A 230,686-nucleotide genomic window follows, 5' to 3' on the forward strand; every position below is an offset into this window, starting at 1 on the left:
CGCCCTGACCTCGCATGCGGACGAGGAGACGTCCGGCGAGGCCGGCGCCGCCGCCTGAATGCTCTACGAGGTGCCGGACGCCGAGCGGCTCTCCCAGTCCCGCGTCCTCGTGACGCTCTTGAGCGAAGCGGGGGCGCGGTGCGGCGGGCATCTGGAGATTGAGCGGACATTCGGTCATCTGGCGCGATTCGTCCGGGCGGACGGGCAGGCGCGGCCGATCTTCGGCGCCTCCCTCGGCGTGAACTCCGACGCGGCGGCGGCGATCGCCGCGGACAAGGGCTGGACCGCCGAGGTGTTGCGGGCCGCCGGGCTGCCGGCCGCCGAGGGGATCACGGTCTTTGCCGAGACGTTCCGGGACAGGCTCGCTCTCAGGATCGGTGCAGCAGGTGCCGGCCTGCCGGGCCTGCCGGAGGCGGTGACGTTCGCCGCTGGCGCGCCGGTCGCGATCAAGCCGAACAACGGCTCCGAGGGGCGCGGCGTGTCGCTCGCGACGGGGCCGGCCCAGATCGAGAGGGATCTGGCCGCGCTTCTGTCCCGCGAGGATCGGGCGCGGGTGGAGCGGCTCCTGCCGGGCACCGATCACAGGCTCTTCGTGCTGGACGGGCGGGTGCGGGCGGCCTACCGGCGCGCGCCGCCCTTCATCGAGGGGGACGGGGTGCGCAGCGCCGATGCGCTCATCACGGAGGCCTTGGAGAAGATTGCCGTGGGCAAGCGAGGCGCCGTCCTCTCAGGGGACGATCCACGCATCGCCCGCTCGCTCGCCGCGGCGGGGATGTCCCGAAAGGACGTGGTGGAGGACGGGCGGCGTGTGCCGATCCTTTTCGGGGCGAACCTCTCCACCGGCGGCTCCCTCGTCGATCTGACGGGGCGGCTGGCGCCGGGAGCCGAGGAGATCGCGGTGCGTGCGGCGGACGCGCTGGGGCTCGCCGCGGCGGGGGTGGACGTGATGGCCGGGGACCTGTCTGAGACGGCCGCGGATGCGGCGATCCTCGAGGTGAATTCCGCGCCCGGCCTCGACAATTACGCGGGCTCGTCAGCCGAGGCGCGGGAGCGTTCGGTCGGCATCCTTGCGGACATGCTCGGGCGGCTCTGACCCGGACGCCTCCCCGCCCCATGGATTCCGCCGCGCGACCCGGCTAGAGATCGCGCCACCCCAACCATGCGACAGGAGCGGCGCGCCATGGCATTCGGCAAGGGACACCACCTGCATCTCATCGACGGCTCGGCGTTCATCTTCCGCGCCTACCACGCGCTGCCGCCGCTGACGCGGAAGTCGGACGGCCTGCCCATCGGGGCGGTCTCGGGCTTCTGCAACATGCTGTTCAGGTACATCGAGGACAGTGCCGGCCCGGATGCGCCGACCCATGCCGCCGTGATCTTCGACAAGGGCTCGCTCACCTTCCGCAACGAGATCTACGACCTCTACAAGGCCAACCGGGACGAGATGCCGGAGGACCTGCGTCCGCAGATCCCGCTGACCCGCGAGGCCACCCGGGCCTTCAACATCGCCTGCGAGGAGAAAGCCGGTTACGAGGCGGACGACATCATCGCAGCCCTTGCATGCCAGGCCCGCGAGGCGGGCGGGCGCGTGACCATCATCTCCTCCGACAAGGATCTGATGCAGCTCGTCGGCGGCGGGGTGGAGATGCTGGACGCGATGAAGAACAAGCGCATCGGTGTCGAGGAAGTGGAGGAGAAGTTCGGCGTCGGCCCGGACCGCGTGGTGGACGTGCAGGCGCTCGCGGGCGACTCGGTCGACAACGTGCCGGGCGCGCCCGGCATCGGGCTCAAGATCGCGGCCCAACTGATCAACGAATACGGCGACCTCGAGACGCTTCTGGAGCGCGCGGGGGAAATCAAGCAGCCCAAGCGGCGGCAGACCCTGATCGACCATGCCGAGCAGATCCGTCTCTCGAGGCGCCTCGTCCAGCTCGACTGCGACACTCCGCTCGACTTCACGCTGGACGATCTCGAGGTGAAGGAGCCGGACGCGGAGGTGCTGCTCGAGTTCCTCGGCCGGATGGAGTTCCGCACGATCTCCAAGCGCGTCGCGGAGAAGCTGGGCGTCGAGGCGCCGGCGATCGAGGATCAGGGTGCGGCGCAGGCCGATGCGCCGCCCGTGCCCGAGGCCGTGCCCTTCGATGCGGAGGCCTACGAGTGCATCCGCTCGATGACCCAGCTCGACGCGTGGCTCGACCGGATCGCGGCGCAGGGCTACGTCGCCTTCGACACCGAGACGACCTCGCTCTCCGAGATGCGGGCCGAGCTCGTCGGTATCTCGCTCGCCATCGCGCCCGGCCGCGCCTGCTACATCCCGCTCGCCCACCGCTCCGGAGAGGACGACATGTTCGGCGGAGGGCTGTCGGACGGGCAGATCGGCAAGGATCTCGTCCTCGAGGCGCTGAAGCCGATGCTGGAGGATCCGGCGATCCTGAAGATCGCGCAGAACGCCAAGTACGACGCGAAGATCCTCTCCCGCTGCGGCATCGAGGTCGCCCCGCTCGATGACACGATGCTGCTGTCCTACGCCCTCCATGCCGGCCTTCATACCCACGGAATGGACGCGCTGTCCGAGCGGTACCTCGGCCACAACCCCATTCCGATCAAGGAGCTCATCGGCTCCGGCAAGAGCCAGATCACCTTCGACCGCGTCCCGATCCCGGACGCGGTCCGCTACGCCGCCGAGGATGCGGACATCACCCTGCGCCTGTGGCAGCATCTCAAGCCCCAGCTCCATGCCGGACGGGTCACCACCGTCTACGAGACGCTTGAGCGGCCGCTGATCCCGGTGCTCGCGCGGATGGAACTGGAGGGCGTCAAGGTGGACCGGAACGTCCTCTCCCGCATGTCCGGCGCCTTCGCGCAGAAGATGGCCGAACTGGAGGCGGACATCCACGCCCTCGCAGGCGAGCCGTTCAACGTGGGTTCCCCCAAGCAGCTGGGCGAGATCCTGTTCGACAGGATGGGTCTCGAAGGCGGCAAGAAGGGCAAGACCGGCGCCTGGTCCACGCCCGCCGACGTGCTGGAGGACCTGGCGACGGTGCACGACCTGCCCGGCCGCGTTCTCGACTGGCGCCAGCTGTCCAAGTTGAAGTCCACGTACACCGACAGCCTTCAGGACCACATCAATCCCGAGACGGGCCGCGTCCACACCTCCTATTCCATCGCTGGCGCCAATACCGGCCGGCTCGCCTCCACCGAGCCGAACCTCCAGAACATCCCGATCCGCACCGAAGAGGGCCGCCGCATCCGGGAGGCCTTCGTGGCGGAGGAGGGCAAGGTCCTGCTATCGCTGGACTATTCCCAGATCGAGCTGCGCATCCTAGCCCATATCGCCGGGATCGACGCGCTGCGCGAGGCGTTCCGGGACGGGGTCGACATCCACGCGCTGACCGCCTCCGAGATGTTCGGAACGCCCGTCGAGGGGATGGACCCGATGATCCGGCGACAGGCGAAGGCGATCAATTTCGGCGTGATCTACGGCATCTCGGGCTTCGGTCTGGCGCGCAACCTGAGGATCCCGCGGGAGGACGCGCAAGCCTTCATCAACCGCTATTTCGAACGCTTTCCCGGCATCAAGGACTACATGGACGCGACCACGAAGTTCGCGAAGGCCAACGGCTACGTCGAGACCCTCTTCGGCCGCCGGATCAACACGCCCGACATCAACGCCAAGGGGCCGGGGGCCGGCTTCGCCAAGCGCGCCGCCATCAACGCGCCGATCCAGGGGACGGCAGCGGATATCATCCGCCGCGCGATGATCCGCATGGAGCCCGCAATCGAGGGGATGCCGGCGAAGATGCTCCTGCAGGTGCATGACGAACTGATCTTCGAGGTGGACGAGGCCGCGGCGGACGAGGTGTCCGAGCGCGTCCGCGAGATCATGGAAGGCGCCGCCGACCCGGCCGTGAAGCTCTCCGTCCCCCTTGTCGTGGAGGCCGGCAGGGGGCCGAACTGGGCCGCGGCACACTGAGCCGGGATCCGGCCGCGGAAGGGGCCGTTCCTTCGTCCTGACGCCCGACGAGGGCTATGTTTCCGCGCCGGTCCTCGCCGGGGAACCGTCCCCTCAGCCGTCCGGCAGTTCGCTGGCGGGGATGATGGGGAAGAACGTTCCGCCGGAGCGCAGACCGAACCAGAGCGTGCCCTCCACCTCCTCGCGGGTGCCGGCGTCGACAAGGCGGTAGAACGTCTTGCGGTCGACGAGGGCCTCCAGGTTGCGGCGGATGAGAACGTAGGGAGAGGGCTCGCCGGTCGCCGCGTCGCGCACCACGCGGATCGGATGATCGGGTCCGGCAGTCACGGCGTCGCCGACCTGCGTGGCGAACCGGATCATCTGCTCCGCCCCGTCTCCCTCGATCTCCGCGTCTTCCGCCACGAAAGGCGCGTCCTCCACGCGGATGCCGACCTTCTCCACCGGAGACTTGAGGAAGTAGGCATCCCCTTCGCGCCAGAGGATCGTGGAAAAGAGCTTCACCAGCGCCTTTCGCCCGATCGGCGTGCCCTCGTAGAACCAGGTCCCGTCCCGGCGGATCTCCATGTCGAGATCGCCGCAGAAGGGAGGGTCCCAGGCCTCGAGGGGCGGGCCCTTGCCCGATCCGGAGGCAGCGCGCGCGGCATCGGCGAGGCTTTCGGCGGAGGCGGCGGTGTTGCCGGTTCTCACATCACTGTGGCTGGACTTGGCTTTCGGCATTCCCTCACACTCTCCTTGCGTGCGATCCGTCGTGCCGAAAGCTAATCCACGAGGAGCGTTTGTCATGTCCGACCCCACCGAACTGGTCGCCGAGATCGAGCGGCTGGGCGGCCTGCTTGGCGAGGCGAAGACCTCCATCACCCGCCGGTTCATCGGTCAGGAAAAGGTGGTGGATCTCGTCCTCTCGGCTCTCGTCTGCGGCGGCCATGGCCTGCTGATCGGCCTTCCGGGCCTCGGCAAGACGCGCCTCGTCGAGGCGCTCTCCACCGTGATGGGGCTGTCCGGGAACCGCATCCAGTTCACGCCGGACCTGATGCCGGCGGACATCCTCGGCTCCGAGGTCCTCGACACGCTCGAGGGCGGGCGGCGGGAGTTCCGCTTCGTGGAGGGGCCGATCTTCTGCCAGCTCCTTATGGCGGACGAGATCAACCGCGCCAGTCCCCGGACGCAATCGGCCCTCCTCCAGGCGATGCAGGAGCGCGAGGTGACCATCGCCGGCGCGCACCGCGCCCTCGGCGTGCCCTTCCACGTCCTCGCGACGCAGAACCCGATCGAGCAGGAGGGCACCTATCCGCTGCCCGAGGCACAGCTCGACCGCTTCCTGGTGCAGATCGACGTGGATTATCCGGACCGCGCCACCGAGCGGGAGATCCTGATGGCGACCACGGGCACCGAGGACGCCGAGGCGCAGGCCGTGTTCACCGCGCAGGAGCTTCTGAACGCGCAGACGACGATCCGCCGGATGCCGGTGGGGGAGAAGATCGTGGACCTGATCCTGGACCTCGTCCGCGCCTGCCGCCCCGGGGAGCCCGGCGCGCCCGAACGCGTGAACCGGGATGTCGCCTGGGGGCCCGGTCCGCGCGCCGCGCAGGCGCTGATGCTGACGGTCCGCGCCCGAGCGCTGCTGGACGGGCGCCTCGCGCCCTCTCCTGAGGATGTCGCCGCGATGGCCGAGCCCGTCCTTCTTCACCGCATGGCGCTGACCTTCGCGGCGCGCGCCCGCGGCGAGAGCCTTGCCGGGCTCATCCAGGAGATCGTCTACCAGCACACGCGCAGCGAGGTCGCCGCGTGAGCGATGGACCCGTCACCTCCCAGGCCGGTCCACAGATGCGAACCCGCGCCGAGGGGCTGGCCTCCAGCCTTCCGCCGCTTCTCGCCGAGGCCGAGCAACTCGCCAACTCCGTCCTGACCGGCTCCCACGGGCGCCGCCGGGCCGGCGTCGGTGACGAGTTCTGGCAGTACCGCCCCCTGAGCGTCGGTGACGAGGCGCGGATGATCGACTGGCGCCGCTCCGCCCGGTCGGACACGCATTACATCCGGGAGCGGGAATGGCAGGGGGCGCAGAGCGTCCTGATCTGGGTCGACGCCTCCAGCGCGATGGGCTTCACCGGGGATGCGTCGCGGCCCGCGAAATCCGACAGGGCGCGGCTTCTCGCGCTGGCGCTGTCGGTCCTACTCGTGCGGGCCGGGGAGCGGGTCGGCCTAGCCAATCTCGGTCAGCCGCCGCGCGCCGGGCGGCTCTCCCTCGTCCGGATGGCCGAGGCCCTGACTGGCGATGCGCTGGATGGCGGCGAGTACGGCGTGCCCGACACGACCGGCCTGCCGCCCCATTCCCGCGCCGTCTTCATCAGCGATTTCCTGGGCGATCCCGCCGCCGTCGAAGAGAGCCTCGGCAAGGCCACCGACCGGTCGGTGCGGGGCGCGCTTCTGCAGGTGCTGGACCCGGTGGAGGAGACCTTTCCCTTCAACGGCCGCACGATCTTCGAGAGCATGGGCGGCGGGGTCCGGCATGAAACGCTCAAGGCCGGCGGCCTGAAGGAGCGGTATCTGGACCGGCTCGCCGAGCGGAAGGGGCGGCTCGATGAGCTCGGCCGTCTCTCGGGCTGGCTTTACACCTGCCACCACACGGGCGATTCGGCGCAGGCCGCGCTGCTGTGGCTCTATTCCGCCCTCGACCGGAGCCGCTGATCCATGTTCACGCTCGGCCCCCTCGGCTTCGCGGCCCCCGCGATCCTCACCGCGCTCGTGGTTCTTCCGGTGCTGTGGCTGATCCTGCGCGCCGTGCCGCCGGCGCCGATCCGGCAGCGGTTTCCGGGCGTGGCGCTGCTCCTCGGGCTGGGAGAGGACGAGACCCAGAGCGACCGGACGCCGTGGTGGCTGCTGCTGCTCCGCGTCCTCGCGGCGGCGCTCATCATCCTCGCCTTCGCCGGCCCGGTCCTGAACCCGCAGGACAAGCGGGCGGGCAGCGGCCCCCTCCTGATCCTCGCGGATGCGACCTGGGCGGATGCGCGGGACTGGCCGCGCCGCCTCGACCGGATGGAGGCGCTCGCGGAGGAAGCCGGGCAGGCGGGGCGCTCCGTCGCCGTGGCGCTCTCCACCGATCTGCCGCCGGATGGCCCCGAATTTCTCGCGTCGGAGGCCTGGGCAAGTCGTCTGCCGGGGCTCTCCCCCTCTCCCTGGGCGCCCGAGCCCTCTGCCCTGGCGGAGTGGGCGGAGGCGCCCGAAGAGGCGTGGGAGACGTATTGGCTGTCTGACGGACTGGCCCGCGAGGGCCGTGAGGACGCGCTTCAGGCGCTGGAGAGGAAAGGCGCCGTGACCGTCTTCGAAAGCCCGCGCCCCATCCATGCGCTCACCCCAGCCCGCTTCGAGGATGGCCTCGTGAAGGTGGATGTCCTGCGTGCGGCGGACGGCATCGAGGCGACCGTCCCCGTCGTGGCCCGCGGGCTCGATCCGTCCGGGACGGAGCGGGCCCTGGCGCGGGTGGAGGCCACCTTCGCCCCCGGGGACACCCGAACGGAAGCCGCGCTCTCCCTCCCCGCCGAACTGCGTAATCGCATCACCCGGTTCGAGATCGAGGGCGCCCGCTCCGCCGGGGCCGTCGCGCTCGCCGATGACAGCCTCGAGCGTCGGGAGGTCGCCCTGATCGACGGCAGCGGCGCCCGCGAGGGGCTCGAGCTTCTCTCGCCGCTGCACTACCTGCAACAGGCGCTGGAGCCGACGGCGGACCTGCTGGAGGGCCAGTTGACGGACGTCATTCCCGCCAATCCGGACGCGATCGTCCTTGCCGATGTCGCCCGTCTCTCCCCGGCCGAGCGGGAGGCGCTGACCGGGTGGGTCGAGGGCGGCGGATTGCTGGTGCGCTTCGCCGGCCCACGCCTCGCCGCGTCCGATGTCAGCCGGGACGAGGAGGATCCGCTCCTTCCGGTCCGGCTGAGGCAAGGGGGGCGGTCGGTCGGCGGCGCGATGAGCTGGGGCGAGCCGCGTACCCTGAGGCCGTTTCCGGACGGCACGCCCTTCGCCGGTCTGCTCGTTCCGGACGATGTCCGCGTTTCGGCGCAGGTCATGGCGCAGCCGGACCCCGATCTGCCGGAGCGCAGCATCGCCGCCCTCGACGACGGCACTCCCCTCGTGACCCGCAAGCCCCTGGGCGACGGGCAGGTCGTGCTCTTCCACGTCACGGCCAATGCCGAATGGTCCACCCTTCCGCTCTCCGGGCTCTTCGTCCAGATGCTGGAGCGTCTCGCCGTCTCCACCCGCCCCTCGATGCCGGACGCGGAGGACATGGAGGGTACGGTCTGGACCCCCGAGGAGGTGCTGGACGCGTTCGGCACGCTTCAGGACGCCGGCACCATGCCGGGCATCGCTGGCGAGGATCTCGTCTCCGCCCGGCCGGGGCCGGACACACCGCCGGGCCTCTATGCCGGAGAGGACCGCCAGCTTGCGCTCAACGTGATGGCCGAAGGGGATACGCTGGCCGCGACCGACTGGCCCGCGCGCATCCCCGTCGAAGGCATGTCGACCGAGGCCGAAACGCCGCTGAAGGGCCTCGCCCTCGTCCTCGCCCTCCTCCTCCTGGCCGTCGACGTCGTCGCCTCCCTTCTCCTCACCGGCCGCTTCGGTCCCCGCGGTGCCGGGCGTGCGGCGGCGCTTGTCGCGGGTCTCGTGCTGGCCTCGTCCCTCGCGGACCCGGCGATGGCGCAGGAGCCGGCGCCCACCCCGACATCCGAGGTCGTTCTCGCCCATGTCATCACCGGGGACGCCCAGGTGGACGACACGGCGCAGGCGGGACTGAGGGGCCTTTCGGATGTGCTCTTCGCGCGGACCTCGATCGAGCCCGCCGCGCCCGAGGCGGTGGACCTAGAGGAGGACGAGCTTGCCTTCTACCCGTTCCTCTATTGGCCCGTCAGCACGGCGCAGGAGATGCCCTCCGCCGATGCCTACGCCAAGCTGAACACTTACCTGCGGTCGGGCGGGATGATCCTCTTCGATACGCGGGACGCCGATCTCGGCTCCGGCGAGACGCCCGAGGGACGCAAGCTCCGGCAACTCGCCGCGCCGCTCGACATCCCGCCCATCGAGCCCATTCCGGAGGATCATGTCCTCACCCGGACATTCTACCTGCTCCAGGACTTTCCCGGCCGCCATCTCGGCCGCGATGTCTGGGTCGAGGCGTCGCCCGCCGATGCAGAGCGTGTGGACGGGATGCCCTTCCGCAATCTCAACGACGGGGTGACGCCGGTCGTGATCGGCGGCAACGACTGGGCCGCGGCCTGGGCGACCGATCCCCGGGGCAACGCGATCTTTCCGGTGGGCCGGGGCTATTCCGGCGAGCGCCAGCGCGAGATCGCCTATCGCTTCGGCGTGAACCTCATCATGCATGTGCTGACGGGCAACTATAAGTCCGACCAGGTCCATGTGCCCGCACTTCTCGACAGGCTGGGACAATGACCGCAGGCCAGATTCTCTTCGATCCGCTCCTGCCGTGGTGGGCTCTCTGGGCCGCGGCCGGGATGGCGCTCGCCTTCACGATCCTCGCGCTCTGGCGGGGCCTCAAGGGCTGGTGGCTGCGCGGCCTCGCGGGGGCGGTTCTCTGCCTCGCCGTCGCCAACCCGTCCTTCCAGACGGAGGATCGCGCGCCGCTCAGCGACATTGTCCTGATGGTGCTGGACGAGAGCGCGAGCCAGCGGATCTCCGATCGCCCGGGCCAGACCGAGGAGGCCGCCGAGCGCATCCGCGCCGAGGTGGAGGCGCTGCCGAATACCGAATTGCGCGAAGTAACTGTCCGCGACGCCGAGGACGACGCCGGGACGCTGGCGATGACGGCCCTGTCGGAACTTCTGGCGGAGGAGCCGCGCGCCCGCGTCGCCGGCGCGATCCTCGTCACCGACGGCCAGGTGCACGACCTCGGAGCCGCGCCCGACCTGCCGGCTCCCCTGCACGTGCTGCTGACCGGTGAGGAGGACGACTGGGACCGCCGCCTCGAGATCACCAACGCGCCCGCCTTCGCCATCCTCGGCGAGGAGGTCATGCTGTCCCTGCGTGTCGAGGATCGGGGCGCCGTCCCCGAGGAGATGGCGGGCCGTGCCGAGCTTACCATCTCCGTCGACGGCTCCGAGCCCGTGCCCTTCGAGGTGCCCACGGGGGAGGAGCTGGAGCTGCCGGTCACGCTGCCCCACGGCGGCACGAACGTGATCCAGTTCTCCGTCGCCGGCGACGAGACGGAACTGACGAGGCGCAACAATGCGGCCGTCGTGCAGATCAACGGGGTGCGCGACCGCCTCCGCGTCCTTCTCGTCTCCGGCGAGCCGCATCCGGGCGAGCGGACATGGCGCAACCTTCTGAAGTCGGATTCGTCGGTGGACCTCGTTCACTTCACCATCCTGCGCCCCCCCGAAAAGCAGGACGGCGTGCCGGTCACGGAGCTGTCCCTCATCGCCTTCCCGACGCGGGAGCTGTTCCTGGAGAAGATCGACGAGTTCGACCTGATCATCTTCGACCGCTACAAGCGCCGCGGCATCCTGCCGGCAATCTATCTCGACAACGTGCGCTCCTACGTGGAGCGGGGCGGCGCGGTCCTCGTTGCCGCCGGGCCCGATTATGCGTCCGCCGACAGCCTCTATCGCTCGCCCCTGGGGGACATCCTGCCCGGCGCGCCGACCGCGCGCGTGGTGGAGGAAGGGTTCCGGCCGCGGATCACCGAAACCGGCGCCCGCCATCCCGTCACCGAGGGACTGGACGACGTGGCCCTGCCGACGCCGCGCGCCGCAACTGAGACGGAGGGCGACGCCCCGCCCTGGGGCAGCTGGTTCCGCCTGATCGAGACCGAGGCGGCGTCGGGCGCGCAGGTCGTCCTGTCCGGGACCGACGAGGAGCGCCCGCTCCTGATGCTCGACCGGGTGGGGGAGGGCCGCGTCGCGCTCCTCGCCTCGGATCACGCCTGGCTCTGGTCCCGCGGCTACGAGGGGGGCGGGCCGCAGCTCGAACTTCTCCGCCGGCTCGCGCACTGGATGATGAAGGAGCCGGAGCTGGAGGAGGAGGCGCTGACCGCCACCGCCGATGGCCACGAGGTCACCGTCACCCGCCGAAGCCTCGGCGAGCCGCCGGAGAGCGTCATCGTGACGGGGCCGGACGGCGAGACCTTCACCCTCGAGCTTGCCGAAACCGCTCCGGGCCGCTTTTCGGGCACGTTCACCGGAGACGAGGACGGCCTCTACCGGCTCGATGACGGGGAGCTGACGGCCATCGTCGCCCTCGGCCCCCCGGCGCCGCGTGAATTCGAGGAGACCATCGCCTCCGGCGATCTGCTCGCTCCCCTGGTGGATGGAACGCAGGGCGGCATCCGCGCGATATCGGACGGCGTTCCCGATCTCCGCCAGGTCTCCGCGGGCCGCACGGCGGAGGGCCGCGGCTGGCTCGGTATCACGCCGCGCGGGGCGTTCCGCACCGCCGATGTGGCCGTCACCCCGCTCGGCTGGCCGGTGGTATACCTGCTTCTCGCCGGGCTGCTTCTGCTCGGGGCGTGGCTCCGCGAGGGCCGGCGCTGAGCCGCGGCTTTGCCTTTGCGGGGAACGAGACCATGCGCTACGCGTGCCCCCGAATGACAGGACACCGGCTCTGAGGGGACATCCCATGACGGATCTGAACGGCAAGATCGCACTCATCACGGGGGCGAGCCGCGGGATCGGCGCCGAGGCCGCCCGCGCCTTCGTCGCAGCCGGCGCCAAGGTGGCCCTCCTGGCGCGGGACCGGGAGGCGGTGGCCGACCTCGCCGGCGAGTTGGGGGCCGACGCGGCGCTTGCGGTTCCCTGTGACGTCAGCCGCTTCTGGGAGGTGCGCGCCGCCGTGGATGCCTGCGTCGGAACGTTCGGACGGCTCGACGTGCTTGTAAACAATGCCGGCGTCATCGGCCCGATCGCACGGCTGTCGGAGGCCGATCCCGACGAATGGGGACAGGCGATCGACGTGAACCTCCGCGGCGTCTTCCACGGCATGCGCGCCGCGCTGCCGGTGATGCTGTCGCAGGGCGCCGGCACGATTCTCACCATCTCTTCGGGCGCCGCCCACGGGCCGAACGAGGGCTGGAGCGCCTATTGCGCCTCCAAGGCCGGCGCCGCGATGCTGACCCGCTCCCTTCATCTCGAGAACGGCGAGGGCGGCATCCGCGCCATGGGTCTTTCTCCGGGAACGGTCGCCACGGACATGCAGCAGCAGATCAAGGACAGCGGTGTGAACCGGGTCAGCCAGCTCGACTGGTCGGAGCACATCTCGCCCGAATGGGTGGCCCGGACGCTCGTGTGGATGGCGGGGCCGGAGGCGGACGCGCATGTCGGGGAGGAACTCAGCCTCCGCGACGAGGAGATCCGCCGCAAGGTCGGGCTCGTCTGATGGCGCCCGAGCGGGAGGCCGGCGCTCCGGTCGAGGTAGAGGCCTCCGAGGACGGCGTCTGGCGCATCACGCTCGCCCGCCCCGAGAAGCGCAACGCGCTGACCCGGGATATGCTGCGGGCTGTCGAGGCCGCCGCGGCGGAGGCCGAGCGGGCCGCTGCAAGGGTCGTGATCCTGACCGGGGAGGGGCCGGTCTTCTCGGCCGGCGCGGATCTTCAGGAGATGAAGGAAGGCCTCGGCCACTCGGATGTCTGGGAGCGTGTGTCTGCGCGCATCGCCGGGCTGCCCTGCCTCACCATCGCGGCGCTGAACGGAACCGCTGCCGGCGGCCCGCTGGGCATGGTGCTCGCCTGCGATCTGCGTATCGCAGCCGAGGGGGCGGAGTTCTTCTACCCGGTTCTCAGGATGGGCGCCCTGCCGCAGCCCTCGGACCCGCTGCGCCTCGCCGCGATCGTCGGGCAGGGGCGCGCGAGGCGGATGCTGCTCGGGGCGGACAGGATCGGCGCCGAGGAGGCGCTCGGCTGGGGTCTTTGCGACCGCGTCGTGGCGCGGGAGGATCTGGAGCGGACGGTTCTCGACATGGCCGCGCCAGCATTGGCCGCGCCGCAAGGTCTCGTCGGCGGGATCAAGCGGCTTCTGGCGGGCAAGCCCGCCGACCGGCGCTGAGTCCCTCAGCGGCGGCGGGCCCGCCGCTTCATCTGCTGCGGGGCGTAGAAGTCGGGCGGGCGCCGGGCGACCCAGGCCGCGAAGCGCCCGATCTCGGGATGCGCGCGCAGGGCCTCTGGCGTGGCATAGCTCCGCGCGAGGTCTGTTTCGGAAAGGTGAGCGTGGATCGTCGAATGGCAGATCTGATGCAGAAGGACGGTCTCGCCGCCCTTGCCGCCCCTGAGGCGGGGGACGAGATGATGCCGGCTCTGGCGCACTCCGGGCGGGATCGGGCGCAGGCAGAGAGGGCAGATCGGGTCGCTTTCATCGCTCATGCCCGCAAGAGATCGGCCGCCCCCGGCGGTTCGGCAAGGGGGCGCGGATGAGCGTTCTCGTGATCGGAGCGGGGCCGGCGGGCCTCATGGCGGCCGAAGCCCTGACGGAGGCGGGCCATGCGCCGCTCGTCGTCGACCGGATGCCGTCGCCCGCCCGCAAGTTCCTCATGGCGGGCCGCTCCGGCCTGAACCTGACGAAGATCGAGGGGGAGAGCGCCTTTCGCGCCGCCTACGGCGCCGCCGCGCCACGCCTCGCGCCGCTTCTGGACGCGTTCGGGCCGGCGGACGTCACGGCATGGGCGGACGGCCTTGGACAACCGCTCTTCACCGGGTCGACCGGCCGCGTCTTTCCCGAGGCGATGAAAGGCTCGCCGCTTCTGCGCGCCTGGCTTGGACGTCTGCGGGAGCGGGGCGCCGAGATCCGGACCCGCTGGCGCTGGACCGGCTGGGAGGACGGGGCGTTCCTGTTCGACACGCCGGACGGGCCGGAGCGCCTGACGCCAGAGGCGGCGATCCTCGCCTGCGGCGGGGCGAGCTGGCGGCGGCTCGGATCGGATGGCGCCTGGACGAACCTCGCGACGGGCGCGGGGCTGCCGCTGGCTCCGTTCCGGCCCGCCAACGTGGCGCTGTCTGTTGACTGGTCCCCCCACATGGCGCCGCATCTCGGAGCGCCGCTGAAGGGGGTCGCCCTCGCCGCCGGGGATCTCGCGAGCCGCGGCGAATGCGTGATCTCGGAGAGAGGGCTTGAAGGCGGCGGCGTCTACGAGGTGTCGGCGGCAGTGCGGGACGGCGCTATCCTCCGGCTCGACCTGATGCCCGACCGCAGCCTTGAGGAGGCTGCCGCTGCCATCCGGCGGCTGAAGGCGGGGACGAGCGTCGCCAATGTCCTGCGAAAGGCACTCCGCCTCTCCCCGCCGCAGGCGGCGCTGCTCCAGGAGTTCGGCCGTCCGCTACCGAAAGCGCCGGACGCGCTGGCGCGGCTCGCCAAGGCCCTTCCCGTCCGCCATGCCGGCCCCCGCCCGATGGACGAGGCAATCTCGACGGCCGGAGGCCTGTGCTGGGAGGCCCTGACACCGGAGCTGATGATCGAGGCGCGTCCCGGCACCTTCGCCGCCGGGGAGATGCTGGACTGGGAAGCGCCGACCGGCGGCTACCTGATCACCGCCTGCCTCGCCACCGGACGCCGGGCCGGGCAGGGCGCTGCCGCCTGGCTCAGCGCGCGCGGCGCAGCATCGCAAGGCGGATGAAGACGCGCTCGGCCTGTGCCATCTGCGGCGCGGTCTGACCGGCGGAGCGCAGGGCCAGGTCGGTATCGACCAGCAGCCGCACCGCCGTTTCGAGCCGCACCAGCCGCCAGTCCGTGGCCTGCCGGATCATCCTGTCCCGCCGTGGCCCGAACACCGGCGGACGGGCGCGGGCGAGGGCGCTGGCCGGCCCCTGCGGGTTGGCCTTCGCTGCGAGGAGCGCGCGGGCATGGCGGAGCCCGGCGATGACGAGGGAGGTCGCGTTCTGACCCTGCCCCGAGAGGCGTGCGACGAGGGGGCCGATCCGGTCCACCGCGCCGTCGAAGGTGCAGCCGATCAGCTCGTCCACCCCTGCCTCTACCGTCGCGGGTGCGATGGCGGCGATGTCATCGGACGACAGCGGCGTGGCATCTCCCAGCTTGTAGAGACCGAGGCGCTCCAGCGTCTGCCGGAAATCGCCGGGATCGAGGGCGCCGCCGAGGGCTTCAAGGTCCGCCATCGCCTCGGGGGAGATGTTCGAGATGCCGGCGCGGGAGAGTTCCGCGTCGATCTCCTCCCGGCTCATCGGCGCGTCGTAGATGCCGGCGGCGACCGCCACGCGATGTCCCTCGAAGAGCTTGCGCAGCTTGCTCGTGGGCTTCAGGGCACCGGCGGTGACGACGAGGGAGGCGTCGCCGTCCCGCCACTCCTCGAGCGCCGCGGTGACGGCAGGGGCCGCGCCCTCGCCCGCGGCATCCACGAGGACGGCGCGGGGGCCCGGGAAGAAGCTCGCGGCCTTGAGGGCGTCGACAAGCTGCGCCGGATCGCGCCGGACCTCGTCCCCCGACATCCGGGTGAGGCGCATCTCCTCCTCCCCCTTGGGACCGACGATCGCGGCGACGAGGTCCTGCCGCTTGAGCGAGACGCGCATCGCGTCCGGCCCGAAGAGCAGCACTCCCGGCCGCCCCGGATCGGGTTTGGCGATGAGAGAGGCAAGGGAGAGACCGCGCCCGGTCTTCACGTCAGCCAGCCGCCGGACGTGGCCAGAAGGCGGGTGACGAGATCGTCCGCAAGGATCACCGCCAGCCGCTCGTAGGCGTCCCGTTCGGAGGCGCGCGTGGCGACGGTCGTGCCGATGGCGGAGTAAGCGGTGAAGTTCTCCACCCGCCCGCTGTCCAGCACGGCGGCGGTGGCGCCGTCCAGAAGGCGGTAATCGAGCCGCCCGACGATCTGGTAGCGCTGCGTGTCGTTGTCGGGGGTGATCGCGAAGCCCTGGGTTTCGAGCTTCAGATCGTAGGCGAGCCGGTACGCGGCTGCATCCGCCCGGCCGAGCCGCTCCTCGAGCCGGCCGACGAAGAAGAACTCGGTGGGGGTTTCGGGCGACGCGACCGCAATCCGATCACGCAAAGCCTCCCCGCCGCCGCCCGGCGCGTAGGCCGGGCGGAAGCCGCAGGCGCCGAGCGCGCCGAGCGCAAGAAGCGTGCCGCGCCTAGACCACGACATTGACGATCCGCCCGGGCACCACGATGAGCTTCTTCGGCTGCCCGCCATCCAGAGCGCGCGTGACGGCCTCGTGGGCCAGCGCCTGCGCCTCGATGGCGTCCTTGGTCGCATCCTTCGCGACCTCCATCTCGCCGCGCTTCTTGCCGTTGATCTGGATCGGCAGCGTCACCGTGTCCTCGGTCAGGAGGGCCGGGTCGGCCTCGGGCCAGGACGCGCCGGTCAGCAGGCCCTCGCCGCCGAGCACGCTCCAGAGCTCCTCGGCAAGGTGGGGCACGAAGGGGGAGGCGAGCTGCGCCATGACCTGCATCGCCGTCCGCCGGACCTGCACCGAGGCGTCCGATTTCGACAGCGCGTTGGCGAAGCCGTAGAGCCGGGCGATGGCGGTGTTGAAGGCGAAGCCCTCGATCCCCTCGGTCACGTCGCGGATCGCGCGGTTCATCTCCCGAAGGAGGGCGACATCGGCGACCGGATCGCTGCCCGCGCCCGCACCCGCTGCGTCGGCGGCATCGGCGCCGGGGCTGGAGAAGGTCTCGGCCATGGTCCGGGACATCGCCTGCCCTTCCTCGGCGATGGAGGAGGCCATGCGGTGGAGGCGCGACAGGTGCTTGTAGGCGGCTTCGGCGCCGGAGGCGGTCCATTCCACGTCGCGTTCCGGCGGGCTGTCCGACAGGACGAACCAGCGCGCGGTATCGGCCCCGAAGGCGGACACGATGTTCACCGGATCGACGACGTTCTTCTTCGACTTGGACATCTTCGCCGAGGGCAGGATCTCGACCGGCGTCCCATCCGCCAGCGCCCCGCCCGTCACCTCCTCGGGGAGGTGATAGACCGGGCGGCCCTTCGCATCCTTCGTGAGGTAGATCTCGTGGGTCACCATGCCCTGGGTGAAGAGCGCGTCGAACGGCTCCTGCGCCTTGGCGGGCAGATGTCCGGTCTTGTGCATCCCGCGGGCGAAGAAGCGGGAATAGAGCAGGTGCAGGATCGCGTGCTCGATGCCGCCGATATACTGGTCGACGTTCATCCAGTACTCGGCATCTTCCGCCACGGTCGGCGTCTCGGCGCGCGGGGCGGTAAAGCGGGCGTAGTACCAGGAGCTGTCCACGAAAGTGTCCATCGTGTCCGTCTCGCGCCGCGCGGGCTTGCCGCAGGCGGGGCAGGGGGTGTTCCGCCATGTCGGATGACGGTCGAGCGGATTGCCGGGGATCGAGAAGTCGATCGGCCGGCCGCCCTCGTCGTAGGGCAGCTCGATCGGCAGGTTTTCCTTCTTCTCCGGCACCGTGCCGCACGCATCGCAGTGCACGACCGGGATCGGGCAGCCCCAGTAGCGCTGCCGCGACAGGCCCCAGTCCCTGAGGCGGAACTTGGTGACGCCCTCACCCCAACCCCTGGCTTCCGCCTCGGCGATCGCGGCATCGACGGCCGCCTCGCCGGTCTGCACCTCGCCGCCGGCGAAGCCGCGGATGTAGCGGACGGGTTCGCTCTTGAGAGGGACGAACGCTTCCGACAGCGCCGCCTCCCCTTGCGCATCTTCGGGAACGAAGACGGGCGGGATCGGCAGGTCGTACTTCCGGGCGAACTCGAAATCGCGCTGGTCATGCGCCGGACAGCCGAAGATGGCGCCGGTGCCGTAATCCATCAGGATGAAATTGGCGATCCAGACCGGGAGCGTGTGCCCCTCCTTCAGCGGATGACGGGCGAGAAGGCCGGTGTCGAGGCCGCGCTTCTCCGCCGTCTCGAGGGCCTCCTCCGTGGTGCCGCCCTTGCGGATCTCGGCGCAGAACGCGGCGATCTCGGGGTCGGCCTCGCACAGCGCCTTCGCCAGGGGATGCTCCGGCGAGATGCCGACGAAGGAGGCGCCCATCAGCGTGTCCGGCCGGGTGGTGTAGATCTCGACGCCCTCGTAGCCGCCCGCGCCCTCCACGAGGTCGAACGTCATCTGCAGGCCGCGGCTCTTGCCGATCCAGTTGGCCTGCATGGTGCGGACCTTCTCGGGCCAGTCCTTCAGCCCGTCGAGGGCGCCCAAGAGCTCCTCCGAATAGTCCGAGATGCGGAAGAACCACTGCGTCAGCTCCCGCCGCTCGACCTCGGCGCCGGACCGCCAGCCCTTGCCGTCGATCACCTGTTCGTTGGCGAGGACGGTCATGTCCACCGGGTCCCAGTTCACCGTCGCGGCCTTGCGGTAAACGAGGCCGGCCTCGAGGAAATCGAGGAACATGGCCTGCTGCTGGCCGTAATATTCAGGATCGCAGGTCGCGAATTCCCGATCCCAGTCGATCGACAGGCCAAGCGGCTTCATCTGGGCGCGCATCGTGTCGATGTTGCCGTAGGTCCAGTCCTTGGGGTGACCGTTCGACTGCATCGCGGCGTTCTCCGCCGGCATCCCGAAGGCGTCCCAGCCCATCGGATGCAGGACCGAGAAGCCTTGCGCCGCCTTGTAGCGCGCGATCACGTCCCCCATCGTGTAGTTGCGCACGTGCCCCATGTGGATGCGCCCCGACGGGTAGGGGAACATCTCGAGGACGTAGTATTTCGGCCGCGCCGGATCGCGGCGGGCGCGGAACAGCCCTGCCTCGTCCCAGGCCTCTTGCCATTTCGGTTCGATCTCGGACGGGGTCAGGCGGGACATGGTGGCTCTTTCGGGAAGGCGTCGTGGGGGTGTGGCTCGCCCGCGTTGATACGCATCGGGGCGAGCCGGGTCCAGCCTGCCTCAGGAGCCGGGCGGCCCCCTTGCCCGCCAGCTTGACCCCGGTCCTCCCGCGCGCGATGGTCCCGCCCGGTCCGTCCCATTTTCGCAAATCAAGCCGGAGGCCCCCATGGCCGAGGACAAGCAGCTTCTTCATCTCGTGTTCGGCGGCGCCCTGACCGATCCGTCCACCACCCAGTTCGAGAACGTGGACGACATCCATATCGTCGGCCTCTTCCCGAACTTCGCCGAGGCCAGGGACGCCTGGCGCGCCGAGGCGCAGCGCACCGTGGATGACGCGCATACCCGCTACTTCATCGCCCATATCCACCGCCTCCTCGACGAGAACGCGGAAGATTCGGCGACGGAGGAAACCAAGGCCTGAGATGGCCGGGTTCTTCTTCGGGCGCGGCAGGTCGCCCGAGTTCGCCGAGACAGAGCCGCCCCGCCCGCGGGGCGTGATCGTGTGGGTCCACGCGCCCGGCGCGCTGGATTTCGATGCGCTCGCCCCGCTCGCGGAGAGGCTCGACGAGGTGTTCGACGGCTGCACCATGCTCATCACCTCGACCGAGGGCCACGCCGGCCCGGTGCCCCTCGAAGGACTGGTCCGCCCCGTTCCGCAAGAGGGGCGGGAGGACGAGTTCATCGCCCATTGGTCGCCCGACATGGCGCTCTGGATGGAAACACCGGACGATCCCGCGCTACTTGCCGCCGCCGCCCGCGCGGCCGTGCCTCTGGTGCTCGTCGGGGCCGCCGTGCCGCCGCCGGCCACGGGGCGGGCACGCCGGGTTCAGCGGGCGACGTTCGACCGGTTCGGGCATATCCTCGCATCGAGCCCTGCCGCCGCCGACGCGATCCTCGGCCTTGCGCCGGTCCGTCCGCGGGTGGAGGTCACCGGGCCGCTCATCCGCCTCCCCGATCCGCCGCCCTGCTCCGAAGGCGAGCGGTCGGACTTCGCGGCGCTCCTTGCCACACGGCCCGTTTGGCTCGCCCTCGAGCCTGCCCCGTCCGAGCTTCCGGGCATCCTCGCAGCTCACCGCTTCGTCCTGACACATGCGCACCGGCTCCTTCTGATCGTCCTTTTGCCGGAGGAAGGGGACGCCGATGCCGCGGCGGAGCTGATCGCGTCCGAAGGCTGGAGCCATGCCCGCCGGTCCCTGGAGGAGGAGCCGGGGGAGCGCACGGAGGTCTACCTCATCGACACGCCGGGCGAGATCGGCCTCTGGGTCCGGATCGCGCCGGTCACGTTTCTCGGAGGGACCCTGGCGGGCGGGCCGCGCGCTCAGGCCCTCGCCGCCGCCTCCCTCGGCTCTGCCCTGATCGCCGGGCAGGAGGGCCGGGGGGAGGATCCCGTCCTGCGCCGGCTCACCGAAGGCGGAGCGCTCCACCGGATCTCCGGGCCCGCCGACCTCGGCCTCGCGGTGGACGACCTTCTCTCGCCCGAGCGGTCTGCCGTCCTGGCGCACAACGCCTGGGTCGTCGCAACGGACGGGGCGGAGGTGATCGACCGGCTCGCCGCCCTCGCCGAGGCCGCCCTGCGCAAGAGGCGCGGCTGATGCGCCCCCCCGGCTTCTGGGACGCCCCGCCCGATGCCCCGGGCTGGCAGGCCCGCGCGCTCTCCCCGCTCGGCAGGCTCTACGCCTCCGCCACGGCGCGCCGCGTGCGAAGGCCGGGTCACCGCGCCGGCATACCGATCATATCGGTCGGCAATCTCGAAGCCGGCGGCACCGGAAAGACCCCGACCGTCATCGCGCTGCTCCAGCGTATCGCCGGCGCCCATGTGGTCACCCGCGGCTACGGCGGCTCCCTCGAGGGGCCGGTGCGGGTGGACGAAACAAGGCACCGCGCGGAGGAGACCGGGGACGAGCCCCTGCTTCTCTCCGCCTTCGCGCCGGTCTGGGTCTCCCGCGACCGCGCTGCCGGCGTCCGGGCGGCCGAGGCGGCAGGCGCGACAGCCGTCATCCTCGATGACGCGCACCAGAATCCGGACGTGCGCAAGGACCTGTCCATTGTCGTGACGGAGGCTGCCCGCGCCTTCGGAAACGGACGCTGCATCCCGGCCGGGCCGCTCCGGGAGCCCGTGGAGGCGGGGCTCGCACGCGCCGATCTTCTGCTGACCATAGGGGCACCCGCAGCGCAGGCGACGTTCGGCGAGGGATGGGGGGCACTCCTGGACGAGCGCCTGCCGCCCCGGATCATGGGTCGGATCATGCCGCTACGGACAGGGATGCCCTGGCAGGGGCTGAGGGTCTACGCCTTCGCCGGGATCGGCCGGCCGGCAAAATTCTTCGACACGTTGCGGGGGCTGGGGGTCACCCTCAGGGGCGCCGTACAGCTCGACGACCACCAGCCCCTCGGGGAGGCTCTCCTCGCCCGGCTGGAGCGGGAGGCGCTCGCGGAAAACGCCCAGCTCGTCACGACGGAGAAGGACATGGTCCGCCTTCCGCCCTCGTGGCGGGGCAAGGTCCTGCCGCTGCCGGTGCGCCTCGAATGGGAGGACAGCGCGGCGCTGGGGCCCGCGCTGTCCCGTATCGGTCTGGGCTGACGCCTCAGCTCTCGAGCTTCTCGTCCAGAAGCTCGGCGAAGTCGTCGTAGGACATGTTGGAGTAGGTCTGGCCGTCGATCACGAAGGACGGCGTGCCCTGGATGTTGTTCTCCTCGGCCCCTTCCTCGTACCAGGCGAAGAGCGCTTCGGCCGTCTCGCCATCCTGAAGGCAGGCATCGAGCTTGTCGTTGCCGATGCCGGCTTCGCGCCCGATGGCCTTGAGATTCTCGACGATCTGGGTCGGCTCGCCCTGCAGCCAGTCCCGCTGGTTCTGGTAAAGCATGTCGGCGATGCCGAAGAAGCGCATCTGGCCGCCGCAGCGCGCCATCATCGCGGCCCAGAGGCCCGGACGATCGAAGTAGACGTCCCGGTAGACGAGGCGCACCTTGCCCGTGTCGACGTAGTTTTCCTTGAGCTGCTTCAGAGGGCCGAGGTGGAAGCTGGCGCAGTGGGGGCAGGTGAAGGAGGCGAACTCGTAGATCGTGACCGGTGCATCGGCCTCGCCCATCGCCATTTCGGCGATCTCGGGAGCCGCGCTTGCGGTGGCGTCCTCCGTCTCAGCGTCCTGGGCCCACGCGGGCAGGGCGGCGAAGGCGGCGGCGGCGAAGGGCGCGCCGAGAAGGGCGCGGCGGGTTGTCTTGGTCATTGGGGTCTCCGTTGGTGTTTCGTCTGTCCGAGAACATTGGCGCCGAGCATCGCGAGAGCGGCCTTCAGGCCCTCGTCCTTCGTTCCCGACGCGGCCGCCTCGGCCGCTTGCAGCGTCGCCGGATCGGGGCGGGGAGCCTGTTTCGGCCTTTGCGGCGCGAAATCGGGCCGTCCCTCCGCGAAGCCGGTCGGCGCGGTCTGGGTGATGCGGATGCGCTTGATCGCGGCATATCCGTAGCAGGCATTGATCTTTTCGCGAAGCCGGGGCTCCTGCATCTGCAAGAGCGGCGCCTGAGCGCCGGTGGTCAGGAGCGTCAGCGTCGCGCCGAGCTGACCGCGGCCGTAATCCACCGAGACGGGGCGCGCGATGGCGGCGATCTCCGCCCCCGCGATCTCCGGCCAGTGGGTCAGAAGCCGCGTATTGGCGAAGCCACGGCTCTCGCCGGCCCGCCTCACATCCGAGGCGACAAGCGAGGACGCTTGCCGGAACTTGCCCCTGCGGCGGGGTTGCGTCGTCTTGGGATCCTTGGGGGCCACGAGCGGCAACCCTCCCTTGTCCTGCCTTCCGCACCATCTTACCCCGCTCGGGAGCGGCTGCCAGAGCCGAAGCCGGAAAGGCCATAAATCTTGCGTGACGGGGCTGACATGAAGGCCGGGATGGAAACGGTACCGGGGCGCCTCCTCAGGTGGTACGACGGCCATGCGCGCGAGCTGCCCTGGCGCATCGGGCCGGCCCGCCGGATCGCCGGCGAGCTGCCCGATCCCTACCGCGTCTGGTTGTCGGAGATCATGCTCCAGCAGACCACGGTGGCGGCGGTCAAAAGCTATTTCGCCCGCTTCACGGCGCTCTGGCCCGATGTCACCGCCCTCGCCGCGGCGGAAGATGCGGAGGTGATGGGCGAATGGGCCGGCCTCGGCTACTACGCCCGCGCCCGCAATCTGCTCGCCTGCGCCCGCATCGTGGCCCGTGATCTGGGCGGCGCCTTCCCGGAGACCGAGGAGGGCCTGCGCCGGCTTCCCGGAATCGGACCCTACACCGCTGCGGCCATCGCCTCGATCGCGTTCGACCGGGCCGCAGTGGTGGTGGACGGCAACGTGGAACGCGTCGTCTCCCGTCTCTTCGCCGTGGAGACGCCCCTGCCGGCGGCCAAGCCCGAACTGACGGAGCTGGCCGGACAGCTGACCCCGGCCCGTCGCCCCGGCTGCCACGCACAGGCGATGATGGATCTCGGCGCCACGATCTGCACGCCGAAAAGTCCCGCCTGCATGGTGTGCCCGGTGGCGGAGCCGTGTCGCGGGCGCGCCGCGGGCATCGCCTCCACCCTCCCGCGCAAGGCCCCGAAAAAGGCCAAGCCCATCCGCATCGGCACCGCCTATGTCGCCCGGCGCGCGGATGGAGCGCTGCTGCTGGAAACCCGTCCACCCCGGTCGCTCCTGGGCGGTATGCTGGGGTGGCCCTGCACGGACTGGTCGGAGGAGCCGCCCCTCGAGGCGCCGCCCGCGGCGTCCAACTGGCAGGCGGCCGGAGAGGTGCGCCACACCTTCACCCATTTCCACCTGCGCCTCGCCGTTCGCATCGCCAGACTGCCGCAGGATGCCGCGCCGGACCGCGGGCACTTCATCCCGGAGGCCGAGTTCCGTCCCGCCTCGCTTCCCACGCTCATGCGAAAGGTCTGGGACAGGGCCGCGCCCGCCATCTCGGAGCTTTGAAATCGTCCGGGTCCCGCGCTAGAAGGGACCGGGTCAGGAGGAAGTCGTCCATGTCCGACAATTCCGTCTCCGCCAGCGAACTTGCCAGTCGTCGAAATGCGGCGCCGTTCTGGCTGTCGATGATCGCCGTGCCGCTCGCGATCCTGTCGCTGACCCAGGGCGGCCTCTTCGTGCTGACCCTGCCGCTGTTCGCGTGGGGCATGTTCGGCGTGCTGGACGTGTTGACCGGCCTCTACGAGGAGAATGCCGATACCGAGACGCCGGATGCGGACCTCAAATGGTATCGCCTCGTCACGCTCGTCTGGTTCCCGGTGCAGTTCGCCCTCGTCTTCGGCTCCGTCTGGTACGCCACCCGGGCCCCGCACCTGAACGTGCTGGAGGAGATCGTCATCTTCTTCGGCCTCGGCGTGATCTCGGGGACCATCGGCATCGTCTATGCTCACGAACTGATGCATCAGACCAACCGGCTCGAACGCTGGCTGGGCGATCTGTTGATGGGCCTCGCCCTCTATGGCCATTTCCGCTCGGAGCACCTTCTCGTCCACCACCGGTATGTCGGCACCCCCCGCGATCCCGTGACGGCGCGGTACAACGAGGGCTTTCACCAGTTCTTTCCCCGCGTCCTCCGCCAGAGCATCGTGTCGTCCTTCAAGGCCGAAGCCGCGCTCCTCGCCCGCCGGAACCTGCCCTGGTGGCACCGCCGAAATCCCTTCTGGCGCTACGGCGCGATCCAAGCCGCCTATCTCGCGCTCGCCCTGATCATCGGCGGCTGGGGCGGCCTCGCCCTTTTCCTCTACCAGGCGTTCGTCGCGATCTGGCAACTGGAGGTGGTGAACTACGTCGAGCATTACGGCCTGACCCGGAAGCACCTGGGTGGCGGCAAGTACGAACACGTCAAGCCGCGGCACTCGTGGAACGCGGCGCACAAGGCGTCCAACTGGCTGCTGATCAATCTTCAGCGCCATTCGGATCATCACTTCAGGCCGGATCGCCGCTTCCCGCTCCTGCAGACCTATTCGGAGGACGAGGCGCCGCAGCTTCCCCACGGCTATCCCGTCATGGCGGCAATCGCGATGTTCCCGCATCTCTGGCGCCGGCGCATGAACCCGAAGGTCCGAGAATGGCGCCGGAAATACTACCCCGAGATCGAGGACTGGGCGCCCTACAAGCACGGCACCAACCCGATGCCGCGCTAGGCGCGCCGCCATTCCTTCATCCGGTTGATACGTCGCCGGAGGCAGGCGGCAGGGGTCGCGCTCAGGCCCGCTTGGACAGCATGTCGACGCCGAGCGTGGTCAGGACCTTGCGCTCGATGTCGGAGGCCTGCATCGCCGCGTCGGCATACATGTCCGCCGGGCTCGCCTGATCGATGAACGTATCGGGCAGCACCATCGACCGGAACTTCAGCCCGGTATCGAACACGCCCTCCTCGGCCAGAAGCTGCGCCACGTGGCTGCCGAAGCCGCCGATCGCGCCCTCTTCCAGGGTGATGAGGGCCTCGTGCTCTGCCGCGAGGGACAGGATCAGCTCCCGGTCGAGCGGCTTGGCGAAACGCGCATCGGCAATCGTGGGGTTGATGCCGCGAGCCGAGAGCGCCTCGGCCGCCTTCCTCGCTTCCGAAAGCCGCGCCCCGAAGGACAGGATCGCGACGCGGCTACCCTCCTGGACGATGCGTCCCTTGCCGATCTCGAGCGGAACGCCACGCTCGGGCATCTCGACGCCGGTGCCCTCGCCCCGCGGAAAGCGGAACGCGATGGGCCCCTCATCATGCGCGGCCGCCGTCGCCACCATGTGCCGAAGCTCCGCCTCGTCGGCCGCGGCCATGACGGTGAACCCGGGCAGGTTGGCGAGGAATGCCACGTCGAAGGCGCCGGCATGGGTCGGTCCGTCCGCTCCGACGAGCCCCGCCCGGTCGATGGCGAAGCGCACGGGCAGGCGCTGGATGGCGACGTCGTGCACCACCTGGTCGTAGCCACGCTGCAGGAATGTCGAATAGATCGCGCAGAACGGCCTGAGCCCGCCCGCCGCCTGGCCGGCAGCGAAGGTCACCGCGTGCTGCTCGGCGATGCCGACATCGAAGCTGCGCCCCGGAAACCGCTCCGCGAAGAGGTTCAGCCCCGTCCCGTCCGGCATCGCGGCGGTGACGGCCGTGATCGTCCGGTCCTCGTCCGCCTCCTGCATCAGCGACTTGGCGAAAACGCTGGTATAGGAGGGCGCGTTGCTCTTGGCCTTGGCCTGCTCGCCGGTGACGACATCGAACTTCGACACGCCGTGCCCGCGATCCGCTGCCGCTTCGGACGGGGCGTAGCCCTTGCCCTTGCGGGTGATGGCGTGGATCAGGATCGGCCCGTCGGCCCGGGCCTTGACGGTCCGGAAGACGGAGAGAAGCTGGTCCATGTCGTGCCCGTCGATGGGCCCGAGATAGGAAAAGCCGAGCTCCTCGAACAGCGTCCCGCCGACGGCCATGTGTTTCAGGAGGCCTTTGGCCCGCTTGGCCCCCTCGCGGAAAGGCGGCGGCAGCATGGAGACCGCCCCCTTCGCCGCCGCCTTGAGTTCCTGGAACGGCGCACCGGCATAGAGGCGGGACAGGTAGGAGGACATCGCGCCCACGGGCGGGGCGATGCTCATCTCGTTGTCGTTCAGGATCACGATCAGCCGCTTGCCGAGATGGCCGGCGTTGTTCATCGCCTCGAACGCCATGCCGGCGCTCATCGCGCCGTCCCCGATCACCGCGATGCAGTCGCCGATCTCGGGGTCCGCCGTGCCGCCGAGGTCCCGCGCGACCGCATAGCCGAGCGCCGCGCTGATGGAGGTGGAGGAATGTGCCGCGCCGAACGGGTCGAACACGCTCTCGCTGCGCTTCGTGAAGCCCGAGAGGCCGTCCTTCTGGCGCAGCGTGCGGATCCGGTCGCGGCGGCCCGTCAGGATCTTGTGCGGATAGGTCTGGTGGCTGACATCCCAGACGAGGCGATCCCGCGGCGTATCGAACACCGCGTGAAGCGCGACCGTCATCTCCACCACGCCGAGGCCGGCGCCGAGGTGGCCGCCCGTCTCGCTCACCGCGCTGATCGTCTCGGCCCGCAGCTCGTCCGCGATGAGGGACAGCTCCCCGTCGGACAGACGGCGCAGGTCCGCCGGTCCGCGCAGGCGGTCGAGATGGGGCGTGCTGGGTCGATCGGCCATGTCGCCTCTCCTCCTATCGGTTCCGCGCGATAACGAAGCGGGCCAGCGCGCGCAACGGGTCCGCATCCGGACCGTAGGGAGCCAGCGCATCCTGCGCATCCTGCACCAACGCGTTCGCCCGTGTCTTCGCTCCCTCGATGCCGAGAAGTTCGACGAAGGTCGCCTTGCCCGCCTCGGCATCCTTGCGCAGCCGCTTGCCGGCGGCCTGCGCGTCCCCGGTTGCATCAAGGAGGTCGTCGGCGATCTGGAACGCGCGTCCCAGCGCGGTGCCGTAGGCGCTGAGGGGGGCCGGGTCCGCCCCCGCCATCCGCGCGCCGGCCTCCGCCGCCCAGACGATGAGCGCGCCGGTCTTGGCCGATTGCAGCTCTTCCACCTGGCGCAGGTCGAGCGGCGAGTCCGCGGTCTCGGCCGCGATGTCGAGGGCCTGCCCGAGGACCATGCCCCGTCCGCCGGAGGCCCGGGCGAGAGACAGCGCCAGATCGCTGCGCGCCTCGCCGGTGGGCGCCCCGCGCGGGTCGGAGACGAGCTCGAAGGCCAGCGATTGAAGCGCATCCCCCGCCAGGATAGCCGTCGCCTCGTTCCATGCGACATGAACCGTCGGTCGGCCCCGCCGGAGGTCGTCATCGTCCATCGCCGGAAGATCGTCGTGAACGAGGGAATAGGCGTGAAGCGCCTCGACCCCGGCCGCCGGCCAGATCGCCTGCCGCTCGGGCATTCCGTGCAGCCGCCCCCCTTCGAGGACCAGCGCCCCCCGCAGTGCCTTGCCCCCGCCGAGCGCGTGGCGCATCGCGTGGGTCACGGGGATATCCGGCCAATCCGACAGGTGCCCGTCGATATGCAGCGCGACCGACGCGGCGGCGCGGCTGAGAAGGTCCGTCGCGCTCATTCGGTCTCGAACGGAGCCGTTCCGACGGCATTGCCGCCGGCATCCTGCGTGATCGCGGCGACCTTTTCCTCGGCGGCCTTGAGTTGATGCTCGCAGCGCTTCTTCAGCGATGCGCCGCGCTCATAGAGCGCGATGCTCTCCTCGAGCGGGACATTGCCGGTTTCAAGACGGGAAACCACTTGCTCCAACTCGCGCATCGCGGCCTCGAAGCTCATTTCCGATACGGGCGTTTCGGTCATCGGGCGCCTCGCTCCATCAGGACGGTCACATGCGCAGCGACGCTCGCCGCCAGCGCCTCGAGGTCATAGCCGCCCTCGAGGCTCGACACAACGCGCCCCCCGGCCGTCTCGTCCGCGAGGTCGCAAAGGGCCCCGGTGACCCAGGCGAAATCCTCCTCCGTGAAGTCGAGGCCCGCGAGGGGGTCGCTCCCATGGGCGTCGAAGCCCGCCGAGATCAGGATCAGCTCCGGCGCGAATGTCCGGAGGGCCGGCAGCGCACGCTCTTCCATCACCTTCCGAAACAAGGCCCCGTCAGCGCCGGAGGGGAGCGGAAGGTTGAGGATCTGCCCGTGCGCGCCCGTCTCGTCCGGGGAGCCGGTGCCGGGATAGAGCGGCATCTGGTGGGTCGACACGAAAAGGCAGCGCTCTTCGTCCCACATGAGGTCCTGCGTTCCGTTTCCATGGTGAACGTCGAAATCGACGATGGCGACGCGGGAAAGGCCGTGAACGTCGAGCGCCCGTTTCGCCGCCGCTGCGATCGAGCCGAAGAGACAGAACCCCATGGGTTTTTCCCGCTCGGCGTGGTGACCGGGAGGGCGCATGGCGCAAAAGGCGGTTCGGGCCTCGCCCGTCAGAACCGCATCGACCGCGGCGCACGCCGCTCCGGCAGAGCGCAAGGCCGCCTGAAGCGATCCGGGCGACATCCAGGTATCCGCATCGAGGGAGACGAATCCGTCCTGCGGCGCCGAAGCCTCGATGAAGGCGATATGCGCCTCTGGGTGAACGCGGAGCAAATCGTCGCGGCTTGCCTCCGGCGCCTCCCTGCGGTCGAGCCCCGCGAACGCAGGACCCGATAGCGCCGCCATCACGGCGTCGATACGGGCGACCTGTTCGGGATGGCCATCCGGGGTGACATGGGACTGCGAGGCGGGGTGCGTGTAAAGAAGCGTCGTCATGATGCCGACCCTACCCGCCCGTGCGCATTGCGCCACCCCCTGACCGCGTCATCTGCGGCTCGGCGTCCGGATTGGCACGGAGGCGTCCGGAGCGGAGATCACGTGTCGCGCGATGGGGCAAACCCATGTCAGCCGGTGGCTACTGTTTGTTGATATGTCCGGGGTGCTTGTCCTTGTTCTCGATGTCTTCGGGGCCGCGAATGGGCTTGTCGCCGCGCTCGTCGGTGGCGGTATTCTCGTCGGGCGTCTGGGGACGATCGAGGTTCTTGGGGGATTTTTTGTCTGTCATGGTCTGTGAATGCCGTAGCCTCGAAGGTGTTCCTCCGCGCGGGCCGGTGGCGGCGGAAAGACGCTGTGGCCCCTCGGCCGCAGGGGCGGGACATTGCCGTTCCGTTTGCTTCTATCCTTCAGTCTACCGCGTGATTTTCGCCTGCCGCCCGTCCGTCGTACTGCGGAAATCCTGCCAAAGGGTTTCGGCTCCCCGCGCATTTTTCGGGCGGGTGCAGATCGCGGTGGCGCCAACCAGATCTTAATCCGAATCGCACAGAAGCAGGGGGCGGATGGAGATGCGCTCCGCCGCCGAAGGCGCGGCATCCTGTCCGAACGTTCCCGGCCTGATCGGGTTCAGGGCTTAATGTCCGAGTGTCGGCAGGATGCGCGGCTTCGCAGCGAAAGAGATCTGGAGGGCCCTGTCGTGCAGATCCGGTAGGGTCAGGCTCGGGTCGAGTTGCATTTGAGGCCACCTGTGGCGGGATCGGCGGCCCATTCGTCGCTTCGCACCCGGAAACTGCTTCGGGCGCGCGCATCCGGCGAGGCGAATGCAGACGTTCCCGGGCGCAATTGGCCGATGAGCCCGGGCCGGATGCAAGCTGCGAGCGTCGGCTGAGCGTCGGTTTGCGCTCCGCGCGAAGCATGGGGATGGTGCCGCGAACCGCAGGGAGGCGAAGCGCTCCCGGGCAGATGTGGGCGTGGCGTCGTGGCAGGTGTCTGGACTGCGGCGGGCAACGCATGTCCTCCCTCTTTCATTGGCATGTCTTTCCGGACCGATACTGCCTCTGCCTCCGGCGTGACGTTTTCGATCGATGGCGCCAGCGACGCGGGTGTTTCACGGGCACCCCGGGCCTGATGCTTCGGAAGCGGTGAGGCGGGCGGGGTTGGAGCTGCGCCTTCTGCCCCGTCGTCGTCTCCTGCCGCGCCGCTGCGAGCTGGCGCGGTGCCGGCCGGAAGGGTGGCGGACGTCGACGCGGTCCCGGTCTTTGCACCCGCTGCGGGGGCGGACAGGGCTCTGCGATGGTTGCCGCGACCGAAATCCTCCGACGGTCCGGAGGTCGGCGCCAGAGCCTCTTTCGACGAGGACTCGGGGGTTAGAATCCCGCGGAGCATGGCGAGAGGGTGGGTGCGCAGGCTGAGGCGAAGGGAGACATAATCCTCGACCACCTCCTCGCCCGGGGTCATGCAGGGCAGGCGAGCCGCGTCCTCCAGGATGTTCTCGCCGTCCATGTCGCCGGCGAAGAGCGGCAGGGGGGATGGGCCGGCCAGGGCCTTCGCGGCCCAGAGGGCCTCCCGGCGGGACAGGCCCACTGCGGCGAACGCGTCCGCCTCGGCAAGCTTCTCGAGCATTGGGGGGGCAATGCCGGCACGACGCCAGACCTCCTCGACGCCGAGGTATCCGTTGCCCCGCGCGGCGGAAATCCACTTGGCCTCTTCTTCCTTCAGGCCGCGGATCTGGCGGAAGCCGAGCCTGAGGGAGAGATCGCCCCGGGCATCGCGCTCCATCACGCTGTCCCAGTAGGAGGCGTTGATGCAGACGGGCAGGATGGTGACGCCGTGCTCCCGCGCGTCCCTGACAATCTGCGCGGGCGCATAGAAGCCCATCGGCTGGGAGTTCAGCAGCGCGCAGGCGAACATCCCCGGATGGTGCTTCTTGAGCCAGGCGGAGGCGTAGACGAGCAATGCGAAGGACGCGGCGTGACTTTCGGGGAAGCCGTAGGAGCCGAAGCCCTCGATCTGGGAGAAACAGCGCTCGGCAAAGTCCGGATCATACCCGTTGGCCCGCATCCCCCGCAGGAAACAGCCGCGGAACTCGCTGATATTGCCGAGCTTCTTGAAGGTGGCGAGGGCGCGGCGCAGCCGGTCGGCCTCGTCGGGAGTAAAGCCCGCGCCGATGATCGCGATCTGCATCGCCTGCTCCTGGAAAAGCGGTACGCCGAGGGTCTTGCCCAGCACCTTGCCCAGCTCGTCCGAGGGGAAGGTCACCTCCTCCTCCTTGTTGCGGCGGCGCAGGTAGGGGTGGACCATGTCGCCCTGGATCGGCCCGGGGCGGATGATCGCGACCTCGATCACCAGGTCGTAGAAACAGCGCGGGCGCATGCGTGGCAGGAAGTTCATCTGCGCGCGGCTTTCCACCTGGAAGACGCCGAGGGAATCGGCCCGGCAGAGCATGTCGTAGGTCGCCGGGTCCTCCTTCGGCATGGTGGCCAGGGTATGGTCCACCCCCTTGTGCTGGCGCAGCAGATCGAAGGCGCGGCGGATCACGCTGAGCATGCCGAGGGCGAGGACGTCCACCTTGAGGATGCCGAGCGTGTCGATATCGTCCTTGTCCCAGGGGATGATCGTGCGGTCCTCCATCGAGGCGTTCTCCACCGGGCAGAGTTCGTCCAGTCGCCCCTCCGTGATGACGAAACCGCCCACATGTTGGGACAGGTGGCGCGGGAATCCCTGAATTTCGCGGACAAGCGCCATGGTCTGGGCGAGGCGCCGCTCCCTGGGGTCGAGCCCAAGTTCGCGCAGGCGCGCCTCTTCCATCCCGGCGCCCGACCCGAACCCCCAGATCTGGCTGGAGAGGGCGGCCACCATGTCCTGCGAGAGACCCATGGCGCGGCCGACCTCCCGCACCGCCCGCTTGCCGCGGTAATGGATCACGGTGGCGCAGAGGCCGGCGCGTTCCCGTCCGTACCGGCGGTAGATGTACTGGATGACCTCCTCGCGGCGGTCGTGTTCGAAGTCGACGTCGATATCGGGCGGCTCGTCCCGCGCCTCCGATACGAACCGTTCGAACACCATGGTGCCGACCTCGGGGGAGACGGACGTGACGCCGAGGCAGTAGCAGACCACCGAGTTCGCCGCCGAGCCGCGGCCCTGACACAGGATGCCGCGGGAGCGGGCGAAGGTGACGATGTCGGCAACGGTGAGAAAATAGGGCTCGTAGCCGAGCCTGGCGATCAGGGTCAGCTCGTGCGTCATCAGGCGGAGCACGCGCTCCGGCGCGCCCTCGGGATACCGCCAGGCCAGACCCTCATGGGCGAGGCGGGCGAGGCGGTCCCTGGCGCTTTCGCCGTCCGCGATCTCGGTCGGGTATTGATAGCTCAGTTCGGAGAGGCAGAAGGTGCAGCGCCGGGCAACCTCGCCGGCGCTGGCGAGGGCGGCGGCATGGGGACCGTCGAAGAGTCGTCGCATCTCCGCCTCGGAGCGCACCCGGCGCTCTGCATTGGGCAGGCCGGCGCGGCCGAGCCGGTCGATGACGCAGCCGAGGCGGATGGCACAGAGGATGTCCGCCAGAGGCCGTCGGCGGCCGTGATGCATGAGAGGTTCGGCGGAGGCGACGGTGTCGACCCCGAGGGCAGCGGCACGCGCGGCGAGGGTATCGAAGCGGTCGCGGTCCTGCCCGTCATAGCGCGGCGCAAGAACGACGTGACAGGCGGTGCCGAAGCGGGCGACGAGGCGGCCGGCATGGCTGTCCCAGAGCGCACGGGTGGGGCTGGCCGGGTTGTGCGCGCTGCGGGGCAGGCCGCCCGGAGGGGCGAACCCGGCGAAGATCAACAGCTCCATCCCCTCCCCCCATTCGAGCAGGTCGTCGAGGCTCAGCAGGCAGTCGCCCTTGGTGGCGCGGCGGCGGCCGAGGGAGATCAGGCGGGAGAGGCGGGCCCAGGCGGGACGGTCCCGCGGCAGCGCGGTGACGCTGAAGCCATCCTCGAAGACAAGCCGGGCGGCGGGGATGAGGCGCGGGACATTGCGGATCGCCAGCGAGGGTGCGCTGGGGGCGCCCGGCGGTGCAGGAGGGCCGATCGGTCCGTCCCGTGCCTCCATCTCCTCCCGCTCCCGCACGAGACGGCGGATCTCCCTCGCGGCGGCATAGGCGCGGACGACACCGGAGACGGAGTTGATATCCGCGACGGCAATGGCCGGCAGGCCCTTCATCGCGGCGCGGTCCACCATCTCCTCCGGGTGGGAGGCGCCGGTCAGGAAGGTGAAGTTCGACAGCGCCGAAAGCTCGGCGAACGGGGCGCTGCCCGGGTGGGTGAGCTGACGGTCCGGCATGGCAGTCTCGAGGCTGAGGGCGAGTCGGACCGTCAGGATATTCATGCTTTGTTCTTTTTGGGAGTCCGGGAATGGGGTGTCCTTGAGTGAGGAGACGCAATGTATTGATCGTGAAGGAAAGAACGGTGCGCCGGCCCGGAGGAGGCGGGGCCCGGCGGAGGGGGTAGCCATCCGGGGGGCGTCTTGCCGGGAACGGAGCGACGCGCGGGGCAGAGAGGAACCGGGCTGCACCGAGGCGCCTCGCCCGAAGAAGACGGCGCAAGCCGGGGTGCCGGCACCGTCCTTCCCCGAGCGCCGCTCGCCGGTGTGCGCTGGCCCTTCTCTATTCCGTAGCGCAGTCGCCCTCGTCGCGGTGGCAGGCCACGACCCGCTCCAGCTGCCCCTTGCTCGGCTGGCCGTAGGCGTCTCCACCGCAGGCATTGATGTCGACGCGCCAGTCGTCGCCGATCTGCTCCAGCGCCATCATCATCGGCTCGGGGCCGGGCGGGGTGGGGCACCAGGGGCCGAGGCAGGAAAGGCGGACGGTGACGGGCGTGCTCACGGGAACGGTAAAGCCGTCCTTCGTGATCGCATGCCCCTCGAAGGGGATGCCGGGAAAATCCCGGGTCTCGGGGGCGCCCACGTCGTAGCTTTCCATCTGCGGAAAGCTCACGGCGGAGAGGTCCAGCTGCCCATAGGCGATGCGGAAGGCCTCTTCGGCATCCCGCGCCTGGGTGTAGATCCGGACCGGATCGGGGCGCAGGCAGGACAGGGCAGCAGCCTGACCGGCTGAGAGGGTCGCAGCGGCGACGAGGAGGGCGGCGATGGGGCGCATCAGAGGTACTCCGAAAAGCTGTCGATCACCTGGCGATAGACAGCGCGTTTGAAGGGGACGATCCGGTCCGGAAGCTCGGCGGGCGGGATCCAGTCCCACCGGGAGAATTCCGGGTGATCGGTGTCGATGCGGATATCGGCATCCGAGCCGAGGAACCGCGCGAGGATCCATTTCTGTTCCTGCCCGCGCCAGCGCCCGCCCCAGACCTTTCCCACGAGAATGTCGGGCAGGTCGTAGCGCAGCCAGTCCGGGGTCTCGGCGACCACGTCGGCGAGGTGGGGCTTCACGCCGGCCTCCTCTTCCAGCTCCCGCAAGGCGGCGCCGCGCGGGGTCTCTCCGGGATCTATCCCGCCCTGCGGCATCTGCCAGGCGCCGGGCGTGTCGATCCGCTCCCCGGCGAAGGCTAGGCCGTCCGCATTGAGAAGCAGAATGCCGGCGCAAGGCCGGTACGGAAGGTCGGTCGAGGAAAGTGTCATCATGGATCCGTTAGACTAGTCGCGGGATCGCTATTCAATAGCGGGCCATCGGCGTCGCCGGAACACGCACCGCGGCCCACGGGGATCGAACCGGGCCGTGCTTCCGCTCGGCGCGCAAGGCAGGGACAGGTCCGGCGCGGAAGGAACCGGATCGGAAAGCGCGCTCGGTCTGCCCGTTTTCGCGACGCTGATCGCCCTTTTCCTCATCAATCGCCACGTGCCCGCAAGATTGTAGAGGCGGTGGTGGAATTCGCCTAGAAGTGGCGTCTGCGCGCGCTACCGTGAACAGTCACATCCATGGGACAGCACCCTCACCTCACGCCCTCCGATGTTGATCGAGTGACGCGAACGTGGCGCCGAATGGCAGCGCTGGGGCCGGTCGCCGCCAGGACCTTCTACCAAACCCTCTTCGATTTGCGCCCGCAGTACCGGCAGTTGTTCGAAGAGGATATGGAGGGGCAATACGTCAAGTTCGTGTCCACCATGGGCTTCCTGGTCGACCACCTTCACGATCCGGCCGTGTTCGAGCACGAGGCGCGCAAACTTGGCAGCCGTCACAAGGAATATGGCGTCGTCCCCATCGATTATGCCTCCGGAGGCCTCGCCTTGATGCGCGCCTTCGATCAGCATCTCGTTCCGCCCCTGACAAAGCGCGAACGGGTGGCCTGGGTGCATCTTTACGACGAGGTGGCGCTCTTGATGATCGACGACGGTGTCCCGAGCGGGGCCGAACGAGTCAGTGAAAACCAGCAGCCCGAGTGACGAACGTGCTTCGCCGCCCGTCCCCGCGCCTTGCCGTCTTCAGATGAAAAAAGCAGGTGTCCGCAAAGCGCGTTGGGAAGCGATGCGCTCGAAGCGGACGGTCAAGAAGTGGTGCCGTCCTTCTCCTACCGCTCTTCAATCGCTTGAGAGATGAGATCTTGGCTGGCAGCAGATCCGATGGCGCGACCTGTTTCCGTCAGTGTTGCTTTTGCATTTGACGCAAAATCCATGCGCCGAAGGTCATACTCCGGTCTCCCGTCCATCCCCGTGATTGCGTCTTCTATACCAGCAATGTAGGCGGCGGAGATGAGAACATCCTGAGTGACAAGGCCGTTCTCCTCGAGCGCCGCCGCTATTTCCGCCATGATTTCCCGCGCATTTCGCTTCGTGAGCGCATCAAGGCGAATTATCAACTCATCCATTGTCATCACTTTCAAAGATCTGTTGTTTCAGCTCGGTTGTATTGCACCGCTGTGCCCCGTTGCGACAAAGAGAACCAACACGCTTTGCAAACACCCTCAAAAAAAGGGCCGGCCCATCTTGGACCGGCCCTTCGTTCTACCGAGGCGGGAGGCTTTACTGCGCCTCTGCGCCGGCCTCCTCGTCGCTCTCGGCTGACGCATCGTCGTCGGACATCGCCTCGGCGGCGACGCGGCGCGCCTCCGGACCGAGGGCAGAGAGCCCCTTGAGGATGTCGATCGCGTAGGCGAGCTGATAGTCCTCTTCCCGAAGTTCCGCGGATTTCTCGGCGGCGGCCTGATCTTCCTCGATCTGGCGGATCTCGTCCTCGGTCAGGCTGTCATTGTCGAGCGCGCCACGCAGGGAGCTTTCGGAGCGGTTGTTGATGACCGCGCTTGCGCCCTCGTCCGACTCGTCCTCATCGGCAGGCACGGCGGCCGGCTGCTGCACGACGATGTCCGGGGAAATCCCCAGCGCCTGAATGGAGCGGCCGGACGGCGTGTAGTACCGCGCGGTGGTCAGCCGCATCGCGCCGTCCTGCGACAGCGGCATCACGGTCTGAACGGAGCCCTTGCCGAAACTCTTGGTCCCCACGACGATCGCCCTGCGATGATCCTGCAGCGCGCCTGCGACGATCTCGGAGGCGGAGGCCGAGCCGCCGTTGATCAGCACGACGATGGGCTTGCCGTTCGCAAGATCGCCCTCCTCGGCATTGTAGCGATCGCCTTCGCTTGCCATGCGTCCGCGCGTCGAGACGATCTCGCCCTTGTCGAGGAAGGCGTCCGAGACAGCGATCGCCTGCGTCAGGAGGCCACCGGGGTTGTTCCGCAGGTCGAGCACGATGCCGTTGACGGAATCCGGCCCGCCATGCGTCTCGATCGCTTCGGCCAGCGTGCTCTCGAGGTTGGGATAGGTCTGATCGTTGAATGTCGTCACGCGCAGCACGACCGTATCGCCCTCGACGCGGGTGCGCACGGCCGTCAGCGTGATCGTGTCGCGCACGATGGTCACGTCGAACGGCTCGTCGCGGCCCTCGCGCACCACGGTGATGATGATCTCGGAGCCGACGGGCCCGCGCATCAGGTCCACGGCCTCGTCCAGGGTTAGGCCGAGGACGCTCTCTCCGTCGACATGGGTGATGAAGTCGCCCGCCTCGATGCCCGCTTCGTCGGCCGGGGTGTCGTCGATGGGGGAGACGACCTTCACGAAGCCGTCCTCCTGCGTCACCTCGATGCCGAGGCCGCCGAATTCGCCGCGGGTCTGCACCCGCATGTCCTGCGCATCCTCGGGGGAGAGGTAGCTGGAATGGGGATCGAGCGAGGTCAGCATGCCGTTGATGGCCGCCTCGATCAGTTCCTCCTCGTCAACGTCTTCCACGTATTGTGCGCGGATCCGTTCGAAGATGTCGCCGAACAGGTCGAGCTGCTCGTAGATATTGACGTTCCGTTCGGCTTCCTGTGCCAGGAGTGGCCCGGCCACCTGCGTGGTAAGGAGCGCGCCCGCAAGGGTGCCGCCCACGGCGGCCATCGCGAATTTCCTCATCCTGTTCTCATCCTTTTTCGGTGGCGGCGAACCAGGTGGCGGGATCCGCCGGGGCGTCGCCCTCTCTGACTTCCAAGTAAAGCGTTTCGCTGCGCGTGGCACCAGCGCTAGTGCCGGGGCCGGTCAGGATCGCCTCGTCGTCCGGGCCGCTGCCCCCGCCCATCACGCCGATCGGCGCTCCGGCGGGCAGGACCTGGCCCGGCGCACCATAGACCACGTCCAGCCCGGCGATCACCATCAGATTTTCGCGTGCAGGCTCAAGCACAATCACATTCCCGTACCCGGAAAGAGGCCCGGCATAGCGCACCGTCGCGCCAAGGGGCGTCGTCACGAGGGCCGCGGGACGCGTGGCGATGGACCATCCGGGCCGCGCGACGCCGTCCGCTCCGATCTCGTCGAACCTGCGGATGATCTGTCCGTTGACGGGGAGGGGCAGGGCGCCGGGCCGCGGGCCCGTCTCGCTCTCGGGACGTTCCGGCAGAGGTTCGATCAGGGCGGCGAACTCGGCCAGCGAGCCGGCATCGGCGGCGAGGCGCGCCATCTGGTCGGCATTGCTAGCGGTGCGCAGCGGAAGGTCCGTGCGCTCTGCCACCGCCTGGGACAGGGCGAGCCGCGCGGCCTGCGCTTCGGACATGCCGCGGGCCAGGTCTTCGGAGGCGCCGTCCTGCAGGGCGCGCAGCAACCTCAGTTCGGCAAGGTCCGCCCTCAGTGCATCGGCCTCCGCGCGAAGGCCGGGGGTGACATCGGCGAGCATCATGCCCGAGCGCGCCGCGCCCAGGGGGCCGTCCGGATGCATCATCAGGACGGGTGGGGGAGAGCTGCCGATGGAGGACAGCGCGCCGAGCAGGCGGGACAGCTCTTCCTCGCGGCCCGCGAGGCGTTCCTCGATGGTGCGCTCCCGCGCCGCCGCATCCCGGATCCCGTCGCGAAGCGCGGCGAGACCTTCCTCGTAGGCGCGCACGGTGCCGGTGAGGGCAGCCACCCTCTCCCGCCGCCCGGTGGCCGCTTCCAGCCCAGCCGACGCCTCCTCGAGAAGGGCGGAGGCCGCACGCGCGGCGGCGGCAGGCCCCTCCTGCGCCGTGGCGGGGACGGCCAGCAGGAGGGCGAGGGCGATATGGGGGAGGGCGGGCACGGGGTCAGGCGAGGAGGGAGACGCCGGTCATTTCCGGCGGGGTCTCGACGCCCATCAGCTCCAGCAGTGTCGGAGCGAGATCGGCGAGACGCCCGTCCTTCAGATCGGCCCCCTCCGGCGCGCCCACGACGATGACCGGGACGGGGTTCAGCGTATGGGCGGTATGGGGGCTGCCGTCCTCGGCCAGCATCGTATCGCAATTGCCATGGTCGGCGGTGACGATCATCGCGCCGCCGGCCTTCTCCAGCGCCTCGACGGCGAGGCCGAGACCCCGGTCCACCTCCTCGCAGGCGACGATCGCGGCGTCGATATCGCCGGTATGGCCCACCATGTCGGGGTTGGCGTAGTTCACCACGATCAGGTCGTAGCCCGACCCAATGGCCTCGACGAGCTTTTCGGTGACCTCGGGGGCGGACATTTTCGGCTGCAGGTCGTAGGTCGCCACGTTCGGCGACTTCGGCATGTAGCGGTCCTCGCCCGCCTCCGGCTCTTCCTTGCCGCCGTTGAGGAAGAAGGTGACGTGAGGATACTTTTCCGTTTCGGCGAGGCGGAACTGGCGAAGCCCCTTTGCGGCGACCCATGCGCCGAGGGTGTTCACGATCTTCCGCTTCGGAAAGACGCTCTCGAACCATGCCGTGTGCCGGTCCGAATACTCGACCATGCCGAGCCTGGCGGCGAAGTCCGGACGACCCTGCACGCTGAACTCGGCGAAATCCGGATCGCCGATTGCCGCGAGGATCTCCCGCGCCCGATCAGCCCGGAAGTTGAGGCAGAAGATGCCGTCCCCGTCCGCCGCGCCGGCATAGTCCCCGATGACCACGGGCAGGATGAACTCGTCCGTCTTGCCCGCCTCCCAGGACGCCTGCACCGCGGCCTCGGCTGTCGGCGCGCCCACGCCGTCCGCCGAGACGATGGCATCATAGGCCTTCTGGACGCGATCCCAGCGGGTATCCCGGTCCATCGCGTAGTACCGGCCCGTCACCGTGGCGATGCGCGCCCCCTCCGGCATGCGGTTCTCGAGCTCGGCGATGAAGGCGTCGGCGGATTTGGGAGCCACGTCCCGCCCGTCCGTGATCGCATGGACCGCGATCGGCACGCCGGCCTCCGCGATCGTCCGCGCGGCCGCGATCATGTGGTCGATATGCCCGTGAACGCCACCGTCAGAGGCGACGCCCATCAGATGCGCGGTGCCGCCCGTCTCCTTCAATTTGCCTACGAAGCCCAGAAGCGCCTCGTTCTCGAAGAAGCTGCCATCCTCGATGGCAAGATCGATCTGCCCCAGATCCATGGCGACGACGCGGCCTGCGCCGATATTGGTGTGGCCGACCTCCGAATTGCCCATCTGTCCGGTCGGTAGACCCACATCGGGGCCGTAGGTCGTCAGGGTGGCATTGGGGCAACTCGCCATCAGCCGGTCGAAATTGGGTGTCTCGGCGAGGGCGGGGGCGTTGCCCTCACGCCGGCCGCCGATGCCCCAGCCGTCGAGAATGCACAGGACGACGGGTTTGGGATGGCTCATGGGTTCGGCCCTTTCGCGCGCTGGTCTGCCGGTGCCCCTGTTCTAGGCCCCGCGCGCCCGAGAGAAAAGGCGCGGTCCCTGTTCCCGCCCGGGGCGGAGCGCGGCGCGTCTCAGAAATCGAGGTCGGCGTAATGCGCGGGCGGGCGGAAGGACGAGACCTGGTCGGCAAGGATGCCGCGGAACGCGGGGCGCGACTTGATCTTCGCGTACCAGTCCTTGACGTTCTCCGAGCGGTTCCAGTCCACGTCCGAGATGTAGTCGAGCGAGGAGAAGTGCGCGGCCGCGGTGAAGTCCGCCAGCGACATCTGATCCCCGCCGAGCCAGCGGCGCTGGTCGAGCAGCCAGTGCATGTAGTCGAGGTGGTACTTGATCGCCTTCGAGCCGGCCTTGATCCGGGAGCTGTCGGGATAGCCCTGCCCGGTGATCTTCTTGTTCACCCGTTCGTAGACGAGGTTCGCCGTGACCTCGTTGTGGAACTTGTCGTCGAACCAGGCGCAGAGGCGGCGGACCTCGTAGCGGTCCTCGGGGGTGCGGGGCATCAGGACCGGCGTCGGCTCTATCTCCTCGAGATATTCGCAGATCGCCTGGCTCTCGGGCATGAAGCGCCCGTTTATCCGCAGGATCGGCACCTTGGCGGCCGGGTTGCGGCGCAGGAAATCGGGATCCTGCTCCCAGTAGCGCTCCTCCACCAGTTCGACCTCGATCCGCTTCTCGGCAAGGACGAGACGGACCTTGCGGCAGAAGGGAGAGAGGGGGACGTGGTAAAGGCGGTTCATGGAGCGGACCTGAAACGAGTGCGGTTCAATGGTGATGCCGTCTGAGGCGACAGAGTGCAATCCCGAGGCGCGTCAACACTCGCGGGCGCCAGGGTCTTCGTTTTCGCTCGCCGCGGCGGCGCCCCGCCGCCGGCTCAGTCCTCGAAACAGGCCGCACGGCCGTCGCGCGCGATGGTGGCCGCGCCGTCCTCGATCGCAGCCCCCCTTCGGCGCATCCAGTCCGGCGGCGCCGAGGGGTTGCGCGCCTTGGGCGCCGGCAAGGCCGCGGCAAGAAGCCCCGCTTGCCGGGCGGTGAGCTTCGCTGCCGTCGTCCCGAAATAGAAGTTCGCCGCCGCCTCGATGCCGAATATGCCTTCGCCGAACTCGGCCACGTTGAGATAGAGCTCCAGGATCCGGCGCTTGGGCCAGACGATTTCCGCGACCGGCGTGATCCCCGCCTCGAGCGCCTTGCGCGCCCAGGAGCGGTGCTGCCAAAGGAAGACGTTCTTCACCGTCTGCTGGGACAGCGTGGAGGCGCCGCGGATGGCGCCTTCATTCAGCGCGCGACGAATCGCGCTCATGTCGAAGCCCCAGTGGAGACAGAAGTTGGCATCCTCCGCCGCGACGGCGGAGCGCAGCATTACCGGTGCGATCTCGTCCACCGGCACCCATTCGCGCGTGATCCCGTCAAGTCTGCGGCCCTCCGACACCATTGTCCATGTCGTCGGCGGGGCGACGAAGCGGAAGATCAGAATCGCGAGAAAGAGAAGGATCACGAAGACGCCGAAAAGCCGGAGGGCCTGCCGGATCGCCCAGCGGCGCGCGCGCTTGACCGGCGAGGCCGCGGGCCTGTCTCGGCCGCGACCGGTTCCGCTGCGCGGCGGCGACTTTCGCCCCGCACCTCCTGATCGTGTTGAACGTGCCATTCGGCCTGACTATCGCGGGCGAACCGGTGCGGGAAGCCGGATCGCGCGGAGTGGGCGCGGAAGTGTCACCCGCGGGAAACGGCCACGGACTGGTATTTCAGCGCGATAGGCGCGAAGGACGTCAGGAAGGCGATATCCGTCGCGTCCCTGCCGACGCCGATGACGGCCAGCTCCGCGGGATCGGACATGCCCGTCGGGTCCACCATGTGCCATGCGCCGCCCAGGTAGACCTCGGCGACGGCGTGGAAGTCAGGCGGCGTCACCGCTGCGGAATAGACCGCAACCATCCGCGCCGGGATCGTCGCCGCGCGCGCCAGCGACACGAGGACATGCGCGTAGTCGCGGCAGATCCCGCGGCGGGAGAGAAAGGTGTCCACCGCGTCGGTGTCGGCGTTGCTCGCGCCCGGAACGTAGGAGAAGGACGCTTCGACCCAGTCGCGCATCGCGGCGATCTTCGCGCCGCCCGAAAGCGCGCCGAAGCGATCCTCCACGAAGGCCTCGAACCGTCCAGAAGGGCAGAAACGGGAGGGCAGCAGGTAGTGTACCGCCTCCCCGGGGAGCGCATGGAGCGGCGTCTCGGCAAGGCCTTCCAGCGGCGGCACATCCCGCGTGACCTCGATCCGGGCACGATAGGTGCAGCGGAAGGCATCCTCGCAGTGAAGCCAGAGACGCTCGCCGATCCCGTCCTCGGCCGGCACGCGCCGCATCTCGTCCGTCCCCGGCGCGGACAACTCGTTCGACACCATACGCTGGCCTTCCGTTTCGGCGGCCTCGATCTGAAGGAGGAGCGCGGTCGGCTCCACGGCATCGTAGTCGAGGCGAACCTCTACGTTCAGCGTCGTCATGGACGGCTCCGTTTTGCCAAGGGAGGTCAGTTCCCGCCCCCGAGGATCGTTCCGAGCACGTCCCTCAGAATGCGCTCGCCGATATTGTCGGGCTGCCGCTGTTGCTGCTGGGGCTGGTATTGCTGCTGGTTTCCGGCGGTCTGCGTCTGCCCCTGATAGACGGGGGCCTGCTGCTGCGGCTGCTGCTGCTGCGGAGCGGGCGCGGCGACCTGCTGCTGCGGCACGTCCATCGGCAGCGGCCTGACCTCCATGCCCTCATGGACGCGCATCATCGCCTCGTGCCAGATCTCGGCCGGAAGGCCGCCGCCGGTGACGCCGGAGAGGGGCGTGTTGTCGTCGTAGCCCATCCAGACGCCGGCCACGTAGTCGGCGGTGAAGCCGACGAACCAGGCATCCCGCGCGGCGGAGGTGGTGCCGGTCTTGCCGGCGGCGGGGCGGTCGCCGAGCTTCGCGCGCCCGCCGGTGCCGCCGTCGATCACGCGGCTCATCATCCAGACGAGCTCCCGGGCGGCGTGCTCGGAGATCACCCGCTCGCCGTACCCGCCGTCCTGCCCCATCAGGGCCTCGCCCTCTCCCTGGATCCGGAGTTCGAGGAGGCCGTAGGGCGACACGGAGCGGCCGCCGTTGAGGATGCCGGCATACGCGCCGGTCATCTCGAGGAGGGACGTCTCGGAGGCGCCGAGCGCGAGGGCCGGACCGTTGGCGAGGTCGCTGACGATGCCGAACTGTTCGGCCACGGTGCGCACGGCGTCGCGCCCGACCGCTTCGGACACCTTCACGGCCGGCACGTTCAGGCTGTCCTTGAGAGCGTCCGCAAGGGTCACGCGGCCCTTGAAGTCCCGCGTGTAGTTCTTCGGGCAATACTGACCGGAGCCGGGGACGTTGATGCACCAGGGCTCGTCCACCACCGTCGCAAGCGGGGAGTGCCCCATGTCGAGCGCGGCGGCGTAGATGAAGGGCTTGAAGGAGGAGCCGGACTGGCGCTTGGCCATCGTTGCACGGTTGAACGCGCCGGAGACCTTGCTGCGACGTCCGCCGACCATGGCGCGGACCGCGCCGTCGGCGCTCATCACCACGATCGCGGCCTCGGCCTCCGACCCCTCGCGGACCTTCTCCTCGAAAATGTCCGCCAGCGCTCCTTCGGCGGCGCGCTGGATCCGCTGGTCGAGCGTGGTGCCGATGACGACGTCCTCGGTGGTGTTGCGGGTCAGGAAGTCCGGCCCGGAGGACATCACCCAGTCGGCAAAGTAGCCGCCGGCGCGCGCCTCGGCGGCGGCGGACAGCTCCGCGGGGTGCGCCCAGGCCTCATCACGTTCGGCCGCGGTGATGTAGTCCTGCTCGTACATCAGGCGGATCACGGTCTCGGCCCGCGACTGCGCCCGCTCGAGGCTGGAGGTCGGCGCATAGCGCGAGGGGGCGACGAGGAGCCCCGCCAGCATGGCCGACTGGGCGGGATCGAGCTGGCTTACATGGGCGCCGAAATAGCGCTCGGCCGCGGCGGCGAACCCGCGCGCGCCGCCGCCGAGATAGGCGCGGTTGAGGTAGATCGTGAGGATCTCCTCCTTGGTGTACCGCGCCTCCATCGCCATGGCGTAGATCGCTTCCTTGATCTTCCGTCCGACGGTCGTGCGGCGGCAATCCTCCTCGTACTCCGCTTCGGACATGCCCGAATCGGGGTCGTAGGGATCGCCGAGGCAGAGGAGTTTCGCCGTCTGCTGGGTCAGCGTGGAGCCGCCGTGCCCGGACAGCGGCCCGCGGCCCTCCCGCATGTTGATGCGCATGGCGGAGGCGACGCCGCGGGGGCTGACACCGAAATGCCTGAAGAAGCGCCGGTCTTCGGTGGCGACGACGGCGTTGACCACGTTGGGGTTCACGTCGTTCGTCGAGGTGATGGTGTCGAACTGCTCCCCGCGCCAGGCGAAGACGTCCCCGTTGCGATCGAGGAGCGTGACGGAGCCGCGTGCGCGGCCATCGACCAGCGCCTCGACGGGCGGAAGCGTCGTGTAATAGTAGCCGACGGCGCCGGCGATCAGCAGGCAGACGATCAGCGCGGTGCGGAAGACGAGGCCGAAGATCACCCGCATCAGAAGGCGGATGAACGCGGCGATCCAGCCGAGGGGGCCGCCCCGCCGGCGGCGCGCAGGCGCAGAGCGGCTCCGCCGCGCAGCGCGGGCGGGCTTGGACTTCGCGGGCTTGGGCTGGCGCTTCGGCGCGGCTTTTCCCGCGCGTCGCTCGCCACTCAGGGTGGGCCGCTTGCCTGAACTCATGGCGCTCGCCCCTTTCGGTTTCTTGTTCTGCTCGATTGGAGACGTGCTTACCGAACCCTGCGCCAGTTGGGGAGATGGGAAGTGGTCACGTTTTGATTTTCATTCTCTGCCCGAAAAATGGTCACCACCGTGTGGGCGCCTAAAGTTTAGGCATGTGCGCGTTTCGCAGCAGGCGGGGCAGGCGCCGTTTCTTGAATGCGTGCCCCCTTTGCGTGCCTTTTCAGCGCCGTGAACTGCCGGAGACATGCCCGGTTCAGCCGAAGGGGACACTAGTGAAACTCATCATTGCTGCAATCAAGCCGTTCAAGCTGGAGGAGGTGCGCGAGGCGCTCACCGCCATCGGCGTGCGCGGCATGATGGTAACCGAGATCAAGGGCTTCGGCTCGCAGTCGGGCCATACCGAGATCTACCGCGGCGCCGAATACGCCGTGAACTTCGTGCCGAAGGTGAAGCTGGAAATCGTCGTCAGCGCCGCCATGGCCGATCAGGTCATGGAGACGATCGCGGCCACCGCCAAGACCGACAAGATCGGCGACGGCAAGATCTTCGTCCTCGACGTGGGCCAGGCCGTCCGGGTTCGCACGGGCGAAACCAACGATAACGCGCTTTAAGCGCCGGCCGGAACAGACAGGGGATACCGATCCAATGAAACTCAAGTCCACCCTTCCGCTCGTCGCGGTCCTGGCGCTCGCGCCGGGTCTCGGCATGGCGCAGGAGGCCGCTGAAGCCGCCGAGGCCACGACGGACCTCGCCGCCGCGTCCACCGACAGCGTCTTCATCTTCAACTCGCTGCTGTTCCTGATCGGCGGTTTCCTGGTGTTCTGGATGGCCGCGGGCTTCTGCATGCTCGAGGCCGGTCTCGTGCGGTCCAAGAACGTCACGATGCAGCTCACCAAGAACATCGCGCTCTTCTCGCTCGCCGCGATCTTCTATTACCTCATCGGTTACAACATCATGTATCCGCTGGGGAACTGGACCATCGGCACCGATGAGACCGGCGGCTATCTCGGCGCCTTCGGCGTCGCGGTGCTCGAAGCGGTCGGCGTCGGCCGGGATGCCGCTGACGATTACGGCTACGCCTCCACCGGCTCGGACTTCTTCTTCCAGCTGATGTTCTGCGCCACCACAGCCTCCATCGTCTCGGGCACGCTCGCCGAGCGCATCAAGCTGTGGCCGTTCCTCGTCTTCACCATCATCCTGACCGCCCTGATCTATCCGATCCAGGCGTCCTGGAAATGGGGCGGGGGCTTCCTCGACAGCCAGTTCGGCTTCCTCGACTTCGCCGGCTCCACGGTCGTTCACTCGGTCGGTGGCTGGGCAGCCCTCGCCGGTGCCATCGTCCTCGGCCCGCGGATCGGCAAGTATGTCGACAGCCGCACGGTCCCGATGCCCGGCTCCAACCTTGCCCTGGCCACGCTCGGCACCTTCATCCTGTGGCTCGGCTGGTTCGGCTTCAACGGCGGCTCGCAGCTCGCCATGGGAACCGTCGGCGACGTGGCCGACGTCTCGCGGATCTTCGCCAACACCAACACGGCCGCGGCGGGCGGCGCCATCGCGGCGCTCATCCTGACGCAGATGCTCTACGGCAAGGTTGACCTGACCATGGTGCTGAACGGCGCCCTCGCCGGCCTCGTCTCGATCACCGCCGAGCCGCTGACCCCGAGCCTCGGTGCGGCGACCCTCATCGGTGCCGTCGGCGGCGTGATCGTGGTCTTCGCGATCCCGTTCCTCGACAAGCTGAAGATCGATGACGTCGTCGGTGCGATCCCGGTGCACCTCTTCGCCGGGATCTGGGGCACGCTCGCCGTGGTCCTGACCAACCCCGATGCGACCATCATGGGTCAGCTCATCTCGATCGTCATCGTCGGCGTGTTCGTCTTCGTGGTGTCGCTGGTGGTCTGGTTCATCCTGAAGGGGGTAATGGGCCTGCGCGTCAGCGAGGAAGCCGAGATCGCCGGCCTCGACACCGCCGAGCTCGGCATGGAAGCCTACCCGGAATTCCATCGCGGCTGACCGCCCCGGCCTGATGGCCGACAAGATTGCCCCGGGCACATGATCGTGCCCGGGGTTTTTCGTTCGGGGAAGGGCCGGTCCGGTCGGTTCAGCCGTTGACGAGTTTCGGTGCGCCGGTGGCCATGTCGGTGCCGAGATAGGCGCGCTTGTCCCCTTTCCAGACACCGAAGCCGCCGCCGAGATGCGCGACGGGATCGAGGCCGGCGGCCAGTGCCGCGCGGGCGATCTTCTCGGACCGCGCGCCTCCGGCGCAGTGGAAGACGATGCGCTTGCCGTCCTGCGTCGGCAGGGCGCCGGCATCGAAATGGGACATCGGGAAAAGAAGCGCGCCCGGAATGCGCTCGAGGGCGTATTCCTGCGGCGTCCGAACGTCTATGAGGACGATCTCGCCGGTCTCGAGGGCCGCGGCCACCTCCTCCGGCGTCCAGGTTTCAAGGGTGCCCCCGTCCGTCTTTTCCGTCTTCATCTCGGTCTCTCCGGCGCTGGTTGAACTCGCCGTTCGAGATAGGGCGGCGCGCCTGAGCGTCAGGGGTCAGAGAACGTCTGCGATGGCCCGTGCCGCGGCCGGAATGCTCGCGGGGGTCAGCCCGGCGACGTTGATCCGCCCGCCGCCCACGACATAGACCGCGTGCTCCTCCCGCATCTGCCTGACGGCGTCGTCCCCGAGGCCGAGGAGGGAGAACATGCCGCGCTGTTCGGCCAGCACCTGCCAGCCGGGATCGCCCGTCGCCTCCGTCAGCGCCTCGGCGAAGCTGCGGCGAAGCGTGTTGATACGCGTCCGCATGGACGACAGCTCTTCGGTCCAGCTTGCGCGAAGGCCCGGATCACCGAGGATCGTCGCCACGATGCGGGCGCCGTGGTCGGGGGGGAAGGCGTAGGAATGGCGGTTGAGGCTCGCCAGGGTGCCGGAAATCGCGTCCGCGGCCTGCTGGCCCGCCCCGAGGGCCACGACACAGCCGACGCGGTCGCGGTAGAGGCCGAAGCTCTTCGAGCCGGAGAAGGCGAGCAGGAACTCCGGCAGCCGGTGCGAAAGTTGCCGAAGCCCGGCAAGATCCGCCTCGATCCCGTCTGCGAAGCCCAGATAGGCCAGATCGACGAGGGGCACCGCACCTCTGCGCTCCAGGAGGTCTCCGAGCGCGCTCCAGTCCGCTGCGGTCAGGTCCGCGCCGGTGGGATTGTGGCAGCAGCCGTGGAGCAGGACGAGATCGTCCCGTGCCGCCTCGCCCAGGTCCTCCAGCATCGCCGGGACGTCGGCCCGGCCGGTCGCCGGGTCGTAGTAGCGGTAGCGCCGCCAGCGGATCCCCATCGCGTCGAGGATCGCTTCGTGGTTGGTCCATGTCGGATCGCTGAGCCAGACGGTGAGATCGCTTTGCGCCTTGCGCGCCAGCTCGAAGGCCTGCCGGATCGCGCCCGTTCCGCCGGGGGTGGCGAGCGTGGCGAGGCGCTCCTGCGGCACGTCGCCGAGGACCAGCTCGGCCACCGCGTTGCGAAAGCCGGGATCGCCCGAAAGCGCGGTGTAGCCCTTGGTGGTCTGCCGCTCGAGGATACGCGCCTCGGAGTCATGCACCGCCTTCAGGACGGGCGTCGTGCCGTCCTCGGCCTTGTAGACGCCGACGCCGAGGTCGATCTTGTCGTCCCTCGGATCGGCCGCGAACTCCGCCATCACCCTCAGGATCTTGTCCGGCTCCGCTGCCGGGAGATGCGCGAACATCAGTTCGGGATCCGCGAAAGATCGCGCGGACGCGTCAGGATGCGCTCGTGCTCGGTACGCCTGACCGGCTCGAAGCCGCATCGCTGGTAGAGCCCCAGCGCGCGGGGATGGTCGAGCGTGTTGGTATTCACCGTCATCCGTGTCACTCCGTCGAAATCCCACCCGATATGGATTGCCGTCTCCAGCATGAAACGCCCGAGGCCCCGCCCGATCGCCTGCGGCGCGAGGCCGAAATAGGACAGATCGCAGGTTTCGGGCTCGCGGTGGTCGAGAAAGAAGAAGCCGTTCGGCCAGCCGTCCCTGAGGAGGGTCCAGAGCTCGGTGTCCGGATCCTGGATCCAGCTTGCGAGATCTTCCTCTCCGGCCTCGAACATGTCCTCCCACGAATAGTCGGTCCCGACCGCGCGGTAGAGGTCGAGGAAGTACCAGACCGGCGGCGTGCGCGCGCAGAGGAGCTGCACGGGGCCGGAGAGCGGGTGGTGCGGCCGGGGATAGGATGGCCGCTCGGTCATCTCCAGCCAGGTGATGGTATAGTCGATCCGGCTTCCCGCTGGCAGAACGCTCATCCGGTTTCAACCTCCAGTTCGGGAAAGGCGCCCCATTCGGACCAGGAGCCGTCGTAGAGCGAGTTGTCCTCGTGCCCCAGCCGGGCAAGGGCGAGGGAGAGGATCGCGGCGGTCACGCCGGAGCCGCATGTGGTGATGACGGGGCGGGAGAGATCGACACCGCCGGCCTCGAACGCGGCGCGGAGGCCCGCGGCGTCCTTCATCGTGCCGTCCGCATTCAGAAGCGTGCTGTAATGGACGTTGAGCGACCCCGGGATGTGGCCCGCGCGCATTCCCGCCCGCGGTTCGGGCTCCTCGCCGCGGAACCGGGAAGGGGAGCGGGCGTCCACCACCTGACGGTCGCGGGCCTTCGCGGCCTGCGCCACATCCGTCACGTCGGAGAGCAGGTGCGGCCGGGGATGCACGGTCAGGTGCCGGTCCCGCGCCTGCGCGCGCGTGCCGGTGAGCGGGCGATCCTCGGCGGTCCATTTCGGCAGACCGCCGTCCAGGACCGCGACATCGTCCTTGCCCATCAGGCGGAAGAGCCACCAGACCCGCGCGGCCGAGAAGAGGCCCGCGCCGTCATAGATCACCACCTGCTGACCGTCCCCGATCCCTAAGGCGCGCACCCGCGAGACGAACATTTCTGGCGGCGGCGCCATGTGAGGAAGGCCGGAGCGGTGATCCGCGATCGCGTCGATGTCGAAGAAGCGGGCGCCGGGAACGTGGGCCGCGTCGAACTCCGCCCCCGCGTCGCGCTCCATGGCCGGAAGGTACCAGGACGCATCGAGGATGCGCAGTGTGTCGTCGCCCAGATGCCGCGACAGCCAGTCCGTCGAGACCAGCGTGCGGGGATCGTCGAGGGTAGCTGCGTCGCCTGCCATCACCGGGGCCTCCTTGCCGCCGATATGGCTAGACCGGAGGGCGGGGCCTTGCAACCCGGCCCGCTGCGGGCGCGCTTCGGGTCAGCCGTGTTCCTTGAGGAGCCGCGACTTGGCACGCTGCCAGTCACGCTTCGCCTCGGTCTCCCGCTTGTCGGGCGCGCGCTTGCCCTTCGCGATGCCGATCTTCAGCTTCGCGATGCCCTTGTGGTTGAAGTAGAGCACCAGCGGCACGAGCGTCATGCCCTTGCGCTGGGTCTCCGACCACATCCGGGCAAGCTCCTTGTTGTTGGCCAGGAGCTTGCGCCGGCGCCGGTCCTCGTGGCCGAACATCGCCTGCTCGTAAGGCGCGATGTAGCTGTTCACCAGCCACAGCTCCCCGTCCTTCACCTCGGCGTAACTCTCGGCGATGTTGGCGGTGTTCAGGCGCAGCGATTTCACCTCCGAGCCCTGCAGGACGATGCCGCATTCGATGTCGTCATCGATGGCATAATCGTAGCGGGCCCGCCGGTTCTCGGCGATCACCTTGTAGTTCGGGTTGTCCTTGGGCTTGACCATGACGCGGTCATATAGGGGACATGGCGCTCAGGGCCAATGGGGCGCTCGACATCAGGAGCGCGGGGGCCGGGGCAGCGGACGGCCACATCGCCGGCCGCCGCCCCGCCCGCCCGGCGCTCAGCCGATCAGGCCGGCATGCTCCATCGCGTCCTTCATCGCGAGCCGCACCGTCTCGCTGAGCGGCGTGAGCGGAAGGCGGACCTCGTCGCGGCAGCGCCCGAGGAGGGACAGCCCGTACTTCGCCCCGGCCACGCCCGGCTCCAGGAAGACCGCGCGGTGGAGCGGCATCAGCTTGTCCTGGTAGTCCAGCGCCTTGGCGTAATCGCCCGCAAGGGTCGCGGCCTGGAACTCCGCGCAGAGCTTCGGAGCCACGTTCGCGGTCACGGAAATGCAGCCCTGCCCGCCATGGGCGTTGAACCCGAGGGCAGAGGCGTCCTCGCCGGAGAGCTGGCAGAAGTCCGACCCGCAGGTCTGGCGCTGGCGGGACACCCGCGCCACATCGCCCGTCGCGTCCTTCACGCCGACGATGCGCGGCAGCTCGGCCAGCCGGCCCATCGATTCGGGCGTCATGTCCACCACCGAGCGGCCGGGGATGTTGTAGATGATGATCGGCAGATCGGAGCTTTCGTGAAGTTCCGTGAAATGCGCGATCATGCCGGCCTGCGTCGGCTTGTTGTAGTATGGCGTCACCACGAGGGCGGCATCCGCGCCGACATCCTGGGCGTGGCGCACCAGCCGCTTCGCCTCGTGCGTGCTGTTGGAGCCCGCCCCGGCGATCACCGGCACGCGCTTTGCTGCGATCTGCACCGCGCGCGCGACCACGTCCTCGTGCTCCTTGTGGCTCAGCGTCGGCGTCTCGCCTGTGGTGCCGACGGGCACGATGCCGGTGCTGCCTTCGGCGATGTGCCATTCGATCAGGGCCTCGAGGGCGCTCCAATCCACCTTGCCGTCCTTGAAGGGCGTCACCAGCGCTGGAATCGATCCTTGAAACATTGGTTTTTTTCTCCTGTGCCGGGGGCCGCGCTTCGCGGCGCGCGGACCCTAGCGATGGTCGGAGAGATTGCCAAGTTTGTGAGTTGTGATACGCGGCGCAGGTTCTACCCTCTGGCTTTGCCTCTTGCCTGTCCCGAAGACGGAACCCGAAGGACTCCGCCTTGCTCCACGTGTTGAAATGTACCGTTCGCGCCGCTGCGGTGGCGTGTGTCCTCTCTCCCGTCCTTGCAACCGGCGCCGCGGCGACCCCGGGGGGCGATGCTCTTGCGCAGGCGATGGACCAGATCCGCGCCGGCGACTGGAGGCGGGCGACCATCGCGGCCGAGCCCGGCGGGCAGGTGGCGCTGGATTTCGTGACGTGGCACCGCCTCCGGCGCGGCGGCGAGGCGACGTTCGCTGAATATCTCGATTTCCTCGGCCGCAACCCGGACTGGCCCGGCCTCGACCTGCTGCGCGTGCGCGCCGAAACGGCGATCCCCACGACGGCGGCGCCCGAGACCGTCCTGGAATTCTTCGAATCCCGCATTCCGGAGACCTCCACCGGCCTCCTGCGCCTGATCGACGCGCACCGCACCCTCGGTCATACCGGCGACGCGCAGGCCCTCGCCGTGCTCGCCTGGCGGACGATGACGCTCACGACCGAGGCCGAGTCGCAGCTTCTTGAGAATTACGGCGAGATCCTGGGCTCTCACCACGTCTCCCGGCTCGACGATCTTCTCTGGCGGGGCGAGCTCTCGGCGGCGCGGCGGATGTATGCGCGCGTGCCCGATGGCTGGGAGGCGCTGGCCGAGGCCCGTATCGCGCTGTCGCAGCAGGCGCCCGGCGTCGACACGCTGATCGAGAAGGTGCCCGACGGCCTCGCCGATGATGCGGGCCTCGCCTACGAGCGCTTCAACTGGCGCGCGGCGAAGGGGCGGAACGAGGATGCCGTGGTGCTGATGGATGAGCGCTCATCCTCGCTCGAAGGTCTCGGGCGGCCGCAATACTGGGCGAGCTGGCGCCGCATCTTCGCCCGGCAGACCATGCGTGCCGGAAATTACGCGGATGCCTACGCGCTGGCGAGCCAGAACTTCCTCGTGGACGGGTCCGACTATGCCGATCTGGAATGGCTGTCCGGCTTCATCGCGCTGCGTTTCCTGAACGATCCGGAGCTTGCGGTCTACCATTTCACCCGCTTCGACGCGGCGGTGCAGACGCCGATCAGCAAGGGCCGCGGCCATTACTGGCTTGGGCGCGCCTACTCCGCCGCCGGCAATGCCGAAGCGGCTCAGGCCGCCTACGAGGCGGGCGCCGAGCATCAGACGAGTTTCTACGGTCTTCTGTCGGCGGAAGCGGCGGGCCTGTCGCTCGATCCCACGCTGACGGGGGCGGAGACGTTTCCGGCGCTGGAGGCCTCGCCTCTCAGGGACAGTTCGGTGCTGGCGGCTGGCTTGATGCTTCTCGATGCGGGCATCGATTACGAGGCGGAGCGCTTTCTCACACATCTCGTCGAGGAGCTGGACCGCGACGCGGCCGGCACCCTTGGCACGCTTCTGCTCGAGCGCGGCGAAGAGCATGTCGCGCTCATGGTCGCAAAGCGCGCGGCCTCCGTGGGGACGGTCATCCCCGCGGCCTATTTCCCGATGAGCGACATGCTCGACCGGGACGACCTGCCGGTGGAGCGGGCCCTCGCGCTGTCGATCGCGCGACGCGAGAGCGAGTTCGACCCAGTCGTCGTCTCCCCCGCCGGGGCGCGCGGCCTGATGCAGCTGATGCCCGGAACGGCGCAGGACGTCGCAAGCGAGCTGGGTCTGCCTTACGACCGGGATGGCCTGACGGACCGGCCCGATTACAACGCGACGCTCGGATCCGCCTATCTCGCCGGGCTGATCGAGGTGTTCGGGCCGGCGCCCGTTCTCGTCTCGGTGGGCTACAATGCGGGGCCGGGCCGTGCGGTGGACTGGGTCGGCGACCGGGGCGATCCGCGAAGCGCCGGCGTCGACATGATCGACTGGATCGAGATGATCCCGTTCCGCGAGACGCAGAACTACGTGATGCGCGTGACCGAATCGCTGCGCATCTACCGTGCGCGCCTCACAGGAACCGCCGGCCCCGTCGCCTTCACGGACCTCCTGCGGGAGGGCTAGCGAGCGCCATCGCGGCGCATGGCCCGCGCCGCGATGGCTGACCGCACGAGGGTGAAGATCCCTGCGGATGTGACGATGAGGGCGCCGATCACGACGTTCAACTCCAGCGCATCGCCGAAGATCGTCACCCCGAAGGCGCTGGCGAAGACCAGCTGGAAATAGGCGAAGGGCTGCACGACGGAGGCCTCGGCGACCTCGTAGCACCTGATCAGCAGCCAATGCGCGAGAGAGGCGGTGACGCACAGAAGCGCCATCCAGGCCCAGTCCCCGGCGGCCATCGGCTCCCAGAACCAGACCCCGATCAGCGTCATCGCCACCGCGCCGACGGTGCCGGTCCAGAAGAAGCTGGTCGCCGCACTGTCGGACCGGCCGCAATAGCGCGTGAGCAGGCCGTAGAGGGCGAACATCGCCGCACCCGCGACGGCGAGAAGCGCGGCGGGAGAGAAGACGCCGAAGCCCGGCTGCAGGATCACGAGAATGCCGACGAAGCCGATCCCGATCGCCACCCATCGCCGCCAGCCGACACGCTCGCCGAGGATCGGCCCCGAAAGGGCCGCGACCATCAGCGGGTAGACGGCGAAGATCGCGTGGGTCTCGACGAGGCCGAGGATGACGAAGGCGGTGACGAGGGTGAGCACTTCGGCGATGAGAAGGAGCGAGCGGAATCCCTGGATCCACGGCATCGTGGTCCGCGCCGCTTCGCGGATGCCGCCCGCCTGTCGCGTGGCCAGGAGGATGACGAAAGCCGCGAAGAACCAGTAGCGGATCATCATGACCATGAAGACGTTGTACTGGCCCGCGAGGTGACGGGAGATCCCGTCCTGCGCCGAGAAGACGAAAGTGGCGGCCAGCATCAATCCGATGCCGAGGCGGGAGTTCTGCTCGGTCATGGGACGCGTTGTGCCGCGCCGGGGCGGCAATGGCCAGACGGGGCAGTCCGCCGGGAGCGATGCCGGAGCGGGGCTCTGCCGATCACTCCGGCATCCGCCCGACGCTCATGTGCCGCTTCCGGCCGTATCCGGGACGCCGCTCCACCACGAACCCGGAGGCGGCGAGGGCGCGGCGGACGGCTCCGGCGGCGGTGTAGGTCGCGAAGGTTCCGCCGGGCGCAGTGCGGGCGGCGACGGCGGCGAGAAGCTCCGGCTCCCACAGCTCCGGGTTCTTCGCCGGCGCGAACCCGTCGAGGAACCAGGCGTCGGCGCGCCCCTCCCAGGCCGGCACCCTCTGCCGTGCATCGCCCACGATCACCTCCGCCTCGACCGGCCCGATCCGCGCGGCAAGCCCTGCGGGATCCCACGCCGCGAGAAGCGCCGACACGTCCTCCTCCGCGACATCGAATTGCGCCAGTGCCCGGCCGAGGTCCGCCAGGGACAGCGGGTAGGCTTCGAAGCCGGTGTACCGGACCTCCACCTCCGCCTCCCGCGCCATCTGTGCGAGGGCGAGGAGGTTCAATCCGGTGCCAAACCCGAGCTCGGCCACGTGGAAGCCGCCCCGGGCCCGCTCCGGCAGGCCGTTTCCGGCGAGAAAGACGTGCCTCGTCTCCGCCAGGCCGTCCTCCAGGGAGAAATAGGGATCGTCGAACCGGGTGCTCACGGGCACACCGCTCTCCTTCCACGTCACTCCCTTCTCACCCTGATCCATCTGTCCTAAGCCCTGTTCAGCGACGACGTCGACATGGGGCGCGAGGGGCGGGTTTGGCAAGCATCGAAGCAACGGTGAGAGGGGCGGGCATCTTCGGGCTCGCCTGTGCGTTCGAGATGGCGAGGCGGGGCGCGCGGGTGCGCGTGATCGACACGCGCGGCCTCGCCTCTGGCGCGTCCGGCGGCGTCGTGGGAGCGCTCGCCCCCCATGCGCCGGAGCGGTGGGACGCGGCGAAGGAGGCGCAGCTCGAGAGCCTCCTCGCGGCGCCCGCGTTCTGGAGCGCGGTCCAAGAAATCTCGGGCAGGAGCCCCGGATACGCCCGCCTCGGGCGTCTTCAGCCTATCCCTGAGGGTGGCGAGGAGCGGGCCGAGGCGCGGGCGGCCGAGTCGGCCGAACGCTGGCGCGGGCAGGCGGAGTGGCGTGTGATCAGGGTGGCGGGGGCCGGGGACTGGGCCCCGGCGTCTCCCACCGGGCGGCTCGTCTTCGACACGCTGTCTGCCCGCATCGCCCCTGCCGCCGCCTGCGCGGCGCTGGCCGAGTCGATTTCGCGGCTGGGGGGCGAGTTGATCCTCGGGGAAGATGCGGCGGAGATCGGCCCCGTCCTTCATGCCACCGGTCCTGCGGGCCTCGCCGCGCTGTCCGAGGCGACCGGCCGCGTGATCGGAGCGGCGCAGAAGGGGCAGGCGGCGCGCCTCGGGCTGGACCGGCGGGGCCTGCCGCAGCTCTATGCCGGCGGGCTTCACATCGTCCCCCATGCGGATGGAAGTGTGGCCGTCGGCTCCACCTCCGAGCGGGATTTTGCCGATCCCCGGAGCACCGATCATCAGCTCGACGATGTCATCGCGGCCGCCCGCGCGGCGTGTCCCGCGCTCGCCGATGCGCCGGTCCTCGAGCGCTGGGCGGGGCTCAGGCCCAGATCGCGCTCCCGGCGCGCAATATTCGGCCGCTTCCCGGGCAAGGAGGGTCATTTCGTGGCCAATGGCGGCTTCAAGATCGGATTCGGAATGGCGCCCCTCGCCGCGCGCCTCATGGCGGATCTGATCCTGGACGGCCGTGACGCCATCCCGGCCCCCCTGCGCCTCGAGGCCCTGCACGCCTCCCGTGCGTGACACGCCCGTTGAGAAAACACTCTTCGATTGCTACCTTGTCAGTACGCCCAGCGCCGGGGCTCAGGCGGCGCGACAAACGGAGGACGATGTCCTGTCTATTCATGCGGACGCCGCCACGCACCCGGCGGCACATGGCGCGGCTATGACCGCGCAGCCCGGGGCCGAGAGCAGCGAAGCGCTGCTCAAGCGCATCCTTTCCTCTCTCGATGACGACAAGGCCGAGGATGTCGTGCAGATCAACCTGCGCGGCAAGTCCGAGATGGCGGATTACATGGTGATCTGCTCGGGCCGCTCCACCCGCCAGGTGGCGTCGATCTCGCAGAACCTCGTCGACCGCCTCAAGCAGGAGGCCGGCCGCCAGTCGAAGATCGAGGGCAAGGACAGTGGCGATTGGGTGCTGATCGATGTGGGCGACGTGATCGTTCACGTCTTCCGTCCCGAGGTGCGGGAGTTCTACCAGCTCGAGAAGATGTGGCAGCCCGCGACGGCGGCCGCCGAGATCCGGCCGGGCGCGAACTGAAGCCATGCGGGTGGGCGTTCTGGCCGTGGGGCGCCTGCGCGCCTCTTCCGAGCGCTCACTCGTCGAGGATTACCTCTCCCGCGCGGCCAAGGCCGGCCGCGGGATGGGTCTGACCGGGTTCGACGTCACCGAGATCGACGACCGGAAGGGGAGCGGCCGGGACGGCGAGGCGGCTCTCCTTCTGAAGGCGCTGCCCGAATCTGCCGCTCTCGTGGCGCTGGACGAGCGGGGACGGACGCTGGATTCGCCTGGCTTTGCCGGCGAAGTCGCGGGCCTGAGGGACCGGGGCGCCGGCGGCCTCTTCTTCGCCATCGGCGGGGCGGACGGGCACGGGGCCGCGCTTCTGGAGCGGGCGGACCTCCTCCTCTCCTTCGGCGCCATGGTGTGGCCCCACATGCTCGCCCGCGTCATGCTCACCGAGCAGATCTACCGCGCGACGCAGATCCTCGCCGGTACGCCCTATCACAGGGTCTGAAGCCCCGAGTTTTCCCATGCCCAGCGAGCCCAGAGACAGCCCGGACGCAATGGAGGCGCTGAAGACGCGCCTCGCCGGGGAGGTGCGCGAGACCGGCTTTGCCGAGATGGGCATCTGCGCGCCGGATTCGCTGCCTGACCTGCCCGAGCGGCTCGCCCGGTTCGTGGAGGAGGGGCGGCATGGTCAGATGGAGTGGATGGCCGAGCGAATGGCCTGGCGCTCGGACCCCTCGGCGCTCTGGCCCGAGGCCCGCTCCGTCGTCATGCTGGCGGACAGCTACCGCCCGGAGACGGATCCGCTTGCCGGCCTCGCCGAGAAGGATCGCGGCCTGATCAGCGTCTATGCCCGCGGCAAGGATTACCACGATATCGTCAAGAAGCGGCTGAAGAAGCTGGCGCGCTGGTTGATCGCCGAGGGCGGCGGAGAGGTGAAGGTCTTCGTCGATACGGCGCCCGTCCCCGAAAAGCCGCTGGCAGAGGCGGCGGGGCTTGGCTGGCAGGGCAAGCACACGAACCTTCTCAGTCGCGATTTCGGAAACTGGGTGTTCCTCGGGGCGATCTTCACCACGCTCGACCTGCCGAAGGACGTGCCGGAGCGTGAGCACTGCGGCTCCTGCACCCGCTGCCTCGACATCTGCCCGACGAACGCCTTTCCGGCGCCCTTCCAGCTCGATGCGCGTCGCTGCATCTCCTACCTGACGATCGAGCACAAAGGGCCGATCCCGGAGGAGTTTCGCGCCAGTCTCGGCAACCGGATCTACGGGTGCGACGATTGCCTCGCGGTCTGCCCGTGGAACAAGTTCGCCGTCGCCGCCGGGGATGCCCGCCACGCCGCCCGGGATGATCTGGACCTGCCGCCCCTGAAGGAGCTGGCAGAGCTCGACGATGCCGCGTTCCGTGCGCGCTTTTCGGGCTCTCCCATCAAGCGCATCGGACGGAATCGCTTCGTGCGCAATGTCCTCTACGCCATCGGCAATTCGGACGAGCCGGCGCTCCTGCCGGTGGCCAAGGGCCTGCGGAGCGACGCCGATCCCGCGGTGGCGGATGCCGCGGAGTGGGCCGTGGGCCGCCTGACGGGTTGAGTGGCAGCGGGGAGTCGCTACGTTGAGGGGTGTATCACCTGCATGAGGAGGATGCCGGAATGACACGCCATATCGTCGACAGAACGCATCGCGCGAGGAGTGGCCAGCCGCTCACGCCCTTTGCCGCAGCGGGAAAGCGGCTCGCGCCCGAGGGATCCCATCCCAACGTGCTGGGCGTCATCCGGCGCCCAAGGGTGCGGAACGCGGCGCGCGTTGCGCGGTATGCCGATATCGAGCGGGGACGGCAGGCCTAGGCGCGCCGTCCGTCGGTATCGGGAAGGAGGGGCAAGCGCCGCGTTCGCCCCCGCCCCTCGCCGGGTCTCAGGCCCGCACGAGCTGCTCGTATTCCTCCGAGATGGAGCGGGTCAGTTCGCCCACCTCGAACGTGTAGTCGCCGATCTGTCCCACGGGCGTGACCTCGGCGGCGGTGCCGGTGAGCCAGCACTGCTGGAAGTCTTCCAGCTCGGACGGTTCGATATGGCGCTCGTGGACCTTGATCCCGCGCGCCTCGAGCAGGCCGAGAACGGTCTGGCGGGTGATGCCGTTGAGGAAGCAATCGGGTTTCGGCGTATGCACCTCGCCGTCCTTGACGAAGAAGATGTTCGCGCCGGTCGCCTCGGCCACGTAGCCGCGGTAGTCCAGCATCATCGCGTCGGAGCAGCCCTTGGCCTCTGCGGCATGCTTGGACATGGTGCAGATCATGTAGAGACCCGCGGCCTTGGCCTGGCTCGGTGCCGTGGCGGGATCGGGCCGGCGCCACTTGGCGAGGTCGAGCTTGGCGCCGCGCATCTTCGCGTCGCCGTAATAGGCCCCCCATTCCCACGCGGCGACGGCCATGCGGACCGGGTTGCGCGCGGAGGCGACGCCCATGTCGGGACCCGCGCCACGCCATGCGACTGCGCGCACATAGGCGTCCCGGAGGCCGGACGAGGCGAGGACCTGCGCCTTCGCGGCCTCGATCTCATCCACGGTCCATGGGATCTCGAAGTCGATCATCTGAGCGGATGTGCGCAGGCGCTTGGAATGCTCCCGGCTCTTGAAGATGCGCCCGTTATAGGCACGCTCGCCTTCGAACACCGAGGAGGCGTAGTGCAGCGCATGGGTCAGGATATGCACGTTCGCGTCGCGCCAGGGCACAAGGTCACCGTCGAGCCAGATCATCCCGTCCCGATCGTCGTAATTGCCAGCCATCGTGCCCTCCTTCGGAAGAACCTGTCCAAAAAACGTCCGGACCGGACATTTAATTGCGTAAAAACTGAGCGGAGCTAACATTGCGATCTGGCAATGTCAACAAGGCTGACTTAAAACGGAAGCATCTGGAGGTGACGATGACCGGCGACGGAAGCGACATGAGGGACAGGCCCGGAGCGGGGCAGCGGGGCGAGACGCTCCTGTTCCTGACCGACGAGCACCTGAGAAAGGGGATCGAGGCGATGTTCTTCGCCTATCGCGGCTTCACCGCTGATCCCGACCGGATCCTCGAAAGCTACAGCTACGGACGCGCGCACCACCGGGCGCTGCATTTCGTCCACCGCTCGCCCGGAACGACCGTGAACAACCTGCTCGGCATCCTCGGCGTGACCAAGCAATCCTTGAACCGGGTGTTGCGCGCCCTCATCGATGACGGCCTCATCGAAAGCCGCGTCGGCCACACGGACAAGCGGGAGCGGCACCTCTACCTCACCGAGCGCGGCTCGGACCTCGAATCGGCCCTGTCCGACGCGCAGCGCGCCCGGATGCGCGCCGCGTTCCGCAGCGCAGGGCCCGAGGCAGTGGCGGGCTTCCGAGCTGTCCTCGAAGCGATGATGGACCCGGAGATGCGGAGGCGGTACCTGTCGCTCAGCGAAGGAGGACACTGAGCATGGAAGCCGGGACGCACCTGCTGATCGTCGATGACGACGAGCGGATCAGGGGATTGCTTCAGAAGTTCCTCGCCCGGAACGGCTTCATGGTCACCGTCGCGCGCGATGCGGCCCATGCGCGTCGCCTGCTTGCGGGCCTCGAATTCGATCTCATCGTGCTCGACGTGATGATGCCGGGGGAGGACGGGGTGTCCCTGACCGCGTCCCTGCGTGAACGTCTCGCGACCCCGATCCTTCTTCTGACCGCGAAGGGCGGAACGCAGGACCGGATCTCCGGGCTGGAAGCCGGTGCGGACGATTACCTCGGCAAGCCGTTCGAGCCGAAGGAACTCCTGCTCCGGATCAACGCGATCCTCCGCCGTGTTCCGCCCGAACAGGCGCCGTCGCAGGGGCCGAAGGTGCTGCATCTCGGTCCGGTGCGCTACGATGTGGAGCGGGGCGAGATGTGGCGCGGAACCGTCCCCATCCGGCTGACCGCGACCGAGACGACGCTCATGCGGATCTTCGCCGCCCATGCGGGGGAGCCCCTGACCCGCAGCCAGCTTGTCGAGGATCCGGGCCGGGACAGTGACAGGGACGGGGCGCAGGAGCGGGCGGTGGACGTCCAGATCACGCGTTTGAGACGCAAGATCGAGGACAACCCCAAGCAGCCGCGTTACCTGCAGACGGTGCGCGGCGCTGGCTACATGCTGGCCGCCGACTAGGATCGGCCACCATCCGCCGCTTTCCCTTGCGACATCTTGTGGATAACTCGGCTGCGGCCTCCACATCAGGTGTCATCTCCTTGACATGCATCCCCCCGGAGCGGCACCCTCTCCCGATCTTTCCGGGAGCCTCCCTTTGCGATTCACGCGCCTGCGCCTCAACGGGTTCAAGAGCTTCGTCGATCCCACGGACCTCGTGATCGCCGACGGCCTGACGGGGGTCGTCGGGCCGAACGGATGCGGCAAGTCCAATCTGCTCGAAGCCCTGCGCTGGGTCATGGGGGAGAACCGTCCGACGGCCATGCGCGGCGGCGGGATGGAGGATGTGATCTTCGCCGGTGCCGCGACGCGCGGGGCCCGGAATTTCGCCGAGGTCTCGCTCCATATCGACAACACGGAGCGCCTCGCGCCGTCCGGCTTCAACGAGGCCGACGAGCTCGACATCGTCCGCCGGATCACCCGCGACGCCGGCTCCGCCTACAAGGCCGCGGGCCGGGACGTGCGCGCGCGGGACGTGCAGATGCTGTTCGCGGACGCCTCCACCGGCTCCCACTCCCCGGCGCTCGTGCGGCAGGGGCAGATCTCGGAGCTGATCAACGCCCGCCCGAAGGCGCGGCGGCGTATCCTCGAGGAGGCGGCGGGGATCTCCGGGCTCTACCAGCGGCGTCACGAGGCGGAGCTGAAGCTCAGCGGTGCGGAGCAGAACCTGTCCCGCGTGGACGACGTGATCGAGCAGCTGGCCTCCCAGCTTTCGACCCTTGCGCGGCAGGCGAGACAGGCGGCGCGGTACCGCTCCATCGGCGGCGACCTGCGCCGGGCCGAAGGCTTGCTGCTGTTCCGGCGCTGGCGCGAAGCGGCCGATGCCGCCGCCCGCGCCGCCGAAGAGCTGACCCTCCAGAGGCAGGACGCCGCCGCCGCGGAGACGGCTGTCACGGCCTCCGAGGACGAGCGCCGCCGTGCGGCCGAATCGCTTCCGCCCCTGCGCGAGGAGGAGACCGTCGCGGCGGCGGTGCTTCAGCGCATCCTTGTCGATCTGGGCTCGGCGGACGAGGACGCCGCCCGCGCCCTCCGCGCCATCGAGACGTTCGAAGGGCGTCTCGAGCAGCTCGCCCGCGACCTCGCGCGGGAGGAAGAGCTGAACAGCGATGCCGGCGCCTCCCTGCACCGGCTGGAAGACGAGAAGGATCGGCTGGCAAAGGCGATGGACGGGCACGGGCCGCGGCTCGATGCGGCGCAGGAGGCGGCCCGGATCGCCTCCGAGAATCTCGGCGCCCGGGAATCGGAGCTGGCCGAGGTGACCGAGGACGTCGCCCGCCTCTCCGCGCAGCACCAGTCCGCCGAGCGATACGCGGCCGAGGCCAGGGCGTCCGCCGAACGTCACCGCCGCGAGCGTGCGAGTTCGGAGCGGGAGGCGGCCGAGGCACGCGGCAAGCTGGACGCGTTGGGCGAGGGCGTTTCCGCGGCGACCGTTGCCCTGTCGGAGGCGCAGAAAGCGGCAGGAGAGGCGGAGGACCGGATCGCGGTCTCGGACGCTGCGCTCGCGGAATGCTCCGTGAAGGAGGGGGAGGCCCGTGCGGCCCGCTCCGGCGCCGAAGGCGAGGTTCAGGCTCTCAGCGCCGAGGCAACCGCGCTCGAGCGTCTGGTCTCGCGCAAGGACGGCGAGGCCGCGGCGCTCATCGACAGCGTGACCGTCGCTCCGGGCTTCGAGGCCGCGTTCGGCGCCGCGCTCGCGGACGAGCTGCGCGCGCCCGTTCTCGATGCGGCCGGCACGGGGTGGCGCGGGCTGCCGGGGTACCCGTCGCCGCAACCTCTTCCCGCCGGGAGCGATCCGCTTTCCGCGCATGTCGAGGCGCCCGCCCTGCTGGCGCGCCGCCTCGCCCAGATCGGGCTCGTCGAGGATGCGGAGACAGGGACCCGGATGCAGGCGGACCTCGCGCCCGGCCAGCGCCTCGTGACCCTGGCCGGCGATCTCTTTCGCTGGGACGGCTACGGCGCGCTTTCGGCCGATGCCCCCTCCGCCGCCGCGATCCGGCTCCAGCAGGTCAACCGGCTGAGGAGCCTCACGGCCGAATTGGAGACCCTGACGTCCCGCGCCGAGGATCTCGCCGCCACCCATGAGGCGCTGCAATCCGAGCACACGCGCCTGGCTGAGGACGACAAGCTCGCCCGCCGGGCCCGCCGCGAGGCCGATGCCCGCGTGGCCGACGCCTCCCGCGCCGCGAGCCGGGCTGAGAACGAGCGCGCCATGGCCGCCACCCGCCTCGAAGCCGCGGAGCTTGCCGTGGAGCGCCATACCGAGGAGCTCGCCGCGTCCGAGGCGCGGCTGGAGGAGGCGGAGGCGACGCTGGCGGGGCTTCCCGATCTCGGCGCGGCCCGCGAGGGCATCGCGGATGCAAGGCATCGCGTCGAAGGGAGCCGCCGGGACATGCTCTCGGCCCGCCAGGAGGCGGATGAGCTGCGCCGGGCGGGCGAGGGGCGCCGCCGCCGCGCCGAGGCGGTGGAGCGGGAGATGGCCGACTGGTCGAAGCGCCTCCGGAATGCCGAAGCGAGCCGCGCGGACCTCGCCCGGCGCCGGGAGGAAACCGAGCGCGACCTCGCCGCCGCCCGTCCCGCGCCGCAACAGATCGCGGAGCGCCGCGCCACCCTCGAAACGGACCGCGAGAAGGCCGAAGCGCGCCGGACCGCCGCCGCGGAGGCACTTGCCGCCGCCGAGAGCGCGCATCGGGAGGCCGAGCTTGCTGCCCGCGAGGCAGAGCGGGCCGCTTCCGAAGCGCGCGAGAGGCGTGCGGCAGCCGATGCCCGCGCCGAGGCTGCCCGCGCCTCCGAGGCGGAGGCCGCGGAGCGCATCCGCGAGGCGCTGGACGTCGAGCCGGATGCGCTGCTGGACCGCCTTGGCGGGGACGCGGACGCGATCCCGCCGGCCCCCGAGATCGAGGCCGAGATCGACCGCCTCCGCCGCAGCCGGGACGCGCTCGGCGCGGTGAACCTGCGTGCCGAGGAGGATTCCCGCGCCGTGCAGGAGGAGCATGACGAGCTCGTCACCGAGAAGGCCGATCTCGAGGACGCGATCGGGACCCTGCGCACCGGTATCGCCTCCCTGAACAAGGAAGGCCGCGAGCGCCTGCTCGCCGCCTTCGAGGAGGTGAACGGCAATTTCTCCATGCTCTTCAAGCACCTCTTCGGCGGCGGCGAGGCCAAGCTGATGCTGGTCGAGTCGGACGATCCGCTGGATGCCGGCCTCGAGATCATGTGCATGCCTCCGGGCAAGAAGCTCTCCGTCCTGTCGCTGCTGTCCGGGGGCGAGCAGACCCTGACGGCGATGGCGCTGATCTTCGCCGTCTTCCTCGCCAACCCCGCTCCGATCTGCGTGCTCGACGAGGTCGATGCCCCGCTCGACGATGCCAACGTCACCCGGTTTTGCGATCTGCTCGAGGAGATGACGCGGCAGACGGACACCCGCTTTCTCATCATCACCCACCACGCCATCACCATGAGCCGCATGGACCGTCTCTTCGGCGTGACGATGCAGGAGCAGGGCGTGTCCCAGCTCGTGTCGGTGGATCTCAAGAAGGCGGAGGCGATGGTCGCCTGAGGCGGGTGCCCTGAAACGGGCCTTTCCTTGGACCCGCCTTCTGCTACATCCCGGCCGGCGAGGCGTTTCGGCCCGCGCAACGCCAGACGGAGATCATGGCAAAAGAGCGTCGCAGGAGCCGCACATTCGCGGTCATCGGGCTCGGGACTTTCGGCGCGACGATCGCCAAGGAACTCACCCGCTTCGGAAACCACGTCCTCGGGATCGACAAGGACGGCGCCGTCGTGAACCGCTACGCGGACGAGCTGGCACGGACCGTGATCGCCGATGGCGGTAACGAGGACGTCCTGCGGGAGATCGGCCTCGGGGAGTACGACGTCGCAGTCATCGCCATCGGACAGGACCTCGAGGCGTCCATCCTGTCGGCGTTGTCGGCCAAGCTGGTCGGGGTCGAGCATGTGTGGGCAAAGGCGTCGAGCCGGATGCATCACCGGATCCTGTCCAAGATCGGGGTAGAGCGGGTGATCCATGCCGAGGCCGAGATGGGCCGCCATGCCGCCCAGATGCTGAACAACCCGATGGTGGGCGACTATGTCAGCCTCGGAAATGGCTATCACGTCGTGAACGTCGTCGTGCCGGAGCGGATGGCAGGCTCGGTCCTCAGCGAGATGGACCTCGAGGACAGGTTCTCGCTGGTCCCCTTGGGCATCATGCACGGCTCCGAGATCAAGGCGCTTCAGGGTCAGCCCTGCACCCTGTCCGAAGGCGACCGGCTCATCCTGCTCGGCAAGCGCGCGAACCTGCGGGCCTTCGCCGAGACGATCTGAGCGATGCACCTTTTCCGTCGCCTGCGCAGAGGTCTCGAGCGGCTGAGGCACCTGCCTCCTCCGGCGCAGCTTGCCTCGCTCTATCTCGGGCTCATCGTCCTCGGCACGATCCTTCTCATCCTGCCGATCTCCAATACCGGAAGCGTGACGCCGCTCGACGCCGCCTTCACCTCCGTTTCGGCGGTGACGGTCACGGGGCTCGCGGTGGTCGATACCGGCTCAGACTTCACGATCGTCGGGCAGGCGATTATCGCGTGCCTGATCCAGCTCGGCGGTCTCGGTCTCATGACCTTCGCCGTCCTCGTGCTGACGTCCCTCGGCATTCCAGTGGGCTTCTCTCACCGTGTCATCCTGCGGGAGGACCTGAACCAGACCTCGCTCGGGAACCTCACGAGCCTCGTCGAGCAGATCTTCAAGATCGCGGTGGTCGTCGAACTGGGCGGGGCGCTTCTCTTGATCATCGACTTCGTGCCGCGTCTGGGACTGGCGGAGGGGATCTGGAGCGCGATCTTCACCTCCGTCTCCGCGTTCAACAATGCCGGCTTCGCGCTCTATCCCGACAGCCTCTCCGGGTGGGTGGGCGATCCACTTCTCAATATCGTGGTGCCGCTCATGTTCATCGTCTCGGGCCTCGGCTTCCTTGTCGTGGGCGAGATCGTGAACAAGCGCTCATGGCGGAAACTCTCGCTCCACAGCAAGCTGATGCTGTCCGGAACGGCCATCCTGATCCTCTGGGGAACGCTGACATTCGGCCTTCTGGAATGGAACAACCCCGGCACGCTCGGCGGGCTCGAGAGCACGTCCGACCGGCTCTGGGCCGCCTGGTTCCAGGGGGTCACGCCCCGGACGGCGGGGTTCAACACGGTGGACATCACCCAAATGCGGGAGGAGACGTCGCTTCTGACCATCGCCCTGATGCTGATCGGCGGCGGCAGCACGTCCACGGCGGGCGGCATCAAGGTGACGACCTTCGCCGTCCTCATAATCGCCACGCTCGCCTTCTTCCGGCGGCGTCAGGAGCTGACGATCTTCGGGCGTTCGATACGGGGGGAGGAGCTTCTGAAGGTTCTCGCCCTGACAATCGTGTCCATGCTCCTCGTCATGGTGTCGCTGTTTCTTCTGCTGATCTTCGAAGATGCGAGCTTCCTGGAACTGGCCTTCGAGGTGTCGTCCGCCTTCGGCACGGTCGGCCTGTCCCTCGGCGCGACGGGGGATCTGACCTGGGCCGGGAAGATCGTCATCATGGTGGTGATGTTCCTCGGCCGCGTCGGTCCGCTGACGCTCGGCTTCTTCCTCGCCACACGCACGGTGCCGCAAGTCCGTTATCCCGAGGGGCGGGTGTTCCTCGGCTGACCGGCAACGCGGCCGCCCGGACGCTGCCTCTGGGATCTGGAAGTTCGGAGCGGATCGCGGCTAGTCTCTGCCGGTACATGGTGGAAGGGTTGAGTTCTATGCTGAAGTTCCTGCTGAAGTTGTTCCGGGGGTCTCCAAAGCCGGCGCCACGGCCTCCCCTCAGGGCTCCAGAGGAACCTCGCCCTCGCAGGCCGATCCAACAGCCGGTCCCGCCCCGGAGCGTGAGCACGCCAGCGCCGTCGCCCACGGCCGCCCCCGCGGGCATCCTGGAGGGCAAATGCTACGTGATCGACGGCGATACGATCGTCATCCAGAAAAAGCGCATCCGCCTCGCCGGGATCGACGCGCCCGAGATTCAGGACCCGTGGGGCAAGAAGGCGAAGTTCGCGATGATCTCCCTGTGCAAGGGAAAGGTCATCAGGGCGGTCATCCAGGAGGGCGTGACGTACGACCGGGTCGTGGCGAAATGCTACCTCCCGGATGGAAGCGATCTGTCCGCGGAACTGGTCAAGCAGGGCCTGGCGCTCGACTGGAAGAAGTTTTCCGGCGGTGCGTACCGCCATCTCGAGCCTGACGGGATCCGGAAGAAACTCTGGCGCGTCGATGCCAAGCACCGGGGCAAGCTCTTTCCTCCGGCCGCGCAAGCCGCGGCCGCGCCGTCCTCCCGCGATAGACACGGGGGGCGGCCGGGGGGGCATGAAGCCCCCCGCCTTCAGTAATCGCGCTCGAAGAAGATGCCGAGGCTGGTCTCGCCGTCCGAGCCTGCGGACCCCTTGACCGTCACGTTGCGGCGGACGTCGATGTTGAGATTGATCTCGGTGTCGCCGTCGCTGCCCGTCGTCACGTCGGTATAGACGTTGTCCGACAGGTACTTGCCGATGCGCAACTCCGTGCCGCCGGTCTCGTCGGTGGTGAAGTCGAGATCGTCGAGACCGAGGTTCTCCCGGATCTGCCCCACGATGCCGACGCCGCCGCGCCCTGTGAGCGTGGCCACGGCATTGGCGAGTTGCGCCGCCTGGAGGGGCGACAGCTGCGTGACGTCCCGGCCGAAGAGGAACTGCGCCAGCACCTCTTCCTGCGGCAGGGAGGGGGTGGAGCTGAAGGTGATCTCGGGATCGTCCACCGGGCCTTCGACCCTGATCGTGATGGTGTATTCATCCGTTTCGGTAGAGGCGCTGAGGGCCACGTAGGGAACGAAATCCCCCTGAAGCGTGATCGCGCCCTGATCGAGGACGATGCGTTCGCCGAGGATGTCTAGGCGGCCGCGGATCAGTTCGAACCGACCGACGGGAACGATGTCGGATGTCGTCCCGCCGAGGGTCAGCTCGCCGCCGAGTTCCGCTTCGAGGCCGCGCCCGCGCACGAAGATCTGGTTGTCCGCAACGATGCGTATGTCGAGATTGAGGCCCCCGGAGCCGCCGCCCGATGCATCGTCTCCATCCGTATCGGCGTTCGGCCCGGCCAGATCGGCGCGCAGGCGGGTGATGTAGACGGGGCCCGGCTCGTTGATATGGGTGATCTCGGGAATGTCCCCGCCGAAGCCGAGGCCGCTGTCCGGGACGCGGATCTCGGTTTCGCCGAGATTCAGCCGCCCGCTGATCCCGCCGCGTCCGGCAAGCGGGCCGCTGAGTTGCAGATCGCCGCTGACGCGGGTCTCGTAAAGCTCGGGATCGCGCAGGACGTAGTTGCGGATGGTCACGGCGATATCGGCGGGCAGCCCGGCGCCGAGGCCGAGGGTGCCGTTCGCCGACAGCCGCCCGCCATCGCCGCCGCGGGCGGAGGCGTTGATCCGAGCCGTTCCGCTACCCAGATTCACCGTCGCGTTGATGTCGGTGATCGCCTGCGACAGGTTCGGCAGGAAGAAGCGCGCGCCATTGGTGCTGACAGTGCCGGCGACGGAGGCAAGCTCGAGCGGGCCGTTCAGGCCGAGGTCGAAGCTGGCCGTGCCGACGATCTGGTTGGGATCGAGCGCGGCATTGGCGAGGCCGAGGGGAATGCTGCCCGTGGCGTCCAGAGCCGCGCTGCCGAAGTCCGGTGCGATCGTGCCGTCCACCGAGGCGCGGGCCGGGCCGGGGCCGGTCACGTCGAGATCCACCGCGTACCCGCTTTGCGATTGCTGGAGATTGCCAGCGACGCGCACCGAGCCGGAAAGACCGGGCGCGAGGGGGGCGATGTTCGGTATCGAGACGGCAAGATCCACGTCGCTGTCCTCGGCGCCGACCACGCCCGCGACCGTGCCGGAGGTGCTGTAGGGACCGGAGAAATCCGCATCGATCCGGTAACGCTGGGTGTCCTCAACCTGCTCGACGGAGGAGGTCAGGGTCAGGGGGCCGTTGATGCCGGGAGCGATGGCGCCGACATTCGGTACCGAAACGCGCACGTCCACGTCCGTCCCGGTGGCGCCCGCAAGACCCTCGACCGAGGCTGTCGCGCCATAGGGTCCGGAGGCGTCGAGATCGACGCGGAAGCGTCCGTCCCCGTTCTCTGCCACGTCCCCGGTGACGCTGAGACCGCCCGGTATGCCGGATGCGATCGGGGAGAGGGACGGCAGGTTGAGCGCGAGGGAGACTTCGCTGCGTCCATCGCCCACGGGCCCTTCCACCGCGAAGGTGCTGTCGTAGGGGCCGGAGCCGTTCACGTCGATGGCAAAGCGGCCCTCGCCCGTCTGGGCGGCCGTGCCGGACACGCTGAGAGGGCCGGAATAATCGCCGGGCGCCAGCGGCGCGATATCGGGAAGCGCGGCGTCGAAGGCGATGGAGGTCTCGCCGCCGCCGACCGGACCCTCGACGGAAAAGACGCTGTCGTACGGGCCGGTCCCCTCGACGTCGAGGGTGAAGCGGCCGTCTGCGCCCTGCTCGGCGGTGCCGGTGACGTTCAGCGGGCCCGAGTAGGTTCCGCCCGGGACGAGCGGCTGGATATCGGGGATCGCGACGGCCCCCTCGAGCGCGGTTTCGCCGCCGCCCACGGGACCTTCGACGGCGAAGGTCGAGCCGTAGGGGCCTGCGCCGTCCACATCGACGACGATGCGGCCATCGGGGCTCTGGCGGAAGCTGCCGGTCACCTCGACGGCGCCCTCGTAGTCCATCGTCTCGGGGAGGAGGGGGGCGATCTCGGGGATGGCGACGCGGCCTTCGAGCGCGGTTCGGCCCGAACCCACCGGACCCTCGAGGTCGAACGTGCTCTCGTAGGGGCCGGACCCCTCGACGTCGACGACGAAGAGACCTTCGTCATTCTGCACCGCGGAGCCCGTGACCCGGATCGGGCCGGAAATGTCAGCGCCCGGCGCGAGGGGGGCGACATCGGGCAGGGATATCGTGCCCTCGATGTCGCTGCGCCCGTCGCCGACAGGGCCGGAAATGTCGAAGGAGCTTTGGTAGGGGCCGGAGCCCTCGACATCCACGCGCCAGCGGCCTTCGCCGGTCTCCGCGACATTGCCCGTGACGTCGAGCGGGCCGCTATAGTCCGTATCCGGCAGGTAGGGCGCGATGTCCGGCAGTGAGACGGCCAGGTCCACGTCACTCGTGCCTTCGGCGATGCGGCCGTCGATGCGCGCCGTCAGGTCGTAGGGCGCGGCCAGATCGACGGACACCTCGTAGACTTCGGGCGCGCTATTCTGAACCCGGCCCTCAAGGGTGACGGGGCCGCTGTAATCCTCGACGATGACGCCGAGATCGGCAAGCCGGGCGGTCAGGACGAGGTCGCTGTCGGTGGGGCCGAGGCGTCCTTCGCCGCTCGCCGTGATGGCCGGGCTGTCGATCGAGAAGGCGCGCAGCGTGGTGCCGCCGGTATCGCGCGCAGCGGACAGGTCGATGGAGACGGGACCATCCAGAAGCTCGTCCGCGGTCTCCTGGCCGATGCTGAGATCGGTGCCCTGAAGACTGAGTTCCGCATCGAAGATCCCGCCGAGCGCATCGACATTGCCCGACAGGGTCGCTTCGACATCGCCGGTGAGCGGACGGCCCGCGACGCCGGAAAAGCGGGAGAGATCGTCCGCGTTCAGCGCGGCATCGCCCTCGAAGAGGACCGAGCGGTTCTGGATGCGTGCGATGCCCTCGATTGCGGCGGAGTAGTTCGTGCCGATCACGTTCAGGGAGGTAAGTTCGAGCGGCTCTCCGTCCGCCCAGGTGAGGTTGACGTCGCCGCGGATGTCCTCCCCGACGGCCTCGGCCAGAGCTTCGTCCGCCGGGTCGATCCCGCCCGCCGTGAAGGTCAGGTCCGCCGTGACGGCGCGCTCGCCGCCTTCGGCGCGCGGGGCGGCGATGGTGCCGCCGCCGCCGAGCCGAAGGGTCGCGATCTCGATCTGCGGCTGGTCGATGCCCTGCGCGATGAGGTCCAGCGTCCACCGGTCGCTGACGGAGCCGTCGAAATTCGCCGTGATCTGGGCGCGATCTACACTCGTGTCGCCGCCCCCGAAGGGCAGCGTGACGGAGCCGCCATCGCTCGAGCGCAGCGCGCCTTCGAGGTCGAACGCATCGGGAAGTCCGTCCGCACCGATCGCGGCGGAGCCCTCCAGCGTGAGCGAGAGCGCGGAGATGCCCAGCTCCTCGATGACGGTACGGCCGTCGCCGGTCTGCCGCCCGCGCAGGATGAGCGCGATGTTCGAGCCGAGGAAGTCCTCGTAATCGGGCTGGACGATCTGGGTAATGTCGCCGCCGATCTCCACGTCGAACGCCCGGCCGCCATCGTCGGTGCCGTCGAGGGCGACGGTGCCGGTCACGCGGGGTTCGCCATCGGTGTCGAGGGCGATCTCTGCGGTGAAGTCATCGAGCGGACCTTCGCCCTGCACCGTCAGCTCGAGGGAGGGCGCGCCGGGGATGTTCAGCAGGTTGACCGCCAGACCGTCCGCCGCCTCGTCGACCCGCAGGTCGAGGGACAGGACCTCGGACTGCCCGTCGAAGGCGGCATCGAGTGCGATCTGTCCCTCGGGGCCGTCGAGCCGCTGGAGCGTGAGGTCCGCCTCGCCGCTGCCATCCGCGAGGGACGCGGACCCCTCGAGCGACAGGACGGCCTCCTGGCCGATGATATCCTCGCCGAGGACGGCGCGTTCGATGGAGACCTCGCCGATATTCACCGAGACGGGGAGTTCGGGCAGTGAGAAGCCGGAGGCCTGCGCGCTCGGCACGTCCACCTGGGGCTCCGTGATCGGGCGGCGCTCGACGATCAGCTCTTCGGCGGAAAGTTCGGTCACGGTGAAGCGGCCGCGCAGGAGCGCCGAGCGATTCCAGTCCAGAACGGCGTTTCTCAGCGTGAACCAAGTGCCTTCCTCGTCCGCGATCGTCAGCTCATCGATCGTGGCGCGAGAGGAGAGCGCGCCCTCGAAGCCCTCGATGCGGATCTGGCGGCCGCCGCCCGAAAGCCGGTCCTCGATGAAGCCCTGGAGCAGGCCGACATCACGGTCTTCCTGGGCGTGGGCGACGCCCGTGGCCAGAACCACGGCGGTGAGTGCTGCGAGGAATGCGCGCATCAAAATGCCTGCCCGATACCGATGTAGAACTGAACTGAAGGGGCGTCCTCGTCCGGCGTGTCGCCGACGGGCGTCGCGACATCGACGCGGATGGGTCCGATCCCCGTGGCATAGCGCAGACCGAGGCCGGCGCCGGAGATGGTCTCGCCCGAGCCGTCGGGGAATTCCTCCTCGCCGACATAGCCGGTGTCGTAGAACCCGACGATGCCGATCTTGTCCGTCACCTTGGTGCGAACCTCGGCGGACAGCGCGAGATAGGAGCGCCCGCCGATCACGGTATCGTCGATCTCGTCTGTGCCGAGGGTCTGGAACGGATGCCCTCGCACCGATCCGCCACCGCCGGCGAAGAAGAGATAATCGGGCGGCGCGCTGTCGAGGTCGGGGCCGGTGAGGGAGCCGAGCTGGGCGCGGCCCGCGAGCACGACGCGGTCCTGTGCGCCGAACCCGTAATAGGCCCGCGCGTCGACTTCCGTCAGGGCCCCGCTGTCGATCTCGCTGATGCCGACGAAGGGGGAGACGTCCGCCTTGATGTAGACACCCTCGGTCGCGTCGAGATCGGTGTCCCGGGTGTTGTAGGTCAGGCTGACGGGCAGGGAGACGAGGGAGAATTCGCGCTCGCCGAACGCATCCTCGACCTGTCCCGCGCGCACCGAGACGCCGACGGTCCCGGTCAGCCGTTCCGAGAAGATCCGCTCGAGGCCGATGCCGAAGGTCAGCGAGTCCGATTTGTAGCCGGGTTCGTCCTCGGACTCGATCGCGCCGTTGATCAGAAGGTTGGTATCGGGGGTGAAGGTCGCCGGGCGGCGGAAGAAGCCGGTCAGCGCGTAATCGATCCCGTTGTCTTCCTCGGTCGCGCCGATATTGGTCACGTCGAAGTCGAACCGGAGCCGTTCGGCCCCGCCAAGCAGGTTCCGGTGCAGCCAGAAGGTGGTGAAGGTCAGACCTTCCACAGAGGAATACTCGAGGCCGACGCCGAGGCGGCGGCGCTTCTCCTCGACCACCGCGATGTCGATGGGAAGGGAGCCGTCGGCTGCGAGGGTCTCCGCATCGGAGACGGTAATCGAGCGGAACGCTTCGGTGCGCCGAAGCCGCCTTGTAGCCTGCTCCAGCTCCTCGGGGTCGTAGATCTCGCCCTCCGGGATGCCGGCGATCGTGCGGATGCGCTCGGTGCGCACGCGCTCGTTGCCGGTGATGATCGGGCGGCCGAAGCGCAGGCGCGGGCCGGTGGAGATGCCGATCCGGGCCGAGAGGGTGTTCGCGGCGTGATTGGCGGTGATGTTCTCGGAGGCGATGTCCGCCCGCGCGAAGCCAAGATTGCGCCAGCCGTCGATTCCGGCATTCGCCGCATCGCCGATGATCGATGCGGCGGCGGGTTCGCCCACGGCGAACTCCTCCGGCAGGTCCGTCTCGGGAGAAAGGGGATCGACCCGCGTCTCGGAGAAGACGAACTGGGGGCCGGGCTGAACGTTCACCACGATCCGGCCGATCCCGGACGGTGCCGACAGGGGGGACAGATCCGCCGCCTCCCGCCCGTCGACGAAGACGTTGATGACGCCGCTGTAGTAGCCTTCGGAATAGAGCGCCGTCAGAAGACGCGCATATTCCGCCTTTGCCGCCGCGACGAGTTCGGCCGGGCCGCGCTCCTCGTCCTGGAACGCCGCGCGCAGCACGGAGGCGGCATTCAGGGCGCTCTTGAGGTCTTCATCGGAACTGCCGACTACGAGGTCGAGGTTCTGGGTGAACGCCGGACCTGCGCCTGCGGCGAGGGCGGCGGCGAGCGCCACGGGGCGCAGGAAAGCTGGGGTGCGTGTCATGTCGCGTCAACGTTTAACGACGGTCCGGGCACGGCGCCATGGCCAAGGTGACGTTGCGAACCGAGAACGGGCATAAACAAAACGTGTGTCTCGCCACGGGCGGGGCTGCGGCCCCGGCGCGAACGGCTCCTTGCGGCGTCTCTTCCTTTCGGCGAGGCTCAGTTCACGGGGATCAGACAATTCCAGCAAGGTGAGCGACAGCATGGCCGGCCGAACGATCACGCTGGCGCAGCAGAAGGGTGGCTCCGGCAAGACGACGCTGGCAGCGAACCTTGCCTGCGCCTACAGGCTGGAGGGCCGCCGCGTGGCGCTCCTCGACACCGACCCGCAGGGCAGTCTCGGCCGATGGTTCATGACCAGACGGGATGCGCTGGGGGAGGCGGACATGGAGTTCTCCACGGCTTCCGCATGGGGCGTCTCATACGAGGTGGAGAAGCTGCGTCGGGAGAACGACGTGGTGATCGTGGACACCCCGCCCAAGGTGGATGCCGATCTCCGGCCGGCCTTGCGGGAGGCGGATCTGGTGCTGGTGCCGGTTTCCGCGAGCCATCTCGATCTCTGGGCGACCGAGAGCGTGCTGGAGCTGGCGAAGCGGGAGCGTCGGACGACGCTGCTCGTTCTCAATCGCGCGGGACCGGGAACACGGCTGACGGCGACGATATCGGAAAGCCTGAAGGAGCTCGGGGCCGAGATTGCCGAGACGGTGCTCGGGAATCGCGTGGCCTATGCCGAGAGCCTCGGGCGCGGACGGGCCGCGCCGGAGGAGAAGCGTGCCGGTGCGGCGAGGGCGGAGATCGCGGCGCTCTCGACAGAGATCGCGCGCCTCATCGGCCTCGCCTGAGCGCGGAGGGCCCGAAGGCCGCCCCGCAGTCCCGGTTCAGGCCAGCGCGAGGTTGGAAGCGCTGGCGCGGCCGTCACGGCCGGATTCGATGTCGAAGGTGACCTTCTGGTCATCAGCGAGGCCCGTGAGGCCAGCGCGCTCGACAGCGGAGATGTGGACGAAGACGTCCTTGCCACCACCATCGGGGGCGATGAAGCCATAACCTTTGGTGGAATTGAACCATTTAACGGTGCCGGTGGCCATGGAGTGACCCTTCCTTGCTAGTCTCCTGCCCGCGATATTGCGGCAGGTCGGCTTCAGTCGCTTACGATCGAGGGACTGACAGCACGGGTAGCGAGGACAGTGTTCGATGCGGCGCAGCGCGTTCGCAGGTCGCATCATGCGCCAAAGAGCGCCACCGCGCAAGGGGGCATGGACAGGACCAACCCTCGCTCTCGGCGTCGTGTTTTCAAAATCGATCTGGACCGCGCCTGCTCGGGCGCGGAGGGCAAGCCTAACGCACATCCCGGCGGCCTTAAACCTCTTCTCTCGCAGGAAGACTGCGGCGGAACGCCCCGACCTGGCCGTGGCGGCGAGTGCTGCCCCGGTGGCTACTTGAGGGGACCGGCGCGGAAGCCGTCGTTGATGGCGACGCGGGAGTGCTCGTCGATGGCGACGGCACGGATGCGGGGGCCGCCCTCCTCGGGATGGTCGTCGTGGTCGCGGGGCAGGCCGACCACGGCGGAGCGGGCGGCGCCCTTGCGGCGGATCTCGCCCCGGAGGGCGTCCCGCCACCGGCATTCCCAGCGATTGCAGACATCGGCCCGCATCTCGCGGGGCAGGGCGCAGCCGGTATTCGTGTGGTAGACGCAGGAGCGCTCGATATGCGCCTCGGGCAGTCGGGAGAGGTAGTCCTGCCGGATCTCCTCCTTCCCCGCCTCGGGGTTCTGGCGGAGGTACCACTGGATCGTGCGCATGTTGATGAAGGCGTCCCGGCCGTTGCCCTGCATGCAGCAATCGCCGCGGCACGCGATGCAGGCGGCGTCGAGGGAGAGCGGATCGCCTTGCTGATGCTCCGCGCGCTGGACGAAGTCGGGATCGCCCTCCGCCTCGGTCTGAAGCCATTCCGGCGCCTCTTCCTCCCCGAGCGCCTCCGCGATGGCGCGGCCCAGATTGGTCTCGAACCGCTCCAGCTGCTCCTCCTCCTGCGGCACCTCGGTCAGGGTGATATGGGGGACGACGCCGGTCGCGATCCTGTCCAGATCCGGCTCGCCGGCCTGCGCCGCGGTCGCTTCGATGACATGGGACACGCGCGCCAGCCCCTTTGCCTCGGCCGCATCCCTTTCCTCGGCCTTGCGCTTCACCTCGGCGGAGGCCGCCTCGATCGTCGCGCGGGTCTGGCAGACGGGGTTGCCGCAGATCCCGAGCCCGGCGCGTTCGGGCGGGACGGGCTGCCCGCAAACCCTGCACCGCCCGTCGAGCCGCGCCTTCGTCCTGAAAGGATGCATCGAAATAGGGTCCGTCATCCGGAATGAATGAGGCCATCCTGACCGCTACGGAGCGCATCGGTCAAGAAGGGCGGAGACCGGGGTCGGAAGCGAAAGAGCGGGCGATCGCGGTGTGAAGACCGGTTTGGCGAGGGGGCCGCCCGCTCCGAGGCTTCGGGGTCGGGACTTATGTGTTCATGGCAAACACCTGCGGCGCCCTGTCCCGGTCGTTTTCGGCTGACGGTCTTTTCGGTCCCGGCTCCGGAGCTGGCCGCGTCATCGCGAGGCGCGCAAAATAAAGGGGCGCCCGGCTGGCGGGCGCCCCTTTCGATCCTGTGCCGCCCCGTGCCCTTTCGGGCGCGTTCGGCTCAGCGGGTGAACTTCTTGTGCTTCGAGCGGCTCGGCTGGAAGGCTTCGTCGCCGAGGCGGCGGACCTTGTCCTCCTCGTAGGCCGCGAAGTTGCCCTCGAACCACTCGACATGCCCGTCGCCTTCGAAGGCGAGCATGTGCGTGCAGAGGCGGTCGAGGAAGAAGCGGTCGTGGGAGATGATCACGGCGCAGCCCGCGAAATCCTCCAGCGCATTCTCCAGCGCTCGCAGCGTTTCCACGTCGAGGTCGTTGGTCGGCTCGTCAAGGAGCAGCACGTTGCCGCCGGCGCGCAGCAGCTTGGCCATGTGCACGCGGTTGCGTTCGCCGCCCGACAGGAGGCCGACGGGTTTCTGCTGGTCCGGCCCGCGGAAGTTGAAGGCGCCGCAATAGGCGCGGGAGTTCATCTGGGCCTCGCCGAGTTCGATGATCTCGGCGCCGCCGGAAACTTCCTCCCAGACGGTCTTCTCGGGATCGAGCGCGTCGCGGGACTGGTCGACATAGGAGAGGTCCACCGTCGGCCCGTAGGACAGCTCGCCCGAATCGGGCTCCTCCTGGCCGGTGAGCATGCGGAAGAGGGTAGATTTACCGGCGCCGTTGGGACCGATCACGCCGACGATGCCGCCCGGCGGCAGCGAGAAGGAGAGATCGTTGATCAGGACGCGGTCGCCGTAGGACTTCTGGAGGTTGTCCACCTCGATGACCTTCGAGCCGAGACGCTCGCCGTTCGGGATGATGATCTGCGCCTTGCCGACGCGCTCCCGCTCGGACTGGCCCGCCATCTGCTCATAGGCGTTGATCCGGGCCTTGGACTTGGCCTGCCGCGCCTTCGCGCCCGCCCGGATCCACTCGAGCTCGCGGTCGAGGGACTTCTGCCGGGCCTTGTCCTCGCGGGCCTCCTGCGCCAGCCGCTTGGCCTTCTGGTCGAGCCATGCGGAGTAGTTGCCCTCGTAGGGAATGCCGCGGCCCCGATCGATCTCGAGGATCCAGCCGGTGATCTCGTCGAGGAAATACCGGTCGTGGGTGACGATCAGGATCGTGCCCTTGTAGTCGACCAGGTGCTGCTGGAGCCAGGCGATGGTCTCGGCATCGAGGTGGTTGGTCGGCTCGTCGAGGAGCAGCATTTCGGGCGCTTCGAGCAGGAGCTGGCAGAGCGCGACGCGGCGCAGCTCGCCGCCCGAGAGGTTCGCCGGCATCGCATCGTCCGGCGGGCAGCGGAGCGCTTCCATCGCGATGTCGATCCGGCTGTCGAGATCCCACAGGTTCTGGCTGTCGATGGTGTCCTGAAGGGCGGACATCTCCTCGGCGGTCTCGTCCGAGTAGTTCATCGCCAGCTCGTTGTAGCGCTCGAGGATGTCCTGCTTTTCCTTCACGCCGAGCATGACGTTCTCGCGCACGGTCAGGCTGTCGTCGAGCTGCGGCTCCTGCGGCAGGTAGCCGACCCGCGCGCCCTCGGCGACCCAGGCCTCACCGGAGAAGTCCTTGTCCTGACCCGCCATGATACGCATCAGGGTGGACTTGCCCGAGCCGTTGGCGCCGACCACACCGATCTTCACGCCCGGCAGGAAGTTGAGGCGGATGTTCTCGAAGCACTTCTTGCCGCCCGGATAGGTCTTGGAGACGCCGTCCATGTGGTAGACGTACTGGTAGGTTGCCATGTGCTCGCTCGCTGACTGGTTTGGCGTCCTAGTTACGGCGCCATGGCCCCTTGTTCAACGGGCAGAGGCACGGCAGGGGGCTGGGACCTGCGCGCACAGACGGGACGACATGATGCGATACGACCTTCCTCCGGGCGCGCCGCGCGGAGCCATCGGCCTTCTGGGCGGCTCCTTCGATCCGCCCCATGCGGGCCACGTGGCCCTGACGGAGGCGGCGCTGGCGGCGTTCGGTCTGGCGCGCATCTGGTGGATGGTGAGCCCCGGCAACCCGTTGAAGGAAAACGGTCCCGCACCGATGGAGCGACGTCTCCGTGCGGCGCGCGATCTTGTCCGGCACCCGCGCGTTGTCGTGACGGATATCGAGGCGCGGACCGGAACGCGCTTCACCGCCGCAACGCTCGCGGCCCTGAGACGGCTCTACCCCCGGCAGCGCTTCGTCTGGCTGATGGGGGCGGACAACCTCGCTCAGTTTCATCGCTGGGACGACTGGAAGGGGATCATGGAAAGCGTGCCCCTGGGCATCCTTGCCCGCCCCGGATCGCGCCTCTCCGCGCTGACCTCCCCCGCTGCGCGGGCCTACCCCTCGGCGCGGATACCGGCCGCGCAGTCCCTCACGCTCGCACGGGCGGAGGCGCCCGCTTGGTGCTTCGTGAACATGCCGCTGTCCCCGGCCTCCTCGACGGCAATACGTGCAAGCGGAGACTGGTGAGGGTCGGGCACGCCCGGCTCCTCCGTCCCGTCCCGCCCTTCGACTGGCGCTGAGGGGCCCGGTCGTGCAATCCTGCGCTCCTCCCGCGAGGACAAGGGCAGGCTGATGGCGAAGGACGAGAGAACGGGCAGGAGCGCGCGGAGGCTGGACGATGCGGCGCGCGCAGCTTGGCTCTACTATATCTCAGGCAAGACGCAGGACGAGATCGCGAGCGTCCTCGGCGTCTCCCGGCAATCGGCCCAGCGTCTCGTCAGTCAGGCGATGGCGGCGGGCATGGTGAAGGTCCGGATCGACCATCCGATCGCCGCCTGCCTCTCCCTGGCCGAGCGCCTGAAATCCGAGCTCGGGCTTGCGATGGCGGAGGTCGTGCCGACCCTGCCGGGGGAGGGCGGTCCGCTGGCCGCCGTCGCCAGCGCCACGTCGGCCTGCATCGAGGAATGGCTGGAGCGGGAGGAACCGCTCGTCGCGGGCTTCGGCACCGGACGGACCCTGCGCGCGGCCGTGGAGCAGTTGCCGCGTCTCGCCTGCGCCCATCACAAGATCGTCTCTCTGACGGGCAATATCTCCATCGACGGCTCGACGGCCTATTACAACGTGCTCTTCTCGCTGTCGGACCGGGTGGACGCGCCGACCTACCCCCTGCCGATGCCGGTCATCGCCTCCTCTCCCGAGGAGCGTGAGATGATCGTCGGGCAGAAGGCGATCCGCAGGACCATGGAGCTGGCGGCGGCGGCCGAGGTCGCCTTCGTCGGCATCGGGGACGTGTCGGAAAGCGCGCCGCTGGTGCTGGACGGCTTTCTGTCCCGGCAGGATCTGGACGCGCTCAGGGCGGCCGGCGCGGCGGGGGAGATCCTCGGCCGTACCTACGATTCGCAAGGCGTAGAGATCGCCGCCCGCGCCGCCCGGCGGGTGACCTCCATGCCGCTTTCGGACCTTGCGAACGGGCGCAGCGTGATCGCCTCGGCCACCGGCACCGCCAAGCTCCCGGCCATCGCCGGGGCGATTCGCGGCGGGCTGATCACCGGCCTCATCACGGACGAGGCGACCGCGGCGGCCTTGCTGGGCTGAACGGTCGGGACGGTCCCCGTCCTTCTCCCCCGAGGCTCGATGATCCGCGCCGGGGCCCCGGTGCCTCCCCCGTCCGAACGGGCAAACAAGGGCCACACATCCACTGACACGTCTCGCCATGCGTTTTCTGCAATGCAGAATTGCGCCGGGGTATTGACCGCCGTCGCGCAGGATGCGAGTAATTGCCCGTCGAGGTGGCATATGCTCGATCGGAAGAAGTCGGACTGCCACCAGAATCGCCAAGCCCATAATGAGGGAGGAGCCCCATGACACGCTTGACCTGTACCCTTCTCGGAGCCTGCGCCGTTGGCGCCCTTGCGTCCGCAGCCGCCGCGCAGACGACGCTCACCATCGCCACGGTGAACAACGGCGACATGATCCGCATGCAGGGTCTGACCGAGGATTTCACCGCCGATCATCCCGACATCGAACTCGAATGGGTGACGCTCGAGGAGAACGTCCTGCGCCAGCGCGTCACGCAGGACATCGCCACGAATGGCGGGCAGTTCGACGTGATGACCATCGGCACCTACGAGGTTCCGATCTGGGCGAACCAGGACTGGCTCCTCGCTCTCGACGACCTGCCCGAAGACTACGACGTCGACGACCTCCTGCCCTCCGTGCGCACCGCGCTGTCGGTGGATGACACGCTCTACGCCGCGCCGTTCTACGGCGAATCGGCAATGGTGATGTACCGAACCGACCTGGCCGACGAGGCCGGCGTCGAGATCCCCGATCAGCCGACCTGGGACGACATCATGACCGCCGCCGAGGCGATGACCGATCAGGACGCCGGGATCTACGGCATCTGCCTGCGCGGCAAGCCCGGCTGGGGCGAGAACATGGCCTTCATCACCGCCATGGCCAACAGCTACGGCGCGCGCTGGTTCGATACCGACTGGCAGGCCCAGTTCGACAGCGAGGAATGGACCTCCGCCGTCAACGATTACCTGACGATGATGAATGAGTACGGCCCGCCGGGCGCGTCGTCCAACGGCTTCAACGAGAACCTCTCGCTGTTCCAGCAGGGCAAGTGCGGCATGTGGATCGACGCGACCGTCGCCGCTGGCTTCGTCACCGATCCCGATGACAGCACGGTGGCGGACAGCGTCGGCTTCGCGCAGTTCCCGAACAAGGACGGCGTGGACAACCGGGGCAACTGGCTCTGGGCATGGTCGCTGGCGGTTCCGGCCTCCTCCGATGCGCCCGAGGCGGCCACGGAGTTCGTCGCCTGGGCCACGTCGCAGGGCTACACCCAGCTCGTCGCCGAGGAAGAGGGCTGGCGCGCCGCACCTCCGGGCACGCGGACGTCTCTCTACGAGAACCCCGAGTACCAGGAGGCCGCGCCCTTCGCCGAGATGACGCTGAACTCGATGTCCTCCGTCGATACCAGCGCGCCCTCCGTTCAGGAGATCCCGTATACCGGCGCCCAGTTCGTCGCGATCCCGGAATTCCAGGGCATCGGCACGGCGGTCGGTCAGCAGTTCTCCGCCGCGCTCGCGGGCCAGACGACGGCCGAGCAGGCCCTGCAGAACGCGCAGACCTCCACCAACCGCGAAATGGAGCGGGCGGGCTACCAGGACTGAGCCCCCGCGCGCCCCGCGCCCTTCCCTGAAAAGGGGGCGCGGGGGACCCCGCAAGAGATGGCGGGGGCGGCCCTCTTTTGGATCCGCCCCCGCCCATCCGCCCGAGGCGCGGACCCTGAGCCGTCCGCCCACGTGCATCCCTGATCCTTCGTCACGCCCCCGCGAGGCCCGCCATGGCGACAGCCCATTCCAGAACCGCCGCCCGCGCGATGATCTCGCCGGCCGTCATCCTGCTCCTTCTGTGGATGATCGTGCCGCTGGCGATGACGCTCTACTTCTCGTTCCTGCGCTACAACCTCCTCATGCCCGGCATGGAGGAGTGGACCGGCTTCGAGAACTACCGCTACTTCCTGACCGATCCCGCCTTCTCGACCGCGCTCGTCAATACGCTGCTGCTGGTCGGCGGGGTGCTCTTCATAACCCTCGTCGGCGGGACGCTCCTCGCGCTCCTGCTCAACCAGGAGTTCTTCGGGCAGGGCATCGTGCGGGTGCTCGCCATCGCGCCCTTCTTCGTCATGCCGACGGTCTCGGCGCTCGTCTTCAAGAACATGTTCATGAACCCCGTGAACGGCCTCTTCGCCTTCATGGCGGAGGCGATCGGGATGCAGCCCATCGACTGGCTGGCGGAGATCCCGCTTCTGTCCATCACGCTGATGGTGAGCTGGACGTGGCTGCCATTCGCCACGCTGATCCTGCTGACCTCGCTCCAGTCGCTCGACAGTGAGCAGATGGAAGCCTCCGAGATGGACGGCGCGGGCGCGATCTCCCGCTTCTTCTACATCACCGTGCCGCACCTTGCGCGGGCGGGCACCGTCGTGGTGCTGATCGAGACGATCTTCCTTCTGTCCATCTTTGCCGAGATCCTCGTGACGACGAATGGCGGGCCAGGGAACGCCTCCACGAACCTCACCTACCTCGTCTACGCCGAATCGCTCCTGCGCTTCGACGTCGGCACGGGGGCCGCGGGCGGCGTCGTCGCCATCATCCTCGCCAACATCGTCGCGATCTTCCTGATGCGCGCGATCGGCAAGAACCTCGACGCCTGAGGAGGGGCATCCCACATGGCACGCGCAAGCAGCACCTCCCGCAAGCTTACCGTCACCGTTTTTGCGTGGCTCGTCGGTCTCACGCTCTTCTTCCCGGTCCTCTGGACGGTCCTGACCTCCTTCAAGACCGAGGCCGAGGCGATCGCCGATCCGCCGAGCCTTCTGTTCTTCAACTGGACGCTCGAGAACTACGTCGTGGTGCAGGAGCGGTCGAACTACTTCCGCTACTTCTGGAACTCCGTTCTGATCTCGGTCGGCTCCACGGTCATCGGCCTGATCATCGCGGTGCCGGCGGCCTGGGCCATGGCCTTCGTGCCGAGCCCGCGGACCCGCGGGATCCTGATGTGGATGCTGTCCACGAAGATGCTGCCGCCGGTGGGCGTCCTGATCCCGATCTACCTGATCTTCCGGGACATGAACCTGCTCGACACGCGGACCGGCCTCATCATCGTGATGATGCTGATCAACCTGCCGATTATCGTCTGGATGCTCTACACCTACTTCAAGGAGATCCCCGGCGAGATCCTCGAGGCCGCCCGGATGGACGGGGCGCAACTGCGCAACGAGATCATCCACGTGCTGACGCCGATGGCGATCCCCGGCATCGCGTCCACCATGCTGCTGAACGTCATCCTCGCCTGGAACGAGGCATTCTGGACGCTGAATCTCACCGCGGCCAAGGCCGCGCCGCTGACCGCGTTCATCGCCAGCTATTCGAGCCCCGAGGGGCTGTTCTACGCCAAGCTCAGCGCCGCATCGACGATGGCCATCGCGCCCATCCTGATCCTCGGCTGGTTCAGCCAGAAGCAGCTCGTGCGCGGTCTCACCTTCGGCGCCGTGAAATAAGGAGGGCTCCCTGAATGGGCCGCATCACGCTCGACCAGATCACAAAGTCCTTCGGCGAGGCACAGGTCATTCCGCCTTTGGACCTCACCATCGAGGACGGCGAGTTCGTCGTCTTCGTCGGCCCCTCGGGCTGCGGCAAGTCCACGCTCCTGCGCCTGATCGCCGGGCTGGAGGACGTCACGTCGGGGGAGATCCGCATCGACGGCAAGCCCGCGACAGACCTGCCGCCGGCAAAGCGCGGCCTTGCCATGGTGTTCCAGTCCTACGCGCTCTACCCGCACATGAGCGTGCGCAAGAACATCGCCTTCCCGCTCAAGATGGCGAAGCTGTCGCAGGAGGAGATCAAACGGAAGGTGGAGAACGCCGCGCAGGTGCTCAACCTCTCCCCCTATATCGACAAGCGTCCCGGCCAGCTCTCTGGCGGGCAGCGCCAGCGCGTCGCCATCGGCCGGGCCATCGTGCGGGAGCCGGCCGCGTTCCTCTTCGACGAGCCCCTGTCGAACCTCGATGCGGCGCTCAGGGTCAACATGCGCGCCGAGATTTCCGAACTGCACCAGCAGCTTGCCACGACCATGATCTACGTCACCCACGATCAGGTCGAGGCGATGACGATGGCCGACAAGATCGTAGTGCTGCAGGCCGGTGTGATCGAGCAGGTCGGCTCGCCGCTCGATCTCTACAACCATCCGCGCAACCTCTTCGTCGCGGGCTTCATCGGCTCGCCCAAGATGAACTTCATCACCGGCCCCGAAGCCGCGAAACACGGCGCCCACACCATCGGCATCCGCCCCGAACATCTGCGGACCTCGAAGGAGAGCGGGGACTGGACCGGCCGCGTCGGCCTGGGCGAACATCTGGGGTCGGACACGTTCCTGCGGGTGGATACGGAGTTCGGCGAGATGACCGTCCGCACCATCGGCGATTTCGACGCGCGGCACGGCGACACCGTCTATCTCACCCCCGATCCCGCCCGTCTCCACCGCTTCGACGAAAGCGGCCTTTCGATCCGGTGAGCCCGGCCCGCGCCGAGGGGGACCGTCCCCCCTCCAGGGGGCGAGCGGGCGAAGACCCGATGACGCTGCCGCGCCGGTTTTCGTCCGCCGAAGGCAGCCCAACATTGCTTTTCTAGGAGTGCACGCCATGGCCGTGACCCTGTCCCTCGCCGATCTAGGCACCCTTCCCGAAGGCGTCGCCCGCCCGAGCTACGACCGCGAGGACCTCTCGCCCGGAATCCTGCATTTCGGCGTTGGCAACTTTCACCGCGCGCATCAGGCCGTCTATCTCGACCGGCTCTTCAGGGCGGGGGAGGGGCGTGACTGGGCCATCGTCGGCGCCGGGGTCATGCCGGGGGACGCCGCGGCGCGAACGACACTGGCTGCGCAGGATTTCCTGACGACCGTCGTCGAGCAGTCCGCCGAGACGAGCGAGGCCCGCGTCACGGGCGCCATGATCGATTACCTCGACCCCGGCGATGTCGGGGCGATCGTGGCGAAGCTGACGGACCCGGCAATCCGGATCGCCTCTCTCACGATTACCGAAGGCGGCTACTTCATCGACGCCGAAACCGGCCGCTTCGATCCCGGGCATCCCGCCATTGCCGCCGATGGCAGGACCCCGGATGCGCCGAAAACCGTCTTCGGCCTTCTCGTCGCCGGCTTGCAGGCACGCCGCGAGAGCGGGCAGCCGCCCTTCACCATCATGTCCTGCGACAACATTCCCCATAACGGCTCCATCACGCGCAATGCCGTCGCCGGCCTCGCGCGTCTGTCGGACCCGGCGCTTGCGGACTGGATCGAGCAGAATGTCGCATTCCCGAGCGGGATGGTGGACCGGATCACCCCCGCGACAGGCGATCGCGAGCGCGCGATCGTCCGGGAGACGTTCGGTGTGGCCGATAACTGGCCCGTCTTCTGCGAGGATTTCATCCAGTGGGTGCTGGAGGACGATTTCCCGCAAGGACGGCCCGCGCTCGAGACGGTTGGCGTCCAGTTCGTGCCGGACGTGGCGCCGTTCGAGACCATGAAGCTCCGCATCCTCAACGGCGGCCACGCGGTCATCGCCTATCCCGCCGGGCTACTCGGCATCCACTTCGTCCACGAGGCGATGGAGGACGAGCAGATCCGCGCCTTCCTCGCCAAGATCACCTCGGACGAGATCATCCCCGCCGTGCCCCCGGTGCCGGAGACCGACCTCGAAACCTATGCCGCCACCATCGAGGCGCGCTTTGCCAACCCCAAGATCGGGGACACCGTGCGGCGTCTGTGCCTCGACGGCTCCAACCGGCAGCCGAAATTCATCGTGCCGACCATCGCGGACCGCCTGAACGCGGGGCAGGGGATTACCGGCCTCGCCCTCGAAAGCGCGCTCTGGTGCCGCTACTGCGCAGGCACGACCGAGGCGGGCGAGACGATCGAGCCGAACGATCCGGCTTGGGACCGACTGGTAGAGCGGGCGGAGGCTGCGCGCAGCGATCCCTCCGCCTGGCTCGGGATGCAGGACGTTTACGGCGCCGTCGGCCGGGACCCGGCTTTTGCCGATGCGTTCGCCAAATGCCTCGGGGCGCTGTATGCGGACGGCGTGCGCGCGACACTCGCGGCATATCTGGAGGACACGCTCTAGGGCCACGACGGGGCATCGCCCCATCCGCCCGGCGGGCGAGACAGGAAGGACCGGGCCATGCTGCCGCGTCTCGTCATCTTCGACTGCGACGGGGTCCTGGTGGACAGCGAGCTTCTGTCCGCCGAGGTGCTCCTCGATGTGGTGCGCGAAGCCGGCGGACGGATCGAGGCGGCGGACGTCTACGAGCGGTTCCTCGGCCGCTCCATGGCGAGCGTGGTGGAGATCCTGCGCGACGAGCACGATTGCGAGCTGACCGAGGCCCACCTGTTGCAGATCCGCCAGCGTCTCTTCGCGCGCTTCGAGACCGATCTTGGCGCGATCCCCCACGTGGCGGAGGCGATCGCAAGGATCGGCGCGCCCGTCTGCGTCGCCTCCTCCTCCCAGCCCGAACGGATTCGCCTCTCGCTTTCCCTGACCGGCCTGCTGCCCCTGTTCGAGGGTCGGATCTATAGCGCGACCATGGTGCCGCGCGGCAAACCGGCGCCCGATCTCTTCCTCCATGCAGCGGCCCGGATGGGGGCCGATCCGGCGGAGTGCGTCGTCATCGAGGACAGCGTGGCCGGGCTTCGCGCCGCACGGGCGGCCGGGATGCGCACCCTCGCCTTCACCGGTGGAAGCCACGCAGCGCCAGCGAGATTGCACGAGAAGGTCGTCTCGCTCTCGCCTGATGCGGTCGTGGACGATATGCGTGGTCTGGCCGACGCGCTCGCCGCGCTCGGCTAGGTCGCGCTCGCTCGAGGAACAGGCATGGAGTCTCTGATCTGCGCGGTGGATGTCGGAACCGCGAGCGCCCGGGCGGGTCTGTTCGATCGCTCGGGGTACATGATCGTCCGCCACGTCGCGCCGTTCGAGATGTCCGGCACGCTCGGCGGGATCGTGGAGATGTCCTCGGAGGGGGTCTGGCGCGCCGTCGCCGCAGCGGTGAGTGGCGCCCTTGCCGACGCCCGCGCCGGCGGGGAGACCCGTCCCGTCGCCGGGCTCGCCTTCGACGCGACCTGCTCCCTGGTCCTGCGCCAGAAGGGTGGCGCCCCCCTGGAGATCGGCGCGAACGGTGCGGACACCATCGCCTGGATGGATCACCGCGGCACGGCGGAGGCCGAGGAGATCGCGGCAACCGGCGATCCAGCCCTCGCCTTCGCCGGCGGCTCCATGCATCCCGAGATGCAGTTGCCGAAGCTCCTCTGGCTCAAGCGCCACCGCCCGCTTCTCTGGGACAGGCTGGGCTCGGCGCGGGACCTCGTCGATTTCCTCACATGGCGCGCGACGGGGTCCGAGATCCGCTCCCTCTGCGCGGCGTCGGCGAAATGGGGATACTGCCCGGGCGATGGCGGCTGGCCGGAGGCGCTCTTCGCCCGGATAGGGCTCGAGGACCTTGGCGAGGCCGCCGGCCTTCCGCATCACGTCGCGCCGCCGGGAACGCGGGCCGGAACGCTGACCGCGCTTGCGGCGACGGAGCTCGGCCTGCCGATCGGCTGCCCGGTCGCGGTCGGGATGGTGGACGCCTATGCCGGCGCGCTCGGCCTCTTGGGCCGTGCCCCGGATGGCGGCCGCGGCGGTCATGCGGCGCTGATCGCCGGCACCTCCGCCTGTGTCATGAGCGTGAGCGCCGAGCGGCCGGACAGCGCCGGGCTATGGGGTCCGGTGGAGGGAGCGGTGCTGCCCGGCCTGTGGTCCATCGAGGGCGGGCAAAGCGCGGCCGGCGCCCTTCTCGACTGGGTGCTTGAAACCTTCGGGCCGGGCGCTGCCGACATCGCCGCCCACGAGGCCACGCTTGCCCGGATCGAGACGCTCCTGATCGCCGAAGGGCCGGACCTTGCGTCCGACATCCATGTCCTGACAGGCGGTCGCGGGCGGCGGATGCCCCGTCCCGGGTCCGAGAGGCGGGCGGGGATCATCGGTCTCGGCCTCGGGCGCGGTGCGGACGATGCCGCCCGGATCTACTGGCGCGCCGCGACAGCGCTCGCGCTCGGCATGGGGGATGTCCTCGGCGAGATGGACGCCGCGGGGGAGCCCGTGCGGGTGCTTCATGCCGCCGGCGGCGTGCGGCGAAGCCCGCTTCTGATGCAACTCTACGCCGACGCGACGGGGCGCGAGGTCCGGCCCTCCGGCGCTGCCGATGCGGTCCTGCTCGGAACCGCCATGCTCGGAGCCTCGGCCGCGGGGATGTATCCCGGCCCAGGTGCGGCGGCCGCCTCCATGGGCATGCCCGCCGGCACTCCGATCACGCCGCGCGCCGAACGCGCCGGGCGCATGGAGGCGGACCGCAAGGCGCAGGCGCGTCTTCGCTCAGCGATGCGGGATCTGGGCCCCTGAGCGGCGAAGCCAGTCCAGCGTCGTCTCGACATGAGCCTCCGCGGGAGCCAGATCCGAGAGGGTCAGGCCGTCCTCGTCCGGCTCAAGCGGCTCGAGCGTCGCAAGCTGGCTGTCCAGAAGCGAGGGCGGCATGAAATGCCCGGTCCGGCCGCTGATCCGCTCCCGCAACGTGTCTGCGTCCGGCGCGAGGTGAACGAAGGTGACGTGGGAGCCGGCGGCCTGCCGCACCTGGTCCCGGTAGGCGTGCTTGAGGACCGACGCGGCGACACAGGCTCCCGTGCCGTCCTTCCGCCCGGTCCGCAGGGCTTCGCCCACGGCCTTGAGAAACGGCTTGCGCATCTCGTCGTCGAGCGGATGGCCCGCTTCCATCCATGCGATGTTCTCGGGCGGATGACAGGTATCGCCTTCGATGAACGGCAGGCCGAGGCGCTCCGCGAGCCGGCGTGCGAGGGTGGACTTGCCGGAGGCGCTGACCCCCATGACCACGAGAAGGAGCGGCTCCGCCATCAGTAATGCGGCGGGGTTTCGTCGGTGAAGACGGCGCCGCCAGACTGGGCGGCCTCGTCATCCGCCGCGCGCCGGGTGAGATAGGCCACCCGTGCCTCCAGCCGCGAAATCTGCGTCTCCTGACGTGCGACGACCTCGGACAGATCGTCCGTCACGCGCCGCAGATGCGCCAGTTCTTCTTCGATGCGGGTCTCGTTCATGGGGATTCTGGTACCCGCTTGTCGGCGGAGGGGGAAGGGGATTGCGGGACGCCGGCATCCGCGCCCGCGTCCATCGGTGCGGCAGCACCGCCAGCGGCCAGCGGCCGCGGTTGCGAGCGCACCGGCCTTCGGCTAGATGCGGGCGCGACTGCGATGCAGGGCAAGGCGGGGACGAGACGCGACATGGCAAAGACCAAGAAGGCCCCTCGGCCCAAGGCCGTGACCCCGCGCGGCTTCCGCGATTACATGGGCGCGGAGGTCACCGAGCGGACCGAAATGCTCGGCAGGATCGCCGAGGTTTACCGTCTTTACGGCTTCGACCCGCTGGAGACGAGCGCGGTGGAGACGGTCGAGGCGCTTGGCAAGTTCCTGCCCGACGTGGATCGCCCGAACGAAGGCGTCTTCGCATGGGAGGAGAACAGCGACTGGCTGGCGCTGCGCTACGACCTGACCGCGCCCTTGGCCCGGGTCGCCGCTCAGTACCGCAACGATCTGCCCTCGCCCTACCGCCGCTACGCGATGGGGCCGGTGTGGCGCAACGAAAAGCCCGGGCCGGGGCGGTTCCGCCAGTTCTACCAATGCGATGCGGACACGGTGGGCGCGCCCTCCGTCGCCGCCGACGCGGAGATCTGCGGAATGCTCTGCGAGGCGCTGGAAGCGGCCGGGATCGAGCGGGGGGACTACGCCGTCCGGATCAACAACCGCAAGGTCCTGAATGGTGTGATGGAGGTCGCCGGCATCCTCGATCCGGCCGACCCCGAGGCATTCGGGCGGGAGCGGGGCATCGTCCTGCGCGCCATCGACAAGCTCGACCGGCTGGGACCGGAGGGCGTCCGCCTCCTTCTCGGCGGGGGCCGCAAGGACGAGAGCGGCGACTTCACCAAGGGGGCCGGGCTGACCGATGAGCAGGCCGCCGTGGTGATGGGCTTCGTCGAGGCGGGGCTGGACCGAAGCGATGCCGGGCGCGCCCCCGCCGCCGTGCTGGCGCGGCTCCGGGATCTCGTCGGCGAAAGCGCTGAGGGGCGGGCCGGCGTCGATGAGCTGGAGCACATCGCCGAGCTTCTGGCAGCGCAGGGCTTCGGCCCGGACCGCGCAACCATCGACCCTTCCGTCGTTCGCGGCCTCGGCTATTACACCGGCCCCGTCTTCGAGGCGGAGCTGACCTTCGAGATCACGGGCGAGGATGGCAAGCCGCGCCAGTTCGGCTCCGTCGCCGGCGGCGGGCGCTACGACGACCTGGTGAAGCGCTTCACCGGGCAGGCCGTCCCCGCGACCGGCATCTCCATCGGCGTCGACCGGCTCCTCGCCGCCCTCCATGCCACCGGCAAGACGAAGGGCGAGGCGGACGGTCCCGTCGTCGTCACCGTGATGGACCGGGACCGGCTGCCCGCCTACCAGGCGATGGCGTCCGAGCTCCGCGCCGCCGGGATCCGGGCGGAGGTCTACCTCGGCAATCCGAAGAACTTCGGCAATCAGCTCAAATACGCGGACAAGCGCGGCTCCCCGGTCGCCGTGATCGAGGGCGAGGAGGAGGCCGGGCGCGGCGTCGTTCAGCTCAAGGACCTGAAGCTCGGCGCGAAGATCGCGGCGAGTGCGACGCTCGAGGAATGGAAGGGGCAGCCAGCCCAGCGCGAGGTGCCCCGCGCCGATCTTGTGGCCGAACTCGGCCGGATGCTGGCGGCCCACGATGCCTGACAAGGCGGCGATCCGGGCCGAGGCCGCGCGGCTTCTGGCGGCATTCGAAAACACGGGGGCGGTCCCGGTCGAGGCGGAGATCCTGCAGCCGGCGGGCACGCTCCTCGATCTTTATGGCGAGGATATCCGCGCCCGCGCTTTCACTACGGACGATCCCCTTCAGGGCGAGATGATGCTCCGGCCGGACTTCACCGTCCCCGTGGTCGAGGCGCACATGCGCGAAGGCGCGGAGCCGGCGCGCTACTGCTACGCGGGCGAGGTCTTCCGGCGTCAGGAGGTCGCGAGCGCCGGGCGTGCGGCGGAAACGATGCAGGTGGGGCTCGAGTTCTTTTCCCGCGCGGATCCGGCGGCGGCGGACGCGGAGGTCTTCGCGCTCTTCTCGGAATTGCTGGCGCCGCTCGGCCTCAGGGCCGCCATGGGCGATATCGGCCTTCTGACGGCGGCGGTCGAGGGGCTTGGCGCCTCTCCCCGGCGACGGGCCGCGCTGATGCGGCATCTCTGGCGCCCGCGCCGCTTCAAGGCACTGCTCGACCGGTATGCCGGACGCTCGACGGTGCCGCCGGCGCGCAAGGCTCTTCTGGACGGGCTGGGACGGAAGAGCGCCGAGGAGCTGGTCGCGAAGGCCGGGCCGGAGATCGGCCTGAGGTCCGCCTCGGAGGTCGTCGCGCGCATTGGGGCGCTGGCCGAGGATGCCGCTGAAGACCGGCTGTCCGCGGCGGAGGTCGAGGTGATCGACGATCTCCTGGCGGTGCGCGCGGACCCCGAGAACGCCCTTGCCCGGCTCGAGGATATCGCGGTGGACATGCCTGCCATGGAGCCGGCGGCGGCGCGGCTCGCCGATCGGCTGGACGCCCTGGCGAAGCGCGGCGTCGATCTCTCCGCCATCGAATTCGAGGGCAGCTACGGCCGCACCTCGATGGAGTATTACGACGGCTTCGTCTTCGGCTTTTATGCCCCCGGCCGCCCGGACCTGCCTCCCGTCGCCACCGGTGGGCGCTACGATGCGCTTTGCTCGCGGCTCGGCGGGGGGCGCTCGATCGAGGCCGTGGGCGGGGTGATCCGGCCCGGCCTCGCCCTTGCGCTCACGGAAGGTGCACCATGACGCTCAAGCTCGGCGTGCCGTCCAAGGGGCGGCTCATGGAGAAGACCTTCGACTGGTTCGGAGCGCGCGGGCTCGACATCCGCCGCACGGAGAATGAGCGCGAGTACGCGGGCCGCGTCGAGGGGGCCGACGGCGTGGAACTGGTGCTGCTCTCTGCCGGCGAGATCCCGCGGGAGCTCGAGGCGGGACGCATTCATCTCGGCGTCACCGGCTCGGACATGGTGCGCGAGCGCCTCGCCTCCTGGCAGGATTCGGTTCAGGAACTGACCCGGATGGGCTTCGGCCACGCCGATCTGGTTCTCGCCGTGCCGGCCTTCTGGGCGGATGTGGACACGCTCGACGATCTCGATGCCGCCGCCGCCGCGTTCCGCGCCAAGCACGGTTTCCGCCTGCGGATCGCGACGAAGTATCACCGGCTGGTCCGGGAGTTCCTGCGCGAGACGGGCGTGGCCGATTACCGGCTGGTGGACAGCCAGGGCGCGACCGAGGGCACCGTGCGGAACGGCACGGCGGAGGCGATCGCGGACATTACCTCCACCGGGGAGACATTGCGGGCGAACCACCTGCGCATCCTGTCGGACGGTGTGATGCACCGCAGCCAGGCGACGCTCTTCAAGTCCCGCCGGGCAGATTGGGATGGCGGCGCCCGCGAGGTCTGGCGCGGCCTCGGCAACCTGCTCGGAATCTCCGAACGCGGCGACCGCTGAGTTTCCATTCGCGCGGAACGAATGGCCACTCGGGCCCGTTCGCCCGTCATGACCTATATCGAGCCCTTCCTGCGTGCGCTTGTCGCCGTGCCGGTCCTGATCCTCATTGTCAGGATGAACGGGCTCCGGTCCTTCTCCAAGATGTCGAGCTTCGACTTCGCGCTGACCGTCGCGACGGGCTCGCTTTTGGCGACGACGATCGTGGACACCCGCTCCAGCCTCGTCACCGCCCTGATCGGCATCGCCTCGGTCTTCTTCGTGCAGCGCGTGATCGCGACCTTCCGCCGCCATGCGCCGGACACCCAGCGGGTCTTCGACAACTCGCCACTTCTCCTGATGGAGAATGGCGAGATATTCGAGGCGAACCTCAAGGCCGCCCGCCTCACCCGGACAGACCTGATGGCGAAGCTCCGCGAAGCCGGGATCGTTTCGCTGGGGCAGGTGCGCGCGGTGGTTCTGGAGACGACCGGTGATGTCAGCGTGCTGTCGGGAGAGCCGGGCGGGCCCGGGGTCGAGGAGCCCATCATGCTCGGCGTCCGGCGCGGTGCCGGGCGGGCCGGGGCCTGAACCATCGTCCTTAAGGGGTTTGACCCTGCCCTTCACTGATTTAGCCTCTGTGCACCCGGCCCCGTCAGGGATCGCACGCAAACGGGAGGGAGACCCGACATGGACAGTACCGACATCTCCGATCTTTTCGTCATCGGCGGAGGGATCAACGGATGCGGAATCGCCCGCGACGCGGCCGGGCGCGGGCTGACCGTTCGCCTCGCCGAGATGAACGACCTCGCCTCGGCGACGTCCAGCGCCTCCACGAAGCTCTTCCACGGCGGGCTGCGCTACCTCGAGTATTTCGAGTTCCGCCTCGTCCGGGAAGCGCTGATCGAGCGGGAGACGCTGCTGCGCGCCATGCCGCACATCTCCTGGCCGCTGCGATTCGTGCTGCCCTATACCGCGGACATGCGGTTCGAGAGCGACACGCCGACCTCGAAGCTCATGGGGGTCGTCATGCCGTGGATGAAGGGGCGCCGACCGTCCTGGCTGATCCGCATGGGCCTTGCGATGTACGACAACCTCGGCGGCCGGAAGATCCTGCCGGGCACCTCCACCGTCAATCTCAAGAACGATATCGCCGGCCTGCCGCTCAAGGAGCGGTTCGACAAGGCCTACGAGTATTCCGACTGCTGGGTGCAGGATTCGCGGCTCGTGGCCCTCAACGCCCGCGATGCGGCAGAGCGCGGCGCCAAGATCATGACGCGCACCAAGGTCATCGAGGCGCAGCGGGGCGACGGCGTCTGGGAGATCACGACGGAAGGCCCGGAGGGCAAGCAGACCTTTCGCGCCCGCGCGCTGGTCAATGCCGGCGGGCCCTGGGTGGAGCAGGTGATCAACCAGCGCATTCACGACAATACCCGCGAGGGCGTCAGGCTCGTGAAAGGCAGCCACATCGTCACCCGCAAGCTCTTCGAGCATGACAAGTGCTACTTCTTCCAGGGCACGGACGGGCGGATCATCTTCGCCATTCCCTACGAGGAAGACTTCACGCTCATCGGCACCACCGATGCGGTGCACGAGGATCCCGACCAGAAGCCCGAGATATCGGACGAGGAGCGCGACTATCTTCTCGCGTTCGTGTCGCAGTACTTCCGGGAGCCGGTGCGGCAGGAAGATATCGTCTGGACCTATTCCGGCGTGCGGCCTCTCTACGACGACGGCGCGAAGAGCGCGACGGCGGCGACGCGGGACTATGTCATCAAGCTGCATTCCGAGAGCGGCGCGCCCTACATCAACATCTTCGGCGGCAAGATCACGACCTATCGCCGGCTCGCCGAATCCGCGCTCGAGCGCCTCGGCGAAGTTCGTGACATGGGCGCGCCATGGACCGCGGGCGTGCCGCTGCCGGGCGGTGACTTCCCGGTGAACGGTGTGGACAAGCTGATCGCGGACCTCGTCGCCCGGTACGACTTCCTCGATGAGCGCTGGGCCAAGCGCCTCGTCCGCGCCTACGGCATGGATGCTTGGAAGATCCTCGGAGAGGCTTCAGAGGTCGGCGATCTCGGTCAGGATTTCGGGCACACGCTGACCGAGACGGAGGTGCGCTGGCTGATGAAGTACGAGTTCGCCCGCTCGGCCGATGACGTCCTCTGGCGCCGCGGCAAGCTCGGTCTGCGCCTGTCGCAGGAGGAGGCCGGACGGCTGGACGCCTTCATGGTGGACAACGCGGATCGCCTCGAGGCGGCCGAGTGACGATGGCGGGGACCGCCCCCCGCCCAATACATTCTCACAAGACCCGAAGGGAGGGGGCATGAGCTACATTCTGGCCATCGATCAGGGCACGACGTCCACCCGCGCAATCCTGTTCGACCGGGACATGCACATGGCCCATTCCGCTCAGGAGGAGTTCGCGCAGCACTATCCCGCCTCCGGCTGGGTGGAGCACGATGCGGGCGATCTGTGGGACACGACGCTGCGGACGTGCCGCACCGTTCTGGAGAAGGCAGGGATCCGCGCCGGGGACGTCGCCGCCATCGGCATCACCAACCAGCGCGAGACCACCGTCGTCTGGGACACCGAGACGGGCAAGGCGATCCATCCCGCCATCGTCTGGCAGGACCGCCGCACCGCCGATTTCTGCCGCCAACTCCGTGAGGAGGGGCGGGAGGAGATGTTCACCAAGCGCACCGGCCTCCTGCTCGACCCGTATTTCAGCGCGACCAAGCTCAAGTTCATCCTCGACGAGGTGGACGGCGCGCGCGAGAGGGCGGCCGAGGGCAGGCTCCTCTTCGGCACGGTGGACAGCTTCCTGATCTGGCATCTGACGGGCGGCAAGTCCCACGTCACGGACGCCACCAATGCCAGCCGGACGCTGCTCTACGACATTCACAAGCGCCGCTGGTCCGAGACCATCTCGGATATCTTCGACATCCCGCTGAAGATGCTCCCGAAGGTGCTGGATACGGGCGGTGAGTTCGGCGTGACCTCCGAAGAGCTGTTCGGAGGCGAGATCCCGATCCTGGGCGTCGCCGGCGATCAGCAGGCGGCGACGCTCGGGCAGGCGTGCTTCGAGCCCGGCATGCTGAAATCGACCTACGGCACCGGGTGCTTTGCGCTTCTGAACACCGGCGACAAGCCGGTGCAGTCCCAGAACCGGCTCCTGACCACCGTCGCCTACCAGTTCGACGGCAAGCCCACCTTCGCTCTTGAAGGCTCCATCTTCATCGCCGGTGCGGTCGTCCAGTGGCTGCGGGACGGGCTGAAGATCATTTCCTCATCCTCCGAGAGCCAGCCCATGGCGGAGAAGGCGGACCCGGGGCAGAACCTGATCCTCGTCCCCGCCTTCACCGGTCTCGGCGCGCCCTACTGGGATGCCGAGTGCCGCGGCGCGGTCTTCGGGCTGACGCGCAATTCCGGGCCGGAGGAGTTCGCCAAGGCGGCGCTCGAGAGCGTCGGGTTCCAGACGCGCGATCTTCTCGAGGCGATGACGGCGGACATAACGGCCGACCATGGCGGCGAGGAGCAGGCGGGGGACACGCTGCGCGTCGACGGCGGCATGTCCGCGTCCGACTGGGCGATGCAGTTCCTGTCCGACATCATCGGCGCCTCCGTGGACCGGCCCGAGGTGCTGGAGACGACGGCTCTCGGCGCGGCCTGGGTCGCGGGGTCGCAAGCGGGCCTCTATCCCTCCTTCGACGGCTTCACGAAGAGCTGGAAGCTCGAGACGCGCTTCGAGCCGAAGATGAGCGAGGGGGATCGCGACGAGCGGTACCGTCAATGGAAGGACGCGGTGAAGGCCACGATGTCCGTCTGAGCGGCCTCAGCCGAACGGGTCTTCCGGGTAGGAGACCCCGGCGAGGTAGAGCCCGTGAGGCGGGCAGACCGGGCCGCATCGGGCCCGGTCCCGCGCCGCCAGCACCTCGCCGACCCGCCCCGGCGGCCACGCGCCGGCGCCGACCCGTTCGAGCGTTCCGACAAAGCTGCGGACCTGCGAATGGAGGAACGATCGGGCGCGGACGTGAAAGTGGATTTCCGGCGCTTCCCCGGATCCGGCCCGTTCGATCCGCAGCTCGTCCAGCGTGCGCACCGGACTGTCCGCCTGGCATTCGGAGGCCCGGAAGGTCGTGAAGTCGTGCCGCCCGAGAAGGTGGCGGGCGCCGTCCTGCATGGCATCGACGTCCATCGGCTGAGGGACCAGCCAGACCTTGCCTGCCTCCAGCGCCGCCGGCGCGCGGCGGTTCAGCATCCGGAAGAGATAGCGCCGCTCCGTCGCCGAGAAGCGCGCGTGCCACTCTTCGGACACCTCGGCGCAGGCCGTGACGGCCACGGGGTGGGGCTTCAGGTGGTGATTGAGCGCGCCCATCAGGCGGAACGGATCCCAATCCTTCGCCAGGTCCGCATGGGCGATTTGTCCCGTCGCGTGGACGCCGGCATCCGTGCGCCCCGCCGCGGCGATGGTGACGGGGGCGACTTCCAGCCGTGCGATCGCGGCCTCTACCGCGCCCTGCACCGAAGGGGCGTGCGACTGACGCTGCCAACCCGAGAACGGGCCGCCGTCATACTCGATGCGGAGGGCAAATCGGGGCATTGCGGGGCCTTAGCGCCGGAATGCGCGTCAGTCCATCCCGCGGCCGGCCTTTCGGAGCCCCCTCCATCGCCCTACATTGACGCGGAGCCAGATCGAGGGGACGGACAGAGTGGTCATCGGGCGAATCGCCGACGGAATACTGCGCGGCGTCGAGGGCGCGAACGACCGCGTGACAGGGCTGTTCGAGCCCACCATCCGGCTTGGCGTCACGGGCCTCGCGCGCGCTGGCAAGACGGTCTTCATCACGTCCCTCGTGGCCAATCTGATGGACCGCGCGCGGATGCCCGGCCTCTCCGGCACGGCGAACGGCGCGATCAGGGCCGCCTGGCTCCAGCCGCAGCCGGACGACACCATCCCCCGCTTCGCGTTCGAGGAGCACCTGAGCGACATGACCGGCCCCGCGCCGCACTGGCCGGACAGCACCCGCGCGATTTCCGAGCTGCGCCTGTCACTCAAGGTGCAGCCCCAGGGGATGCTCGGATCGGTGTCCGGGCTCCGGACGGTACATCTCGATATCGTCGACTATCCGGGCGAATGGCTCCTCGATCTGGCGCTGATGGAGCAGGATTTCGCTGGGTGGTCCTGCGGCATGATCGAGGCCGCCGAGGGCCGCCCCGAGGCCGCGCCCTACCGCGAGGCGCTGGCGGGCCTCGATCCCACCGCCGAGTTCACGGAAACCGCGGCGCAGGGGCTCGCCCGCGCCTACACCGCCTATCTCGCGGCCGCGCGAAAGGCGGGCTACGCCGATTGCTCCCCTGGACGTTTCCTGATGCCCGGCGATCTCGAGGGCTCTCCGGCGCTGACCTTCGCGCCCGTCCCGCCGGGGGAGGGCCGCTTCCCGCGCGGCTCCCTCGGGCGGGAAATGGAGCGCCGCTTCGATGCCTACAAGGGACAGGTCGTCCGCCCCTTCTTCCGCGATCACTTCTCCCGGATGGACCGGCAGGTCGTCCTCGTGGACCTTCTGGGGGCGATCCATGCGGGCCCGCACGCCGTCGCCGATCTCGGCGAGACCATGGAGCGCATCCTCGGCGCCTTCCGGCATGGCAAACGCAGCTGGCTGACGTCCCTCATCGGGGCGCGCCGGGTGGACCGGCTCCTCTTCGCCGCGACCAAGGCGGATCATCTGCACCATACGCAGCACGCGCGGATGACCGCGATCATGGCGGCGCTCCTGCGCGGGGCGAAGGACCAGGCGGATTTCGCCGGCGCGAAGACCCGCGCGCTCGCGATCGCGTCCCTGCGGGCGACGGTGGAAGAGATGCGGGAGCATGACGGCGAGCAGCTCGGCATGGTGCGCGGACGGCTCCTCGACACCGGCAAGGAGGTCATGCTCTGGCCCGGAGAGCTGCCAGAGGACCCCGCCCGCATCCTCAAGCCCGCGCGTGCCGGAGGAGGCGCCTGGCTCGACGGCGATTACGGGCTGATGCGCTTCGCTCCCGCGCCGGTCGTCCTCAAGCCGGGGGAGGGGCCGCCGCACATCCGGCTGGACCAGGCCGCCGATTTCCTGATCGGAGACCGCCTCAGATGAGTGACGAGACAGCACGTCCCGGCCGCCGCCCTATAATGATCGAGATCGACGCCGAAACGCGGGGTGGCCCCGGAATGAGCCCGGCGGAGGCGCCGCCTGTGCCCGACGCGCCCCGCTCCGAAGCCCCGCGCGGGCAGGCGATGAAGACGCTCGCGGCCCTCGGTGCGCGGCGGTCGTCGGGAGCCGCGAAGCTCTTCTGGGGCGCGCTCGTATCCCTCATCGGCTTCGCGGCCTCGATCGCGGCGTGGTCCTTCGTGACGTCCCTTCTGCAGGCAAGCCCGGTCCTCGGGATCATCGCGGCCGGCCTCGTCGCCGCCGTGCTGCTCGCGCTCATCGCGATGGCGATCAAGGAGGCTGCCAGCTTCTGGCGCCTCGGGCGGCTCGACCACATACACCGGGATGCCGAAGCGGCCCTCGCCGGCGCCGATCTCTCCCTCGCGCGCAAGAGCGTGGCGTCGCTCGAGAAGCTCTATGCCAGCCGGAATGACCTCGAATGGGGCCGTGCGAGACTGGCGGAGCGCAAGGGCGACCTCTTCGACGCGGATGCCCTCCTCGGCCTCGCGGAAGCGGAACTGATGGGACAGCTCGACCTCGCCGCGCGGGCGGAGATCGAGGCTGCGGCGCGGCAGGTCGCGGCGGTCACGGCGGTGGTGCCGCTGGCTCTGGCGGACGTCTTCACGGCGCTCACGTCGAACCTTCGCATGATCCGGCGCATCGCCGAGATCTATGGCGGGCGGTCCGGAACGCTCGGCACATGGCGGCTCACCCGCTCCGTGCTGACCCACCTCGTCGCAACGGGCGCCGTCGCCGTTGGCGATGATCTGATCCACACCGTGGCGGGCGGCGGGCTCCTGTCACGCCTCTCCCGCCGCTTCGGGGAAGGGGTCGTGAACGGCGCCCTGACGGCCCGCGTCGGCGTTGCGGCGATGGAGGTCTGCCGCCCGCTTCCCTTTCAGCGCCTGCGCAAGCCGACGACGGCCAACCTGGTCGGTCGCGCCCTGACCGGGCTCTTCGACAAGGAGGGCGAGGACTAGGGCAGCGAGGCCTCCGGCGGCGGGCCGGCGCCCCGGCCGCACCGGCGGGTCTGCACTTAGCGTCCGCCGCCCGATCATCCGACCGCCATGTCCCGATCCGATCCTCCAGACGAAAAAAAGGGCCCGCCTGGTGGCGGGCCCTTTCGTCCGGTTCGGAGCCTTTGCAGCTTATTCGCGATTGCCGAAGAGCTGGAGCAGGAACATGAACATGTTGATGAAGTCGAGGTAGAGGCTCAGCGCGCCCATGATGGCGGCCTTGCCGAGCCACTCCGAATCGCCGTGCTGGGCGTGGGCCAGGTACTCGGTCTTGATCTTCTGGGTGTCATAGGCGGTCAGGCCGGCGAAGATCAGCACACCGAGGGCGGAGATCGCGAACATCACCGCCGGGGAGGCGAGGAAGATGTTGACGATCGACGCCACGACCAAGCCGATCACGCCCATGATCAGGAACGATCCCCAGCCGGAGATGTCCTTCTTCGTCGTGTAGCCCCAGAGGGACAGACCGGCGAAGGCGATCGCGGTGATCAGGAAGACCTGCGCGATGGAGTAGCTGGTGAAGACCAGGAAGATGGAGGACAGCGACAGGCCCATGACGGCTGCGAACGCGTAGAACACGAGTTGCGCGGTGGCGGCGGACATGCGGTTGATCCCGGCGGAGAAGCCGAAAACGAAGATCAGCGGCGCGAACATGATGAGCCACTTCAGGGGCGACGCATAGATCGCGTAGCCGAAGTCCGTCAGGTAGGTGTTCGCGCTGATCTGGTACGCGGTCGGCGCATCGCTCGTCGCGAGGCCGGAAATCGCCCACGCCGCGAGCGCGGTGATCAGCATGCCCACGGACATGGTGCCGTAGACCTTGTTCATGTGGGCCTTGAGGCCCGCGTCGATCTGAGCGGTGCGGACGCCAGCGGTCCCCGTTCGGATCGTGTCAAATTGTGCCATCCATACCTCCAGTCGAAAACAGGTCCCGCGCGCGGGCGGGCTTCGTATGCAATATCGGGAGGAAGTCCCGCGTATTCAAGGTTTTCCGGAGGGCCCAACGCGGTCGTGAGGTTAACGGGCGACAGGATACGCGCCGGCACCGGGAGAAACCTGAATCAGGGGGGAAAAGTGGTACCGCCTGCCCGGTTCGAACGGGCGACCTCTTGATCCACAATCAAGCGCTCTAACCTACTGAGCTAAGGCGGCACGGGCCGAGCGTTTAGCGCCCGCGAGCGGTCCGCGCAAGGGGCGCCGGGACGATTTCCCGCCGCTTGCCACACCGCGCCACGAGGGTATATCCCCTTTCATCCACCGTCCAGTAGGGGCGGTCAGGCAGCATCCGAAGGGACGCCATGAGTATCGACAGCGAAATCGACATTACTGCGAACCTGCAGATCGGCCCGACCACGTCGGGGATGGTGCGGATCTTCGTCGAGGCCGAAGGCGGCATCGAGATCCCGCTCGACTTCGAGCCGGACGAGGCGGTGGAGATCGCCGAGGAGATCCGCGCCGCGGCCGAGGCTGCGCGGGCGAAGGCGGGCGGCGGCAAGCCCGGCGGCAAGAAAAAGCGCTGAAGCGCCGTCAGGCCGCCTGCCTCTTGCGCCATTCGGTCCGCCCGTCCGGATGGACGATCTTCTCCAGTTGCCGTTCGTCCCGCCATTGTCGTCCGATGTCGCGGATGATGGGCCGGTCGTCCCGGCCGGGCAGGACCTGACAGCGCAGGGGCTTCACGAATTCGCTCAGCGCAGGGTTCTTCTTCCGGCCCCGCATCTGCTTCTCCGGATCCAGTCCCGTATTCATCCGCGCTGCGACCTCGCGTACGAACGCGCCGGTGAAGAAACCGGGGCTCGTTCCGAAGATGGGTCGCGTTTCGGTCCGGATCGGCAGGCCGAACAGGCGGGTGCGCACCTTGCGCGAGACGAGGTCATGCGAGGGGCCTGTCCAGTCGATATGTTCCGACAGAAGAAGCATGGCCGCGACATTCCCGCGCCCGAGACCGGCGATATCCGCGGGCCTCACGTCCTCGTCGAGCAGCCAGTCATCCTCCAGATGGAAAACAGCGGATCCCGTCGTCCCGGCCCACAGGCGCTGGACGGCGGCGCAGAATCCGGGCGTCTGCGGTTCATGCAGAACGATATCAGGGAAGGCGGATGTCAGGATCTTTCGGCACGCCGCGTGATCGGCCTCGTCACCGCCGAACGCGTCGAGGTTGGCCGAAACGCGGCTTATGTCGAAATGCCGGAAGAGCCTCGCATCGAAGGAGGCGAGCGTCCGTTCCAGAAGGGCCGGCCGACGGCCGGACACGATGACGATCTCGAGGTCCACGATGGTCTCCAGCAAGGTGGGGCCGCACCAAGCATAGATGATCAGGTAGAAATCGTGAAGCTCGGATCGCGCATAAGTTGAAGGCGGCGTGCGGCGTGCCGCGCGAATTTCTGGCACATAACCTTGCGTCTCGCCCCGGCAAGCCTGGTCTCCGGCCCCATGCGCAGGATCTCGCCGTCATAGGCATCCGCGATCGCGAGCCCGGTGCCTTCGGGAAGGAGGTCGGACGGGAAGGACTCGTCCACCGCCCAGAAGAAACGGTCGCACCACTCGAGGTAGCCCTGCCACTTGCGGTCGGACATGTAATCCGCCCGGCTCGACTTGCATTCGAAGATCCAGATCTCTCCCTTCGGTCCCATCGCCATCACGTCGACCCTGAGGCCGGGGGTCGGGATCAGCTCCTCCACGGTCACGAACCCCGCATGTGCCATCATCCGGCATATGCCTCGGGCGATAAGCTGGCCGGGCATCAGAGATTGGACGCGGGAGGTGTCTGGCGCAGGGTCGAACGACATGGCCAGAGGATGAACACAAGGGGAACGTCCGCGCAAGCCGGCCTCGCCGGAGCGTGATGGCGAGAGCACGCGGTCCCAGTCACGGAAATCGGTCCGACCCCTTGTCGCCGTGGCCCTTGCGCCTTATCTCGCGGCTTGGCGGATCTGCCCTTCTCGTTCATGGGGTCAAATTCCGGTGGCCTTAAGCAATTCCGAGGGAGCTGGCTCTGATCGGGCCGTGGTCCGGTTACCTGGCGCCCACCTGTATATACAGGTCCTCGGGAATTGGTTGCCCCTACGGATGCGGCGGTCCCCGCCACTTTTCTTCTCCCCGCGTGCCCGGCTTCAGCCGCTGGCGCCCGCGGCGGAGAGAGAACCTGCGCCTGTTCGCGTCGATGAACTCCTCGATGAGATCCGAGACGAAGCCGCCCTCCCTCCGTTTGAGGTAGAGATACCCGGCAAGCGCCGCGATGCCCGCCCCGAGGCAATCCACGATCAGATCCCACATCGTGTCGACGAGCCCGGATTTCTGCATGTTCATGCCGAAGGTCTGGTCCATGACGAATTCGAAGATCTCCCAGACCGCCCCGATGGAGACCGCGAAGCAGAAGGACAGCATCGCCAGCGGCCCGGCCGGTGCGGCATAGCGGTCGCCCTCGAAGAGGAAGAACAGGAACACAAATCCCACGATCCCGAACCCGACTGCCGACGCGCCGTGCAAGATCATGTCCCACCACCAGAATCTCTCGTAGAAGTCGAAGGCCTCGCCGAGGAATAGTGTGGCGAACACGAACAGGCAGACCCCGGAGAGGAACTTCGCCGGAAGCACGATGTCGAACCGCGACACGAACAGCGACGGCGCCAGGGTCAGCATGAAGGACGACACGGCGAGAAAGAGAATCGACCAGTGGCCATGCCACGCCGCCTGCGCTGCCGCTGCGGTCAGCACGAGCCAGATGGCCCAGACGAGGAGGGGCTGATGATGAAATTTCATGCGCGGGACGCTGCGACGAGCGATCGTGGAGCACAAGGTATCCGCAGACGATTTCAGGCATGCCGTTGCACGGGGGGGCCTTGCGCGTGAGCCTTCCCCCGCCTCTCCCGGGCAAGCTGAGACTGGCGAGCTGGAACGTGCGCAAGTGCTTCGGTCTCGACTGGCGCCGGGATCCCGAGCGCGTCGCCCGCGGGATCGCCCGTCTCGGCGCGGACGTCGTGACCTTGCAGGAAGCGGACTGGCGTCTCGGTCCGCGCCACTCCGCGATCCCGCCCCATGCGATCCGCGAGCTGGCCGGGATGGAGCCGCTGCCGGCGGGGAAGGGCACGTCCCTCGGTCATCACGGCAATGCCATGCTGGTCCGCGAGCGTGTCGAGGTCGCATCGGTGGCGCCGTTCGACCTGATGGGGATCGGCCGGGGTGGCATTCTCGCCGAGTTGTCCGTGCGGGAGGTGCCCTTCCGCCTCGTCGGCACCCATTTCTCGCTGGTCCGCCGCACGCGGCTCAGCCAGCAGGTCGAGATCGTGAAACGGCTCTCCGCCCTCGAGCCGCGGCCCGTCGCGATCATGGGGGATTTCAACGAGTTCAGCCGCACCGCCGGATTCGCGCCGTTCCGGGTCTCGAAATTCGACGTCCGCGAGGTCGGAAATTCGTTTCACACGACCTATCCCTGGGCACCGCTCGACCGCTTCGTTCTCAAGGGCCTGCACATGATCCGCGGCGGCGTCGCCAAGGGCCCGGAGTTCGGCCGCGCTTCCGATCACCTGCCGATCTGGGCCGATATTGCCTGGCCGCCGGGTTGAGCGGACGCCAGGTCTCCCCGCACGGCGCGCCGTCCCACCGATTAGTCATTTCGATCGAGGCACATCGCGAGGTAGAGTGACGGCTGCAAGGGGAAGCGGGGGACGTCACGAATGGATGCAGACGAGCGAAGGATGGGGCGCGCCGAAGCGCGCGGTCTGCGGCACGCGAAGGAACTCGAGGGCCATATCGGCATACTCGACACGTTCACCCCGACCGCGCTCGGCGTCCTCGCCTGCGCGTCTGGCATCTACACCTATCTCGGCGTGTCGTCCCTTCTCGACGATTCGGGCGCCTTCACCTTCTTCGCGGCGATATCCTACTCCATCGCCGTCTCGGTCGGGATCTTCGTCTTCTGGTCCTACCTGATGCGCCTTCTGCCGGCGGTGAAGACCGCGGGCGCGCGCATCGGGCTCATGGCGTCGATGGCGCTCGGCTCGCTCGCCATTGTCGCGATGTCCTCCTGGCTGAACGCGGCTGCGCTCGCCGGAGCGGCGGCGGTGGAACAGCATCTCGCCAATACCGTGCAGGAGTATCAGACCAGCCTCGAGCGGGCACACCAGGTCGCCGTGAGCGCACAGGGGCTCGAGCTCGACGTGTCCCGCGTCCGCCAGTCCTTCGTGGATCTGGGGGAGCAGGAGGCGACGGGGGATCTGTCCGGCATCGCGGGTCGCGGCGCCGTCTTCCGCGTGCTGCGGCAGAAGTCGCAGGAACTGGAGACCCTCGAGACGCAGATCGCGGCGCAGGATCCGCTGGTGGATCGGGCCTTCGCAGAGGGCAACGCCATCCTGTCGCGGATGCGGGCCCTGACGGTGGCGCAAGGGTCGGTCGAGGATCGCTCCGTGACCTTCTCCGAAGAGGCCGTCCGCCTGGCCGGGATCATCACGCAGCTTCGCCAGCTCTCCGTCGCGCCGCTCGTGCAGCGCGCGGCGCAGGACCTTCGCGCGTCCGTCGTCCTGCCGGAACTCGATGGTTCCAGCGATGCGATCCGTCAGGGCCAGCAGGCGACGATCACCTCCGTCCTGGAAGTCCTCGGTCAGCGTGCCCAGACGCTGGAGGCCGCGGCGCAGCAGGTCATCGAGATGCCGGCCCCGGCCGAGGTCGGGTATACGCCGATCAGCACGGCGGACGCGGTGATCCGGTACGCGTCGAACTTCGCCCCCTCCTGGGCCGGCGCCATCGCGATCGACCTCTTGCCGGCCGTGCTCGTCTTCATCCTCATGGTCGTGCAGTCGGCGATCCGCTCCGGGCGGGAGGGCACGCGGATCGAGGACTCGCTGACGCTTGCCGAGATGCGCGCCGCGATTCTCGCGATCAGGGACGTGGAGGAGGCAAGCCGGCCGTCGGGTCCGGTCCCGGAAGAGTACGAGGGGCCGCCACGACCGGACCGCGTGTCCGAGGGGCCGAAGGCCGTCGGCTCCGGTCCGCGACCGGCGGGCTGATCCGGCCATGAACACGGCCTCAGCGATCCGCGCCATCTTCGGTCTGCAGATCGGCATCGCCCTTGTCCTTCTGGTGCAGGACTTCTCCGGAGCGCTTCCGCAGCTTGGCTGGCCGGGGACGACCGCGCCCCGGCTCGATCAGCCGATCCGCCCCGGCGACCAGCGCCGCCGCTTCGATCCGGACCGCTTGCCGTCGCCCCCCGGCGTCGACCTGCCGGACGGGATGGACATGCCATCGAGCCTCTTCTTCGAGGAAACCGGCGCGAACACCGCCCGGATCTCGGGAACGATCCGACCCGGCGACGCGGATCGCTTCACGGACTGGCTCGGCGCCCGCTCCGAGCCCCTTCTCGAGGTCGCGCTTCTCTCCCCCGGCGGTTCCGTGTCGGACGCCCTCACGATCGGCCGGCGCCTGCGGCAGGACGAGATCGACACGCGGATCGAGACGAACGCCGTCTGCATGTCCGCCTGTCCCTACATGCTGATGGGCGGGCCGGAGCGCTTCGTCAGCCGGGAGGGCGCTGTGGGAGTGCACCAGCACTACTACGGGGAGAACACCCTTCTGCCGGCCTTTCTCGCGGTGAAGGACATCCAGTCGGGGCAGGCGGAGGTGATGGATTATCTCGGGGAGATGGGCATCGACCTGCGCCTGATGAAACACAGCCTCGCCACGCCACCGGACGAGATCTACGTGCTCGTGGAGGAAGAGCTGACCGAGTACGTCGTGGCGACCGAGGTGACGGACTAGGGCCGGAAGACCTTCCGTTAGAGCGCCTTAGCTGCGACAAAAGACGGATGACGTCCCGATACGATTCCGTCTTCGTCTCCAGCCTTGGCCATTCGGGCTCGACGCTGCTCGACTTTCTTGTCGGCACGGGCGGTCATTCCGTCAGTCTCGGTGAGTGGAAATGCGTCTGGCAGCGGCCACGGGCGGAGGTGACCGCCCAGACCTGTTCCTGCGGCGCCTCGGCGCTGGACTGTCCGTTCTGGGGCGTCCTGATCCCGCGCCTGCCGGAAGGCCGGTCCCGGGGCCCGGCGAACGACGTGCTGCACGACACCTTCGCCGAGCTCTTTCCCGGACGGATCATGGTCGACAGCTCCAAGGACGCCAATCACCTGATCGAGCATGTGGACCGCCGGCGGACGCTGGTGCTCCACGTGTCGAAAGATGTGCGGTCATGGACATGCCGGTGGATGGATCGGCCGAACCGCGCGGGCAAGCGCAAGGGTGGCCTGACCCTGATGCGCGAATGGCACCGGCGGGAGACGGCCGCCGTCAGCCGCACACGCGGGATGGTGGACGGCACGGACTGGATGCAGATCCTCTACGACGATCTTGTTCTCGGGATCGAGGCGGAGGCGGAGCGGATCAATCGGCGGGCCGGCGTGGACCTCATCGACACCTCCGTCCCCTTCACGTCGGGAGAGCACCACATCCTCTACGGCAACTCCATGAAGGGCCGCACGGACGGGCGCATCCGCTACGATGCCCGGTGGCTCGGGCGGTCGGACTGGCTCGTGCCGTATCTGCTGCTGCCCCGCGTGCGGCGCTACAACGAGGTGCTGCGGCGGGGTGAGGCGCCGGGGCAGGGGGACTGAACCCGAAGGCACCGCCGCTGCCAATGAAAAAGGCCCGCCGCGGATCTCCGGGGCGGGCCTTCTTCATCGTGCCGAAGCTGGTTCAGGCGGCGGCGACGCGGTTGACGAGAACGTCATCCACCTGGCGCTGCGCATCGTCCTCACCCTTGCCGGAGACCGCGGCGATTTCGCGGGTCAGACGTTCGAGCGCGGCCTCGTAGAGCTGGCGCTCGGAGTAGGATTGCTCGCGCTGATCGTCGGCCCGATGCAGGTCGCGGACCACCTCGGCGATGGCGATCAGATCGCCCGAGTTGATTTTCTGCTCGTATTCCTGCGCGCGACGGGACCACATGGCCTTCTTGACCTTGGCCTTGCCCTTCAGGGTCGTCATCGCCTTGTCGACCGTCTCGGGGTTCGAGAGGGAGCGCAGGCCCGCTTCCGTCGCCTTGTTGGTCGGAACGCGGAGGGTCATCTTGTCCTTCTCGAAGGAGATGACGAAGAGCTCGAGCGAGATCCCCGCGACCTCCTGCTTCTCGATCGAGACGATCTGTCCAACGCCATGCGCCGGGTACACGACGTAGTCGTTGGGGCGAAACTCGATCTTCTTGCTCTTGCTCATGGTATTTCCTCGTAAGCGTGCCCGCAGAGGCCAAAATGCCCCGTCCGTGGAGCGTGAGCTTCACGAGCGCGGCACTGCCGGTGATGTCATGGCCCGGGAAGGAGGCAAACGCGCAGAATCGCCCGTTCCGAAGGCATTGAAGCGATCATATAGCACGAAACGGGCTTCATTTGAAGGACCGGCAGCCGCAAGCGCCCCGTCGCCCTGCGGAAAGACGCTTAATTCTCGGTGAATAGTCGGACTCAGCCGCCCTCGCCGGCGCCCTCGGCAAAAAGCTCCATCTTGCCGTCCTTGCCGTCCATCTCCTCGGCGCCCTCGAGCGGGTCCTTCTTCGTGACGATCACGGGCCAGGCTTCGGAGTACTTGCGGTTGAACTCCACCCACTTGTCCATGTCCGGCTCCGTGTCCGGCCGGATCGCGTCGGCCGGGCATTCGGGCTCGCAGACGCCGCAATCGATGCACTCGTCGGGGTGGATCACCAGCATGTTCTCCCCCTCGTAGAAGCAATCCACGGGGCACACCTCGACGCAGTCGGTGTACTTGCAGGCGATGCAGTTTTCAGTGACGACGTAGGTCATTCGCTGGCCCTCGGACGATGCGGAACGTTCGGCGACCTATTCGCTTCCGGCGAAAGGATCAAGCGCGCCGCTGCGTGTCGCGTCCATCCGGCGGCGATCCTTCTTGGTCGGCCGGGGGCCCGTACGAACCGGCGCCCCGTCATCGCGCGGCTCGGGCGGCGGGGACAGATCCTCGTAGAGCGCCTGTGCTTCCGGGGCGGGGCCGCGCCGGGTGCCGACATCCACGATGCGCACGACCCGCACGCGGTTGCCGGTCACGAAGGTGAGGGTGTTGCCGGGGCCGACACTCCGGGAGGGTTTGGAGATCCGCACGCCATCGACGCGGATCCCGCCATCAGAGACGGCCTTGGCCGACAGCCCGCGCGACTTGAAGAACCGCGCGTGCCAGAGCCACTTGTCCACGCGTATCAAGGGCGTGTCCGTCACCGGGACGCTCTGTCCCGGTGACGGTGGCGGAGGCGGGTGTCCGCCCCCGCCGTCAGCGCTTGTCCTTCAAGGCCGCGAGTGCGGCGAAGGGGTTGTCGGGATCGATCGGCTTGTCCTTCTTCGGCGGGCGCGCCTCGAAAGCCCGGGGCGCGTTGCCGGACTTGCCATCCTTCTTCCCCCCGCGCGGGACCTTGCCTCCGGGTTTGCCGCGTCCGCCGGCCTCGGCGCGCGGCTTGCCGCCGCCCTTGCGCTGCGCCTGACCACCGCCACGACGGCTCTGCTGGCCGCCGCGCCGTCCGGCCCAGGTGAAGGTGTAGAAGGTTTCGGTCTCGCCGGTGGGCTGCGGTGCGGCGTCTGCCGGTGCCGCATCCGTGTCCGCCTCCGTTTCCGCCGCGCCGGTCTCGGGGGCGGGCGCTTCGGCCTCCGACGTCCCTTCAGCCGGTGACGGCTCTTGCGCAGCCGGCTCGGCGGAGGGAACGGCCTCGACCTCGGATGCACCTTCGGTGGTCGTCTCGACCGGTGCTTCAGGGGCGGGCGCCTCCGAGGGTGTCGGCGTCTCGGCCTCGGAAACCGGTTCGGCCTCGCCCGGAAGGGGCGCGGGAGCCTCGGTCTCGGCCGAGGGGACGGCCTCCGCCTCGGACGCCCCGGCGTCGGATGCACTCTCTGCCTGTGCCTCGTCCGCCTTCGCGGGTGCCGCCGGAGCCGCGGGCGCGCGCATCTTCTCGCGTTCGCCCTTTTCCGCCCGGTAGCCGAGGCCGTCCATCAGGGCGGCGAACTGTTCGAGCGTGAGACCGGTGATCGACAGCATGTCCGCCGTCGCCTCAAAGCCGCCGCGGCTGTCCATCGGGCGGAGCTGATCGGCAAGGCGTTCCAGCATGTCGATGCGAATGGAGCGCTCGCCGGCTACACGGTAGCCCGCCATCAGCGCGTAGCCGTCCGGCGCATCCTTCGGCGTCGGGATCGTCACGAGGCCCGGAGGGGGGCTCTCGGGAAATTCCTGGAGATTGTTCCACAGCGACCACAGCACGAGCCGCAAGCGCGTCGGCGCCGGCTTGAGCAGGAGCGGCATGAAGATGGTGAACTGACCGAAGCGCAGGCCATGCTTGCGCAGCGCTCCCCGCGCTTCCTGATCCAGCGACCGGACTTCCTCGGCGACGGCGCCGCGCTCCAGAAGGCCCATGCCCTCGACCATGCGGAAGGCGAAGCCGCGGGCGAGACCCGTCAGCGCCTCGTCCGACGAAAGACCCAGGAGGGGCTCGAAGAGGGCGGCGATCTTGCGGCCGATGAAGTGATCGAGCCGGCGCGCGACCTTCTCGGCCACCCCCTCGCCCGCTTCGTCATCCACGAAGACCTCGACCCGCGGCTTGAGGGCGTCGGACCCCTTCACCAGCTTGCCGATGGCGGAGGAGCCCCACATGAGGCCGCCCTGCTCGGTGAAATCGAATTCGGTATCGGGCGCGTTGTAGAGGCGATCCGCGCGCAGCGAGAATTCGGGCTTCAAGGCAGCAAGGGCTGCCTGCCGCACCGTTTTCGCCCCGTCGGGATCGCCGGACTTATCCTGGCTGAACCGGAAGCCGTCCAACCGGCCCACATGTTCGCCCTCGACGGTGACTTCACCGGTCTCGCTGACTTCGGCCACAAGGCCCTCCCTCTGCTTCAGTCGGCGCAGAAGCACGCTTGTGCGCCGGTCCACGAACCGCTGCGTCAGCGCCTGGTGGAGCGCATCGGACAGTCGGTCTTCTACAGCGCGCGTCTCGTCGCGCCAACGTCTTTCGTCGTCGACCCAGCCGCTGCGCTGCGCCACATACGTCCATGTCCGGATGTAAGCCAGACGCTTTCCCAACGCATCTATGTCGCCGTCGGTTCGGTCGATGCGTTTAACTTGCCGAGAAAGCCAGTCGTCCGGTACGCGGCCCCATTCGCGCAGGAAGCCGAATATGCGCCCCAGGAGGGAGGCGTGCTCGGCTGCGGAGATGCCCCGGAAATCCGGAACCCGGCAGACATCCCAGAGCAGGCGCACATCGCGGGCGTCCCGGACGGCGTCGATCACTTCGGGCATTCCCATCAGGGCGCGCAGTGCCGCCAGGTCGTCCGATTCGCGGGTTCTCTGGAGAAGATCGCCCTCAGCGGGGCGCTCGAGGGAGGCTTCCAGCCGCTGCGGCGAGCCGAAATCGAGATCGTGATTGCGCCACAGCAGCTTTTTCACCGGCGAGAAGCGGTGGTCCATGATGGCGGAGGCGACCTCGTCGTCGATCGGCGGCGCCTCCCCGGTCGTGCCGAAGGAGCCGTCCTGCGTGTAGCGTCCGGCGCGCCCGGCGATCTGTGCGAGTTCGTTGGGGGCGAGGGGGCGCATCCGCCGCCCGTCGAACTTCGACAGGCCCGCGAAGGCGACATGCCGCACGTCGAGGTTCAGTCCCATCCCGATCGCGTCCGTGGCGACGAGGTAGTCCACGTCCCCGTTCTGGTAGAGATCGACCTGCGCATTCCGCGTGCGCGGCGACAGGGCGCCCATGACCACGGCGCAGCCGCCCTTCTGTCGCCGGATCAGCTCCGCGATGGCGTAGACGCTCTCGGCGGAGAAGGCGACGATGGCGGAGCGGGGCGGCATCCGGGAGATCTTCTTCGGCCCCGCATAGATCAGCTCGGAGAACCGCTCCCGCCGCATGAACTGCACGCCCGGCACCAGCGCGGCGATCACGCTGCGCATCGAATCGCTGCCGAGAAGCAGCGTCTCGTGCAGGCCGCGTGCACGCAGAAGCCGGTCGGTGAAGACGTGGCCGCGCTCGGGATCGGCGCAGAGCTGGATCTCGTCGATCGCGAGGAAGTCGCAGCCGGTGCCTTCCGGCATCGCCTCCACGGTGCAGACCCAGTACTGCGCCTTGGGCGGAACGATCCGCTCCTCCCCGGTGACGAGGGCGACGACGCGCGGGCCGCGGATGGCCACGATCCGGTCGTAGACTTCCCGCGCCAAAAGGCGCAGCGGAAGGCCGATGATCCCGGTCCGATGGCCGAGCATCCGCTCGATCGCGTAATGGGTCTTGCCGGTATTCGTCGGGCCGAGGACGGCCGTCACGCTGGGGCGATCGTGCATGGAAGAGAGCCTATCCGGCGGTTGAGCGGGGGGAAAGGGCGGACGGCCGCGAAAGCTGGCGGATCAGAGGGTCCGGCCGCCGGTTTCCTGTTCGAGCCGTTCGATGGCGCGGCCCAGTTCCTCGCGATGCGGGTTGACCTCCTCGACCCGGCGATAGGCCTGCAGCGCCAGCTCCCTCTCGTCCAGCTCGTCGAGGATGATCGCAAGCCCGGCCAGCGCACCGAAATGCCGCGGGTTCAGCTCCAGCGCCCGGGCGATGTCGGACATTGCGGGCCCGTAGAGACCGGCCTGGTAGTACGCGGTCGCACGGGCATTCCAACCTTGCGAAAAATCGGGCGCATGGTCGACGAGGGCGGTGAAGTGGTCGATGGCAAGCTCGGTGTCGTTCTCGGCCAGCGCCTCGTTGCCGCGCTGCAGGAGCAGGTCCATCGCCGGAGAGCCGCTTTTCGACCACTCGCGCATGATGTCGGCCTCGATCTGCTCCCAGCCGCGGGTCTCCGGATCGGCGAGGCGCTCCAGCATACCCTCCACGTCCGCGCCGGTCCCCTGGGCGAGGGCCGCGGAGAAAAACGCCATGCTGCATAGAAATGCCGCAGCGACGACGTTGAGGGAAGGGCGCAAACGTTCCATATCTCGATGGCGATCCTAGAGAGACTTCGGGCGCGATGAAATGCCCCGCGAGGTCACATTTGGCGGAAGCGAAGGAGCCAGGACCACATGAGCCAGACAATCGACACGGCAGTCGCCAAACTGTCCGAGAAATATGAGGGCGGCCTCGGCGGAACCGCCAAGTTCGTGATCGGCGACGAAGGCTCGATCATGATGGACGACGCGGGCGTGCGCGAAGGCGACGACGCGTCGGACGTGACGATGACGGCGGATGCCGAAACCTTCCAGTCCATCCTCGACGGGGACACCGATCCCACCGCTGCCTTCATGTCCGGCAAGCTGGCCGTGGACGGGGACATGGGTCTTGCCATGAAGCTGGCAGGCATCCTGTCGTGAGCGGCAGCGCGGCCTCCACCCGGCCCGGACGTGACGGCCCGCGGGCGGGGGAGATGACCCCCGCACCGTTCCTGGCCGACATCGCCAACGCTCCGGAGGAGGCCCGCGCCTTCTGGCTGACCACGCCGAGAGGTCTGCGCCTCCGGATGGCTCACCTCGGCCGGGGGGAGGCAGGGACCGTCCTCATCTTCCCCGGCCGCACCGAATACGCCGAGAAGTACGGGCCCGCGGCGCGGGTCTTCGCAGAGGCCGGCTTCGGCTCGGTCGCGGTCGACTGGCAGGGGCAGGGTCTCGCGGACCGTTTCCTTCCCGATACCGCGACCGGCCATGTCGACCGATTCGCCACCTACCAGGACGATGTGGACGCGGTCCTGGCGGCGGTCACAGACCTTGGACTGCCCGGCCCGTTCTACCTCGTCGGTCACAGCATGGGCGGCTGCATCGGCCTGCGCGCGCTGCACCGTGGGCTCCCTGTCGCGGCCGCGGCCTTTTCCGCGCCGATGTGGGGCATCGGGATGCCGCCGCATCTGCGACCGGCTGCCTGGCTCATCTCGGGGGCCGGCGGCGCGCTCGGCTTCGGCGGTCGCTATGCCCCGGGCACGTCGCCCGAAAGTTTCCTCGCGAACGTCCCCTACGAGGGCAACACGCTGACGAGCGACCGGGAGCAGCTCTCCTGGCTGCAATCCCATCTCACCGCGCATCCCGAACTGTCCCTCGGCGGCCCGTCCCTGACATGGCTGCTCGAGGCGTTGCGGGAAATGCGGGCGCTGCGCCGCCTCGCCCCGCCGCGCCTGCCGTGCCTCACCTGGGTCGGCTCGAACGAGCGCATCGTCGATCCCGCCGCCATCCGCGAGACCATGGCGCGCTGGCCCGGCGGGCGGCTTCACGTCGCGCCCGGCGGCGAGCACGAGCTGATGATGGAGCGTCCGGAGATCCGGGACGCCTTCTTCGAGGACATCATCGACCATTTCTCCCGCCACCGCCCGGCGGACTGAGGGCCCGAACGGCCCGGACCGACGCGGCTTGCGGCACCGCGCCGCTCTGGCCAAAAGGCCGCGCCTGTACTATCTGCCGCCCGATCCGAACGAGCCCGAGGACATGACCGTGACCGATACCCCCAAGAGGGCCGACCCCCGCCCCGGCGCGGCTCCCGAGGGGGAGTTCAGCGGCGCGCTCTCCTCCGTCGAGGAGATCATCGAAGAAGCGCGGGCCGGCCGCATCTTCATCCTCGTCGATCACGAGGACCGGGAAAACGAGGGCGATCTCATCGTGCCGGCCCAGATGGCGACGCCCGAGGCGATCAACTTCATGGCCGTCCACGGGCGCGGGCTGATCTGCCTTGCGCTCACCGGCGAGCGGATCGACACGCTCGGCCTTCCGCTGATGGCGGCCAGCAACTCCTCCCGTCACGAAACCGCCTTCACCGTCTCCATCGAGGCGCGCGAAGGCGTGACCACCGGGATCTCCGCCGCCGACCGGGCGCGCAGCGTCGAGGTCGCGATCGATCCCGAGGCGACCGGCGCGGATCTCGCGACGCCGGGCCACGTCTTTCCGCTCCGCGCCCGCGAGGGCGGCGTGCTCGTCCGCGCCGGGCATACCGAGGCCGCGGTGGACATTTCCCGTCTCGCCGGGCTCGATGCGTCCGGCGTCATCTGCGAGGTGATGAACGACGATGGCACCATGGCGCGTCTGCCAGAGCTCATCGCCTTCGCCCAAAAGCACGGCATCAAGGTCGGAACGATCTCCGATCTGATCTCGTACCGTCGCCGCCACGACAATCTCGTCCGCCTCGTGCAGGAGCGCGACGTCGAGAGCATGCACGGCGGCGACTGGCGCATGCGCATCTTCCGCGACGAGGCGCAGGGCGCCGAGCACATCGCGCTGACCAAGGGCGACATCGAGACAGGCGGCCCGGTGCTTGTGCGAATGCATGCGCTCGATCCGCTCCAGGACGTGGCCGGCATCGGCGAAACCGGCAGCCCGACCGAGTTCTACGATGCGATGCGCGCCATCGCGGAGGAGGGCCGCGGCGCCGTCGTCCTGCTGCGCGATCTGTCGATGCAGATCGCCACCGGCCCCGAAGCCTCGCCGCAGACGCTCCGGCAATACGGCGTCGGCGCCCAGATCCTCGCCGCGCTCGGCATCCACCAGATGGAACTCCTGACCAACTCGCCCGCGCCAAAGGTCGTCGGGCTGGAGGCCTACGGTCTGGAGATCACCGGCACACGTCCCATTCCGAGGAGCTCCTGATGGCCGGCCAGAGCCACCACACGCTGCCCGCCCCGACCTTCGAGAGGGCGCCGAAGCTTCTGATCGTCGTCGCGCCCTATTACAGCGGCATCGCAGGCGAACTGGTCGCCGGCGCCAAGGCCGCCATCGAGGCCGCCGGCGGCACGTGGGAGATCGCCGAGGTGCCGGGCGCTCTCGAAGTGCCCATCGCCATCCGCATCGCCCATCGCCAGTCCAACTTCGACGGCTTCGTCGCGCTCGGCTGCGTGATCCGGGGCGAGACCACCCATTACGACACGGTCTGCAACGACAGTTCCCGTGCGCTGACGCTCCTCGGGCTCGAAGGGGCCTGCATCGGCAACGGCATCCTGACGGTGGAGACCATGGAGCAGGCCGAGACCCGCGCTGAGGCGGCCGGCCAGAACAAGGGCGGCGGCGCGGCCGAGGCCGCCCTTCACCTGATCGCGCTGACGCGCCGCTTCAGCCGGCCCGAACGGGGCATCGGCTTCAAGCCCGCCAGCGCCGAATACCGCCTCGCGACAGGGGCAGATGACGAGGACCCGAAGACGGCATGAGCTCGAACAAACGCCAGATGCGGTCCGCCGCGCGACTTTATGCGGTGCAGGCGCTCTTCCAGATGGAAAGCTCCGGACAGACCACCCGTGCGGTGGAAAAGGAGTTCGAGGACCATCGCTTCGGCGCGGCCTACGAAGGCGAGGAGATGGCCGAGGGAGACGTCGATCTCTTCCGCGCCCTCGTCGATGACGCGGTGAACGAACAGGCCCGGATCGACCAGATGACGGACCGGGCCCTCGTTGCCAAATGGCCGATTGCCCGGATCGACACCACGCTGCGCGCGCTTTTCCGCGCCGCCGGGGCCGAATTCGTCCGCGCGGACACGCCGCCCAAGGTAGTGATCAACGAATTCGTCGATATCGCCCGGGCGTTCTTTCCGGAAGGCCGCGAGCCTTCCTTCGTCAACGGTGTTCTCGATCACATGGCCCGGGAAGCGCGCCCCGAGGCGTTCTGAGGGGGCGGCAGGGGAGCGGGCCGGTCCCGCGTAACGCCGCACTGGTCCGTTGAATCGTAGCGACCGGGGATGCACGTACGCGCGCGCCTCCCCTACTGCCCCTCCATCTTCCGCGTTTCGGATTTCGCGACCGCGGCGGCTTCGGCATCCCGGTCCCGCCGCGCGGCATCCCGCGCATCCTCGCTGTCGTCGAGCGCGGTGACGAGGGCGGTTTCGAGATCCTTGTTCAGCTCTCGCGCGCGGGCGATGTACTCGGCATTCTCCGCGACCGGCACGCCCGGCCGCCAGACATCGGCAAGCTCGCGGATCGTGCGGCGGTCGTGGGTATAGAAGGTGCGCTCGATCTCGTGCGCCTCGAACTCCGAGAAGGACATGTTCTCGAGCACGTAGCGCCCTGCCCGGAGGGAGCTGTCGAACATCTCCCGGACGATGTCGTTCGCTCCGGCCCGATAGAGCTCGTAGACGTGCACCCGGTCATGGGCGCGGGCGACGATGTGCAGGTCGGGCCGGTGCGCCCGTGCGTGGCGAACCAGTTTTAGGGCGGCGGCCTTGTCGTCGAGGGCCACGACGAGGATGCGCGCATTCGCCAGGCCCGCCGCATGGATGATCTCGGGGCGGGTCGGATCGCCGAAGAATCCCTTGAAGCCGAACTTCCGCATCAGCTGGATCGTCGGCAGGTCGTTGTCGATCACCGTCGTCGTCAGTCCGGCCATCTGCACCATGCGGTTCACCACCTGCCCGAAGCGTCCGATCCCGGCGATGATCACCGCGCCCTGCTCGTCGATATGGTCGTGCTGCGCCGAATTGCGGCCGCCCGAGAGACGCCGCGCGATCTGGTCCTGCGCGATGAAGAACAGCGGCGTCATGAGCATGGACAGCGCAACGACGAGGAGGAGGAGCTGCCCGAGGGCCGGGTCGAACACGCCCTGCTGCAGCGAGAAGGACACGAGGACGAAGCCGAACTCGCCGGCCTGCGCGAGGCCGAGGGTGAACAGGAGCCGGTCCTCGCCCTTCAGACGGAACGCGGTGGCAAGGCCGAGGAGGATCACGCCCTTCGCCAGCACCACGAGGAGCGTCAGCCCGATCACGTCCCCGAGGTTGCGCCAGAGATACTGGAAGTTGATGTCCGCCCCGACCGCGATGAAGAACAGGCCGAGGAGGAGGCCCTTGAAGGGTTCGATATCCGCCTCGAGCTCGTGCCGGAACTCGGAATTCGCCAGGACCACACCGGCCAGGAACGTTCCGAGCGCGGCGGACAGACCGACGGCGTTCATCAGCACGGCGATGCCGACGACCATGAGCAGAGCCGTCGCGGTGTACATCTCCCGCAACTTCGCCATGTGGATGAAGCGGAAGACCGGTCGTGTGGCGTAGATCCCGACGAGGATGACGAGGGCGACGGCGCCGAGGGTGACGAGCGTGACCTGCCATCCCGGAAGCCCCGATACGAGGCTGAGCGCGGCCTCGTGGTCCCCGTCGCCCGCGCGCTCGATGGTCCCGGTCTCTGAGATTCGCGCGGAGATCCCGGGCATGGTCAGAAGCGGCAGGATCGCGAGGAACGGAATGACGGCGACGTCCTGCGTCAACAGGACGGAGAAGGAGGCATGGCCCCCCGGCGTCTTCATCAGCCCCTTTTCCGTCAGCGTCTGAAGCACGATGGCGGTGGAGGAGAGCGCCAGCGTCATGCCGATGGCGATGGCGGTGGGGACCGGTACGCCGAGGATCAGGCAGCCCCCGGCGATCACGAAGGTGGTCAGAAGGACCTGCATCCCCCCCAGACCGACCAGCTTGTGCCGCATGTCCCAGAGCGCCCGCGGCTCGAGCTCCAGGCCGATCAGGAAGAGCATCAGCACAACGCCGAACTCGGCGAAATGCATCAGCTCACCGGCTTCGGTCCCGAGCATCCCGATGAAGGGCTGGATGGCGATGCCGGCGAGGAGGTATCCAAGGACGGACCCGAGCCCCAGTCGCGCGCAGATCGGCACCGCGACCACCGCGGCTGCAAGATACAGCGTGGCCTGGGCAAGTATGAATTCCATGGGATGGCAGGTCCGTCAGAGGATCGTCGAGGGCGCTCGGGCCTACAGTGAGGCACCCCGCCGGGACGGACAAGGCCCGGCCCTCGGAACCTGCCGCCCCGGAGATCAGCTTTCGGGCATCTGCAACACGTGCTGCCGGCCGCGCTTGACGTAGGACACCTGCCCGTCGTCGATCCGCGCGACCTGCCCGCCATCGACCTTGTCGCCCACCTGAACCTTGACGTAGCGGCCCGAGCCGAGGCGGATGAGGGCGCGGCGCTGGTTTGCGGAGCCGTAGGTGCCGATGAGAGCCAGGCCGGACATGTCGAGCGCGTTCTTCGTGGTCGCGGTGGCGGCGACCGCGCTGGACGAGGGGGCGGAGGGCTGCACGCGCTGATTGCGCGCGACGGCCGGCCCGCGGGCCGGAGCGGCGCTCGGCTGTGCCTGCGGCTGCGGCTGTCGCTGGGGCTGAGCCTGCGGCACGGGAGCGGCGGCGGGGGCGCTGGTCTGCACGGCTGCGGTCGATGCAGCCGCGGCCTGGCTTGCCGCCGACTGCGAGGCGCGGACACTGGCGACGATGCGGGAAATGTCCTCGGGCCGCCCGGCGGGCTGGACGGAGGCGGCCACGGCGAGGTCGGTGGCGTTCGAGAGCCGGGCTGCGAGCGCGGCGCTCACCGCCTCGTCGATCGCCTCCGAATCCGCCGCAGCGGCGGTTTCCGGCATCAGGGCCAGGGGGCGGGCGCGGGGGCGCAGCGTGCCGATCGCGATCTCCGGAGCGTCCTCGGCGGCGTCATCGTCCGTCGTCTCCGCGTTTGCAACGGCCACCTGGAGTTCGGCGCCGTCCGGATCCGCGCCGGCCACATCATCGGCCACGTCGAGGGCGACGTCATCGACGTCTTCTCCATCGTCGGAGGCGGTCGCGGTCTCGTCCTGCCCGGGACCGGCGCTCGCATCCTCATCGACAGGGCCGAGCGTGTCCGGCCGCGGCTGCGGGCGGAAGCCGAAGAGCGGATCGGCTTCGCGCGCCGTCTCCTCTAGATCGTCCGGGCGCGACGGCGGGATCACGTCCGGCGGGCCGGCGACGATGGGAATGCCGACAGCGGAGAGGGCGCCCTCTTCGGTCGGCGTCACGGTGCCCACCAGGTCGCCGCCAAGCTCCTCGCCATAGGATCTCGGCTCCGGCAAGCCGCCGGGACGGTCCGCTTCGGGATTGCCGGCCTCTGGCAGGGTGCCGGGCTCTTCGGCAGGCACGCCGGGATCGACCGAGGCGACGACGAGGCCGCGGGCGGCATCCGCCGCCGGCTCGTAGCCCCGCTCAGGCGCGGCCTGCCATATACCGGTGGCGTCGTAGAAGGCCCGTGCCTCGGCGGCAGAGACGGCGGGCGGCGCTTCGGAGGCGGCGTCCTGCTGCGGCTCCGCAGCAACTGGCGCAGGCAGATCGCCCCGGGGCGCGAGGACGGCGAGATCCGTATCGGGCGCAGCCTCCTCGCCCGTCCCGGCTATGTCCAGTTCAGGCGTTCCGTCGGTGGTCTCGGCGGTTCCTGCTGCGGTCTCCGCGTCCGCCTCCGTGGCCTGCATCTGCGGCGGCGCGTCCGCCTCCGCGGAGGGAGCGGCTCCCCCGGCGGATATCTCGGCCGCCGGGTCCGGCTCTTCCATGTTCCCGACCCGCGCGGTTTCGAGCTCGGACGGCTCGCGGATCTCGGGCATGGCGACATCTTCGTCGCCACTGAAGATCAGCGACCAGATCCCGATCAGCGCCACGAGCGCCACGAGACAGGCGGCAACGGCCAAGCCGAGTCCCTTCGCGCTGCGCGCATTCGCGGGAGCGGCACCGCGGCGGGCGCCGAATACGGTGAGGCTATCCTCCTCGGAGAGGCTGCTTTCACTGGCAGGAGAGACCGCGCGCGGCGCCGGAACCATGCCGTCCTTCGGGCGCAGGCGCGGCGCCTCGGGCGCCGGGCGTGTGGCCTCCGTGCCGGGTGCCCCAGATGCGGAGGAGGGGGGCATTGGGGGCGGCGGCGCAGGTTCGGCAAAGCCCGTCAAGCCATGCGCGAACCCGGGCGCGGCGACGGGGGACGCCCCCGGTGCCGTGGGCCCGGTCTCGGGCGCGGCGTTGCCGCCGGGGCCCTTCGCCCCGGCCACGCCGGCGGCCCCTGCTGCACCGGCCGCACCTGCGGCTCCGGCAAGCGCGGCGCCCGTCCCGGCGTCGCCGCCGGCACGTTTCGTGCGGCCAAGCGGCGGGCCATCCTCACCGAAGAGGGGGCGCTGCGGTGCCGTCTCCCCGGTGGACGCGCCGGACGCGCTGCCGCTGAAGAGCGGATGCTTCGGCGCTTCGGCCTGCGGTTCGGGCGCGCCCATGGCGGGCGGCTCCGTGCGCTGATGATCGGCGCGGGACGGTTCGGTCTTCTTCAGAACGCTCCCGGCGAGGCCCTTAAGACCGCCAGCCTTTCGAGGCGTCGCGGCCGGCTCGTCCGTCTTCGCCAGATGCGGGGGGATCTCAGGGCGGGGCACCGTCGGCGGCGTCGGCTCGGCGCCCGGCGCGCTCAGGATCGGTGCGCCGTCCTCGCCCTCGGGCGTCTTCGGCGGAGCGACCTGGCTCGCGCGGGTCAGGCTCGGCGCGCCGCCGGACGGCTCCCCGGAGCGCGCGCGCATGGCGGCGAAGGACGGCAGGACGGGAACGTCGTCCTTGAGGCGCCGCGGCGGGATGCCGGGGTCCGACTCCGCCGGTACGTCGGGCGTCTCTTCGCCTGTGGTCAGGTCGGGCGCGGCGGTCCCGGCGGGATCGTCGCTGGCCCGCGGCTCCTCCGGCACGTCGGGCATGACAGGTGATGCATCGCCGGAGATTTCGGCGCCGGTGCTGTCATCTACAGGTCCGGCGGCCGGATCATCCTCGAAGGGCGCTGCGTCCGCAGGGGGGACCAGCTCGTCCGGCCTGACCTCGGCGGGCGCGTCGTCCGCCTTGTCCGGCGCAGGCAGGCCATCGGTCGCAATCGCGCCGGCCGGGGCGACGGGGTCCTCCGCAGGCGCCGCGTCCATCCCCTCCGAGGGTTGGTCCGGATCGTTCAGCGCGGGGGTGTCCAGCGGCGTCTCCTCGTCCGGGATCTCGATTTCACCGGTCGGGGTGGTCTCCGCCGCGGCATCGGCAGCGGTCCCGCCGGCGTCGGTGGGAGGCGTGGGGGCGAGTATGACGGGCGGAACGTCAGCCTTTGCCTCGTAGGCGCTCTGCTCGGCCGCCGTGCCGGTGAAGACCGGACGGCCCGGATAGGCCGCCATGCCGTCGCTTGCGCTGACGCTGCTCGGCGCGAACCCGTGCGTGGTGGCGAAGCGCTCGGCCTCGGCCAGCGTTTCACGTGCAACGACGGCGACATGAAGCTTGCCGTCCCTCTCGGTCCAGTCCCAGTCGAGTTCATCGACGGAATAGGGGGTCCGGCCGTCGAGGGCGCTGCGGATCCGGCCGCGATCGACCACTTCGTCAAGCCCGGAGGCCGGCACCTCGAGGCAGAGAACCTGGCTTTCGGGCAGCCAGAGTTCGACGGCCGCGCCGGGCTCCGCCTCGGCGGCCAGCGCGCCGAGCGCCGTATCGAAGTCGGGCGCATCGAGGGGGACGGCGCCGACGAGGTCACCGGTGCCGGCGTGCTTGAGGGCCACCTCGTCATCACCGAGTTCGAGAATGTAGGCAATGCTCATCGCGTCTGGTCCGTCTCGCCGATTCCGGGGCCATGCCAAGCGGCGGCCGCAAGCCATTGATACAGCACGGCCCGGCGCTTGGAAACCGAAGGGACCTTCACCTGACCGTGCGGAGCAGGCATCGGGGGACGCGTTCAGCCGCCCTCGGCCTGCCGATCTGTTGCCGGATTTGTCCTGCCGGCGGCGCCCGAACGCAATCGCCGCAGGGCGACGGACCGCGATGAACGGCGAATTGCTGCTCACCGCCCGTCGCGTCTCCGGTCTGCCGGCTGTGTCGCCTCCTCGCGGGCGGGTGGTCGAGGCGTCCGAAGAGGGGGGAGGCGCTCAGGCCCCCGGTACTGCCCGGTGACCGAACGGGGCCGCATCCGGATCACCGCCCGTCAGCGATACCACATCTTCTCCTTCTTGATGCGGTTGCGCAGGGCCTGTTCCGGGCGGGGCAGGTCCGCGCGGTCGAACAAGGCGCGCAGGCGGTGGCCCTTGCCCTGGAACAGCAGTCGGCGGAACGGCTCGTGCTCCTTCAGCGCCTTCTTGAGCCAGTTGGGCTGGCTGACCGTTTCGAGGATCTCGACGGTCCGGTCGCTTTCTCGCGCATAGAGCAGCGACAGCACGCGCCAATGGCAGGTCACGTCCCCGTCCAGCCCTGCAAGCTCCGGCCCCGGCCGCCCGCCATTCAGGGAGTGGATGACGAGGGGCAGGGCGATCTGGTCGAGCCACGGATCGAGGGATTGGCAGGCCAGCGCTTCCGGCGGGTCGTTTCGGATCGAAAGGGAATAGTCGAGAAAGCGGGCACCGAAGGCGGGAGCGTCCGCGCCGTAGAACCAGCCCGCGTTGAAATAGAGGTAGCGCTCCCAGTGCTCGTCCGGCTGGGAGAGGTCCAGCGTCGGTTCCAAGTCGAGACCGAATCGGTCGTAGAGCGAGCCCCAGATCCCGGTATATCCGGGGCCGTAGAGCGGCGGCTCCGGCCATGTCCCCTCCCGCCTCATCGAGGCGGACGGGCGCGTCCAGTCGAAGGGCACGTCGCTCAGCGCGCCGGTGACGAGGGTGTCGCTGTCGAGAAAGAGAAACGGGCCCTCCGGAAGGGCGGACAATCCCTCGATCTTGTTGCCATTGGGGTAGGCCGCGCCGAAATGTTCGGCGCGGAACGGGGTGATCTCGACATCCAGCCGCTGCAGCGCCTCCCGCACGTTGAGAGACGAAATGCGCGGATCGCCGGGCCATGCGCCGCCCGGCTGCGGCTCGAGCGCCACCAGACGGCCGTCGAAACCGGGATCCATCTCGCGCAGGGACGCTGCGAGCAGAAGCGCCTCGTATTGCAGTCGTCCGTCCTGCGCGACGAAGGCGATGGTGAAACCCGCCATGATGTCTTCCGCTTTCGCTGGTCCGGGGCCAACCTTAACGGGAGGCGGCCGTGCGAGAAAGTGGGACAGGCGGGTCGGACCTACGATGTGTCGCCGCACCAGCGCCCTTGCCACCGGCGCAGCCTCCCCCGGGCCGGGGCAGACCCCGAGGGGCAGGCGAGGCGCCTTCGCCGGGGCCTGCCGATTCCATTCCGCCTGTCCTGCGCGGGGTAGGGGCGAGGGCAGCGGCTTTCTCGCCGCCCCTGTCCGGCATCACCGTCCTGACAAGTGAGGTGCGATTTATGCCCCGTCGGCGGGCACTTGCACCTCCCGGCGGCGGCTTTTCGCCAGTGACCTGCGGCATCGCGGCATTTTCGGCGCGGACGTCTTTTCTTCGACGTAAAGGGCGGTCATGTCCGGATATGTCGGGGACGAGGCGCGGGTGTTGCGCGCACAGGTCGGCACGTTCGGCGTGTCCCGCGACGGGTTCTGAAGGATCTTGATACTGGCGCTATGACCGCAACAGACATACTGCCAGCCGCGCCCCCCCAGGTTGCAGCAACCATTCCCGTGGCTGCGCGCGACATCCGTCTCGATTTCTTCCGGGGCGTTGCGATGTTCCTGATCTTCATCGCCCACATGCCCGGCAATTTCCTGAATGCGTGGCTGCCGACGCGCTTCGGCTTCTCGGACGCGACGGAGATCTTCGTCTTCTGCTCGGGCGCCGCGTCCGGCATCGCATTCGGCCGCGTCTACGACCGGTCCGGCTTCGCCGTCGGGACGGCTCGGATCGGCCTGCGCGTCTGGCAGCTCTACTGGGCGCATATCGGCTTCTTCTTCGCGCTTGCCGCGACGCTGGCCGCGATCGACGGGGCGGGACTGTTCGAGAAGGACTACGTGAACTCGCTGAACCTCACGCCCTTCTTCGCGGATCCCGAGGCGGTTCTTCCGGCGCTGATGACGCTGACCTACGTGCCGAACTATTTCGACATCCTGCCCATGTACATGGGGGCGCTGGCACTGGTGCCGCTGATGATGGCGGCGGCCCGGATCTCCCCCGCTGCGGCCATCGCGCTCTCGGTCGGGATCTGGGTCCTGGCGGCGATCGAGGTGCTGCACCTGCCGGCGGAGCCCTGGTCCGACCGGGAATGGTTCTTCAACCCGTTCGGCTGGCAGCTCGTCTTCTTCACCGGCTTTGCACTCACGCGGGGATGGATCAGGACGCCGCCGGTGACATGGGGCCTCGTGACGGCCGCGCTGATCCTGCTCGTCCTGGCGATGCCGTTCGCCTATTGGCGCTTCTACATCCATCACGAGTGGATCCTGAGCCTGCGGGAAGCGGCCCGGCCCCTGCTCGAGAAGACCGATCTCGGCCTCTTCCGCTATCTTTACTTCCTCGTCCTGGCCTATGCCGCCTATGCCCTGTCCGGCCCCGAGGGGCGGGCGCTCCGGGCCACGCCCGCCGGCATGGCGGGGCAGCTCTGGGGCGGGCTGCGCGCCGCGATCGTCCGCGTCGGTCAGCGGTCCCTCGCGGTCTTCGTCTTTTCCATGGCGCTGTCCCGGATCGCCGGGCTGGTGCTCGATGTGACCGGCCGTACATCGCTCCTCGTCCTCGCCGTCACCATTGCCGGCTGCGCCCTCATGGTGGGAGTGGCCTACGGCACCGGATGGCTCATGTCGGAACCCTGGCGCAAAAGGACATCGTCATGATTTCCCGTCGCACGGCTCTTGGCGTGATCGCGGCCGGCCTCGCGGCCCGCGGCGCGTCCGCCGAGATCATCGAGGAGACGCCGCCGCGCAGCGCGGCGCGTCTGCTCTCCCTGTCTCAGCCCTTTTCGGTGGAGGCTCTCCGGACCCGGGCCCGCGCGATGGCGGGGCGGTCCTTCACGCCGCGCGATCCCGTCCCGCAGGCCTGGCAGGACTTGAGCTACGATGAGTATCGCTCGATCTGGTTCCGCGATGCCGCGGCGCTCTGGAACGAGACCGGACGCCCGCTCCGCGTCGATTTCTTCGCCCCCGGCCTCTATTTCCCCCGCGGCGTTTCGATGTTCGTGGTGGAGGACGCGGCGGCGCGGATGGTCGCGTTCGACATGGACCTCTTCGACACGACCGACCGGTTCCCCGATCTGCCGGTGAGCGAGAGCATGGGCTTCTCCGGCCTGCGTCTCCGGGCCGAGCTCGAAAAGGCCGGCATCTACCAGGAATTCGCGGTCTTCCAGGGCGCGAGCTACTTCCGCGCCATCGGTCAGGGCGAGGTCTACGGTCTGTCGGCGCGGGCGCTGACGGTGGACACGGCCGGCCCGAAGGGCGAGGAGTTCCCGGATTTCACCGAGTTCTACCTCGAAGCGCCAGATCCTGGCGCGACCACCTTCCGCATCCACGCGCTCCTCGACAGCCCCTCCGTCACCGGCGTCTACAGCTTCGACATCTCTGCCGGCGAAACGACGGTGATGGACGTGGACGCTGTGATCTATCCGCGGCGGCGGCTGGCCAATATCGGCCTCGCACCGCTTACCTCGATGTTCCTCTTCGACCAGACCAACCGCGGGCGCTTCGACGATTTCCGCTCGGCGGTGCATGACAGCGAAGGCCTGTGCATCCATAACGGCCGGGGCGAGACGCTCTGGCGGCCCCTGGCCAACCCCAGGACGCTCCAGATCTCCCAGTTCCTCGACGACGGGATGCGGGGCTTCGGCCTGATGCAGCGGACGCGCGATTTCTCCGCCTATTCCGACCTCGAGGCGCTCTACCACAAGCGCAGCTCGGCCTTCATCGAGCCGAAGGGCGATTGGGGGCCGGGGTCCGTCACGCTGGTGGAGATCCCCGCCGATCGTGAAATCTACGACAACATCGTCACCTACTGGACCCCGCGGGAGCCGCTCGAGAGCGGCAGCGAAGTGCCTTACGCCTACCGCATCACATGGGGGCCCGAAGCGGCGCCCGAGCCCGATGCGCCGGCGCGGATCGTCGATACCCGGATCGGACGGGACTTCTCCGGCAAGCTCGTCATCGTGCTCGACTTTGCGGGAACGGACGCGATCGAGGACGTCTCTGCCGAGGATATCTACATGAACGCCTCACGCGGCACGCTCGGCACGCCGCGCCTCGAGACCAATCCCGATACCGGCGGCCCCCGCCTGACATTCTCCTTCGATCCCGGCGAGGAGACCGCCTCCGAACTTCGCGCGCAATTCGTCCGGGGAGACACGCGCCTTTCAGAAGTGTGGCTGTACAGATGGACGAGCTGACCCGCCTTCTCACCGCCGTTGCCGGCCCCGCCGGCTCGGAGATGGTTCCGCCCGAGCAGCCCCTGCCGCACCCGCGTCAATCGCTGCGCCATGTTCCCGACGAAGGCCGCTGCGCCGCGCCGATCCGGCAGCGTGCCCGCGCCTGGCGGGCGATGACGTTCCTGCCGGCGCTTCTGACCACGGGGCTTCTCTGCACATTCTTCGGCCGCTGGCTGGCGGAGGACGGGCTCGGCGTCGCCGAGGCGGCCCTCGTCGCCCTTGTCTGCGCCACGTTCTTCTGGATTGCCATGTCGCTGGCCACGGCCACCGTCGGCTTCCTGCACCTTCTGACCGCACCGCCGCTGCGCACGCGCGCGGCGGATCCGGCCCCTCGCGGGATCGACGTTGCGCTCCTCGTGCCGATCTACAACGAGGTCCCCTGGGACGTGATGGGCAATGCCGCGGCCATGCTGGACGAGCTCGGCCGCTCGGAGACGCCGCACACCTTCTCCCTCTTCGTCCTGTCCGATACGCGCGATCCCGTCATCGCCGCCCAGGAATGGCGGGCCGCCGAGCTTCTGGCCGAAGCGCTGCCGGAGGGGCGCCGCTTCTACTATCGCCGCCGCCCGGAGAATACCGACCGCAAGAGCGGCAACATCGCCGACTGGGTCGCCCGCTGGGGCGGCGGCCATGAGGCCATGGTGGTGCTGGATGCCGACAGCCTCATGAGCGGCAAGGCCCTCACCAGTCTCGCATGCGAGATGGCGGCGGACCCCTCCGCCGGTCTCATCCAGTCCTTCCCCCGCCTGATCGGCGCACGGACCTTCTTCGCGCGGGTGCAGCAGTTCTCCTCCGTCGTCTACGGCGCCCTTCTCGCCGAGGGGCTGGCGACGTGGACCGATACGGACGGGAACTACTGGGGCCACAACGCGATCATCCGCACCGCGGCGTTCGCCTCCTGCGCGGGCCTGCCGCGCATGCCGGCCCTGCGCGGCGAGGGCGGGCTCATCATGAGCCACGATTTCGTCGAGGCGGGCCTTCTGCGGCGCGCCGGCTGGTCCATCCGCTTCCTGCCCAGGATCGATGGCAGCTACGAGGAAAGCCCCGCCTCCCTCATCGATTTCTGCCTCAGGGACCGGCGCTGGTGCCACGGCAACCTGCAGCATATCCTCGTTCTCGCGACGTCCCGCCTTGCCGGTGTCTCGCGGTTCCATCTCTTCTCGGGCGCGATGGCCTACCTGATGTCACCCGCCTGGTTCGTGCTTCTGTGCATCTGGGCCCTGCTCGGCACCGGGCAGACCAGCCTCGTGCAGTACTTCTCGCCGGAAAACCCGATGCGCCCGCTCTGGCCGGAGCTCTCTCCGCTCGACAACGTGCTCGTCCTCGTCTTCATGTACTCGATGCTGCTGGCCCCCAAGGCGCTTGGGGCGCTTTCGCTGCCGCTGACCGGCATCAGGCCCGCGCATTTCGGACGCCGCCGCTTCTTCTGGCTCTCGATCTGTCTCGAGGTCGCGGCCTCCGTGGCCTTCGCCCCGATCCTGATGGTGCAGCAGATGATCGCCGTCCTGCGCACCATCGCCGGCGTTTCGGCCACCTGGTCGCCGCAGGCCCGCTCCGGCGGCAATTACGGGCTGGCGGTCCTGCTGCGCTTCCACGCGCTCGAGACGGTGACCGGGATTCTCCTCGTCTCCGGCATGGCGACGGGGCTGGTCTCGCTCTGGCTCCTGCCGATCGCGGCGAGCCTGCTCCTCGCCGTCCCGATCTCCGCCCTGTCTTCCGTCGATCTGGCGCAGAGGCGCTGGACGGATGTCTGGCTGAGGACACCTGAATCGGTCCGCGAACCGGGCATCATCTCGAGCGCCCGCACCCGCCGCGAGGAACTTCGCCGGACGCTTGCAGAGCCCGGAACGGTCTGAGGCGGAGCGGGGCAGGAAGCTGCCCCGCCATTCGCGCGCTTGAAGCGGCGGGCCGGCCGGCCCGCCGCCCCCGATCAGCGCGGCATGCGGGTGAACACGAGACCCATGCTGTCCCGCAGGACGATCGGCCCGCCGACATAGTCCAGACCGATGCCGGGCGTTCTGAGCGCCAGTTCCCAGCCGAACCCGTCCAGCCCCGGAATGCCGAGACGCACCGGATCGAAATCGTCCGTCGGGCCGCCCTCCATGTGGGTCACGGTATAGACCTGCTCGCCGTCCGGCCCGTTGCGGAGGGAGGTGAAGACCGTCCGTCCGTCGATCGGACGGATGTAGTCGAAATGGTCGCCGTCCTTGAAATTGTCCCGAAGCCACGGCCGTTTGCGGCGGAAGTTCCGCACGGCCAGCATGAAATCGGTCTGAACGGAGTCGAGCCGCGGCAGGGAATGGGAGACGTTGCAGTATTCGTGCATGTCGTCCATCCACGCGCGCGCCACCGCCTTCAGCGTCGCGTCGCTGAAATGCTCGGGCCCGGCAAGCTTCGGTTCGGCCACGTTCAGAAGCCGCGCGATCTCGTCGAGGTCGTACTCGGTGACCTCCACCAGGGCCGGCAGGAACTCGAAGAACCGCGCGAGATCCTCGCGGGTGGCGAAGCCCATCTCCTTCAGGCGCCGGAAGTTGGCGGGGACGGAATAACTGTACTCGTCCACCTGCCACTTCAGGCTGATCGCCTCCTCGGCCACGACCTTCACGCCGTAGAGGTCGTCCTGGTTGCGGATGAAGCCCCAGGACGCGCGGGCTCGGGCGTTCAGGAAGTCCATCGGAACGCCCGGCAGCGCGGCACAGGTCAGCATCGCCACGGCCGGATTGTCATAGGCCTTGTCGAGGATCTCCATCTTCGTGTCGCCGAGGCGGGTGTTGATGTTGAGCTTCGGGTTCACCTGGGTGCCACGCCGAAGCGTGTCATGGTTGGCCGTCCCGGAGATCCAGTTGGCGCCATGGGTCAGCATTTCCTGGATGCGCCAGAACTTCGACAGCCAGAACGTGTAGATGAACGGCGTGTTGTGGGCGAAGGTGAGCGGCCCCCACTGGAAGATGTCGTCGTCCTTCTGGCTCTCCACCACCGCGCGGTAGGTGGAGGACAGCTCCCAGTCCTCCTGCGGCCACGGGCGGCCATCCTCGAAGATGAACCACGGTCTGTAGGTGGTGCCGGCGACGCATTGTTCGACGTCCGCCATCTGCTGGAGATACTCGTCGTCGTGCTTGAGCTCCTGGCTGGTCGGGTCCCACCACTTGAAGTCCTGCGCGCCGTCGACACGGACGCCATCCGCCCCGAAATCGACCTTCCGGCGCTGCAATTCCAGGAGGATCGCGCGGACGGTGGGGTTCTTGTAGGCCATGTTCTGGCCGTACATGTTCGGCCCGGCGAAGAAGTGCGCGTTGAGCGCGCCGAGGCCCTGGTTGTCGGAATGTCCGAACACCACGTCGAGGATCAGACGCTTCGGGGGCTGGGTGGTGCCGGGACGCGCGGGAAAGGTATGGAGCGTCGCCGCGAGGTCGACCAGCTCGTCCGGCCGCCCGCTTTCCAGGAGCACCGGGTTCACCGTGGCCATGCCGCCGATCACGACGTCGTAGCCCCAGTTCGTGGTGTCGGGCCGGGTGAGGTTCACCGTCACCTGCCCGTCTTCGTGGTCCGTCTCCTCCCAGAAGGCATGCCCGTCCTCGTAGACCGTCGTCGGCTCCACCGGGAGTAGCTGCACCGCGTCATAGCCGAGGAAGAGCTGGTCCGCGGGCTCGAGCGCCATGTCGTTGGCGAGGCGCTCCGCGAGGCGCTGGTAGCGGCGGTTGAGCGAGGCGATGGTGCCGCCGGCGGTGGCGGTGGGGACGTGGATCTGCAGGATATTCGTCGGCGGGCCGAACTTGTAGGCGCTGCCGTCCTCCGTCGCGAGGGAGCGGAAATACTCCTCGTCCGCGCGCCCCCGATGCATGGAAGCCACGTCGTAGAGCTCCGCCGGCGCGAACGCGCCGTAGGGCAGGGAGGCCGCGAGGGGGTCGAGGATGCGGTGCCAGGCTCCCTCCGGGTCGCGCCAGACGAGAGCGTAGAAGTCGCCCACATCCTCCCGCGTGCCGATCCTCAGTCCGGACACGGCGGCGAAGACGCGATCCTCGTAGCGCGCCACGGGCAGGTAGACCCGCTCGAAGCGCAGGGTCTGGCTGGCGCGGGTGAGGTCCACGTCCTCTTCGGGTGCGAGAAGCTCGAGGAACACGTCCCCGTCCGGCACGCGGTGATCCAGGAGTTCAGGCGTCCAGAAGCCGAAGGTGACGTGTCCTTCCGCGACATGGGCGCCAAGGCGCCGGGCCAGCTCCATCTCGGCGTCGAAGGAGGTTTCCGCTTCGTTGAGGATGCGGTGGCAGTCTTCGGCCAGGCCCGCGGCGATGTCGGGCCGGGCTTCGGCGCGATCTTTGAGGGACATGGGGTTCCTTTCAGGTCTTCACGTCGGGGCCAGCGCGGCCGGTGCGCTCCGCGATCCCGGCAAGCTGGTCTGCGGCTGCGATGATGTCAGCGAGCGCCTCCTGCGCATCGCGGTCCATCGCCTCCGGCTTCTCCTCCACGTCCTCCAGATAGACGCGCAGCGTCGCGCCCGACGTGCCGGTTCCCGACAGCCGGTAGACGATGCGGCCTCCCCCCTCGAATTCGATACGGATGCCCTGCCGCTCGGCCCGTGAGGCGTCGACAGGATCGTCATAGGCAAACTCGTCCGCCGCGGTCACCTTGCGGTTCGCGATCATGGTGCCCGGCAAGTCGGCCAGACGCCCGCGCAGGTCGTCCATCAGGCCGTTTGCGGCTTCCGCGTCCACGCCTTCGTAGTCGTGGCGTGAATAGTAGTTCCGACCGAAGCTGCGCCAGTGATCGGCCAGCAGCTCCTTCACGCCCTTGCCGGTTTCGGCGAGGATGTTGAGCCACAGGAGCACGGCCCAGAGACCGTCCTTCTCCCGCACATGGTCCGATCCCGTCCCGGCGCTCTCCTCACCGCAGATCGTGACGCGTCCGGCATCCAGAAGGTTGCCGAAGAACTTCCATCCGGTCGGCGTCTCGTAACAGTCGATGCCAAGCTTCCCGGCCACCCTGTCCACCGCACGGGAGGTCGGCATGGACCGCGCGGCGCCCTTCAGCCCCCCGGTATAGGCCGGCGCGAGATGCGCGTTCGCGACGAGGACGGCGAGACTGTCCGAGGGCGTGACGTAGATGCCGCGGCCGAGGATCATGTTGCGGTCGCCGTCGCCGTCGGACGCCGCTCCGAAATCCGGAGCGTCCTGCGACATCATCAGATCGAGGAGCGGCTTGGCCCAGATCGGGTTGGGATCCGGGTGGCCGCCGCCGAAGTCGGGCAGGGGCTGCGCGTTGAGGACGGAGCCTTCCGGCGCGCCGAGGCGGGCCTCCAGGATCTCCTTGGCATAGGGGCCCGTCACGGCATGCATCGCGTCGAAGCGCAGCGTGAAGCCGGAGGCCAGGAACTCCCGGATCCTGTCGAAATCGAAGAGGCGCTCCATCAGGGCGGCGTAGTCCTCGACCGGATCCACGACCTCGATCTCGGTTTCGATCAGGCGGTGGGTGCCGATCGCGGCGAGGTCGATATCCTGACTTTCGGCGATACGGTAGGCGGTGACGGCGCGGCTCGCCTCGAAGATGCGGTTCGTCACCTCTTCGGGAGCGGGGCCACCGTTCCCGGTGTTGTACTTGATGCCGAAATCCTCGTCCTCGCCGCCCGGATTGTGCGACGCGGAAAGGATGATCCCGCCATCGGTGCCCCGGCTGCGGATGAGGTTCGAGGCGGCGGGCGTCGAGAGGATGCCGCCCTGTCCGACGATGACGCGCGCCGCGCCCTGCGCCGCGGCCATGCGCAGGATCACCTGGATCGCGCGGTCGTTGAAGTAGCGACCGTCCCCGCCGAGGACGAGGGTCTTGCCCTCGGCGCCGCCGATCCCGTCGAAGATCGCCTGGACGAAATTCTCGACGTAGTGAGGTTCCATGAAGGTGCGGGTCTTCTTGCGCAGCCCGGACGTGCCGGGTTTCTGACCCTCGATCGGTGTCGTCTCGACCGTGATGATCTCGCTCATTCGTTCTCCTCGCGGCCTGCGCGGGCCATGATACGTGATGCGCCCGCGACGCGGGGATCGCCCGCAAGAGCGCCGGGGCCGACCGGCAGGCGGCGGCGCCAGTTGGGATAGGCGTCCACCGTGCCCGGCAGGTTCGGCTGGTTTTCGATACCGAGGATATCCTCGATCTGGACGGCGACAAGCCGCGCGGCCGTATCGCCTAGAAATGCGTGCATCCCGTCCGCCCCGCCATCGGGGGGGCCGGCAACACGGTCGAAGGCCGCTACCTCCCGCGTCCGCTCTGCGTGGATGCGCTCGGCGGTCTCCTGTTCGATCAGATCCCGTTCGAGGCGCGCGTCGATCTCCCGACCCTCGCGCCAGCCCGCCCAGGTCGGCAGATCGTGGGTGGAAAAGGAGGCAAGGGCGGCTTCGGTGTAATCTCCCGGAGCGCGGAATGCAGGAGCCTCGTCGCTCCCTGTCTGTTCGAACATCACCACTCGGCACCCCAGGACGCCGCTTGCGACGAGCGCATCCTGAAGCCCGTCCGGGACGTTGCCCAGGTCTTCCCCGATCACCGCCGCGCCCACGCGGGCCGCCTCGATCCGCACCACCGCCAGCATCGCCTCGCGGGGCATCTTCACGTAGGCGCCGGGGGCTCCGGCGGCGTCCCCCTGCGGCACCCAGAACGCGCGTTCGAAGCCGAGGATGTGATCGATCCTCAAGAGACGGGCGAAGCGAAGCTGGGTGCGCAGCGTCTCCGCCAGCGGGCGGAACCCGTCCCGCGCCAGGGCCAGCGGATCGAACGGGGCGAGGCCCCAGGTCTGACCGTCCGAGCTGAACGCATCGGGCGGCGCCCCGAGCGAAACGCCTTGCGCGAAATGCTCCCGGTCCCCCCAGGTCTCGGCGCCGTGGGGATGGGTGCCGACGGCAAGATCGAGATAGAGACCGTAGCGCATCCCTCCGGCCGTTCGCCCGACCTCCGAGAGCTGCTCTTCCGCCCGCAGCTGGAGCCAGACGTGAAAGAGCACATCGGATTCGTGCATCTCCGCGAAGCGGGACACGGCGTCCGATGTGCAGTCCTGGTACTCCTCCGGCCAATCGCTCCAGAATGCGCCCAGCTTCTCGGAGAGCGCCTGGTGCACGGCAAAGCGGCGGAGCGCGTCGCCTCTGTCCGCGAGCGCCTTGCGCGCGGCGTCGCTCCCGCCCTCGTCGAATTCGGCGCGCAGGGCAGACAGCCGGGCCGGAATGTCAGAGCGGTAATCGACCAGATCGCTCGGGACGGCGTCAGGCTCCGATGCCGGGCGAATATGGGCGACGTTGAAGCGGCGCCGGTGGGAGGGGGCGTAGGGGCTGAAGGAGCCGGGATCGCTGGGGAACCCCGCATGGATCGGGTTGACCCCGGCGAAGGCCGCGCCCGTTTTCGCCAGACCGCTCATGACCGCGGCAAGGTCCGCATACGTACCGAGCCCGCCCTCCTCCGGGGGCCGCAGGCCGTAGAGCGGCAGCGTCACGCCCCAGCCGCGTGGCGGCAGCGGCAGGCTCTTCGGGGCCGAGAGCAGCGTTGTTTCCTCAGCGTCGAGCGTCAGGCGGTGGACGCCGACCGGGAGCGGCGGCAGGGCAAGAGTTTCCCCCGGTTCCAGATCGGAGGTCTCGCCGTCCTCGGTCTCCAGCCGTGCCTCGGAGACGGAGCGGGACAGCGCGACGGTTTCCGGATGACCCGCCTCGACGACGTGCCAATCGGGCAGCGCGCGGGCCGACTTCGCGGCGCGCAGGCGATCCAGGGTGCCCGAGGCGGCGTCATCGGTACTGGCATCGAGGCCCATGGCGGCGAGGAGCGCGCGGGTGGTCTCAGGCGGCGTGACGCGGACCTTGTCCGTCTGGTCCGTGTACTCCGCGAGGATCCCCACCTCTGCCATGAGGTCGTGAAGCGGGCCGGTCATTCTTCCCCTTCCAGAACGAAGACGGAGACGCTTTCACGCCCGACCTCGATACTGCCGTTCTCGACCGGAGCGATCTCCCCCTCGGGGTCGGCGGAATCGATGTGCTTCGACCATGTGCCGGTGCCCGGATCGGGAATTGCCACCTCGATCGCGTCGCCGGCGTTGAACACCGCGAAGATGGCGGTGGCCGTGGCGCCGTAGGGCGGGGTGCCCGACGCCGTCCGCATCTCGACGCAGAGGGTCTGCAGACCGGGATCGTTCCAGTCGGAAGGCTCCATCGGCTTGCCGTCCGGCCGGCGCCAGAACAGGTCCTCCATGCCGTCGATCATCCGCTCCCGGCTGTGGAGGAAGCGTTTCTGACGCAGGATCGGCTGATCCTTGCGGAAGGCGATGATGCGCTGCACGAAGCGCAGGAAGTCCTCGTCGGCGCGGGACCAGTCGATCCAGGAGATCTCGCTGTCCTGGGCGTAGGCGTTGTTGTTGCCCATCTGGGAATTGCCGATCTCGTCACCGGCGAGGATCATCGGCGTCCCCTGGCTGAGGAAGAGCGTGGTCATCAGCGCGCGCTTGCGGCGGGCGCGATCCTCGTTGACGCGCTTGTCGGAGGTCTCCCCCTCGACGCCCATGTTGTCCGAGTAGTTGTTCGAATGGCCGTCGCGGTTGTCCTCGCCATTCGCTTCGTTGTGCTTCTCGTTGTAGCTGACGATGTCGTGCAGGACGAAACCGTCATGCGCGGTCAGGAAGTTCACGGACGCCGTCGCCGGACGGCCCGAATGGTCGAACTGCGTCGCGCTGCCGGTCAGGCGCTCGGCAAGATCGGGCGCGCGGCCCGGATCCCGGCGCCAGAACCGGCGCACCCCGTCGCGGTACTTGTCGTTCCATTCGAGGAAGGGCGGCGGAAAGGCTCCGAGCTGGTAGCCGCCGGGGCCGATGTCCCACGGCTCGGCGATCAGCTTCACCTGCGTCAGGACGGGATCCTGGCGGATCGCGTCGAAGAAGGCGGCGCCGCGATCGAAGCCGGTATCGGTGCGCCCGAGCGTCGAGCACAGGTCGAACCGGAAGCCGTCCACGTGCATCTCCTGAACCCAGTAGCGCAGGGAATCCATCACCATGCGCAGCACCATCGGGTTGTCCACGTTGAGCGTGTTCCCGGTGCCCGTGTCGTTGATGTAATAGCGGCGATCGTCGGCGAGGCGGTAATAGGCGGCGTTGTCGAGGCCTCTGAAGGCCAGCGTCGGGCCCATCTCGTTGCCCTCGCAGGTGTGGTTGTAGACCACGTCGAGGATGACCTCGAGGCCAGCCGAATGAAGCCGCGCCACCATCTGTTGGAACTCGTTGATCTTGCCCTCGGAGAGGTAGCGCGGATCGGGCGCGAAGTAGCCGAGCGTCTGGTAGCCCCAGTAGTTCGTCAGGCCCTTCTCCTCGAGGAAGCCGTCATTGACGAAGGCCTGGATGGGCAGAAGCTCGATCGAGGTGACGCCGAGCTTCGTGTAGTGCTCCAGCATCGGGTCGGACGCCATGGCAAGGAACGTGCCCGGCGGCTCGGCCTTCGGGTGAAGGCGCGTCAGGCCCTTCACATGGGCCTCGTAGATCACCGCTTCCTCGGTCAGCACTTCGGGCCGCGTGTCTCCGCCCCAGGTGAAGGCGGGATCCTCGACCACCGATTTGGGCATGTAGGGCGCGCTGTCGCGCGTATCGAAGGACAGGTCCTGCTGCTTGGCGCCGACGGTGTAGCCCATCAGCGCGTCGTTCCAGGCAGGATGACCCGTGAGGCGCTTCGCGTAAGGGTCGATGAGAAGCTTGTGGTGGTTGAACCGGTGCCCCTCGTCCGGGCGGTAGGGCCCGTGCGCGCGCAGGCCATAGCGCTGGCCAGGTCGCATGCCGGAGACGTAGCCGTGCCAGACGTCACCGTCCCGCTCGGGCAGGTCAAGTCGGTCGGTCTCGGTCTGCCCGTCCGGGGTGAACAGGCAAAGCTGCATCCGGGTGGCGTTCTCGGAGAACACGGCGAAGTTCACGCCGTCCCCGTCGAAGGTCGCGCCCAGGGGGGCCGGGCGGCCTGCTGTCATGGTCCAGATCTGGGTCACGATGCTCGTGCCATTCCTTTGTAGAGGGCGGCATAGGCAGCCGCCGAGGGCCCCCAGCCGACCGGGTGTTTCATCGCATTGCGCTGTATCCGGCCCCATGTGTCGGGATCGGAATGAAGATCGCAGAGCTGGCTCAGGGCGCCTTCGAGGGCGGGCGCCGTGATGGGGTGGAACTGAAGTCCGGTCGCCGCACCGGCCTGAAGGGCGGCGGCGTTGGCCGGAATGACCGTGTCGGCGAGCCCGCCGGTCAGGGCGACCACCGGAACGGTGCCGTAGCGCAGTCCGTAGAGCTGCGTAAGACCGCAGGGCTCGAAACGGGAGGGAACGAGGATCGCATCGCCCCCGGCGATCATCCGGTGGGACATCGCCTCGTCGTACCCGATATGGACGGCCACGCGCGGATCAGCCGCCGCCGCCTCGCGGAAGGCATGTTCCAGCGCCGCGTCCCCGGAACCCAGGAGCGCAAGCTGGCCGCCGCGGGCGAGAAGCGCGGGGAGCGCCTCGAGCAGCAGGTCTAGCCCCTTCTGGCCGCTCAGGCGGGAGACGACGACGGCGAGGGGGCCGGGCGCCTCGGGGTCCAGCCCCATCTCCTCGATCAGCCGGGCGCGGGCCTTCGCCTTGCCGCGGGGCGCCTTGAAGGTGGGAATGGCGGGGTCCCGGGCCGGATCCCATGCGGCGGTGTCGATCCCGTTGAGGATGCCGTAGAGATCCGAGGCGCGGTTGCGCAGGACCCCGTCCAGCCCCATGCCGAACTCCGGCGACAGGAGCTCCCGGGCATAGGAAGGCGAAACGGTGGTCAGCTTGTCCGAGTAGACGAGGGCCGCCTTCAGCGCGCTGATCTGGCCGTAGAACTCGTAGCCCTCTGGCGTGAACAGCTCCCGCGGCAGGCCGAGGCGGTCCAGCTTGTCGGGGGAGGCGATGCCGTGGAACGCGACGTTGTGGATCGTGGTGACGCAAGGCGGTGTGTCCGGGCCGTGGCCCCGCAGGTAGAGCGGGGTGAGGCCGGCCTGCCAGTCATGGAGATGCACGACATCCGGCCGCCAGTCGCCGGCCCCCTCGGCCGCGATCCGAGCGGCAAGGCGGCAGAGAGCTGCGAAGCGCTCGGGGTTGTCCTCCCAGTCCCGCCCCTCGGCATCGAGATAGGGAGAGCCGTCCCGGTCATAGAGATGCGGCGCATCCACGACGAAGACGTCGAGCCCCGACGCCGTTCCCTCAAGTATGCGCGCGGTGCCACCGAAGACATCCGCACCCGTAAGCACCTCGCGGGCGTCCCCCAGCGCCTCCATCACCGAGCGGTACCCCGGCAGGATCGTTCGCATCCGCACGTCCTCGGAGAGGAGGGCGTGGGGCAGGGCGCCGGCCACGTCCGCAAGGCCGCCGGTCTTCACCAGCGGCGCGCATTCGGACGTGACGGACAGGACGTTCATCATTGCGCTCTCGACCATGCGTCGACCATCGACTTGGTAATCAGCGTCACCCCGCCATCCGAGACGCGGAAATGCTTCGCGTCCGCTTCGGGATCCTCTCCGATGACGAGACCGGCGGGAATTTCCACGCCGCTGTCGATCACGCAGTTCTTCAGGCGCGCCTTGCGGTTGATGATGGCCCGGGGAAGCACGACGCTCCGCTCCAGCGAAGCGTAGGAACTGGTCCGCACCTTGGTGAAGAGCAGGCTCTCCCGGATCTCGGTGCCCGAGATGATGCAGCCCCCCGCCACGAGTGAGGAGATCGCGTGACCGCGGCGGTCCTCCTCGTCGTGGATGAACTTGGCGGGCGGCACGATCTCCGAATACGTCCAGATCGGCCAGTTCTTGTCCCAGAGATCGAGATCGGGCGTGAAATTGGTGAGGTCGATATTCGCCTTCCAGAACGCGTCGATGGTGCCGACGTCCCGCCAGTAAGCCGGCGCATCCTCGGCATGGCGCACGCAGCTGTCGGTGAACCGGTGGGCCTGCGCCTTCCCGTTCTTCACAAGCTCCGGGATGATGTCGTTGCCGAAATCGTGGCTGCTGTTGCTGTCCTCAGAATCGCCGACGAGCAGGTCCCGCAGGAGCGACCACTTGAAGACGTAGATCCCCATCGAGGCGAGGGTCTGGGTGTCATCCCCCGGCATTCCCGGCGGATCCTTCGGCTTTTCGAGGAAGGAGGTGATGCGCAGATTCTCGTCCACCGCCATCACGCCGAAGGCGGACGCCTCCTCGCGCGGCACGGTCAGGCAGCCGACGGTCACGTCGGCGCCGCTGTCCACGTGCTCCTGCAGCATCACCTCGTAATCCATCTTGTAGATGTGATCCCCGGCGAGGATCACGATGTACTCGATGTCGTAGCTGTCGATGATCGCGATGTTCTGGGAGACGGCGTCCGCCGTGCCGCGATACCAGTCCGTCTCGGACATCTGCTGCGAGGCGGGCAGGATATCGAGATACTCGTTCCGCTCGGCGCGGAAGAAGGACCACCCGCGCTGGCAGTGACGGATCAGGCTGTGTGCCTTGTACTGCGTCGCGATCGCCATCTTGCGGATGCCGGAGTTCAGCGCGTTCGACAGCGCGAAGTCCACGATGCGCGTCTTGCCGCCGAAATAGACCGCCGGCTTGGCGCGCCGGTCCGTCAGCTCCTTGAGCCGGCTGCCGCGTCCGCCCGCGAGGACGAACGCCATCGATCGCGCGCTGAGGCGCTGTGTGCTGGGTGTCATAGGTCTCCCCCCGTACCGTTTACCCTTGGACCGTCGGATCTCCTCATCCCTCCCTGACGAGGATGACCGTGCTCAGCGGGGGAAGCACCATCGTGGCGCTGGCGGGCTGGCCCTGCCAGTCGCCGGGTTTGGCGGTCACGCCCCCCATGTTCCCCCGGTTGCTGCCGCCGTAGACACCGGCGTCGGTGTTCATCGCCTCGCGCCACTTGCCCGCGGCGGGCAGGCCGACGCGGTATTCGGGCCGTTCGACGGGCGTGAAGTTGCTGACCACCACCACTTCGGGCGAGGCGTCGAAATTGCGGCGGACCCAGGCGAAGGTGGAGTTGTCGGCGTCATTCGCCTCGATCCACTGGAACCCATCCTCCTCGCAGTCCCGTGCGTGAAGCGACGGCTCCGCGCGGTAGAGCGTGTTCAGATCGCGGACGAGGCGACGGATGCCCTCATGCTGCGGCTTGGAGGCGGTCTCCCAATCGAGCTGGGAGCTATGGTTCCACTCGGTCGGCTGCGCGAACTCGCTACCCATGAAGAGCAGCTTCTTGCCCGGATGCCCCCACATGAACCCGTAATAGGCGCGCAGGTTGGCGAGCTTCTCCGCCTCGCTGCCCGGCATCTTCGTCAGCATGGAGCCCTTGCCGTGCACGACCTCGTCGTGGCTGATCGGCAGGATGAAGTTCTCCGAGAATGCGTAGTGCAGGCCGAAGGTCATCTGGTGGTGATGATGCTTCCGGTAGAGCGGATCCTTTGCCATGTAGCTGAGCGTGTCGTTCATCCAGCCCATGTTCCACTTGTACCCGAAGCCGAGGCCGCCCGTATGGACAGGCGCGGAGACGCCCGGATAGGACGTGCTCTCCTCCGCGACCGTCATCACGCCCTCGGTCTCGCCGTAGGTCATCGTGTTCATCTTCTGAAGCATGGCGATGGCTTCGTAATTCTCGCGCCCGCCATCCTTGTTCGGCACCCATTCTCCTTCGGCCCGCGAGTAATCGCGGTAGAGCATGGAGGCGACGGCATCCACGCGCAGCCCGTCGACGTGGTATTCCTCGAGCCAGTAGAGGGCGTTGGAGACGAGGAAGTTGCAGACCTCGATCCGACCGTAATTGTAGATCAGGGTATTCCAGTCCTGGTGGAAGCCCTCCCGCGGGTCGGCATGTTCGTAAAGCGCGGTGCCGTCGAAACGCTCCAGCCCATGCTTGTCCGACGGGAAGTGCCCGGGCACCCAGTCGAGGATCATGCCGATGCCCTTGCGGTGCGCGGCATCCACGAGGTCGCGGAATTCGTGCGGAGGACCGTGGCGGATCGTCGGCGCGAAGAGACCGACCGGCTGATAGCCCCAGGAGCCGTCGAAGGGATGCTCGCTGACCGGCATCAGCTCGATATGGGTGAAGCCCATGTCATGGACGTAATCGACGAACTGTTCGGCGGCTTCCTTGTAGGACAGCGGCCGCTTGCCCTCCTCCGCGATGCGCTTCCAGGACCCAAGGTGAGCCTCGTAGATGGAGATCGGGGCGGAGCGACCGTTGCGGCCCTCGCGGCTGTCCATCCAGTCCTGATCGTGCCAGCCGTAGCCGGTGATGTCGCGAACGATGGACGACGTCTGCGGCGGATGCTCCGAGCCGAAGCCCACCGGGTCCGCTTTCAGGGGCTGAAGCTGGCCCTCGGCGCCGACAATCTCGTACTTGTAGGCAGCGCCCTCGCCGATACCGGGCAGGAAAATCTCCCACACGCCGGTCGATCCCCGGCGGCGCATCTGGGCGCGCCGGCCGTCCCATGCGTTGAACTCGCCGACCACCGAGACCCGCCGCGCACTTGGCGCCCAGACCGCGAAATGCGTGCCGCGCGTGCCTTCATGCTCCAAGACGTGGGCCCCGAGGACCTGCCAGATACGCTGATGCGTGCCCTCGCCGAGGAGATACTCGTCCATCTCCCCCATGACGGGACCGAAGCGATAGGGGTCCTCGACGTCCCACGTCTCCCCGCCGGGCCCTGTGCCCCTGAGGGTGTAGTCGCCGTCCGGAACGGGACCGCGGAAGAGCCCCTCCGCGCCTTCCACGGGCTCCAGCGGATGCGACGTTCCTCGGGCGACGGCCGCAAGCGATGCGGCGCCCGGATCGAATGCCGTCACCGTCCTGTCCGTGCCGGACCCGTGTGGACCGAGCACGGCGAACGGATCGTCGGAGCGTCCTTCGATAATGCTGCGGTGCGCCTCGGGCGAGGCGGCGGAGGCGGGGTGTGAATTCTGTGTCTTGGCCATGGTCCAACGCTATCCTTCGCCGAGCCAACATCAAGAAACCGGGGCGGTTCCTGTGGGGAACAGGCAAATATTTCTACGAAGGTGCCGGGGATTGAGGCGCAGGTGCAAGCCCCACGGGACCACCTCTCGCCGCCATCTACCGGCGCGGGGCCGCCGGATCGGGGTCGTCACCGGGCAAAAAGGCCAGCAGGCAAGGGGCAACGGAGGTGCCCGCTGCGCGGAGCTGCACCTTGCGCGTCAGGATACTTAGGCGGGCGGAGGCGACGAACCTGCGTCTCGCCCCCGGCGTCGCGCCTTCGCGTCATGGTGTGCGGGAAACAGCCGGACCCCACCCGGATGGCCGATAGGGCCGGCGGCGCCCTCGATATCGTCGCGCGCCGAAGGGCGCTTCGCGCCCGGTCGGCCCGGCCCTGATTTCGGCACCGGACCGGCTCTACCCTGCGAGGTCACGCCCCGGAGCCCTGAGGGCGCCGGGGCTGCCGCGTTCTACTCCGCGGCTGTCGCGAAAGCGCGGCTGGAGCGGATGTCCCAGATATCGGCCATGTAGCCGCGGATCGTCCGGTCGGAGGAGAACCAGCCCGACCGGGCGGTGTTGAGTGCGGCGGCGCGGGTCCAGGCGGCGGTGTCGCGATACGCGGCATCGACCTCGCGCTGGGCGCGCCAGTAATCGGAGAAATCGGACGAGACGAGGAAGTAGTCCGGCCCCGTGACGTTCGCGACGACGCCGTGATACCGGTCCGGCTCCTCGGGGGAGAAGACGCCGGAGCGGATGGCCTCCAGCGCCCGCGCTAGGCGCGGATCATCGGCGACGGCCCGGGCGGCATGGTTCTCGACGCGGCGTCGCTCCACGACCTCCTCGGCGGTCATCCCGAAGAGGAAGAAGTTGTCGGCACCGACCCGTTCGCGGATCTCCACGTTCGCGCCATCGAGCGTGCCGACGGTCAGCGCGCCGTTGAGGGCGAATTTCATGTTGCCGGTGCCGGAGGCTTCCTTGCCGGCCGTCGAAATCTGTTCCGACAGGTCCGCGGCAGGGATCAGGCGCTCGGCCAGCGTCACGTTGTAGTTCGGCGGGTAGATCACCTTGAGGAACTTGCTGGTCACCGAATCGGCATTCAGCACGCGGCCGACGTCGTTGATCAGGTGGATGATCTCCTTGGCGAAGACGTAGCCGGGCGCCGCCTTGCCGGCGAAGATCTTGACCCTCGGGGTCCAGTCCGCGTTCGGATTGTCCCGGATCTCCTGCCAGAGCGCGACGGTCTCGATGATGTTGAGGTGCTGGCGCTTGTACTCGTGCAGGCGCTTGATCTGGATATCGAACATGGCAGCGGGGTCGATCTTCTCGCCGAGACTATCCTTGACCCAGGCCGCGAGGTCTTCCTTGTTGGCGCGCTTCGCCGCGGAATAGGCGTCGAGGAAGGCGGGATCGTCCACGTGGTCCTCGAGGCGGCTGAGCTGCTCCAGGTCGTCGACCCAGCCCTCTCCGATGCGATCGGTCGTCAGCGCGGAGAGCCGCGGATTGGAGGACAGGACCCAGCGCCGCGGCGTGACGCCGTTGGTCTGGTTGACGATCCGTTCGGGGTGCAGCGCGTGCAGTTCGGAGAAGACCGTCTTCTTCATCAGCTCCGTGTGCAGCGCGGAGACGCCGTTCACGCGATTGGCCATGATGAAGCTGAGTTCGCCCATCTTCACCTGCCCGTGCTCCAGGGCCGTGACGGTGCGGCCCGGGTTCAGGCGCGCATGCCATTCGTCGATCCGCGCGATGAGGGCGAGGTGGCGCGGCAGGAGGCGGCCCATCAGCCCCTCGGACCAGCGCTCCAGCGCCTCGGGCAGAAGCGTGTGGTTCGTGTAGTTCAGGCAGCGGCGGGCGAGGTCCACCGAGGCGTTGAACTCGATGCCCCGCTCGTCATGCAGGAGGCGAACGAGCTCCGGCCCGGCGATGGCGGGATGCGTGTCGTTGAGCTGGATCGCAACCTTCTCGGGGAGGAGCGCGATGTCGTCATGCTCGCGCTCGAACCGGGCGAGGATGTCCCGCAGGGAGGCGGCGGTGAAGAAATATTCCTGCTTGAGACGCAGCTCCTTGCCCTGCTCCGTCGTGTCGTCGGGGTAGAGCACGCGAGAGATGGTCCGGGCCAGCGTTCCGGGTTCGGCCGCGGCGACGTAGCGGCCGGCGTTGAACGCCGCGAGGTCGAACGCGTGGGCGGCCCTCGCTTCCCAGAGACGCAGGGTATTGGACCAGCTGCCCTGCCAGCCGACGACGGGGGTGTCGTGGGCGGAGGCGATGACATGCTCCGCAGGGGTCCAGATGCAGCGACCGTTCTCCTCGTGGACCTCGCCGCCGAAGCCGATCTCGAAAGCGACGTCCGGACGCTCGAATTCCCAGGCGTGCCGCTGGGAGAGCCAGTCCTCCGGCTCTTCCATCTGGCGACCGTTCTCGAAGGTCTGGCGGAAGAGGCCGTGCTCGTACCGGATGCCGTAACCGATGGCGGGTGTCCCGATCGTTGAGAGCGATTCCAGGAAACAGGCGGCGAGACGCCCGAGACCGCCATTGCCGAGCGCGGCATCCGGCTCCGTCGCGACGACGGCGTCGTAATCGACGCCGAGGTCCAGCATCGCGGCTTCGGCCTGCTTGTCGAGGCGAAGGTTCACGACCGCGTCCTCGAGGAGGCGTCCGATCAGGAACTCCATCGAGAGGTAGTAGACGCGCTTCATCCTGCCATCCCGGGACGTGCGCATCGCGTCGTGCCAGCTTTCGGTGATCCGGTCCCTGACGGTGTAGGACAGCGCCATGCGCCAGTCGTACCGGGTCGCCATCTCGGCTTCCTTGCCCAGCGTATAGGTCAGGTGGCGGAGAATCTCGGAGCGAAATTCGGTATGTGGCATTGGTCTCTCCGGTCAGGGCGGCACGATGTCCGCGCTGGGGGATTATTTACTATACGAGTTTCCGGCCGGTTATCGCAAACGGGCAGGAGCACGGGATTTGTCTCGGATTAGATGCTTTTCACTGTGCCAAGGCCCGCGATGCAAGGCCTCAGTGAGCGATCGGGGCGGATTTGTGCCGTTCGGAGCGCATGGCGAGGCAAGGCACGAGGACGCATCGCCGGTGCACAAATTTTAGGCAAGGTCCCGACGTTGCCCACTTTATTGCCATTCGGCGAAGCGACCGAAGGCGCCTTGCGCGAACAGAAGCGGGGTGCCCGTCCCGAGGGTGACCTTCTCGATCTGGCCGAGAACGATGGTGTGATCGCCGGCGGGGTGAGCCGCGTAGTGCAGGCATTCGAAGCGGGCGAGGCAGTCGGGCAGAAGGGGCGTTCCGGCCGCGCCGTGTTGCAGCTCGATCCCGTCGAAGTCCCGCCCGGAGGCGGCGGCACGGCGGGCCAGGTCTTCCTGGTCGTCCTTCAGGACGTGGACGGCGAAATGCCGGGCCTCGACGAACGGGTCGTGCCGGGCGCTCTTGCGGGCCGGGGACCACAGGACGAGCGGCGGCTCCAGCGACACGGAGGCGAAGCTGTTCGCCGTCATCGCGAGCGGGCCGTCCGGCGCGGCGCAGGTGACGATGGTGACGCCCGTACCGAAATGCCCCAGCGCCGTGCGGATGGAGCGAAGGTTGGACGGATCGGGCTCGAAGGCAGTAGGCGCAGCGTCTGTCATGGGACACGTCTTAGCTGGAACGAAGGCCGAAACTAGCCCGGAGGCGACTTAAAGTTCCGCGCACGGTATGTGCGGCAAAGAAGACGCCCCCGGATCAGGGGCGCCTTTATCATGCTTGAAATGCACACATCGGGGAACGTCTGCGGCCCCGTCCGGAGGGAATGCCGGGGCCGCTTGCAGCCCTGACAGCCCAGTATGACAGGGCGATGAGGAAGGCGTGACAATCTCGTAAAGGATGGGGCAGGCGAGAGCCCGGGACGGCCGGGGCGCCCGCCACCCGCGGGCCGTCGCGGCAAGGCGGGGGGCGGGTGCCCCCGGCCTCCTCCTTTCAGGTGAGCGCGTAGGTGAAGCCGCCTTCGCCGGTATCCACCTTCACCTCCCTGATCTCCTCGCCGGCGACGGCCTTGTTGAGGATCTGGCGGGACAGGTCGGGCAGGATGGAATTGGTGATGATGTTGTCGATCATCCGGCCGCCCGAATCGGGATCCTGGCACTTGCCCACGATCTCTTCGATCACTGCGTCCGAGAAGCTCATCGTCGCGCCGTGGTTCGCCTTCACCCGCTTGACGATGGAGCCGAGCTTGAGGCGCGTGATCATGCCGATCACGTCCGACGAGAGCGGGTAGTAGGGGATCGTCACGATCCGCCCCAGAAGCGCCGGCGGGAAGACGTCGAGCAGCGCGGGACGAAGCGCCTCGGCCAGCGCGTCGGGGTCCGGACGCGCGGCGCCGCGGGCCGTCAGGTCCATGATGACGTCCGTCCCGGCATTGGAGGTCAACAGGATCAGCGTGTTCTTGAAGTCGATCTCCCTGCCGGTGCCGTCTTCCATCCTGCCCTTGTCGAAGACCTGGAAGAAGAGTTCGTGAACGTCGGGATGCGCCTTCTCGACCTCGTCGAGCAGGACCACTGAATAGGGCTTGCGCCGTACCGCCTCCGTCAGACGCCCGCCCTCGCCGTAGCCGACATAGCCCGGAGGCGCGCCCTTCAGGAGGGAGACCGAATGCGCCTCCTGGAATTCGCTCATGTTGATGGTGATGACGTTCTGTTCGCCACCGTAGATCGCCTCGGCCAGGGCCAGCGCCGTCTCCGTCTTGCCGACGCCGGAGGGGCCGGCGAGCATGAAGACGCCGATGGGCTTGTCGGGATTGTCGAGCTTGGCGCGGTTCGTCTCGATCCGTTTCGCGATCATCTTCAGGCCATGATCCTGACCGACGACGCGCTCCTGAAGGCGGTCGGCGAGGGTGAGGATCGCCTGCACCTCGTCCGTCACCATGCGCCCGACGGGGATGCCGGTCCAGTCGCCGACGACGGAGGCGACGGCCTGCGCATCCACGTGGGCGTAGATCATCCGCTCGTCGGGATCGCGGCTCTCCAGCTCCGAGACCCTGGCCGCAAGCGCGCTGCGCAGGGCCTCGGCATCCTCCTCCGAGGCGGGGGCGGCGAGCGCCGGATCGATCTGTGGCGCCTCCGCCGCGGCATCGCCGGGGGCGTCGGCCATCGGCTGGGCCGGCGCGGCCTCCTCCTCGGCGGCGCGCGGCGGCGGGGTCTGGTCAGGCTCCGGCGCGGAGGGGCTTTCGGGATCGGCGGCGGGGTTCCGGTCGACCGGAAGCCCTGCTGCGCTCGCGTCCCCGGTCAGCCGCGCACGCAGCTCCAGCACATCCGCCACCACGGCCTTCTCCGCCTCGTACATGGCCCTGAAGTCGTCCAGCTCCGCCTCGGTGGCTTTCAGCTCCTCCCTGATCTCGGCGATCCGGTCTTCGGCGACCTCACCGAGATCGGCCTGCCGCTCCTTGGCGGTCAGCTCCTTGGTCAGGCTGTCGATCCTGGCTTGTGCATCGGCGATGATCGCTGGCGTCGTGCTCTGCGAGATGGCCACGCGGGCGGCCGCCGTGTCGAGCAGGGAGACCGCCTTGTCGGGGAGCTGGCGGGCCGGGATGTAGCGGTGGGACAGCTGGACCGCGGCGACGATGGCCTCGTCCGAGATGCGCACGCCGTGGTGCTTCTCCATCGGCCCCATGATTCCGCGCAGCATGTAGCAGCATCGGTCCACGTCCGGCTCGTCGATGGTGATCGGCTGGAAGCGGCGGGTGAGGGCGGGGTCCTTCTCGAAGTACTTCTGGTACTCCATCCACGTCGTCGCGCCGATCGTCCTCAGCGTACCCCTGGCGAGGGCGGGCTTCATGAGGTTCGCCGCGTCCCCGGTCCCGGCCGCGCCACCGGCGCCGATCAGGGTATGGGCCTCGTCCACGAAGAGGATGATGGGGGTCGGAGAGCCCTGGACCTCGTCGATCACCTGCCGGAGGCGCTGTTCGAACTCTCCCTTCATGGACGCGCCGGCCTGCATCAGGCCGATGTCGAGCGACAGGAGGCGAACGCCCTGAAGCTGTGGCGGCACATCCCCCGAGGCGAGACGCTGGGCGAACCCCTCGACGACCGCTGTCTTTCCGACGCCGGCCTCCCCGGTGAGGATCGGGTTGTTCTGCCGGCGCCGCATCAGGATGTCGACGATCTGGCGGATCTCCTCGTCGCGGCCCACGATGGGATCCATCTTGCCGGACTTGGCATCCGCGGTCATGTCGATGCAGAACCGGTCGAGCGCCGTCGTCCCGCGCCGCTCCTCCCCCTCGCCGGCGGGCGCAGCGCCGCCGCCGCCGCCGAGCCCGGACCCGTCCATCGGGCGCATGTCCTCCTCCTCGGAGGCGGCCCAGACGGAGCGGGCATCGTTCGCGACGGTGGTCGGATCCAGTTTCGAGAGGGTGGGCGACGTATTCTCCAGCGCCTGGGAGAGCGTCTTGTCCTTCAGCATCCCCACCAGCATGTGCCCCGTGCGGATCGAGGGCTCGCCGAACAGGAGCGTGGCGTAGTGCCAGCCGCGGTCCAAAAGGTCGATCACGTGGGAGGAGAAGCCCGGCATCTCCGTGACGTTCTGCTTGTAGCTGTCGATGGTCTTCTGCGTCTCGATCATCACCTTGGAGCGATCGACGCCGTAATTCTGCAGGGCGATGGTGATGTCCGAGCGGTCGTTCATCAACATGTGCAAGAGCCAGTGACTGAGCTCCACGTTGCGGTGGCCCTCGTTCTTGGCGTGGCGCAGGGCCTTCATGAAGGCGTCGTAGCCGGTCCGGTTCAATTTGCCGGCGACTGTCTCCAGGCTGATCTCAGACATAAATGCATCCCCCGTCGGTTTGTTATTTGTCTTCTACTAAAACGTCGTCATGCCGCCTCGTGCAGGCTGAACGTGGCGCCGGTAATGCTCTCGCCGGGCTCCGCGTCCCCGGGATTGGCCCAGCTGGTCCAGCCGAGCTGTCCCGCCTGGCCGAGCCGGGCGGCCGGACGCGCGGTGGCGGGGAGGGTCAGCTCCACGTCGAAATCGACCGTCTCGCCGAGATAGAAGCGCACGAGGTCAGCGAGGTGTTGAAAGGCGGGCTGGCCGGGCAGGAAGGAGCGGTACTCGTCATAGGATGTGGTCCGGATCTCGATCACAGCCTTGTCGTTGATCGAATAGACCCGCGCGCCGGCATGGGTAGTCCGCCCCAGTTCGGCGCCGGTCCGGCCCATGCGGGTGAGATCGCTCTGCTCGAAATCGAGCCACATGCCGACCCGCTCCCGCAGACGCGCCTCCACCCCGAGGATGCCGCGGATCACCGTCTGAAGGCGCGCGGCGGACTTCACGCGGCCCGCCATCAGCCCGGCATAGGGCAGCTTTGCGCAGTCCGGGATGCTGTCCCGGCCCTTCGCGTCGGGCGTGCCGATGCCGATCATCGAGCCGACGTAATCGGCGAAGCGGTCGTCGTCCGGCCGGTCGAACTGCGCGATGGGCCGGGCATCGGCCCAGGCCCGGAAGAAAAGCTGCATCAGCCGCGTGGCGAAGATATCCACGAAGCGCACGAAGCTGTCGTCCCGCCCCTGCTGCCAGCGATAGGCCTCGAGTGTGGTCAGGAGCGGAAGCGCGCCCTGAGGGCCGAAGAAGCCGAGGAAGCGGGCCCGCAGTTGCACCGGCCCGTCCTTGTCGAACTCGGCGGACTGGATGTTCGAGGCGGGAAACTCGTAGAACGGATCCTGCCCAAGCCGAACGATCTCCTCCCGCATCACCGGCGCGCGACCGATGCGGGGCTTGTCCGGATGCATCCGCTCCAGCTCCCGCAGGAGGGCGAGGATGTCGAACCGCCACGGCTCGTCCGCAAGCTCCTCGCGGCGGGTCCGGGGCTCGGACGGGGCGCTCACAGCAGCGGCCCCGTGCCGGAACGGGGCGGGAAGCGCATGACCTCGCCGCGCTGGTCGGAGGCGAGGACGGTCTCGGTGAAGCTGTTGATATGAGCGTAATCGGCGAAGAACCGGTCGAGCACGGCGCCGATATGCATGATGCCCGCCCCCTCGAAGGCCCGTTCGTCGAAGCGGACGGTGACCTCCGTGCCTCTCGCTGCATGGAACCCGTCGGGCCGCCTGAGAGAGCGGGTGATGGGGCGGGCGGTGATGGAGGAGAATCCGCGCAGCTGCCGATCCGTGATCGCGTCCCCCACGTCTGCGAAGAGCGACAGAAGCTCCCGAAGGCCCCCGGCCGGGTCGTCCGCGCCGCGGTCGCTCAGGCCCAGGTGGTTGAAGGACAGCATGTTGACGAGACGCCAGAGCACTTCGCCGTGCTTGCCGGTGCGTGGATCGTTGCGTTCGATCTGGGCGATCGAGGTCCGGGGCAGGGTCGGCCCGGAGATGCAGCTCAGCGCGACCTCCATGTCATCCACCAGCCGGAAATCGACGGCGGATTGGCCGATGGGCAGTTGCTGCGTCAGGTGCCGGTTGGAGCAGAGCGCGGTGACCTGGAGCCGCTGGACCCTGTCCTTGTCGTCGAGCCCGGCCGGCTCGTAGAGGGACAGGAACGTCTCCGTGCCGATGTAGTCGCCGCCGAAGCCGAACCGGCGCTCCTTTTCCGTCAGGCGCCGGGGTCTGCGGCGGATCGTGTAGTAGAGCGCATCCTGCGGCCGGATCTCCGCATCGGGCAGCGAGTAGAGCCTGTGCACGCGGACCTTCTTGCGCACGCCCGCGTAATGGGCGGCGACGGAGGCGATGCGGTGGATCTCGTAATTCACCGACGGCGCGCTGTCCGGCACGACGATGTACTCGTTGTGCCTGGGATCGGGCTTCACCTTGCTGCACTGTTCCTCGAAGAGGTTCACCGCCGGAACGGCATAGAGCCGGAAATTGTCGGGTCCGATCAGCGGCGCGAGGCGGGGCTGGGCGGTATCGAACTCGATCAGGATGTCGAAGGCGGGCGCCGGAATGCGGGACACGAGCGCCCGGAGCCCGGTCAGCCGGAAGCCGAGGAACTTCTGCGGCAGGACGTAGAATTCGCGCAAGAGGTTGAAGCCCGAGAAGATCTTGTCGTCCTCGGGAAAGAGCGCCTCTTCTTCGCGGAAGCCGATCTGCTCGATCATGCCGGGCGGGCAGGGCAGGAAGACCGGATCCCCGGCCTTGTCGAGGTAGCGCAGGGTGATCCGGGCGGTGTTCGCGAAGAGCTGCTCGTAGAGGGAGACCATGTCGGGCCGGTTGCCGTTGAGATGCACGGGCAGCTCGTCGAGCTGCACCTCGTCCACCAGCGCGGGCTTCCGGCCGATCTTCGTGACCTCTTCGAGGGAGCGCTTCTTGTTGTCCGTGCGCCGCACGATGCGCAGGCGCAGACCGGCCGAGGTCTCCGGCAGGACATCGAGGCCGAGGGACTGGATCGGACCCGGGCTCGGAAGGTAATCCGCCTTGTCGATGTCCAGGGGCCAGACGGTCAGTGGCGCGGAGAGGCGGAACCGGCAGGACACGCGCTGTTCGCGCTCGACATAGGTCGCGTCGAGATAGGCACCGGCGGGATGGCAGGCGCCTTCGGTCAGCGCCGTATCGGTGAAATCGGGCCGCGCCTGCACGATCATCGCCGCCGGGGTGGGGGCGAGGTAGTTGGGCAGGAGCTGGTCGAGCAGGTTCGTGGTGAAGGTGGAGAACTCGGATTGCAGCTTGAGCTGCACCCGCGCGGCGAGAAACGCGCTGCCCTCCAGAAGCCCGGCCAGTCCCGGATCCAGCTTTTCCTCCGTCAGGCCGCCCAGACGCTCCGCGATGCCGGGATAATCCTCCGCGAACTCCCGGGCACGCTCGTAGAGGATGGCGAGCTCGCGGTTGTAGGCTTCGAGAAACTCGCGGTTCATTTCGCGCCGCCGATCCTGTTGAAGGCGATCTTCCCCGATCCGACGTCGATCTCGGCGATGAATTCGAGCGGAATGTCGACCGGCCGGCAGGCCATCTCGGCGGAGATGTCGAAGATGAACTTCTGATCCACATCGTCCACCGCCTCGTGCAGCCGGATCTCCATGCTTCGTGATATGAAGCGGGGCTCGTTGGCCAGGAGCGCCTCGCGCAGGTCGCGGGTCAGGGCGCGCACCGCCTCGCCGTGCTCGGACACGAGGGACAGATCGACCACGCCGTAATTGAGGATCGATCTGCGAACGTAGGGAAACGGGCCGAGATCCTCGGCGGCGGCGAGGTTGATCGTGTTGGCCAGCTTGTTGAGGTCGATCTCGAGATCGGCCTTGAGCTGCGCCTCGTTGGCGCCGCGCCTGCGGTTCGCGCCGCGGTCGCTCAGAACGCGCGCGCCGTCGCGGTATTCGTGCTCGCCTTTCCTCGCGTCCTTCGCTTCGAACGCCTCGCGAAAGGCATACATGAGCGGAACCTGGAGCGGCTGTCTGGACAGATCGGCCACGGCGATGCCTCCCCGCTATGCGCTGAAAACGAACGGGGCGGGCCACATGAAGCGCCCGCCCGCGTGTCTCGCCCGTCAAGCGGCGCGACGGCTCTGACCGTCGCGCGCCTGCGGTGGGTCTCGCCGATCAGAAGCCTTCGGCGTTCGCGGCGATGTCCCACTTCATGTCCGGCTGGGCTCCGGAACCGCCGGTCTTCGTCTGCTCCACGTACTTGTACTTGAAGGAGCCGAAGTTCAGCGTGACGTTCTCGGTCAGACGATCCTCGCCGCCGCTGCCGCCCAGCGAGACGGAGGACACCAGGATGTCCTTCATGTCGATGATGAGATATTCCAGCGGGTTCTCGCCGGCCTTGCGACACACGAGCTTGGCGTCCGGGATGTGCTTGCCGTTCGAGCAGTGCATCGCGAGGATCGGCGACGACTTGTCGATGTACTTCGTGAAGCTGATGTCCTGGAAATTCGCTTTTCCGGCACCGGAGCCGCCACCGATATGGGTGGAACCGGAGTTCGACATTCCGAAGGACCAAGCCAGGACGTCGATCTCGTCCTTGTGGGTCTTGTCCTGCGCCTCGCCTTTGATGCCGTTGATCTTAATGAACATGTCAACTGCCATTGGAGCTCTCCTTGTTGGCAATGGATGGGTGATTCAATCCAGGTTGAGTTTAATTGGCGCCTTGCGGGAGCCTGGATACCAGGGACATCCCGATATCCATTCCTTCCATCTGGAAGTGCGGACGAAGGAAAAATTTCCCCATGTAGTATCCGGGGTTTTCCTCGTCTTCGATGACCTCGATCTGAGCGGCGGCCAGCGGCTTTTCCGCCTTCGTCCGCTCCGAGGAGGTCTCCGGTGAGGGATCGACATACTGGTTGATCCAGGCGGTCAGATCCCGTTCCAGCTGAATCTTCTCCTTGTTGGACCCGATCTGATCACGGACCATGCACTTCAGGTAATGGCTGAAGCGCGACACGGCGAAGATGTAGGGCAGCCGGGAACTCAGGTTATCAGCGGCGGTCGCCTCTTCCGTCTGATAATTCTTGGGCTTGTACAGCGACTGGGCTCCGATGAAGGCGGCCTTGTCGGTGTTCTTGCGATGAATGAGGCTGATGAGCCCCGCGCGGGACAGTTCCGCCTCGCGGCGGTCGCTGATCGCGACCTCCGTGGGGCACTTCAGATCGCGCGAGCCGTCATCGGTGTCGAAGGTATGCTGCGGAAGGTTAATGACCTCGCCGCCGGCCTGGACGCCGCGGATGCGGACGGTCCAGCCGTATTCCTTGTGCGATCGGGCGACATTGGCCGCCATCGCGTAGCAGGAATTCATCCAGGCGTATTTCTCGCCGGTATGGCCGTCGGTCTCTTCCTCGAAATTGAACGTGTCGACCGGCAGGTTATTCTGGCCGTAGGGCTCACGGGCGAGCATCCGGGGCGCGGTGAGCGCGACGTAACGGCTGTTCTCGCTGTCGCGCAGCGATTTCCAGCCGGCGTAATCCGGGGTCTCGAAGATCGACATCAGGTCGGTCGGATTGCCGAGCTCGTTCCAGCTGTCCATGTTCAGCAGGGACGGGCTGGTCGAGGAGATGAAGGGCGCGTGGCTAGCCGCGGCGATCTTGCCGAGGTCCCGCAGCAGGCGCACGTCGGCCGGCGAGTGGTCGAAGTAGAAATCTCCGACGAGGGTGCCGTAGGGCTGCCCGCCGAGCTGGCCGAACTCCTGCTCGTAGATCTGCTTGAAGAGCGGGGACTGGTCCCACTTGGCGCCCGGATACGAGCGCAGCTCCCGTTCCAGCTCCTTCTTGGAGACGTTCATCACCTTGATCTTGAGCTCGGAATCGGGCTCCGAGTTCATGACCATGTAATGAAGGCCGCGCCACGCGCTTTCGACCTTCTGGAATTCCTCGTGGTGGATGATCTCGTTCATCTGCGAGGTCATCTTTTCGTCGAGCTTCGCGATCATCTCCGAGATCGTGTCGAGCACGTCTTCCTTGATCACGGTCGAGTCCGACAGGGCCGTCTTGACCAGCGTCGAGACGGCGTTCTCGACCTCGCTGGCCGCGTTCTCGGAGCGCGGCTTGAAGTTCTGCTTCAGAAGGCTCGAGAACTCGTCGAGTTCGGTTACCGCACCGCCGGCCGCGCCGGCTTCCCTTTGGGCTTCGTCTGCCATCTCTACGCTATCCCACTATTCCAGTTCGAGCCGATCGAGCCGGCAGATTACGTGTCGGCGTCCGTGTCCTTGCCCGTGTCCTTCTCGGCGAGAAGGGACATGAGCTTGGGATCCTCGAGGAGCTGCCTGAGCTGATCCTGGGCCTTGGACTTGCCGTTCATGTAGCGCTGGAGGTTGGCGAGCTGATCCCGCGCCTCGAGCAGTTTCGCGAGGGCCGGAACCTGCTTGGCGATCTGGCCGGGGTCGAGATCGTCCATGCTCGCGAAGTCGAGTTTCACGGAGAGCTTCTCGCCCTCGGCATCGCCGAGCTTGTTGTCGACATTCATCGACACGCCGGGCGCGACGGACGCCATGTAGTCGTCGAAATTCTCGGTATCCACCTGCGAAAACTTGCGCTCGGCAACAGGATCCTTCTCCTTCTCGGAGGCATTGCCGGACAGATCGCTCATCACGCCCATGACAAAGGGCAGTTCGACATTCTTTTCCGCGTCGTAGGGATCCGCGTAAGAAATGTTCACGCGAGGCGGACGATTGCGTTTGATGAAACCAGTCGCCGAGTCAGAGGCCATGTCAAATCTCCATCAATATGGCGTCATAAGAGCCACGGGGGGGGCTTTTTGTCAAACCTTTTGACGTTGCGCCAATCATGCCGCGCGGCTCTGCCATCACTCCGAGTTCATCGATGCGAACAGCTCGCTCACGATCGCAGAGAAGTCCCGGTTAAGGTAGGTCTTGGCCTTGAAGAGGAGCACCGGAACCGGGCTCGACGGCTCCATCTGGCGAAAGAAGGATTCGGTCGCGGTGATCAGCGCCGAAGCTTCCTGCCGCGTGCCGCAGGAATAATCGGGAACGTCGCCCTCCTCCCCGAGCAGCGAATCGACGTCGTAGGTGTCGGCCGCAAGGCCGCGGAGCGTATCCGCCGCCAGCTCGAAGCCCGTCTCCGATCCGAAGTCGATCTTGGCGTAGGAGGCGACGTTCGGGAGCAGCGTATCGAGCGCTTCCGTCAGCGGGCGCCCGATCAGCTTTCGCGCCTGCCGCACGAGGAGAAGCCCCGGCGAGGACGGTTCGGTGCGGGCGTAGTAGGTCTCGACGGCGAGGAGCGCGGCGGCGGCTGCGGCGTGGCTGGGAATGTCGCCCGGTTGGGCGATGGTGATCGTCATCGTCCCGCCCTCTGCGGGGGCCGCGAGGCCGGCCTCCGCGGGGGCGCCGTCCTCGGCCGCAGCCTCGTCCTCCGTCTCGCCGGCCTCTTCCCCCGACAGGTCGGGCCGCGCGCCCGCGATGAAGGCGTAGAGTTCGTTCAGGCACTCGGTCACGGCGCCGAGCGTGGGGGCGAAACTTCCGCTGTCGGCCGTCCGGCAGGCCAGGGAGATCGCGGCGAGTGCATCCCTGGCCTCGCTCACCTGCCCGAAGACCTTCTCCACCGCCTCGGCGTTGTCGGGGGAGCGCAGGGCGGTCATGATGCTGCCGGCATCAAGCACCTTCTCGCTCTCACGCGCGGGCTTCTTGCCGGATGCGACCTGGTAATCCCGCAGCGATATGTAATCGAGGCGCCGGTCGCGGAAGAGGGGGGCATGCTCGATGGGCATGACGATGGTGGAGCGGTCGTCGAGCAGCTCGATCTGGTTGCGCCGTTCGGTGACGCCACCGCCGATCTGCGGGTGCACGTCCGTCCAGTACTCCCTCAGAAGGCCTGACATACCCTTGAGACTGCGGGAGAACCCGTCGATCCGGCCGGCCAGGGCGTAGAACTTCGCTTCCAGCGACAGGAGCCGCAGGTCCCGCGACTGCGCGAGCAGCGTATCGATCTGCGCCGTCTCGCCCTTGAGGTCGATGGAGGTGCGGTCGAACGGCTCGCCACCTTGCAGGAAGCGTTCCGGAATCCGCGCGAGCGCCTCGTAGTAGTAGTCGATGAATGCGTCGTCGCCCTCTTCCTCCATGTCAGGCCCGCAGGGCTGATCGTCGGAAATGGGCTCAAGAAGTTTCTCGTGATCCATGGTGGGTCCGAATGAAAATGCCGCCCCGAGATTGACGGGGCGGCATCGTCATGTCCAGCGGCAACCCCGTGCGGGCGCCGATCGCTACTGAAGATCGATCCGCAGCTCGACGCGGCGGTTCTCGGGATCGAGCGCGTCGCCGGTGCGGGGCTCGCTCTCGCCGAGGCCGACGGCGGTGAGCCGCGCCTCGGAGACGCCGAGTTCCGAAAGATAAGTTTTCACGGACGCCGCGCGCTCTTCGGACAGGCCGAAATTGTAGCCCTCCACGCCGCGCGCATCGGTATGTCCTTCCACGACGAAGCGGGCCTTGTTCAGCCGCTCGTCCTTCAACGCTTCGGCGAAAACGGCGAGGTTCTCCCGCGCCTCGGCGGTCAGGTCGGCCGAATCGAGCTCGAAGTTGATGAGCATGTCCATGCCCTGCGGCTCGGGCGGCGCACATTCCTGCGCGGTGCCGATGCAGATCCCCCGATTGAGGCCGAGATCGGCGCTGTCCACGAGGAAATTCACGACATCGCCGGGAGAGTAGGGGGTGTCCTGCGCCGCCGCGCCGGTCGCGATCGCGGCGAGAAAGGCGGACGACAGAAGAATGCTGCGCATCGCTGATAATCCTTTCCTGAAACTGCCGGGACGATACCCCAGGCGGAACTCCAAGTCAATTTGGCCGCGGCGCCGAAACCCCTGCATGAGCGGCCCCCGGGCCATGTTATGGGCTGTTCTGACGCAGCGTAACTTCCCCTGCGTCAACCCTGTGCGATGCGGTCGTAGGCCTTGGAATAGTAGACGTTGAAGACATCCAGTATCCCGTTGTCGTAGGGCTCGGTCTTCGCATCCCATCGCTCGACGAAGATCTCCCAGGCCCGTGCGCTCTTGTTGGAGAACCGCCCGCCTTCGACCTTCTTCTCGATGGTCTCCGGCGCGAGGTCGTCGATGAGCTCGGCGAGCGCCGGCTGGATCGCTGCGAGCATCGCGGCCTGGTGCTTCTTCACGTCCGAAAAACCCGACTGCACCGCCTCGGCGCCGCGCATGTAGCCCGGTCGTCCGGGGCCGAACATCATGCCGAGCGCGTCCTCGACACCGGCCGAGAACTTCAGCGGGGAGTTCGCCTCGTTGTTCATCATCGTGCGGCTTCCGGAGCGCAGGGACACTTTCGTCGCCGTCCGGGCCTTCAGAAGCTCGCGCAGTTCGGCGGTCATGATCCGCAGCGCCCGCCCGATCTCCTGGGCGACCTCCTGCGGCGCGGCGCCGTCGAACGTGTCGGGCTGGATCCCCGCGCCGTCGCAGATCGCACGGAGCATGGCGGTCTCGGCGGCGCTCCCTCCCGCCGGGGACGGGGTCGCCGGGGCAGGCGCTGGCGAAGGGGAGGCCGCGGGCGCGGGCGTGGGCCGCGGCCGGGCCGGCTGCGGTGCGGCGGGGCGGACCGGCGGCGGCGCGCCGAACGGGGAGGGACCGTCCTCGCCCGCCGGCGGCGCCGCCGGGCGTTGTGGCGCGGGGGGCGCCCCGAAGGACGCGGCGTCGTTGGACGGCGCGGCCGGCGGGCTGCCGAAGGGGGACGCGCTTTCCGGCGGGGCCTGTGGAGCAGCGGCCGGCGGGGTGCCGAAGGGGGATGCGCTTTCCGGAGGGGCCTGCGGGGCAGCGGCCGGCGGGCTACCGAAGGGGGACGCGTTCTCCTGCGGGGGCGTCGGGGCAGCGGGCGGAGGCGTGCCGAAGGGCGAGGCGCTTCCACCGGCGGGCGGCGATGCCGGCGGCTCAGCGGGGGGCGCGCCGAAGGGCGATCCGCCACCCGGCGCCGCATGTCCGCCTGCGCCGAACGGCGCGGCGCCGCCCGGAAGATCGATATGCGCGTCGCCGAAATCGGGAAGGCGGCTCGGCGGCGGAGGTGTCGGGTCGAACCCGTCATCGGAGGCCGCTCCCCCGACGGACCAGATGTCGCCCGCGCTCGGAGCCGCGGCGCCGCCGCCGGGCGCGGCGAGACCGGCGGTCCGGACCGACGCGACGATGAGGTAATGGCCGACCTGGAGCCGATCCGCCTCCTGGATCTCGTAGGGGCTCTTCACCCGCATCGACGCGCCGTTGACGAAGGTGCCGTTCGTCGAGACGTCGTAGAGCATGTACCGACCGCCCTCGTGGCGGATCTCCATGTGACAGCTCGAGACGAAACGGTTCGGGTCCGGCAGCGTCCAGTCCATCCCCGGATCGCGGCCGATCTCGGCGCCGCGTTCGTCTACGCGAAATTCGATCGGGCCGCCGTCGGGGAGGCTGTCGGCATTGTCGATACGCAAGGTCAGGGTCATTTGGTCCGCCCGTGGCTGGTCTTGGCCCGTACCGCTGCCGGGCCGCGTCGGCGCCGCTGTCCCGCCGGGGGACGGGAACGAGCGCCGGGGGCAAATCTACGGGCGGTCCGCTGCACGATGCAAGGCTCGCACCGCGACCCGTTTCAGCTCGCCGTCAGGCATCCTCCGACAGCTGGATGGCCATGCGCACGAAGGAGCCGAGCGTCCTGCGGCGGTTCTCGAGATCGATACGGGCCAGCACGGTCAGGATACCCGCATTCACGGCCTTCGCGGTCAGATGCGGGGCGGGCGGGACGGGCGGAAGGTCCGGCCCGCTCATGGAGCCGCCGGCCCAGCCGGCGCCGAAGGCGATCCAGCCGCCGGGGCTCACGTCCTTCTGAGCCATGGCGGCATTGAGCGCGGCATAGCGCGTCTGTTCGTTCTGGTTCGCGACCCAGTCCGCAGCGAGCTTCATCAACTCCGTATCGTCTTCGCCAAGGACCTGTTCCGCCCGGCGCAGGCATTCGTGCCCCCACCACACCGCGTAGCGCCGGGGCAGGTTGTAGGCACAGACCGTGATGGCCTCCTCGGGCGTCGGACCTTCGGCGAGGGCGGTGGCGAACGAGACGGCATCTTCGCCATCGGGACGCGCGGTCACGTCCTCCGCGAGTTCGGGCAGCCCGTCGAAAAGGTCCTGCGCCGCTTCAAAGCGCAGGTTGCGGCGCGCCGGCGGCGCACCCGAACTGGAACCGACGTCCCCCAAAAGTCCATCCTCCGTCCGTTGCCCGAACGATGTTGATTGCCGCCTTGAAGCCGTGGCGCAGCGCCCGGCCCTTCTTGCTCTAGTTGATCATCACCATGCCGCCCTTGATCGTCATGACCCCGACAGCCTCGTGCGTTGCCATCGTGCCCTTGGTGTTGAGCATCTGGCCTTCCACCTTGATGTTGATCGCCTTGATCGTGACACCCGTTGGCGTCATTTCGATCGTGCTCGTTCCGACCTTGAAGCTGATCTTCGTATTTGCCGTCACCTCGAGGGTGTTGCCCACGTTCAGCGTGTCGTTGGTGCCGATCTTCGTGTCCCGGTTCTTTTTGACTTCGCGGGTCTCGTTCGAGCCGATCTTCCAGTCCGAATTGACGCCGATCTCGAAGGTCTCGTTCTTCCCGACGGAGTAGGTCCGGTTGTCGTTGATCGTGTGGCTCTCGTCGCGGCCGACCTGGCGGGTCTCGTCGCGGCCGATATTGGTCGTGCGGTCGTTCAGGACATCGCGCCGCTCGTCGTGGAGGACCTTCGTCTCCATGTCGTACTGGGCGTGCTGCCGGAAGAGCTCGTCTCCCTTGGTGTCGTTGAAGACCAGTTCGTTGTAGCCGCCACCCCCCTCGGTCGAGTTGGACTTGATGCCGTTCCAGTTCTTGTCGCCGGGCAGGGGGTAGGGCGGGGTGTTCTCGCCGTGGTAGACGGTTCCGGTGACCAGCGGCCGGTTGGGATCGCCGTCGATGAAGATGACGACGACCTCCATCCCCACGCGCGGGATGAACATCGCGCCCCAGCCGTTCTGGGCCCAGAGCTGGGCGCAGCGGCACCGCATCGAACGCTTGCCCTCGGTATCCCAGTGGAACTGCACGAGGATGCGGCCGTGCTCGTCGCAGTCGATCTCCCCCGATCCGACGACCTTGGCGGTCTGCGGCCCGGCCATGCGGGTGTTCTGGGTCTTGCGTTCGGGCAGGAAGGGCAGGTCCGCCGGGGCGAACTCGTAGGTACCGACGAAGGACGTCTGGTCCCCCGCCTCGCGGCTCGAGCGGTAGGATTCGGCGGTGTAGAGGTGGTCCGCGCCGATGCAGAGATACTCCGATCCGATCACGGCACTGTCGTGCTGGCCATCGAGATCGACCCGCATTCCGGACCCCAGCGTCAGGGTGTTGCCCGTCGCCTTGTGATGCTTGTCCCGCGCGCGCTCCTGCTCGATGCGCATCTTGGACAGGGACTTGCCGGCCCCCTCGTCGAGATAGACGCCCGGATACTCGTAGATCTCCAGGTTGGCGCCCGGATGCGCCGCATCGCCCGTCTGGTCCGCCATCATCTTCTTCGACGGCGACTTGAAGTTGTAATCCTGCGTCCGGAACCTGTTCGCGGTCATCGTCCGCATCGGCGACCAGCGCCAGAAATACTCGCCGCTGTCGACGCGGGCGGTCTCCATCGGAACGAAGTCCCGCTTGCCGATGGAGGGGAAGGTCTGGACGTCGTCCACCAGCACCATGGTGTGCCCCTGGTCGGAATGCTCGAACCAGAAATTGATCCCGAAGCGTTCCATGATGCGGCAGGCGAAGGTGTAGTCGCTCTCCCCGTGCTGCACGGTGTATTCGAGCGGCGCGTAGGTGCCCGTCAGCTTGTTCTCCAGATGCGCGGTGCCGCCCGAGGTGTAGGGCGTCAGGAGCTTCTCGAGGATCTGGGGGGCGGTCATCTCGTGGTAGATGTCGTGGTTGAACCGGCGCGTGGCGGTCCAGAACCACGGCCTGAGCTTCACCACGTAGCGGGCGCCGAACTCGTCCGTGCCGCCCCACATCCCGTCCGTGATGACGCCATCGAAGAACCGCGGCGCACCGCCTTCGGCAAAGATGCGCACGCCGCCATGGGCGCCGATCAACTGGTCGAAGTCGACATCCCGCGTTTCGCTGACAAATTCGACTTCGAATTCAAAGAGTTCGTTGATGCCTTCGTGGCCCATGAAACGGACCAGGCGCAACTCTTCTCCGAGGGGCGACAGAAATTCGCCAAGGTAAGAATTTTGGGCACACATCCAGGAGGCTCGCTGACTGATTTTGGTCTTCAAAGAGCGCCGGTTGAAATAATATGACCGATCGCAGAATGGAAATAACTGCCGGGAAAGGTTGCACGGGTCCGCGCCTGACGCAAGAGAAACCGCGGCCCCGACATGGCCTGGGGTGGAGTTCCGCCGGCTTGCTCAGTTCGGCCGGCGTTGTGGCGGCGGTGCAACATCATCCGCCAAATATGACGGCGCGTCAGGCGCCGCCGGAGAAACGTTTGGTGCGGCTTTCGGGTGACGGCTAGTGTCCGCGCTAACCATCTTTCTCTCTTCGTTCAGGAATCCGTACATGGTCTGCCAGAGTTCATCGCCCGCCCGCCCCGTCGTCCGGTTCGATCTGGTGCTCCATGGCAATCCGCGCACGTTCCTCTCGACAACCGCGCTTGCCGCGGCCCTGACGCTCCTGATGGGGGCTGGCGGCGCCGAGGCGCAGCTCTACTGGTACCCCGGAGGGCAGGGCACCACCGAAGGCGGAGACGGTAACTGGAGCCAGGCCGAGCAAAACTGGAACGGGGCGGACGACGGCAACGGAACCCAGCAGGGATGGCAGAACGATTCGCCCGGAACCTTCGGCGGAACTCCCGGCACGGTCACGGTGACGGAGGGCGTCTCGGTCGGGACGCTGACGTTCGAGGCGGATGGATACACCGTCACCGGCGGCGCCGAGAAGATCACCGGGTTCAGCAAGGACCCCGCCTCCATCACCTTCGCCGGCACGAAAGAAGCGGCCGTCACGTTCGACAGCGCCTTCGACACGACGGGCAACCCAAATGCGGTGAGCATCGAGGACGGAGCGGACGCGAACAACACCGTCGTCTTCACCGGGCAGAACGCGATCGGAGCCGGGGTCGTTGTCCAGAATAGCGGAACGCTCGACACTTCCGGCCGCACAGAGGCCTCGCAGATCATCGTCGAGGCAACAGGCTCGGTCACGGCGAGCGGCACGGGGGCCAACACGGAAGATGGCAACGGCACCGGAATCGTATCGAACGTGACCAACAGAGGTGCGTTCGTTGCGAACGGGCCCCTGGATGTCGTCGGCAATTTCACCACTGCCGACGCCGGTACGCTGGACGTCGGATCCGACATGGATGTCAGTGGCGCGTTCAATCATGGGTCCAGTTCCACACTCGAGGTGGGGGACGAAGAAAACCTGACGGTCGGCGATCTCGGCGTCGGGCCCGGCGGCGGACCCGGACCCGGATCCAAATCGACCATCAACGTTGCCGACGGTGGATCGCTCTCGTCCGAGGGCGGCGCTAACGGAATCGGTTATGCGAACGTTCGCAACTTCTCCGAGCTGAATGTCCGCGGTAATACGTCCTTTGGGTATTATCAGGTCTTCCAGGGCGGGGAGCTGAGGGTCGAGAACCTCGGTACGGCCGCCGCATATTCGGGTGGTGTGAATGCGGGCTCCGGGGTGGAGGGCGCTCAGGGCGTCAATTTCGATGCCAACGGGGGGACGATCACTGTTCTAGAGGGCGGCGAACTGGTTGCCACGTCCAACTCTATCGGAGCGACGTTCGTCCGCTCCAACGGGGCGCTCGATTCTACGGGCCGCATCGTCTCCGGCATCACCAACTTCGGCGTCCTCACCGCCGAGGGCACAGGCACCATTTCCGGTGACGGCATCATCGCCGGCATCGAGGGCAACGTCCGCAACATCGGCTCGCTTGTCCTGTCCGAAGATCTCGAGATCGAGGGCAACGTCACGAACACGGTTGTCGAGCGTGAAAACGATCCCGATTTCGTCGGCTCCATCGATCTCGGCAGTTCCGCCCTCGTGATCTCCGGCACCCTGACGCAAAGCTCTTCGGAGACGATCACCATCGACGATGGCGAAAGCCTGACCGCGGGATCGGTCAACATCGCCTCGGGCTCGAGCATCGACGTTGCAGGCGCGCTCCGGACCGATACGACGCCGAACGAGTTTGAAGACGGCGCGAACGGCACCATCCAGCTGTCCGGCAGCCTGAGTGTTCAGGAGGATGGTACGGTCGAAACCGGCAGCCTGACCTTCAACGACGGCGCCAGCCTCACCAATGACGGCACCGTCACGGTCGGCACGCTGACGAACAATTCCGACGGCCTGACGCTGGGCGGCAACGGCACATACGACATCGGGACGTTCGACAACCAGGGCGACCTCAACGTCACGACCGATGTCGATCTCGGCGATGCTCTGAGCAACTCCGACCTGATCGAGATCGATGCCGGTGCGACCCTGTCCGCCGGGACGATCAACAACCTTGGTGCCGGGACGATCGAGGTCGAGGGGACCCTCTTCGGCACCGGCAATACCATCGACAACAGCGGCACGATCAACGTCTATGGCGGCGGTACGCTCCAAGACAACGGCGCGATCAACAACGACGCCGACGGCGTGGTTACCTTCGACAACTCGGCCGACGCGGGAGCAGGTACGCCCGGCGACGCCATGACCCTCTCCGCCGATCTGAACGATGACGACGAGGACGAGGACGTCGTGACGAACAGCGGAACGCTGACGGTCGAGGGCAACGGCGACGCGGCCACCGACCTCACCGTCACGAGCAATCTCGTCAACACCGCGGACGACGCGGGCACGATCGAGGACGATCGCGGGAGCGTGACGATCTCCGAGGGCTCCGTCGTGGTCTTCGAGGATGCGGGCGAGACGCTGTCCGTCACCAATGCCGGGGACTTCACCCTGGCCAATGACGACGATTCAGGCACCACCGCCGCGACCGAACTCGAGGTCGAGACGTTTACGAATGCCGAGGGCGGCGTCCTGACCGTCGAGGACGAGCTCGACGGGGGCGGGGCTTCGACCTTCACCCTCGATGCGAACCTCGTCAACGAGGCCGGCGCCACGGCGAACCTGTCCGGCATCATCGGCGGCAATACCTACGCCGGCGACATCACCAACGATGGCACCATCGACGACAACGGCGACCTGACGGTCAACGGCACCGTCACGAACCAGTCGGGCGGTTCCTTCACCGTGGATACCGGAACGCTGACCGCGGGCCAGTTCAACAACACCGGAACCGACGGCGACCCGACTCCCACGGCGAGCACTTTCACCGTGGAGACGACCGCGAACCTCACCGGCCTGTCGAACACGGCCGGCGGCGCGGTCAGTGTCACGGATGGCGGCACGCTCACCGTCTCCGAGGCCGGCGTGACGACCGACACGATCACCAACGATGGCACCGGCACGACCTTCGCGCTGTCCGGGGCCGGATCGAGCGCCCAGGCGGAGACCATCGACAACACCGATGGCGCGACCTTCACCATCGGGGAGGGGACGACCGTCGAGACGACGTCCACCGATGCCGACGCCTTCGACAACGCCGCGACGCTCGACCTCGACGGCGGCACGCTGACCTCGAACCTGACGAACTCCGGCGATGCCGATGCGAACGGCACGATCACCGGCGACGTCTCCAACTCCGGCACCGGAGCGTCCTTCGATGCGGACGGCGACCTGACCGTCACCGGCGATTTCACCAACGACGACGATGCGGACTTCACCGTCTCCGACGGCACCACCTCGATCTCGGGCACCCTGACGAACGACTCCGACGGCAGCAATGGCGACGACTACGGCATCGTCGTCTCCAGCGGCACCACCCTCGAAGCCGCCGACATCGTGAACGAGGAGGATGCCACGATCCTCGTCGACAACGCGACGCTTCTCGGCACCGATGACGGCACCACGACCAACAGCGGCACGATCACGGTGACCGGCGGCGGCGCGGCGCTCGACAATGGCGCCATCGAGAACACGACGACGGGCACTTACGTGTTCGACGGCGACGCAGGCTCCAATCCCGGCGCCGCGATGACGTTCAACGCCGACGCAGACACCGACAACGAAACCTATACGCCGCCCTATGCTGCGGGCACGGACGAAGACGTCATCTTCAACGAGGGCGCCATCGAGGTGGTCTCCGGCACGGTGAACAGCGAAAGCACGCTCGACAACCAGGCAGACGGTACACTCAGCGTCGACGACGGCGCCTCCTACATCGTCTCCAACACCGGCAGCGACACCGACAACACGATCTCCAACGAGGGAACGATCACGGTCGGCGAGGATGGCGGCGCCGGCGGCTCGGAACTCGAGGCTCCGACCATTTCGAACCTCGATGGCGGCACGATCGACGTGAACGCGTCCACGCTGGACACCGATCTCACGAACGAGGGAACCGTGACGATGTCCGGCACTCTCACGGGGGATCTGCTGAACACCGACATCGACAACGACAGCACCGCCGGCACGTTCACCGCGGACGGCACGCTCGGGATTAGCGGCTCCGTGACGAACCAGGAGGGCGCCGATTTCAACATCGCGGACGGCACCACCACGGTGGACGGCACCTTCACCAACACAAGCGGTACGGATGTCGGTGCCGCCCCCGCCACCCTCGATCTCGTCGGCGGCGATCTCGACGTCGACGGGTTGCTCATCAACGAGGCGGGCTCGGACATCACGGTCGCGGACAACACCCTCACCGCCTTCAACATCACAAACCGCGGGGCCGGCACCACCCTCACCGCGACGAGCGGCGACATCATCGCGGACACCTCCACCGTGGAGAACTCGGCAGGGGCCTCGATCTCCATCACGGATGGCGGCACGCTTCAGGTTGAGACGGACCTGACGAACACCGGAACGGACAGCTCCATCGCCATTGCCGGTGATACCGGGGATACGGACGACAACCTCACGGCGGAGAGCGTCACGAACGCCGACGGCGCCTCCCTGACGCTTTCTGGCGGTGCGGACGGCACGATCGACGGGGGCGTCGTCAACACAGGCGCGGACACCGAACTCACGGTGACGGGCACAGGAACGACCCTCGAAGCCGAGACGCTCGACAACCTCGACACGGCCACGCTCACCGTGTCGGACGATGCCGTGCTGACGCTGACCTCCGGCGATGACGACGCGCTGGACAACGAGGCGACCTTCGATCTCGATGGCGCCCGTCTCGTCGGCAACCTGACCAACACCGGCACCGTCACCGCAAACGGCACCGGCGCCGTGGGCGGCACGGGCAACGGCATCGAGGGCAACGTGGACAACGAGGGCGCTGGCAGCTTTACGCTGGACGGTGATCTCGACTTGGACGGCTCCTTCGAGAACGCCGACATCGCAACGCTCGACACGGACGGCAACGACCTGACCGTATCCGGCACGCTGACCCAGACCTCCTCGACCGCCATCGACGTGGACGGCGGCGAAACGGTGACAGTCGCGGACCTCTCCATCGGCGACGAAGCGGTGGTCAACGTGGAGGGTGCGGGCAGCACGCTCATCACCGACGAAGATCAGGACGGCACCGCCGACGGCGACATCGACGTCGCCGCGAATGGCGCCCTGACCGTCGGCGCCGGCGGCACGGTGCAGACGGACACCGCGACCTTCGGTGGCCTCCTGAGCAACGAGGGCACCTTCGACGCCGAAGGCGCAGTCACCGTGACCGGCATCGGGACCGCCATCGCGGGCGCCGCCAGTGCGCCCGGAACGGAGAACGGCGTCTACAACGCTGGAGATTTCGACGCCGACTCCCTCGATCTGGGTGGTGATTTCTATAACGACACGGCTGGCGACGTGGACATCGCCGGGCTTGCCGACATTGACGGAATGCTCGTCAACCTTGGCGCGTTCGACGCCGATACCTTCTCGCTGACGGATGACGGCGCGCTGGACAACGATGGCGACGTCAACGTCACCGGCGCCGCGGACACCGGGGAGAATACCGAGGTCGACAACTCCGGCACCTTCGATGCCGCGAGCCTCGACAACGACGGCAGCTTCGACAACGAGGCCGGCGGTACGCTGACGCTGACGGGCGACCTCGACAGCTCGGGCGATATGACGAACGCCGACACGGCGACAATCAACGCGGATACCTTCTCCCTCACGGATGAGGGCACGCTGGACAATGACGGCGACGTCAACGTCACGGGCGCCGCGGACACCGGGGAGAATACCGAGGTCGACAACTCCGGCACGTTCGACGCCGCGAGCCTCGACAATGACGGCAGCTTCGACAACGAGGCCGGCGGCACGCTGACGCTGACCGGGGACCTCGACAACTCGGGCGATATGACGAACGCCGACACGGCGACGATCAACGCGGATACCTTCTCCCTCACGGATGAGGGCACGCTGGACAATGACGGAGACGTCAACATCACGGGCGCCGCGGACACCGGGGAGGATACCGAGGTCGACAACTCCGGCACGTTCGATGCCGCGAGCCTCGACAACGACGGCAGCTTCAACAACGTGTCCGGCGGTACGCTGACGCTGACGGGTGATCTCGACAGCTCGGGCGATATCATCAACGCCGCGACTGGGACCATCAACGCCGGCACCTTCTCGCTGACGGATGACGGCACGCTCGACAATAACAACGACTTCAACGTCACGGGCGCAGCGGACACCGGCGAAGACACCGAGGTCGACAACTCCGGCACGTTCGACGCCGCGAGCCTGCTGAACCAGGGTGACTTCGACAACGAAGGCATCGGGACCGTCACCGTGGCGACGCTGACCAACGAAGGCACCTTCGACAATAACGGCGTCATCGTCGGCGATCTCGACAACCAGGAAGATGCGACGTTCGAGAGTGCCGGAGTGATCAACGGCGCCGTGACCAATGCCGGCGATTTCGACCTCGACGGGAACAGCATCGTTTCGGGCAGCTTCACGAACGAGGAGGACGGCGAGGTCTTCGACAGCGGCGCCTTCGCCCTCTCCGGGATCACGACCTTCGAGAACGACGGGGCGGTGACCTTCGACGAGGACGGCAGCTCCCTCACGGCGACGACCTTCGACAACACCGGTGCGCTGAACCTCCTGGGTGGGGACCAGACGCTGACGGCGACCACGATGGCCAACTCCGGCACGATCGAGATCCGGGGCGACGACGTGATCGATGTCGACACGCTGGACAACGCGGGCGGTACCATCTCCCTCGTGGACGGCGACACGGACGACAGCCTGGACGTCACGGGCGAGATCCAGGGCGGCACGCTCGCCTTCGACATCTCGCTCGGATCCGATCCCGGCGCGACGGACGTCCTGACGTTCGGCAGCCTGACGGAGAGCGCCGGCAACCAGCTCCAGCTTGCCTTCAACACGCTCAGCACCGGGGCGATCCTGTCGAGCCCGCTCGAATTCGCCCTCGGCGACACGACAGGCGTCTCGATCGACAACGCGGCGGACGTGACCGGGCTTCCGCCTGCGATCGGGCCGCTCAGCTACGTCGTGCTGAACGACGGAAGCAGCCTCGCGGTGGCCTCGGTCATCGATCCGGGTGCGGCGTCGGTGGCGGGCAATATCGGCCTGGTGCAGTCGCTCATCAACACGGTGGTCAACCGGCCGTCCTCGCCGTTCGTCTCCGGCCTCGTCTACGAGGATGAGGACAAGTGCGGACCGGGCGTCTGGACGCGCGGGCAGGCGGGCTATGCGGAAGGAACGTCCGATACCGACAACGGCCTCGGTGGGCTGCCCTCGACGGTGCGGGCCAACTACTCGGGTCTGACCTTCGGCGCAGATTACGGCTGCTTCGACGCGGCGGACGGCGCGTTCGACCTCGCCGGCGGCATCACCGCTGGCGTCAACCGCGGCCAGACCCGCCAGGACATCTTCGCGGTGGACTTCTCGGGCACCTCGCCGTCGCTGACGGACGATGTGACCTCGACCACGACCTCGGAATTCGACCAGCGCTACGTCGGCGGCTACGTGGCCTTTGCGCGCGGGCCGCTCACCGGAGACGTCCAGCTTCGCTTCGAGCGCACAGACTACGAGTTCGACAACGAGGATATCGGCCTCTACGACGAGGAAACCTCCTCCGAAGGCACCACCGTGTCGGCCAGCCTCTCCTATGCCTTCCCGCTCGGCGAGGACATGGTCGTCGTGCCCACGGCGGGGATCGGCATCACGCGGTCCGAAACCGAGGACCTCGCCTTCCGTGACGGGGACGGCAACAAGATCGGTGAGATCCAGTTCGAAGATCACACCACGAAGATCGGCTTCCTCGGTGCCACCGTCGCGAAAACGGTCATCTCGGACGCCGGCGACAGCGCGTTCAACTACTTCGGGACGGCGACCTATTACGGCGACTTCTCGGACGACAAGGAAAGCGCCTTCGTCATCGACGATACCGAGCAGGAGATCTCCACCGAGCCGCTCGGCAATTTCGGAGAGCTCTCGGTCGGCTTCAGCTACGTGAGGATCCTCGACGGACAGATCGGCGCGGCCAAGCAGCTAAACGCGTCCGTCCGCGCGGATGCGCGCTTCTCGGACGACGTGGAAGGGTACGGTCTGACGGCCCAGCTCCGGCTCCAGTTCTAGGCCGGGCAGGGGGGGGCGGGATCGCGCCCTGCCGATACGCCGGACAAAAAAACAGCGGGGCGCCGATTGGCGCCCCGTTGCCGTTTTGCGGGTCTGATGTATGGTGAAGGTGCCGTGGCGTCCTTCAGGACATTTGCCGAAACGGCAACAGCATTTCTAATTCGGTGCAGCGCTTAAATGTCGTGGTATTCCAAGGTCGCATGGAAGGAAGGCCTGTTCCTCCAGCCGCATCATTTCCAGCAGAGCGATCGCTATTTCGAGAAGCTACTCGAGGCACGGACGCGTCTCGCCTCTCCCTATCCATGGGGGTTCGCCCAGCTCGAGATCGACCGGGATATCTCCCAGCAGATGAAGTTCGGCCTGCGCGTCGCGACGGGTATCTTCCCTGACGGCACCCCGTTCGACCTCCCCGGCACCTCCGTCCTGCCCGATCCGGTGGCCATCCCCGAGGGCTCCGAGGGCGCCTTCGTCTGGCTGACCCTGCCGATGGCGCAGATGAACGGTCGGGAAATCGGCACCGAAGACGAGACGAGCCGCTCCGCGCGCTACCGCCTCGGGGTGGAGACGGTGTCGGACAGCACCGCGGCGATGCGCCTCGAGCAGGCGATCGAGGTCGCCCATCCCCGCGCCGAGTTCGACGTGCGCAAGACGGAGAAGCCGGGCTATCACTGCCTCAAGCTCGCCCGCATCGTCGAGGTGCGGGACCAGCAGGTGGTGTTCGACGAGAAGTTCGCGCCGCCGGTTCTCACCGTGCAGGCGCATCCCGTGGTGGCGGGCTGGATCGAGCGGGTCGTCGGCTGGACGGAAACGAAACTGGAAAGCCTCGCGCGCTACGCGTCGGACCCCTCGTCGGGCGGCGGTCTCCAGGCGACGGACTACTTCATGCTGCTGGTCCTCAACCGTGAGATCAACCTGCTGAAGCACTACCGCCACAGCCGCTTCATTCACCCCGAAGAGCTCTACCAGCTCTTCCTGCGGCTGGCCGGGGAACTCTGGACGTTCGATACCAACCGCCTCGCGCCGGAGTACAAGCCCTACGACCAGAACGACCTCGCGGCGACCTTCGAACCGGTGGTGCGGGACATCCAGCGCCTGCTCTCGCGTGACGTGGGCCGCGCAATCAGGCTCGACCTGCAGGAACTGCATCCGGGCAGCTATATCGGCAAGGTCACCGACCGGAACCTCTTCCGCGATGCCTCCTTCGTGGTGGAGGTCGCCGCCGACAAGCCGCTGACCCAGATCCAGCAGCAGTTCCCGGCGCTCTGCAAGGTCGGTCCCAACACGCAGATGAACAACATCGTCAACAACAACCTGCCGGGGCTGGAGCTGGTGCATACGCCGACGCCGCCGCGGCAGATCCGGGCCGTCACCTCCCACGTCTACTTCTACATCGACAAGAGCAGCCCGATGTGGCGCGAATTCTCCACGGCGCCCGCCATCGGGATGCACTTCGCCGGCCAGTGGCCGGAGCTGAAGCTCGAGCTATGGGCCATTCAGGAGAACCGCTCGTGACCGACAAGAAGGACCCCGGCAAGACCGTCATCAGACCGATGCCCGGTGGGGGCTTCGGTCAGGGAGATGCGAAATCCCCGCCGGCGGGTGGCGCGCAGAAGACGGTGATCGGCGGAATGCCCCCCGCGGGGGCGCCGCCCGCGGCAGGCAGCCAGAAGACGGTGATCGGCGGCGTGCCCCCTGCAAGCGGCTTCGGCGGCGGCTTCGGTGGCCCGCCTCCGGGGCAGGGGGGCGGCGGCGGTTTCGGCGGTCCATCGGCGGATGATGTCTGGGGCGGCGGAGGCGGCGGGGGCACGGGGGCGCATCCACCGGGCGACCCGAACGCCTGGATGGGGGCGAAGCCGAAGGACGAGGGCTTCTTCCCGGATGTCCGCAAGCCCGAGCCGCATATCCAGCGCCAGCCGACCCGCAAGATCAGCCTCGACAAGGCCCTCTCCGCCAAGACCTCCGGGCATTCCTCCGAAGCGAACCCGATCACCGCCGCCGCGGCGTCCCTCCTGATCCTCTTCGGCCGCCTGCGCTCCGGCGTCGTGGACATGCACGCCCTGCCGCTGATGCAGCACGTCACCGAAGAGATCGAGGGCTTCGAGCGCCGCGTCCTCGACGCCGGCGTCGATCCGCAGGACGCGATGGTCGCGAAGTACTGCCTCTGCGGCACGGCGGACGACATCGTTCAGAACCTGCCCGGGACGGACAAGGCGACGTGGCTGCAATATTCCATGGTCGCGCGGTTTTTCAACAAGCGCACCTCCGGGGTCGGCTTCTTCCAGGAGGTCGACAAGGCGCTCCAGAATCCGGCGCACAAGTACAACCTCCTGGAGCTGATGCTGGTCTGCCTCCAGCTCGGCTTCGAGGGCCAGTATCGCGGCCAGCCGGGCGGGGACGTGCAGCTCCAGAACGTCAAGCGCGGCATCTACGAGGCGCTCCGCCGGGTGAAGCCGCGCGGGGATGACGACATCTCCCCCCGCTGGAAACCGGTGGAGATGCTGCGCAAGAGCAAGTTCGGCGGCGTGCCGGTCTGGGTCATCGCCATCATCGCCGCGGCGCTCCTGACGGCCGCGTATTTCGCCATGCGCCTGATGCTGGTGGACGAGGGCAACGCGCTCGCGACCCGCATGACCTCCCTCCATCCGCCCGAGATGATCACGATCAACCGGGACACCGCCGTCGAGGCCTACGTGCCGCCGCCGCCGCCGGTAGAGGAGAACGGCCAGTTCGAGCGGATCACCGAGGCGCTGGCGGGCGATCCCGTCGAGGTCAGCCGCACCGGCGACTTCATCGTGCTCGACGTGAACAACGCCGTCCTCTTCGACAGCGGAAAGGCCGAGGTGAAGGCGGAGTTCGTGCCGCTTGCCGAGAAGATCGCCGCGGCGCTCGACGAGGAGCCGGGCCCGGTGCGCATCATCGGGCATACGGACAACGTGCCCATGTCCGGAACGGGCCGCTACAAGAACAACTTCGAGCTGTCCGTCGCCCGCGCGAACGGTGTCGCGGGAATGATGACGCCGCTCTTCACCGACGCGACCCGCGTCGAGGTGGACGGGCGGGGAGAGGACGAGCCGCGTTCGGACAACGCGACGCCCGAGGGCCGCGCCGCCAACCGGCGGGTGGAAATCATGATCCAGCGAGAGGACACGCTCTGAGCGGCCCAGAGGGCCCGAAGGGAGACACAGGTATGCTCAAGAAGATCCTGCTCGGAACGATAATCGTCCTCGCCCTCGTGCTCTGGGCGATCATGGTGTGGTTCGCTTTCCCGCTCGTGGGCTTCGGCGAGACACGGCCCTTCGATCCCGTCTGGGTGCGCATCGCGCTGATCGCGGCGGTCTGGGTCACGGTCGGGATCGTCTATCTCGTCAAGTTCATCCGCCGCCGCCGCGCCGCGAAGGCGCTGGAAGAGGCGATGACCGAGCCGCAGGTGTCCGGCGACGGCGAGGTCCTGTCCGAGAAGATGGGCGATGCGCTGTCCGTTCTGAAGCAGTCTTCCGGCTCCAAGTCGTACCTCTACGAACTGCCGTGGTACGTCATCATCGGCCCGCCCGGCGCCGGCAAGACGACGGCGCTGCTGAATTCCGGCATCAAGTTCCCCCTTGCCGAGAAGGGGGAGGGCGCCGTCGCGGGGGTCGGCGGCACGCGGTACTGCGACTGGTGGTTCTCGGAGGAAGCGGTCCTGATCGACACCGCCGGCCGCTACACCACGCAGGACAGCGATGCCGAGGCGGACAAGGAGAGCTGGTTCTCCTTCCTCAAGCTGCTGAAGACCCACCGCGCCAACCAGCCGATCAACGGCGTCATCCTCGCCATCTCGCTGCAGGAGATCATGACCGGCACGCCGGCGGAGCTGGACGCCCACGCCGAGACGATCCGCCAGCGCCTGATCGAACTGAACGAGCAGCTCAAGGTCGACTTCCCGGTCTATGTCCTCTTCACCAAGGCGGACCTCATCTCCGGGTTCATGGAGTATTTCGGCTCCTTCTCGCAGTCCCGCCGCCAGAAGGTCTGGGGTCACACCTTCCAGACGTCCTCCAAGAAGGAGCCGACCGTCGAGCAATTCGGGAGCGAGTACGACGCGCTCGTGGGACGTCTCTCGGAGGAGGTGACGGACCGCCTCCAGGAAGAGCCCGACGGCGTGAACCGGATCGCGATCTTCGGGTTTCCGGGACAGGTCGCGATGCTTCGTGACCGCCTGTCGGGGTTCATGACCGGCATCTTCGGCCATACCCGCTACAAGGTGAACGCGAACTTGCGCGGGTTCTACTTCACCTCGGGCACCCAGGAAGGCACCCCGATCGACCAGGTCCTCGGCGCGATGGACCGCTCCTTCGGTGGCGGTGCCGCCGCCGCCGGCATGGGCGGGCGGGGCAAGTCGTTCTTCCTCCACGACCTTCTTCGACGGGTCATCTTCTCGGAGGCGGGCTGGGTCACCACCGATCGGCGCGCGGTGATGCGCGCGCGCGTCCTGCGTTACGGCGCCTACGGGGCGATCACCGCCGCGAGCGTGGCACTCCTCGGCCTCTGGGGCTGGTCCTTCTGGCAGAACCGGGAGCTCGTGCGCACCGCGGAGGCGGCGCTCGCCGACTACGAGCTGGCCGCGCAGGAGGAACTGCAATCCGCGGAAGTCTCCGATCCCGATCTTCTGAACGTCGTCGCCTACCTCGACATGCTGCGGTCCATGCCGACGGGCTACGTCGATGCCGAGGAGGACGCCGCCCTCACCGAGCGCTTCGGCCTGTCCCAGCGGGAAAGACTCGAAAGCGCCTCCCGCACGACCTACAGGCAGGCGCTGGAGCGGATGTTCCGCTCGCGCCTGATCCTGCGGCTCGAACAGCAGCTTCAGCAGTTCATCCGCGAAGGCGAGGTGCTGGCGACCTACGAGACGTTGAAGGTCTACAAGCTTCTGGGCGATGCCGCGCCCAAATCCGACGATCAGGTGATCCTCGCCTGGTTCCGGGAGGACTGGCGCTCGGATCAGTATCCCGGCCCGCAGAACGCCGACAACCGCGCCGCCCTCGAGGCGCATCTCGTCGCGATGCTCGATCTCGACGCCGCACAGGAGCCGAGCTTCGAGCTGAACGGCGCGCTGATCGACCAGGCCGAGCGGATGCTGGCACGGATGAACGTGGCCGACCAGGCCTATTCGCTGATCCAGGCCTCCGTGCAGTTCACGCCGATCGAACCCTTCTCCGTCGAGAACCGCTCCGGGCGGGATGCCGAGCTCGTCTTCGAGACGGTGAACGGCGAGGCGCTCGACGAACAGGTGATCCCCGCGCTCTACACCTATGCCGGCTTCCACGACTTCTTCCTTCCGCAGCTCGGCGAGATCGCGGACCGCATCCTCGATGAACGCTGGGTGATGGGTGAGTATGCGGAAGCCGCCGATATCGAGGACCAGATCGGCCAGATCGGTCCCATCCTGATCGACCGCTATACCGATGACTGGATCCGCGAATGGGAAGCGGTCCTCGGCAACATCAAGCTGCGGCCCATGGCGGCGGACAGCCCGGCCTACCAGGCGCTCGCGGCCGCCTCCGCAGCGCGCACCTCTCCGATCCTTCTGCTGACGCAGGAGGTCGGAGCGGAAACGCGGCTGACGTCGGAATTCGAAGGTGACGACGGCGGCGGGCCGGCGATCGATGCCGGGGCAGCCGGTGAAGCGGCCGGAGAGGTCGGCGCCCTCGTCGCGCAGGAGACGATCCGGCGGCAGAACTACTATGCCCGGATCGGCCTCGAGGCGGTCTTCGACAAGAGCCAGGCCCGCGTCGGTCCGGGCAGCTCGGCCGGCGGCTCCCGCCGCCTTCCGGGGGCCGAGATCGAGGCCTATTTCGCCGATTGGCATGACCTTACCGAAGGCGCGCCCGGTCAGCGGCGGATCGATCTGCTCCTCGCCACGCTCAACGACATGCAGCGCAGCCTGATCCTCGCCGTGGACTTCCCGAACCAGGCTGCGGCCCAGATGCCGGCGCAGATCGGCGCCCTGAAGCAGGCCGCGTCCCGCCTGCCCGACGCGCTGGCGCGGATGACCTCGGAGGCGATCGACGATTTCGAGGGGGACGCGGCCAATACCGACATCGCGCGACTGAACGAGGCGCTCAATTCCTCCGTCACGCAAGCCTGCGAGGCGATCGTCGGCAACCGCTACCCCTTCGCGCGGGACAGCGCCCGGGACGTGCCCATGGCCGAGTTCGCCCGCCTCTTCGCCCCGAACGGCGTGATGGACCGGTTCTTCCTGCAGGAGCTGTCACCCTATGCCGATCTGGGGGAGGGCGAGTGGCGCTGGAAGGACGAGGGGCCGCTCGCCGGCAAGCTCTCCGCGGCGACGCTCAAGCAGTTCGAGCGCGCCGCCGCGATCAGGGACTCCTACTTCCCCACCGGGGGCGGCGTTCCCAGCGTCGACATGACGATCAACCCCGTCTCGATGCACAACCGCATTGAAAGCGCGGTGCTTCAGATCAACGGCCAGATCGTGACGACCCGGCCGCGCGGCAACACGCCGGCCAACATCAACTGGCCGGGCTCGATGGGGGGCGGCAATGTCAGCCTTCAGTTCACCCCCGAGATGCGAGGGCGGGAGAGCCAGATGTCCCTGAACGGCGCGTGGGCATTCCTGCGCTTCATCAATGACGGAAGCCCGAACGTGTCGGGAACCGAGATGCAGGTGCGTTACGTCGTGGGCGGGCGCAACATCGCCTACCGGATCGACGTCGCCGCGTCGGAGAACCCCTTCTTCCTGCGGGAGCTCGTCGAGTTCTCCTGCCCGAACGGCCTCTGATGGCGCCGCGCATAGGCCTCTTCGGGAAGCTGCCCTCAAGGGGGGACTTCGTCGCCCGCGCAGTGCCCGCCGAGATCCTTCAGCACTGGGAGGGCTGGCTCGAGCGGTCCGTCGCCGGGGCGAAGGCTGAGCTTGGCGAGGCATGGCAGGAGACGTGGGACGCAGCTCCGGTCTGGCGATTCTGGATCGGCGAGATGGTGTTCGGCCATCCCGTCGCAGGGGTGCTCGCGCCATCGCGCGACAAGGTCGGACGCCGCTTCCCTCTCACGCTCTTCGTCTCGGGGGCCGGGCCGCGCCATCCGGCGCCGCCGCTTGCCGATGACGGCACGACCCCGGCCTGGTACGACACCCTCGAACGGACCGCCCTGCAGGCGGGCAGTCCCGGCTTCGATGGCGATTTGGACGCGATGATCCAGCGCATTCCGTTGCCCGACTGCGCCGTTCAGGCCCAGCCGGAAGATCGACGCTTCGCATTCTTCGCCTACGGGGAAAGCGGCCTGCCGCAGCTCATGGAGGACGTGCGGGCGCACGATCATCAGCTTGCCTCTGCCGTGCGGACCTATTGGTGGACCCCCGGAAACGACCGTGTCGGCCCTGCCATGATCGCGCAGACCGGGATGCCGGACGGCGCGGCGCTCGGCGCCATGCTCACCGGGTTCGGTCCGCCCGCCGAGGCGCCGCCTCCGCCGCCCGCGACGCCGCCGCCGCCCGTGCCGCCGGCCGACTGGAACGGCGGTTCGGCGGATGCATGGGCCGCGCCGCCGCCGATGGAGCCCGAGCATGTGCCGGAGCCCGAGGCGATGCCGCGGCCGGGCTCGCAGGCGAGCCCTGACCACACTCCCGCGGAGGCCGAAAGCCCCTTCGCCGCCGGAACCTGGGACGTGCCCGCGTCCCCGAGGGCAGACCTCGCGCCCCGGGATGACACGCCGCGCGGGGCGGCGGAGAGCGATGGCGACCTGGATCCGCCGCCGGTTGGGGGCGCGCCTCTGCCCGAGGAGAAGGGCCCTCCCGAGGCGGACGATGACGCCGGTCCCCGCTTTGATGAGCGCCCGGAGCCGCGAGAGCCGCGATCCGAAAGGGCTGTCCCTCCGGCAGATCCCGAACCTGCGGAGGATCCGGACGGGGCTGCGCCCACGGAGGCGCCGACAGCCGACGACGAGAGCCCGTTCTCAGGCGAGGGGGAACGGGCCCGGCCGGGGTTCCGCGGGATCTTCGGGCTTGGCGTGAAGGGACACCGCCGGGATGAGACCTGAACCACGATCCTCCACGTCCCTCACCCCGAGCGTTGACGGCAAACTTACGCGTCGTCATGGTTCTGTAATCATTTGCGAGATTTTTTCGGACCAAATTCATGATCGGTAAGACATTCAGGTTCGAGACGGGGGCGGTGAGCCATACCGGACTCGCCCGTGATCACAACGAGGACCGGTTCCTGGCAGAGCCTGAGAGTGGCCTCTGGCTGGTAGCGGACGGCATGGGCGGGCACGAGGGCGGGGAATTCGCGTCCGGCGCCATCGTGGATCACCTGAGCTCGGTCGGCCGTCCGACCTCGGCGCCGGACCTGCAGGCGCGCTTCGTTGAGCGAATTGCGCGCGCCAACGAGCAGATCGTGCACCGCGCCGAGGAGAAGGGCGCAACCATCGGATCCACGGTCGTGGCCTTGCTGGCTTACGAGCAGCACTTCGCCTGCGTCTGGTCCGGGGACAGCCGCATCTACCAGATTCGCGAAGGGCAGCTCGCCCAGCTCAGCCGCGACCATACCGAAGCCAACGAACTTCTCGACCGGGGCGCCATCACCGCCGCGGAGGCGGAGAACTGGCCTCGGAAGAACGTCATAACCCGAGCCATCGGCGTCGGCGCCGAGGTGAACCTCGATCACAGATACGGCACGCTCAGGAACCGGGACACCTTCGTCCTTTGCTCCGACGGGCTCACCGCGCATGTCGGGGATTCCGAGATTCTTGACATTGCCCGGAAAAACCAGCCTCAAACGGCATGCGAAATGCTGCTCGATCTGACGATGCAGCGCGGCGCGACCGACAACACGACCGTCCTGGTGATCCGGGCCTTCGACAAGACCGAAGTGACCCCTGTAGGCAACATGTTCGATATGCCCGAGGAAGGAGCCTGACCCGATGACAGCGGTCAGCGACGACGAGAGCGGTGTTCCCCCCGAGGGCGGCGGCAGCCGGCCGCCGAAGAGCACACCGCCCGCCTCGGAGGGCAGACCCCGGGAAGTCAGCTCCGGCGGGACCGAGCGCACCTCCGGCGCGGCGGGTGTCGAGATCGGCACGAAGATCATGGGCACCTTCGAGATCACCGAGCACATCGCCACCGGCGGGATGGGCGAGGTGTATCGCGGCGTGAACATCCACACCGGCGAGCCGGTCGCGATCAAGATCGTTCTGGCGGCGCTCGCGCATGACGAGAAGATCCTGTCGCTCTTCCAGAAGGAAGCGACGGTCCTCGGCCGCCTGCACCACGACGCGATCGTCCGGTACCAGCTCTTCACCGTCGATCCCGGCATCCAGCGGGCCTGCCTCGTGATGGAGTTCGTCGAGGGTCACTCCCTCGGCGATTACATGGAGAACGGCCCGATCCCGCTTCAGGACGTCGTCGTGATGCTCCGCCGGCTCACGGGGGGCCTGCAGAAGGCGCACGATCTGGGCGTCGTCCACCGCGATCTCAGCCCGGACAACATCATCATTCAGGACGGCACGGTCACCCATGCCAAGCTGATCGACTTCGGCATCGCGAAGTCGGAGAATTTCGGCGGCGGAACGCTTCTCGGCGGGCAGTTCGCCGGCAAGTACGGCTACGTGTCCCCCGAGCAGCTCGGCCGGTTCAAGGGCGTGGTGACGGGCCGGTCGGACATCTATTCCCTCGGTCTCGTCATCGCGGGGGCCTGCGCTGGACGCCCGCTCGACATGGGCGACAGCCCGGCCGATGCGGTCGAGAAGCGCCTCGCGGTGCCGGATCTGTCGCATGTCTACCCCGAGCTGCGGCCGCTCGTGGAGCGGATGCTCCAGCCGACGCCCGACGACCGCCCAGAGAGCATGGCGCAGGTGCTCGACTATCTCGATCACCCGGACAAGCTCGCCGCCAGCGCGCCCGCGCTGGCAGCGGGGGAGGCGCCCGCCGCTCCCGCGGTTCCCGAGCGCACCGTGATCGCGGCGCCCTTCGCGAGCCAGTCGGATCTCAGCCAGCCTCCGGCCTTCGGCTTCACCGCCCCGCCGCAACCGCGGGCGCCGGAGCAGTCGCAGCCACCGCACTCGATCCCGCCCGGCTCCCTTCCGCCGGAGGGCGCGCCAAGCGAGAGCGACAGCCCCTTCGGCGCCAGTACCGCACCGCCCCCCGCGGCCCCGCAGGCCACTCCGCCGCAGGCGGGCGCGCCGGACAAGTCCGGCAGCAAGGGCGCCCTCATCGGCGGCCTCGTCGCGCTCATCCTGATCGGCGGCGGCGCCGGCGCGTATTTCGCCGGCGTCTTCGGCACGGCCGAGCTTCCCGAGGAGATCGTGGCGTCGGGGGAGGACGGGGCCGATGCGCCCCCGGACGCGCAGGCGGACGGGGAGGATGCGCCGGACCTGGCCGCAATCGATCCCGAGCCGGAGACGCCCCCGGAGGAGGAGCCCGCCGCGGCGGAAGGGCCGGACGAGGTCGCCACGCTCGAGCCCGAAACCCAGCCCGAGCCAGAAGCGGAGATGGAGGCGGCCCCCGAGCCCGAGCCCGCCCCCGAGGCCGAACTGGAGCCGGCCGAGCCCCTCTCCCCGATCGCCCGCGTCGCCAGTCAGATGGAATGGGTGGCGGAGTACGAACTCCCCTCCTGCTCCTTCGCGACCGTGCGCTCCGCCACGACGGACAGTTTCGATATCGAGGCCTACGGCACCACCGCCGCGCCCTTCGTTCGCCTTCTGACCGACTTCGAGACCGAGTACGGGTTCGAGCCGGATATCGGCGTCCGGCAGGTGAACGACAGCCAGTGCGCCGTCGTGGGGTTCATGAAGGACAATGCCGGCGGCTCGGAGGTCTCCCCCACGCTCACGCTGGACAAGGATGTGCTGACCTCCGGCGAGGCGATCCGCGGCCGCATCGACCAGATCAACGGCCGCCCGCTCTTTCTGATGCTGGTGGACGCGCAGGGCGGCACCTACGATCTGACCTCCCGCCTCCGGGACCAGCCGGACGGCACCTCGACCTTCGCCATCGCGCTCAGGCCGAACTCCCTGACCAGCGACGACGGGATCGTGCCGCAGCTCATCGTCGCCATCGCGAGCCCGACCGAGCTTGCGACGACCGCGTCGGCCCCCTCGGGCACCTCGGCCAGCATCCTGATGCGGCTTCTGCAGGAGGAACTCGACCGCAAGGGCGAGACCGCTTCCGTCGCGCCCGGGTATTTCAGGTTCGATCTGGAGTAAGGCCCTCCGAAGAGCGGGCGGCGTCCGGCAGGAGGGCGCGGCCCCGTGCGACGGAGCGGGGCTCGCCCGGTCTGCTCCGCGGTCGTGTTTCGGCGCGGCGCGCATGGGGCCGATGTGGCTTCCCGCGCACCGGGCCGAGCGGGCCGCGTTCGCAGGGCCTCCCGGCGTTTCTCTCAGTCCGGTAGGCGTACCGTGAAGCCGACGAGCGCCGCGTCCAGATCGAGCCCCTTCCGGTCCATCTCCTGCTCCAGCCGGCCGAAAAAGCGCGGGGCGTTTGCGCCGTTCAGGGACCGCACGGTTTCCAGGGGGGCAGGTGAGGTCAGCGCCATGAGAAGCTGTTCGGTCTCCACGTCTCCCCCGGTGAGGTTCATGCCGATGGCGATCTCGCGCTGGCCGAGGCGCGAGCTGACGAAATCGTCCAGCACCTGCACCATTCCCTCGTCGTCGATCAAGAGCAGGTGCACGTTCCGCCCGCCGGTATTCCGGATCGCCGCTTCGAGCTGGTCCCCCGAGACGATGTTGCGCTCCGCGATGTCGATGTAGACGCCGAACTCGGGGTAGCGGCCGACATGGGTGACGAACCGCAGTGCGGCGCACTGGCTGTCCGTCACGCGGCGCAGGAACGTCCCGGGCGCGATCCCGGCGGCCGCCTCGAGCCCCGTCCGGAAGCTGTCCAGCCCCGCATCCGTCTCGCCGAACGCATCGAGCGTCAGCGTGCCGGTCTCTTCCCCGAGGACGGGCAGCGCGGCGAAACAGGTCGAGGGGGCCTCGAAATCCCTGAGATAGGTCAGCATCGCGGCGTAGCGGACCCGCTCGCTCTCGTCGATCACGCCGTCATTGGGCGCGGGCGCGGCGAGGGTGCCGGGCGGCGCGGCGCCCTCGTCACCCCGCTCGGGTTCCGGCAGGGCAGAGAGGCGCGATGCGCCGCTGCCGGAGCCGGTCGTCGCCGGCGCGGCGGAGGGGGTCTCGGGCAGGGCGGCCAGCCGCCGGGGCCCATCGCCGGAGGGTGCCGCTGCGCTCGTACCGGGAGCAAGGCGCGTCGGCGCGGCGCCCTGCGGCGCGGCCGTCACGCGAGCGCCGCTCGCGACGGGTGAAACGGTTGCGCTCGTGGCGGAGGTGAAGCTGCCGGGGCTGCGCGGGGCGCCCTCCGGGGATGCGGCGAGTCGGGCAGGGGCGCTTGAGGTGGGCGCCGGGGCCAACGCGCCGGATCCGGACGGCGCTGGCGCGGTGCGATCGGGCAGGGCGCCGAGGCGCGCCGGGCCGGGCGATGCGGGAGCGCTGGCCGCTGGCTCGTCCGGCAGGGCCGCGATGCGCGCAGGTTCGCCCGTCGCCCCGCCCTGCCGCTCGGTGGTCACGGTCAGGCCTGTGGACGGGCGGGCCACGGGGGGAGGCGCCGGCGCGTCCGGCAGGGCGGCGATCCGGGGGGCGGGGGCGGCACTCGAACGCGCAGGGGCCGCTTCGGAGACGGCAGCGGAGGCCGAGGGCAGGGGTGTCCCGCTCAGCCGCTCCGCCTCCGTCCCTCGCAGGGCATCGGCTTCGGTCCCGGCCAGCGCCAGCTCCTCGGCGGGGACGGCAAGGCGGGCCGGGTCGGTGGCCGGGGCGGGTGCCGTCTCGGGCTCGGTGAGGCTCGCCAGCTCGTCCGGCGCCGTCTCCGGACGGTCGGCCTCGGCCTGCGCCGCATTCTCTGCCGCGCCCTGACCCGCCATGCGCTCGGCGACGGTCCCTTCCACCGTCTCGCCCCCGGTGGCCGCGAGGCCCCGGTCCGGATCGTCCGGCAAGGCCGCGAGCCGCTCCGCCTCCGCGGCCTCTGCAGTCTCGGTACCTGCCCTTAGGGCGGCGCCCGCATCGCCCGCCTCTTCCAGCCGGCCATCCTCTTCGCTCGCCGCGGCAACCTCCCCGTCGCCGTCCGGGGTGAGGGAGGCATCGCGCCGGGCTTCCTCGGCCCGGTCCGGGTCCAGCGCGGTCATTCTCGTCCCGCCCTCCGCCTCCGCCAGGCGTTCCGTCCCGGCTTCCGCCGCGGCCACGCTCTCCGCCGCGGCGGCGCGCTCGGTTTCGGCGGAGGCGAGGCTGGCCCGTTCGGGGGCCGCAACCGCTTCGGAGGCGGGCGCGGCCGTGGTCACGGCACCGCCCGACAGGTCCATCATCTCGATGACGAGGTCGGCCTCCGGCGTCATGTCTTCCCGCTCCGGCATCCGTGGGGCGATCTGGATCAGCAGGCCCGCATGAATCGCCAGGGCGACCAGCGCTGCCCCGGCCCAGAGCGCGCGGTCGCTTCCGTCCGCACGAAGGTCGATCCCGCCGTTCACTCCACCACCTCGACGCCCGATTTCAGCGTCACGAGGCGGAGCGGCCGACCGGAGGGGGCGAGCAGGTCCACGGTCTCGAGCAGAAGGTCCGCCGGCAGGTCCCGGCCGGCGAGGATGTTGAGCGCGGTGTCGGGCTCCAGTGGCTCGAGGGCGGCCAGAAGACCCGGCACGCCCACCTCGTCACCGTCGAGCACCCAGCTCCCGTCGTCCCTGAGCAGCAGGAGGGGGCGGGGCAGGCGGTCGAGCGGGAGTTCCTGCGTCTCGGGAAGCTGCACGACCATCTCGTCGGTTTCCACGATCGTTCCCACGACGAGGAAGAACAGCACGAGAAGCAGCACGATGTTCACCTGCGCGAGGCCGAACTCCGGCGGTGTCCTGCGGCGCGGCGGGGAGAGGCGGGAACCCTGCATCACCTCAGCCCCGCGAGGGCCGGCCGATCAGCCGGATGCGGGTGAGGCCGGCGGCGCGGACGACTTCGAGCACGGTCACGACGTCCTGCGTCGTCGCGCGGGCATCGGTAAAGAGGATCAGGTCCTCCGCCCCTGCCGCCTGAAGCTGGGCGACGCGCAGGGGCAGCATGTCGTGGAGCACCACGTCCCGCCCGATCCGCACGTTGCCCTCGCCGATGGTCCAGATCGCAGGGCCGGTCTCGCTGGCGGAGGGGGAGGCGTCCTGGTCCGCCGCGGCCTGCTCCGCCGGGGTCGCACGGGCGCCGCCGAGGGGCAGAAGGGCGTAGGGGGCCAGCGAGGTGGACAGCATGAAGAAGATCAGAAGCTGGAACATGACGTCCGCCAGCGGGGTCAGCGCGAAGCTCCTCTTCGGCCCGCCGCGCGGGTCCGGGATGCTGACGGGGACGGACGACGGCCCGGCGGCCATCGTCCTAGAACCGGGTGCCGGGGCGCGTCTCGACCCGCCCGTTCAGCATCGTGGAGATCATGCGCTCCAGCGCCTCCCGCTCCCGTCCGATGCGCCCTTCGAGCCAGATCGATACGAAGTAGAAGAAGATCGCGATGGCAAGGCCGACGGCGGTGGTGATGAGGGCGGTCCAGATGCCGCCGGCAAGGACGGAGGGATCGACGGCGCCGGCGGCCTGGCTGAGCCGCCCGAAGGCCTCGATCATGCCGACGACGGTGCCGAGAAGACCGAGCATCGGCGCGGCCTGGACCGTGGCGTCGATGGCCGGCATGCGGCGGGCCATGAGGGCGAGCTCGTCGAGGGCGGTCTGCGTCGCCAGCTCCCGCGCGTAGATCTTGTCATTGGGCTGGGCCCGGAGGCCGGAGAGCACCGCGAAGAGGACCCGCACGCCGGCACTGTCACGCTTGCCGGCGAGGTCGAGCGCTCCCTCGCCGTCCCCCGACAGCCAGCGCTCGACGATCTGCTGCGCCCGCTTGCGGCGCCCTACGCCGAGACGGACGAACTGGACGATCTTGTAGAACGTGACCGTCAGCGCGACGACGGAGATCGCCGCGAGAACGGCCATCACGACGATGGCGTAAGAGTTGAGCTGCGCGAGGACGGACGACATGGCCGGGCGGGATCCCTTCGTCGCCCCGCGCGCCGGCCGGGGTGGCGGCGCCGGTCAGTGGCGGGGCGTCAGGCTGCGGACCGGGCGATGAGGGCGCCGTGCCCCCGTCGCCCGAGAGCCTGGGTTCAGATGCCGAACTGGATGTCGGAGCGGCTGGAGGTCACGAGGGCCTCCATGCAGTCGGGCGCGTCGCCTTCCGCGGCTGTGCACTCGGCCACGTTGTTCACCAGGAGGCGGGAGATGTTCTCGCAGGGCTGATCGGCCAGATCGAAGCGGACGACCTTGGTCTTCCCGGCGGGAAGCTCGCCGAATTCGAGGACGAGAAGCTGCGTCACGCCGCCTTCCTGATCGAAGACGGCAACCTCGTAGGAGGTGGTCGACAGATCCGAGCCGGTGTTGTTCGTCGCGACGTAGGTCAGGCGGCACCCGCCGTCGATCGCTTGCGCATTGTTCAGTTCGAGACCGAAATTGCCGCCGGCCTGCGCCGTCGCGGTGCCGGCCAGGCCAAAGGCGGTGACGGCGCTGAGCGCCGCTGCACAAAGAGTTCTCAGCATGTGTCTATTGCCCCACAGAAGAATTATTCGTCCACGGGTAAAGTGCTAGCATGAGTCGCCCCTGCGTCAAAGCCTTGGCGTGGGGGTGAGGCCGCCCGGGCGCTTCAGCGGAAGACGCCGGTGGACCAGCTGAGGGGACGGATGACGACGCGGCTGCGGTCGCGGACCGCTTCGGTCGTGCGCGAGATGCGCATCACGCGGTAGCCGGGCTCCCGCTCCTCATCGGTCTCGCGCTCTTCGCCGGCGCGCGCCTGGGGCTCGTCCCTCTGGGTGTCGTTCGAGTCGGTGGATCGCAGTTCGCCCCGTTCGGCGGCGATTTGCGCCGGTGCGGCGGTGGCGGACAATCCGGCGAGGGCGAGGCCGGCCAGCAGATATCTCATGACTTTCTCCATTCACTCGGGTTCGAATCCGGGGCACAAACGGTTGCGGGGGCGGTCCCGGTGCGCCTGAATGATGGCGCCGCCGCACTCGCCCGAGGCTGAAATGCGATTGATTTTATGCCCTTCAGATTAGCACTCGCTGCCGTTGCGGCAATACTCCTGATGCCGGCCGCTCGCGCCGAGGCGCAGTTTGCCATCTGCAACCAGTCCTTCGACGTGGTTAACGTGGCCATCGGCCAGTCCGCCGGGCCGGACTTCGAGACCGAGGGCTGGTGGACCATCGGGACGAACCAGTGCGCCAACGTGATCAAGGACGAACTGCGCAACCGCTATATCTACGTCTATGCGGCCGATGTCTTCGGACAGCCGATTCTCGCCGGGACGACGCCGATGTGCCTCGGCGAGGCTCGTTTCGAGATTACCGGGATCGCCGAGTGCTGGTCCCGCGGCCATCGGGAGGCGCCCTTCTTCGAAGTGGACACCCAGGCCACGGAGCGCTGGACGCTCTTTCTCACGCAGCGGGGGCTCGACTGACGGAAAGGTTCCGCATGGACGGGGCGGCCCGCGTTCACATTTTGGCAAGGTCCATGCGCCATGTCCGAGAGGGACTATCCCGATGGGCGACGTTGCGGTAACCTGACGACATATTGAAGATCATCTCTTTCGGGGGCCTCAAACCCATGCCCATAGCCTTGACCCATTTCGGACGCCGCTTCGGAACCCGCGCCTTGCGGGCCGCTCCCCTCGTCTTTCTCGCCGCCGGTGCGGCGACGACCGCGGACGCCAAGCGCATGGCGCTCATCGTCGGCAATTCCGAGTACGAGCACGTCTATTCCCTGAACAATGCCACCAACGATGCCGCCGACATGGCCGACGCGCTGCGCCAGCTCGATTTCGAGGTGACGCTCTTGACCGATACCGGCGCGGCGGACTTCATGGACAAGCTGGATGCCTTCGCCGCCGAGGCCGAAACCGCTGAAAGCACGCTCTTCTTCTTCTCGGGCCATGCCTTCCAGATGGAGGGCGTGAATTACCTCGTGCCGTCCGACGCGGCCCTCACCTCCGCCGATGCGATCAAGACCGAGACGTGGCGGCTCGACACCATCATCGAGAAGCTCGAATCGCGGAATCGCCAGACGCTGGTCTTCCTCGATGCCTGCCGGAACAATCCGCTTCCGGAGGGCCAGCGCGCGGCGTCGGGCGACGGCCTCGCCAAGCTCACCACGGGCTCCGGCACCTTCGTCGCGTTTGCCACGCAACCCAACAACGTCACCTCGGACGGAACGGGGGAGAACTCTCCCTTCACGGATTCGCTCCTGAAGCACGTCTCGACGCCGGGGATCTCGATTTCCGACATGATGATCCAAGTTCGCAACGACGTCGAGGAGGCGACCTTCGGTCGTCAGACTCCCTGGGACCAGTCCAGCCTGCGGGCGCAGTTCTATTTCCAGCCGGTGCAGGAAACGGTGCCGGAGCTGACCGATGCCGACATCGAGATGATCGCCCTGCTCGACCCCGACACCGCGCGACGGCTTCTGGCCGCGCTCGGCGCGACGGGGGTGAACGTGGGGATCGAGATCGTGGACGTGGAAGAGGTCGAAGAGCCCCAGATCCAGTTCGCCTCCGCCGAGCCCGGCTTCTTCATCGACGATCCCGACGCGCCGGCCCCCGAGCCGGGTTTCGCGATCCTCGACGTCACGGACGCGCCGGCGACCGCCACCGAATCCGCAAGCGCCTCCACCGATTTTGCCTCCCTCGCGCCCGGCGGAGGGATGACCGTTCTGGGCGGCAAGGCGGAGCGGGCCCGCATGGCGGCCGCCGCGTCCGCCTCACAGGCCGAATCGGATCAGGTCGCCAGCGCCGGCGCATCCGCCGCCGCGCGCGCCGGAACCGACGAGATCGCGAGTGCCGGGGCCGATGGCGCCGCCGGGACCGCCGGCAGTGCCAATTCGCTTGCCGCCTCCGGCGATGCCCTCGCCTCCGTCCTGCCCGAGGATCCGACAGCCCGCGGCACCGCGTCCGGCATCCTCGACAACAATGCCCTGGTTCTCGCCGCCCTCGGTCCCAGCCGCTCCCTCGACCCGATCTTCGCCCCCAACGCCTCGATCCGCGGCGAGGAGGTGGACCCGGAGACGGCCGGCATCGACTTGCCGGCGCAGGAACTCGGCGGTCGTGAGCTGGCCGCCGCCGTGCAGACCGAGCTCGCGCGCCTCGGATGCTACCGCGCGGCGGTGGACGGGGCCTTCGGCCGCCTCTCCGCCCTCGCCCTGACCCGCTACTACATCGCCCGCAAGACCGCGGTGGACGAGCTGAAGCCGACGAACGCGCTTCTGCACATCCTGCGATCCGAGTCCGAGGTTCTCTGCACCGGCGTCGTCGCGCCCAAGACCACGCAGGTTGCCTCCGCCGCGCCGAAGCGCAGCACCGTCGTGCGCAAGGCCGCGCCCGAACCGGTCGTGCGGACGTCCGCCCCCGCCCGGAGCAATACGGGCGCCAAGAAGGTCATCAAGCGGACGACGACGACGACGAACAGCCAGGGCCAGACCCAGCGCAAGGTCATCAAGCGGATGAACACCGGCGTTTTCCGCTAAGGCCCCATGAGCGGACGGCTCAGAATGCAGCGACACTCGCCGGCCTCGGGACATCGGGGCCGGCGCCGTCACGGTCGGACATGTCATGACCGCGTCCGAGGCGGGCCCCCGCGACGCGACCGGGGGGCAATCCGGACATGATGGACGAGGTCGATCCGAGGTTTCGGGAGCACCGCAAGCGCGCGAAGGGCCGCAAGCGCCGCCGCGGCCTAGGCCGGCTCATCCTTCCCGTGGGGGTGCCGCTCCTCGCGCTTGGCGCCCTTGGCGGAGGACTGGCGCTGACGTGGGATCAGTGGACTTTCGGGCCGACGGACGTCCAGGTGGAGGAGGACGAGCTGGACGTCGACCTCGTCGCTCTGGAGCAGGAGGTGGCGCAGACCTCCGCCGCCTTTGCCGCCGCCTTCATCGATCTTGCCGGCGATCCGATGCTGATCCGTCTCGCCGAGGATGGCGGCAGCTCGGCGACCCGGCGCCTGCCCGTGCCGCAGGAGCTGGACGCCGCCCGCGTCGGCGCCGCGCTCGTCATGGTGAGCGATGTGATGGTGAGCCAGGAAGAGAGCTTCATCACAACGTTGCCCTCCAGCCAGGAAGACTTCGCATTCTTTCAGTCCCAGCGCTTCAGCCCGCCCGGCGGCGATCCGATCCGCCCCGAGCTGGACGAAGGCGCAGTCGTCCAGGCCGCCGCGCAGGATGCCGCCGAAGCGCCGGGATCCCCTCTCGCCGCCGAGGAGACGGACTTTGACGAAGGCGGAGGCTGGGGCGAGAGTATCGACGATACCGGTCAGCAGATCACCGAGTTTACCGAGACCCGGATCGAGAACACCACGTCCGTGGCTTTCGTCAGGGACGAGGAGGAGCGACAGGCGCTGAGCGAGGATATCTTCGTCCGGATCTCTGCGCCGCGCGGTCTCGCCGAGCTGATGGAGGACCGGGGCTTTGCCGAGGCGGAGGCGGCAGCCGTGTCGGAGGCGACGCAGGCCTTCTGGGGTGTCGAGGAGCTGGCGAGCGGGCAGGTGGTGGCGCTGCGCGGCGTGCCCGGAGAGGGCGGCGATCTGGGTTTCGCGCAGCTCTCGCTCTACGACGAGGAAACCTATTTCGGCACACTCGCCCGCGCCGGTGACGGCGGGATCGTGGAGGGATCGGACCCGTGGGTGGACGACGAGCTTTTCGACTACGCCGAAGGGCAGGAGGCGGAGGGCTCGCTGGAGCAGAAGTACCGGATGCTGGACGCGTTCTACTCCACGGCGATCCGCAATCGCGTGCCCGCGGTCCTCGTCGGGGAGGCCATCGCGCTTCTGTCCAAGTCCCATGACCTCGATGCCTTCGCCAATCCGGGCGACCGCATGTCGATCCTCTATTCTCCAGAGCGGCTGGAGGAGGATACCGGGGCGGGCCAGATCCTCCACATCGCGATCCGGGGCGAGGATGTGGACGTGGAGTGCTTCGTCTATCGTACCGCTCCGGGGCAGGAGTATTCCTGCTATGACGCCCAGCCCCGTGCGGGCGGCGGGGGGGCTGGCGGCGGGATGGTGACGCCTGTGAAGGGGGTTCTGACTTCCCGGTTCGGGCCGCGCACGCATCCCGTCCTCGGCACCGTCCGCGTCCATAACGGCGTCGACTGGGCCGCGCCCACCGGCACGCCGATCCATGCCGCCTTCGCGGGGACGGTGTCCTATGCCGGGGACGGCGGTGGATACGGCAACGTCGTCAAGGTCTCGCATCCGGGCGGCTTCGAGACGCGCTACGCGCACATGTCCAGGTTCGGCGTGCAGGCGGGGCAGGCGGTGAATGCCGGCGACGTCGTCGGCTATGTCGGCACGACCGGCCTGTCCACGGGGCCGCACCTGCATTTCGAGCTCTACCTGTCGGGCAAGCCGATCGACCCCTTGAGCACCTCGGGGCCCGTCGCTGGCGGCGGTGGCGGGGGCGGTGGCGCGGTGGAGACGCTCGTGAACCAGATCATCCGGGTGGAGAGTGCCGGGAATGCCCGCGCGAAGAACAAGCTGTCGACCGCAACGGGCCTCGGTCAGTTCATCGAAAGCACCTGGATCCGGATGATGCAGACCTACCGCCCCGACCTTGTCGCCTCCCTCAGCCGTTCGGAGCTTCTGGATCTGCGGTTCGACCCCACGATCAGCCGGGAGATGGTGACCAATCTCGCGCGGGAGGGGGAGAGCTACCTGCGCGCGCGGGGGCATCACATCACGGCGGGGCGCCTCTACCTCTGCCACTTCCTCGGCGCGGCCGGCGCGCATCAGGTCCTGTCCGCGCCAGACGATGCCGCGCTCGTCGCGGTGCTGGGGCAGCCGGTCATCGGCGCGAACCCTTTCCTCCGCGGCCGGAACGTGGCCTATGTGAAGGCATGGGCGGAGAAGAAGATGTCCGGCAGCGGAGCGCCCGTCGTGACGGCCTCGGCCCCCGTGGTCGCGAAGGAGCCGGACGGTCTCGAGGACTTCCGGACCGCGATCAGGACCGTGCTCACCGCCGGATGAAGCGACAGGAAAGTTATCACGCATGGAAACCTTCGAGAACGTCCCCTGGGACAGGCTCGAGATCGGCATGGAAGCCGAGGCCCGCCGGACGATCCGGGCGGACGATCTCTACGTCTTCGCCAATTCCTCGGGAAACCTGAACCCGCTTCACCTGCCGCGGGAGGATGGCGACGGTGACGGCGCGCCGGAGGCGGTCGCACCGTCGATGTGGATCGGGGCGCTCATTTCGGCCGTTCTCGGGAACAGCCTGCCGGGGCCCGGAACGCTCTATCGCCGGCAGGACCTGCGCTACACCGGGCGCGCGCATGCCGGGGACGAGGTCGTTGCCCGGGTCCGGCTCGTGGAGAAGGGTGCCGGCCGGATGGCGCGGTTCGAGACATGGGTGACGAAGGCGGACGGCACTGGAATCGCGAAAGGGGAGGCGGAAGTGACCGCGCCCGAGCACCCGGCCCAATTCCGCGCGGTGGACGTGCCGGGGCTCACCGTCCGCCGTCATGCCCTCTTCGATGCGCTCCTCGAACGTGCCGCGCCGCTTCCGCCGATCCCGACAGCCGTGATCGCACCCGAAGGGCCCGCGAGCCTCGGCGGAGCGCTTCTCGGGGCCGATCATACGCTGATCACGCCGATCCTGATCGGGGATGCGGCGAAGATTGCCGCGGCGGCGGCCGAGATCGGGAGGGATATCGGCGGCTTCGAGCTGATCCACGAGCCGGACCACGCCGCTGCCTCTCTCGCTGCCACGCGACTCGCTGCGGACGGCAGGGCGAAGGCCGTCATGAAGGGCAAGCTGCACACGTCGCACGTTCTGAAGGCGGTCCTCGGCAATCTCCGGACGTCCCGCCGGCTCTCCCATGTCTTCGTGATGGACGTGCCGGGTCGGGATCGCCTGATGTTCATCACCGATGCCGCGATCAACATTACGCCGGACCTCGAGACCAAGCTCGACATCACCCGCAACGCCATCGATCTCGCTCACGCGCTCGGGATCGAGATTCCCAAGGTCGGCATCCTGTCCGCCTTGGAGACGGTGAACCCGAAGATCCCCTCAACGATCGACGCGGCGGCGCTGTCGAAGATGGCGGACCGGGGTCAGATCGAGGGGGCGCTGGTGGACGGGCCTCTGGCGATGGACAACGCCATCGACGAGGCGGCGGCGAAGACCAAGGGCATCAAGAGCCTCGTCGCGGGACAGGCGGATGTCCTCGTCGTGCCGAACATGGAGGCGGGAAACATGCTGGCGAAGGAACTGACCTTCGTTGCCCATGCAGAGGCGGGGGGCATCGTGATCGGCGCGTCCTGCCCGGTGATCCTCACCAGCCGCGCGGATGACGACAAGGCGCGCCTCGCCTCATGCGCCGTGGCCGCACTTTACGCGGCGCATCGCGGCAAGCCGCTTTAAGGGGCGACCTTTCCGACCGGGCCCCGACGGGGGGCTCCAAGCGAAAACAGCCGCCGGGGATCCGGCGGCTGCTCTCATCTGATCTGCCGTCGCCCGGAGGGGACGCTCACTCGGGCAGGGCGTAGGCGATGAAGGCGTCGCTCACGCCCGTCTCCATGAAGTGGTGCCCGCCCGCCATGATCATCACGTATTGCCGGCCGTCCACCTCGTAGGTGATCGGGTTGGCCTGACCGCCCGCCGGCAGCACATCCTGCCAGAGCGTCTCTCCCGTCTCGATATCGATCGCGCGGAAGAGGTTGTCGGTGGCCGCGCCGATGAAGATCACGCCGCTTTCGGTGACGACCGAGCCACCGTTGTTGGGGGTGCCGATCTTCAGCGGCAGGAAGGACGGGATGCCCCAGGGGCCGTTGCGACGGGCGGTGCCGATGGGTTCGTCCCAGAGGGTCTCTCCCGTCGCGAGGTCGATCGCGCGGATCCCGCCATAGGGGGGCTTGGTGCAGGGCATCTGCGTCAGCGGCGAGCGCCAGCCCGCATTCACGTCGATCCCGTAGGGCGCCCCGATCTGGGGATCGCCTTCGCCTTCAGCGCCGGAGCCGCCCGCCTCGTCCTGCTCGTAGATCGGGCGAAGGTTGCGCTCCTCGGCCTCCTCACGGGGAATGAGGCGGTTGTGGTTGGGGATGTTGTTGTAGTTGGCGACGATCACCCCGCGCTCGGGGTCGACCGCCACGGACCCCCAGTCCGAGCCGCCGTTGTAGCCCGGGAACTGGATGAAGTGCCGATCCGCCGACGGAGGGGTGTAGAACCCGTCGTAATTGGCGCGGTGGAACTGGATCCGGCACCAGAGCTGGTCGATGGGGGAAAAGCCCCACATGTCCCGCGCCGTCAGGTCATCGTGACGCAGGGTGTGGTAGGTCGAACTCGGCTGGACGTCCGAAATGTAGTCCGGCTCGATGTCGCCCTTCGGAAGCCCGCTGATCTCCTCGACGTCGAAGAGACTCTCGCCGGTCTCGCGATCGAGGATGTAGATGTCCCCCTGCTTGGAGGGCAGGATCACCGCCGGCACCGTGCCGCCGTCCTGCGGGAAATCGACAAGCGTGACCTGGCTGCCCAGGTCGTAGTCCCAGACATCGTTGTAGACCGTCTGGAAGGACCAGGCGACCTCGCCGGTGGTTGCGTCGAGCGCGACGAGGGCGGTGGAGTATTCCTCCTCCGCCTCGGAGCGATTGGAGCCGTAATAGTCGACCGACGAGTTGCCCATCGGCAGGTAGACGAGGCCGAGTTCCTCGTCGGCCGTGGCGGTTGTCCACATGTTGGGCGTGCCGCGGGTATAGACCTCTCCTTCAGGGGGGCCGTTGCGGTTCTGCTCCTCGGCGCCGAGATCCCAGGCCCAGGCCAGTTCGCCGGTCTCGGCATCGAAGCCGCGGATCACGCCCGACGGGGCTTCCTCGGCTTGGCCGTCCTTCACCTGGGCGCCGGTGACGATGACGCCGCGCACGATGGCGGGCGGAGCGGTCACGGCATACCAGCCGGGGACACGCTCGCCGATATCCTGCCAGAGATCGACGGTGCCGTTCTCACCGAACCCCTCGCAGGGCATGCCGGTCTCGACGTCGACCGCGACGAGCTTGGCGTCGAGCGTCGCCTCGATGACGCGGGTGGCGCAGGCATCCCCCTCGGCGGCGGCCGGGTTCGTCCAGAGGGACACGCCGCGGCATGTTGCGCCGTAGGGAATGGCCTCGTTCGGCACGCCCGGATCGTAGCGCCAGTTCTCCTCGCCGGTATCGGCCTTGATGGAGATCAGCGCGTTCATCGCGCCGCAGATCAGCAGATCGTCACCGACCTTCAGCGGCGTCGTTTCGGGGGAGTACTTCCCATCGGCCGTGCCCTCGGGCAGGTCGCCCGAATTGAAGACGAAGGCGCGTTCCAGCTCGCCCACGTTCTCGCGCGTGATCTGGTTCAGCGGGGAATAGCGCTGGGCATTGGTATCGCCGCCCCAGAACGGCCAGTCGGCGCCGACCTCGCGCTGCTCTTGCGGTTGGTCCCGGAAGCTCCGGGCGGTCTGCGCCTCGTCCTCGCCGGCATCGTCCCCGGTTTCCGCGGCATCTTCCTCGGTCTCGTCCGTATCCTGGGCGGGAGCCACGTCGAGGGTGGCGGCCGGCGCTGCCGCGTCCGTCTCTTCTTCCGCGGGCGCCTCTTCACCGGTCTCTGCCCCGGTCGCCGCGTCGTCCTCGGTGGCCTCGTCGGTCGCGGTGGTCGCGGGCTCTTCCGCATCGGAGGCGGGCGCGTCCTCGTCCGTCTCGTCGCCGGCGGTGTCGTCCTCGGTCGGGCTCGCGGTCAGCCCTACGCCCGGCGCCTCGCTCTCAGCCGCTGTGCTGCTCTCGGTCTCGCCGGGCTGGACGAGAATGCCGTCCATCTCGCCGGCCTCCTGCGCCATCACGGGCCCGAGCGCGAGGCCCATCGCGGCGGAGGCGCACAGGGCGGTCCAGAGGGGGGAATGTGTCATGTGTCTTGCCTCGAATGCGGAAATGTCGGGATCCCCGGTGGGGTCAGCGGCGGCGATGCCGGAGCACCGGGATCAGCAGAAGAACAAGGATCAGGATCACGGTCGGAGCCACAATACGGGGAACCTGCGCCCACCAATCGGTGCCGACTTCCCAGTACGCCCAGATCAGGGTGCCGGCCCACGTCACGAGGTAGACGTAGACGCCGGACATCAATCCCCGCGCAAGGAACCATCCCGTGAGCAGAAGGCCGATGCCGGCCAGCGCGTAATACCAGCTGCCCCCGAGCATGGCGAGCCAGACGCCTCCGGCGAACAGGACGATCCCGAGAAGCGCGCAAAGAACGCCGATAAAGACGGCCGCCCAATGCGTATGCCGCCGCTCCTCGAAATGGGTGCCCTCGTTGTAAATGCTGTGTGTCATGAAGAGCTCTCTTATCTGGAGGTCCCGTCGCCGCCACATACGGGTGTCCGGACATCTCGGGAATCATAACTGTTCACCAAAACGCGAGTTCCCGGCACCATGGGGTATTGTGCGCGTTTGTCGCAGTTAAGCGTCGCTTTTCAACGGGAAGGCGAACTCGCGCGATCCCGCAAATTGGGGGTTGATCAGCTGCCTGGGCCCGTCAATACTGCGATTATGCGACCGAAACGTCGCGTACCCGATGAAATCTGCTTGTCACAGGCGACGACGCGTGATTAGCAGAAGTCCGTGCAGCTGACCGGCGGTGGCCGAACGTTGCACGCCATCGCCAGAGACTGGGTCGACCCGCCATGAGGGCGGCGACACGCATCCCCGAGGGGTTGCGGCGACAGGACCGAACAACCGCAGACAAGGCGGATTGCAGACCATATGAGATCATCCAAGTCACGCTCGCGTTCCAAGGGGAACCGTTCGCGCTCGATGGGCAACATCCAGAACCGCGTCTTCGATTCGTCGGGACCGGAGGGGAAAGTCCGCGGAACGCCGCAGCAGATCATCGACAAGTACAACCAGCTCGCCCGCGATGCGCAGCTCAGCAACGACCGTGTCGCTGCCGAGAATTTCATGCAGCATTCGGAGCATTACACCCGGCTTCTGAGCGAGGCGCAGCGTGAAATGGACGCGCGCCGGGATCAGAATGACGGTGGGCAGGGCGATAACCGGGATGACCAGAACGGTCAGAACCGGGACCAGCACGACCAGAACCACGGTCGGGGCGACGGCAACAACCGCAACGACGGGAACGGTCGGGGCGACGGGAACAACCGCAATGACGGGAACGGCCGGGGCGACAATACCGGCCGCGGCGACGGGAATGACGGGCGGCAGGACCGCAGTCAGGACCGCGACCGGCAGCAGCCCTCCGAGCGTCAGCCAGAAGAGGCCCGCTCCGAGACGCAGGCGGACGGCGGCAGCCCCGAGGCGCAGGGCGACAAGCCTGCGCAGGACAAGCCGGCCCGCAAGCGCAGCCCCAGGCGCAAGCCGAAGGCGGATGCGGATGGCCCCAACGACGTGATCGACATGGGCGAAAGTGACGGTGAGGCCGGCGGCCTCGTCGAGACGCCCGAGACCGCGCCCAAGCCCCGCCGCACTCGTGCCCGCAAGCCGAAGGCCGACGCCTCGGCGAGCGGTGAGACCGGCGGCGATGGTGGCGGTGACGGTGGCAATGACGACAGCGGCGAAACGAAGGCCGCCGCGGGCTGAGGCCCGCCCTAGTTCCGGCAGGGGAGCGGTTCAGCCGCTCTCCGCCTTCTTCTCCCAGCGCCCGCTTTCCTCGGACCAGTATTCGGCCTTTGCCCCGGCGCCCGTCAGCGCTTTCCACTGGCCCCGCGCATGGATGACTGCGGCCTCGTCGTGGCCGTCGAACAGGATGCAGACCCGCTCCATCGCGGCGATCTCCTCCGCCTCCACCGGCGCTCCGTCCACTGCCATCAGCACCGTCGCGCCATTGGGCGCGGGACCGGCCTCCGTCATCAGGAGGATCGGCTGATCCGCGTCGTGCTCGCCGCCAGCGAGCCCGTGGGGCAGGAAGCTGTCGTCGCCGTCGGTCCAGAGGCGTTTGTCGAGCGCGGCCATCCGTGCCGGATCCCGGCCCCGGACCGCGACCTTCCACTGGCGCTGCAGCGATCGCTCGAGAAGGCGGGGCAGGGCCACCTCGAGCGGATGCTCGGTCAGGTGATAGAAGAGCGCCTGTCCCATCGTGTCTGCCTTACTCCGACGTCTCGTAGCGGTCGCGCACGAGCCGGTCGAGCGACAGGACGCCCCAGCCGGACGCGCCCTTGGGTCCCGTGGGGAACGGCTCGGCGGGGGAGGCGACGCCGGCGATGTCGAGATGCATCCAGGGCGTTTCGTCCTTGACGAAGCGCTTGAGGAACTCCGCCGCCGTCACGGATCCGGCCCAGCGGGTGCCGACGTTCTTCACATCTGCCTTCGCGCTCTTCAGAAGCTTGGCGTAGCGATCGCCGAGGGGCAGGCGCCATGCGCCCTCGCCCTCGGATCCGGCAGCCTTGAGGAAGGCGCCGGCGAAGTCGTCGTCATTGGAGAAGACGCCGGCATTCTCGTGACCGAGCGCGACGATGACGGCGCCGGTGAGCGTTGCGAGGTCGATCATCGCCGCAGGGGCGAAGCGCTCCTGCGCGTACCACATGACGTCCCCGAGGACGAGCCGGCCCTCGGCATCGGTGTTGATCACCTCGACCGTGTCACCCTTCATCGAGGTCACGATGTCGCCGGGACGCATGGCCCGGCCGTCCGGCATGTTCTCGACGAGCCCGACGAGACCGACGACGTTGGCACGCGCCTTGCGCAGGGCGATGGTCTTCATCGCCCCGGCCACGGTGCCGGCGCCGCCCATGTCCATCGTCATCTCCTCCATGCCGCCAGCGGGCTTGAGGGAGATGCCGCCGGTGTCGAACACGACGCCCTTGCCGACAAGCGCCAGCGGCGCCTCGCCCTTCGCGCCGCCGTTCCACGTCATCACGGCGACCCTGGAGGGCGTCTCGCTGCCCCGGCCGACGGCGAGGAGCATTCCCATGCCGAGCTTCTCCAGCTCCGCCTCGCCCAGGATCTCGACCTCGAGGCCAAGCCCTCGCAGGCCCTCGAGGCGCCCCGCAAAGCTTTCGGTCGTCAGGATGTTGGCCGGCAGGTTCACGAGGTCGCGCGTGAAGTAGACCCCTTCTGCGCGGGCGCGGGCCTCGTCCGCCAGCGCCTCGGCCCCGTCCGTCGAGGCGGCCATGACGGTGATGGTGCGGGGGGCGGGCGCATCCGAGGACTTGCACTCCGTGAAGCTGTAGGCCCGAAGCAGCGCACCGAGGGCCAGTTCCCCCGGATGCCGCGTCGTCCCGGCGATCAAGAGGAGGTCCTCGCCGTCCGAAAGCCCGTCCGCCGCGGCCGCACCGATGCGTCGCGCGAGAGCGGGAGTGACCGGTCTGCCCGCCTTCACGACGGTCAGCGACGTGGCCGCGAGGCCGCCCGGATAGCCGAAGGTCTTCGCATCGCCGGGCGCCATCTTGCCGAACGCCTCGCTCTCGACGAACCGCGCGATCGCGCCCCGGCCCGCGGAGGAGACCCGCCGTCCGGCGCGGCCGAGCTTGCCGTCTTCGTTGACGAAGAGCGCGATGCGCCCGCCATGGGAGACGATGGCGTCGAGGTCGATCTCGGTCATGGCAAGCGTGGGAAGGTCGGTCATGGCGGCAGCGCCCTTTCTCGAAGACATTTGGCGGGCCCGCGGCGCGCCGTCCGCGGCCCTTTGCCCACACCTAGCCCCTGCATACGCCCGAGGCCAGATTGCCTTTCGCCCCGGGCCCCTTTTGCGATAAGCCGGATGGAAAACGCGAGAGGGGCAGATGGGCTTGGCGAGATTCGACAGATATGTCCTGTCGCAGCTCATGGTGCTGTGGGGGTTCTTCTCCCTCGTGCTCGTCTCCGTGTACTGGATCAACCGTGCCGTCATCCTGTTCGACCAGCTGATCGCGGACGGCCAGTCTTCCGGAACCTTCCTGACCTTCACGATCCTGACCCTGCCGAACGTGATCCGCCTCGTCCTGCCGATCTCCGCCTTCGTCGCGGCGGTCTATGTCACCAACCGGCTGACGACCGAGAGCGAACTCGTCGTGGCGCAGGCGACGGGCCTCTCGCCGGCGCGGATGGCCCGGGCGGTAATGGCGTTCGGCCTTCTGGTGGCGCTCCTGATGGCGGTGCTCGTCCATGTTCTGGTGCCGGCGAGCCGGACGCAGCTTTCCGAGCGGGAGGACGAGATCGCGGCCAACGTCACCGCACGTCTGCTCAAGGAGGGACAGTTCCTGCACCCCGCCGACGGGATCACGTTCTACGTCCGCGAGATCACGCCCGATGCCGAGCTTCGGGACGTGTTCCTGTCCGATGCGCGGGACGAGGGGCAGGGCACGGTCTATCTCGCGGAGCGCGCGTATCTCGCCCGGTCGGAGGAGGATCGGCCGCGCCTCGTCATGTTCGACGGGCAGGCACAGACGCTCGACGAGGCGACCGGACGCCTCAGGGTCACGCGGTTCGAGGATTTCGCCTACGACGTCTCGACCCTGATGGACGGCGGTGGCTCCAGCCGGCGGGACGTGCGCGAATTTCCGACGACGTCGCTCTTCGCCCCGTCAGAGGCGGACCTGGCCGCTGCGCGCAGGGACGTCGCCGATTTCCGCTACGAGGGGCATCTTCGCATGGTCGCGCCCTTCACGCCCCTGATCGCCGCGCTCCTGGGCTATTCGGCGCTGATGCTGGGAGGGTTCTCCCGCTTCGGCGTCTGGCGCCAGATCGGCCTCGCCGTGGTCCTGATCGTGCTCTACCAGATCGGCGAGAATGCCGCCGCGGACGTCGCAAGGCGGGACGCCTCCGCCTGGCCCGCGGTCTATGCACCGCCCGCCGCCGGCTTCGCGGCAGCCGCGATCATGCTGGCGCTCGGCGGGCGCTCGTCGATCTTCCGGCGGCGGCCGAAACGCCCCGGGGTGGCGCCGGCATGAAACTGCATCTCTATTTCGCGCGCCGGTTCGCGACGACCTTCCTCGGCATCTTCGCCGTCTTCGCGGGCCTTCTGGCCCTGATGGACACGGTGGAGCAGATGCGCCGGTTCGAAGGCGACGATATCGGCGTCGGCGGAGCGCTGCGACTGGCGCTCCTTGCGATGCCGGAATCGCTCTACGGGATGCTGCCCCTCGTGGTGATCCTCGCCACGCTCGCGCTTTTCCTCGGCCTTGCGCGCACGTCCGAACTCGTCGTCATCCGAGGCGCGGGCCGCTCGGCGATGCGGGCGCTGATCGCCCCGGTGCTGACCGCAATGGTCATCGGCGCGCTCGGCATCACGGTGATGAACCCCATCGTCGCGGCCACGAAACAGCAATACGAGCTTCATGCGGAGGCCCTGTCCGGTGATGGCGGGCAGGTTCTCTCCGTCTCCCGCGAGGGGCTGTGGCTCAGGCAGGGCGGGCCGGAGGGGCAGACCGTGATCCGCGCCGCCCGCGCCAATCTGGACGGCACCGAGCTTTACGGCGTGACCTTTCTCGCCTTCGGGCCGGAGGGGCATCCCGCCACCCGGACCGAGGCGAAAACCGCCCGTCTCGGTCTCGATGGCTGGACGCTGACGGACGCCAAGACCTGGCCGCTGGATGCCGCGAACCCCGAACGGGCCGCCGAACTCGTGGAGGTCCTGGACGTACCCTCGACGCTCACCGGCGATCAGATCCGGGACAGCTTCGGTGACCCCTCCTCGATCCCGATCTGGGAGCTACCGGCCTTCATCGCCAACCTGAACGATGCCGGCTTTTCCGCCCGGTCGCACCGCATCTGGTTCCAGACGGAGCTGGCCATGCCGCTGTTCCTTGCGGCGATGGTCCTGATAGGGGCGGGGTTCACGATGCGGCATACCCGGTTTGGCCGGACCGGTCTGATGGTTCTTTTCGCGCTGCTTCTCGGCTTCGGCGCCTTCTTCATCCGCAATTTCGCCAACGTGCTGGGGGAGAATGGCCAGATCCCCGTTGCGCTCGCCGTCTGGGCGCCTCCCTCCGCGGCGGTGCTTTTGGCGCTTGGTCTCATATTCCACATGGAGGACGGGTGATGCGCCGCGCCCTTCTCGCCGCGCTCATCGGCGCGACCCTTCTCGTCCAGCCCCTCTCCGCGCAGTTCGCCGAGACGGCGACCCTCGTCGCCGACCGGGTGGAGATCGCCGGAGACAACCGCCTCGTCGCCACCGGCAACATCGAGGTGATCCAGGGAGATGCGCGGCTCACGGCCCGCCGCATCGTCTACGATGCAGGGCTTGAGACGTTGCAGATCGACGGGCCGATCCTGCTGACCGAGGGGGCAGAGAGCGTCATCCTCGCCGATGAGGCGGAGCTGTCGACGGATCTGCGCAACGGGCTTTTGCGCTCCGCCCGTCTCGTCCTCGACGAGCAGCTCCAGCTTGCCGCCGCGGAGATCAACCGCGTCGACGGTCGCTACACCCAGCTCACCAAGACCGTGGTCAGCGCCTGCGAGGTCTTCCCCTCGAACCCCGTTCCGCTCTGGGCGATCCGGGCCGGGCGGGTGATCCATGACGAAGAGGAGCGGCAGCTCTACTTCGAGAATGCCCGCTTCGAAATCGTCGGCCTGCCCGTGGCCTACATCCCCCGCCTGCGCCTTCCCGATCCGAGCGTGGAGCGCGCCCGGGGCTTCCTGACGCCCGAATTCCGCTCGACGGACCAGCTCGGCTTCGGCGTGAAGTTGCCCTACTTCATCCCGATCGGCGCCTCGAAGGACCTGACCGTCACGCCCTACGTCTCCGCCAACCGCACGCGGACGCTGGAACTGCGCTACAGGCAGGCCTTCAGGAACGGGGATCTTCTGCTTAACGGGGCCATCACGCGGGACGACATCGTCGATGGCAACCGCGGCTATCTCTTCGGCAGCGGGGAGTTCTCCCTGCCGCGGGACCTGACGCTGAGCTTCGATATCGAGACCACCTCGGACGACGCGTATCTCGTGGATTACGACTATTCCGGCAAGGACCGTCTCGACAGCGCCGTCGTCCTGACACGCGTGGCGCGGGACGAGTATCTCTCCGCCGAGATCATCGCCTATGAATCGCTGCGCTCCTCGGAGGACAACGAGACCCAGCCCTACATCGTCGGAGATGCCCGCGCGACGCGACGCTTCGAGCCCGCGCTGATCGGCGGGACCGGCGCCTTCACCCTCGCCGCGCATGGCCATGAGCGCCGATCCAACGATGACGGCATAGGCCGCGACGTCGGCCGCATCTCCGCGATCGGCGACTGGAACCGCGGCTGGGTCGGGCCCGCTGGCATCTTGCTCTCCGCCGAAACGCGTCTGCGCTTCGACCATACCACGGTCGCCGAGGACAGCGCCTTCGACGAGGACATCACCCGCTTCACGCCGGCCGCCGCGGTCGAACTGCGCTGGCCGATGGTGCGGACGGGATCTGCCGGCGCAGGGCAGGTCCTCGAGCCGGTCGCCCAGATCGTCTACACTCCGGAGGAGAGCGAGGGGGACACGCCGCAGGACGAGAGCACGCAGCTCGAGCTGGACGAGGGCAACCTGTTCGCCTTTTCCCGCTACCCGGCGGCCGACCGGATCGAGCGGGGCCTGCGCGCCAATCTCGGCCTGACATGGACGCGCTACGATCCTGCCGGCTGGTCCTTCGGGGTCACTGCCGGGCGGATCGTCCGCGCCGAGGATACGGGGCAGTTCGACGGTTACGACATCCTCGAGGATACCCGCTCGGACTGGCTCGCGGCCACGCAGCTCGCCTTGCCGGAGGGGTTCCGCCTCACCAATCGCGCCCTGTTCGATGACGGCTTCGAGTTCACCCGCCACGAGGCGCGGCTCGACTGGACGCGGCCGGATCTGGACCTCTCGGCGACCTATATCTGGATGAAGCCGAGCCTGATCGAAAACCGGACGATGACCAACAAGGAGTGGACCGTCTCGGCGGATTACCAGGCCACCGAGCGCTGGAAGACGGGCGTCGACGTGCGCTACGACATGCAGGTCGACCGCGCCGCCTCCGCGCGCGTCGCCCTCGAATACAAGACGGATTGCGTCACGGTGGATCTCGGCGTGCGCCGCCGCTTCACCAGCTCGGACGCCATCCGCCCCACGACGGACGTGGAATTCGGCGTCTCTCTGGCGGGGTTCGGCGGCACCGACCGCGCCGACCGGCCGCGCCGGCGCGCCTGCACGCGATGAGGTGAGCGGCTGCCGGGTTGCCGGAGGCGGGGCGAGCGCCTAGAGATTGGCGAACGCGACCGGGCCCGGGCCCGGCTGATCAATTTGGGGGGCGGCATGGGCAGCCAGTTCATCGGCAGCATCGGGCGCGGAACGCGTCTTCTGGCAGTGGCGGCGCTGGCCGGCCTCGTCGGCCTTGCCCAGCCCGCACCGGTGGAGGCGCAAGGCCAGTTCTCCCCCGTCGTCATCGTGAACGACCGCCCGGTGACGCAGTACGAGCTGCAGCAGCGGATGCGGATCCTCGAGCTCTTCAGTACGCCCGGCGATCTGAGGCAGGTCGCGCTCGACGCGCTGATCAACGATCGCCTCCAGCTCATCGCCGCCGAGCGCCAGGGCATCGAGATATCGCCCGACCAGATCCGCGCAGGCATGGAGGAGTTCGCCGGGCGGGCCAACCTGAACGCCGACCAGTTCCTGCAGCAGATCCAGGCCGCCGGCGTCTCGCCCGAGACATTCCGGGACTTCGTGGCGGCCGGCCTTGCATGGCGCGAGGTCGTGCGGCGCCGGTTCGCCGGTCGCGTCGATATCGAGGATGCCGATGTCGACCAGGCGATGTCGATGACGTCCCGGACGGGGTCCGCCGAGGTTCAGATCTCCGAGATCATCCTGCCCGCGCGCAACGCCCAAGAGGCCGCCCGCTCCCAGCAACTGGCCGCGCAGATACAGAACATCCGCTCCGAGGGCGCCTTCGCCCAGGCCGCACGTGAGTATTCCGCCGCCGGCAGCCGCGCCAATGGCGGCCGCATCCCGCGCTCCGTGCCCCTGGGCGAACTGCCCGGCGCACTTCGCCAGCAGATCCTGTCGCTCCGGCCCGGCGAGGTGAGCACGCCCATCCAGATCCCGAACGCCATCGCGCTCTTCCAGCTTCGCCAGCTGACCGAAACCGGCGTTCCGGCGGGGGAGAACGTCCAGGTGAGCTACATGCAGTATCTCATCCCCGGCGGCCGCAGCCAGACCGCGCTGGCCGAGGCCGCTCGCGTCGCGCAAAGCGTCGATACATGCGACGACCTCTATGCCGTCAACCGCGGCCAGCCGGATGCCCGCCTTGCCGTGACCGAGGCGCAGCCCGTTGCGCAGGTGCCGCAGGGGATTGCTGTGGAACTCGCGAAGCTCGACGAGAACGAAATTTCGGTAAACCTCACCGATGGACAGAACCTCGTCTTCCTGATGCTGTGCCAGCGTATCGAGGCCGGCATGGCCGACGTGGACCGCGACGGCGTGCGCGCCCAGCTCACCGACCGCTCCCTCGGACGGCTGGCGGACAACTATCTCGCCGAGCTGCGCGACGAAGCCATCATCCGCTACCCCTGATCGACGGCGGCCCTCCCGATGACGGAACTCCTGCCCCTTGTCCTGACATGCGGCGAACCTGCCGGCATCGGCCCCGAAATCGCGGCCGCGGCCTGGGCCCGCCTCGGTGCGCGGCAGCCCTTTGCCTGGCTCGGTGATCCCGGACACCTGCCGCGGGGAACGCCCGTGCGGGAGATCGACGCGCCGGAGGATGCGCTTCGCGTTTCCGCCTCGGCGCTGCCGGTCATGCCCCACGCCTTCCCGGATCCCGCCGTGCCAGGCGCGCCGAGCTCGGCCAACGCGGCCGAGGTGATCGCCGTGATCGCCCGTGCGGTGCAGCTGACCATGGACGGCGCGGCCTCCGGAATCGTCACCGGCCCGATCAACAAGAAGGCGCTGCAGGATGGCGCGGCCTTCGCCTATCCCGGCCACACCGAGTACCTCGCGGCCCTCGGCGGCGTGGATCGCGTCGTGATGATGCTGGCTTGCGAGGGTCTTCGCGCGGTCCCGGCGACGATCCACATTCCCATCGCCGACGTCCCCGCGGCCCTGACGCCCGAGCTACTGACGGACACGATCCGCATCCTGCACAATGCCCTCCGCCGCGATTTCGGTCTCACCGCCCCCCGGATCGCCGTCGCGGGGCTGAACCCCCATGCCGGCGAGGGCGGTGCCATGGGGCGCGAGGAGATCGAGATCATCATCCCCGTCCTCGAGGCCCTGCGCAGCGAAGGTCTGAGCCTGATCGGGCCGATGCCGGGGGACACGATGTTCCACGCCTCGGCCCGCAAGGGATACGATGCGGCCGTCACGATGTACCACGACCAGGCCCTGATCCCCGTCAAGACCATCGACTTCGCCGGCGGCGTCAACGTCACCCTCGGCCTGCCATTCATTCGCACCTCACCGGACCACGGCACCGCGTTCGACATTGCGGGCAAGGGAATTGCGGATCCGGCGAGCCTCGTGGCCGCCCTCGACCTGGCCGCGCGGATGGCCGGGGCGCGCGCGCGATGACAGCGCGCTGGACCGCCTCCGGCGGGGGTATTTCGGGAAAGATGAAGCCTGCGGAGCGGCTCTCTTTCGCAGGACGGAGCATCCGCGCGCTGCCGCGTGCCGAGGGCCGGGAGCGGGCCGCGTGAGCGCGATCGACGGTCTGCCGCCCCTGCGCGAAGTGATCCGCTCCCATGGGCTGACGGCGCGCAAGGCCTTGGGGCAGAACTTCCTTCTGGACCTCAACCTCACCGCCCGGATCGCCCGCGTGCCGGGGGACCTGTCGGACGCGTCGGTGCTCGAGGTCGGGCCGGGGCCGGGGGGGCTGACCCGCGGATTGCTCGCGGAAGGGGCCGGCCGTGTCCTCGCGGTCGAGAAGGATGCGCGATGCCTGCCGGCCCTCGAGGAGGTGTCGGCGGCCTATCCCGGCCGGCTCGAGATCTTCCATGGCGATGCGCTGGAAGTCGATCCGGTGGCGCGGCTCGGGGGGGCGATCCACGTCGTGGCGAACCTGCCGTACAATGTCGGCACCGAGCTTCTGGTGCGCTGGCTCTCGCCGCAGAGCTGGCCGCCCTACTGGAGCTCGCTGACGCTGATGTTCCAGAAGGAGGTCGCCGAGCGCATCGTGGCCGAGCCGGGGGAGGGCCCGTACGGGCGTCTCGCGGTGCTGGCGGGATGGCGGAGCGAGGCGCGGATCGCGCTGACGCTGCCGCCCGAGGCGTTCACCCCGCCGCCCAAGGTCCGGTCGGCCGTCGTTCATCTGAGGCCCCGGCCCACGCCGCTCGCGCCGGCGCCGGCGAAGGCGATGGAACGCGTCGTCGCGGCGGCGTTCGGTCAGCGGCGGAAGATGCTGCGGGCCTCGCTCAAATCCCTCGGAAGGGATCCGATGCCGCTTCTCGAAGCCGCCGGAATACCTCCGACCGAGAGGGCGGAGCGCGTTTCCATCGAAGGATTCGCCGCCCTCGCCCGGGCCTTCGCCGAGGGGGCGTAGGACGCGCCTCCGTGCCGCCCGGCGCCTCCTCCTGTTCAGAAGAACGACGAAAAAAGGCCCCGCAGCGATCTGCGGGGCCTGTGTCGGCGTGTCGATGAGGGCCGCCGTTACTTCACGGGGCCGATCATCATGACCATCTGGCGGCCTTCCATCTTCGGCATGTTCTCGACCTTGCCGATCTCCGTGGTATCCGCGGCGACCCGTTCCAGAAGCTCACGTCCGAGGTTCTGGTGGGCCATCTCGCGGCCGCGGAAGCGCAGGGTGACCTTCACCTTGTCACCGCCCTCGAGGAAGCGCACGACGTTCTTCATCTTCACGTCGTAATCGTGCGTGTCGGTGTTGGGGCGGAACTTCACCTCCTTCACCTCGATCGTACGCTGCTTCTTCTTCGCCTCGGACTCGCGTTTCTGCTGTTCGTACTTGAACTTGCCGTAGTCCATGATCTTGCAGACCGGCGGCGTCGCGTTCGGGGAGATTTCCACGAGATCGAGTCCGACCTGCTGCGCCAGTTCCAAGGCACGGTCGGGCGTCGTGACGCCGACGTTCTGCCCCTCGGGGCCGATCAGGCGGATTTCGTTGGCACGGACGCGGTCGTTGACTCGGGGGCCGGTGTCGCGCGTCGGGGGCGCGTTGTGAGGTCTGCGGGCTATAACGTTCTTCCTTCGTTCGCCAGAAAAAATCAATGTCAAATATAGCGGTCGATTGGCCGTTTATCAAGCCGCCGCTATCCGGATCCCGGCGTTCGCCTGGGGCGGGACGGGGCAGGGCGCGCTTTTCGCAAGCCGGACCGCGTGCTAAGTCGCGAAGGAGCGGCCGCCAGCACGCAAGGAGAGGGCATGACCCGGACTGTTGCCATCATCATCGTCGTTGTCGCGCTGGGGCTCGGCGTCTTCCTCTGGCTCACCTCTGGCGAGGAGGCGGCGATCTCGACCGAGGAGCCGTCCGACCTGCCGCAGGAGGGCGCCCTGACCGAGGATGCCCCTGCCGGAATGGATGCGGAGGCGACCGGCCAGTAAGGGCCGCCGCCGCAGGGTCTCAGCCCACGAACGCCTTTTCGACGACGTATTCCGCCGGCTCGGAATTCGCACCCTCGTGCAGGCCGTAGCCTTCGAGGATCTCCTTGATGTCGAGATTGAGGCCCATGGAGCCGCAGACCATGGCACGGTCCGTCTGGGGAGAAATGCCCTCGATGCCGAGATCGGCGAACACTTCGCCCGACCGCAGCAGGTCCGTGATTCGGCCGCGCTTTGCGCTCTCTTCCTGCGTGGTCGTCGGGTAGTAGTCGAGCTTGCCGTCCACCAGTTCCCCGATCAGCGGGTCGTTTTCGAGGCTCTCGACGAGCTGGCGGCCATATTCGAGGTCCGCCGTCTCCCGGCAGGTATGGGTCAGGATCACGCGGTCATAGAGCTCCCACGTTTCCGGATCGCGCAGGAGCGAGGCGAAGGGCGCGATGCCCGTGCCGGTGGAGAAGAACCACAGCCGTTTGCCGGGCAGGAGCGCGTCGTGAACGAGCGTGCCCACGGGCTTGGGCCGAAGGATGATCTGGTCGCCGGGCTGGATGTGCTGGAGGCGGGAGGTCAGCGGGCCATCCTGCACCTTGATCGAGTAGAATTCCAGTTCGTCGTCCCAGGAGGGGGAGGCGATGGAATAGGCGCGCAGGAGCGGTTTCTGACGTCCGGTCTTGGGATCGGGCTCGCCCATCAGGCCGATCATCACGAATTCGCCCGACCGGAACCGCAGGCTCTTGGGCCGGGTCACGCGGAAGCTGAAGAGCTGATCCGTCCAGTGCGTGACCTTCGTGACGGTCTGCGCATCGGGCAGGGCGGGTCCGGCGGGCGTCGCCGGGGCGGTGGTCATCGGGCTGTGCTCGGTCATGTCATGTCCTCTCTGGGGGCTGGGATGCCCGGCAAGAGCTGATTCGGAAAGGGGGCGATGGGTCGCTGGCGGTCGCTGGCGTCCCGGATGTCACCCGGCGAGGCGGGCGCGGTAGTCGTTCTGACGCCAGTTCTTCGCGCGGGCAAGCCATTGCTCCTGCGGCTGGCGCGCGGCGAGCTCCGGTGCGATCTCCACCTCGTCAAAGCCGCAGCGCCGGGCCATCGCGTACTGGTCCGCGATCACGTGGCCATAGGCACGCAGGCGTCCCTCGTAGCCCATGCGGCGCAGGGCGCGGGCGATGGAGAAGCCGCGCCCGTCGGAGAATGACGGGAAGGCGACGCGGATCATCGTCACGCCGTCCAGCTTGCCGGACAGGCTCGCGGGATCGGTCTCGGGGCCGAGCGCGAGGGCGTCGCCGGCGGCGTGCGAGATGTCTCCCGCCTCGGGATCGGCGAAGGCGCCGGTGAAGTCGTCATCGCCGAAGCCGCGATCGGTCACGATGATGTTGCTCATGATACTGTCTCCCGCTTCGGACTGCGGACCGCCTTGCCGTCGATGAAGTGGATGCCGCATTCGTCCTTGTCGCTGCCGCGCCAGCGCCCGGCGCGGGTATCCTCCCCCGGTGCGACGCGGGACGTGCATGGCACGCAGCCGATGGAGGGGTAGCCTTGGGCGACCAGCGGATGCGGCGGAAGGCCGGCCTCCGCGATATGACCGCGAACCTCCTCCGGCGTCCAGTCCGCCAGCGGATTGACCTTCACGCGCGGCCCCTCGGTCTCGATCCGGGGCAGGTTCGCGCGGGCCGAGGTCTGGAACCGCTTGCGACCGGTGATCCAGGTGTCGAAGCCCTCGAGCGCGCGATCCAGCGGGATCGTCTTGCGCAGGGCGCAGCAGGCGTCGGGGTTCGAACGGTGGAGCGTGCCGTCGGGGTCGTGGGCGGCGAGATCGGTATGCGTCGCCCGGATCACGCGGATATCGGTGAGTCCGAGCGAGCGTGCCACCTCCGTCTGGTAGTCCATCGTCTCGGGGAAGAGCATCCGCGTCTCGATGAAGAGGACGGGCGTGTCCGGACGCCGCTCGGCCACGAGATGCAGCAGAGCCACCGAATCCGCTCCGAAGGAGGAGACGACGGCGAGCTTGCCGGAGAGGGGGGAGCCGAGAACCGTATCGAGGAGCGCCCCGGTGTCACCCTCGCCGACCCGTTCGTTCAGGCGGCGGGCGCGGAACTCGGCCGGCCGCGTCTCCCCCGTGCCGGCCGGAGACTGGCCATGGGACGTATCAAGCGGCATCACGGTTCTGCTCCTTGTCATAGAGCGCGGTCTTGAACGGGGCCATGCCGACCCTGCGATAGGCCTCGATGAACGTCTCCGCTGCATCGCAGCGAAGGTCAAGATACGTGGTCAGGATCCGCTCGATCGCGGGCACGATCTCCTCGGCCGGGAAGCCGGGGCCTGTGCGGGTGCCGAGGGCGGCATCGCTGCCCGCCGCCCCTCCGATCGTGATCTGGTAGTTCTCCACCCCGGCGCGATCGAGGCCGAGGATGCCGATATGCCCGACGTGGTGATGGCCGCAGGCATTGATGCAGCCCGAGATCTTGATCTGGACGTGTCCGACCTCGTGCTCGATCTTCAGTTCGTCGACCCGCGTCGCGATCTCCTGCGCGATGGGGATCGAGCGGGCCGTGGCGAGCGCGCAGTAATCCATGCCGGGGCAGGCGATGATGTCCGATGCGAGGCCGACATTGGCGGTGCCGAGACCGGCCTCGGAGAGCCGTGCATGGACCTGCGGAAGATCCGCGCGATGGACATGCGGCAGGATCACGTTCTGCTCGTGGGAGATGCGCAGCTCGTCATGGCCGTAGCGTTCCGCCAACTCCGCCATTAGCCGCATCTGATCGGCCGTCGCATCGCCCGGCGTTGCGCCATGCGCCTTGAGGCTGATCGTGACGATGACATGGTCCGCGTCGCGGTGCGCGGTGAGGTTGGTATCGGCCCAGGATCGGAAGACGGGGCTTTGTTCGTAGGCATCACTGTAGGCCTGCGTCTCGCGGCCTTCGTCCAGTGCGGGCGGGGCGAAGTCCGCCTTGATCCGATCGAGGACGTCGCCGAAGCCGGTGAACTCGTTCCGTGTCCGCTCGAAGACGGCGTCGACCTCGTCGCGGATCTTGTCGATCCCTTCCTCGTTCACCGTGATCTTGATGCGGGCCTTGTACTTGTTGTCCCGCCGGCCGAACCGGTTGTAGACGTTCAGGATCGCCTCGACATAGGGCAAGAGCTCCGCTTCGGAGACGAAGTCCGTGATGACCTTGCCGATCACCGGCGTGCGTCCGAGGCCACCGCCGACGAGCACACGGAAGCCGATCTCGCCGTCCTTCTCGACCAGTTGCAGGCCGATGTCGTGGGCCCGGATCACGGCGCGGTCCGCCTCGGCGCCGGTCACGGCGATCTTGAACTTGCGCGGCAGGAACTGGAATTCCGGGTGGTCCGTGGACCATTGGCGCAAAAGCTCGGCATAGGGCCGGGGGTCGGCGACCTCGTCGGCGGCGGCGCCGGCAAAGTGGTCAGCCGTCACGTTGCGCACCGTGTTGCCCGATGTCTGGATCGCGTGCATCCCGACCTCGGCCAGCGCATCGAGCATGTCGGGCACGTCGCGCAGCTCGGGCCAGTTGTACTGGATGTTCTGGCGCGTTGTGAAATGGCCGTAGCCCCGGTCCCACCGCTCGGAAATCATCGCAAGCTGCCGCATCTGCGCCGACCTCAGCGAGCCGTAGGGGATCGCGACGCGCAGCATGTAGGCGTGGAGCTGGAGGTAGAGCCCGTTCATCAGGCGCAGCGGCTTGAATTCGTCCTCGGTCAGCGAGCCGTCGATGCGCCGCTCCACCTGCGCGCGGAACTGGGCGTTGCGTTCCGCGAGGAAGGCGCGGTCGAAGTCCTGGTAGCGATACATGTGGGTGGCGTCCTTGTTCCCTGGCTGCAGAAGCTCGGCTGCGACGAAAGCGTCCGGCTCAGCCCGCGGTCAGTTCGGCCTGCTTGCCGAGGCGGTAATTGGAGGGTCCGCGGGCCCGGAAGGCCTCGCGGAAATGGGTGGGTTCGGGCCCGTCGGGGCCGGCCTTCGCATCGGCAAGGTAGGCGCCGACGACGAGGCCCGACTGGCTCTCGGCCTCGGCGAGGCTCTGCGCCGCGCGGCTTTCATCCTCGATCAGGTCAGCCTCCCGCATGTCGGGGGACCAGCGCCCTGACGGGGTGAGCCAGACGGCATCGCCCTCGAGCAGGCGGTTGGCGGTCACGACCTTGGGTGAAAAGGAGCGGGGGGGCATCAGGCGTGCTCCATCTGCTGGATCCGGGTGTCGATGCGCGCAGCGGCGGCCTGCGCCTCCCGCGGCGCGAGCCCGAGGAGAAGGACGGCGGGGCCGGCAAGGGAAGCGGCCTCCAGGTTGGCGGCGAGGGTGCCGAGGCGGGCGGTGACGATCCTGCATTCCGGGCGGGAGGCATTCTCGACGATGGCCACTGGCGTCGCGGGATCGGCGCCATGCATCAGGAGCCGCCCCTGCAGGAAGCGCGCGGCGCGCTTGCCCATGTAGATCCCAGCGACCGTGCCGGGGCGGGCCAGTGCGTGCCAGTCGTTCTCGGCAAAGCCGTCCATGTCGTGGCCGGTGACGAGACGCAGCTCGGAGTTCCGCCCCCGCGCAGTCAGGCTCTGCCCGATCTGCGCGGCAGCGGCCGATGCGGCCGTGATGCCGGGCACGACGGACCAGTCCACCCCGGCTTTCTCCACGGCGAGGATCTCCTCCTCTAGGCGGCCGAACACCGCCGGATCGCCTGCTTTCAGACGCACCACGCGCGAGCCGGCCCGTGCATGGGCGACGATGGCCGCATCGATCTCGGCCTGCGTGACGGAGGGACCGAACCCCTCCTTCCCGGCGGAAATGAGCAGGGCTTCCCTGCGGGCGAGTTCGAGAATGTCGGGGGAGACGAGGCGGTCGTGGATGATGACGTCTGCCGTGTCGAGCGCCCGGCGGGCCTTCATCGTCAGAAGCTCCGGATCGCCGGGGCCTGCGCCGACGAACTCGACGCGGCCCGGCGCGGCGGCGCGCGCCTTGTGACGCGACAGAAGCGCAGAGAGCGCCCCCTTGATCGCAGTCTCGCCGCCCGTCGCGGCCTCGGGCCCGGCGGTGAAATAGTAGTCCGACCAGAAGTCCCGGCGCGCCCGGCCGAAGGGCAGCGCCTCGACCTCGGGCCGGAACGCCTTGCCGATCCGCGCCAGAAGGCCGAGCCGCGACGGCAGACGCTCCTCGAGGTCCGTCTTGATCGCGCGGGCCAGCACCGGAGCTGCGCCCTCCGTGCCGATTGCCACGGTCACCGGGTCACGGTCCACGATGGCGGGCGTGATGAAGTCGGAGCCTCCGAGGTTGTCCACCATGTTGACCCGCGCCCCGTCGGCACGGGCGAGCGCGGCACCGCGTGCATCCTCGGCCTCGTCGTCGTTGCCGGCATAGAACAGGGCGGCGCAGAGTGCGTCTCCCGGCTCCTGCCGCCGCCGAACGAGGCGAAGCCGGCCCTCCGCGGCCCAATCCTCGATCTCGCGGGCCGGCTCCGCGGCGAACACCGTGACATGAGCCTCGGTCTTGAGGATCAGCCGTAGCTTCGCCAGGGCAGCCTCGCCGCCACCGGCAAGCACCACGCGCCGGCCGGCGAGATCGACGAAGATCGGAAAATGGCGCATGTCTCGCTCCCTCGGGGATTCTGGTCGCTTGGCTCATGATATAGAATTTTGTCCCGCCAACTTGCCAGCGCGGCAGAAAGATAAGAACATACGTTTTATCAGCCTCTCCAAGAGCGGCAGCTGTTCCAGCAAATGGAGGAATCGCGGATGTCTGTCCGGATCGACGCCACGGATCGGAAAATTCTCGCGGAACTGCAAAGCGATGCGAGCCAGTCGCTCGACGAGATCGCGAGGAATATCGGCTCGTCCAAGACGCCGGTCTGGAACCGCATCCGCAAGTTGAAGGATGCGGGCGTGATCCGCTACCAGACCGTGATCCTCGATCCCGAAGCCCTCGGTCTGGAAGCGTGCTTCTTCGTCCTGATCCGCACGTCCGAGCATGACGCGGAGTGGCAGCGCCGCTTTCTCGAAGCGCTTCAGGTCCGGGAGGAGGTGATGGAGGCGCACCGGCTTGCGGGCGATATCGACTACATCCTCAAGGTCCGGGTCGCGAATGCCCGGGCCTACGATCGGTTCTATCAGGCGCTCATCTCGGAAGTCCGCGTGCAGAGCGTGACGGCGCTATTGTCGATGGAAGAGATCAAGGCGACCACCGCGCTGCCGCTGTCCGAGGATTAACGCTCGACCGTCAGCCGCTTCAGTCCGCGGAAATGGTAGATGGGTGCGATCTCGGGTTCGGCGGCGAGCCGCAGCTCCGGCCAGCGGGCGCAGAGGGTCTCGAAGGCGATCCCGAGCTCCAGCCGGGCCAGTGGCGCTCCGACGCAGAAATGGATGCCAGACCCGAACGCCGCCGTCTGACCGACCACCCGGCTCGGGTCGAACCGCTCGGGACGGTCGAAGACCGCCGGATCGCGGTTCGCCGAAGCAAGGAGCGCCGCCATCTGCGTGCCCTTCTCGAGCGTGATGCCGGCGACCTCCACGTCTTCATAGACATGCCGTGTGAAGAGGTGCAGCGGCGGATCGTAGCGCAGGACTTCCTCGGCCAGTGAGGCCGGGGCCGTCCGCGCCGCCTCCGCCGCACCATGCTCGAGGATCGCGCGCACGCCGTTGCCGATGGAATGCACGGTCGCTTCGTGACCGGCATTGAGCAGAAGGATGATCGTGGTGACGAGCTCTTCCCCGGTCAGACGCTCGCCTTCCTCCTCCGCTGCGATGAGCCGGTCGATCAGGCTTTCTCCGGGGGTCTTCCGCCGCTCGGCGATGATCTCGCCGAGCCAGCCCGCGAACTCCCGCGCCGCCTCGTTGGCCGCATCCTCGTCCGCCCGGCTGCGTCCCGCCTGGTACATCCCGACCATCGCGTTCGACCAGCGCAGCAGATCGTCGGCCCGCGCTTCCGGAACGCCGAGGAGCCTGGCGATGACGAGGACGGGCAAAGGCTGCGCGAACGCGCTCACGAGGTCGAACGGACCTTCGGGGAAATCGTTTGCGAGCCGCGCCGCGACCTCCCGGATCTCCCCCTCGCGCCCCTTGATCTCCCGGCTGGTAAAGGCCCGCAGGACGAGGCCCCGGAGGCGCGTATGCCGCGGCGGCTCCAGTTCCAGCATCGAATGCGCCTCGACGGCATAGAAGTCCGTCAGATGCTCGGGAACCTGCGGCGCCACCGGCGCTTCCCGTCCCATCCTCCTGTCCTTGAGGACCGCCTGCGCCGCCGCCATCGTCGTGGCGACGGGCATGCCGTATTCTTCCCAGAAGACGATCTCGCCGAGCGCGCGGGCACGCTCGTAGAAGGGGTAGGGGTCGGCCACGAAGGCCGGATCGGCGGGGGACTGGGAGATGCGCTTCATGGGTGATCTGCTAGCCGGGGCGCGCGCCCTTTCGCAAGCGCCCGCCCCTCACTTTCTCCCGAAGCCCCCGGCCGGGTGCTGATCCGGTGTCAGCTTGCGTCGAGGGCGGCGATGATGCCGCCGAAATCGTCCGCCTTGAGGCTCGCGCCACCGACGAGGGCGCCGTCCACGTTGGAAACTCCGAAGATCTCCTCCGCGTTCGCCGGCTTCACGGAGCCGCCGTAGAGCAGGCGCACCGCGTCCGCCGCCTCGGCGCCGAAGCGTTCGGACAGCTCCGCGCGGATCGCGTCGTGCACCTCGGCGATCTGATCGAGCGTCGGAGTGCGGCCGGTGCCGATGGCCCAGACCGGCTCGTAGGCGACGACGAGCGTCTCGCCGCTCGCGCCGTCCGGGATCGATCCCTTGAGCTGCGTGGAGATCACGCCGAGGGTCTCGCCCGCATCCCGCTGAGCTTCGGTCTCACCGACGCAAACGATGGCGACGAGGTCCGCCCCGAGCGCGGCTTCCGTCTTGGCGCGCACGGTGTCGTCGGCCTCGCCGTGGTCCGAGCGGCGCTCGGAATGGCCGAGGATCACGTGGGTGGCGCCGGCATCCCTGAGCATCGCGGCGGAGACGTCGCCGGTATGCGCACCGGTCTCCGCGGCATGACAATCCTGGCCGCCAGCCCGGACGGCGCTTCCCTGGAGGCGGTCCGACAGGCGGTGCAGCAGCGTCGCGGGCGGGCAGATCAGGACGTCGCAGCTCGGAGCGGGGTGCGCCGCGAGCAGCTTGTCCACCTCGCCGAGCGCCTCCGCGGTTCCGTTCATCTTCCAGTTCCCGGCGGCCATCTTGCGTCGCATTCTCGTCCCTCTTCGTTGAAACAGCGGATGCCAGACGACCTAGCCCGGCGGGGCGCCGGCGCAAAGACCCATGCCGCCCGAGACCGGCGCGCCCCTCACCCTCAGCTCAGCTTGATCCGCTCGCCGCCCGTCGGGGTCAGAACCTCCGGCCCGTTCGGCCCGAGCGCGTCGATGAACTTGTCCGGCGTCTGGTCGAGGATCGGGAACGTGCCGAAATGCACCGGTAGCACCTTGCGGAAGTTGAAGTAGCGTTGGCAGGCCAGCGCGGCGACGCGGCCGCCCATGGTGAAGCGGTCGCCGATGGGGACGATGCCGATCTCGGGAGCATGCAGCTCCTCGATCAGGGCCATGTCGCCGAAGATGTCGGTGTCGCCCATGTGGTAGATCGACGGGCCGTTCTTCGGCGTCACGACGAGGCCCATGGGGTTGCCGAGATAGACCGAGCTGTCCTTGCCCACGAGGCCGGAGGAGTGGAAGGCCTGCGTGAACGCGACGGTGAACGCGCCGCAATCGAGCTTGCCGCCGATATTTCCCGGATTGACGTTCTTCGCCCCGATGTAGTTGCAGACCTCGAAGCCCGCGACGAGCTCGGCGCCGGTCGCATCGATGATCTCCTTGGTATTGCCGATGTGATCCTGATGGCCGTGGGTCAGCAGGACATGGGTGCAGCCCTCCATCGCCGCCTCCAGCGTCCCGTCATATTGCGGCGCATCGGTGATGAAGGGGTCGATCAGCACGACGGCTCCGTCGAAATCGAGCCGCACGGCGGATTGTCCGAACCAGGTCAGGTCCACGGGAAGTGTCATCTTGAGCCTCCTGTCAGTGTCGCGTCGTCCTTCCATCTAGAGGCGCCGGGGCAAATGGCGATGCCGTGTCTGGTCGCGGAGGCTACTGGCCGGTCCGGCGCGCCAGCACCTTCGCCGTCCGGGCGAGGTACAGAAGGTCGAGGCGCAATGTCGGCCTTGCGGCATAGACATTGTCGAAGGCCGCGCGGTCGGCAAATGCGGTCTTCCCGCGCCCTTCCACCTGCCACGGCCCGGTGATGCCGGGGCGCAGGTCGAAATAGCCGCGCCCGCCGGCGTCCCGGTAGAGCGGCGCCTGCGCCGGGAGGAACGGGCGGGGGCCGACGAGGCTCATGTCCCCCCGGATCACGTTCCAGATCTGAGGCAGCTCATCGAGGGAGGTCGCTCTCAGGATGCGCCCGACAGGGGTGATCCGGGGATCGCGCGCCAGCTTCTGGAAACGCGCCCACTCGGCGGCCCGGCCGGGATCCGTGGCGAGCATCCGGGCGAGCGCCGCCTCGGCATCGGGGACCATCGTCCGCAGTTTCCAGCACCGAAAGGTCCGGCCGCCCCGGCCGATTCGGCTCTGCCCGAAGAAGCCTGCCCCTCCGTCCGCCCGCACGAGCGCCCAGAGCAGCACGATGAGCGGCGCCAGGATCGGCAGCATCAGCAAGGCGAGGGCAAGGTCGAGGGCGCGCTTGCCGAGGGCTGGATAGAGACGCGCGGCCGAAGCGCCGTCCGGCCGGGGACAGGCCGGAGGGAGCGCCCGCCCTCGGGAGCGGTCTCGCCCGCCCCCGAGGGCTGAAGCTGCGAAGACATCAAGCGCTGCGTCGTGCATCGTCACGGCAAGTCATCCCCCGATGAGAGCGGAACAGGCGCACGGGTCCCGTGCGCCGGGGGCGTTCTGGCACTCAAATCTTTGCCGCTTGGTTAACCGCTGAGATTTAATTCAAGCTGTCGAAGCTGAGCTGATGAAGCTGAGCTGAAATTGCCTTCGATCTCGGCCTCCCGATCTGGTCGTGTATGCGGTCTGGTGGAAGGTTGAGGACGGGTTGCCGAATCTGCGCGGCCTGAGCGGAAAACACGCCATGCGCGAGGCCGGCCGCCGGGCGCTCCGGCTCTGCCTTTCCGGGCGGCTTTTGCCATGCTAGGAGCGCCCCACGACCATGGCGCGTCAGAGCCACCCGGCGATCCAATGCGGGATCGCACCAGCCGGTCTTCCAGGGGAACAGACGTTCCGGGACGACGGTGCGCGCCCAATTGACCGAGATCTTCCATGCCCGTCACCACCCGCCGCGTACGCCACGAGGTCGAGTTCCGCCGCCTGTCCGTCCTGTCCAACACACGCATCACGCCCCGAATGACGCGGATCGTGCTGCACGGGACGGCGCTCGAAGGGTTCACCTCCCCAGGCTTCGACGATCACGTCAAATGTATCTTCCCCGAGCCGGGTAAGGCTCTGCCGGAGCCCGTGCGCGAGGATGGAAAGCTGAGCTGGCCGGACGGGATGCCCCCGGCGCGGGACTATACGCCGCGCGCCCATGACCCGGTGCGGCAGGAACTCGTCATCGATTTCGTCGTCCATGAGGGGGGTGTCGCGTCCGATTGGGCGATGCGCGCCGAGCCGGGGGACGTGCTCGGCATCGGCGGTCCGCGTGGCTCGTTTCTTGTCGAGGGGGAGGCCGACTGGCACCTGCTCATGGGCGATGCGACCGCGCTTCCCGCCATCGCGCGCCGCATCGAGGAGCTGCCGCGCGGCGCTCGCGTCATGGCCGTGATCGAGGTCGTGGACGCGGCGGAGGAGCAGGTATTCGAAACGGAGGCCACGCTCGATACGACGTGGCTCCACACCGCGAAGGGCCAGTCCCTGTCGCAATATCTCAAGGGCCTGGCGCTGCCGGACGGCGAAGGCTTCGCGTTCTTTGCCGCCGAGGCGGGTGTGGTGGCCGAGGCGCGGGCGACCTTCGACCGGCTCGGCCTGCCGTCCGACAGCTACAAGGCCGCGAATTACTGGCGGGAGAATCCGGTCGCGGCGGAGTAGGCCGCGGCCGCGTCGTCGTCAGGCGCGCGCGCCGGTTGCGTCAGGCCCCCTTCGGCCCGGTGATCTCGGTCACCACCGTCTGTCCGGCGGGGCGGGCGTTCAGGCGTGAGCGCAGCGAGGCGAGGTTCGGCGGCAGGGCGATGCCCATCTCGGCAGCCCAGTTCAGTGTGTAGAACGCGGCGCCATCGGCGATGGTCAGGGGGCCGGCGGTGAATTCGGAGCCGCCGACCTCGGCGGAGAGGATGCCGAGCGACTTTGCCACCTGATCGAGGCCGTAGGTTCGCAGACCTTCGCGCGCCGTTTCGTCCCTGACGAACAACTGGGGCACGCGCGCGAAAGTGAAGGCGCGCATGTGCAGCGTTCCGACGATGTAATCGAGCCGGGCGAGCGTGCGGAGCTGCGTCTCGAAATCGGCCGGCCAGAGCGGCGTTTCCGGCGATTGATGGGCGATCCAGTAGGCGATGGCCTGGAACTCGGTCAGCACCGTGTTGCCACCGATGTCGAGAGCCGGAACCTTCCCCTTGGGATTGCGGGCCAGATAGGCCGGCTCCTGTTGCTCCTTGTCCTTCAGGTTCACCGCCGACGTCTTGTACTGAAGTCCGGCCTCCTCGAGCAGGAAGCGGATGCCGGTGGAGCAACTGCCGGGGGAATGGTGTAGCGTGATCATCTGATGCTCCCAAGGCGCCGGGGCGGCGCTGGGGTACCATCGCGCAGGGCGGCGAACCGTTCCAGCCCCGTCTCATTTTGGCGATGTAAGCGGGTCGGCACGGGGGGGGTGTTCCATGGTCGCGCGGGGCGCAGACGCTCGCTGGGTGCCGGGTGAGCCCTAACGACCGGCGCCGATGACCGAACTCGTTCGGATCGTTATTCGACCTCTCCGAACGTGGCATCGTTCATGCCGAGAAGCGGGGCGGCGCGGTCGAGCGTCATTTCGCTGCGCGAGAAGCGGATCGGCGTGCGCAGCCCCTCAATACCTTCGGGCGCGATGCGCATGCCACGCGCTTCGATCTGGGTCTCGCCCAGGGCTTCGGCCACCGTGTTGATAGGCCCGGCCGGCACGCCTGCCTGCTCCAGCGCCGCGATGAGATCCAGCTTCGAACGTCTCGCCGTGGCCTCGGTCAGCGCCCTGCACAGCGCCTCGCGATGTTCGACCCTGAGAGGGTTGGTGGCATAGGCCGGATCGTCACTCAGCCCGCCCAGCTCCAGCACGCGGCAGAGCGCGGCGAATTGACGGTCGTTGCCGCAAGCGATGATCAGGTGCCCGTCGGAGGAGGGAAACACCTGGTAGGGCACGATGTTCGGGTGGGCGTTTCCGAGCCGTTTCGGGAGAAGGCCGCCGAGGAGGAAATTCGTGGCCTGGTTGGCAAGGACGCCCACGCCGCAATCCAGCAAGGACAGGTCCACATGCTGGCCAAGCCCCGAGCGGTCCCGGTCGGCCAATGCGGCCTGGATCCCGATCACACCGTAAAGGCCGGTCAGGATGTCGATCCATGCGACACCGACCTTCTGCGGCTCGCCGTCCGGTTCGCCCGTCAGGTCCATGATGCCGCACATGCCCTGGATCAGGAAGTCGTACCCTGGTTGCCCGGCGCGCGGACCGTCCTGACCGAAGCCGGTCACGGAGGCATAGACGAGACGTGGATTGAGCTCGGACAGGCTGTCGTAGTCCAGCCCGAACTTCGCGAGGCCACCGACCTTGAAGTTCTCGATCAGGACATCTGCCTCGGCGATCAGATCGCGCAGGCGGGCCAGATCGTCCGGGTTCGCGAAGTCGCAAGTCACCGACCGCTTGCCGCGATTGGCGGCGTGGAAATAGGCCGCGACCCGGACCGTGCCGCCGCCGGGCAGGGGGCGCTCGACGAAGGGCGGCCCCCAGCGGCGCGTATCGTCCCCTTCGGGCGCCTCGACCTTGATAACCTCGGCGCCGAGATCGGCCAGCGTCTGACCGATCCACGGGCCGGCCAGGATGCGGGCGAGCTCGATGACCTTGAGGCCCTTGAGGGGCGCGCCGCCGGCCATGGCTCAGACGAAGGCCGGAAGATCGGTGATCGCGCGCCCGAGGATCAGGGCGTGCACGTCATGGGTGCCCTCGTAGGTGTTGACCGTCTCGAGGTTCTGGGCGTGGCGCATCACGTGATACCCGATCTGGATACCGTTGCCGCCATGCATGTCCCGGGCGTTGCGCGCGATGTCGAGCGCCTTGCCGCAATTGTTGCGCTTGATGAGCGAGATCATCTCGGGCGCGAACCGGCCCTCGTCGAGCAGGCGCCCGACCCGCAGAGAGGCCTGAAGGCCAAGGGCGATCTCGGTTTCCATGTCGGCGAGCTTCTTCTGGTAGAGCTGAGTGGCGGCGAGGGGACGGTTGAACTGCTTGCGGTCGAGCCCGTACTGGCGCGAGCGATGCAGGCAGTCCTCGGCCGCGCCCATCACGCCCCAGGAGATGCCGTAGCGCGCGCGGTTGAGGCATCCGAACGGGCCGCCCATCCCCTGAACATCGGGGAGGATCGCGTCCTCGCCGACCTCGACGTTGTCCATGACGATTTCGCCGGTGATCGAGGCGCGCAGGCTGAGTTTGCCGCCGATCGTGGGCGCGCTCAGCCCTTTCATTCCCTTCTCGAGGATGAACCCGCGGACCTTGCCGTCATGCGCCTCGGACTTGGCCCAGACGACGAAGACGTCGGCGATGGGGCTGTTGGAGATCCACATCTTCGAGCCGCTCAGCACATAGCCGCCCTCGGTCTTGATCGCGCGGGTCTTCATCCCTCCAGGATCGGAGCCCGCGTCGGGCTCGGTCAGGCCGAAACAGCCGATATATTCGCCGGTCGCGAGCTTGGGCAGGTACTTCCGTTTTTGGTCTTCCGAGCCGTAGGCGTGGATCGGGAACATCACCAGCGAGCTTTGCACCGACATCATCGAGCGGTAGCCACTGTCGACGCGTTCGACGGCGCGCGCCACCAGCCCGTAGGACACGTAGGATGCGCCCACGCCGCCATACTCCTCCGGCACGGTCACGCCGAGCAGACCGGTCGCGCCCATCTCGCGGAAGATCTCGGGGTCGGTGTGTTCGTGGAGGTAGGCCTCTTCCACGCGGGAGAGCAGACGGTCCTGCGCGAACTGGTGCGCGGTGTCCGAGATCATGCGCTCTTCGTCGGAGATCTGATCGTCGAGCAGGAACGGGTCGGCCCAGTTGAACCGTGTCCCCTTGTGCGATGGTGCCGACATTGCGCGTCTCCTCCGGGCCGCCGAAGCGGAACATCTGACTTTCAGACAAGACTATGCATCCGAAACCGCGCAAAAAAGCGGTATTCCTGCATCGTACCCGCCAGACGCCATGCCAGCCGGCACCAAGAGGCCGCGAGCCGGGACACAGCTCCGGCAAGCGTCCCACAGGCGGCGCAGGCGAGCCGCCCTCTGCCTGGCATCGTGGCCCTCCTTGCTCGCGGGCGCGGGGGAGCCTACTTTCCGCGGCGCTGGGGCAGGATGGCCCCGTTCAATCCCCGGAGGCGGACATGCTCGAGGGCAAGCGGATCCTTCTGATCATCGGCGGCGGCATCGCGGCCTTCAAGGCGCTCGACCTGATCCGGCGATTGAGGGATCGCGGGGCCCGCGTGGTCCCCGTCCTCACATCCGCGGCGGAGGAGTTCGTGACGCCGCTGTCCGTTTCCGCGCTGGCCGCCGAGGCGGTGTATCGCGACCTCTTCGATCTGACGAACGAGGCGGAGATGGGGCATATCGAGCTGTCGCGTTCGGCCGATCTCATTCTGGTCGCGCCCGGAACGGCGAACCTGATGGCGAAGATGGCAGGAGGGCACGCGGACGACCTGGCCACGACGCTCCTTCTGGCGACAGATACACAAGTGCTCTTCGCACCGGCGATGAACGTGCGGATGTGGGATCATCCCGCGACGCGCCGCAACCGGGCGCAGCTCGAGGCGGACGGGATCCTCTTCGTCGGGCCGGACGAGGGGCCGATGGCCTGCGGCGAGTTCGGCGAGGGACGCTTGTCCGAGGTGCCGCGGATCGTCGAAGCCGTCGAGGCGGCGCTGGACGCGACACCTTCCGGAGCCGCCTCGCTGAAGGGACGGCACGTGATCGTCACCTCCGGGCCGACGCACGAGCCGATCGATCCGGTGCGCTACATCGCCAACCGCTCCTCCGGCGCGCAGGGCGTCGCGGTGGGAAAGGCGCTTGCCGAGGCCGGCGCACGGGTGACCTTCGTGACGGGGCCCGCGGACGTCGCGCCGCCGCCGGGCGTCGAGGTGGTGCGGGTGCGCACGGCGCTGGAGATGGAAGCGGCGGTCATGGCAGCGCTGCCGGCGGATGCCGCCGTCATGGCCGCGGCGGTGGCGGACTGGCGCGTCAGGGCACCGGCGACGGGCAAGATGAAGAAGACGGCAGGACAGGGCGCGCCGGCGCTCGACTTCGTCGAGAACCCGGACATTCTCGCCCGCCTATCGCAACACGCGGAGCGTCCGCCTCTCGTCGTCGGCTTCGCGGCGGAAACGGAGACGGTGGTCGAGCATGCGACCGCAAAGCGCACGCGCAAGGGGTGTGACTGGATCGTGGCGAACGACGTTTCCGAGGCCGGCGGTGCGATGGGGGGGAGCGACAACGAAGTGACCCTGATCACCGGCAGCGGCGCCGAGCCATGGCCCCGCATGAGCAAGGACGCGGTGGCCCGGCGGCTCGCCGAACGGCTCGCCGAAGCTCTGGAGGGCACATCATGACCGTCTCCGTGAAACTCGTGCGGGAGGGTGACGCCGATCCCGACATTCCCCTGCCCGCCTATGCCACGCCGGGTTCTGCGGGCGCCGACATCCGCGCCAATCTCGCGCCCGAGGATCGGTCTGCGGGCCTCGTCCTGCCGCCGATGGGGCGCATCCTCGTGCCAACCGGGCTGAGGGCGGAGATTCCGGAGGGCTACGAGATGCAGGTGCGACCCCGCTCCGGCCTCTCCACGAAGCACGGCGTGACCCTGCCGAACACGCCCGGCACGGTGGACAGCGATTATCGCGGACCGATCCTCGTGCCGTTGATCAATCTCGGCGACGCGCCCTTCACCGTCGAGCACGGAGCCCGCATCGCGCAGATCGTCATCGCGCCGGTGGTGCAGGCGACTTTCGAGGTGACGGACACCCTCGGCGAGACGAGCCGGGGGCAGGGCGGCTTCGGTTCGACCGGGCAGGGCTGATGCTCGTCGTTTTCGCCCTCGCCGCCGCGATCTGGGTCATTGGCGGCCGGGCGGGCCTGCCGAAAGGCACGCGCTGGCTGCTCTTGGCGCTGCTCTACGGCACGGTCCTCGTCGCACAGGTCGCCCTGCCTGACGGCAATCCGCTGAGGGCCGCGACAGGGGGCGAGCCGGCCTTCTGGCTCTTCCTCGGCGGCGCCGGGCTGGCCATCTGGGGGTATACGCGGCTCCTCGCGGCATTGAAGAGGCGCGTGGCGCCGAGGGCAGACGACGCGCCCGCGGCGTCCGCTCCCTTCTCCGACGCCGAGCTGTCCCGATATGCCCGCCATATCACGCTTCGGGAGATCGGCGGGCCGGGGCAGCGCGCGCTCAAGGAGGCGAAGGTCCTGGTGATCGGCGCGGGCGGGCTCGGTTCGCCGGCGCTTCTCTATCTCGCAGGGGCGGGGGTCGGGACCATCGGGGTGATCGACGGCGACGCGGTCGAGGGGACGAACCTCCAGCGTCAGGTCATCCACAGGGACGCGGGCATCGGTCGGTCCAAGGCGCATTCCGCACGGGATGCGATGCTGGCTCTCAACCCGTTCATCGAGGTCCGTGCGTATCATCGCCGCTTCGAGGAGAGCATCGCGGGTGAGCTGGTCGCCGAGTACGATATCGTCCTCGACGGCACCGACAATTTCGAGACCCGCTACCTTGCCAACAGCGCCGCCGTCGCGGCCGGACGGCCGCTGATCTCCGGCGCGCTCAGCCAGTGGGAGGGGCAGGTCTCCGTCTTCGATCCCGCGCGGGGCGGCCCTTGCTACCGGTGCGTGTTCCCCGAGGCGCCGGCGCCGGGACTCGCGCCGTCTTGCGCCGAGGCCGGTGTCGCAGGCCCCCTGCCGGGCGTTGTCGGCTCGATGATGGCGGTCGAGGCGGTCAAGCTCGTCGGACAGATCGGCGCCCCGCTCCGTGGCGAGATGCTGATCTACGATGCGCTCTGGGGCGAGACGCGCAAGATCGGCCTCAAGCGGCGCGCCGATTGCCCGACATGCGGATCGGGAGCGGTGGCGGGCCAGGAAGGTCGCGCGCCGCCGATTGCACCGGGGCTCCGCTCTCCCTAGCTCTGGTACAAAGGAGATTGCCCCATGACCAATCCGCTGCTCGCCCCGCGAAACACGCCGTTTACGCTTCCCGACTTTCCCGCCATCGCGGACGACCAGTTCGCCCCCGCCTTCGAGGAGGCGCTGGAAGAGGCGCGCTCGGAGATCGAGCGGATCGCGACCAACCCGGAGGCCCCCGATTTCGCCAACACCATCGAGGCGCTCGAGCGGCAGGGCAAATCGCTCCATGACGTGCTCTCGGTCTTCTATTTCCTCGCCTCGGTGGACTCGAACGACACGCGGCAGGCGCTGCAGCGGGAGTTCGGGCCGAAGCTCGCCTCCTACCGCACCGACATCGTCCAGAACCCCGCGCTCTTCCAGCGGATCGAGGCGGTCTGGCAGGCGAGGAGCGATTTGGGCCTAGACGATCAGGAGGCCCGACTTCTCTACCTCACCCGGCGATCCTTCGTGCGCGCCGGCGCCGCGCTCGAGGGGGAGGCGCGGGAGCGGATGCGGGCGATCGGGCAACGGATGTCCGAACTCTCGACCGCGTTCGGGCAGAACCTCCTCGCCGACGAGCGGGACTGGCGCATGCCGCTGAGCGAGGCGCAGGTCGAGGGGCTGCCCGCCTTCCTCGCCGATGCCGTGCGTGAGGCCGGCGGAGAGGAGGGGCCGGCGGTGACGCTGTCCCGCTCCGTCCTCGTGCCGTTCCTGCAATCCTGCCCGGACCGCGCGCTGCGTCGCCGGGCCTGGGAGGCGTGGACGGGCCGGGGCGCCGGCGGCGGCGAGACCGACAACCGCGCCATCGTCGCCGAGACGCTGGCCCTGCGCCACGAGCGCGCGCAGCTTCTGGGGTACGACGATTACGCGTCATGGCAGCTCGAAACCGAGATGGCGAAGACGCCGGACGCCGTGCGCGGCCTTCTGATGGAGGTCTGGACGCCGGCCAGGGCGGCGGCGGACGCCGATGCCGAGCGGCTGGAGAAGCTCCTCCACGCCGACGGAGAGACGGGACCGCTGGAGCCGTGGGATTGGCGCTACTATTCCGAGAAGCTCCGCCGGTCCGAGCACGATCTCGACGAAGAGGAGGTGAAGCCGTATTTCCAGCTTGCCCGCATGACCGAGGCGGCCTTCGATTGCGCCAATCGCCTCTTCGGGCTGGAATTCCGCGAGATCGACGTTCCGCTTCACACTCCCGATGCGTTCGCGTGGGAGGTCACGCGTGACGGGCGGCACATGGGCGTCCTGATCGGCGATTACTTTGCCCGGCCCGGCAAGCGCTCCGGAGCGTGGTGCACCACCCTGCGCGATCAGGAGACGTTGTCCGGTGAGATCCGGCCCCACGTGCTCAACGTCTGCAACTTCGCCAAGCCCTCGAAGGGCAAGCCCGCGCTTTTGTCCTTCGACGACGCGCGTACGCTCTTCCACGAATTCGGTCACGCCCTGCACCAACTCCTGAGCGACGTGCGCTACGCGTCGATGTCCGGCACCTCCGTGCCGCGAGATTTCGTCGAGTTGCCGAGCCAGCTCTACGAGCACTGGCTGGAAGTGCCCGAGGTGCTGACCAAGCACGCCCTCCATGCCGAGACGGGGGACGCGATGCCGCAGGCGCTCCTGGACAGGGTGCTCGCGGCCGCGACCTTCGATACGGGTTTCCAGACCGTGGAATACATCGCCTCCGCCCTCGTCGATCTCGACTTTCACCAGGGACGGCCGCCCGCGGATCCGATGCAACGCCAGGCCGAAGTCCTGGAGGAGCTGGGTATGCCGAGGGCCATCGCGATGCGGCACGCCGCGCCGCATTTCGCCCATGTCTTCGCCGGCGGCTACGCCAGCAGCTACTACAGCTACATGTGGTCCGAGGTGATGGATGCGGACGCCTTCGCGGCCTTCGCCGAGGCGGGGGATCCCTTCGATGCGGGGGTCGCGGCGCGGCTGGAGGAGATGGTCCTCTCCGCCGGTGGACGGCAGGAGCCGGACGAGCTCTACCTTGCGTTCCGGGGCCGCCTGCCGGGACCGGAGGCGCTCCTGCAAGGAAGGGGACTCGCCCCCACCCCGCCGGCCGCGTAAGCTCCGCCTCGATGCCCGGCGCCTCCGCCCCGCGCCGGGCCACCCACAACGGAGTGAACGTTCAGCCATGGAAACCTTCTTCGACGCGCTCGGTGCGGTCGGTCTCATCTTTCTCGTCATCGTCGGCCTGATCGCGGGCTACATCGCGTCAATGATCGCGGGCGGCCGGAACCGCATCTTCTACCTGATCGCGGGCGTCGTCGGCGCCGTTGCGGTGCCGTTCATCCTCACCGCCCTCGGTATCATCGCGCTGGGCGCGCTGGGCCTGATCCTGCTGCTTGTCATCGGGGCCATCGGCGCGGCCGTGATCCTCGCCATCGTGGCCGCGATCAGGCGCTGACGCTTTTCGCGCCGGCCTGATCCAGATCAAGGCGTCCTCCGGCCCGGTCCGGCATGGTCCGGGCCAGGAGGTAACGCTGATGTACCAGAACATTCTCATTCCCGTCGCGCCCGACCAGGGCGACGTTGCGCACGAATCCCTCGCCGTCGCCCGCGAACTTGCCGGCGAAGGCGCGAAGATCACCGCGGTCTCGGTGGTGGAGCAGGTGCCGCTCTACATGTCCGCCGACGTGCCGGCCGGGCTGATCGACCAGACCCGCGCGGATATCGCCGCGTCCCTCGAAGAGGTGCTGAAAGACGCGCCCGACGTGACCCGTCTCGTGGTCTCCGGCCACGCGCCGTCGACCATCGTGCAGATGGCCAGGGACAATGCCTACGACCTGATCGTCATCCGCTCGCACCGTCCGGGCCTGCAGGATTTCTTCCTCGGCTCCACCGCCGCCCGCGTCGTGCGTCATGCAGGAACCTGCGTTCACGTGATCCGCTAAGGCCGTGTGCGGCCAGGGGAGCGGGTGGGTCGAGCCTCGCCCGCTCCATGCGGTCGCCTGGAAAAACCTCCCTCGCGGGGTCCTCTTGGGGGAGGCTTCGTCTGTCGCGGGCGAGGGGCGATCTACGGCCTGAACCGGATATGCATGTCGGCGCCGGCCGCGGATCCGGTGACGTCTGCCGTGACCTTGAACACGCTTTTCAGAAGTGTCTCGGTCAGCACATTCTCCGGCGTCCCCGAGGCGAAGACCGACCCCGATTGCAGCACCACGATCTTGTCGCAGAACATCGCGGCAAGATTCAGGTCGTGCAGCGCGACGACGCTCGTGAGGTCGAGGTCGCGGACCATGCGCAGGATCTCGATTTGGTGATGGATATCGAGGTGGTTCGTCGGCTCGTCGAGGAACATGACCTGCGGCGTCTGCGCGAGTGCGCGGGCGATATGCACCCTCTGGCGCTCACCGCCGGACAGCGTCTGCCACGATTGCGCGGCATAGCCGAGCACGTTCACCCGTCGCAGCGCCCCGGCGACAGCGGTCTCGTCCTCGGCCGACCAGCCGGCGAGGGCCGAGCGATGAGGCGTCCGCCCCAGCCGAACGACATCGAGGACGCTGACGCTGGTCTCCGTGACCGCGCTTTGCTGCACAAAAGCGACCTGCCGCGACAGGCTGCGGCGGGAGACCTGCGCGATATTCCTGCCGCAGATCGTTACGCTGCCGTCTAGCGGGCGCTTCAGCCCCGCCAGAAGGCGAAGGAGGGACGACTTGCCGGAACCGTTGGGCCCGACGAGTCCCACCGTCTCGCCGGGCGCGGCAGAGATCGACACGTCGGAGACGATCGTCTTGCGACCGACGCCCCAGCTCAGGTGCTCTGCGACGACGCTCATGCGGCAGGCCTCGCCCGGTAGAGGATGATCGCGAAGAACGGCACGCCCACGAGCGCGGTCACGACGCCGATGGGGATCGTCTGCTGCGACACGATCATCCGCGAGACGATATCGGCGGCCACCATGAAGACCGCGCCGACCATGACGCAGGCGGGCAGGAGCCGCATGTGCATCGGTCCGACGACGTACCGCGCGGCGTGGGGCACGACGAGGCCGACGAACCCGATGGCGCCGACCATGCTGACGATCGTTGCCGTCACCATGGCCGTCACGGCGAAGAGGACGAGGCGGCAGCGACCGACCGGCACCCCGAGCGCCGCGGCGTCCTCGTCGCCGAAGGTGAAGGCGTCGAGCGCCCGCGCCATGACCATGCAGATCGCGAGGCCGATCAGGACGACGGCGAGCAGAAGGTGGAAGTCCGGCCAGCGCACGCCACCGAAGCTGCCGAGCAGCCAGAACATCACGTCGCGGGCCTGCTGCGCGTTGCCTGAGGTGGTGACGATGTAGGAGGTCAGCGCGTTGAAGAGCTGCGAGGCGGCGACGCCCGCAAGGATGGTGTGGTTCGGACCGCTCGTCGCGCCGTTCGACAGAAGCGCGACGAGCCCGAACGCCGCGAAGGCGCCGGCGAAGGCGCCCAGCGACAGCGAAAGGCTTCCGGCCCCGATCCCCAGGATGATGACGGCGACCGCCCCCGTGGAGGCGCCTGCCGAGACGCCGAGGACGAAGGGCTCCGCGAGCGGGTTCCGGAGCAGCGCCTGCAGGATGGCGCCGCAGAGGGAAAGTCCGGCGCCAGCGAGAGCGGCGACGAGGGCGCGGCTCAGTCGCAGATCCCAGACGACGCTCTGCTCGATGGGTGACAGCTCGGCCCCGGTGAGCCCGAGACCGTTCGTGACCGCGAGGAAGACGGTCGGGAGGCCGATCCGGTAATCCCCGATCGCGGTCGCCGCGGCGATGGCGGCCACGAGGCAGATGGCTGACACACCTGTCAGCAGCACGAGGCCAAGCGCGCCGCGTCCGGTCATCTCCTTCGTCATTGCGCCAGGTCTAGCGCCTCGAGCTGCTCCGCGACCTCTTCGGCGCCGTAGAGCGTGCGAATGCTGGGGTTCATCGCCGCTCCGCTCATGACCACGATGCGGCCGGCCTGGACCGCGCCCATCTGGCTGACGACGGGATCGGATTCGAGGAACGCGATCTTGTTCTCGGCCTCGTCGAGGCTCCAGCGCTCGCGGTCCACCTGGGTCGCGACCATGACGGTCGGATCGGCGGCCATGATGCCTTCCCAGCCCAGTGTCGGCCAGTCCGCCACGGTGTCGATGGCGTTCGAGCCGCCCAGGAGATCGGCGATGTAGCCCGAGGGGCCGTTGCCGCCGCCGAGATAGGCGTCGTCCTCCGGCGAGGGGCTGGAGAACCAGAAGAGAAACGTGAGGTCGTCCCGGTCGTCGAACCGTGCCCGCAAGTCCGCTTCACGCGCCTTGAAGTCCTCGATCAGGGCGTCGCCGCGATCCGCCACGTCGAAGATGCGGGAGAGATCCTCGATCTCCGTGTAGAGCTCGTCCATGCTCCAAAGAGCGTCGCGGGACCCGTAGGCGTCGCCGTTATCGCGCGTTGTGGAGCAGGCGCTGGGGGACAGGTAGCTGGGAATTCCGAGGGCGTCGAAATCCTCATGCTTGGCGACCCGGCTGTCGGGGCCGAGCAGGGTGATCAGCATCGCCGCGACGAAGTCGGGCTCGGCCGAGAGGATCGCCTCCAGCGCCGGGAATTCCACGGTCAGGAGGTCCACCTCGTCGTAGGCCTCCCTGACTTCGGGCAGGACGTCGTTCGGCCAGAACGCCGTTGCCGCCATCCGGTTCTCGAGCCCGAGCAGGAGCATGATCTCGGCGCTGTTCTGTCCGAGCGCCACGGCGTTCTGCGGCGCTTCCTCGAAGGTCACGGTCCGGCCGCAATTCTCGATCTCGAGAGGGTAGGACGTGGGGTCCGCCAGCGCCGCCGAGCCCGCGAGCCCCATGGCGAGGCTGCTGGCGCCCAGGAGAATTCCGCATTTCATGATCTGACTCCGGCTATCGAAACGCTGTTCGGGACGCGCTTACAGAGGGGGCAACGCCAGTTCAATGCAAAACAGTCAGGTATTGTCGAGGCAGACGGACGCGTGATGACGCCCGGCAGGACGGCTGAGTATTCGGGGATCATGGCTCCACCGGAGCGCCCGGACGTCGACGGCGGCGACGCCATGCCTCGGTCCGCGCACGGGCCGCGGTGGCATCGATCAGGAGGGATTGGAGGGGCCAGCCCAGCGGCTGCCGGTGAGGCTTCGGAGCGGGAGGACCTGCCCCCGGGGCCGGCTCGAACCCGGTGCGGCCGTAGAAGGCGGGTTCACCATAGGGAGGCAGCCGGCGGGACGTCGAAGCCGCCGAATCTTCGGACAAGCGCACAAATCATCCCGCTTCGCCCGAGGAGCTTTCCAGGGGACAACGTGCGGATCATGCCTGCAACCGGTGCCTTTCGGTGCCATTTCAAGGGCTTGTAGCCCCCAATCTCTTGATCGGCAG

The 230,686-nt window shown here is 68.3% G+C and carries 186 protein-coding genes, 1 tRNA gene, 1 other RNA gene and 2 pseudogenes (1 of these 190 running past the window's edge); 89 read left to right on the top strand and 101 right to left on the bottom strand.

Features of this window, described 5'->3' with window-relative positions; translation table 11 throughout:
• The 3 genes from RM543_RS03880 to polA form a co-directional block, all read left to right on the top strand.
• Positions 1–58, top strand: partial view of an ABC transporter ATP-binding protein gene (locus RM543_RS03880; protein ID WP_311689576.1) — the final stretch only. Its footprint begins 920 nt before the window's first position; the window shows 58 of its 978 coding nt (coding positions 921–978); its start codon lies off the left edge, out of view; it ends in the stop codon at positions 56–58.
• On the top strand, positions 59–1,093 hold the full coding sequence (locus RM543_RS03885; protein ID WP_311689577.1) for a hypothetical protein: 1,035 nt from the start codon (positions 59–61) through the stop codon (positions 1,091–1,093).
• Positions 1,094–1,180: 87 nt separating this feature from the next.
• Positions 1,181–3,973 (top strand): DNA polymerase I, encoded by a 2,793-nt coding sequence (polA, locus tag RM543_RS03890; protein WP_311689578.1) that lies wholly within the window; start codon positions 1,181–1,183, stop codon positions 3,971–3,973.
• Between the two features lie 93 nt (positions 3,974–4,066).
• Here the strand turns inward: polA and RM543_RS03895 are convergent, their stop codons facing one another.
• Positions 4,067–4,690, bottom strand: a complete 624-nt coding sequence (locus RM543_RS03895) for a DUF1285 domain-containing protein (protein WP_311689579.1) — start codon at positions 4,688–4,690, stop codon at positions 4,067–4,069.
• A gap of 64 nt (positions 4,691–4,754) precedes the next feature.
• On the opposite strand from RM543_RS03895, the gene RM543_RS03900 reads away from it, so the two are divergent.
• The 6 genes from RM543_RS03900 (at position 4,755) to RM543_RS03925 (ending at position 13,020) form a co-directional block, all read left to right on the top strand.
• On the top strand, positions 4,755–5,762 hold the full coding sequence (locus RM543_RS03900) for an AAA family ATPase (RefSeq protein WP_311689580.1): 1,008 nt from the start codon (positions 4,755–4,757) through the stop codon (positions 5,760–5,762).
• A 35-nt stretch (positions 5,763–5,797) separates the two neighbouring features.
• Complete coding sequence (locus RM543_RS03905; protein WP_311689859.1) at positions 5,798–6,658, top strand: DUF58 domain-containing protein; 861 nt, start codon at positions 5,798–5,800, stop codon at positions 6,656–6,658.
• Between the two features lie 3 nt (positions 6,659–6,661).
• Entirely contained in the window at positions 6,662–9,418 is a 2,757-nt protein-coding gene (locus RM543_RS03910; RefSeq protein WP_311689581.1) for a DUF4159 domain-containing protein, read from the top strand.
• Positions 9,415–11,514: a hypothetical protein gene (locus RM543_RS03915; RefSeq protein ID WP_311689582.1), complete on the top strand. Its 2,100-nt coding sequence runs from the start codon at positions 9,415–9,417 to the stop codon at positions 11,512–11,514. Before RM543_RS03910 ends, RM543_RS03915 begins: the two co-directional genes overlap by 4 nt.
• Positions 11,515–11,599: 85 nt before the next feature.
• Complete coding sequence (locus tag RM543_RS03920) at positions 11,600–12,355, top strand: SDR family oxidoreductase (RefSeq protein WP_311689583.1); 756 nt, start codon at positions 11,600–11,602, stop codon at positions 12,353–12,355.
• The gene (locus RM543_RS03925; RefSeq protein WP_311689584.1) at positions 12,355–13,020 is read left to right on the top strand and encodes an enoyl-CoA hydratase/isomerase family protein; all 666 of its coding nucleotides are present in this window, start codon (positions 12,355–12,357) and stop codon (positions 13,018–13,020) included. Before RM543_RS03920 ends, RM543_RS03925 begins: the two co-directional genes overlap by 1 nt.
• A gap of 5 nt (positions 13,021–13,025) precedes the next feature.
• Here the strand turns inward: RM543_RS03925 and RM543_RS03930 are convergent, their stop codons facing one another.
• Positions 13,026–13,334, bottom strand: coding sequence for an HNH endonuclease family protein (locus tag RM543_RS03930; protein ID WP_311689585.1), 309 nt, complete (start codon positions 13,332–13,334; stop codon positions 13,026–13,028).
• Positions 13,335–13,381: 47 nt separating this feature from the next.
• Between RM543_RS03930 and RM543_RS03935 the strand changes: the two genes are divergently transcribed.
• Positions 13,382–14,581 carry a TIGR03862 family flavoprotein gene (locus RM543_RS03935; RefSeq protein ID WP_311689586.1) on the top strand — a complete coding sequence of 400 codons (1,200 nt, stop codon included), beginning with the start codon at positions 13,382–13,384 and terminating at the stop codon, positions 14,579–14,581.
• Here RM543_RS03935 and holA read toward each other — a convergent pair.
• The 3 genes from holA to leuS are packed head-to-tail and all read right to left on the bottom strand — an operon-like array spanning position 14,547 to position 18,686.
• Entirely contained in the window at positions 14,547–15,578 is a 1,032-nt protein-coding gene (gene holA / locus RM543_RS03940; protein ID WP_311689587.1) for a DNA polymerase III subunit delta, read from the bottom strand. The genes RM543_RS03935 and holA overlap by 35 nt on opposite strands.
• Positions 15,575–16,060 (bottom strand): LPS assembly lipoprotein LptE, encoded by a 486-nt coding sequence (gene lptE / locus RM543_RS03945; RefSeq protein ID WP_311689588.1) that lies wholly within the window; start codon positions 16,058–16,060, stop codon positions 15,575–15,577. The genes holA and lptE overlap by 4 nt, the downstream gene beginning before the upstream one ends.
• Positions 16,047–18,686 carry a leucine--tRNA ligase gene (leuS, locus tag RM543_RS03950; protein WP_311689589.1) on the bottom strand — a complete coding sequence of 880 codons (2,640 nt, stop codon included), beginning with the start codon at positions 18,684–18,686 and terminating at the stop codon, positions 16,047–16,049. The genes lptE and leuS overlap by 14 nt, the downstream gene beginning before the upstream one ends.
• Before the next feature lie 187 nt (positions 18,687–18,873).
• Between leuS and RM543_RS03955 the strand changes: the two genes are divergently transcribed.
• The 3 genes from RM543_RS03955 to lpxK are packed head-to-tail and all read left to right on the top strand — an operon-like array spanning position 18,874 to position 21,288.
• Positions 18,874–19,128: a DUF4170 domain-containing protein gene (locus tag RM543_RS03955; protein ID WP_311689590.1), complete on the top strand. Its 255-nt coding sequence runs from the start codon at positions 18,874–18,876 to the stop codon at positions 19,126–19,128.
• 1 nt (position 19,129) lies between these two features.
• Positions 19,130–20,299: a glycosyltransferase N-terminal domain-containing protein gene (locus RM543_RS03960; RefSeq protein WP_311689591.1), complete on the top strand. Its 1,170-nt coding sequence runs from the start codon at positions 19,130–19,132 to the stop codon at positions 20,297–20,299.
• Entirely contained in the window at positions 20,299–21,288 is a 990-nt protein-coding gene (gene lpxK / locus RM543_RS03965; RefSeq protein ID WP_311689592.1) for a tetraacyldisaccharide 4'-kinase, read from the top strand. The genes RM543_RS03960 and lpxK overlap by 1 nt, the downstream gene beginning before the upstream one ends.
• Before the next feature lie 4 nt (positions 21,289–21,292).
• On the opposite strand, the gene RM543_RS03970 is transcribed toward lpxK, so the two are convergent.
• Both RM543_RS03970 and RM543_RS03975 read right to left on the bottom strand, forming a co-directional pair.
• Complete coding sequence (locus tag RM543_RS03970; RefSeq protein WP_311689593.1) at positions 21,293–21,934, bottom strand: DsbA family protein; 642 nt, start codon at positions 21,932–21,934, stop codon at positions 21,293–21,295.
• Positions 21,931–22,470, bottom strand: coding sequence for a DUF721 domain-containing protein (locus RM543_RS03975; RefSeq protein ID WP_311689594.1), 540 nt, complete (start codon positions 22,468–22,470; stop codon positions 21,931–21,933). The genes RM543_RS03970 and RM543_RS03975 overlap by 4 nt, the downstream gene beginning before the upstream one ends.
• 108 nt (positions 22,471–22,578) lie before the next feature.
• On the opposite strand from RM543_RS03975, the gene RM543_RS03980 reads away from it, so the two are divergent.
• Complete coding sequence (locus RM543_RS03980; RefSeq protein WP_311689595.1) at positions 22,579–23,643, top strand: A/G-specific adenine glycosylase; 1,065 nt, start codon at positions 22,579–22,581, stop codon at positions 23,641–23,643.
• A gap of 50 nt (positions 23,644–23,693) precedes the next feature.
• Complete coding sequence (locus RM543_RS03985) at positions 23,694–24,839, top strand: alkane 1-monooxygenase (protein ID WP_311689596.1); 1,146 nt, start codon at positions 23,694–23,696, stop codon at positions 24,837–24,839.
• A 61-nt stretch (positions 24,840–24,900) separates the two neighbouring features.
• Here the strand turns inward: RM543_RS03985 and dxs are convergent, their stop codons facing one another.
• From dxs to RM543_RS04025, 8 genes and pseudogenes are all read right to left on the bottom strand, one after another.
• Positions 24,901–26,826 (bottom strand): 1-deoxy-D-xylulose-5-phosphate synthase, encoded by a 1,926-nt coding sequence (gene dxs / locus RM543_RS03990; RefSeq protein WP_311689597.1) that lies wholly within the window; start codon positions 26,824–26,826, stop codon positions 24,901–24,903.
• Between the two features lie 13 nt (positions 26,827–26,839).
• A complete protein-coding gene (locus RM543_RS03995; protein WP_311689598.1) occupies positions 26,840–27,712 on the bottom strand; it encodes a polyprenyl synthetase family protein in 873 nt (290 codons plus the stop codon).
• Positions 27,709–27,951 (bottom strand): exodeoxyribonuclease VII small subunit, encoded by a 243-nt coding sequence (locus tag RM543_RS04000; protein ID WP_311689599.1) that lies wholly within the window; start codon positions 27,949–27,951, stop codon positions 27,709–27,711. Before RM543_RS04000 ends, RM543_RS03995 begins: the two co-directional genes overlap by 4 nt.
• Entirely contained in the window at positions 27,948–28,886 is a 939-nt protein-coding gene (locus RM543_RS04005; RefSeq protein ID WP_311689600.1) for a histone deacetylase family protein, read from the bottom strand. Before RM543_RS04005 ends, RM543_RS04000 begins: the two co-directional genes overlap by 4 nt.
• Positions 28,887–29,025: 139 nt before the next feature.
• Positions 29,026–29,175 carry a hypothetical protein gene (locus RM543_RS04010; protein ID WP_311689601.1) on the bottom strand — a complete coding sequence of 50 codons (150 nt, stop codon included), beginning with the start codon at positions 29,173–29,175 and terminating at the stop codon, positions 29,026–29,028.
• A gap of 1,066 nt (positions 29,176–30,241) precedes the next feature.
• A pseudogene (locus RM543_RS04015) lies at positions 30,242–33,203 on the bottom strand (error-prone DNA polymerase); the annotation flags it as partial.
• Positions 33,204–33,525: 322 nt separating this feature from the next.
• The gene (locus RM543_RS04020; protein WP_311689602.1) at positions 33,526–34,017 is read right to left on the bottom strand and encodes a hypothetical protein; all 492 of its coding nucleotides are present in this window, start codon (positions 34,015–34,017) and stop codon (positions 33,526–33,528) included.
• On the bottom strand, positions 34,017–34,493 hold the full coding sequence (locus RM543_RS04025) for an RNA pyrophosphohydrolase (protein WP_311689860.1): 477 nt from the start codon (positions 34,491–34,493) through the stop codon (positions 34,017–34,019). Before RM543_RS04025 ends, RM543_RS04020 begins: the two co-directional genes overlap by 1 nt.
• A 360-nt stretch (positions 34,494–34,853) precedes the next feature.
• On the opposite strand from RM543_RS04025, the gene RM543_RS04030 reads away from it, so the two are divergent.
• Entirely contained in the window at positions 34,854–35,255 is a 402-nt protein-coding gene (locus RM543_RS04030) for a globin domain-containing protein (protein WP_311689603.1), read from the top strand.
• 125 nt (positions 35,256–35,380) lie between these two features.
• Here RM543_RS04030 and RM543_RS04035 read toward each other — a convergent pair whose 3' ends face one another.
• From RM543_RS04035 to RM543_RS04070, 8 genes are all read right to left on the bottom strand, one after another.
• Positions 35,381–35,683 (bottom strand): hypothetical protein, encoded by a 303-nt coding sequence (locus RM543_RS04035; protein WP_311689604.1) that lies wholly within the window; start codon positions 35,681–35,683, stop codon positions 35,381–35,383.
• 148 nt (positions 35,684–35,831) lie between these two features.
• Entirely contained in the window at positions 35,832–37,256 is a 1,425-nt protein-coding gene (locus tag RM543_RS04040; protein ID WP_311689605.1) for a S41 family peptidase, read from the bottom strand.
• A gap of 7 nt (positions 37,257–37,263) precedes the next feature.
• Positions 37,264–38,388 (bottom strand): murein hydrolase activator EnvC family protein, encoded by a 1,125-nt coding sequence (locus RM543_RS04045; RefSeq protein WP_311689606.1) that lies wholly within the window; start codon positions 38,386–38,388, stop codon positions 37,264–37,266.
• Between the two features lie 4 nt (positions 38,389–38,392).
• A complete protein-coding gene (gene gpmI / locus RM543_RS04050) occupies positions 38,393–39,907 on the bottom strand; it encodes a 2,3-bisphosphoglycerate-independent phosphoglycerate mutase (protein WP_311689607.1) in 1,515 nt (504 codons plus the stop codon).
• 110 nt (positions 39,908–40,017) lie between these two features.
• On the bottom strand, positions 40,018–40,683 hold the full coding sequence (gene fzlA, locus RM543_RS04055; RefSeq protein WP_311689608.1) for an FtsZ-binding protein FzlA: 666 nt from the start codon (positions 40,681–40,683) through the stop codon (positions 40,018–40,020).
• 134 nt (positions 40,684–40,817) lie between these two features.
• Positions 40,818–41,588 carry a monofunctional biosynthetic peptidoglycan transglycosylase gene (mtgA, locus tag RM543_RS04060; protein ID WP_311689609.1) on the bottom strand — a complete coding sequence of 257 codons (771 nt, stop codon included), beginning with the start codon at positions 41,586–41,588 and terminating at the stop codon, positions 40,818–40,820.
• 65 nt (positions 41,589–41,653) lie between these two features.
• On the bottom strand, positions 41,654–42,433 hold the full coding sequence (locus RM543_RS04065) for a transglutaminase-like domain-containing protein (RefSeq protein ID WP_311689610.1): 780 nt from the start codon (positions 42,431–42,433) through the stop codon (positions 41,654–41,656).
• A 26-nt stretch (positions 42,434–42,459) separates the two neighbouring features.
• Positions 42,460–44,700 (bottom strand): transglycosylase domain-containing protein, encoded by a 2,241-nt coding sequence (locus tag RM543_RS04070; RefSeq protein ID WP_311689611.1) that lies wholly within the window; start codon positions 44,698–44,700, stop codon positions 42,460–42,462.
• Between the two features lie 272 nt (positions 44,701–44,972).
• On the opposite strand from RM543_RS04070, the gene RM543_RS04075 reads away from it, so the two are divergent.
• Both RM543_RS04075 and amt read left to right on the top strand, forming a co-directional pair.
• Positions 44,973–45,311 carry a P-II family nitrogen regulator gene (locus RM543_RS04075; RefSeq protein ID WP_116085759.1) on the top strand — a complete coding sequence of 113 codons (339 nt, stop codon included), beginning with the start codon at positions 44,973–44,975 and terminating at the stop codon, positions 45,309–45,311.
• 34 nt (positions 45,312–45,345) lie between these two features.
• Positions 45,346–46,713: an ammonium transporter gene (amt, locus tag RM543_RS04080; RefSeq protein WP_311689612.1), complete on the top strand. Its 1,368-nt coding sequence runs from the start codon at positions 45,346–45,348 to the stop codon at positions 46,711–46,713.
• An 88-nt stretch (positions 46,714–46,801) separates the two neighbouring features.
• On the opposite strand, the gene RM543_RS04085 is transcribed toward amt, so the two are convergent.
• The 6 genes from RM543_RS04085 to dapA form a co-directional block, all read right to left on the bottom strand.
• Positions 46,802–47,179, bottom strand: a complete 378-nt coding sequence (locus RM543_RS04085) for a rhodanese-like domain-containing protein (protein ID WP_311689613.1) — start codon at positions 47,177–47,179, stop codon at positions 46,802–46,804.
• Between the two features lie 66 nt (positions 47,180–47,245).
• Positions 47,246–48,424, bottom strand: coding sequence for an amino acid aminotransferase (locus RM543_RS04090; protein WP_311689614.1), 1,179 nt, complete (start codon positions 48,422–48,424; stop codon positions 47,246–47,248).
• Positions 48,424–48,990, bottom strand: coding sequence for a GNAT family N-acetyltransferase (locus RM543_RS04095; protein ID WP_311689615.1), 567 nt, complete (start codon positions 48,988–48,990; stop codon positions 48,424–48,426). Before RM543_RS04095 ends, RM543_RS04090 begins: the two co-directional genes overlap by 1 nt.
• Positions 48,987–49,853: a 3-mercaptopyruvate sulfurtransferase gene (gene sseA, locus RM543_RS04100; protein ID WP_311689616.1), complete on the bottom strand. Its 867-nt coding sequence runs from the start codon at positions 49,851–49,853 to the stop codon at positions 48,987–48,989. Before sseA ends, RM543_RS04095 begins: the two co-directional genes overlap by 4 nt.
• An 81-nt stretch (positions 49,854–49,934) precedes the next feature.
• Positions 49,935–50,408, bottom strand: a complete 474-nt coding sequence (smpB, locus tag RM543_RS04105) for an SsrA-binding protein SmpB (protein ID WP_311689617.1) — start codon at positions 50,406–50,408, stop codon at positions 49,935–49,937.
• A gap of 117 nt (positions 50,409–50,525) precedes the next feature.
• Positions 50,526–51,401, bottom strand: a complete 876-nt coding sequence (gene dapA, locus RM543_RS04110) for a 4-hydroxy-tetrahydrodipicolinate synthase (RefSeq protein ID WP_311689618.1) — start codon at positions 51,399–51,401, stop codon at positions 50,526–50,528.
• 170 nt (positions 51,402–51,571) lie between these two features.
• Here dapA and RM543_RS04115 point away from each other — a divergent pair, with 170 nt between their 5' ends.
• Positions 51,572–53,527, top strand: a complete 1,956-nt coding sequence (locus RM543_RS04115) for a lytic transglycosylase domain-containing protein (protein ID WP_311689861.1) — start codon at positions 51,572–51,574, stop codon at positions 53,525–53,527.
• Here the strand turns inward: RM543_RS04115 and RM543_RS04120 are convergent.
• Entirely contained in the window at positions 53,524–54,417 is an 894-nt protein-coding gene (locus RM543_RS04120; protein WP_311689619.1) for a DMT family transporter, read from the bottom strand. The two genes, RM543_RS04115 and RM543_RS04120, sit on opposite strands and share 4 nt — an antisense overlap.
• Before the next feature lie 82 nt (positions 54,418–54,499).
• A complete protein-coding gene (gene mnmC2, locus RM543_RS04125; RefSeq protein ID WP_311689620.1) occupies positions 54,500–55,168 on the bottom strand; it encodes a tRNA (5-methylaminomethyl-2-thiouridine)(34)-methyltransferase MnmC2 in 669 nt (222 codons plus the stop codon).
• Between the two features lie 53 nt (positions 55,169–55,221).
• Between mnmC2 and RM543_RS04130 the strand changes: the two genes are divergently transcribed.
• From RM543_RS04130 to RM543_RS04150, 5 genes are all read left to right on the top strand, one after another.
• Positions 55,222–56,277, top strand: a complete 1,056-nt coding sequence (locus RM543_RS04130; RefSeq protein WP_311689621.1) for an NAD(P)/FAD-dependent oxidoreductase — start codon at positions 55,222–55,224, stop codon at positions 56,275–56,277.
• A 91-nt stretch (positions 56,278–56,368) separates the two neighbouring features.
• Positions 56,369–56,797, top strand: a complete 429-nt coding sequence (rsfS, locus tag RM543_RS04135) for a ribosome silencing factor (RefSeq protein ID WP_311689862.1) — start codon at positions 56,369–56,371, stop codon at positions 56,795–56,797.
• A gap of 4 nt (positions 56,798–56,801) precedes the next feature.
• Complete coding sequence (gene rlmH / locus RM543_RS04140; RefSeq protein ID WP_311689622.1) at positions 56,802–57,272, top strand: 23S rRNA (pseudouridine(1915)-N(3))-methyltransferase RlmH; 471 nt, start codon at positions 56,802–56,804, stop codon at positions 57,270–57,272.
• 49 nt (positions 57,273–57,321) lie between these two features.
• Positions 57,322–58,353 (top strand): tRNA epoxyqueuosine(34) reductase QueG, encoded by a 1,032-nt coding sequence (queG, locus tag RM543_RS04145; protein ID WP_311689863.1) that lies wholly within the window; start codon positions 57,322–57,324, stop codon positions 58,351–58,353.
• A 59-nt stretch (positions 58,354–58,412) separates the two neighbouring features.
• Positions 58,413–58,607 carry a hypothetical protein gene (locus RM543_RS04150; RefSeq protein WP_311689623.1) on the top strand — a complete coding sequence of 65 codons (195 nt, stop codon included), beginning with the start codon at positions 58,413–58,415 and terminating at the stop codon, positions 58,605–58,607.
• A gap of 67 nt (positions 58,608–58,674) precedes the next feature.
• On the opposite strand, the gene RM543_RS04155 is transcribed toward RM543_RS04150, so the two are convergent.
• Positions 58,675–59,544, bottom strand: coding sequence for a branched-chain amino acid aminotransferase (locus RM543_RS04155; RefSeq protein WP_311689624.1), 870 nt, complete (start codon positions 59,542–59,544; stop codon positions 58,675–58,677).
• A gap of 137 nt (positions 59,545–59,681) precedes the next feature.
• Here RM543_RS04155 and RM543_RS04160 point away from each other — a divergent pair, with 137 nt between their 5' ends.
• The 6 genes from RM543_RS04160 (at position 59,682) to RM543_RS04185 (ending at position 67,350) form a co-directional block, all read left to right on the top strand.
• Positions 59,682–60,212 (top strand): MarR family winged helix-turn-helix transcriptional regulator, encoded by a 531-nt coding sequence (locus RM543_RS04160; protein WP_370454186.1) that lies wholly within the window; start codon positions 59,682–59,684, stop codon positions 60,210–60,212.
• A 2-nt stretch (positions 60,213–60,214) separates the two neighbouring features.
• Positions 60,215–60,919: a response regulator gene (locus RM543_RS04165; RefSeq protein ID WP_311689625.1), complete on the top strand. Its 705-nt coding sequence runs from the start codon at positions 60,215–60,217 to the stop codon at positions 60,917–60,919.
• Positions 60,920–61,055: 136 nt separating this feature from the next.
• Complete coding sequence (locus tag RM543_RS04170) at positions 61,056–64,511, top strand: chromosome segregation SMC family protein (protein WP_311689626.1); 3,456 nt, start codon at positions 61,056–61,058, stop codon at positions 64,509–64,511.
• 95 nt (positions 64,512–64,606) lie between these two features.
• Positions 64,607–65,278: a potassium channel family protein gene (locus RM543_RS04175; RefSeq protein ID WP_311689627.1), complete on the top strand. Its 672-nt coding sequence runs from the start codon at positions 64,607–64,609 to the stop codon at positions 65,276–65,278.
• A 3-nt stretch (positions 65,279–65,281) separates the two neighbouring features.
• On the top strand, positions 65,282–66,631 hold the full coding sequence (locus RM543_RS04180; RefSeq protein WP_311689628.1) for a TrkH family potassium uptake protein: 1,350 nt from the start codon (positions 65,282–65,284) through the stop codon (positions 66,629–66,631).
• Between the two features lie 221 nt (positions 66,632–66,852).
• Positions 66,853–67,350 (top strand): thermonuclease family protein, encoded by a 498-nt coding sequence (locus RM543_RS04185; protein WP_311689629.1) that lies wholly within the window; start codon positions 66,853–66,855, stop codon positions 67,348–67,350.
• Here the strand turns inward: RM543_RS04185 and RM543_RS04190 are convergent.
• On the bottom strand, positions 67,344–72,095 hold the full coding sequence (locus RM543_RS04190; RefSeq protein WP_311689630.1) for a translocation/assembly module TamB domain-containing protein: 4,752 nt from the start codon (positions 72,093–72,095) through the stop codon (positions 67,344–67,346). The genes RM543_RS04185 and RM543_RS04190 overlap by 7 nt on opposite strands.
• Complete coding sequence (locus tag RM543_RS04195; RefSeq protein ID WP_311689631.1) at positions 72,095–73,909, bottom strand: autotransporter assembly complex protein TamA; 1,815 nt, start codon at positions 73,907–73,909, stop codon at positions 72,095–72,097. The genes RM543_RS04190 and RM543_RS04195 overlap by 1 nt, the downstream gene beginning before the upstream one ends.
• Positions 73,910–74,111: 202 nt before the next feature.
• Here RM543_RS04195 and parA point away from each other — a divergent pair, with 202 nt between their 5' ends.
• Positions 74,112–74,750 carry a ParA family partition ATPase gene (gene parA / locus RM543_RS04200; protein WP_311689632.1) on the top strand — a complete coding sequence of 213 codons (639 nt, stop codon included), beginning with the start codon at positions 74,112–74,114 and terminating at the stop codon, positions 74,748–74,750.
• A 36-nt stretch (positions 74,751–74,786) separates the two neighbouring features.
• On the opposite strand, the gene RM543_RS04205 is transcribed toward parA, so the two are convergent.
• The 3 genes from RM543_RS04205 to ettA form a co-directional block, all read right to left on the bottom strand.
• Entirely contained in the window at positions 74,787–74,993 is a 207-nt protein-coding gene (locus tag RM543_RS04205) for a cold-shock protein (RefSeq protein ID WP_116085725.1), read from the bottom strand.
• 347 nt (positions 74,994–75,340) lie between these two features.
• The gene (locus tag RM543_RS04210) at positions 75,341–76,237 is read right to left on the bottom strand and encodes a hypothetical protein (protein ID WP_311689633.1); all 897 of its coding nucleotides are present in this window, start codon (positions 76,235–76,237) and stop codon (positions 75,341–75,343) included.
• 347 nt (positions 76,238–76,584) lie between these two features.
• The gene (gene ettA / locus RM543_RS04215) at positions 76,585–78,240 is read right to left on the bottom strand and encodes an energy-dependent translational throttle protein EttA (RefSeq protein ID WP_311689634.1); all 1,656 of its coding nucleotides are present in this window, start codon (positions 78,238–78,240) and stop codon (positions 76,585–76,587) included.
• A gap of 112 nt (positions 78,241–78,352) precedes the next feature.
• Here ettA and RM543_RS04220 point away from each other — a divergent pair, with 112 nt between their 5' ends.
• The 9 genes from RM543_RS04220 (at position 78,353) to RM543_RS04260 (ending at position 88,427) form a co-directional block, all read left to right on the top strand.
• The gene (locus tag RM543_RS04220) at positions 78,353–78,949 is read left to right on the top strand and encodes a nicotinate-nucleotide adenylyltransferase (protein ID WP_432280426.1); all 597 of its coding nucleotides are present in this window, start codon (positions 78,353–78,355) and stop codon (positions 78,947–78,949) included.
• Between the two features lie 105 nt (positions 78,950–79,054).
• Complete coding sequence (locus RM543_RS04225) at positions 79,055–80,017, top strand: sugar-binding transcriptional regulator (protein ID WP_311689636.1); 963 nt, start codon at positions 79,055–79,057, stop codon at positions 80,015–80,017.
• 266 nt (positions 80,018–80,283) lie between these two features.
• The gene (locus RM543_RS04230; RefSeq protein WP_311689637.1) at positions 80,284–81,603 is read left to right on the top strand and encodes an ABC transporter substrate-binding protein; all 1,320 of its coding nucleotides are present in this window, start codon (positions 80,284–80,286) and stop codon (positions 81,601–81,603) included.
• Between the two features lie 173 nt (positions 81,604–81,776).
• On the top strand, positions 81,777–82,649 hold the full coding sequence (locus tag RM543_RS04235) for a carbohydrate ABC transporter permease (protein ID WP_311689638.1): 873 nt from the start codon (positions 81,777–81,779) through the stop codon (positions 82,647–82,649).
• Between the two features lie 15 nt (positions 82,650–82,664).
• Positions 82,665–83,495: a carbohydrate ABC transporter permease gene (locus RM543_RS04240; RefSeq protein WP_116085714.1), complete on the top strand. Its 831-nt coding sequence runs from the start codon at positions 82,665–82,667 to the stop codon at positions 83,493–83,495.
• A gap of 14 nt (positions 83,496–83,509) precedes the next feature.
• Positions 83,510–84,508, top strand: coding sequence for an ABC transporter ATP-binding protein (locus tag RM543_RS04245; RefSeq protein WP_311689639.1), 999 nt, complete (start codon positions 83,510–83,512; stop codon positions 84,506–84,508).
• 127 nt (positions 84,509–84,635) lie between these two features.
• On the top strand, positions 84,636–86,114 hold the full coding sequence (locus tag RM543_RS04250; protein WP_311689640.1) for a mannitol dehydrogenase family protein: 1,479 nt from the start codon (positions 84,636–84,638) through the stop codon (positions 86,112–86,114).
• A gap of 57 nt (positions 86,115–86,171) precedes the next feature.
• On the top strand, positions 86,172–86,837 hold the full coding sequence (locus RM543_RS04255) for an HAD family hydrolase (protein WP_311689641.1): 666 nt from the start codon (positions 86,172–86,174) through the stop codon (positions 86,835–86,837).
• Positions 86,838–86,861: 24 nt separating this feature from the next.
• Positions 86,862–88,427 (top strand): FGGY-family carbohydrate kinase, encoded by a 1,566-nt coding sequence (locus RM543_RS04260; protein WP_311689642.1) that lies wholly within the window; start codon positions 86,862–86,864, stop codon positions 88,425–88,427.
• Here RM543_RS04260 and RM543_RS04265 read toward each other — a convergent pair.
• The gene (locus RM543_RS04265; protein WP_311689643.1) at positions 88,401–88,934 is read right to left on the bottom strand and encodes a gluconokinase; all 534 of its coding nucleotides are present in this window, start codon (positions 88,932–88,934) and stop codon (positions 88,401–88,403) included. The genes RM543_RS04260 and RM543_RS04265 overlap by 27 nt on opposite strands.
• The gene (locus tag RM543_RS04270) at positions 88,934–89,134 is read right to left on the bottom strand and encodes a SlyX family protein (protein WP_311689644.1); all 201 of its coding nucleotides are present in this window, start codon (positions 89,132–89,134) and stop codon (positions 88,934–88,936) included. The genes RM543_RS04265 and RM543_RS04270 overlap by 1 nt, the downstream gene beginning before the upstream one ends.
• Positions 89,135–89,317: 183 nt before the next feature.
• Between RM543_RS04270 and hisS the strand changes: the two genes are divergently transcribed.
• The 6 genes from hisS (at position 89,318) to glpK (ending at position 96,443) form a co-directional block, all read left to right on the top strand.
• Positions 89,318–90,829, top strand: coding sequence for a histidine--tRNA ligase (gene hisS, locus RM543_RS04275; protein ID WP_311689645.1), 1,512 nt, complete (start codon positions 89,318–89,320; stop codon positions 90,827–90,829).
• A complete protein-coding gene (locus RM543_RS04280) occupies positions 90,822–91,931 on the top strand; it encodes an ATP phosphoribosyltransferase regulatory subunit (RefSeq protein ID WP_311689646.1) in 1,110 nt (369 codons plus the stop codon). Before hisS ends, RM543_RS04280 begins: the two co-directional genes overlap by 8 nt.
• A complete protein-coding gene (gene hisG, locus RM543_RS04285; protein WP_311689647.1) occupies positions 91,928–92,638 on the top strand; it encodes an ATP phosphoribosyltransferase in 711 nt (236 codons plus the stop codon). The genes RM543_RS04280 and hisG overlap by 4 nt, the downstream gene beginning before the upstream one ends.
• Positions 92,639–92,686: 48 nt before the next feature.
• Complete coding sequence (locus tag RM543_RS04290) at positions 92,687–93,205, top strand: DUF421 domain-containing protein (protein WP_311689648.1); 519 nt, start codon at positions 92,687–92,689, stop codon at positions 93,203–93,205.
• A gap of 99 nt (positions 93,206–93,304) precedes the next feature.
• Positions 93,305–94,882 (top strand): glycerol-3-phosphate dehydrogenase, encoded by a 1,578-nt coding sequence (glpD, locus tag RM543_RS04295; RefSeq protein WP_311689649.1) that lies wholly within the window; start codon positions 93,305–93,307, stop codon positions 94,880–94,882.
• 58 nt (positions 94,883–94,940) lie between these two features.
• On the top strand, positions 94,941–96,443 hold the full coding sequence (gene glpK, locus RM543_RS04300; protein ID WP_311689650.1) for a glycerol kinase GlpK: 1,503 nt from the start codon (positions 94,941–94,943) through the stop codon (positions 96,441–96,443).
• 6 nt (positions 96,444–96,449) lie between these two features.
• Here the strand turns inward: glpK and truA are convergent, their stop codons facing one another.
• The gene (gene truA / locus RM543_RS04305) at positions 96,450–97,217 is read right to left on the bottom strand and encodes a tRNA pseudouridine(38-40) synthase TruA (protein WP_311689651.1); all 768 of its coding nucleotides are present in this window, start codon (positions 97,215–97,217) and stop codon (positions 96,450–96,452) included.
• A gap of 109 nt (positions 97,218–97,326) precedes the next feature.
• On the opposite strand from truA, the gene RM543_RS04310 reads away from it, so the two are divergent.
• Complete coding sequence (locus tag RM543_RS04310) at positions 97,327–98,745, top strand: YcjX family GTP-binding protein (RefSeq protein ID WP_311689652.1); 1,419 nt, start codon at positions 97,327–97,329, stop codon at positions 98,743–98,745.
• Positions 98,742–99,779 (top strand): YcjF family protein, encoded by a 1,038-nt coding sequence (locus RM543_RS04315; protein ID WP_311689653.1) that lies wholly within the window; start codon positions 98,742–98,744, stop codon positions 99,777–99,779. Before RM543_RS04310 ends, RM543_RS04315 begins: the two co-directional genes overlap by 4 nt.
• A 168-nt stretch (positions 99,780–99,947) precedes the next feature.
• Here the strand turns inward: RM543_RS04315 and RM543_RS04320 are convergent, their stop codons facing one another.
• Together RM543_RS04320 and RM543_RS04325 are read right to left on the bottom strand one after the other, a co-directional pair.
• A complete protein-coding gene (locus tag RM543_RS04320) occupies positions 99,948–100,721 on the bottom strand; it encodes a Bax inhibitor-1/YccA family protein (RefSeq protein WP_311689654.1) in 774 nt (257 codons plus the stop codon).
• A gap of 169 nt (positions 100,722–100,890) precedes the next feature.
• Positions 100,891–100,967, bottom strand: a tRNA-His gene (locus RM543_RS04325).
• 146 nt (positions 100,968–101,113) lie between these two features.
• Here RM543_RS04325 and RM543_RS04330 point away from each other — a divergent pair.
• On the top strand, positions 101,114–101,335 hold the full coding sequence (locus tag RM543_RS04330; protein ID WP_311689655.1) for a DUF6324 family protein: 222 nt from the start codon (positions 101,114–101,116) through the stop codon (positions 101,333–101,335).
• Positions 101,336–101,342: 7 nt separating this feature from the next.
• Here the strand turns inward: RM543_RS04330 and RM543_RS04335 are convergent, their stop codons facing one another.
• A complete protein-coding gene (locus tag RM543_RS04335; RefSeq protein ID WP_311689656.1) occupies positions 101,343–102,101 on the bottom strand; it encodes a glycosyltransferase family 2 protein in 759 nt (252 codons plus the stop codon).
• Between the two features lie 26 nt (positions 102,102–102,127).
• Complete coding sequence (locus tag RM543_RS04340) at positions 102,128–102,601, bottom strand: MmcB family DNA repair protein (protein WP_311689657.1); 474 nt, start codon at positions 102,599–102,601, stop codon at positions 102,128–102,130.
• A gap of 138 nt (positions 102,602–102,739) precedes the next feature.
• Here RM543_RS04340 and ssrS point away from each other — a divergent pair.
• Positions 102,740–102,897, top strand: a non-coding RNA gene (gene ssrS / locus RM543_RS18925) — 6S RNA.
• Between the two features lie 179 nt (positions 102,898–103,076).
• On the opposite strand, the pseudogene RM543_RS19035 reads toward ssrS, so the two are convergent.
• Positions 103,077–103,574 (bottom strand): annotated as a pseudogene (locus tag RM543_RS19035) (DUF2238 domain-containing protein); the annotation flags it as partial.
• A gap of 86 nt (positions 103,575–103,660) precedes the next feature.
• Between RM543_RS19035 and RM543_RS04350 the strand changes: the two are divergent.
• The 4 genes from RM543_RS04350 to RM543_RS04365 all read left to right on the top strand — a co-directional run bounded on the left by RM543_RS04350 (position 103,661) and on the right by RM543_RS04365 (position 107,416).
• Positions 103,661–104,377 (top strand): endonuclease/exonuclease/phosphatase family protein, encoded by a 717-nt coding sequence (locus RM543_RS04350; RefSeq protein WP_311689659.1) that lies wholly within the window; start codon positions 103,661–103,663, stop codon positions 104,375–104,377.
• A gap of 111 nt (positions 104,378–104,488) precedes the next feature.
• Positions 104,489–105,817, top strand: coding sequence for a hypothetical protein (locus tag RM543_RS04355; protein ID WP_311689660.1), 1,329 nt, complete (start codon positions 104,489–104,491; stop codon positions 105,815–105,817).
• Positions 105,818–105,824: 7 nt separating this feature from the next.
• Positions 105,825–106,565 carry a COG3904 family protein gene (locus tag RM543_RS04360; RefSeq protein WP_311689661.1) on the top strand — a complete coding sequence of 247 codons (741 nt, stop codon included), beginning with the start codon at positions 105,825–105,827 and terminating at the stop codon, positions 106,563–106,565.
• 47 nt (positions 106,566–106,612) lie between these two features.
• Complete coding sequence (locus RM543_RS04365) at positions 106,613–107,416, top strand: hypothetical protein (RefSeq protein WP_311689662.1); 804 nt, start codon at positions 106,613–106,615, stop codon at positions 107,414–107,416.
• 82 nt (positions 107,417–107,498) lie between these two features.
• On the opposite strand, the gene RM543_RS04370 is transcribed toward RM543_RS04365, so the two are convergent.
• The 5 genes from RM543_RS04370 to RM543_RS04390 form a co-directional block, all read right to left on the bottom strand.
• On the bottom strand, positions 107,499–108,014 hold the full coding sequence (locus RM543_RS04370; protein WP_311689663.1) for a CarD family transcriptional regulator: 516 nt from the start codon (positions 108,012–108,014) through the stop codon (positions 107,499–107,501).
• Positions 108,015–108,256: 242 nt separating this feature from the next.
• A complete protein-coding gene (gene fdxA / locus RM543_RS04375; RefSeq protein ID WP_116085674.1) occupies positions 108,257–108,592 on the bottom strand; it encodes a ferredoxin FdxA in 336 nt (111 codons plus the stop codon).
• Between the two features lie 36 nt (positions 108,593–108,628).
• Positions 108,629–109,018: an RNA-binding S4 domain-containing protein gene (locus RM543_RS04380; protein ID WP_311689664.1), complete on the bottom strand. Its 390-nt coding sequence runs from the start codon at positions 109,016–109,018 to the stop codon at positions 108,629–108,631.
• Between the two features lie 52 nt (positions 109,019–109,070).
• On the bottom strand, positions 109,071–112,109 hold the full coding sequence (locus RM543_RS04385) for a helicase-related protein (protein ID WP_311689665.1): 3,039 nt from the start codon (positions 112,107–112,109) through the stop codon (positions 109,071–109,073).
• Between the two features lie 63 nt (positions 112,110–112,172).
• Positions 112,173–112,685 (bottom strand): tetratricopeptide repeat protein, encoded by a 513-nt coding sequence (locus RM543_RS04390; protein ID WP_311689666.1) that lies wholly within the window; start codon positions 112,683–112,685, stop codon positions 112,173–112,175.
• A gap of 141 nt (positions 112,686–112,826) precedes the next feature.
• Here RM543_RS04390 and RM543_RS04395 point away from each other — a divergent pair, with 141 nt between their 5' ends.
• The 5 genes from RM543_RS04395 (at position 112,827) to nusB (ending at position 116,373) form a co-directional block, all read left to right on the top strand.
• Positions 112,827–113,114 (top strand): SCP2 sterol-binding domain-containing protein, encoded by a 288-nt coding sequence (locus tag RM543_RS04395; RefSeq protein ID WP_311689667.1) that lies wholly within the window; start codon positions 112,827–112,829, stop codon positions 113,112–113,114.
• Positions 113,111–114,109: an alpha/beta fold hydrolase gene (locus RM543_RS04400; protein ID WP_311689668.1), complete on the top strand. Its 999-nt coding sequence runs from the start codon at positions 113,111–113,113 to the stop codon at positions 114,107–114,109. Before RM543_RS04395 ends, RM543_RS04400 begins: the two co-directional genes overlap by 4 nt.
• Before the next feature lie 103 nt (positions 114,110–114,212).
• The gene (gene ribB / locus RM543_RS04405; protein WP_311689669.1) at positions 114,213–115,364 is read left to right on the top strand and encodes a 3,4-dihydroxy-2-butanone-4-phosphate synthase; all 1,152 of its coding nucleotides are present in this window, start codon (positions 114,213–114,215) and stop codon (positions 115,362–115,364) included.
• Entirely contained in the window at positions 115,364–115,918 is a 555-nt protein-coding gene (locus RM543_RS04410; RefSeq protein WP_311689670.1) for a 6,7-dimethyl-8-ribityllumazine synthase, read from the top strand. The genes ribB and RM543_RS04410 overlap by 1 nt, the downstream gene beginning before the upstream one ends.
• Positions 115,915–116,373 (top strand): transcription antitermination factor NusB, encoded by a 459-nt coding sequence (gene nusB / locus RM543_RS04415; RefSeq protein ID WP_311689671.1) that lies wholly within the window; start codon positions 115,915–115,917, stop codon positions 116,371–116,373. The genes RM543_RS04410 and nusB overlap by 4 nt, the downstream gene beginning before the upstream one ends.
• A gap of 92 nt (positions 116,374–116,465) precedes the next feature.
• Here the strand turns inward: nusB and RM543_RS04420 are convergent, their stop codons facing one another.
• The 3 genes from RM543_RS04420 to RM543_RS04430 form a co-directional block, all read right to left on the bottom strand.
• Positions 116,466–118,412 carry a cation:proton antiporter domain-containing protein gene (locus RM543_RS04420; protein ID WP_311689672.1) on the bottom strand — a complete coding sequence of 649 codons (1,947 nt, stop codon included), beginning with the start codon at positions 118,410–118,412 and terminating at the stop codon, positions 116,466–116,468.
• A gap of 105 nt (positions 118,413–118,517) precedes the next feature.
• Positions 118,518–122,078, bottom strand: a complete 3,561-nt coding sequence (locus RM543_RS04425; RefSeq protein WP_311689673.1) for a hypothetical protein — start codon at positions 122,076–122,078, stop codon at positions 118,518–118,520.
• A gap of 380 nt (positions 122,079–122,458) precedes the next feature.
• Positions 122,459–123,439, bottom strand: a complete 981-nt coding sequence (locus tag RM543_RS04430) for a GT-B fold glycosyltransferase domain-containing protein (protein ID WP_311689674.1) — start codon at positions 123,437–123,439, stop codon at positions 122,459–122,461.
• 492 nt (positions 123,440–123,931) lie between these two features.
• Here RM543_RS04430 and RM543_RS04435 point away from each other — a divergent pair, with 492 nt between their 5' ends.
• Genes RM543_RS04435 through mdoH form a run of 3 tightly spaced genes read left to right on the top strand, consistent with a single transcriptional unit; the run spans position 123,932 to position 128,561 of the window.
• On the top strand, positions 123,932–125,128 hold the full coding sequence (locus RM543_RS04435; RefSeq protein WP_311689675.1) for an OpgC family protein: 1,197 nt from the start codon (positions 123,932–123,934) through the stop codon (positions 125,126–125,128).
• Positions 125,125–126,666: an OpgD/OpgG family glucan biosynthesis protein gene (locus tag RM543_RS04440; protein WP_311689676.1), complete on the top strand. Its 1,542-nt coding sequence runs from the start codon at positions 125,125–125,127 to the stop codon at positions 126,664–126,666. The genes RM543_RS04435 and RM543_RS04440 overlap by 4 nt, the downstream gene beginning before the upstream one ends.
• Entirely contained in the window at positions 126,654–128,561 is a 1,908-nt protein-coding gene (gene mdoH / locus RM543_RS04445) for a glucans biosynthesis glucosyltransferase MdoH (RefSeq protein ID WP_311689677.1), read from the top strand. Before RM543_RS04440 ends, mdoH begins: the two co-directional genes overlap by 13 nt.
• Positions 128,562–128,635: 74 nt before the next feature.
• Here mdoH and gghA read toward each other — a convergent pair whose 3' ends face one another.
• The 21 genes from gghA to RM543_RS04550 form a co-directional block, all read right to left on the bottom strand.
• Positions 128,636–131,032, bottom strand: coding sequence for a glucosylglycerol hydrolase (gghA, locus tag RM543_RS04450; protein ID WP_311689678.1), 2,397 nt, complete (start codon positions 131,030–131,032; stop codon positions 128,636–128,638).
• Between the two features lie 10 nt (positions 131,033–131,042).
• Entirely contained in the window at positions 131,043–132,677 is a 1,635-nt protein-coding gene (locus RM543_RS04455; RefSeq protein ID WP_311689679.1) for an alpha-D-glucose phosphate-specific phosphoglucomutase, read from the bottom strand.
• A complete protein-coding gene (malQ, locus tag RM543_RS04460) occupies positions 132,674–134,596 on the bottom strand; it encodes a 4-alpha-glucanotransferase (RefSeq protein WP_311689680.1) in 1,923 nt (640 codons plus the stop codon). The genes RM543_RS04455 and malQ overlap by 4 nt, the downstream gene beginning before the upstream one ends.
• Positions 134,593–136,662, bottom strand: coding sequence for a glycogen debranching protein GlgX (glgX, locus tag RM543_RS04465; RefSeq protein ID WP_311689864.1), 2,070 nt, complete (start codon positions 136,660–136,662; stop codon positions 134,593–134,595). The genes malQ and glgX overlap by 4 nt, the downstream gene beginning before the upstream one ends.
• Before the next feature lie 14 nt (positions 136,663–136,676).
• Positions 136,677–138,110 carry a glycogen synthase GlgA gene (gene glgA / locus RM543_RS04470; protein WP_311689865.1) on the bottom strand — a complete coding sequence of 478 codons (1,434 nt, stop codon included), beginning with the start codon at positions 138,108–138,110 and terminating at the stop codon, positions 136,677–136,679.
• Entirely contained in the window at positions 138,107–139,372 is a 1,266-nt protein-coding gene (gene glgC, locus RM543_RS04475; protein ID WP_311689681.1) for a glucose-1-phosphate adenylyltransferase, read from the bottom strand. Before glgC ends, glgA begins: the two co-directional genes overlap by 4 nt.
• A 43-nt stretch (positions 139,373–139,415) precedes the next feature.
• Positions 139,416–141,623 carry a 1,4-alpha-glucan branching protein GlgB gene (gene glgB / locus RM543_RS04480; protein WP_311689682.1) on the bottom strand — a complete coding sequence of 736 codons (2,208 nt, stop codon included), beginning with the start codon at positions 141,621–141,623 and terminating at the stop codon, positions 139,416–139,418.
• Between the two features lie 486 nt (positions 141,624–142,109).
• Positions 142,110–144,503: a glycogen/starch/alpha-glucan phosphorylase gene (locus RM543_RS04485; RefSeq protein WP_311689683.1), complete on the bottom strand. Its 2,394-nt coding sequence runs from the start codon at positions 144,501–144,503 to the stop codon at positions 142,110–142,112.
• Positions 144,504–144,761: 258 nt separating this feature from the next.
• Positions 144,762–145,271 carry a flavin reductase family protein gene (locus RM543_RS04490; RefSeq protein WP_311689684.1) on the bottom strand — a complete coding sequence of 170 codons (510 nt, stop codon included), beginning with the start codon at positions 145,269–145,271 and terminating at the stop codon, positions 144,762–144,764.
• Between the two features lie 328 nt (positions 145,272–145,599).
• Positions 145,600–148,437, bottom strand: a complete 2,838-nt coding sequence (tssH, locus tag RM543_RS04495) for a type VI secretion system ATPase TssH (protein WP_311689685.1) — start codon at positions 148,435–148,437, stop codon at positions 145,600–145,602.
• Between the two features lie 47 nt (positions 148,438–148,484).
• A complete protein-coding gene (tssG, locus tag RM543_RS04500; RefSeq protein WP_311689686.1) occupies positions 148,485–149,495 on the bottom strand; it encodes a type VI secretion system baseplate subunit TssG in 1,011 nt (336 codons plus the stop codon).
• The gene (gene tssF / locus RM543_RS04505) at positions 149,492–151,453 is read right to left on the bottom strand and encodes a type VI secretion system baseplate subunit TssF (RefSeq protein WP_311689687.1); all 1,962 of its coding nucleotides are present in this window, start codon (positions 151,451–151,453) and stop codon (positions 149,492–149,494) included. Before tssF ends, tssG begins: the two co-directional genes overlap by 4 nt.
• The gene (locus RM543_RS04510) at positions 151,450–152,004 is read right to left on the bottom strand and encodes a type VI secretion system baseplate subunit TssE (protein ID WP_311689688.1); all 555 of its coding nucleotides are present in this window, start codon (positions 152,002–152,004) and stop codon (positions 151,450–151,452) included. Before RM543_RS04510 ends, tssF begins: the two co-directional genes overlap by 4 nt.
• Before the next feature lie 127 nt (positions 152,005–152,131).
• Positions 152,132–152,617, bottom strand: coding sequence for an Hcp family type VI secretion system effector (locus RM543_RS04515; protein ID WP_116085636.1), 486 nt, complete (start codon positions 152,615–152,617; stop codon positions 152,132–152,134).
• 49 nt (positions 152,618–152,666) lie between these two features.
• Complete coding sequence (gene tssC, locus RM543_RS04520; protein ID WP_311689689.1) at positions 152,667–154,160, bottom strand: type VI secretion system contractile sheath large subunit; 1,494 nt, start codon at positions 154,158–154,160, stop codon at positions 152,667–152,669.
• A gap of 47 nt (positions 154,161–154,207) precedes the next feature.
• On the bottom strand, positions 154,208–154,729 hold the full coding sequence (gene tssB, locus RM543_RS04525) for a type VI secretion system contractile sheath small subunit (RefSeq protein ID WP_311689690.1): 522 nt from the start codon (positions 154,727–154,729) through the stop codon (positions 154,208–154,210).
• A 96-nt stretch (positions 154,730–154,825) separates the two neighbouring features.
• Positions 154,826–156,154 (bottom strand): type VI secretion system protein TssA, encoded by a 1,329-nt coding sequence (locus tag RM543_RS04530; protein ID WP_311689691.1) that lies wholly within the window; start codon positions 156,152–156,154, stop codon positions 154,826–154,828.
• An 84-nt stretch (positions 156,155–156,238) separates the two neighbouring features.
• Positions 156,239–156,751, bottom strand: a complete 513-nt coding sequence (locus tag RM543_RS04535; protein ID WP_311689692.1) for an OmpA family protein — start codon at positions 156,749–156,751, stop codon at positions 156,239–156,241.
• A gap of 143 nt (positions 156,752–156,894) precedes the next feature.
• Positions 156,895–158,445, bottom strand: a complete 1,551-nt coding sequence (tagH, locus tag RM543_RS04540) for a type VI secretion system-associated FHA domain protein TagH (protein WP_311689693.1) — start codon at positions 158,443–158,445, stop codon at positions 156,895–156,897.
• A gap of 154 nt (positions 158,446–158,599) precedes the next feature.
• Positions 158,600–159,187, bottom strand: a complete 588-nt coding sequence (locus RM543_RS04545; RefSeq protein WP_311689694.1) for a DUF6931 family protein — start codon at positions 159,185–159,187, stop codon at positions 158,600–158,602.
• A gap of 79 nt (positions 159,188–159,266) precedes the next feature.
• Positions 159,267–161,222 carry a type VI secretion system Vgr family protein gene (locus tag RM543_RS04550; protein ID WP_311689695.1) on the bottom strand — a complete coding sequence of 652 codons (1,956 nt, stop codon included), beginning with the start codon at positions 161,220–161,222 and terminating at the stop codon, positions 159,267–159,269.
• A gap of 316 nt (positions 161,223–161,538) precedes the next feature.
• Between RM543_RS04550 and RM543_RS04555 the strand changes: the two genes are divergently transcribed.
• The 7 genes from RM543_RS04555 to RM543_RS04585 all read left to right on the top strand — a co-directional run bounded on the left by RM543_RS04555 (position 161,539) and on the right by RM543_RS04585 (position 180,798).
• A complete protein-coding gene (locus tag RM543_RS04555; RefSeq protein ID WP_311689696.1) occupies positions 161,539–169,605 on the top strand; it encodes a hypothetical protein in 8,067 nt (2,688 codons plus the stop codon).
• 177 nt (positions 169,606–169,782) lie between these two features.
• Positions 169,783–171,117 carry a type VI secretion system baseplate subunit TssK gene (gene tssK, locus RM543_RS04560; RefSeq protein ID WP_311689697.1) on the top strand — a complete coding sequence of 445 codons (1,335 nt, stop codon included), beginning with the start codon at positions 169,783–169,785 and terminating at the stop codon, positions 171,115–171,117.
• Positions 171,114–172,760 (top strand): type VI secretion system protein TssL, long form, encoded by a 1,647-nt coding sequence (gene tssL / locus RM543_RS04565; protein ID WP_311689698.1) that lies wholly within the window; start codon positions 171,114–171,116, stop codon positions 172,758–172,760. Before tssK ends, tssL begins: the two co-directional genes overlap by 4 nt.
• Before the next feature lie 32 nt (positions 172,761–172,792).
• A complete protein-coding gene (gene tssM, locus RM543_RS04570; protein ID WP_311689699.1) occupies positions 172,793–176,383 on the top strand; it encodes a type VI secretion system membrane subunit TssM in 3,591 nt (1,196 codons plus the stop codon).
• Positions 176,383–177,636 carry a type VI secretion system-associated protein TagF gene (gene tagF, locus RM543_RS04575; RefSeq protein ID WP_311689700.1) on the top strand — a complete coding sequence of 418 codons (1,254 nt, stop codon included), beginning with the start codon at positions 176,383–176,385 and terminating at the stop codon, positions 177,634–177,636. The genes tssM and tagF overlap by 1 nt, the downstream gene beginning before the upstream one ends.
• A 98-nt stretch (positions 177,637–177,734) precedes the next feature.
• On the top strand, positions 177,735–178,514 hold the full coding sequence (locus tag RM543_RS04580) for a PP2C family protein-serine/threonine phosphatase (protein ID WP_311689701.1): 780 nt from the start codon (positions 177,735–177,737) through the stop codon (positions 178,512–178,514).
• A 4-nt stretch (positions 178,515–178,518) separates the two neighbouring features.
• Positions 178,519–180,798, top strand: coding sequence for a serine/threonine-protein kinase (locus RM543_RS04585; protein ID WP_311689702.1), 2,280 nt, complete (start codon positions 178,519–178,521; stop codon positions 180,796–180,798).
• A 173-nt stretch (positions 180,799–180,971) separates the two neighbouring features.
• On the opposite strand, the gene RM543_RS04590 is transcribed toward RM543_RS04585, so the two are convergent.
• The 6 genes from RM543_RS04590 to RM543_RS04615 all read right to left on the bottom strand — a co-directional run bounded on the left by RM543_RS04590 (position 180,972) and on the right by RM543_RS04615 (position 185,563).
• Positions 180,972–183,104, bottom strand: a complete 2,133-nt coding sequence (locus RM543_RS04590; protein ID WP_311689703.1) for a hypothetical protein — start codon at positions 183,102–183,104, stop codon at positions 180,972–180,974.
• On the bottom strand, positions 183,101–183,514 hold the full coding sequence (locus RM543_RS04595) for a biopolymer transporter ExbD (RefSeq protein WP_311689704.1): 414 nt from the start codon (positions 183,512–183,514) through the stop codon (positions 183,101–183,103). The genes RM543_RS04590 and RM543_RS04595 overlap by 4 nt, the downstream gene beginning before the upstream one ends.
• A gap of 4 nt (positions 183,515–183,518) precedes the next feature.
• Positions 183,519–183,980, bottom strand: coding sequence for an ExbD/TolR family protein (locus tag RM543_RS04600; RefSeq protein ID WP_311689705.1), 462 nt, complete (start codon positions 183,978–183,980; stop codon positions 183,519–183,521).
• Positions 183,981–183,984: 4 nt separating this feature from the next.
• Entirely contained in the window at positions 183,985–184,629 is a 645-nt protein-coding gene (locus RM543_RS04605) for a MotA/TolQ/ExbB proton channel family protein (RefSeq protein ID WP_311689706.1), read from the bottom strand.
• Positions 184,630–184,754: 125 nt separating this feature from the next.
• Entirely contained in the window at positions 184,755–185,183 is a 429-nt protein-coding gene (locus RM543_RS04610; RefSeq protein WP_311689707.1) for a hypothetical protein, read from the bottom strand.
• 104 nt (positions 185,184–185,287) lie between these two features.
• Positions 185,288–185,563, bottom strand: a complete 276-nt coding sequence (locus RM543_RS04615) for a hypothetical protein (protein WP_311689708.1) — start codon at positions 185,561–185,563, stop codon at positions 185,288–185,290.
• Between the two features lie 117 nt (positions 185,564–185,680).
• On the opposite strand from RM543_RS04615, the gene RM543_RS04620 reads away from it, so the two are divergent.
• The 4 genes from RM543_RS04620 to RM543_RS04635 all read left to right on the top strand — a co-directional run bounded on the left by RM543_RS04620 (position 185,681) and on the right by RM543_RS04635 (position 192,045).
• Positions 185,681–186,097, top strand: coding sequence for a DUF1036 domain-containing protein (locus RM543_RS04620; RefSeq protein WP_311689709.1), 417 nt, complete (start codon positions 185,681–185,683; stop codon positions 186,095–186,097).
• A gap of 146 nt (positions 186,098–186,243) precedes the next feature.
• Positions 186,244–188,154, top strand: coding sequence for a caspase family protein (locus tag RM543_RS04625; RefSeq protein WP_311689710.1), 1,911 nt, complete (start codon positions 186,244–186,246; stop codon positions 188,152–188,154).
• 137 nt (positions 188,155–188,291) lie between these two features.
• Positions 188,292–190,646: a M23 family metallopeptidase gene (locus tag RM543_RS04630; protein ID WP_311689711.1), complete on the top strand. Its 2,355-nt coding sequence runs from the start codon at positions 188,292–188,294 to the stop codon at positions 190,644–190,646.
• Positions 190,647–190,668: 22 nt separating this feature from the next.
• Positions 190,669–192,045: a bifunctional enoyl-CoA hydratase/phosphate acetyltransferase gene (locus RM543_RS04635; protein ID WP_311689712.1), complete on the top strand. Its 1,377-nt coding sequence runs from the start codon at positions 190,669–190,671 to the stop codon at positions 192,043–192,045.
• 106 nt (positions 192,046–192,151) lie between these two features.
• On the opposite strand, the gene RM543_RS04640 is transcribed toward RM543_RS04635, so the two are convergent.
• Both RM543_RS04640 and RM543_RS04645 read right to left on the bottom strand, forming a co-directional pair.
• On the bottom strand, positions 192,152–194,548 hold the full coding sequence (locus RM543_RS04640) for an outer membrane protein assembly factor BamB family protein (RefSeq protein ID WP_311689713.1): 2,397 nt from the start codon (positions 194,546–194,548) through the stop codon (positions 192,152–192,154).
• 43 nt (positions 194,549–194,591) lie between these two features.
• Positions 194,592–194,969 carry a glucose dehydrogenase gene (locus RM543_RS04645; RefSeq protein WP_311689714.1) on the bottom strand — a complete coding sequence of 126 codons (378 nt, stop codon included), beginning with the start codon at positions 194,967–194,969 and terminating at the stop codon, positions 194,592–194,594.
• 429 nt (positions 194,970–195,398) lie between these two features.
• Here RM543_RS04645 and RM543_RS04650 point away from each other — a divergent pair, with 429 nt between their 5' ends.
• Positions 195,399–196,232 (top strand): DUF4167 domain-containing protein, encoded by an 834-nt coding sequence (locus RM543_RS04650; RefSeq protein WP_311689715.1) that lies wholly within the window; start codon positions 195,399–195,401, stop codon positions 196,230–196,232.
• A 30-nt stretch (positions 196,233–196,262) separates the two neighbouring features.
• Here the strand turns inward: RM543_RS04650 and RM543_RS04655 are convergent, their stop codons facing one another.
• A complete protein-coding gene (locus RM543_RS04655) occupies positions 196,263–196,727 on the bottom strand; it encodes a DNA polymerase III subunit chi (protein WP_311689716.1) in 465 nt (154 codons plus the stop codon).
• Positions 196,728–196,737: 10 nt separating this feature from the next.
• Positions 196,738–198,216, bottom strand: coding sequence for a leucyl aminopeptidase (locus RM543_RS04660; RefSeq protein ID WP_311689717.1), 1,479 nt, complete (start codon positions 198,214–198,216; stop codon positions 196,738–196,740).
• Between the two features lie 163 nt (positions 198,217–198,379).
• Here RM543_RS04660 and lptF point away from each other — a divergent pair, with 163 nt between their 5' ends.
• The 6 genes from lptF to rsmA all read left to right on the top strand — a co-directional run bounded on the left by lptF (position 198,380) and on the right by rsmA (position 206,049).
• Complete coding sequence (gene lptF, locus RM543_RS04665) at positions 198,380–199,519, top strand: LPS export ABC transporter permease LptF (RefSeq protein ID WP_311689718.1); 1,140 nt, start codon at positions 198,380–198,382, stop codon at positions 199,517–199,519.
• On the top strand, positions 199,516–200,610 hold the full coding sequence (lptG, locus tag RM543_RS04670) for an LPS export ABC transporter permease LptG (protein ID WP_311689719.1): 1,095 nt from the start codon (positions 199,516–199,518) through the stop codon (positions 200,608–200,610). Before lptF ends, lptG begins: the two co-directional genes overlap by 4 nt.
• Positions 200,610–202,736, top strand: coding sequence for an LPS-assembly protein LptD (locus tag RM543_RS04675; protein WP_311689720.1), 2,127 nt, complete (start codon positions 200,610–200,612; stop codon positions 202,734–202,736). The genes lptG and RM543_RS04675 overlap by 1 nt, the downstream gene beginning before the upstream one ends.
• A gap of 96 nt (positions 202,737–202,832) precedes the next feature.
• A complete protein-coding gene (locus tag RM543_RS04680; RefSeq protein WP_311689721.1) occupies positions 202,833–204,086 on the top strand; it encodes a peptidylprolyl isomerase in 1,254 nt (417 codons plus the stop codon).
• A gap of 18 nt (positions 204,087–204,104) precedes the next feature.
• Positions 204,105–205,082 (top strand): 4-hydroxythreonine-4-phosphate dehydrogenase PdxA, encoded by a 978-nt coding sequence (gene pdxA, locus RM543_RS04685; protein ID WP_311689722.1) that lies wholly within the window; start codon positions 204,105–204,107, stop codon positions 205,080–205,082.
• A 121-nt stretch (positions 205,083–205,203) separates the two neighbouring features.
• Positions 205,204–206,049: a 16S rRNA (adenine(1518)-N(6)/adenine(1519)-N(6))-dimethyltransferase RsmA gene (rsmA, locus tag RM543_RS04690; protein WP_311689723.1), complete on the top strand. Its 846-nt coding sequence runs from the start codon at positions 205,204–205,206 to the stop codon at positions 206,047–206,049.
• A 107-nt stretch (positions 206,050–206,156) separates the two neighbouring features.
• Here the strand turns inward: rsmA and infC are convergent, their stop codons facing one another.
• Positions 206,157–206,738: a translation initiation factor IF-3 gene (gene infC, locus RM543_RS04695; RefSeq protein WP_311689724.1), complete on the bottom strand. Its 582-nt coding sequence runs from the start codon at positions 206,736–206,738 to the stop codon at positions 206,157–206,159.
• Positions 206,739–206,885: 147 nt separating this feature from the next.
• Here infC and RM543_RS04700 point away from each other — a divergent pair, with 147 nt between their 5' ends.
• On the top strand, positions 206,886–207,065 hold the full coding sequence (locus RM543_RS04700) for a hypothetical protein (protein WP_116087343.1): 180 nt from the start codon (positions 206,886–206,888) through the stop codon (positions 207,063–207,065).
• 19 nt (positions 207,066–207,084) lie between these two features.
• Here the strand turns inward: RM543_RS04700 and RM543_RS04705 are convergent, their stop codons facing one another.
• The 6 genes from RM543_RS04705 to cysG all read right to left on the bottom strand — a co-directional run bounded on the left by RM543_RS04705 (position 207,085) and on the right by cysG (position 212,646).
• Entirely contained in the window at positions 207,085–207,924 is an 840-nt protein-coding gene (locus RM543_RS04705; RefSeq protein WP_311689725.1) for a ferredoxin--NADP reductase, read from the bottom strand.
• Between the two features lie 90 nt (positions 207,925–208,014).
• Entirely contained in the window at positions 208,015–208,437 is a 423-nt protein-coding gene (locus RM543_RS04710) for a DUF934 domain-containing protein (protein ID WP_311689726.1), read from the bottom strand.
• The gene (locus RM543_RS04715; protein ID WP_311689727.1) at positions 208,434–209,213 is read right to left on the bottom strand and encodes a phosphoadenylyl-sulfate reductase; all 780 of its coding nucleotides are present in this window, start codon (positions 209,211–209,213) and stop codon (positions 208,434–208,436) included. The genes RM543_RS04710 and RM543_RS04715 overlap by 4 nt, the downstream gene beginning before the upstream one ends.
• Positions 209,203–210,870: a nitrite/sulfite reductase gene (locus RM543_RS04720; RefSeq protein ID WP_311689728.1), complete on the bottom strand. Its 1,668-nt coding sequence runs from the start codon at positions 210,868–210,870 to the stop codon at positions 209,203–209,205. The genes RM543_RS04715 and RM543_RS04720 overlap by 11 nt, the downstream gene beginning before the upstream one ends.
• A 58-nt stretch (positions 210,871–210,928) precedes the next feature.
• Entirely contained in the window at positions 210,929–211,240 is a 312-nt protein-coding gene (locus RM543_RS04725; RefSeq protein WP_311689729.1) for a DUF2849 domain-containing protein, read from the bottom strand.
• Positions 211,240–212,646 carry a siroheme synthase CysG gene (gene cysG / locus RM543_RS04730; protein ID WP_311689730.1) on the bottom strand — a complete coding sequence of 469 codons (1,407 nt, stop codon included), beginning with the start codon at positions 212,644–212,646 and terminating at the stop codon, positions 211,240–211,242. The genes RM543_RS04725 and cysG overlap by 1 nt, the downstream gene beginning before the upstream one ends.
• Positions 212,647–212,793: 147 nt before the next feature.
• Here cysG and RM543_RS04735 point away from each other — a divergent pair, with 147 nt between their 5' ends.
• Positions 212,794–213,264 carry an Lrp/AsnC family transcriptional regulator gene (locus tag RM543_RS04735; RefSeq protein ID WP_311689731.1) on the top strand — a complete coding sequence of 157 codons (471 nt, stop codon included), beginning with the start codon at positions 212,794–212,796 and terminating at the stop codon, positions 213,262–213,264.
• Here RM543_RS04735 and RM543_RS04740 read toward each other — a convergent pair.
• The 4 genes from RM543_RS04740 to RM543_RS04755 all read right to left on the bottom strand — a co-directional run bounded on the left by RM543_RS04740 (position 213,261) and on the right by RM543_RS04755 (position 216,889).
• Positions 213,261–214,430, bottom strand: coding sequence for a cytochrome P450 (locus RM543_RS04740; protein ID WP_311689732.1), 1,170 nt, complete (start codon positions 214,428–214,430; stop codon positions 213,261–213,263). The two genes, RM543_RS04735 and RM543_RS04740, sit on opposite strands and share 4 nt — an antisense overlap.
• An 89-nt stretch (positions 214,431–214,519) precedes the next feature.
• Complete coding sequence (gene tpiA, locus RM543_RS04745) at positions 214,520–215,269, bottom strand: triose-phosphate isomerase (RefSeq protein WP_311689733.1); 750 nt, start codon at positions 215,267–215,269, stop codon at positions 214,520–214,522.
• Between the two features lie 101 nt (positions 215,270–215,370).
• Positions 215,371–216,075, bottom strand: coding sequence for a metal-dependent hydrolase (locus RM543_RS04750; RefSeq protein WP_311689734.1), 705 nt, complete (start codon positions 216,073–216,075; stop codon positions 215,371–215,373).
• A gap of 82 nt (positions 216,076–216,157) precedes the next feature.
• Positions 216,158–216,889 (bottom strand): sugar transferase, encoded by a 732-nt coding sequence (locus tag RM543_RS04755; RefSeq protein ID WP_311689866.1) that lies wholly within the window; start codon positions 216,887–216,889, stop codon positions 216,158–216,160.
• Positions 216,890–217,327: 438 nt separating this feature from the next.
• Between RM543_RS04755 and RM543_RS04760 the strand changes: the two genes are divergently transcribed.
• Complete coding sequence (locus tag RM543_RS04760; protein WP_311689735.1) at positions 217,328–218,092, top strand: siderophore-interacting protein; 765 nt, start codon at positions 217,328–217,330, stop codon at positions 218,090–218,092.
• Positions 218,093–218,132: 40 nt separating this feature from the next.
• Here RM543_RS04760 and RM543_RS04765 read toward each other — a convergent pair whose 3' ends face one another.
• From RM543_RS04765 to RM543_RS04775, 3 genes are all read right to left on the bottom strand, one after another.
• On the bottom strand, positions 218,133–218,759 hold the full coding sequence (locus RM543_RS04765; RefSeq protein WP_311689736.1) for a glutathione S-transferase family protein: 627 nt from the start codon (positions 218,757–218,759) through the stop codon (positions 218,133–218,135).
• A gap of 197 nt (positions 218,760–218,956) precedes the next feature.
• A complete protein-coding gene (locus RM543_RS04770; RefSeq protein ID WP_311689737.1) occupies positions 218,957–220,111 on the bottom strand; it encodes a CaiB/BaiF CoA transferase family protein in 1,155 nt (384 codons plus the stop codon).
• Between the two features lie 3 nt (positions 220,112–220,114).
• Complete coding sequence (locus tag RM543_RS04775) at positions 220,115–221,314, bottom strand: acyl-CoA dehydrogenase (protein ID WP_311689738.1); 1,200 nt, start codon at positions 221,312–221,314, stop codon at positions 220,115–220,117.
• Positions 221,315–221,601: 287 nt separating this feature from the next.
• On the opposite strand from RM543_RS04775, the gene coaBC reads away from it, so the two are divergent.
• The 6 genes from coaBC to RM543_RS04805 all read left to right on the top strand — a co-directional run bounded on the left by coaBC (position 221,602) and on the right by RM543_RS04805 (position 227,256).
• Positions 221,602–222,819, top strand: coding sequence for a bifunctional phosphopantothenoylcysteine decarboxylase/phosphopantothenate--cysteine ligase CoaBC (gene coaBC, locus RM543_RS04780; protein ID WP_311689739.1), 1,218 nt, complete (start codon positions 221,602–221,604; stop codon positions 222,817–222,819).
• The gene (gene dut / locus RM543_RS04785; protein ID WP_311689740.1) at positions 222,816–223,283 is read left to right on the top strand and encodes a dUTP diphosphatase; all 468 of its coding nucleotides are present in this window, start codon (positions 222,816–222,818) and stop codon (positions 223,281–223,283) included. Before coaBC ends, dut begins: the two co-directional genes overlap by 4 nt.
• On the top strand, positions 223,283–224,380 hold the full coding sequence (locus tag RM543_RS04790; RefSeq protein ID WP_311689741.1) for a HesA/MoeB/ThiF family protein: 1,098 nt from the start codon (positions 223,283–223,285) through the stop codon (positions 224,378–224,380). Before dut ends, RM543_RS04790 begins: the two co-directional genes overlap by 1 nt.
• Before the next feature lie 24 nt (positions 224,381–224,404).
• On the top strand, positions 224,405–226,429 hold the full coding sequence (locus tag RM543_RS04795) for a M3 family metallopeptidase (protein WP_311689742.1): 2,025 nt from the start codon (positions 224,405–224,407) through the stop codon (positions 226,427–226,429).
• A gap of 67 nt (positions 226,430–226,496) precedes the next feature.
• On the top strand, positions 226,497–226,769 hold the full coding sequence (locus tag RM543_RS04800) for a GlsB/YeaQ/YmgE family stress response membrane protein (RefSeq protein ID WP_311689743.1): 273 nt from the start codon (positions 226,497–226,499) through the stop codon (positions 226,767–226,769).
• A gap of 79 nt (positions 226,770–226,848) precedes the next feature.
• A complete protein-coding gene (locus RM543_RS04805; protein WP_311689744.1) occupies positions 226,849–227,256 on the top strand; it encodes a universal stress protein in 408 nt (135 codons plus the stop codon).
• Between the two features lie 122 nt (positions 227,257–227,378).
• Here RM543_RS04805 and RM543_RS04810 read toward each other — a convergent pair whose 3' ends face one another.
• From RM543_RS04810 to RM543_RS04820, 3 genes are read right to left on the bottom strand one after another with little or no spacing between them, the layout of a single operon-like run.
• Positions 227,379–228,140, bottom strand: coding sequence for an ABC transporter ATP-binding protein (locus tag RM543_RS04810; RefSeq protein WP_311689745.1), 762 nt, complete (start codon positions 228,138–228,140; stop codon positions 227,379–227,381).
• Positions 228,137–229,174, bottom strand: a complete 1,038-nt coding sequence (locus RM543_RS04815; protein WP_311689746.1) for a FecCD family ABC transporter permease — start codon at positions 229,172–229,174, stop codon at positions 228,137–228,139. Before RM543_RS04815 ends, RM543_RS04810 begins: the two co-directional genes overlap by 4 nt.
• Positions 229,171–230,184 (bottom strand): ABC transporter substrate-binding protein, encoded by a 1,014-nt coding sequence (locus RM543_RS04820; protein WP_311689747.1) that lies wholly within the window; start codon positions 230,182–230,184, stop codon positions 229,171–229,173. The genes RM543_RS04815 and RM543_RS04820 overlap by 4 nt, the downstream gene beginning before the upstream one ends.
• Between the last annotated feature and the right edge of the window lie 502 nt (positions 230,185–230,686).

This window comes from Tropicimonas omnivorans, from assembly GCF_031846565.1.
Classification (GTDB): Bacteria; Pseudomonadota; Alphaproteobacteria; order Rhodobacterales; family Rhodobacteraceae; genus Tropicimonas_B; species Tropicimonas_B omnivorans.

Coding starts and splice junctions, on each gene's coding strand:
- RM543_RS04230 (WP_311689637.1), top strand. CDS start 80,284: ATGACACGCTTGACCTGTACCCTTCTCGGAGCCTGCGCCGTTGGCGCC.
- coaBC (WP_311689739.1), top strand. CDS start 221,602: ATGCTCGAGGGCAAGCGGATCCTTCTGATCATCGGCGGCGGCATCGCG.
- RM543_RS04195 (WP_311689631.1), bottom strand. CDS start 73,909: ATGACACGCACCCCAGCTTTCCTGCGCCCCGTGGCGCTCGCCGCCGCC.
- RM543_RS04555 (WP_311689696.1), top strand. CDS start 161,539: ATGGTCTGCCAGAGTTCATCGCCCGCCCGCCCCGTCGTCCGGTTCGAT.
- RM543_RS04585 (WP_311689702.1), top strand. CDS start 178,519: ATGACAGCGGTCAGCGACGACGAGAGCGGTGTTCCCCCCGAGGGCGGC.
- RM543_RS03955 (WP_311689590.1), top strand. CDS start 18,874: ATGGCCGAGGACAAGCAGCTTCTTCATCTCGTGTTCGGCGGCGCCCTG.
- amt (WP_311689612.1), top strand. CDS start 45,346: ATGAAACTCAAGTCCACCCTTCCGCTCGTCGCGGTCCTGGCGCTCGCG.
- RM543_RS04090 (WP_311689614.1), bottom strand. CDS start 48,424: ATGTTCGCGCATCTCCCGGCAGCGGAGCCGGACAAGATCCTGAGGGTG.
- RM543_RS04065 (WP_311689610.1), bottom strand. CDS start 42,433: ATGACGACGCTGAACGTAGAGGTTCGCCTCGACTACGATGCCGTGGAG.
- RM543_RS04630 (WP_311689711.1), top strand. CDS start 188,292: ATGATGGACGAGGTCGATCCGAGGTTTCGGGAGCACCGCAAGCGCGCG.
- RM543_RS04160 (WP_370454186.1), top strand. CDS start 59,682: ATGACCGGCGACGGAAGCGACATGAGGGACAGGCCCGGAGCGGGGCAG.
- RM543_RS04315 (WP_311689653.1), top strand. CDS start 98,742: ATGAGTGACGAGACAGCACGTCCCGGCCGCCGCCCTATAATGATCGAG.
- glgX (WP_311689864.1), bottom strand. CDS start 136,662: ATGACAGCAGGCCGCCCGGCCCCCCTGGGCGCGACCTTCGACGGGGAC.
- RM543_RS03885 (WP_311689577.1), top strand. CDS start 59: ATGCTCTACGAGGTGCCGGACGCCGAGCGGCTCTCCCAGTCCCGCGTC.
- RM543_RS03985 (WP_311689596.1), top strand. CDS start 23,694: ATGTCCGACAATTCCGTCTCCGCCAGCGAACTTGCCAGTCGTCGAAAT.
- RM543_RS04720 (WP_311689728.1), bottom strand. CDS start 210,870: ATGTATCGCTACCAGGACTTCGACCGCGCCTTCCTCGCGGAACGCAAC.
- RM543_RS04250 (WP_311689640.1), top strand. CDS start 84,636: ATGGCCGTGACCCTGTCCCTCGCCGATCTAGGCACCCTTCCCGAAGGC.
- RM543_RS04635 (WP_311689712.1), top strand. CDS start 190,669: ATGGAAACCTTCGAGAACGTCCCCTGGGACAGGCTCGAGATCGGCATG.
- RM543_RS04530 (WP_311689691.1), bottom strand. CDS start 156,154: ATGGATCACGAGAAACTTCTTGAGCCCATTTCCGACGATCAGCCCTGC.
- tssH (WP_311689685.1), bottom strand. CDS start 148,437: ATGTCTGAGATCAGCCTGGAGACAGTCGCCGGCAAATTGAACCGGACC.
- smpB (WP_311689617.1), bottom strand. CDS start 50,408: ATGGTCAAGCCCAAGGACAACCCGAACTACAAGGTGATCGCCGAGAAC.
- RM543_RS04025 (WP_311689860.1), bottom strand. CDS start 34,493: ATGACACTTTCCTCGACCGACCTTCCGTACCGGCCTTGCGCCGGCATT.
- RM543_RS04515 (WP_116085636.1), bottom strand. CDS start 152,617: ATGGCAGTTGACATGTTCATTAAGATCAACGGCATCAAAGGCGAGGCG.
- RM543_RS04225 (WP_311689636.1), top strand. CDS start 79,055: ATGGCGAAGGACGAGAGAACGGGCAGGAGCGCGCGGAGGCTGGACGAT.
- RM543_RS04150 (WP_311689623.1), top strand. CDS start 58,413: ATGACACGCCATATCGTCGACAGAACGCATCGCGCGAGGAGTGGCCAG.
- RM543_RS04625 (WP_311689710.1), top strand. CDS start 186,244: ATGCCCATAGCCTTGACCCATTTCGGACGCCGCTTCGGAACCCGCGCC.
- RM543_RS04595 (WP_311689704.1), bottom strand. CDS start 183,514: ATGCAGGGTTCCCGCCTCTCCCCGCCGCGCCGCAGGACACCGCCGGAG.
- RM543_RS04680 (WP_311689721.1), top strand. CDS start 202,833: ATGGGCAGCCAGTTCATCGGCAGCATCGGGCGCGGAACGCGTCTTCTG.
- RM543_RS04660 (WP_311689717.1), bottom strand. CDS start 198,216: ATGACCGACCTTCCCACGCTTGCCATGACCGAGATCGACCTCGACGCC.
- RM543_RS04190 (WP_311689630.1), bottom strand. CDS start 72,095: ATGCGCGCATTCCTCGCAGCACTCACCGCCGTGGTTCTGGCCACGGGC.
- RM543_RS04755 (WP_311689866.1), bottom strand. CDS start 216,889: ATGCACGACGCAGCGCTTGATGTCTTCGCAGCTTCAGCCCTCGGGGGC.
- RM543_RS04005 (WP_311689600.1), bottom strand. CDS start 28,886: ATGACGACGCTTCTTTACACGCACCCCGCCTCGCAGTCCCATGTCACC.
- RM543_RS04235 (WP_311689638.1), top strand. CDS start 81,777: ATGGCGACAGCCCATTCCAGAACCGCCGCCCGCGCGATGATCTCGCCG.
- RM543_RS04355 (WP_311689660.1), top strand. CDS start 104,489: ATGGATGCAGACGAGCGAAGGATGGGGCGCGCCGAAGCGCGCGGTCTG.
- mdoH (WP_311689677.1), top strand. CDS start 126,654: ATGGACGAGCTGACCCGCCTTCTCACCGCCGTTGCCGGCCCCGCCGGC.
- gghA (WP_311689678.1), bottom strand. CDS start 131,032: ATGTCCCTCAAAGATCGCGCCGAAGCCCGGCCCGACATCGCCGCGGGC.
- RM543_RS04640 (WP_311689713.1), bottom strand. CDS start 194,548: ATGACACATTCCCCCCTCTGGACCGCCCTGTGCGCCTCCGCCGCGATG.
- RM543_RS04610 (WP_311689707.1), bottom strand. CDS start 185,183: ATGCTGAGAACTCTTTGTGCAGCGGCGCTCAGCGCCGTCACCGCCTTT.
- RM543_RS04760 (WP_311689735.1), top strand. CDS start 217,328: ATGCCCGTCACCACCCGCCGCGTACGCCACGAGGTCGAGTTCCGCCGC.
- hisG (WP_311689647.1), top strand. CDS start 91,928: ATGACGCTCAAGCTCGGCGTGCCGTCCAAGGGGCGGCTCATGGAGAAG.
- RM543_RS04725 (WP_311689729.1), bottom strand. CDS start 211,240: ATGCCCCCCCGCTCCTTTTCACCCAAGGTCGTGACCGCCAACCGCCTG.
- RM543_RS04365 (WP_311689662.1), top strand. CDS start 106,613: ATGACGTCCCGATACGATTCCGTCTTCGTCTCCAGCCTTGGCCATTCG.
- RM543_RS03895 (WP_311689579.1), bottom strand. CDS start 4,690: ATGCCGAAAGCCAAGTCCAGCCACAGTGATGTGAGAACCGGCAACACC.
- RM543_RS04805 (WP_311689744.1), top strand. CDS start 226,849: ATGTACCAGAACATTCTCATTCCCGTCGCGCCCGACCAGGGCGACGTT.
- RM543_RS04490 (WP_311689684.1), bottom strand. CDS start 145,271: ATGACAGACGCTGCGCCTACTGCCTTCGAGCCCGATCCGTCCAACCTT.
- RM543_RS04425 (WP_311689673.1), bottom strand. CDS start 122,078: ATGAGCATTGCCTACATTCTCGAACTCGGTGATGACGAGGTGGCCCTC.
- RM543_RS04395 (WP_311689667.1), top strand. CDS start 112,827: ATGAGCCAGACAATCGACACGGCAGTCGCCAAACTGTCCGAGAAATAT.
- dxs (WP_311689597.1), bottom strand. CDS start 26,826: ATGGCCGATCGACCCAGCACGCCCCATCTCGACCGCCTGCGCGGACCG.
- malQ (WP_311689680.1), bottom strand. CDS start 134,596: ATGACCGGCCCGCTTCACGACCTCATGGCAGAGGTGGGGATCCTCGCG.
- glgC (WP_311689681.1), bottom strand. CDS start 139,372: ATGACACCCAGCACACAGCGCCTCAGCGCGCGATCGATGGCGTTCGTC.
- glgA (WP_311689865.1), bottom strand. CDS start 138,110: ATGATGAACGTCCTGTCCGTCACGTCCGAATGCGCGCCGCTGGTGAAG.
- RM543_RS04750 (WP_311689734.1), bottom strand. CDS start 216,075: ATGACACTTCCCGTGGACCTGACCTGGTTCGGACAATCCGCCGTGCGG.
- tssF (WP_311689687.1), bottom strand. CDS start 151,453: ATGAACCGCGAGTTTCTCGAAGCCTACAACCGCGAGCTCGCCATCCTC.
- fdxA (WP_116085674.1), bottom strand. CDS start 108,592: ATGACCTACGTCGTCACTGAAAACTGCATCGCCTGCAAGTACACCGAC.
- RM543_RS04645 (WP_311689714.1), bottom strand. CDS start 194,969: ATGACACACAGCATTTACAACGAGGGCACCCATTTCGAGGAGCGGCGG.
- RM543_RS04455 (WP_311689679.1), bottom strand. CDS start 132,677: ATGAGCGAGATCATCACGGTCGAGACGACACCGATCGAGGGTCAGAAA.
- RM543_RS04440 (WP_311689676.1), top strand. CDS start 125,125: ATGATTTCCCGTCGCACGGCTCTTGGCGTGATCGCGGCCGGCCTCGCG.
- RM543_RS04605 (WP_311689706.1), bottom strand. CDS start 184,629: ATGTCGTCCGTCCTCGCGCAGCTCAACTCTTACGCCATCGTCGTGATG.
- RM543_RS04485 (WP_311689683.1), bottom strand. CDS start 144,503: ATGCCACATACCGAATTTCGCTCCGAGATTCTCCGCCACCTGACCTAT.
- ribB (WP_311689669.1), top strand. CDS start 114,213: ATGACCGTGACCGATACCCCCAAGAGGGCCGACCCCCGCCCCGGCGCG.
- RM543_RS04175 (WP_311689627.1), top strand. CDS start 64,607: ATGGCAAAAGAGCGTCGCAGGAGCCGCACATTCGCGGTCATCGGGCTC.
- lptE (WP_311689588.1), bottom strand. CDS start 16,060: ATGTCGTGGTCTAGGCGCGGCACGCTTCTTGCGCTCGGCGCGCTCGGC.
- parA (WP_311689632.1), top strand. CDS start 74,112: ATGGCCGGCCGAACGATCACGCTGGCGCAGCAGAAGGGTGGCTCCGGC.
- RM543_RS04070 (WP_311689611.1), bottom strand. CDS start 44,700: ATGAGTTCAGGCAAGCGGCCCACCCTGAGTGGCGAGCGACGCGCGGGA.
- RM543_RS04430 (WP_311689674.1), bottom strand. CDS start 123,439: ATGGCGGGTTTCACCATCGCCTTCGTCGCGCAGGACGGACGACTGCAA.
- RM543_RS04740 (WP_311689732.1), bottom strand. CDS start 214,430: ATGAAGCGCATCTCCCAGTCCCCCGCCGATCCGGCCTTCGTGGCCGAC.
- RM543_RS04385 (WP_311689665.1), bottom strand. CDS start 112,109: ATGCACGATCGCCCCAGCGTGACGGCCGTCCTCGGCCCGACGAATACC.
- RM543_RS04120 (WP_311689619.1), bottom strand. CDS start 54,417: ATGACCGAGCAGAACTCCCGCCTCGGCATCGGATTGATGCTGGCCGCC.
- dapA (WP_311689618.1), bottom strand. CDS start 51,401: ATGTTTCAAGGATCGATTCCAGCGCTGGTGACGCCCTTCAAGGACGGC.
- RM543_RS04620 (WP_311689709.1), top strand. CDS start 185,681: ATGCCCTTCAGATTAGCACTCGCTGCCGTTGCGGCAATACTCCTGATG.
- RM543_RS03925 (WP_311689584.1), top strand. CDS start 12,355: ATGGCGCCCGAGCGGGAGGCCGGCGCTCCGGTCGAGGTAGAGGCCTCC.
- ettA (WP_311689634.1), bottom strand. CDS start 78,240: ATGGCAACCTACCAGTACGTCTACCACATGGACGGCGTCTCCAAGACC.
- RM543_RS03935 (WP_311689586.1), top strand. CDS start 13,382: ATGAGCGTTCTCGTGATCGGAGCGGGGCCGGCGGGCCTCATGGCGGCC.
- tssC (WP_311689689.1), bottom strand. CDS start 154,160: ATGGCAGACGAAGCCCAAAGGGAAGCCGGCGCGGCCGGCGGTGCGGTA.
- mtgA (WP_311689609.1), bottom strand. CDS start 41,588: ATGGCACGTTCAACACGATCAGGAGGTGCGGGGCGAAAGTCGCCGCCG.
- truA (WP_311689651.1), bottom strand. CDS start 97,217: ATGCCCCGATTTGCCCTCCGCATCGAGTATGACGGCGGCCCGTTCTCG.
- RM543_RS04615 (WP_311689708.1), bottom strand. CDS start 185,563: ATGAGATATCTGCTGGCCGGCCTCGCCCTCGCCGGATTGTCCGCCACC.
- RM543_RS03980 (WP_311689595.1), top strand. CDS start 22,579: ATGAAGGCCGGGATGGAAACGGTACCGGGGCGCCTCCTCAGGTGGTAC.
- RM543_RS04420 (WP_311689672.1), bottom strand. CDS start 118,412: ATGGAATTCATACTTGCCCAGGCCACGCTGTATCTTGCAGCCGCGGTG.
- RM543_RS04550 (WP_311689695.1), bottom strand. CDS start 161,222: ATGTGTGCCCAAAATTCTTACCTTGGCGAATTTCTGTCGCCCCTCGGA.
- RM543_RS04700 (WP_116087343.1), top strand. CDS start 206,886: ATGACCCGGACTGTTGCCATCATCATCGTCGTTGTCGCGCTGGGGCTC.
- RM543_RS04020 (WP_311689602.1), bottom strand. CDS start 34,017: ATGCGCCCCATCGCCGCCCTCCTCGTCGCCGCTGCGACCCTCTCAGCC.
- RM543_RS04290 (WP_311689648.1), top strand. CDS start 92,687: ATGACCTATATCGAGCCCTTCCTGCGTGCGCTTGTCGCCGTGCCGGTC.
- RM543_RS04360 (WP_311689661.1), top strand. CDS start 105,825: ATGAACACGGCCTCAGCGATCCGCGCCATCTTCGGTCTGCAGATCGGC.
- RM543_RS04240 (WP_116085714.1), top strand. CDS start 82,665: ATGGCACGCGCAAGCAGCACCTCCCGCAAGCTTACCGTCACCGTTTTT.
- RM543_RS03960 (WP_311689591.1), top strand. CDS start 19,130: ATGGCCGGGTTCTTCTTCGGGCGCGGCAGGTCGCCCGAGTTCGCCGAG.
- sseA (WP_311689616.1), bottom strand. CDS start 49,853: ATGGCAGGCGACGCAGCTACCCTCGACGATCCCCGCACGCTGGTCTCG.
- RM543_RS04765 (WP_311689736.1), bottom strand. CDS start 218,759: ATGATCACGCTACACCATTCCCCCGGCAGTTGCTCCACCGGCATCCGC.
- mnmC2 (WP_311689620.1), bottom strand. CDS start 55,168: ATGGATCAGGGTGAGAAGGGAGTGACGTGGAAGGAGAGCGGTGTGCCC.
- pdxA (WP_311689722.1), top strand. CDS start 204,105: ATGACGGAACTCCTGCCCCTTGTCCTGACATGCGGCGAACCTGCCGGC.
- RM543_RS04205 (WP_116085725.1), bottom strand. CDS start 74,993: ATGGCCACCGGCACCGTTAAATGGTTCAATTCCACCAAAGGTTATGGC.
- lptG (WP_311689719.1), top strand. CDS start 199,516: ATGAAACTGCATCTCTATTTCGCGCGCCGGTTCGCGACGACCTTCCTC.
- RM543_RS04705 (WP_311689725.1), bottom strand. CDS start 207,924: ATGACCGAGCACAGCCCGATGACCACCGCCCCGGCGACGCCCGCCGGA.
- tssM (WP_311689699.1), top strand. CDS start 172,793: ATGCTCAAGAAGATCCTGCTCGGAACGATAATCGTCCTCGCCCTCGTG.
- RM543_RS04180 (WP_311689628.1), top strand. CDS start 65,282: ATGCACCTTTTCCGTCGCCTGCGCAGAGGTCTCGAGCGGCTGAGGCAC.
- RM543_RS03905 (WP_311689859.1), top strand. CDS start 5,798: ATGCGAACCCGCGCCGAGGGGCTGGCCTCCAGCCTTCCGCCGCTTCTC.
- RM543_RS04255 (WP_311689641.1), top strand. CDS start 86,172: ATGCTGCCGCGTCTCGTCATCTTCGACTGCGACGGGGTCCTGGTGGAC.
- RM543_RS03930 (WP_311689585.1), bottom strand. CDS start 13,334: ATGAGCGATGAAAGCGACCCGATCTGCCCTCTCTGCCTGCGCCCGATC.
- RM543_RS04795 (WP_311689742.1), top strand. CDS start 224,405: ATGACCAATCCGCTGCTCGCCCCGCGAAACACGCCGTTTACGCTTCCC.
- tagF (WP_311689700.1), top strand. CDS start 176,383: ATGGCGCCGCGCATAGGCCTCTTCGGGAAGCTGCCCTCAAGGGGGGAC.
- RM543_RS03995 (WP_311689598.1), bottom strand. CDS start 27,712: ATGAGCGCGACGGACCTTCTCAGCCGCGCCGCCGCGTCGGTCGCGCTG.
- RM543_RS04790 (WP_311689741.1), top strand. CDS start 223,283: ATGCTCGTCGTTTTCGCCCTCGCCGCCGCGATCTGGGTCATTGGCGGC.
- RM543_RS04815 (WP_311689746.1), bottom strand. CDS start 229,174: ATGACGAAGGAGATGACCGGACGCGGCGCGCTTGGCCTCGTGCTGCTG.
- RM543_RS04650 (WP_311689715.1), top strand. CDS start 195,399: ATGAGATCATCCAAGTCACGCTCGCGTTCCAAGGGGAACCGTTCGCGC.
- RM543_RS04435 (WP_311689675.1), top strand. CDS start 123,932: ATGACCGCAACAGACATACTGCCAGCCGCGCCCCCCCAGGTTGCAGCA.
- RM543_RS04085 (WP_311689613.1), bottom strand. CDS start 47,179: ATGAAGACGGAAAAGACGGACGGGGGCACCCTTGAAACCTGGACGCCG.
- RM543_RS04245 (WP_311689639.1), top strand. CDS start 83,510: ATGGGCCGCATCACGCTCGACCAGATCACAAAGTCCTTCGGCGAGGCA.
- RM543_RS03900 (WP_311689580.1), top strand. CDS start 4,755: ATGTCCGACCCCACCGAACTGGTCGCCGAGATCGAGCGGCTGGGCGGC.
- RM543_RS04710 (WP_311689726.1), bottom strand. CDS start 208,437: ATGAGCAACATCATCGTGACCGATCGCGGCTTCGGCGATGACGACTTC.
- RM543_RS04675 (WP_311689720.1), top strand. CDS start 200,610: ATGCGCCGCGCCCTTCTCGCCGCGCTCATCGGCGCGACCCTTCTCGTC.
- RM543_RS04010 (WP_311689601.1), bottom strand. CDS start 29,175: ATGACAGACAAAAAATCCCCCAAGAACCTCGATCGTCCCCAGACGCCC.
- RM543_RS04800 (WP_311689743.1), top strand. CDS start 226,497: ATGGAAACCTTCTTCGACGCGCTCGGTGCGGTCGGTCTCATCTTTCTC.
- dut (WP_311689740.1), top strand. CDS start 222,816: ATGACCGTCTCCGTGAAACTCGTGCGGGAGGGTGACGCCGATCCCGAC.
- polA (WP_311689578.1), top strand. CDS start 1,181: ATGGCATTCGGCAAGGGACACCACCTGCATCTCATCGACGGCTCGGCG.
- leuS (WP_311689589.1), bottom strand. CDS start 18,686: ATGTCCCGCCTGACCCCGTCCGAGATCGAACCGAAATGGCAAGAGGCC.
- tssB (WP_311689690.1), bottom strand. CDS start 154,729: ATGGCCTCTGACTCGGCGACTGGTTTCATCAAACGCAATCGTCCGCCT.
- RM543_RS03915 (WP_311689582.1), top strand. CDS start 9,415: ATGACCGCAGGCCAGATTCTCTTCGATCCGCTCCTGCCGTGGTGGGCT.
- RM543_RS04735 (WP_311689731.1), top strand. CDS start 212,794: ATGTCTGTCCGGATCGACGCCACGGATCGGAAAATTCTCGCGGAACTG.
- hisS (WP_311689645.1), top strand. CDS start 89,318: ATGGCAAAGACCAAGAAGGCCCCTCGGCCCAAGGCCGTGACCCCGCGC.
- tssK (WP_311689697.1), top strand. CDS start 169,783: ATGTCGTGGTATTCCAAGGTCGCATGGAAGGAAGGCCTGTTCCTCCAG.
- RM543_RS04210 (WP_311689633.1), bottom strand. CDS start 76,237: ATGCATCCTTTCAGGACGAAGGCGCGGCTCGACGGGCGGTGCAGGGTT.
- glpD (WP_311689649.1), top strand. CDS start 93,305: ATGGACAGTACCGACATCTCCGATCTTTTCGTCATCGGCGGAGGGATC.
- cysG (WP_311689730.1), bottom strand. CDS start 212,646: ATGCGCCATTTTCCGATCTTCGTCGATCTCGCCGGCCGGCGCGTGGTG.
- RM543_RS04000 (WP_311689599.1), bottom strand. CDS start 27,951: ATGACCGAAACGCCCGTATCGGAAATGAGCTTCGAGGCCGCGATGCGC.
- RM543_RS04810 (WP_311689745.1), bottom strand. CDS start 228,140: ATGAGCGTCGTCGCAGAGCACCTGAGCTGGGGCGTCGGTCGCAAGACG.
- RM543_RS03970 (WP_311689593.1), bottom strand. CDS start 21,934: ATGACCAAGACAACCCGCCGCGCCCTTCTCGGCGCGCCCTTCGCCGCC.
- tagH (WP_311689693.1), bottom strand. CDS start 158,445: ATGACCCTGACCTTGCGTATCGACAATGCCGACAGCCTCCCCGACGGC.
- queG (WP_311689863.1), top strand. CDS start 57,322: ATGGAGGCGCTGAAGACGCGCCTCGCCGGGGAGGTGCGCGAGACCGGC.
- RM543_RS04320 (WP_311689654.1), bottom strand. CDS start 100,721: ATGGCACAATTTGACACGATCCGAACGGGGACCGCTGGCGTCCGCACC.
- RM543_RS04265 (WP_311689643.1), bottom strand. CDS start 88,934: ATGGCGGAGCCGCTCCTTCTCGTGGTCATGGGGGTCAGCGCCTCCGGC.
- RM543_RS04040 (WP_311689605.1), bottom strand. CDS start 37,256: ATGAGGAAATTCGCGATGGCCGCCGTGGGCGGCACCCTTGCGGGCGCG.
- RM543_RS04340 (WP_311689657.1), bottom strand. CDS start 102,601: ATGTCGTTCGACCCTGCGCCAGACACCTCCCGCGTCCAATCTCTGATG.
- RM543_RS03910 (WP_311689581.1), top strand. CDS start 6,662: ATGTTCACGCTCGGCCCCCTCGGCTTCGCGGCCCCCGCGATCCTCACC.
- RM543_RS04410 (WP_311689670.1), top strand. CDS start 115,364: ATGGCCGGCCAGAGCCACCACACGCTGCCCGCCCCGACCTTCGAGAGG.
- RM543_RS04270 (WP_311689644.1), bottom strand. CDS start 89,134: ATGAACGAGACCCGCATCGAAGAAGAACTGGCGCATCTGCGGCGCGTG.
- glpK (WP_311689650.1), top strand. CDS start 94,941: ATGAGCTACATTCTGGCCATCGATCAGGGCACGACGTCCACCCGCGCA.
- RM543_RS04165 (WP_311689625.1), top strand. CDS start 60,215: ATGGAAGCCGGGACGCACCTGCTGATCGTCGATGACGACGAGCGGATC.
- RM543_RS04600 (WP_311689705.1), bottom strand. CDS start 183,980: ATGGCCGCCGGGCCGTCGTCCGTCCCCGTCAGCATCCCGGACCCGCGC.
- glgB (WP_311689682.1), bottom strand. CDS start 141,623: ATGGCCAAGACACAGAATTCACACCCCGCCTCCGCCGCCTCGCCCGAG.
- RM543_RS04820 (WP_311689747.1), bottom strand. CDS start 230,184: ATGAAATGCGGAATTCTCCTGGGCGCCAGCAGCCTCGCCATGGGGCTC.
- RM543_RS04580 (WP_311689701.1), top strand. CDS start 177,735: ATGATCGGTAAGACATTCAGGTTCGAGACGGGGGCGGTGAGCCATACC.
- RM543_RS03920 (WP_311689583.1), top strand. CDS start 11,600: ATGACGGATCTGAACGGCAAGATCGCACTCATCACGGGGGCGAGCCGC.
- RM543_RS04655 (WP_311689716.1), bottom strand. CDS start 196,727: ATGGGACAGGCGCTCTTCTATCACCTGACCGAGCATCCGCTCGAGGTG.
- gpmI (WP_311689607.1), bottom strand. CDS start 39,907: ATGAGCCATCCCAAACCCGTCGTCCTGTGCATTCTCGACGGCTGGGGC.
- RM543_RS04220 (WP_432280426.1), top strand. CDS start 78,353: ATGCGATACGACCTTCCTCCGGGCGCGCCGCGCGGAGCCATCGGCCTT.
- nusB (WP_311689671.1), top strand. CDS start 115,915: ATGAGCTCGAACAAACGCCAGATGCGGTCCGCCGCGCGACTTTATGCG.
- RM543_RS04770 (WP_311689737.1), bottom strand. CDS start 220,111: ATGGCCGGCGGCGCGCCCCTCAAGGGCCTCAAGGTCATCGAGCTCGCC.
- RM543_RS04280 (WP_311689646.1), top strand. CDS start 90,822: ATGCCTGACAAGGCGGCGATCCGGGCCGAGGCCGCGCGGCTTCTGGCG.
- fzlA (WP_311689608.1), bottom strand. CDS start 40,683: ATGAACCGCCTTTACCACGTCCCCCTCTCTCCCTTCTGCCGCAAGGTC.
- RM543_RS04535 (WP_311689692.1), bottom strand. CDS start 156,751: ATGCGCAGCATTCTTCTGTCGTCCGCCTTTCTCGCCGCGATCGCGACC.
- lpxK (WP_311689592.1), top strand. CDS start 20,299: ATGCGCCCCCCCGGCTTCTGGGACGCCCCGCCCGATGCCCCGGGCTGG.
- RM543_RS04390 (WP_311689666.1), bottom strand. CDS start 112,685: ATGGCGTTTTTCTCCGCGGCCCTCGCCCAGGGGACCGGCGCGGACGTG.
- RM543_RS04095 (WP_311689615.1), bottom strand. CDS start 48,990: ATGAGCGTTCTGCCAGCGGGAAGCCGGATCGACTATACCATCACCTGG.
- RM543_RS04370 (WP_311689663.1), bottom strand. CDS start 108,014: ATGAGCAAGAGCAAGAAGATCGAGTTTCGCCCCAACGACTACGTCGTG.
- RM543_RS04030 (WP_311689603.1), top strand. CDS start 34,854: ATGGCAGCGCTGGGGCCGGTCGCCGCCAGGACCTTCTACCAAACCCTC.
- tpiA (WP_311689733.1), bottom strand. CDS start 215,269: ATGCGACGCAAGATGGCCGCCGGGAACTGGAAGATGAACGGAACCGCG.
- RM543_RS04155 (WP_311689624.1), bottom strand. CDS start 59,544: ATGGCTGGCAATTACGACGATCGGGACGGGATGATCTGGCTCGACGGT.
- RM543_RS04330 (WP_311689655.1), top strand. CDS start 101,114: ATGAGTATCGACAGCGAAATCGACATTACTGCGAACCTGCAGATCGGC.
- RM543_RS04715 (WP_311689727.1), bottom strand. CDS start 209,213: ATGCCGCTTGATACGTCCCATGGCCAGTCTCCGGCCGGCACGGGGGAG.
- RM543_RS04260 (WP_311689642.1), top strand. CDS start 86,862: ATGGAGTCTCTGATCTGCGCGGTGGATGTCGGAACCGCGAGCGCCCGG.
- RM543_RS04035 (WP_311689604.1), bottom strand. CDS start 35,683: ATGACAATGGATGAGTTGATAATTCGCCTTGATGCGCTCACGAAGCGA.
- rlmH (WP_311689622.1), top strand. CDS start 56,802: ATGCGGGTGGGCGTTCTGGCCGTGGGGCGCCTGCGCGCCTCTTCCGAG.
- RM543_RS04775 (WP_311689738.1), bottom strand. CDS start 221,314: ATGTCGGCACCATCGCACAAGGGGACACGGTTCAACTGGGCCGACCCG.